Origin of the sequence: Arthrobacter sp. NPDC056727 (assembly GCF_042790555.1) — a bacterium.
Taxonomy (GTDB): domain Bacteria; phylum Actinomycetota; class Actinomycetes; order Actinomycetales; family Micrococcaceae; genus Arthrobacter.
This window is the reverse complement of sequence record NZ_JBHTZA010000006.1, coordinates 5,565-233,377: the sequence shown is the minus strand read 5'-3', so window position 1 is coordinate 233,377 and position 227,813 is coordinate 5,565. Positions and strand designations below refer to the sequence as shown.

General features: G+C 67.0%; 199 protein-coding genes, 8 tRNA genes, 1 pseudogene and 1 riboswitch. Of the genes and pseudogenes, 69 read left to right on the top strand and 139 right to left on the bottom strand.

What is annotated here, in order from left to right; translation table 11 throughout:
- Nucleotides 1-903: ATP-dependent DNA ligase (locus tag ACFRAH_RS08660; protein WP_377990485.1), on the top strand; the 903-nt coding region annotated here is incomplete at its 5' end.
- Nucleotides 904-914: 11 nt separating this feature from the next.
- Here the strand turns inward: ACFRAH_RS08660 and ACFRAH_RS08655 are convergent.
- The 3 genes from ACFRAH_RS08655 to ACFRAH_RS08645 all read right to left on the bottom strand — a co-directional run bounded on the left by ACFRAH_RS08655 (nt 915) and on the right by ACFRAH_RS08645 (nt 3,577).
- Nucleotides 915-1,823, bottom strand: coding sequence for a C40 family peptidase (locus ACFRAH_RS08655; protein WP_377990484.1), 909 nt, complete (start codon nt 1,821-1,823; stop codon nt 915-917).
- Nucleotides 1,824-2,029: 206 nt separating this feature from the next.
- Nucleotides 2,030-2,266: a hypothetical protein gene (locus ACFRAH_RS08650; RefSeq protein ID WP_377990483.1), complete on the bottom strand. Its 237-nt coding sequence runs from the start codon at nt 2,264-2,266 to the stop codon at nt 2,030-2,032.
- 525 nt (nt 2,267-2,791) lie between these two features.
- Nucleotides 2,792-3,577, bottom strand: coding sequence for an RNA polymerase sigma factor (locus ACFRAH_RS08645; RefSeq protein WP_377990491.1), 786 nt, complete (start codon nt 3,575-3,577; stop codon nt 2,792-2,794).
- 313 nt (nt 3,578-3,890) lie between these two features.
- On the opposite strand from ACFRAH_RS08645, the gene ACFRAH_RS08640 reads away from it, so the two are divergent.
- Entirely contained in the window at nt 3,891-4,214 is a 324-nt protein-coding gene (locus ACFRAH_RS08640; RefSeq protein ID WP_111903539.1) for a helix-turn-helix transcriptional regulator, read from the top strand.
- Here ACFRAH_RS08640 and ACFRAH_RS08635 read toward each other — a convergent pair.
- A complete protein-coding gene (locus ACFRAH_RS08635; RefSeq protein ID WP_377990482.1) occupies nt 4,168-4,671 on the bottom strand; it encodes a hypothetical protein in 504 nt (167 codons plus the stop codon). The two genes, ACFRAH_RS08640 and ACFRAH_RS08635, sit on opposite strands and share 47 nt — an antisense overlap.
- A gap of 40 nt (nt 4,672-4,711) precedes the next feature.
- Nucleotides 4,712-5,053 carry a hypothetical protein gene (locus tag ACFRAH_RS08630; RefSeq protein WP_377990481.1) on the bottom strand — a complete coding sequence of 114 codons (342 nt, stop codon included), beginning with the start codon at nt 5,051-5,053 and terminating at the stop codon, nt 4,712-4,714.
- Between the two features lie 169 nt (nt 5,054-5,222).
- On the opposite strand from ACFRAH_RS08630, the gene ACFRAH_RS08625 reads away from it, so the two are divergent.
- The 3 genes from ACFRAH_RS08625 to ACFRAH_RS08615 all read left to right on the top strand — a co-directional run bounded on the left by ACFRAH_RS08625 (nt 5,223) and on the right by ACFRAH_RS08615 (nt 6,197).
- A complete protein-coding gene (locus ACFRAH_RS08625; RefSeq protein WP_377990480.1) occupies nt 5,223-5,498 on the top strand; it encodes an ArsR family transcriptional regulator in 276 nt (91 codons plus the stop codon).
- 44 nt (nt 5,499-5,542) lie between these two features.
- Entirely contained in the window at nt 5,543-5,758 is a 216-nt protein-coding gene (locus ACFRAH_RS08620) for a helix-turn-helix domain-containing protein (RefSeq protein ID WP_076797906.1), read from the top strand.
- Nucleotides 5,759-5,951: 193 nt separating this feature from the next.
- On the top strand, nt 5,952-6,197 hold the full coding sequence (locus tag ACFRAH_RS08615; RefSeq protein WP_377990479.1) for a hypothetical protein: 246 nt from the start codon (nt 5,952-5,954) through the stop codon (nt 6,195-6,197).
- 17 nt (nt 6,198-6,214) lie between these two features.
- Here ACFRAH_RS08615 and ACFRAH_RS08610 read toward each other — a convergent pair whose 3' ends face one another.
- Together ACFRAH_RS08610 and ACFRAH_RS08605 are read right to left on the bottom strand one after the other, a co-directional pair.
- Nucleotides 6,215-7,345 carry a tyrosine-type recombinase/integrase gene (locus ACFRAH_RS08610; protein ID WP_377990478.1) on the bottom strand — a complete coding sequence of 377 codons (1,131 nt, stop codon included), beginning with the start codon at nt 7,343-7,345 and terminating at the stop codon, nt 6,215-6,217.
- Between the two features lie 88 nt (nt 7,346-7,433).
- Nucleotides 7,434-7,515, bottom strand: a tRNA-Leu gene (locus ACFRAH_RS08605).
- 206 nt (nt 7,516-7,721) lie between these two features.
- On the opposite strand from ACFRAH_RS08605, the gene ACFRAH_RS08600 reads away from it, so the two are divergent.
- Nucleotides 7,722-8,327, top strand: coding sequence for an ANTAR domain-containing response regulator (locus ACFRAH_RS08600; protein WP_306922492.1), 606 nt, complete (start codon nt 7,722-7,724; stop codon nt 8,325-8,327).
- Nucleotides 8,328-8,450: 123 nt separating this feature from the next.
- On the opposite strand, the gene pyk is transcribed toward ACFRAH_RS08600, so the two are convergent.
- The 12 genes from pyk to ACFRAH_RS08540 all read right to left on the bottom strand — a co-directional run bounded on the left by pyk (nt 8,451) and on the right by ACFRAH_RS08540 (nt 24,689).
- Nucleotides 8,451-9,962, bottom strand: a complete 1,512-nt coding sequence (gene pyk / locus ACFRAH_RS08595; RefSeq protein WP_377990477.1) for a pyruvate kinase — start codon at nt 9,960-9,962, stop codon at nt 8,451-8,453.
- Nucleotides 9,963-10,044: 82 nt separating this feature from the next.
- A complete protein-coding gene (locus ACFRAH_RS08590) occupies nt 10,045-11,502 on the bottom strand; it encodes a glutamate synthase subunit beta (RefSeq protein WP_377990476.1) in 1,458 nt (485 codons plus the stop codon).
- Nucleotides 11,495-16,111, bottom strand: a complete 4,617-nt coding sequence (gltB, locus tag ACFRAH_RS08585) for a glutamate synthase large subunit (RefSeq protein ID WP_377990475.1) — start codon at nt 16,109-16,111, stop codon at nt 11,495-11,497. The genes ACFRAH_RS08590 and gltB overlap by 8 nt, the downstream gene beginning before the upstream one ends.
- Before the next feature lie 266 nt (nt 16,112-16,377).
- Complete coding sequence (gene lgt, locus ACFRAH_RS08580; protein WP_377990474.1) at nt 16,378-17,610, bottom strand: prolipoprotein diacylglyceryl transferase; 1,233 nt, start codon at nt 17,608-17,610, stop codon at nt 16,378-16,380.
- A gap of 7 nt (nt 17,611-17,617) precedes the next feature.
- Nucleotides 17,618-18,436, bottom strand: a complete 819-nt coding sequence (gene trpA / locus ACFRAH_RS08575) for a tryptophan synthase subunit alpha (RefSeq protein ID WP_377990473.1) — start codon at nt 18,434-18,436, stop codon at nt 17,618-17,620.
- The gene (gene trpB, locus ACFRAH_RS08570) at nt 18,433-19,749 is read right to left on the bottom strand and encodes a tryptophan synthase subunit beta (protein WP_377990472.1); all 1,317 of its coding nucleotides are present in this window, start codon (nt 19,747-19,749) and stop codon (nt 18,433-18,435) included. The genes trpA and trpB overlap by 4 nt, the downstream gene beginning before the upstream one ends.
- A 96-nt stretch (nt 19,750-19,845) precedes the next feature.
- Entirely contained in the window at nt 19,846-20,664 is an 819-nt protein-coding gene (trpC, locus tag ACFRAH_RS08565) for an indole-3-glycerol phosphate synthase TrpC (protein ID WP_377990471.1), read from the bottom strand.
- A gap of 2 nt (nt 20,665-20,666) precedes the next feature.
- Nucleotides 20,667-20,951, bottom strand: coding sequence for an HGxxPAAW family protein (locus tag ACFRAH_RS08560; protein WP_377990470.1), 285 nt, complete (start codon nt 20,949-20,951; stop codon nt 20,667-20,669).
- Between the two features lie 96 nt (nt 20,952-21,047).
- Entirely contained in the window at nt 21,048-21,683 is a 636-nt protein-coding gene (locus tag ACFRAH_RS08555) for a Trp biosynthesis-associated membrane protein (protein ID WP_377990469.1), read from the bottom strand.
- Nucleotides 21,683-23,260 (bottom strand): anthranilate synthase component I, encoded by a 1,578-nt coding sequence (locus ACFRAH_RS08550; protein ID WP_377990468.1) that lies wholly within the window; start codon nt 23,258-23,260, stop codon nt 21,683-21,685. The genes ACFRAH_RS08555 and ACFRAH_RS08550 overlap by 1 nt, the downstream gene beginning before the upstream one ends.
- Nucleotides 23,261-23,336: 76 nt before the next feature.
- Nucleotides 23,337-23,780: a phosphoribosyl-AMP cyclohydrolase gene (gene hisI, locus ACFRAH_RS08545; protein WP_377990467.1), complete on the bottom strand. Its 444-nt coding sequence runs from the start codon at nt 23,778-23,780 to the stop codon at nt 23,337-23,339.
- Nucleotides 23,781-23,948: 168 nt separating this feature from the next.
- A complete protein-coding gene (locus tag ACFRAH_RS08540; RefSeq protein WP_377990466.1) occupies nt 23,949-24,689 on the bottom strand; it encodes a hypothetical protein in 741 nt (246 codons plus the stop codon).
- A 283-nt stretch (nt 24,690-24,972) separates the two neighbouring features.
- On the opposite strand from ACFRAH_RS08540, the gene ACFRAH_RS08535 reads away from it, so the two are divergent.
- The gene (locus ACFRAH_RS08535) at nt 24,973-25,617 is read left to right on the top strand and encodes a TIGR03085 family metal-binding protein (RefSeq protein ID WP_377990465.1); all 645 of its coding nucleotides are present in this window, start codon (nt 24,973-24,975) and stop codon (nt 25,615-25,617) included.
- Nucleotides 25,618-25,759: 142 nt separating this feature from the next.
- On the opposite strand, the gene hisF is transcribed toward ACFRAH_RS08535, so the two are convergent.
- The 15 genes from hisF to ACFRAH_RS08460 form a co-directional block, all read right to left on the bottom strand.
- The gene (hisF, locus tag ACFRAH_RS08530; protein ID WP_377990464.1) at nt 25,760-26,536 is read right to left on the bottom strand and encodes an imidazole glycerol phosphate synthase subunit HisF; all 777 of its coding nucleotides are present in this window, start codon (nt 26,534-26,536) and stop codon (nt 25,760-25,762) included.
- Between the two features lie 44 nt (nt 26,537-26,580).
- Nucleotides 26,581-27,441, bottom strand: coding sequence for an ATP phosphoribosyltransferase (gene hisG / locus ACFRAH_RS08525; protein WP_377990463.1), 861 nt, complete (start codon nt 27,439-27,441; stop codon nt 26,581-26,583).
- 57 nt (nt 27,442-27,498) lie between these two features.
- The gene (locus ACFRAH_RS08520; RefSeq protein ID WP_003801526.1) at nt 27,499-27,762 is read right to left on the bottom strand and encodes a phosphoribosyl-ATP diphosphatase; all 264 of its coding nucleotides are present in this window, start codon (nt 27,760-27,762) and stop codon (nt 27,499-27,501) included.
- 135 nt (nt 27,763-27,897) lie between these two features.
- Nucleotides 27,898-28,380 carry a 6,7-dimethyl-8-ribityllumazine synthase gene (gene ribH / locus ACFRAH_RS08515; RefSeq protein WP_003801528.1) on the bottom strand — a complete coding sequence of 161 codons (483 nt, stop codon included), beginning with the start codon at nt 28,378-28,380 and terminating at the stop codon, nt 27,898-27,900.
- 18 nt (nt 28,381-28,398) lie between these two features.
- Complete coding sequence (gene ribA, locus ACFRAH_RS08510) at nt 28,399-29,100, bottom strand: GTP cyclohydrolase II (protein ID WP_377990462.1); 702 nt, start codon at nt 29,098-29,100, stop codon at nt 28,399-28,401.
- Nucleotides 29,097-29,783, bottom strand: a complete 687-nt coding sequence (ribB, locus tag ACFRAH_RS08505; protein ID WP_377990490.1) for a 3,4-dihydroxy-2-butanone-4-phosphate synthase — start codon at nt 29,781-29,783, stop codon at nt 29,097-29,099. Before ribB ends, ribA begins: the two co-directional genes overlap by 4 nt.
- 74 nt (nt 29,784-29,857) lie before the next feature.
- Entirely contained in the window at nt 29,858-30,529 is a 672-nt protein-coding gene (locus ACFRAH_RS08500; protein WP_377990461.1) for a riboflavin synthase, read from the bottom strand.
- A complete protein-coding gene (gene ribD / locus ACFRAH_RS08495; RefSeq protein WP_377990489.1) occupies nt 30,529-31,656 on the bottom strand; it encodes a bifunctional diaminohydroxyphosphoribosylaminopyrimidine deaminase/5-amino-6-(5-phosphoribosylamino)uracil reductase RibD in 1,128 nt (375 codons plus the stop codon). Before ribD ends, ACFRAH_RS08500 begins: the two co-directional genes overlap by 1 nt.
- 50 nt (nt 31,657-31,706) lie before the next feature.
- Nucleotides 31,707-32,417 carry a nicotinamide riboside transporter PnuC gene (gene pnuC, locus ACFRAH_RS08490; RefSeq protein ID WP_377990460.1) on the bottom strand — a complete coding sequence of 237 codons (711 nt, stop codon included), beginning with the start codon at nt 32,415-32,417 and terminating at the stop codon, nt 31,707-31,709.
- A 95-nt stretch (nt 32,418-32,512) separates the two neighbouring features.
- A riboswitch (FMN riboswitch) is annotated at nt 32,513-32,662 on the bottom strand.
- A gap of 172 nt (nt 32,663-32,834) precedes the next feature.
- A complete protein-coding gene (gene rpe / locus ACFRAH_RS08485) occupies nt 32,835-33,491 on the bottom strand; it encodes a ribulose-phosphate 3-epimerase (protein WP_377990459.1) in 657 nt (218 codons plus the stop codon).
- A 70-nt stretch (nt 33,492-33,561) separates the two neighbouring features.
- Nucleotides 33,562-35,199, bottom strand: a complete 1,638-nt coding sequence (locus ACFRAH_RS08480) for an RsmB/NOP family class I SAM-dependent RNA methyltransferase (protein WP_377990458.1) — start codon at nt 35,197-35,199, stop codon at nt 33,562-33,564.
- Nucleotides 35,196-36,116, bottom strand: coding sequence for a methionyl-tRNA formyltransferase (gene fmt / locus ACFRAH_RS08475; RefSeq protein WP_377990457.1), 921 nt, complete (start codon nt 36,114-36,116; stop codon nt 35,196-35,198). The genes ACFRAH_RS08480 and fmt overlap by 4 nt, the downstream gene beginning before the upstream one ends.
- Nucleotides 36,113-36,685 carry a peptide deformylase gene (def, locus tag ACFRAH_RS08470; protein ID WP_377990456.1) on the bottom strand — a complete coding sequence of 191 codons (573 nt, stop codon included), beginning with the start codon at nt 36,683-36,685 and terminating at the stop codon, nt 36,113-36,115. Before def ends, fmt begins: the two co-directional genes overlap by 4 nt.
- Before the next feature lie 78 nt (nt 36,686-36,763).
- Nucleotides 36,764-37,609 carry a cytochrome gene (locus ACFRAH_RS08465; protein ID WP_377990455.1) on the bottom strand — a complete coding sequence of 282 codons (846 nt, stop codon included), beginning with the start codon at nt 37,607-37,609 and terminating at the stop codon, nt 36,764-36,766.
- Nucleotides 37,610-37,725: 116 nt separating this feature from the next.
- Nucleotides 37,726-37,797 (bottom strand) — tRNA-Val (locus ACFRAH_RS08460).
- Between the two features lie 284 nt (nt 37,798-38,081).
- On the opposite strand from ACFRAH_RS08460, the gene ACFRAH_RS08455 reads away from it, so the two are divergent.
- The 6 genes from ACFRAH_RS08455 (at nt 38,082) to ACFRAH_RS08430 (ending at nt 39,024) form a co-directional block, all read left to right on the top strand.
- Nucleotides 38,082-38,154 (top strand) — tRNA-Gly (locus ACFRAH_RS08455).
- Nucleotides 38,155-38,201: 47 nt separating this feature from the next.
- Nucleotides 38,202-38,272: transfer RNA gene (locus ACFRAH_RS08450), tRNA-Cys, on the top strand.
- Nucleotides 38,273-38,310: 38 nt separating this feature from the next.
- Nucleotides 38,311-38,385 (top strand) — tRNA-Val (locus ACFRAH_RS08445).
- Between the two features lie 57 nt (nt 38,386-38,442).
- Nucleotides 38,443-38,515, top strand: a tRNA-Gly gene (locus tag ACFRAH_RS08440).
- 52 nt (nt 38,516-38,567) lie between these two features.
- A tRNA-Val gene (locus ACFRAH_RS08435) sits at nt 38,568-38,639 on the top strand.
- Nucleotides 38,640-38,787: 148 nt separating this feature from the next.
- On the top strand, nt 38,788-39,024 hold the full coding sequence (locus ACFRAH_RS08430) for an antitoxin (RefSeq protein ID WP_377990454.1): 237 nt from the start codon (nt 38,788-38,790) through the stop codon (nt 39,022-39,024).
- Nucleotides 39,025-39,140: 116 nt separating this feature from the next.
- Here the strand turns inward: ACFRAH_RS08430 and zapE are convergent, their stop codons facing one another.
- Complete coding sequence (zapE, locus tag ACFRAH_RS08425) at nt 39,141-40,178, bottom strand: cell division protein ZapE (RefSeq protein ID WP_377990453.1); 1,038 nt, start codon at nt 40,176-40,178, stop codon at nt 39,141-39,143.
- A gap of 216 nt (nt 40,179-40,394) precedes the next feature.
- On the opposite strand from zapE, the gene ACFRAH_RS08420 reads away from it, so the two are divergent.
- From ACFRAH_RS08420 to ybaK, 3 genes are read left to right on the top strand one after another with little or no spacing between them, the layout of a single operon-like run.
- Nucleotides 40,395-41,318 carry a sulfurtransferase gene (locus tag ACFRAH_RS08420; RefSeq protein WP_377990452.1) on the top strand — a complete coding sequence of 308 codons (924 nt, stop codon included), beginning with the start codon at nt 40,395-40,397 and terminating at the stop codon, nt 41,316-41,318.
- A gap of 50 nt (nt 41,319-41,368) precedes the next feature.
- Nucleotides 41,369-41,827 carry a SufE family protein gene (locus ACFRAH_RS08415; RefSeq protein WP_377990451.1) on the top strand — a complete coding sequence of 153 codons (459 nt, stop codon included), beginning with the start codon at nt 41,369-41,371 and terminating at the stop codon, nt 41,825-41,827.
- Between the two features lie 14 nt (nt 41,828-41,841).
- Nucleotides 41,842-42,336 (top strand): Cys-tRNA(Pro) deacylase, encoded by a 495-nt coding sequence (ybaK, locus tag ACFRAH_RS08410; protein ID WP_377990450.1) that lies wholly within the window; start codon nt 41,842-41,844, stop codon nt 42,334-42,336.
- Here ybaK and ACFRAH_RS08405 read toward each other — a convergent pair.
- Complete coding sequence (locus tag ACFRAH_RS08405) at nt 42,333-43,619, bottom strand: alpha/beta hydrolase family protein (protein WP_377990449.1); 1,287 nt, start codon at nt 43,617-43,619, stop codon at nt 42,333-42,335. The genes ybaK and ACFRAH_RS08405 overlap by 4 nt on opposite strands.
- Nucleotides 43,620-43,750: 131 nt before the next feature.
- Between ACFRAH_RS08405 and ACFRAH_RS08400 the strand changes: the two genes are divergently transcribed.
- From ACFRAH_RS08400 to ACFRAH_RS08345, 12 genes are all read left to right on the top strand, one after another.
- Complete coding sequence (locus tag ACFRAH_RS08400; protein WP_377990448.1) at nt 43,751-44,242, top strand: hypothetical protein; 492 nt, start codon at nt 43,751-43,753, stop codon at nt 44,240-44,242.
- 14 nt (nt 44,243-44,256) lie between these two features.
- A complete protein-coding gene (gene msrB / locus ACFRAH_RS08395; RefSeq protein WP_377990447.1) occupies nt 44,257-44,721 on the top strand; it encodes a peptide-methionine (R)-S-oxide reductase MsrB in 465 nt (154 codons plus the stop codon).
- A gap of 145 nt (nt 44,722-44,866) precedes the next feature.
- Nucleotides 44,867-46,258, top strand: coding sequence for a DUF6421 family protein (locus ACFRAH_RS08390; protein WP_377990446.1), 1,392 nt, complete (start codon nt 44,867-44,869; stop codon nt 46,256-46,258).
- Complete coding sequence (locus ACFRAH_RS08385) at nt 46,255-47,031, top strand: SDR family oxidoreductase (RefSeq protein WP_377990445.1); 777 nt, start codon at nt 46,255-46,257, stop codon at nt 47,029-47,031. The genes ACFRAH_RS08390 and ACFRAH_RS08385 overlap by 4 nt, the downstream gene beginning before the upstream one ends.
- Nucleotides 47,032-47,052: 21 nt before the next feature.
- On the top strand, nt 47,053-48,165 hold the full coding sequence (locus ACFRAH_RS08380; protein ID WP_377990488.1) for a threonine aldolase family protein: 1,113 nt from the start codon (nt 47,053-47,055) through the stop codon (nt 48,163-48,165).
- 68 nt (nt 48,166-48,233) lie between these two features.
- Entirely contained in the window at nt 48,234-48,920 is a 687-nt protein-coding gene (locus tag ACFRAH_RS08375; protein ID WP_377990487.1) for a DUF3000 domain-containing protein, read from the top strand.
- A gap of 142 nt (nt 48,921-49,062) precedes the next feature.
- Nucleotides 49,063-49,914, top strand: a complete 852-nt coding sequence (gene efeU, locus ACFRAH_RS08370) for an iron uptake transporter permease EfeU (protein ID WP_377990444.1) — start codon at nt 49,063-49,065, stop codon at nt 49,912-49,914.
- A gap of 55 nt (nt 49,915-49,969) precedes the next feature.
- Nucleotides 49,970-51,163, top strand: a complete 1,194-nt coding sequence (efeO, locus tag ACFRAH_RS08365) for an iron uptake system protein EfeO (RefSeq protein WP_377990443.1) — start codon at nt 49,970-49,972, stop codon at nt 51,161-51,163.
- Nucleotides 51,160-52,521 carry an iron uptake transporter deferrochelatase/peroxidase subunit gene (gene efeB / locus ACFRAH_RS08360; protein ID WP_377990442.1) on the top strand — a complete coding sequence of 454 codons (1,362 nt, stop codon included), beginning with the start codon at nt 51,160-51,162 and terminating at the stop codon, nt 52,519-52,521. Before efeO ends, efeB begins: the two co-directional genes overlap by 4 nt.
- 119 nt (nt 52,522-52,640) lie before the next feature.
- Nucleotides 52,641-53,972 carry an HRDC domain-containing protein gene (locus tag ACFRAH_RS08355; RefSeq protein ID WP_377990441.1) on the top strand — a complete coding sequence of 444 codons (1,332 nt, stop codon included), beginning with the start codon at nt 52,641-52,643 and terminating at the stop codon, nt 53,970-53,972.
- Nucleotides 53,973-54,248: 276 nt separating this feature from the next.
- Nucleotides 54,249-56,039, top strand: coding sequence for a DUF222 domain-containing protein (locus tag ACFRAH_RS08350; protein ID WP_377990440.1), 1,791 nt, complete (start codon nt 54,249-54,251; stop codon nt 56,037-56,039).
- A 253-nt stretch (nt 56,040-56,292) separates the two neighbouring features.
- Nucleotides 56,293-58,446, top strand: a complete 2,154-nt coding sequence (locus ACFRAH_RS08345; protein WP_377990439.1) for a 3-hydroxyacyl-CoA dehydrogenase NAD-binding domain-containing protein — start codon at nt 56,293-56,295, stop codon at nt 58,444-58,446.
- Between the two features lie 97 nt (nt 58,447-58,543).
- On the opposite strand, the gene ACFRAH_RS08340 is transcribed toward ACFRAH_RS08345, so the two are convergent.
- From ACFRAH_RS08340 to ACFRAH_RS08285, 12 genes are all read right to left on the bottom strand, one after another.
- A complete protein-coding gene (locus tag ACFRAH_RS08340) occupies nt 58,544-60,082 on the bottom strand; it encodes an ABC transporter ATP-binding protein (protein WP_377990438.1) in 1,539 nt (512 codons plus the stop codon).
- Nucleotides 60,079-60,972 (bottom strand): energy-coupling factor transporter transmembrane component T family protein, encoded by an 894-nt coding sequence (locus ACFRAH_RS08335; protein WP_377990437.1) that lies wholly within the window; start codon nt 60,970-60,972, stop codon nt 60,079-60,081. Before ACFRAH_RS08335 ends, ACFRAH_RS08340 begins: the two co-directional genes overlap by 4 nt.
- A 19-nt stretch (nt 60,973-60,991) precedes the next feature.
- Nucleotides 60,992-61,813 (bottom strand): ECF transporter S component, encoded by an 822-nt coding sequence (locus ACFRAH_RS08330; protein ID WP_377990436.1) that lies wholly within the window; start codon nt 61,811-61,813, stop codon nt 60,992-60,994.
- Between the two features lie 164 nt (nt 61,814-61,977).
- Nucleotides 61,978-63,015 (bottom strand): nucleoside hydrolase, encoded by a 1,038-nt coding sequence (locus tag ACFRAH_RS08325; RefSeq protein WP_377990435.1) that lies wholly within the window; start codon nt 63,013-63,015, stop codon nt 61,978-61,980.
- On the bottom strand, nt 63,015-63,992 hold the full coding sequence (locus ACFRAH_RS08320; protein WP_377990434.1) for an aldo/keto reductase: 978 nt from the start codon (nt 63,990-63,992) through the stop codon (nt 63,015-63,017). The genes ACFRAH_RS08325 and ACFRAH_RS08320 overlap by 1 nt, the downstream gene beginning before the upstream one ends.
- Before the next feature lie 71 nt (nt 63,993-64,063).
- A complete protein-coding gene (locus ACFRAH_RS08315) occupies nt 64,064-64,282 on the bottom strand; it encodes a hypothetical protein (protein WP_377990433.1) in 219 nt (72 codons plus the stop codon).
- 46 nt (nt 64,283-64,328) lie between these two features.
- Nucleotides 64,329-64,889, bottom strand: coding sequence for a hypothetical protein (locus tag ACFRAH_RS08310; RefSeq protein ID WP_377990432.1), 561 nt, complete (start codon nt 64,887-64,889; stop codon nt 64,329-64,331).
- Entirely contained in the window at nt 64,886-65,431 is a 546-nt protein-coding gene (locus tag ACFRAH_RS08305) for a DUF402 domain-containing protein (protein ID WP_377990431.1), read from the bottom strand. Before ACFRAH_RS08305 ends, ACFRAH_RS08310 begins: the two co-directional genes overlap by 4 nt.
- A complete protein-coding gene (gene dxs, locus ACFRAH_RS08300) occupies nt 65,428-67,401 on the bottom strand; it encodes a 1-deoxy-D-xylulose-5-phosphate synthase (RefSeq protein WP_377990430.1) in 1,974 nt (657 codons plus the stop codon). The genes ACFRAH_RS08305 and dxs overlap by 4 nt, the downstream gene beginning before the upstream one ends.
- A gap of 142 nt (nt 67,402-67,543) precedes the next feature.
- On the bottom strand, nt 67,544-70,369 hold the full coding sequence (locus tag ACFRAH_RS08295; protein ID WP_377990429.1) for an aconitate hydratase: 2,826 nt from the start codon (nt 70,367-70,369) through the stop codon (nt 67,544-67,546).
- Nucleotides 70,370-70,518: 149 nt separating this feature from the next.
- Entirely contained in the window at nt 70,519-71,934 is a 1,416-nt protein-coding gene (locus tag ACFRAH_RS08290) for a class I SAM-dependent RNA methyltransferase (protein ID WP_377990428.1), read from the bottom strand.
- On the bottom strand, nt 71,931-73,907 hold the full coding sequence (locus tag ACFRAH_RS08285) for an APC family permease (RefSeq protein ID WP_377990486.1): 1,977 nt from the start codon (nt 73,905-73,907) through the stop codon (nt 71,931-71,933). The genes ACFRAH_RS08290 and ACFRAH_RS08285 overlap by 4 nt, the downstream gene beginning before the upstream one ends.
- Nucleotides 73,908-74,001: 94 nt before the next feature.
- Between ACFRAH_RS08285 and ACFRAH_RS08280 the strand changes: the two genes are divergently transcribed.
- Both ACFRAH_RS08280 and ACFRAH_RS08275 read left to right on the top strand, forming a co-directional pair.
- Nucleotides 74,002-74,673, top strand: coding sequence for a potassium channel family protein (locus tag ACFRAH_RS08280; protein WP_377990427.1), 672 nt, complete (start codon nt 74,002-74,004; stop codon nt 74,671-74,673).
- Nucleotides 74,674-75,513 carry a potassium channel family protein gene (locus tag ACFRAH_RS08275; protein ID WP_377990426.1) on the top strand — a complete coding sequence of 280 codons (840 nt, stop codon included), beginning with the start codon at nt 74,674-74,676 and terminating at the stop codon, nt 75,511-75,513. It begins immediately after the preceding gene.
- On the opposite strand, the gene ACFRAH_RS08270 is transcribed toward ACFRAH_RS08275, so the two are convergent.
- From ACFRAH_RS08270 to dut, 4 genes are all read right to left on the bottom strand, one after another.
- Nucleotides 75,483-76,238 (bottom strand): DUF3159 domain-containing protein, encoded by a 756-nt coding sequence (locus tag ACFRAH_RS08270; RefSeq protein WP_377990425.1) that lies wholly within the window; start codon nt 76,236-76,238, stop codon nt 75,483-75,485. The genes ACFRAH_RS08275 and ACFRAH_RS08270 overlap by 31 nt on opposite strands.
- A complete protein-coding gene (locus ACFRAH_RS08265; protein WP_377990424.1) occupies nt 76,235-76,564 on the bottom strand; it encodes a hypothetical protein in 330 nt (109 codons plus the stop codon). The genes ACFRAH_RS08270 and ACFRAH_RS08265 overlap by 4 nt, the downstream gene beginning before the upstream one ends.
- Entirely contained in the window at nt 76,557-77,270 is a 714-nt protein-coding gene (locus tag ACFRAH_RS08260) for a DUF3710 domain-containing protein (RefSeq protein ID WP_377990423.1), read from the bottom strand. The genes ACFRAH_RS08265 and ACFRAH_RS08260 overlap by 8 nt, the downstream gene beginning before the upstream one ends.
- 86 nt (nt 77,271-77,356) lie before the next feature.
- On the bottom strand, nt 77,357-77,902 hold the full coding sequence (gene dut, locus ACFRAH_RS08255) for a dUTP diphosphatase (protein ID WP_377990422.1): 546 nt from the start codon (nt 77,900-77,902) through the stop codon (nt 77,357-77,359).
- 77 nt (nt 77,903-77,979) lie between these two features.
- Between dut and ACFRAH_RS08250 the strand changes: the two genes are divergently transcribed.
- Nucleotides 77,980-78,468, top strand: coding sequence for a DUF3093 domain-containing protein (locus tag ACFRAH_RS08250; RefSeq protein ID WP_377990421.1), 489 nt, complete (start codon nt 77,980-77,982; stop codon nt 78,466-78,468).
- A gap of 41 nt (nt 78,469-78,509) precedes the next feature.
- On the opposite strand, the gene ACFRAH_RS08245 is transcribed toward ACFRAH_RS08250, so the two are convergent.
- On the bottom strand, nt 78,510-78,809 hold the full coding sequence (locus ACFRAH_RS08245) for a DUF4193 domain-containing protein (protein ID WP_377990420.1): 300 nt from the start codon (nt 78,807-78,809) through the stop codon (nt 78,510-78,512).
- 260 nt (nt 78,810-79,069) lie between these two features.
- On the opposite strand from ACFRAH_RS08245, the gene sepH reads away from it, so the two are divergent.
- Entirely contained in the window at nt 79,070-80,638 is a 1,569-nt protein-coding gene (gene sepH / locus ACFRAH_RS08240; RefSeq protein ID WP_377990419.1) for a septation protein SepH, read from the top strand.
- A gap of 17 nt (nt 80,639-80,655) precedes the next feature.
- On the opposite strand, the gene ACFRAH_RS08235 is transcribed toward sepH, so the two are convergent.
- Genes ACFRAH_RS08235 through ACFRAH_RS08220 form a run of 4 tightly spaced genes read right to left on the bottom strand, consistent with a single transcriptional unit; the run spans nt 80,656 to nt 86,194 of the window.
- On the bottom strand, nt 80,656-81,441 hold the full coding sequence (locus tag ACFRAH_RS08235; protein WP_377990418.1) for a thymidine kinase: 786 nt from the start codon (nt 81,439-81,441) through the stop codon (nt 80,656-80,658).
- Entirely contained in the window at nt 81,434-82,717 is a 1,284-nt protein-coding gene (locus tag ACFRAH_RS08230) for an alkaline phosphatase family protein (protein ID WP_377990417.1), read from the bottom strand. Before ACFRAH_RS08230 ends, ACFRAH_RS08235 begins: the two co-directional genes overlap by 8 nt.
- Before the next feature lies 1 nt (nt 82,718).
- Nucleotides 82,719-83,459, bottom strand: a complete 741-nt coding sequence (locus tag ACFRAH_RS08225; RefSeq protein WP_377990416.1) for a DUF5998 family protein — start codon at nt 83,457-83,459, stop codon at nt 82,719-82,721.
- Between the two features lie 44 nt (nt 83,460-83,503).
- A complete protein-coding gene (locus ACFRAH_RS08220; RefSeq protein ID WP_377990415.1) occupies nt 83,504-86,194 on the bottom strand; it encodes a GNAT family N-acetyltransferase in 2,691 nt (896 codons plus the stop codon).
- A gap of 56 nt (nt 86,195-86,250) precedes the next feature.
- Between ACFRAH_RS08220 and ACFRAH_RS08215 the strand changes: the two genes are divergently transcribed.
- Nucleotides 86,251-88,764, top strand: coding sequence for a DNA topoisomerase (ATP-hydrolyzing) subunit A (locus ACFRAH_RS08215; protein WP_377990414.1), 2,514 nt, complete (start codon nt 86,251-86,253; stop codon nt 88,762-88,764).
- 9 nt (nt 88,765-88,773) lie between these two features.
- On the top strand, nt 88,774-89,292 hold the full coding sequence (locus tag ACFRAH_RS08210; RefSeq protein WP_377990413.1) for a DinB family protein: 519 nt from the start codon (nt 88,774-88,776) through the stop codon (nt 89,290-89,292).
- A 27-nt stretch (nt 89,293-89,319) separates the two neighbouring features.
- Here ACFRAH_RS08210 and ACFRAH_RS08205 read toward each other — a convergent pair whose 3' ends face one another.
- The 4 genes from ACFRAH_RS08205 to ACFRAH_RS08190 form a co-directional block, all read right to left on the bottom strand.
- Entirely contained in the window at nt 89,320-90,378 is a 1,059-nt protein-coding gene (locus ACFRAH_RS08205) for a GNAT family N-acetyltransferase (protein ID WP_377990412.1), read from the bottom strand.
- A gap of 151 nt (nt 90,379-90,529) precedes the next feature.
- On the bottom strand, nt 90,530-94,159 hold the full coding sequence (cydD, locus tag ACFRAH_RS08200; RefSeq protein ID WP_377990411.1) for a thiol reductant ABC exporter subunit CydD: 3,630 nt from the start codon (nt 94,157-94,159) through the stop codon (nt 90,530-90,532).
- Between the two features lie 6 nt (nt 94,160-94,165).
- Entirely contained in the window at nt 94,166-95,215 is a 1,050-nt protein-coding gene (gene cydB / locus ACFRAH_RS08195; RefSeq protein ID WP_377990410.1) for a cytochrome d ubiquinol oxidase subunit II, read from the bottom strand.
- A 34-nt stretch (nt 95,216-95,249) separates the two neighbouring features.
- On the bottom strand, nt 95,250-96,851 hold the full coding sequence (locus ACFRAH_RS08190; RefSeq protein ID WP_377990409.1) for a cytochrome ubiquinol oxidase subunit I: 1,602 nt from the start codon (nt 96,849-96,851) through the stop codon (nt 95,250-95,252).
- A 272-nt stretch (nt 96,852-97,123) separates the two neighbouring features.
- Between ACFRAH_RS08190 and ACFRAH_RS08185 the strand changes: the two genes are divergently transcribed.
- Both ACFRAH_RS08185 and ACFRAH_RS08180 read left to right on the top strand, forming a co-directional pair.
- Entirely contained in the window at nt 97,124-97,510 is a 387-nt protein-coding gene (locus tag ACFRAH_RS08185) for a BlaI/MecI/CopY family transcriptional regulator (RefSeq protein WP_377990408.1), read from the top strand.
- A gap of 6 nt (nt 97,511-97,516) precedes the next feature.
- On the top strand, nt 97,517-98,518 hold the full coding sequence (locus tag ACFRAH_RS08180) for a M56 family metallopeptidase (RefSeq protein ID WP_377990407.1): 1,002 nt from the start codon (nt 97,517-97,519) through the stop codon (nt 98,516-98,518).
- Between the two features lie 79 nt (nt 98,519-98,597).
- Here the strand turns inward: ACFRAH_RS08180 and ACFRAH_RS08175 are convergent, their stop codons facing one another.
- A complete protein-coding gene (locus ACFRAH_RS08175) occupies nt 98,598-100,703 on the bottom strand; it encodes a type IIA DNA topoisomerase subunit B (RefSeq protein WP_377990406.1) in 2,106 nt (701 codons plus the stop codon).
- A 224-nt stretch (nt 100,704-100,927) separates the two neighbouring features.
- Here ACFRAH_RS08175 and ACFRAH_RS08170 point away from each other — a divergent pair, with 224 nt between their 5' ends.
- Entirely contained in the window at nt 100,928-101,149 is a 222-nt protein-coding gene (locus ACFRAH_RS08170; RefSeq protein ID WP_111903465.1) for a hypothetical protein, read from the top strand.
- Between the two features lie 179 nt (nt 101,150-101,328).
- Here the strand turns inward: ACFRAH_RS08170 and ACFRAH_RS08165 are convergent, their stop codons facing one another.
- The 4 genes from ACFRAH_RS08165 to ACFRAH_RS08150 form a co-directional block, all read right to left on the bottom strand.
- The gene (locus ACFRAH_RS08165; protein ID WP_377990405.1) at nt 101,329-102,603 is read right to left on the bottom strand and encodes an RNA polymerase sigma factor; all 1,275 of its coding nucleotides are present in this window, start codon (nt 102,601-102,603) and stop codon (nt 101,329-101,331) included.
- 344 nt (nt 102,604-102,947) lie between these two features.
- Nucleotides 102,948-104,267: a DUF4192 domain-containing protein gene (locus tag ACFRAH_RS08160; RefSeq protein ID WP_377990404.1), complete on the bottom strand. Its 1,320-nt coding sequence runs from the start codon at nt 104,265-104,267 to the stop codon at nt 102,948-102,950.
- A gap of 133 nt (nt 104,268-104,400) precedes the next feature.
- Nucleotides 104,401-105,741 (bottom strand): nitrate/nitrite transporter, encoded by a 1,341-nt coding sequence (locus ACFRAH_RS08155; RefSeq protein ID WP_377990403.1) that lies wholly within the window; start codon nt 105,739-105,741, stop codon nt 104,401-104,403.
- A 93-nt stretch (nt 105,742-105,834) separates the two neighbouring features.
- Nucleotides 105,835-106,773, bottom strand: a complete 939-nt coding sequence (locus ACFRAH_RS08150) for a proteasome assembly chaperone family protein (protein WP_377990402.1) — start codon at nt 106,771-106,773, stop codon at nt 105,835-105,837.
- Between the two features lie 246 nt (nt 106,774-107,019).
- On the opposite strand from ACFRAH_RS08150, the gene ACFRAH_RS08145 reads away from it, so the two are divergent.
- The 5 genes from ACFRAH_RS08145 (at nt 107,020) to ACFRAH_RS08125 (ending at nt 113,121) form a co-directional block, all read left to right on the top strand.
- Nucleotides 107,020-108,537: a leucyl aminopeptidase gene (locus ACFRAH_RS08145; protein WP_377990401.1), complete on the top strand. Its 1,518-nt coding sequence runs from the start codon at nt 107,020-107,022 to the stop codon at nt 108,535-108,537.
- 241 nt (nt 108,538-108,778) lie between these two features.
- On the top strand, nt 108,779-110,161 hold the full coding sequence (lpdA, locus tag ACFRAH_RS08140; protein WP_377990400.1) for a dihydrolipoyl dehydrogenase: 1,383 nt from the start codon (nt 108,779-108,781) through the stop codon (nt 110,159-110,161).
- Nucleotides 110,162-110,280: 119 nt separating this feature from the next.
- The gene (gene sucB, locus ACFRAH_RS08135; protein ID WP_377990399.1) at nt 110,281-112,038 is read left to right on the top strand and encodes a 2-oxoglutarate dehydrogenase, E2 component, dihydrolipoamide succinyltransferase; all 1,758 of its coding nucleotides are present in this window, start codon (nt 110,281-110,283) and stop codon (nt 112,036-112,038) included.
- A gap of 151 nt (nt 112,039-112,189) precedes the next feature.
- Complete coding sequence (locus ACFRAH_RS08130; protein ID WP_377990398.1) at nt 112,190-112,543, top strand: hypothetical protein; 354 nt, start codon at nt 112,190-112,192, stop codon at nt 112,541-112,543.
- A gap of 149 nt (nt 112,544-112,692) precedes the next feature.
- Entirely contained in the window at nt 112,693-113,121 is a 429-nt protein-coding gene (locus ACFRAH_RS08125) for an OsmC family protein (protein WP_377990397.1), read from the top strand.
- 131 nt (nt 113,122-113,252) lie between these two features.
- On the opposite strand, the gene ACFRAH_RS08120 is transcribed toward ACFRAH_RS08125, so the two are convergent.
- On the bottom strand, nt 113,253-116,867 hold the full coding sequence (locus ACFRAH_RS08120) for a S41 family peptidase (protein ID WP_377990396.1): 3,615 nt from the start codon (nt 116,865-116,867) through the stop codon (nt 113,253-113,255).
- Nucleotides 116,868-116,940: 73 nt separating this feature from the next.
- On the opposite strand from ACFRAH_RS08120, the gene ACFRAH_RS08115 reads away from it, so the two are divergent.
- Nucleotides 116,941-117,834, top strand: a complete 894-nt coding sequence (locus ACFRAH_RS08115) for a TIGR01777 family oxidoreductase (RefSeq protein ID WP_377990395.1) — start codon at nt 116,941-116,943, stop codon at nt 117,832-117,834.
- Nucleotides 117,835-117,871: 37 nt separating this feature from the next.
- Here the strand turns inward: ACFRAH_RS08115 and ACFRAH_RS08110 are convergent, their stop codons facing one another.
- The gene (locus tag ACFRAH_RS08110) at nt 117,872-119,869 is read right to left on the bottom strand and encodes a protein kinase (RefSeq protein WP_377990394.1); all 1,998 of its coding nucleotides are present in this window, start codon (nt 119,867-119,869) and stop codon (nt 117,872-117,874) included.
- A gap of 163 nt (nt 119,870-120,032) precedes the next feature.
- On the opposite strand from ACFRAH_RS08110, the gene lipB reads away from it, so the two are divergent.
- The 4 genes and pseudogenes from lipB to ACFRAH_RS08090 all read left to right on the top strand — a co-directional run.
- Nucleotides 120,033-120,701: a lipoyl(octanoyl) transferase LipB gene (gene lipB / locus ACFRAH_RS08105; protein ID WP_377990393.1), complete on the top strand. Its 669-nt coding sequence runs from the start codon at nt 120,033-120,035 to the stop codon at nt 120,699-120,701.
- A complete protein-coding gene (gene lipA, locus ACFRAH_RS08100; protein WP_377990392.1) occupies nt 120,698-121,717 on the top strand; it encodes a lipoyl synthase in 1,020 nt (339 codons plus the stop codon). Before lipB ends, lipA begins: the two co-directional genes overlap by 4 nt.
- Nucleotides 121,718-121,805: 88 nt before the next feature.
- Entirely contained in the window at nt 121,806-122,558 is a 753-nt protein-coding gene (locus tag ACFRAH_RS08095; RefSeq protein WP_377990391.1) for a DUF4191 domain-containing protein, read from the top strand.
- 130 nt (nt 122,559-122,688) lie between these two features.
- A pseudogene (locus ACFRAH_RS08090) lies at nt 122,689-123,018 on the top strand (DUF3817 domain-containing protein); the annotation flags it as partial.
- A gap of 24 nt (nt 123,019-123,042) precedes the next feature.
- On the opposite strand, the gene ACFRAH_RS08085 reads toward ACFRAH_RS08090, so the two are convergent.
- Entirely contained in the window at nt 123,043-123,480 is a 438-nt protein-coding gene (locus tag ACFRAH_RS08085) for an RDD family protein (RefSeq protein ID WP_377990390.1), read from the bottom strand.
- A gap of 271 nt (nt 123,481-123,751) precedes the next feature.
- Here ACFRAH_RS08085 and glnA (ACFRAH_RS08080) point away from each other — a divergent pair, with 271 nt between their 5' ends.
- A complete protein-coding gene (glnA, locus tag ACFRAH_RS08080) occupies nt 123,752-125,176 on the top strand; it encodes a type I glutamate--ammonia ligase (protein WP_377990389.1) in 1,425 nt (474 codons plus the stop codon).
- A 104-nt stretch (nt 125,177-125,280) separates the two neighbouring features.
- Here glnA (ACFRAH_RS08080) and ACFRAH_RS08075 read toward each other — a convergent pair whose 3' ends face one another.
- From ACFRAH_RS08075 to glnA (ACFRAH_RS08055), 5 genes are all read right to left on the bottom strand, one after another.
- On the bottom strand, nt 125,281-125,817 hold the full coding sequence (locus tag ACFRAH_RS08075) for a hypothetical protein (protein ID WP_377990388.1): 537 nt from the start codon (nt 125,815-125,817) through the stop codon (nt 125,281-125,283).
- A 202-nt stretch (nt 125,818-126,019) separates the two neighbouring features.
- Nucleotides 126,020-126,535: a GNAT family N-acetyltransferase gene (locus tag ACFRAH_RS08070; RefSeq protein WP_377990387.1), complete on the bottom strand. Its 516-nt coding sequence runs from the start codon at nt 126,533-126,535 to the stop codon at nt 126,020-126,022.
- 1 nt (nt 126,536) lies between these two features.
- A complete protein-coding gene (locus tag ACFRAH_RS08065; RefSeq protein WP_377990386.1) occupies nt 126,537-126,962 on the bottom strand; it encodes a VOC family protein in 426 nt (141 codons plus the stop codon).
- Between the two features lie 21 nt (nt 126,963-126,983).
- Nucleotides 126,984-129,995 (bottom strand): bifunctional [glutamine synthetase] adenylyltransferase/[glutamine synthetase]-adenylyl-L-tyrosine phosphorylase, encoded by a 3,012-nt coding sequence (locus tag ACFRAH_RS08060; protein WP_377990385.1) that lies wholly within the window; start codon nt 129,993-129,995, stop codon nt 126,984-126,986.
- 9 nt (nt 129,996-130,004) lie between these two features.
- Nucleotides 130,005-131,345 carry a type I glutamate--ammonia ligase gene (gene glnA, locus ACFRAH_RS08055; RefSeq protein ID WP_377967323.1) on the bottom strand — a complete coding sequence of 447 codons (1,341 nt, stop codon included), beginning with the start codon at nt 131,343-131,345 and terminating at the stop codon, nt 130,005-130,007.
- A gap of 242 nt (nt 131,346-131,587) precedes the next feature.
- On the opposite strand from glnA (ACFRAH_RS08055), the gene panB reads away from it, so the two are divergent.
- Nucleotides 131,588-132,493: a 3-methyl-2-oxobutanoate hydroxymethyltransferase gene (panB, locus tag ACFRAH_RS08050; protein ID WP_377990384.1), complete on the top strand. Its 906-nt coding sequence runs from the start codon at nt 131,588-131,590 to the stop codon at nt 132,491-132,493.
- Nucleotides 132,494-132,535: 42 nt separating this feature from the next.
- Here the strand turns inward: panB and ACFRAH_RS08045 are convergent, their stop codons facing one another.
- On the bottom strand, nt 132,536-132,700 hold the full coding sequence (locus tag ACFRAH_RS08045; protein WP_377990383.1) for an SPOR domain-containing protein: 165 nt from the start codon (nt 132,698-132,700) through the stop codon (nt 132,536-132,538).
- Between the two features lie 124 nt (nt 132,701-132,824).
- Here ACFRAH_RS08045 and map point away from each other — a divergent pair, with 124 nt between their 5' ends.
- From map to ACFRAH_RS08030, 3 genes are all read left to right on the top strand, one after another.
- A complete protein-coding gene (gene map, locus ACFRAH_RS08040; RefSeq protein WP_377990382.1) occupies nt 132,825-133,703 on the top strand; it encodes a type I methionyl aminopeptidase in 879 nt (292 codons plus the stop codon).
- An 81-nt stretch (nt 133,704-133,784) separates the two neighbouring features.
- Nucleotides 133,785-134,588, top strand: a complete 804-nt coding sequence (gene ppgK / locus ACFRAH_RS08035) for a polyphosphate--glucose phosphotransferase (RefSeq protein ID WP_377990381.1) — start codon at nt 133,785-133,787, stop codon at nt 134,586-134,588.
- Between the two features lie 152 nt (nt 134,589-134,740).
- Nucleotides 134,741-135,832, top strand: coding sequence for a LacI family DNA-binding transcriptional regulator (locus ACFRAH_RS08030; protein ID WP_377990380.1), 1,092 nt, complete (start codon nt 134,741-134,743; stop codon nt 135,830-135,832).
- A 19-nt stretch (nt 135,833-135,851) separates the two neighbouring features.
- Here ACFRAH_RS08030 and ACFRAH_RS08025 read toward each other — a convergent pair whose 3' ends face one another.
- The 7 genes from ACFRAH_RS08025 to ACFRAH_RS07995 all read right to left on the bottom strand — a co-directional run bounded on the left by ACFRAH_RS08025 (nt 135,852) and on the right by ACFRAH_RS07995 (nt 143,666).
- The gene (locus ACFRAH_RS08025; protein WP_377990379.1) at nt 135,852-137,333 is read right to left on the bottom strand and encodes a glycoside hydrolase family 32 protein; all 1,482 of its coding nucleotides are present in this window, start codon (nt 137,331-137,333) and stop codon (nt 135,852-135,854) included.
- A gap of 32 nt (nt 137,334-137,365) precedes the next feature.
- Nucleotides 137,366-138,268, bottom strand: a complete 903-nt coding sequence (locus tag ACFRAH_RS08020; RefSeq protein WP_377990378.1) for a carbohydrate ABC transporter permease — start codon at nt 138,266-138,268, stop codon at nt 137,366-137,368.
- Between the two features lie 8 nt (nt 138,269-138,276).
- On the bottom strand, nt 138,277-139,263 hold the full coding sequence (locus ACFRAH_RS08015) for a carbohydrate ABC transporter permease (protein WP_377990377.1): 987 nt from the start codon (nt 139,261-139,263) through the stop codon (nt 138,277-138,279).
- Complete coding sequence (locus ACFRAH_RS08010) at nt 139,260-140,681, bottom strand: extracellular solute-binding protein (RefSeq protein WP_377990376.1); 1,422 nt, start codon at nt 140,679-140,681, stop codon at nt 139,260-139,262. Before ACFRAH_RS08010 ends, ACFRAH_RS08015 begins: the two co-directional genes overlap by 4 nt.
- Before the next feature lie 282 nt (nt 140,682-140,963).
- Entirely contained in the window at nt 140,964-141,536 is a 573-nt protein-coding gene (nrdR, locus tag ACFRAH_RS08005; RefSeq protein ID WP_377990375.1) for a transcriptional regulator NrdR, read from the bottom strand.
- Nucleotides 141,537-141,664: 128 nt separating this feature from the next.
- Nucleotides 141,665-143,041 (bottom strand): histidinol dehydrogenase, encoded by a 1,377-nt coding sequence (hisD, locus tag ACFRAH_RS08000; protein WP_377990374.1) that lies wholly within the window; start codon nt 143,039-143,041, stop codon nt 141,665-141,667.
- Between the two features lie 67 nt (nt 143,042-143,108).
- Entirely contained in the window at nt 143,109-143,666 is a 558-nt protein-coding gene (locus ACFRAH_RS07995; RefSeq protein WP_377990373.1) for a hypothetical protein, read from the bottom strand.
- 192 nt (nt 143,667-143,858) lie between these two features.
- Here ACFRAH_RS07995 and ACFRAH_RS07990 point away from each other — a divergent pair, with 192 nt between their 5' ends.
- Entirely contained in the window at nt 143,859-144,317 is a 459-nt protein-coding gene (locus tag ACFRAH_RS07990; RefSeq protein ID WP_214854164.1) for a flavin reductase family protein, read from the top strand.
- 76 nt (nt 144,318-144,393) lie between these two features.
- Here ACFRAH_RS07990 and dnaE read toward each other — a convergent pair whose 3' ends face one another.
- From dnaE to dinB, 23 genes are all read right to left on the bottom strand, one after another.
- Complete coding sequence (gene dnaE / locus ACFRAH_RS07985) at nt 144,394-147,951, bottom strand: DNA polymerase III subunit alpha (RefSeq protein ID WP_377990372.1); 3,558 nt, start codon at nt 147,949-147,951, stop codon at nt 144,394-144,396.
- 52 nt (nt 147,952-148,003) lie between these two features.
- Nucleotides 148,004-148,930, bottom strand: coding sequence for an RluA family pseudouridine synthase (locus tag ACFRAH_RS07980; protein WP_377990371.1), 927 nt, complete (start codon nt 148,928-148,930; stop codon nt 148,004-148,006).
- Nucleotides 148,923-149,495: a signal peptidase II gene (gene lspA, locus ACFRAH_RS07975; protein ID WP_377990370.1), complete on the bottom strand. Its 573-nt coding sequence runs from the start codon at nt 149,493-149,495 to the stop codon at nt 148,923-148,925. Before lspA ends, ACFRAH_RS07980 begins: the two co-directional genes overlap by 8 nt.
- 81 nt (nt 149,496-149,576) lie before the next feature.
- A complete protein-coding gene (locus tag ACFRAH_RS07970; protein WP_377990369.1) occupies nt 149,577-150,272 on the bottom strand; it encodes a DivIVA domain-containing protein in 696 nt (231 codons plus the stop codon).
- Between the two features lie 168 nt (nt 150,273-150,440).
- On the bottom strand, nt 150,441-150,728 hold the full coding sequence (locus ACFRAH_RS07965; protein ID WP_377990368.1) for a YggT family protein: 288 nt from the start codon (nt 150,726-150,728) through the stop codon (nt 150,441-150,443).
- Nucleotides 150,729-150,861: 133 nt separating this feature from the next.
- Nucleotides 150,862-151,392 (bottom strand): cell division protein SepF, encoded by a 531-nt coding sequence (locus ACFRAH_RS07960; protein ID WP_377990367.1) that lies wholly within the window; start codon nt 151,390-151,392, stop codon nt 150,862-150,864.
- 89 nt (nt 151,393-151,481) lie between these two features.
- Nucleotides 151,482-152,219 (bottom strand): YggS family pyridoxal phosphate-dependent enzyme, encoded by a 738-nt coding sequence (locus tag ACFRAH_RS07955; RefSeq protein WP_377990366.1) that lies wholly within the window; start codon nt 152,217-152,219, stop codon nt 151,482-151,484.
- Nucleotides 152,212-152,922 (bottom strand): polyphenol oxidase family protein, encoded by a 711-nt coding sequence (locus ACFRAH_RS07950; protein ID WP_377990365.1) that lies wholly within the window; start codon nt 152,920-152,922, stop codon nt 152,212-152,214. The genes ACFRAH_RS07955 and ACFRAH_RS07950 overlap by 8 nt, the downstream gene beginning before the upstream one ends.
- A 103-nt stretch (nt 152,923-153,025) precedes the next feature.
- The gene (ftsZ, locus tag ACFRAH_RS07945) at nt 153,026-154,258 is read right to left on the bottom strand and encodes a cell division protein FtsZ (RefSeq protein ID WP_377990364.1); all 1,233 of its coding nucleotides are present in this window, start codon (nt 154,256-154,258) and stop codon (nt 153,026-153,028) included.
- A 190-nt stretch (nt 154,259-154,448) separates the two neighbouring features.
- Complete coding sequence (locus ACFRAH_RS07940; protein WP_377990363.1) at nt 154,449-155,516, bottom strand: cell division protein FtsQ/DivIB; 1,068 nt, start codon at nt 155,514-155,516, stop codon at nt 154,449-154,451.
- Nucleotides 155,509-156,888 (bottom strand): UDP-N-acetylmuramate--L-alanine ligase, encoded by a 1,380-nt coding sequence (gene murC / locus ACFRAH_RS07935; protein WP_377990362.1) that lies wholly within the window; start codon nt 156,886-156,888, stop codon nt 155,509-155,511. Before murC ends, ACFRAH_RS07940 begins: the two co-directional genes overlap by 8 nt.
- Complete coding sequence (murG, locus tag ACFRAH_RS07930; RefSeq protein WP_377990361.1) at nt 156,885-157,985, bottom strand: undecaprenyldiphospho-muramoylpentapeptide beta-N-acetylglucosaminyltransferase; 1,101 nt, start codon at nt 157,983-157,985, stop codon at nt 156,885-156,887. Before murG ends, murC begins: the two co-directional genes overlap by 4 nt.
- A 10-nt stretch (nt 157,986-157,995) precedes the next feature.
- Nucleotides 157,996-159,324, bottom strand: a complete 1,329-nt coding sequence (ftsW, locus tag ACFRAH_RS07925; RefSeq protein WP_377990360.1) for a putative lipid II flippase FtsW — start codon at nt 159,322-159,324, stop codon at nt 157,996-157,998.
- 2 nt (nt 159,325-159,326) lie between these two features.
- Nucleotides 159,327-160,925 carry a UDP-N-acetylmuramoyl-L-alanine--D-glutamate ligase gene (gene murD, locus ACFRAH_RS07920; RefSeq protein ID WP_377990359.1) on the bottom strand — a complete coding sequence of 533 codons (1,599 nt, stop codon included), beginning with the start codon at nt 160,923-160,925 and terminating at the stop codon, nt 159,327-159,329.
- Complete coding sequence (mraY, locus tag ACFRAH_RS07915) at nt 160,907-162,016, bottom strand: phospho-N-acetylmuramoyl-pentapeptide-transferase (protein WP_377990358.1); 1,110 nt, start codon at nt 162,014-162,016, stop codon at nt 160,907-160,909. Before mraY ends, murD begins: the two co-directional genes overlap by 19 nt.
- Nucleotides 162,013-163,485 (bottom strand): UDP-N-acetylmuramoyl-tripeptide--D-alanyl-D-alanine ligase, encoded by a 1,473-nt coding sequence (murF, locus tag ACFRAH_RS07910; protein WP_377990357.1) that lies wholly within the window; start codon nt 163,483-163,485, stop codon nt 162,013-162,015. The genes mraY and murF overlap by 4 nt, the downstream gene beginning before the upstream one ends.
- A gap of 6 nt (nt 163,486-163,491) precedes the next feature.
- Nucleotides 163,492-165,159, bottom strand: a complete 1,668-nt coding sequence (locus ACFRAH_RS07905) for a UDP-N-acetylmuramoyl-L-alanyl-D-glutamate--2,6-diaminopimelate ligase (RefSeq protein WP_377990356.1) — start codon at nt 165,157-165,159, stop codon at nt 163,492-163,494.
- Nucleotides 165,160-165,274: 115 nt separating this feature from the next.
- Complete coding sequence (locus tag ACFRAH_RS07900; protein ID WP_377990355.1) at nt 165,275-167,083, bottom strand: peptidoglycan D,D-transpeptidase FtsI family protein; 1,809 nt, start codon at nt 167,081-167,083, stop codon at nt 165,275-165,277.
- Between the two features lie 44 nt (nt 167,084-167,127).
- Nucleotides 167,128-167,805 carry a hypothetical protein gene (locus ACFRAH_RS07895; protein WP_377990354.1) on the bottom strand — a complete coding sequence of 226 codons (678 nt, stop codon included), beginning with the start codon at nt 167,803-167,805 and terminating at the stop codon, nt 167,128-167,130.
- Entirely contained in the window at nt 167,802-168,800 is a 999-nt protein-coding gene (gene rsmH / locus ACFRAH_RS07890) for a 16S rRNA (cytosine(1402)-N(4))-methyltransferase RsmH (protein WP_377990353.1), read from the bottom strand. The genes ACFRAH_RS07895 and rsmH overlap by 4 nt, the downstream gene beginning before the upstream one ends.
- A 173-nt stretch (nt 168,801-168,973) precedes the next feature.
- Nucleotides 168,974-169,402, bottom strand: coding sequence for a division/cell wall cluster transcriptional repressor MraZ (gene mraZ / locus ACFRAH_RS07885; protein ID WP_076798037.1), 429 nt, complete (start codon nt 169,400-169,402; stop codon nt 168,974-168,976).
- A 449-nt stretch (nt 169,403-169,851) separates the two neighbouring features.
- Complete coding sequence (locus tag ACFRAH_RS07880) at nt 169,852-170,223, bottom strand: DUF3040 domain-containing protein (RefSeq protein ID WP_377990352.1); 372 nt, start codon at nt 170,221-170,223, stop codon at nt 169,852-169,854.
- 317 nt (nt 170,224-170,540) lie between these two features.
- Nucleotides 170,541-171,767: a DNA polymerase IV gene (gene dinB, locus ACFRAH_RS07875; RefSeq protein WP_377990351.1), complete on the bottom strand. Its 1,227-nt coding sequence runs from the start codon at nt 171,765-171,767 to the stop codon at nt 170,541-170,543.
- A gap of 75 nt (nt 171,768-171,842) precedes the next feature.
- Between dinB and ACFRAH_RS07870 the strand changes: the two genes are divergently transcribed.
- On the top strand, nt 171,843-172,388 hold the full coding sequence (locus tag ACFRAH_RS07870) for a hypothetical protein (RefSeq protein WP_377990350.1): 546 nt from the start codon (nt 171,843-171,845) through the stop codon (nt 172,386-172,388).
- The gene (locus tag ACFRAH_RS07865) at nt 172,385-173,479 is read left to right on the top strand and encodes a polyprenyl synthetase family protein (protein ID WP_377990349.1); all 1,095 of its coding nucleotides are present in this window, start codon (nt 172,385-172,387) and stop codon (nt 173,477-173,479) included. The genes ACFRAH_RS07870 and ACFRAH_RS07865 overlap by 4 nt, the downstream gene beginning before the upstream one ends.
- Nucleotides 173,480-173,529: 50 nt before the next feature.
- On the opposite strand, the gene ACFRAH_RS07860 is transcribed toward ACFRAH_RS07865, so the two are convergent.
- Nucleotides 173,530-173,883, bottom strand: a complete 354-nt coding sequence (locus ACFRAH_RS07860; protein ID WP_377990348.1) for an Rv2175c family DNA-binding protein — start codon at nt 173,881-173,883, stop codon at nt 173,530-173,532.
- A 249-nt stretch (nt 173,884-174,132) separates the two neighbouring features.
- Between ACFRAH_RS07860 and ACFRAH_RS07855 the strand changes: the two genes are divergently transcribed.
- Together ACFRAH_RS07855 and ACFRAH_RS07850 are read left to right on the top strand one after the other, a co-directional pair.
- Entirely contained in the window at nt 174,133-175,449 is a 1,317-nt protein-coding gene (locus ACFRAH_RS07855; protein WP_377990347.1) for a LysM peptidoglycan-binding domain-containing protein, read from the top strand.
- A gap of 113 nt (nt 175,450-175,562) precedes the next feature.
- Nucleotides 175,563-177,806 carry a PASTA domain-containing protein gene (locus ACFRAH_RS07850; protein WP_377990346.1) on the top strand — a complete coding sequence of 748 codons (2,244 nt, stop codon included), beginning with the start codon at nt 175,563-175,565 and terminating at the stop codon, nt 177,804-177,806.
- Nucleotides 177,807-177,876: 70 nt separating this feature from the next.
- Here the strand turns inward: ACFRAH_RS07850 and ACFRAH_RS07845 are convergent, their stop codons facing one another.
- Both ACFRAH_RS07845 and ACFRAH_RS07840 read right to left on the bottom strand, forming a co-directional pair.
- Entirely contained in the window at nt 177,877-179,268 is a 1,392-nt protein-coding gene (locus ACFRAH_RS07845) for a class II 3-deoxy-7-phosphoheptulonate synthase (RefSeq protein WP_377990345.1), read from the bottom strand.
- A gap of 91 nt (nt 179,269-179,359) precedes the next feature.
- Nucleotides 179,360-180,133: a lysophospholipid acyltransferase family protein gene (locus ACFRAH_RS07840; RefSeq protein WP_377990344.1), complete on the bottom strand. Its 774-nt coding sequence runs from the start codon at nt 180,131-180,133 to the stop codon at nt 179,360-179,362.
- A 110-nt stretch (nt 180,134-180,243) separates the two neighbouring features.
- Between ACFRAH_RS07840 and ACFRAH_RS07835 the strand changes: the two genes are divergently transcribed.
- From ACFRAH_RS07835 to ACFRAH_RS07825, 3 genes are read left to right on the top strand one after another with little or no spacing between them, the layout of a single operon-like run.
- Complete coding sequence (locus ACFRAH_RS07835; protein ID WP_377990343.1) at nt 180,244-181,032, top strand: alpha/beta hydrolase; 789 nt, start codon at nt 180,244-180,246, stop codon at nt 181,030-181,032.
- Nucleotides 181,029-181,841 carry an alpha/beta hydrolase gene (locus ACFRAH_RS07830; RefSeq protein ID WP_377990342.1) on the top strand — a complete coding sequence of 271 codons (813 nt, stop codon included), beginning with the start codon at nt 181,029-181,031 and terminating at the stop codon, nt 181,839-181,841. Before ACFRAH_RS07835 ends, ACFRAH_RS07830 begins: the two co-directional genes overlap by 4 nt.
- The gene (locus ACFRAH_RS07825) at nt 181,834-182,532 is read left to right on the top strand and encodes a hypothetical protein (protein WP_377990341.1); all 699 of its coding nucleotides are present in this window, start codon (nt 181,834-181,836) and stop codon (nt 182,530-182,532) included. The genes ACFRAH_RS07830 and ACFRAH_RS07825 overlap by 8 nt, the downstream gene beginning before the upstream one ends.
- Nucleotides 182,533-182,589: 57 nt before the next feature.
- Here ACFRAH_RS07825 and ACFRAH_RS07820 read toward each other — a convergent pair whose 3' ends face one another.
- Nucleotides 182,590-183,750: an ROK family glucokinase gene (locus ACFRAH_RS07820; protein WP_377990340.1), complete on the bottom strand. Its 1,161-nt coding sequence runs from the start codon at nt 183,748-183,750 to the stop codon at nt 182,590-182,592.
- A gap of 192 nt (nt 183,751-183,942) precedes the next feature.
- Here ACFRAH_RS07820 and ACFRAH_RS07815 point away from each other — a divergent pair, with 192 nt between their 5' ends.
- Nucleotides 183,943-185,763 (top strand): AMP-dependent synthetase/ligase, encoded by a 1,821-nt coding sequence (locus ACFRAH_RS07815; RefSeq protein WP_377990339.1) that lies wholly within the window; start codon nt 183,943-183,945, stop codon nt 185,761-185,763.
- A gap of 83 nt (nt 185,764-185,846) precedes the next feature.
- Here the strand turns inward: ACFRAH_RS07815 and ACFRAH_RS07810 are convergent, their stop codons facing one another.
- Both ACFRAH_RS07810 and ACFRAH_RS07805 read right to left on the bottom strand, forming a co-directional pair.
- The gene (locus ACFRAH_RS07810) at nt 185,847-187,241 is read right to left on the bottom strand and encodes a hypothetical protein (protein ID WP_377990338.1); all 1,395 of its coding nucleotides are present in this window, start codon (nt 187,239-187,241) and stop codon (nt 185,847-185,849) included.
- A 195-nt stretch (nt 187,242-187,436) separates the two neighbouring features.
- The gene (locus ACFRAH_RS07805; protein WP_377990337.1) at nt 187,437-190,832 is read right to left on the bottom strand and encodes a pyruvate carboxylase; all 3,396 of its coding nucleotides are present in this window, start codon (nt 190,830-190,832) and stop codon (nt 187,437-187,439) included.
- 343 nt (nt 190,833-191,175) lie between these two features.
- Here ACFRAH_RS07805 and ACFRAH_RS07800 point away from each other — a divergent pair, with 343 nt between their 5' ends.
- Nucleotides 191,176-191,997: a ParA family protein gene (locus tag ACFRAH_RS07800; protein ID WP_377990336.1), complete on the top strand. Its 822-nt coding sequence runs from the start codon at nt 191,176-191,178 to the stop codon at nt 191,995-191,997.
- Between the two features lie 108 nt (nt 191,998-192,105).
- On the opposite strand, the gene ACFRAH_RS07795 is transcribed toward ACFRAH_RS07800, so the two are convergent.
- The 5 genes from ACFRAH_RS07795 to gcvH form a co-directional block, all read right to left on the bottom strand.
- Nucleotides 192,106-192,702, bottom strand: coding sequence for a MerR family transcriptional regulator (locus tag ACFRAH_RS07795; RefSeq protein WP_377990335.1), 597 nt, complete (start codon nt 192,700-192,702; stop codon nt 192,106-192,108).
- A 251-nt stretch (nt 192,703-192,953) separates the two neighbouring features.
- A complete protein-coding gene (locus ACFRAH_RS07790) occupies nt 192,954-193,457 on the bottom strand; it encodes a bifunctional nuclease family protein (protein ID WP_076798054.1) in 504 nt (167 codons plus the stop codon).
- Nucleotides 193,457-194,173 carry a MerR family transcriptional regulator gene (locus tag ACFRAH_RS07785; RefSeq protein WP_043418625.1) on the bottom strand — a complete coding sequence of 239 codons (717 nt, stop codon included), beginning with the start codon at nt 194,171-194,173 and terminating at the stop codon, nt 193,457-193,459. Before ACFRAH_RS07785 ends, ACFRAH_RS07790 begins: the two co-directional genes overlap by 1 nt.
- Before the next feature lie 22 nt (nt 194,174-194,195).
- Complete coding sequence (locus ACFRAH_RS07780) at nt 194,196-194,672, bottom strand: FHA domain-containing protein (RefSeq protein WP_377990334.1); 477 nt, start codon at nt 194,670-194,672, stop codon at nt 194,196-194,198.
- 146 nt (nt 194,673-194,818) lie between these two features.
- Nucleotides 194,819-195,205: a glycine cleavage system protein GcvH gene (gcvH, locus tag ACFRAH_RS07775; RefSeq protein WP_377990333.1), complete on the bottom strand. Its 387-nt coding sequence runs from the start codon at nt 195,203-195,205 to the stop codon at nt 194,819-194,821.
- 154 nt (nt 195,206-195,359) lie between these two features.
- Here gcvH and ACFRAH_RS07770 point away from each other — a divergent pair, with 154 nt between their 5' ends.
- Nucleotides 195,360-196,232, top strand: a complete 873-nt coding sequence (locus tag ACFRAH_RS07770) for an Fpg/Nei family DNA glycosylase (protein WP_377990332.1) — start codon at nt 195,360-195,362, stop codon at nt 196,230-196,232.
- Nucleotides 196,233-196,346: 114 nt separating this feature from the next.
- Here the strand turns inward: ACFRAH_RS07770 and ACFRAH_RS07765 are convergent.
- The 10 genes from ACFRAH_RS07765 to ACFRAH_RS07720 all read right to left on the bottom strand — a co-directional run bounded on the left by ACFRAH_RS07765 (nt 196,347) and on the right by ACFRAH_RS07720 (nt 205,980).
- Nucleotides 196,347-196,423, bottom strand: a tRNA-Pro gene (locus ACFRAH_RS07765).
- 139 nt (nt 196,424-196,562) lie between these two features.
- Entirely contained in the window at nt 196,563-198,113 is a 1,551-nt protein-coding gene (gene der / locus ACFRAH_RS07760) for a ribosome biogenesis GTPase Der (protein WP_377990331.1), read from the bottom strand.
- A 10-nt stretch (nt 198,114-198,123) separates the two neighbouring features.
- Nucleotides 198,124-198,843: a lysophospholipid acyltransferase family protein gene (locus ACFRAH_RS07755; RefSeq protein WP_377990330.1), complete on the bottom strand. Its 720-nt coding sequence runs from the start codon at nt 198,841-198,843 to the stop codon at nt 198,124-198,126.
- A complete protein-coding gene (gene cmk / locus ACFRAH_RS07750) occupies nt 198,836-199,549 on the bottom strand; it encodes a (d)CMP kinase (RefSeq protein WP_377990329.1) in 714 nt (237 codons plus the stop codon). Before cmk ends, ACFRAH_RS07755 begins: the two co-directional genes overlap by 8 nt.
- Nucleotides 199,549-200,658: a prephenate dehydrogenase gene (locus ACFRAH_RS07745; RefSeq protein ID WP_377990328.1), complete on the bottom strand. Its 1,110-nt coding sequence runs from the start codon at nt 200,656-200,658 to the stop codon at nt 199,549-199,551. The genes cmk and ACFRAH_RS07745 overlap by 1 nt, the downstream gene beginning before the upstream one ends.
- Nucleotides 200,659-200,661: 3 nt before the next feature.
- Entirely contained in the window at nt 200,662-201,882 is a 1,221-nt protein-coding gene (locus ACFRAH_RS07740) for a pseudouridine synthase (protein ID WP_377990327.1), read from the bottom strand.
- 106 nt (nt 201,883-201,988) lie between these two features.
- Nucleotides 201,989-202,618 carry an SMC-Scp complex subunit ScpB gene (locus ACFRAH_RS07735; protein WP_377990326.1) on the bottom strand — a complete coding sequence of 210 codons (630 nt, stop codon included), beginning with the start codon at nt 202,616-202,618 and terminating at the stop codon, nt 201,989-201,991.
- The gene (locus ACFRAH_RS07730) at nt 202,615-203,454 is read right to left on the bottom strand and encodes a segregation and condensation protein A (RefSeq protein WP_377990325.1); all 840 of its coding nucleotides are present in this window, start codon (nt 203,452-203,454) and stop codon (nt 202,615-202,617) included. Before ACFRAH_RS07730 ends, ACFRAH_RS07735 begins: the two co-directional genes overlap by 4 nt.
- Nucleotides 203,455-203,459: 5 nt before the next feature.
- On the bottom strand, nt 203,460-204,359 hold the full coding sequence (locus tag ACFRAH_RS07725) for an AAA family ATPase (RefSeq protein WP_314192616.1): 900 nt from the start codon (nt 204,357-204,359) through the stop codon (nt 203,460-203,462).
- 280 nt (nt 204,360-204,639) lie between these two features.
- Nucleotides 204,640-205,980 carry a cation:dicarboxylate symporter family transporter gene (locus ACFRAH_RS07720; RefSeq protein WP_377990324.1) on the bottom strand — a complete coding sequence of 447 codons (1,341 nt, stop codon included), beginning with the start codon at nt 205,978-205,980 and terminating at the stop codon, nt 204,640-204,642.
- Nucleotides 205,981-206,119: 139 nt separating this feature from the next.
- Here ACFRAH_RS07720 and ACFRAH_RS07715 point away from each other — a divergent pair, with 139 nt between their 5' ends.
- Nucleotides 206,120-207,856: an ATP-binding protein gene (locus tag ACFRAH_RS07715; protein WP_377990323.1), complete on the top strand. Its 1,737-nt coding sequence runs from the start codon at nt 206,120-206,122 to the stop codon at nt 207,854-207,856.
- The gene (locus ACFRAH_RS07710) at nt 207,853-208,566 is read left to right on the top strand and encodes a response regulator (protein ID WP_377990322.1); all 714 of its coding nucleotides are present in this window, start codon (nt 207,853-207,855) and stop codon (nt 208,564-208,566) included. Before ACFRAH_RS07715 ends, ACFRAH_RS07710 begins: the two co-directional genes overlap by 4 nt.
- A 128-nt stretch (nt 208,567-208,694) precedes the next feature.
- On the opposite strand, the gene ACFRAH_RS07705 is transcribed toward ACFRAH_RS07710, so the two are convergent.
- Entirely contained in the window at nt 208,695-210,443 is a 1,749-nt protein-coding gene (locus ACFRAH_RS07705; protein WP_377990321.1) for a DUF222 domain-containing protein, read from the bottom strand.
- Nucleotides 210,444-210,851: 408 nt separating this feature from the next.
- On the opposite strand from ACFRAH_RS07705, the gene ACFRAH_RS07700 reads away from it, so the two are divergent.
- The 4 genes from ACFRAH_RS07700 to ACFRAH_RS07685 all read left to right on the top strand — a co-directional run bounded on the left by ACFRAH_RS07700 (nt 210,852) and on the right by ACFRAH_RS07685 (nt 215,136).
- Nucleotides 210,852-211,508 (top strand): GntR family transcriptional regulator, encoded by a 657-nt coding sequence (locus ACFRAH_RS07700; RefSeq protein WP_377990320.1) that lies wholly within the window; start codon nt 210,852-210,854, stop codon nt 211,506-211,508.
- The gene (locus ACFRAH_RS07695) at nt 211,501-213,021 is read left to right on the top strand and encodes an MmgE/PrpD family protein (protein ID WP_377990319.1); all 1,521 of its coding nucleotides are present in this window, start codon (nt 211,501-211,503) and stop codon (nt 213,019-213,021) included. The genes ACFRAH_RS07700 and ACFRAH_RS07695 overlap by 8 nt, the downstream gene beginning before the upstream one ends.
- Nucleotides 213,022-213,927 carry a methylisocitrate lyase gene (prpB, locus tag ACFRAH_RS07690; protein ID WP_377990318.1) on the top strand — a complete coding sequence of 302 codons (906 nt, stop codon included), beginning with the start codon at nt 213,022-213,024 and terminating at the stop codon, nt 213,925-213,927.
- 69 nt (nt 213,928-213,996) lie between these two features.
- The gene (locus ACFRAH_RS07685) at nt 213,997-215,136 is read left to right on the top strand and encodes a bifunctional 2-methylcitrate synthase/citrate synthase (RefSeq protein WP_377990317.1); all 1,140 of its coding nucleotides are present in this window, start codon (nt 213,997-213,999) and stop codon (nt 215,134-215,136) included.
- A 90-nt stretch (nt 215,137-215,226) separates the two neighbouring features.
- On the opposite strand, the gene ACFRAH_RS07680 is transcribed toward ACFRAH_RS07685, so the two are convergent.
- The 12 genes from ACFRAH_RS07680 to ACFRAH_RS07625 all read right to left on the bottom strand — a co-directional run.
- The gene (locus tag ACFRAH_RS07680; protein ID WP_377990316.1) at nt 215,227-216,729 is read right to left on the bottom strand and encodes a hypothetical protein; all 1,503 of its coding nucleotides are present in this window, start codon (nt 216,727-216,729) and stop codon (nt 215,227-215,229) included.
- 1 nt (nt 216,730) lies between these two features.
- Nucleotides 216,731-217,270: an RNA polymerase sigma factor gene (locus ACFRAH_RS07675; RefSeq protein ID WP_377990315.1), complete on the bottom strand. Its 540-nt coding sequence runs from the start codon at nt 217,268-217,270 to the stop codon at nt 216,731-216,733.
- A gap of 74 nt (nt 217,271-217,344) precedes the next feature.
- A complete protein-coding gene (locus ACFRAH_RS07670; RefSeq protein ID WP_377990314.1) occupies nt 217,345-217,836 on the bottom strand; it encodes an 8-oxo-dGTP diphosphatase in 492 nt (163 codons plus the stop codon).
- A gap of 57 nt (nt 217,837-217,893) precedes the next feature.
- Nucleotides 217,894-218,934, bottom strand: coding sequence for a site-specific tyrosine recombinase XerD (gene xerD / locus ACFRAH_RS07665; RefSeq protein WP_377990313.1), 1,041 nt, complete (start codon nt 218,932-218,934; stop codon nt 217,894-217,896).
- Nucleotides 218,934-219,596 (bottom strand): NUDIX domain-containing protein, encoded by a 663-nt coding sequence (locus ACFRAH_RS07660; protein WP_377990312.1) that lies wholly within the window; start codon nt 219,594-219,596, stop codon nt 218,934-218,936. Before ACFRAH_RS07660 ends, xerD begins: the two co-directional genes overlap by 1 nt.
- A 35-nt stretch (nt 219,597-219,631) precedes the next feature.
- Nucleotides 219,632-221,389: a CTP synthase gene (locus tag ACFRAH_RS07655; RefSeq protein ID WP_377990311.1), complete on the bottom strand. Its 1,758-nt coding sequence runs from the start codon at nt 221,387-221,389 to the stop codon at nt 219,632-219,634.
- A gap of 108 nt (nt 221,390-221,497) precedes the next feature.
- Nucleotides 221,498-223,237 (bottom strand): DNA repair protein RecN, encoded by a 1,740-nt coding sequence (recN, locus tag ACFRAH_RS07650; protein WP_377990310.1) that lies wholly within the window; start codon nt 223,235-223,237, stop codon nt 221,498-221,500.
- A gap of 3 nt (nt 223,238-223,240) precedes the next feature.
- The gene (locus ACFRAH_RS07645; protein ID WP_377990309.1) at nt 223,241-224,266 is read right to left on the bottom strand and encodes an NAD kinase; all 1,026 of its coding nucleotides are present in this window, start codon (nt 224,264-224,266) and stop codon (nt 223,241-223,243) included.
- Between the two features lie 13 nt (nt 224,267-224,279).
- Nucleotides 224,280-225,092 (bottom strand): TlyA family RNA methyltransferase, encoded by an 813-nt coding sequence (locus ACFRAH_RS07640; protein ID WP_377990308.1) that lies wholly within the window; start codon nt 225,090-225,092, stop codon nt 224,280-224,282.
- 2 nt (nt 225,093-225,094) lie between these two features.
- Nucleotides 225,095-225,355, bottom strand: a complete 261-nt coding sequence (locus tag ACFRAH_RS07635; protein ID WP_377990307.1) for a hypothetical protein — start codon at nt 225,353-225,355, stop codon at nt 225,095-225,097.
- Nucleotides 225,356-225,364: 9 nt separating this feature from the next.
- Nucleotides 225,365-226,357, bottom strand: coding sequence for an HAD-IIA family hydrolase (locus ACFRAH_RS07630; protein WP_377990306.1), 993 nt, complete (start codon nt 226,355-226,357; stop codon nt 225,365-225,367).
- 6 nt (nt 226,358-226,363) lie between these two features.
- A partial coding sequence (locus ACFRAH_RS07625) for a hypothetical protein (protein WP_377990305.1) occupies nt 226,364-227,813 on the bottom strand: 1,450 nt, incomplete at its 5' end.

Below are 227,813 nucleotides of genomic sequence, written 5' to 3'. Positions count from 1 at the left end.
GAGTACGTCCCCGACACACCGACAGTTCCTGTCTTAGACATATTCAGCCGTGGGACTTTGCGACGTCCGCGACAGCATTATTGGACCCAACAAAAGAGATATTTTCCAGAACTCGTGGCCGCCGCCGACGAGATGATTCCTGCCGGTTGCATCGTGGACGGCGAGGCCGTCGTGTGGACGGGCGGAAGGCTCAGCTTTGAGTCTCTGCAGCAACGACTCTCCGCCGGAAAGAATCGGCTGGTAGCCGTGGCCAACGAGCTCCCAGCGAATTTCGTAGCGTTCGACGTCCTCTGCGTAGCGGGCCACGATGCTAGGAGCTTACGGCTGCGGGAGCGGCGGGCGCTGTTGCAGGAGCTCGCCGACGGATGGACTCCCCCATTCTCCCTATCTCCGTTGACCACGGATCTAGACCTCGCCCTGCAGTGGTTTGAAGACTTGGCCACCGCAGGTCTGGAGGGACTCATCATCAAGGGCGACTCGCAACCATACTTGGGTGGCCAGCGGGTTTGGTTGAAATATAAGCGACGGTCCGAGATGGACATCATCTGCGGCGCTGTAGTCGGGCCAATCGACCGGCCGACTGAAATCGTGGCAGGTCTTCCGATTGACGGGGCATTGCGGATCGTAGGCCGGTCTTCAGTCCTGCGCTCTTCCGATAGCCAGGTGCTAGCACAATGGCTTAAACCCCCCGAAGGTCCCCACCCCTGGCCGGAGATGGTGAAGGGCAGCACACTTGACCGATTCAACCGCGATGCATCGCCTGTAGCTTTGACACTCGTGGAGCCGGTCGTCGTCGAGGTATCCGCAGACAGCGCCTGGTCGGGACAAGCCTTCAGGCATGCTCTGCGCTTCATCAGGGTCCGCCCGGAGCTGCCGCCCGAGGAGGTTTCGCTCCCGCGCTAACTCCTGTGACTTCATCTCAATAGATCGAAGTATGCCGTATCCGAATTCCAGGCGATCGGGTGCAGCAAGGTGCCGACCGCGGGATTGAGGGCGCTGTACATCTTGCCGTCGCCGGCGAAAATGCCCACGTGCCCCCAGTTGTTCGGGCCCTGGGCGTTCTGAACAACCAGGTCCCCCGGCTGTGGGGTGCGAGTCCTCACGCCCACCCTCCACTGCTCGACGCGCGGTAAATTGATTCCTGCCTGCCGGTAGATCCATTGCACGTAGCCGGAGCAGTCCCATGCTTTGAACGCCGTTCCGCCCCAAACGTACTTGCCCCCGAGACCTTCCTGAGTGAACCGCAATATGTCCTTTCGGATCTGACTAAGATGCGCGTGCTGTAGGGCCGGCATGGAGGCATCGGGCGCCTCGATGCAGCTACTTGTGGCCACACCGTCGCCGAGCGAGTCGACAATGGCGGAGGCCTGACGCTCCCACCGGGCATACAGCTCAGGAAATGCTGAAACCTGGACCGCCTGTGCAGCCTGACCTTTACTCATAAAGTGCCAGCCCGGAATGTCCAGCAACCCTTGAGGGCTGCCGTGATTCGGCCCATTCGGACCGCCATAGAACGCTCGCACGTTGTATGTCGGGTCCATTAGCTGCTCGACACTCCCCCAGCCCGCCGCCGGACGTTGCTGGGCGGTGCCGAGGGAATCGTGGTCGCCGCCGACGCCGTCATGGGGAAAGCGAAGGGACGCAGGAACGTTCGAGTTGGCCAGGACCCTAAGGCTGGACTCCTGCAGTGCCATCATGATCGCAACGATTTGGCCATCTCGGGACACCCCCAACTGTTTGCCGACGGATATGTACTTCCGTGCAACGGCGGCTTGGCGGGCGGACAGCCCGGCTGGCGCCTCACTGCCAGGAACGATGTTCACAGGGACTGGATCTTCGGTGGCCAAGCCGCCGCTCAGGCCTTCTGGCCTGCAAGCTGACGCCGCACTCACACCGTCTATGCCAAATACCGCCACGCACGCGGAAAACGCAAAAGCACCCACCGTGACAAGGGCTGTAGCTGCGGCCACCAACGCCCGTAGAATCACACGGCGCTTGGCCAAGGACGCAAGCAAGGCTGGCGCCGGCATCAGTAGACGATCCTGCTCGCAGCAGCGTAGAAGCCCACCACAACGCAGTGATCAGCGGGTGCTGTATCAGCCGGCGGACAGTTCATCATGACGCTGACCGGCGCTGTGTACACGTTGCGGGAAGAACTCGTTTGGTCCAGGACCCGCAGGGATACGGTGCACACGTGCAGTCCTGCCCACGGAGCCGGCCGCTCCCGCACCTTGGCCAGCTCGACGTCGCAGCGAAGATACTGCACGACCGCGCTCCGGCGCGCGTGCTGCCCAGCCAAAGAGGCGTAGCTTCCAGCATTGATCCCGGTCGCTTCGAACTCCTGCACAAAGACCGCAAGGGGGTTAGATCCGTCCGGCAGCACGTTCCACCAACTGCGGAGCCTGGAGTAGACCTCAGAGTAGGGTGCCGCGCGCGTATCCCATGTATAGATCGCCTTCGCGGTCGCCGAGGCTAGCTTGCGATAGTCGACAGTTCGGGGTTTTGCCGGCACTGCGCTGCTCGTGATGGAAGGCTCCGTCGCCGGCGCTTCTGCCTGCAGGGGTTTCGTCGGCGCTAGGGATGCCGGCACCGTCGGCGACGACGAGGCAGGCTGGGTTGCAGGCACTTCCACAGGACGTGAAAGAACGAATACGACTGCGGCCAGCGTCAGGAGGGCGATGACGATGAACCACCATCGACGCCTGCCGGATCCGGGGAGCGAGCTTATCCGCGATAACCACATTCCTGCCTCCTCACCTACTCATGGCAGGACGACTAACCAGGGACATGATCAGTCAACGCCTTGCATCCCAGCCCGGATAATTCTCCAGGCGGCCTGATACAGCCGGCGTGCGAAACCGATCTGAACTGCCACATAGCGCTCAGTCACGCCAAGCTCCGCGGCCACTGCTGCCAAAGCCGTGGTTCGTGCTGGTCCACGCACCCCCGGGCGGACAATCGCGGCAGCGGTTCGGCGGAGCACCACTGTGGGCAGGCACGCTGCCGCCTGCTCGCACAGCTGGCCGATGTTGCAGACCGCCTCCGGCTCAACCTCGAGGGCCTTTTCAACGGTCCGGGCCGTCTGGCGCACGACTGTGGCCGCATGCCACCGTCGGCGATCTTGCGGCGACGGCGGACCGTATCGGCGTGGTCCACCAATGCTGCCGAGGGCGAGTTCCCAATCTCTCGCTGACACGCTAGTCCGGGTCAGTTCAATAATCGTTCGTGCCCACTCTTGGTCGACGATTTTCTCGCAACTCCGGCCCCCAGCCCGGTCCATTCCAAGGAGCACGGCGGCGTCCAGAGACGCCGTTCCCTCGCAGGCCGCAGGATCACCGAGTAGTGGGTAGGTCTTATGGCTCATCTCCCAGCGGATGTGAGCGGCGCACACGTTCGTGCAGATCCCCTGGACCCATGCGCCGAACGGAACGCCGGGGAGTTGGCGATAGCGGCCCCGAGCTACTCCGTCCCACACGGCGACTCTAATGTCTTGCAGTACGTCGTCCGCATCGGAGGCCCGGCCTATGCGGCCTAGGTGCGAAACGACATATCCGCGCACGCTTTCAACGGCGACCATTATCTGATCCACCGGGACCGCAGCTGCAGCGGCTTCTGGGGCCCTGCGCAGGGAAACATCGACGTCAATCTTGATTTCGTGATCTTGCCAGGCTTGATCTGCCCTGGTTTCGACTCGCATGGTCTTCACCGCTTTGCGTGGACGATCCAATAAGTTCCGGCGCCCGGCGAGTCCGGCGCCTGCGCTGTGGTGGCAAAAGATCAGGGCCAACCACGACTACAACGAGACTACGGAAACTATTGTCAAAGATAACTAAAGTATCGTCAAGACTGCGAGACTTACTTTTCTAGCGACCTTCGATAAGAATGGTCCTATGCCTAGGATTACGCAGCCTCACGACGACGCCTGGTCCGCCGACGTCGAGGCTGCCGTGGCCACATTCGGCAACAGAGCACGGAATGAGATCCTGCGCTATCTTTCAGCGCATGGCCCGGCAACCAGGGGGGATATCGTGGCGGCGGTCAGCGCCGGCGAGCCAAGCGTCGCGAAGCACCTGCTTGCGCTTGAGGACGCTGGCGCCGTTGTAGTTGACGTAGAACCCGGAAGACGACACGGCAGGTCACCCCGATATTCAGCAAACCCGGCACGGATCAGGGAACTTCTGGCTGCCCACCTTGAGTATCTTCTGGAGGACTAGCGGCAGCTTGCTCGACCTCGGGATGCCGCCCAATGTCCTTGTTCAGATATTCAGAGATAGCCCTCAACGTCTCAGGCGACACGTCCCCCAGGGTCCTGGCGGCGAAGGACTTCACTCGGGCCGCCCTCAGGGACTTAACGAATTCAAGCTGCGAATCAATGCGCTCGGGCAGCTCCGTGTCGTTCCCGAGCAGATACGAGGGATCGACCTTGAAGATGCTGCACAACCCCGCGAGCAAAGCCGGGTCCCTGACCAGGCGGCCTGTTCCCTCTTTCATATAAAACCAGCGTGCACGGGACAACTTGATGCCCCTATCCGCGAGCTCGGCCTGGACTTCCCTGAACGTCAAGGGCTTGCCCCGTTCGGCCACCGCAGCATCCAGCAGCAGATTCAGCCGACGTGCCAGCTGGGCCTGCGGGGACAGCGCATTACCACGCCCAGACTCGGCACCCCACATTGGCCCCTCCTCGATCGGCATCCGGGACCGGCGGTGCCTGTCATGTCCCGCGGCTCCCCTCCGCCCCAGTATTCCCTGAGTCGTTCGAGTCGGCAATCAACTGCTCGATCCGCGCATCCAGGTAAGACACCAGCACGAAGCCGGCCGACGGCGCGGCTGGTACGTCGCGGAGTCCCGGACCAGCCAGATCCTGACAAATCTGTAGAACAGCCTGCGGCAGCACGCGGTGAACATCCAGCTGGAAGCAAACTTCCGTAAGGACGTACCTCAGCGCCCGCAGCAGCTCCACCTGCTCTCCAAGTGAACCGCAGTGCCAGTAGCGATCAGCGTGGAGGATTCTGGCCGCCTCCAAAAAGGCTGTGATCTGCGGATGGTCCTGCATGTCGTACCCCTCCTCCGTCAGAAGGCATGCCGCCGCCTGACTATTCGATTCTGCTGAGGATCATTTCCACGGCGCGCCTCTTCCAACATGATCGGGTCGAGAGTAACCTGCTGCTGTAGACCCGTCTACAGCAGCAGGTTCCCGCAAATTCTTGGGTTGTGGTCTCTCCATGTCGAACATCCTGATGAACCGGACGCGAAGCCAAATCATCCGTTTCCTCCTGCGGAACGGCCCATCAACCTGCGGTCAGATTGGTACTGGGCTTCGCGCGTCACCATCCACAATTCGCCGACAACTGTTGCTCCTGCGGCGAGCCGGCTTGGTACAGCACTCGGCCAGTCAGTTCGACGCTTTGCCCGAGCAAGTCCAGCGGCAGGTTGAAGCCCTCGCAGAAAGCTTCACCGGCACCGTCATGCCGCCCGCTGGCTCTTCCCCCATGAACTAGGAACCGAGCTGGCCATCGTGCTGGCAAGCACGACGGAGACACTTATGACCTCACTTCCAGAACGCAGTCACAACACCGAAGCCGCGGATGAAACATGGCTGACTCCCAAGGAAATCTGCGCGCAGCTACAGATCCCTGAGCAGACCTTCTACCAGTGGCGTGCCAAGCACGTCGGGCCACGAGCGTATCGAATCGGCCGGCACCTTCGAATCAACCGCAGCGACTTTGTCGCCTGGCTCGCCCTGCACGCCGAGGAATAGATCTCGAAACCTGGACGATGACCACAGTGGGGCCAAGGCGCGAGGAACATGGTCGCACCTCATGGCGCCCCAGGGACCACAAGCAAACCCTCCCTTCGACAATCCGGTCATGCAGCCGGTGGTTACTTGCTCCATGAGCTAGTGCTGAACAAACAGGGGGCAACGCCGCCATCGACGAAGGGACCGAAGCAGCATGAAACTCGAATTCTTCGAACCTGCCGAGGCTGCATCAGTCCTCAAGTGTTCCGAGGCGTGGCTCCGCGACGGGGCCACCAAGGGCGATTTCCCCCATTCAGTCTGGGGCAAGGGGAAGATCGTGTTTACCTCGGTCCACCTGAAAGAGATCGCCCAGTTGCGCGAAGTCCGACGCACCGCTCAGACGCCATCATCCGTCCGGGTCATTGGGAGCCGGGCGCAGGCTCGCCAGAAATCCTCGTAGCTGTCGGCCGTGCCGGTCTAACTACGCCAGATCTCGGCGGATCTCTCCACAGCGTCGGCGGCATCCTGGAGGGCTTGCGGCATCAGGTGGCCGTAGACCTGCTCCGTCGTACGAGTGGATGCGTGCCCCAGCCGCCTGGAGACCGTGAACAGGGAAACGCCATCCTGGATCAGCCAGGACGCATGGGTATGGCGCAGATCGTGGATTCGCGGCGATTTGGTCAGTCCGCGCGCTTGGGCGGCCTCCACTGCGGGGACCCAGTAGTGATGCCAGTAGAGCTTGTGAATGATCCGCTCACCCTTGGGGGTCGTGAAGAGAAGGTCGGTCCCGGGCCGGCTGGCCACCAGCGGGACGAGGATGTCCACCAGGTGGGGGTTGAGCGATACCGTCCGCTTACCTGCACCCGTCTTGGTCGCGCCGATGTAGTACTCCGAATTAGTACCGCGTTTCCACGCCTTGTTGATCCGGATCGTCGCCGGCTTGGACATGAGATCGACGTCCGCCACAGTTACGGCGGTTGCCTCTCCAAAGCGGAGCCCCGTCATAACCAGGAACTCTGTAAACGCTTTGTACCGCTCCCCCATGCACTCGAGGATGAGCCCGAATTCAGCATGTGTCAGGAACCGGGCCTCGTCCTCCGCCTTCTCACTGGACGGAAGCTGAACCCGCTGGCACGGGTTGTCCTTCCGGTAGCGCAGCATTACAGCCGTCTCCATGGCCCCATAAATCAGGGCATGGTTGTTCTTGATCGTCTTAGGCGACCTGCCCTTGGCCTGCATCGACTTGATCCAGTGGGTCACGTGCCGATAGTCAAGCTTGTCGACTGGGATGTGCCCTATGACGTCGGCGATGTGCAGCTTCAGCATCGTTTGGTAGGTGTGAACCGTTCCTACCGACGGTCGTACCAGCAAATCAATGTGTTCCTGAATGACGGCCGCGACAGTTGGTGCTTTGGTCTGGTTCTTGACCATCGCATGCTGCGCGATTTCGAAGGATTGTTCGTTCGCGTCCAGGAGCCGTTTCAGGGTTTGGGCTTCAGCGGCGGACGAGAAGGTGATCCCTTCTTGCTTCTTCGTTTTCGGATTGCGCCAGCGGACTGTGAACGAGGTCGATCCGTCGGCTTTTTTGCGCTCCCAAATGCTGGCCATGGGCAAAATCTTAGGCCTGGTGTGCACAGAAAACGAGCTTTTGTGCACACCCTCAGCCGGAACCCTAGCCTGACCTGCGAAAACACTGTGCCCGAGGTGGGACTCGAACCCACACACCTTTCGATACCGCATTTTGAGTGCGGCGCGTCTGCCAATTCCGCCACTCGGGCGCGGAGTACACGGAGTAACAATCGTAGGCTCACAGCAAAGTGTGAGCAACGCAGCCACTACCAGTGCGCGGATTTACTCTACATGCAGATAGGCTAAAACCCAGAATCGCGCCACCGCCGTCGCAACAAGCCATGCCGATCCAAGTACAAGCGTGGGGCCCAACTAAGATAGTCATAGTCCCGCCGTACCTTTTCAAGGAGATCCCGTGTCAGAACCGACGGAGTCAAACAAAACGTCCCAGCCGGCGCGCCGCGTCGTCGTGGCCGAAGACGAAACCCTAATCCGCCTCGACATCATCGAAATCCTGCGCGGTGAAGGCTACGACGTCATCGGCGAGGCCGACAACGGCGAGAAGGCCGTGCAGCTGGCGGAGGAGCTCAAGCCGGACCTGGTCCTCATGGACGTCAAGATGCCCGTTATGGACGGCATCTCGGCCGCCGAGAAGATCGTCAAGGCGCGCATCGCCCCGGTCGTGCTCCTCACCGCCTTCAGCCAGAAGGAACTCGTGGAGCGCGCCCGCGACGCCGGCGCCATGGCCTACGTGGTCAAGCCCTTCACGCCCGCCGACCTGATCCCCGCTCTGGAGATCGCGCTGTCCCGCCACGAGGAGATCAAGGCCCTCGAAGCCGAGGTTACCGACCTGCAGGAGCAGTTCGCCACCCGCAAGCTCGTGGAACGCGCCAAGAGCCTGCTGACCACCAAGATGGGCCTGACGGAGCCGGAAGCCTTCCGCTGGATCCAGAAGACCTCGATGGACCGCCGCCTCAGCATGCGCGAAGTGGCCGAGACCATCATCAACCAGGTCAACTAACTCCAAACGCAAGAAGAGAAGGACCCCGGCACAACGCGCCGGGGTCCTTCCGCGTTAAGGGAACCAAAAAAGGATCCCCGCCACCAGTTCACTGGTGACGGGGATCCTCCTATACAGAACGGGCTACTCAGCGGGAGCTGCCGCCTTGTTCTTCTTCTTCTTTTCCGGCCACGGGCCGAGCTTTTCCTTCTTCTCGGCCGCTTCGCCGGCCTGCGGGGTGTCGGCGAGGTCGCCCACCTTGTGGACCTTCAGCGAGTTGGTCGAACCCGCCTTTCCGGGAGGGGAACCGGCAGCGATGACCACGAGGTCGCCGTCTTCCACCAGGTTCATGTCCAGCAGGCTGCGGTCCACCTGTGCGGTCATTTCATCCGTGTGGCCCACCATGGCAACCAGCTGCGGCTGGATGCCCCAGGTCAGCGCCAGCTGGTTCCACACGTGCTCCACAGGGGTGAACGCGAAGACCGGCTTGATCGGGCGGAGGCGGGACAGGCGGCGCGCCGAGTCACCGGACTGCGTGAACGTACAGATGTACTTGGCGTCCAGCTGGTCGGCGATTTCGACGGCGGCACGGGTGATCGCGCCACCACGGGTCTTGGGCTTGGTCCCCAGCGGGGGGACGCGCTCCAGGCCGTGTTCCTCGGTGGACTCGATGATCCGGGCCATGGTCTTGACCGTCTCGATCGGGTACTTGCCCACGCTCGTCTCGCCGGAGAGCATGACCGCGTCGGCGCCGTCGAGCACGGCGTTGGCGCAGTCGGAGGCCTCGGCGCGGGTGGGGCGCGGGTTGTCGATCATGGACTCAAGCACCTGGGTGGCAACGATGACCGGCTTGGCCCAGCGGCGCGCCAGTTCGATGGCGCGCTTCTGCACGATCGGCACTTCCTCCAGGGGAAGCTCCACACCCAGGTCCCCACGGGCCACCATGATCGCGTCGAACGCGTCGATGATTTCGTGGAGCTGGTCCACGGCCTGCGGCTTTTCGATCTTGGCGATCACCGGAACCCGGCGGCCTTCTTCGTCCATGATCTCGTGGACGCGCTTGATGTCGGCGGCGTCACGGACGAAGGACAGCGCGACGAGGTCGACGCCGCGGCGGATGGCCCAGCGCAGATCGTCCTCGTCCTTTTCGCTCAGGGCGGGGACGTTCACGGCAACACCGGGCAGGTTGATGCCCTTGTTGTTGGACACGTAGCCGCCCACAGTCACCTTGGCAACGACCTTGACGTCGTCAACCTCGATAGCACGCAGCGCCACCTTGCCGTCGTCGATCAGCAACGCATCGCCGGGGTTGACGTCCTCGGTAAGGCTCTTCAGGGTGGTGGAGCAGATCTCCTTGGTGCCCGGAACGTCTTCGGTGGTGATCGTGAAGATGTCCCCGACGGCCAGCAGGTGCGGGCCGTCAACGAAGCGGCCGAGGCGGATTTTCGGGCCCTGCAGGTCGGCCATGATCGCCACAGCCTTGCCCAGGTCGGCCGCCGCCTTGCGGACGTTCTCGTAGGTGTTGTCGTGCACGGAGTAGTCGCCGTGGCTCATGTTCATGCGGGCTACATCAACGCCGGCTTCCAGCACCGCGAGGGTGTTTTCATAGCTGGCAATGGCCGGTCCGAAGGTGGCCACAATCTTTGCGCGTCTCATATACCTACCCTATTGGTCACTTGCATTGGTTAAGTTGTCACGGAGATGAATTCCCCGGGTCGGCCGCCACGAAGGAGGCGCGCTACAGGACAGCTATGGCACGGTCCGTCGGAGCCACAGGTGCAGGAAGGATGGTGCTGCCCATCAGGAACTTGTCCACCGCAGCAGCAGCCGCACGGCCTTCTGCGATGGCCCACACAATCAGGGACTGCCCGCGGCCGGCGTCGCCCGCCACGAAGACACCCTCCGTGTTGGTCATGTAGTAGCCGTCGCGGGCCACGTTGCCGCGTCCGTCGAACTCGGCGCTGACCTGCTCGGTGATGCCGGCGGGTTCTGCACCGGTGAAGCCCAGGGACAGGAACACCAGGTCTGCCGGGATGATCCGCTCGGTGCCCGCCTTGGGCAGGCGCTTGCCGTCCACGAATTCGGTCTCGGCGACCTTCACGCCGGTCAGCTTGCCGTCCTCGCCCACGAACTCCACGGTGGAGGCGAGGTACGTGCGCTCCCCGCCTTCCTCGTGGGCGCTGGCGACCTCGAAGAGGGTGGGGAACGTGGGCCACGGCTGGTGGCCGGCACGCTCCACCGGCGGCTGCTTGCCGATGGCCAGGGTGGTCACCGACGCCGCCTGGTGGCGGTGCGCCGTGCCGATGCAGTCCGCACCGGTGTCGCCGCCGCCCAGGATGACGACGTGCTTGCCGCGGGCGTCGATGTGGTTCTCCGGGGACTCCCCCGCCACCACCCGGTTGGACGGAACGAGGTAATCCATGGCGAAGTGCACGCCCTCGAGATCGCGGCCCGGGATGGGCAGGTCACGCGGCACGGTGGCGCCGGTGGCGATGACCACGGCATCGTACCGGCGGCGCAGCTGCTCCCAGGTGACGTCCGTACCGACGGCGACGCCGGTGCGGAACCGCGTGCCTTCGGCCTTCATCTGCTCGAGCCGGCGGTCCACCTGCTCTTTTTCCATCTTGAAGTCGGGGATGCCGTAGCGCAGCAGGCCGCCGATCTTGTCGTCCCGTTCGTAAACGGCCACGGTGTGGCCCACACGGGTGAGCTGTTGGGCGGCCGCCAGGCCGGCAGGGCCTGAACCAACGACGGCGACCGTCTTGCCGGTGAGGCGGTGCGGGGGCAGCGGGTTAACCCAGCCGTTGTCGAAGGCCTCATCGATGATGGACACCTCAACCTGCTTGATGGTCACCGCAGGCTGGTTGATGCCCAGCACGCAGGACGCCTCGCACGGGGCGGGGCAAAGCCGGCCCGTCCACTCGGGGAAGTTGTTGGTGGCGTGCAGCCGCTCAATCGCTTCCTCGCCCTTGTCCCGCCACATGAGGTCGTTCCACTCGGGAATCAGGTTCCCCAGGGGGCAGCCCTGGTGGCAGAACGGCACACCGCAGTCCATGCAGCGCCCGGCCTGGCTCTTCAGGACACCCTTTTCCTGCGCCTCGTAAACTTCCTTCCAGTCCATGATGCGGACGGGAACGGGACGGCGCGGCTGGGTTTCACGCTGACGTACTTTCAGAAATCCGCGTGGATCAGCCACCGGTCACCTCCAGGATTCGAGACCAAACTTCTTCGCCGTCGGGGTCAAGGCCCTCTTCGATGGCGTCAAGCCGGGTTTGCAGCACTGCGGCGTAGTCGCGCGGCAGCACCTTGGTTATGCGGGCAGCGGTGTCGTCGAAGTTGTCGAGCAGACGCGCAGCCAGCTGGGATTCGGTTTCCTCCACGTGCTTGACCAGCAGGCCGTGGACGATGTCGCGGTCCTCGGCGTCCAGTTCAAGGAGCTGGAGTTCGCCGGACTCGAGGGCCTGCTTGTTGACGCGTTCAGTCCGCAGATCCAGCACGTAGGCCGTGCCGCCGGACATGCCCGCGCCGAAGTTACGGCCGGTCCGGCCGATGATCAGCGTCTGGCCGCCGGTCATGTATTCACAACCGTGGTCGCCGATGCCTTCAACAACAGCGGTGGCGCCCGAGTTGCGGACCAGGAAGCGTTCGCCCACCTGGCCGCGCAGGAACATTTCGCCGCTCGTCGCGCCGTAGCCGATCACGTTGCCGGCCACGACGTTCCGCTCAGCCTGGAACACGTTGGTGCGGTCCGGGCGGACGATGATCCGGCCGCCGGAGAGCCCCTTGCCGACGTAATCGTTCGAGTCGCCGTACATTCGCAGCGTGATGCCGGCAGGCAGGAAGGCACCCAGCGACTGCCCGGCGGTGCCGTTCAGCGTGATGTCGATGGTGTCCGTGGCCAGCACGTCCGTGCCGAACGTCTTGGTCACGACGTGGCCCAGCATGGTGCCCACCGAGCGGTCGGTGTTGATGACGTCAACCGTGATCTTCACCGGCGCGCGGTCGGTCAGCGCCTCGGCGGCCATGGTAATGAGCCGCTGGTCGAAGTGCTTGTCCAGCTCGTGGTTCTGGCCGGTCAGGTTCCGCAGCGGGGCGTCGTCATCGAACTCGAGGCCGTGCAGGATCGGATCCAGGTCCAGGCCTTCGGCCTTCCAGTGGCTGATGGCCTCGCGGGTGTCCAGCATTTCGGCGTGGCCGATCGCTTCCTCGATGCTCCGGAAACCGAGCTCGGCGAGGATCTCGCGGACCTCCTCGGCCAGGAACTCGAAGAAGTTCACCACGAACTCCGGCTTGCCGCTGAAGCGGGCGCGGAGTTCGGGGTTCTGCGTGGCAACGCCCACCGGGCAGGTGTCCAGGTGGCAGACACGCATCATGATGCAGCCCTCAACCACCAGCGGCGCCGTGGCGAAGCCGAATTCCTCGCCGCCGAGCAGGGCGGCGATGACGACGTCGCGTCCGGTCTTGAGCTGGCCGTCAACCTGCACCACCACGCGGTCGCGCAGGCCGTTGAGCATGAGGGTCTGCTGGGTCTCTGCGAGACCCAGTTCCCAAGGAACACCGGCGTGCTTGAGCGAGTTCAGCGGCGAGGCGCCGGTACCGCCGTCGTGCCCTGAAACAAGCACGACGTCGGCCTTGGCCTTGGTAACGCCGGCGGCAACTGTGCCGATGCCCACCTCGGAGACGAGCTTGACGTGCACCCGGGCCGAAGGGTTCGCGCGCTTGGCATCGTAGATGAGCTGCGCGAGGTCCTCGATCGAGTAGATGTCGTGGTGCGGGGGCGGGGAGATGAGTCCGACGCCGGGGGTCGAGTGGCGCGTCCGGGCAACCCAGGGGTAGACCTTCTGCGCCATCAGCTGGCCGCCTTCGCCGGGCTTGGCGCCCTGGGCCATCTTGATCTGGATGTCGTCCGCGTTGGTCAGGTACAGGCTCGTGACGCCGAAGCGGCCCGAGGCGATCTGCTTGACGGCGGAACGGCGCTCAGGATCCAGCAGGCGCTCCACGTCCTCGCCGCCTTCACCGGTGTTGGACTTGCCGCCCAGCCGGTTCATGGCGATCGCGAGGGTCTCGTGGGCCTCCTTGGAGATGGAGCCGTAGCTCATGGCACCCGTGGAGAAGCGCTTGACGATGCTGGAGACCGGCTCGACTTCCTCGAGCGGCACGGCGGGGCGCAGACCGTCCTTGAACTTGAGCAGACCGCGCAGGGTCATCAGGTTCTCGGACTGGTCGTCAACGCCCTTGGTGTAGGCCTTGAAGATGTCGTAGCGGCGCTCACGTGTAGCGTGCTGCAGCCGGAAAACCGTCTCCGGGTTGAAGAGGTGCGGCTCGCCGTCGCGGCGCCACTGGTACTCGCCGCCGCCCAGCAGGGGCCGGTGCGGCTGTTCGATGCCGCCCTCCGGGTAGGCCATCTGGTGGCGTGCGGATACCTCGGCCGCGATGACGTCCAGGCCCACGCCGCCCAGCTGGGAGTGCGTGCCGGCGAAGAATTCGTCCACGAGCTCCTGGCCCAGGCCCAGCGCCTCGAACGTCTGGGCGCCGGTGTAGGACGCCACGGTGGAGATGCCCATCTTGGACATGATCTTCAGGACGCCCTTGCCGAGGCCCTTGATCAGGTTGTAGACACCGTCCTGCGGGGTCACGCCCACCACGTCGCCGGCAGCGATGAGCTGCTCGACGGATTCCATGGCCAGGTACGGGTTCACGGCGGACGCGCCGTAGCCGATGAGCACAGCCACGTGGTGCGTCTCGCGGACGTCGCCTGCCTCGACCACCAGGGCGGTCTTGGTGCGGTTGGCGCTGCGCAGCAGGTGGTGGTGCACGGCGCTGACCAGCAGCAGGGACGGGATCGGCGCCCACTGGGCGTTGGAGTCGCGGTCGGAGAGGACCACGTACTGCACGCCGCGGTTGATGGCACCGGACACCTGCTCGCAGATTTCGGTGAGCCGTGCGCGCAGCGCGTTCTCGCCGCCCTCGGGGCGGTAGAGGCCGCGGACCTTCATGGCCACCTTGTCGCCGTCGGCGTTTTCGATGTTGGCGATCTTGGCGAGCTGGTCGTTGTTGATCACCGGGAACGGCAGGGAAACCTGCGGCTGGCGCACCCGCTTGGTGTCCAGGAGGTTGCCGTTGGGGCCGATGGCGCAGGTCAGGGAGGTGACCAGCTCTTCACGGATGGCATCCAGCGGCGGGTTGGTCACCTGCGCGAAGGACTGTACAAAGTAGTCGAACAGCAGGCGCGGGCGCTTGGACAGCACGGCCACTGGGGTGTCGGAGCCCATGGCGCCCAGCGGCTCGGCACCGGTGCGGGCCATCGGACCCAGCAGGATCTTCAGCTCCTCGGTGGTGTAGCCGAACGTGCGCTGGCGGATGTTCACGGACGCGGCCGTGTGCACCACGTGCTCGCGCTCCGGAAGCTCGTTCAGGTCGATGAGGTTGTCCTTGACCCACTCGGCCCAGGGGTTGGCTGCGGCGACCTCGGCCTTGACCTCGTCATCGCCGATGATGCGGCCTGCCTCGGTGTCCACCAGGAACATCTTGCCCGGCGAAACACGCCCCTTCTTGACCACCTTGGAGGGCTCGACCTCGATGACGCCCACCTCGGAGGCGAAGACGACCAGGCCGTCCTCGGTGATCCAGTAGCGCCCGGGACGCAGCCCGTTGCGGTCCAGGGTGGCGCCCACGAGGCTGCCGTCGGTGAACGACACAGCCGCGGGTCCATCCCAGGGTTCCATCAGGAGGGAGTGGTACTCGTAGAAGGCACGGCGTGCCGGATCCATCGTGGCGTGGTTTTCCCAGGCCTCGGGGATCATCATCATGATGGCGTGCGTGATGGGGCGGCCGGACAGCCACAGCAGCTCGGCCACTTCATCGAAGGACGCGGAGTCGGACGCGCCGGGGGTGCAGATCGGGAACAGCTCTTCCGGCGAGTCGCCCAGCAGCGGGTTGGCCAGCTGGGACTGGCGGGCGCGCATCCAGTTCCGGTTGCCCTTGACGGTGTTGATTTCACCGTTGTGGGCGATGGTGCGGAACGGCTGGGCCAGCGGCCAGGACGGGAAGGTGTTGGTGGAGAAGCGGGAGTGGACGATCGCCAGCTTGGTCTTGAAGCGCTTGTCCGACAGGTCCGGGTAGAACGGCTCCAGCTGGGCAGTGGTCAGCATGCCCTTGTAGACAATGGTCCGGGAGGACAGGGACGGGAAGTAGACGCCGAACTTGTTCTGGGCGCGCTTGCGGATGCGCCAGGCGCGGCCGTCCAGGTCGTTGCGTTCCAGCTGCTCGCCGGTGGCCGAGGCGAAGAACGGCTGGGAGAAGTACGGCATGCAGGCACGCGCCATGGCACCGACCAGGTCGGCGACGACGGGAACTTCGCGCCAGCCAAGGACCGTCAGGCCCTCGTCCGCGGCCAGCGCCTCGATGCCGGCCTTTGCGGCATCGGCCTCGCGCTGCTCAGCCGGCAGGAAGGCGGTACCCACGACGTACTGGCCGGGGGCCGGCAGTTCGAATGCGGTGACGGCGCGGAAGAACTCGTCCGGCACCTGCATCAGGAGGCCGGCGCCATCGCCCGTTCCCTCATCGGCGCCGACGGCTCCGCGGTGTTCGAGGTTGCGCAGCGCGGTGAGGGCAGCCTCGACGATGTCGTAGCCGGGTTCCCCGCGCAGGGTGGCGATAATCGCAAGACCGCAGGCGTCCTTCTCCTGCTCCGGGTTGTAGAGCCCGGATGCCTCGGGGAGCGCCGCGAACCGCTTGAACGGCGACATGGCGGCGTCCGGCTGGTTCGGTTCGGACCAGCTGGGGCCTGAAAGAGTTTGGGTCATGGGAGACGTCCTTCCTCCTGATCGTGCGTATGGAAGGGACAACGTTGGCCCCACTCAGAGCGCCACTGTGATGGGCACAACAAAGTGTTACTGCTTACTGGAAATTGTAGGGCAGGCGCACGTGCTGAACTAACAGTTACGCAGGCTTCTGCCCCGGGGCTTGACCCGGTCCGCAGCTCTATGCTGACCGGAGTTGCCTCTGCCACGACGCTGTGGTGGTGGGCGCTCCGAGCGGTAACTCTCTGCGGCCCTGGTACCGGCGCCTACTAGCGTGAGCTGTCGGCTTCCGGTGCGGTCCCGGTGTCTGTGCCACCGGACTTTCCGGTGTTCCGCGACTCCGCGGCGGTTGGGGTACCGCCGGTGGATGCCGGGACTGCTTCCGTTTGGGCAGAAGCTAGCCCGGAACCGTTTTGGTTATCAGGGAGATTACCACGCGACTCACTATCTGAGACAACACGGTCCGTATCACGGACCGGATTGCCGGTCACATTTGGAGCAGAAGCGGAGTCCCCTGACGCGCCCGCGACGGCCTCCCCGGAAGCCGGCTTCCCGCCGTCGGCCATTTCAGTGACCGCAGGGGCGGGCGCACGGCCCGGAAGATAGACACTGTCCGCGTCGCCGCCCTTGCGCCGGCCCAGCACGATGAACACCGCAAGGGCCGCGATGAACACGAAGATGCTGGTCCAGACGTTCAGCCGGGTGGTGATGCCGAACAGGCTGATCTGCTCGGCATCGTCGATCCGCATAGCCTCGATCCAGACCCTGCCCAGCGTGTAGTACATGGCGTACAGCCAGAAGAGCCGGCTGCGGCGGAAGTGGAACCGCCGGTCCAGCGCCAGGAGAATCAGTACTCCCGCGATGTTCCAGAGGGACTCATAGAGGAACGTGGGGTGGAAGAGGGTGCCGGCCGGGTAGCCGGCCGGGAAGTTGGCGTTGTCCGCGTCCACCTGGAGTCCCCACGGCAGCGTGGTGGGGCCGCCGAAGAGCTCCTGGTTGAAGTAGTTGCCCCACCGGCCCAGGGCCTGCGCCAGAAGCAGCCCGGGGGCCGCGGCGTCCATGAACGCCGTGAGCTTGACCCCTGCACGGCGGCAGCCGATCCAGGCGCCGAAGGCACCCAGCACCACGGCTCCCCAGATTCCGAGGCCCCCGCGCTGGATCTGCGGGATCAGGGACAGGTCCCCTGTGCCGTCGAAGCCCGGACCGAAGTACGCGTCCGGAGAGGAGAACACGTGATAGAGCCGGCCGCCGATGATGCCGAACGGGATGGCCCAGATGGCGATGTCCCAGACACTGCCCTCGGGCGCTCCGCGCTTGGCCCACCGGACGGACGTCAGCCACAGTCCAATGACAATGCCCGCCAGGATGCAGAGGGCGTAGGCGTGGATGCGGAGCGATCCCCACGGCAGCGGAATATCAAACCCGGACCAGTCCGGGCTCGGGATGCTTGCGGGCACCATGCCGGTCTGTACCAGCCCGGCTGCGGTGAGGATCGTCTGCATGGGTGCGTTACTTCCTGGTCAGTCCGGTACTGAGGTCTTTGGTCAGCTTGGCGACGGCGTCAACTCCGCCGTCGCGCACGGCCGCCACGAGCGCCGAGCCGACGATCACACCGTCCGCGTAGGAGGCGATCTCCGCCACTTGCTCCGCCGTCGACACGCCGAGGCCGACGCACACGCGTTCCGCTCCGGCGGCCTTGGCCGCAGCCACGACACCGTTGGCGGCATCGCTCACTGCCGTGCGCGCACCGGTGACGCCCATGATGGAAACCGCGTAGACGAAGCCACGGCTCGCGTCCACGGTCCGGCGCATCCGCTCAGGAGTGGAGGAGGGTGCCACGAGGAAGACACGGTCCAGGCCGTACTTCTCCGAAGCGTCCATCCATTCGGCTGCCTCGTCCGGGATCAGGTCCGGAGTGATGAGTCCGGCTCCCCCGGCCTCGGCCAGGCGCCGCGAGAACTCCTCCACGCCCATCCGGAGCACGGGGTTCCAGTACGTCATGACCAGGACGGCGGCGTCCGTCTGGCTGGTGATGCCGGCGACGACGTCGAAGACCTGCCGGACGTGGAACCCGTTGGCCAGGGCCTCGGTGGTGGCTGCCTGGATGACCGGGCCGTCCATGACCGGGTCCGAGTACGGGATGCCGATTTCGATCAGGTCGGCCCCGTTGCGCGCCAGGGCGACGCCGGCGGCGATGGTTTCCTCAACGTTCGGGTAACCGGCGGGCAGGTAGCCGATCAGGGCCGCGCGGCCTTCCGCGCGGGCCTTGTCGATGGCAATGGCCGACTTGCTGATGATCTGCTTGCCGGAGTTCTGGGCTGTGGTCACAGCTGCTCCCCTTCCTTGCCGATGGCCGCCTCGGCCGAGTCCTTGTCCAGAAGGTCGAACCATTCCGCTGCGGTGGCAACGTCCTTGTCTCCCCTGCCGGACAGGTTGACGACCACGATCTTGTCGCTTGCGTCTCCTTCAGCGGCCAGCCGCTGGCCCACCTTGATGGCGCCGGCCAGGGCGTGGGAGGACTCGATCGCGGGGATGATGCCCTCGGTGCGGCACAGGAGCCGGAAGGCTTCCATGGCTTCGCTGTCCGTAATGGGCTCGTAGCTGACGCGTCCGATGTCGGCGAGGTAGGAGTGCTCCGGCCCGACGCCGGGGTAGTCCAGGCCTGCGGAAATGGAGTGCGACTCGATGGTCTGGCCGTCGTCGTCCTGCATCAGGTAGGACCGTGCACCGTGCAGTACGCCGGGACGGCCGAGTGTGATGGTGGCCGCGTGGCGGCCCGTTTCGACGCCGTCGCCGCCGGCCTCGAAGCCGTAGATCTTCACCGACGGGTCATCCAGGAAACCGTGGAAGATGCCGATGGCGTTGGAGCCGCCGCCGATGCACGCGCAGACGGCGTCCGGCAGCCGGCCGGCCTGCTCGAGGATCTGGGCGCGTGCCTCTTCGCCGATGACTTCGTGGAAGTAGCGGACCAGTGCCGGGAACGGGTGGGCGCCCGCTGCCGTGCCCAGCAGGTAGTGGGTGTTGCCGACGTTGGCCACCCAGTCCCGGAGGGCTTCGTTGATGGCGTCCTTGAGGGTCTGCGAACCGTTCGTGACGGGGATGACGGTGGCGCCCAGGAGCTCCATCCGCGCCACGTTCAAAGCCTGCCGGCGGGTGTCCTCGGCGCCCATGTAGACCACGCATTCCAGGCCGAGGAGGGCGGCGGCGGTGGCACTGGCCACGCCGTGCTGGCCGGCGCCGGTCTCGGCGATCACGCGGGTCTTGCCCATCCGCTTGGCAAGCAGTGCCTGGCCCAGCACGTTGTTGATCTTGTGCGAGCCGGTGTGGTTCAGGTCCTCGCGCTTGAGGAAGATCCGGACACCGCCGGCGTGCTCGGCAAAGCGCTTGGCCTCGGTCAGCAGGGAGGGCCGGCCGGAGTAGTTCTTGTTCAGGTCCGCGATCTGGGCGGTGAACTCGGGATCGGCCTTGGCCTTCTCGAACGTGTCCTCGAGCTCGTCCAGGGCGGCGATCAGTGATTCAGGCATCCAGCGGCCGCCGTAGGCGCCGAAGTAGGGTCCCGGGGCGTGGCGCAGCGAGGTGCCTCCCTGCAGGAATGCATCCACCGAGCCCTCGTCAGAGCCGGCTGTTGGCGCGTCGGCCATCAGTCTCACCATCCTGTTCACTTTTTCTTATCGATGTCAGGCGCCATCTGTCCGCACACGGTGTGCGGACAGACGGTGCCACGGTTGGGTGGGAGCTCAGGCCCGGGCGGCGATGGCCGCGGCCCCGGCCGCTGTGAACTCCGCGATGCGTTCACGCGGGGTGGCGTCGCTGACGAGCGCCTCCCCTACGAGGATGGCGTTGGCACCGTGCGCCGCATAGTGCGCAACGTCGTCGGCGTTCCGAACCCCCGACTCCGCAACCACCACTGCGCCGGCGGGAATGCTGCCGGCGAGTGAGGCGAAAACGGAGCGGTCGACGTCGAGCGTCTTGAGGTTGCGGACGTTGACGCCGATGATCCTGGCGTCGGCGGCCACGGCGCGCTCCACTTCCTCAGGCGTGTGGGTTTCCACCAGCACGTTCATGCCGAGCTCACGGCTCAGTGCACTGAACTCGCGCAGCTGCTGGTCCGAGAGGGAGGCGACGATCAGGAGGATGAGGTCCGCACCATGTGCACGGGCTTCCCAGATCTGGTACTCGTCCAGCGTGAAGTCCTTGCGCAGCAGCGGGACATCAACCCGGGCGCGGACGGCGTCCAGGTCGGCCAGCGAACCGTTGAAACGGCGCTGCTCGGTGAGCACGCTGATCACCGCTGCTCCGCCGTCGGCGTACTGCACGGCCAGCGACGCGGGGTCCGCGATGCTGGCGAGGTCGCCCTTGGAGGGGCTGCGGCGCTTGATCTCGGCGATGACTTTCAGCTCGCCGCGGTCCGCGGAGGTGCCGCCGAGGGCAGCCCAGGCGTCGCGGGCGGGAGCAGCCGCCAGGGCGCGGTCCTTCAGTTCCGCGAGGGACACGAGCCGCTTGCGGCCCTCCATGTCCTCCCTGACACCGGCGTTGATGTCGTCGAGAACCGTCACGGTTAGTGGCCGGAGTTCTTGATCTTGCTGCCGCCCACGCCGTAGCCTGCCTTGCGCATGATGAAGCCGGCCAGCAGGCCGAGGACCATGACGCCGATGCCGCTCCAGAAGATCGGGGCGTTGGCGATGACGAAGGCGATGGCGGCGATGAGGGCGCCGATGAGCATGACGATCACGCAGGTCCACGCGGCCGGGCTGTTGCCGTGGCCGAGGTCAATGCTGTGGTCGATGCCGTGGTGCTCCTTGGGGGCCGCGGGCTTTGTACCGGAAACAGTGGCTTTGCTCATGTGAATCTCCTCAGGATCAATACTGCTTACATTCTGCCATTTTTTGCCGCGGCCTTCGGCATCGCGGCCCGGGCGCATGGCTGCGTGACCTGCAGCCTAGGTGGGGTCGTCGCCCCGGGAGAGCCTGTCCCAGCTGTCGATCTCGTCCACGGGACCTGCCTGCTGACCCGCCGGACCGGCCGCGGCGGCGTCGTACTTGGTGCGGGACTTCCAATGCCGCCCCGCCGGAACCACCAGCAGGCCGCAGGCGGCCAGCAGGGAACCTGCGACGACAGCGAGCACCGGAAAGACACTGACGCTCACGTCCGCGCTGCCGCCCGAGACCCCGGTGGCGGCGGCGATGGACCCCTGCGCCGCAGCGAGGGGGTCAGCGAGCACCGTGGCGGCGGCGGCGATGATGCCGGCAGCCGCAAGCACGATGATGGCGGTGATGATCCAGCGGGCGATTTTCCCGGCGATCGAGGCCGCAAGGCCGCCCGCCAGCGCGACGAGGGCCAGGGCGGTGACCGTAGTCGCAGCTTTGCTGCCCTGCACCTGGAGGCCGCCTTCGCCGCCGGCAGCCTGGCCCACCTGCTGGGGGTCCAGGTGGACCGTCAGCCAGGTCTGGGTGGTGGTGCCGAAGGCCGCCAGCGCAAGGGCAGCGATCAGCAGCACCACGGTGGACTTGCGCGCCCAGCCCGGCACCGTGCTGCGCACTTTTGCCGGCGAGGCGGATCCTGCGGGATCGGCCATCAGGAGTTTGCCTCTTCCGCCGGATCGGGAGTGCTCACAGATGCCGGCGTGATGTTGTGCAGCGAGCCGGCCGTGTGGACAGCGCGCAGCGGGGCAGCCGCCTTGTTGACGGTTTCCTGCGCCTCGGCCGGGTTGCTGGAGTCCGCCACGATGCCGCCGCCGGCCTGGACATACGCGCGGCCCTCGCGCAGGAGCGCGGAACGGATGGCGATGGCCATGTCCATGTCGCCGGCGAAGTCCAGGTAGCCCACTACGCCGCCGTAGATGCCCCGCCGGTGCGGCTCGAGCTCATCGAGCAGGCGCAGTGCGCGGGGCTTCGGGGCGCCGGACAGGGTTCCGGCCGGGAAGGTCGCCTTCAGCACGTCATAGGCCTTGGCCGTGGGGGCCAGCCGTCCGACGACGGTGGAGACCAGGTGCATGATGTGGCTGAAACGCTCCACCTCCATGAACTGGGTGACGTCGACGGAGCCCGCCACGCACACCTTCGAAAGGTCGTTGCGGGACAGGTCCACCAGCATGAGGTGTTCGGCCCGTTCCTTCTGGTCGGCGAGGAGTTCCTCGGCCAGGGCCTTGTCCGCGTCCACGGTCTTGCCGCGCGGGCGGGACCCGGCGATGGGGTGCGTGATGACGTCCTCACCCGTGACGGTTACCAGCGCCTCCGGCGACGACCCGACGATCGAGTACTGGCGGCCGGCGGCATCCTCCAGGCTGAAGATGTACATGTAGGGGCTCGGGTTGGTGTTGCGCAGCACCCGGTAGACGTCCAGCGGCGACGCCCCGCACTCCATCTCGAACCGGCGTGAGATGACCACTTGGAAGACTTCGCCGTCCACGATCGCTTCCTTGCCGCGGTCGAGGGCGGCGAGGTACTCGGGCTCGTGCCAGCGTTCCTGGACACTGGCGGCAAAATCGAGGGCGGCCGGCTCCAGCACCGACACCGGCTGGACCACCGGGGTGCTGATGCGCGCCAGCAGTTCCTTCACGCGGGCGACGGCGTCATGCCAGGCCTCGTCGACCCGCTCGGAGCTGTTATCGAAGTTGATGGCGTTGGCGATCAGCAGCACTGTGCCATCCATGTTGTCGTGGACAGCCATGTCGGTGACGAGGTTCAGCGCCATTTCGGGCAGCTGCAGGTCGTCCTCGGGCGGGCTGGTCAGCTTTTCCCAGTGGCGCACCGTCTCCCAGCCGAGGAAGCCCACCAGGCCGGAGGTAAAGGGCGGGAGCCCGTCGAACCGGTCGGTGCGCAGCGCCTCGATGGTGTCCCGGATGGCGTCCACGGGGTTTCCGTCCACGGGAACGCCCGCCGGCGGCTCACCCAGCCAGTGCGCCTCGCCGTCCTTTGTGGTCAGCGTGGCCCGGGACCGGGAACCAATGAAGGAGTAGCGGGACCAGGCGCCGCCGACAGCCGCCGACTCCATGAGGAACGTGCCCGGCTGGCCCTGCGCCAGCTTCCGGTACAGCCCGATCGGAGTTTCAGCATCGGCCAGCACTTTGAGCCGGACAGGGATGACGCGGCTGTGGGCGGCGAGTTCCCGGAATTCCTCCAGGCCAGGGCTGATGATTCCGAGGTCCTGCATGGTTATTGGTTCTCCGTCTGTTCTTGGGGGGGTGCCTATGGGGCTATGGGCCGGGTTGGGTGGAAGAGGCGGGCCGCTAGTTGGCCGGGCCTGCCACAACATCGAAGGCCCGGCCATCAAAGCAGGTGCGCGTGCCGGTGTGGCATGCTGCCCCCACCTGGTCGACCCGCACGAGGAGGGCGTCGCCGTCGCAGTCCAGGGCCACCGACTTGACCCACTGCACGTGGCCGGAGGTGTCACCCTTCCGCCAGTACTCCTGGCGGGAACGCGAGTAGAACGTCACGCGGCCGGTGGTCATGGTCCGGTTCAGGGCCTCGTCATCCATCCAGCCCAGCATGAGGACCTCGTTGGTGTCGAACTGCTGCACGATGGCAGCCACGAGCCCGGCGCCGTCCCGCTTCAGCGCCGAGGCAATCTCGGCGGGGAGGGGGCCTCCCGGCAGAAGGCTTTCGCCGTCGCCAGGGAACGGGGCATCGGCGGTTCGGGCGGGGGCGGGGCTGGGGGCGGGCTGCTCAGACATCACGTCAAGTCTAGTGCCCATCGCAGGCCGCCGGCACAAACGCCGCGGGACCCCGTGCTCCGGCCAGACACACACCGCCCGGGGCCCGGACACACGCACGGCCCGCAGGGGCGTGGAGCCACTGCGGGCCGTGCGGCTGGCTGAATCGGCCCGCGCGGTGACAGCCGGTCAGGAAGCGGAACGCTTCACCACGACGTCGTCGACGTAGCTGTCGCCCATCTGGCGCGGGTGCTCTGCGCCGAACTGTACCCGGCTCAGTAAGGCGGACGGCAGATTCACCGTTCTGTTGAACAGCTGAACTGTTCCGAACCAGATCTGGACGGAGGACCTGGCGCCGTCGGCGCGCACCTGCATCCTGATGTGCTGCCAGGTATTCAGCGGGACGCTGGCGGCCCGGAGCCTGGTGTAGCTGACCGTGCCGCTTGGATTGGCGATCCGCAGCCACAGCTCTCCGTTGGCGTTGTTGCGGAAGACATCCGCCACCCGGGTCGAACCCGAGAAGAACCGTACGTACGGCACATTGTTGCCGGCAAGGCCGCCGGTGGTGATGTTCACCCAGGCGTCGGCACTGGCCCGTTTGGTGCCGGCGGCCAGCGCCAGCTTCATGTTCGCCACCGAACCTGTTGTATCCGTGGCCCGGATCCGAACGGAGCATGTTCCGGAGTGTGCCTTGGGGCTCGTCACTGCCACCGTTCCGGTCCCCGCAGTGCTTTTGACGAACGGCGACAGGGTGTTTCTTTCGAAGTTGGTAGCCGTCACCAGCGTCCCCGTGAAGGTGGTGCTGGCGGGGGCGGCGAGGCCCGTCCGGCACGTCGCCGCCATGGCAGCGTTCGTGGAACCGAAGATCAGGCTGCCCGAGACAAGCAGTCCGAGGCTGCCGAGGGTGCCCATTTTCTTTAGAGTGCTCATTGCATGTCCTCACGCCACAGATGGAGTTTTCTCTCTTTGTTCGCTCCACTGCAGACTCCCGGCTCACCCCCCGGAAGCAGACCCAATGCGTCTGATGATGCGCTGGAGCCGGTTTGCGTGCACTCCCCCTGCAAATACTTGGTGCATCAGCTTGGAAAAAGCTTGGAGTTCTTGAAGATCTTCCCTTTCGGGAACGGGGCAGCACCCTCGTGAAGAACGGCACAAATTCACCGGGACCAACAGACTGCGCAACTCCACCGGGGACGTGCTAGTTTTCCAAGTGATGCATTTCGTCGATCCATCCCGAGAAGTCCTGGCCGAGACCCTGCTGGCGGCCGGTCCTGACTCCCCCACGCTCTGCAAGGGCTGGAAGACCAGGGACCTCGCAGCCCACCTGTACCTGCGTGAGCGGAAGGCTGCCGTCGGGCTGGGCCTGATCATCAAGAGCCTGTCCAAGGCGTCGGACAAGGCGACCGCCCGGCTGGCCGGAAAGCTCAGGACCGCGGACGACTACGCCAAGCTCGTGAACTCGTTCCGTGCAGGACCGCCCGCGCTGTCGCCCATGAAGATCAAGGCCCTCGACGAGAGCTCCAACCTGATCGAATATTTCGTCCACACGGAGGATATCCGGCGCGCCGTTGACCGCTGGGCGCCCCGGGCCCTCGACGAGGAATACTCGGACGCCCTGTGGGATGAACTGGTCAAGCGGGCGGCGATCCTCTACCGCGGCGTGGACCTGGGCATCGTCCTCGTCAGCCCCTCCGGCCCCCGGCACGTCGCCAAGCGCGCACCGGTGTCCGTGGCGATCGTCGGGGAACCGGGCGAGCTACTGATGCATGCCCACGGCCGCACGCGCCATGCGCTGGTCACCTTCGAAGGCCAACCGGACGCCGTCGCCCTCCTCCAGTCAGCCGAAGTCGGGCTTTAATAAAGCAACGCGGGTGGGCCCACGCCCCCAGGGTTCCCTGGCCGAGCTTGCGAGGCTAGGGCGGGGTCACTTACCGCCCAATCTCCGGAGGTTATTGGGCGGTAAGTGACCCCGCCTTGCTTTTGTGAGCCGCGGGTGGAGATCAGCGGACCTCGAAGCCGGCGTCGCGGATTGCTGTCTTGACCTGGGACATCATGTCGTCCGGGCCCCAGTGGAAGATCGAGGCTGCGAGTACGGCGTCTGCTCCGGCCCGGACGGCGGGCGGGAAGTGAGCAGGCTCCCCCGCGCCGCCGGAGGCGATGATCGGAACCTTGACGGCGGAGCGGACCAGCCGGATGAGCTCGAGGTCGAAGCCGTCCTTGGTGCCATCGGCGTCGATGGAGTTCAGCAGGATCTCGCCGACTCCGCGGTCCGCCGCTTCCCTGGCCCAGGCGATGGCGTCGATTCCGGTGCCCTGGCGGCCGCCGTGAGTGGTTACCTCAAAGCCCGACGGCGTGGGCTGGGATCCGGGGCGGACGCGCCGGGCGTCCACGGACAGCACCAGCACCTGGGACCCGAAGTGCCTCGTGATTTCATCGATGACGTCGGGGCGGGCCACCGCTGCGGTGTTGATGGAGGCCTTGTCAGCCCCGAACCGCAGCAGCTTGTCCACCTCGGCCACGCCGCGGACGCCGCCGCCGACGGTCAGCGGAATGAACACTTCCTCGGCGGTGCGGCGGACGACGTCGAACGTCGTTTCCCGGTTGCCGGACGATGCCGTGACGTCGAGGAAGGTCAGTTCGTCGGCGCCGGCGTTGTCGTAACGGTGTGCCAGTTCCACAGGGTCCCCGGCGTCGCGGAGGCCCTCAAAATTGATGCCCTTAACCACGCGGCCGGAATCTACGTCCAGGCAGGGAATAACGCGGACGGCTACAGCCATGACTTCTCCTGTTGTACTGCTGGGGTGTGCTGAGGGAAACCGGGTCAGATCCGGCAGGCGTGGATGCTGCTGACCAGGATGGCGCGGGCGCCGAGGTCGTACAGCTCGTCCATGATCCGGTTGGTTTCCTTCTTGGGCACCATGGAGCGCACGGCCACCCAGTCGGAATCGCGCAGCGGCGAGACGGTGGGTGATTCCAAGCCCGGGGTGAGGCCGGCGGCCTGCTCCACGAGTTCCTTGCGGATGTCGTAGTCCATCAGCACGTACTGCCGCGCCACCAGGACACCCTGCAGGCGGCGGATCAGGACGTCGATTTCCTTGGCCGTGCCGTTGGCCGCGCCGCCCTCGCCGGTGCGGCGGATGAGGACGGCCTCGGAACGGAGGATCGGATCACCGAAGATTTCCATGCCGGCGGCCTTGAGCGTGTTGCCTGTCTCGACGACGTCGGCGATGGCGTCCGCGACGCCGAGGCGCACGGAGGATTCCACCGCTCCGTCCAGCCGGACCACCTTCGCCTTGATGCCGCGCTCGGCGAGGTAGTCGCGCAGAAGCCCGTCGTAGCTGGTGGCGAGGCGCTTGCCTTCGAGTTCCTCCACACTGCCGAAGTCCCCGATCGGGCCGGCAAAGCGGAACGTTGAGGCGGCAAAGCCGAGCGGAAGCAGTTCCTCTGCCTCAACCTGCGCGTCCAGCAGGAGGTCGCGGCCGGTGATTCCGACGTCGAGCGTTCCCTGCCCGACGTACACGGCGATGTCCCGGGGGCGGAGGAAGAAGAACTCAATGTCGTTGTCCGGGTCCACCATGACCAGCTCACGGCTGTCCCGGCGCTGGCGGTAGCCCGCCTCGGACAGCATGGCGGAGGCGGCTTCGGACAGGGATCCCTTGTTGGGTACGGCTACACGCAGCATTGGGGGTCTTTCTGGTTTGGAAGTTTGGGTCAGGCAAGCGGGGCCACGCGGAGGCGGCTAAAGATGCTTGTAGACGTCTTCCAGGCTGAGTCCTTTGGCGAGCATCAGGACCTGCAGGTGGTACAGGAGCTGCGAGATCTCTTCGGCGGCGGCCTCGTCCGATTCGTACTCGGCGGCCATCCAGACTTCGGCCGCTTCCTCCACGACCTTCTTGCCGATGCCGTGGATTCCCGACTCCAGTTCGGCGACGGTGCGGGAGCCCTCGGGGCGGGTCGCTGCCTTCTCGCTCAGTTCTGCGAACAGCGTCTCGAAATTCTTCACGCCCTCCAGCCTACTTGCTCGGGGCCGGTGCCCGCCTGTCGGTCCGTTCCATGACGGCGGGGATGTGAGCGGTTACACACGCTGTGCGCTTGCGCCCGCATCCCCGCAGCTGTCCTGGAGCTGGGGAAATGTACCCTAGTAGTTCTTGAGCAACAGAGCCGTGGACAATGCGGCTGTGACGGCCTCGTGCCCCTTGTCCTCGGAGGATCCGGGCAGTCCTGCGCGGTCCAGGCCCTGCTCTTCGGTGTCGCAGGTGAGCACACCGAACCCGACCGGCACGCCGGTGCTGACGCTCACGTCGGTGAGTCCCGACGTCGCGGCCTGGCAGACGTAGTCAAAGTGCGGCGTTCCGCCGCGGATAACGACGCCGAGGGCCACGACGGCGTCAAAGTGCGGTGCCAGCCGCGCGGCAGCCACCGGAAGCTCGAAGCTGCCCGGGACGCGCAGCACTGTGGGTTCGTTGATGCCGGCGTCCTTGGCGGCACGCAGGGCGCCGTCCAGCAGGCCGTCCATGATCTGCGTGTGCCAGCTTGCCGCGACGATCGCCAGCTTCAGCTGCGAGGTTTCCGCGGGGTCGAGGGTGGTGAGGTCAATCTGGGGTGCGCCGTGTCCGCTCATAAAGTCTTCCTGGTCCGTTCAGTCTTGTTCGTTGTCAAAGGTATCGGTGCCGGTGCGGGGCAGTCCCGCGGTCTCGGTATCGAGGGTCAGCAGGTGGTCCATGCGGTCCTTCTTGGTCTGCAGGTACCGGAGGTTCTGCTCCCGGGACGGCACCTCGGTGGGCACCATCTCGACGACCCTCACGCCGGCCGTGGCCAGGCGGTTCTGCTTGTCCGGGTTGTTGCTCAGCAGCCGGATCTCGTGCAGGCCCATCTCGGCAAGGATCTGCGCCGCGGCCTTGTAGCAGCGGGCGTCCACCGGCAGTCCGAGCTGCTCGTTGGCCTCGACGGTGTCGAACCCTGCCTCCTGCAGGGCGTAGGCCTTGATCTTGTTGGCCAGTCCGATGCCCCGGCCTTCCTGGCCGCGCAGATACAGGAGCGTGCCGCCGTTCTCGGCGATCATCTCCAGGGCGTACGCGAGCTGTTCGCCGCAGTCGCACCGGTAGGAACCAAAAACATCGCCGGTGAGGCATTCCGAATGCAGGCGCACCAGGGGCGCCTTGCCGTCCTTGGGCGGATTCGGGGAGCTGACTGCCAGGTGTTCAGCGCCGGTCACCAGATCGGTCCAGGCCTGCGACACGAAATCGCCGAAGGCCGTGGGCAGCTGGACCACCGGGCCGCTGCTCACGGGATGCGGCTGCCGCCCGTTGCTGCCCGCTTCCGCTGCTTGATATGCCGTCATCGTGTTTCCCCTTCTCCGGCCGGACTGACTTCCAAAGTGCTCTCCTGCGAAGATACACGGTGGTCAGCTCCCAGATAGGCAACCAGGTCCTCGATCGAGATCAAGGGGCAGCCGTGCTCGGCAGCGAACACCCGGAGGCCATCCAGCCGCATCATCTCCCCGTCGTCGTATACAACTTCTGCGATCACGCCCACCGGCTCCAGGCCGGCGAGCCGGCAGAGGTCGACGGCCGCTTCGGTGTGGCCGGGGCGTTCACGCACTCCCCCATTAACGGCCCGCAGCGGGAAAATATGCCCGGGACGGGTCAGCGTGTCCGGACCGCTCTGCGGATCGGCGATGATGCGGGCCGTGAGCGCGCGGTCAGTGGCCGAGATGCCGGTGCTGACGCCGGTGGCGGCGTCGCAGGAGACGGTGTAGGCCGTGCCCTTCGCGTCCTGGTTGACCTCCACCATGGGCGGCAGTTCCAGCGCGTCGGCCCGGGCGCCGTCGAGCGGCACGCAGATGACGCCGGAGCTGTACCGGATGGTCCAGCCCATGAGCGCCGGCGTCGCGTGCTGGGCCGCGAAAATGATGTCGCCTTCGTTTTCCCGGTCCTCGTTGTCCACTACCAGTACGGGCCGGCCGGACGCCATGGCGCGGACGGCGTCCTCAATGGTGTCCAGCCCAAGGGCGGCGGAAGTCACGTCAGCGGAAACCGCCGGGTCGGGTTTTGCTGCGCCGGTCAGATTTACTGTGCCCTTCAGATTTACTGTGCCGTTCACCGCTGAACCTCCGTTGCTTCCGAAACTGCAGTACCTTCCGTGCCGGTTTCCGGGCCGGCCGTGCGGAACGCGAGCAGCCGCTCGGTGTACTTAGCCAGCACGTCCACCTCAAGGTTCACCCGGCTGCCGGCCGGCTTCGCGCCGAGGCCGGTATCTGCGAGGGTCGTGGGGATGAGCCCCACCTCGAACCACGGTGCCGTCTCGGCTGCCGGGCTGACAGCCGTGACGGTGAGGGAGACGCCGTCGATGGCGATGGAACCCTTTTCCGCAATGTAGCGGGCCAGGCGCTGGGGAACGCCGAAGCGGAGCCGTTCCCAGTTTCCCTGCGGTTCACGTTCGAGCAGTTCACCGACCCCGTCCACGTGCCCCTGGACCACATGGCCGTCCAGGCGCCCGCCGGCGGGGACGCAGCGTTCCAGGTTGACGGGGTCGCCGACGGCCAGCTCGCCAATGGTGCTGCGGATGAGGGTCTCGCCCATGACGTCGACGCTGAAGTCCTTGCCGTCAATGGCCGTGGCCGTGAGGCACACGCCGTTGACAGCGATCGAGCCGCCCAGCGGCAGGCCGTCCGCAGTCCCCGGGGCGTGCAGGCGCAGCGTTGCGCTCGTGTCCCCGTTCCGGTCCACGGACAGGACCTTTCCCTGTTCGGCGATAATTCCGGTGAACATCAGTAGCCTCCCATGGCTGTGCCCGCTGCTGTGCGGGCAGGTAGTGAATCGGTTGACGTTGCGTGTGCCGCTGCGCTGTGTACCGCGGCGGGCGGGTCTTGGGTTTCGTCTGACACGGCGGTTTCCTCCGGGAGCAGGTGCAGGCGGAGGTCCCTGCCCAGGTACTGGACGGCGCCGCCGGACGCTGCATCCCACTCCCAGCGCTGCGCGTCGGCCAGCGTTCCGATGCCCAGGCCGTTGAGGGCCGGCGTTCCGGAGCCCAGCAGAGTGGGCGCCAGGTAGACGATGAGTTCGTCCACAAGCCCTTCGGCCAGGAAGGCGCTGAGGATTCTTGAGCCGCCCTCCACCATGACGTGCCTGGTGCCCGCGGCGAAGAGCATGTCCAGCGCCTCCCGCGGGTCACGCGTCGGCAGGTGCAGGACCTTGCCGTCATCGCCGCGAACGGCCGCGTCTTCCGGCACGTCGCGTAGTCCCATGACCGCCCGCAGCGGCTGATTTCCGGTGGTCTCGCCGCTGGCGTCCCGGGCTGTCAGGCGGGGGTTGTCCACCAGCACGGTCTGCGTTCCCACCAGGATGGCGTCGATCCGGTTCCGGATGCCGTGGTTGTCGGCCAGCGACTCCGGGCTGGAAATCCACTGGCTGGTTCCGTCCTCCGCCGCGATCCTGCTGTCCAGGGTCTGGGCGATGTGCAGGGTGACAAACGGGCGATGGGCGCCCACAGCCTGGAACCAGCGGCGGTTCAGCTCCAGCGCGCGCCCGGCGGCCAGTCCGCTCCGCACGCCCACTCCCGCGGCCCGCAGGGTGGCGGCCCCGCCGGCGGCCGGGTCATGGGGGTCGTCGACGGCGTACACGACGTTCGCTATCCCGGCGTCGATAATCGCCTGCGCGCAGGGGCCGGTGCGGCCCACATGGTTGCACGGCTCCAGGGTGACCACCATGGTGGATCCGGAAAGGTCGACGCCGGTGCTGACCGCCGCCGCTATCGCGTCGGCTTCGGCGTGCGCGGTGCCGGCACCGCGGTGGTAACCCGTGACCAGCTGGCGGCCGTCAGGCCCGACGACGACGGCGCCCACCAGCGGATTGGCTCCGCGGGGTCCCTGCAGGGCGGCTTCCAGGGCAGTGTCCATAGCGGCAATCTCAGCGGCGGAGAAGGCCGTTACCGGCGTCTGGGCGGCAGTCACTTGGACACCGCCGGGTCCGGGAAGGCGGTTTCAACCTTGACGGCAGTGGCGTCCGCCTGGGCCTGGCTGCGGGAGGCCCGCCACCAGACGACGAAGCCGGCCAGGGTGAAGAAGCCGTAGAAGAGGTACATGAAGGCACTGGCGTAGTATCCGGCGCTGAAAAGCAGCGGGACGCCCACGATGTCCACGGCAACCCAGATCAGCCAGAACTCGGTCCAGCCGCGGGCCATGCCGTAGGTGGCCAGGAGCGAGCCGGTGAAGGTCCAGGCGTCGGCCCACACGGGCGGGTAGGAGCCGAGGGAGTTGAAGATCGGGGTGAGGGCGGCGGTCCCGGCCGCAAGCGCGAGCACCAGCACCACCCGGGTCCTCGGGCTGGCCCAGGCGGGCGCGATCGCCGTCGAGGTCCCTGCCGAGCGGCGGCTCTGCTGCCAGCGCTGCCATCCGTAGACGGCCACGATGATGAACATGACCTGCCGCCCGGCCTGGCCCCAAAGGGTGGCGGGCGTGGCGGAGCCGAAGATGTTACCGAGGAATACGGTCAGAAGCAGAAGGTTTCCGGCGATGCCTACCGGCCACGCCCAGACCTTGCGCCGCATGCCGCCGAGGGCACTGGCCAGGCCAAAGATGTTGCCCAGCACTTCGCGGAGAATCAGCACGGATCCGCCCACGGGAATCTGTGCTTCGAAGAGCCAACGCAGGATATCCATGCGGGTGTGTCGTTCCTTCCCTCAAAAGCCCTGACGGCTCCGGGGGTATACGACAGCGAAACGCAGCGGCGTTTTGGAACGCCACAAGTACAGCTGTACGTGCTTCTCTCATCCAGACTTTAACTGTCGGTACCGGAATTTCACCGGTTCAACCGTCCGCCGGGATTTCCGAAAAGGAAACACCGGCTCGCGGGTCGCGGACTGTCACCGCCGGTTCGGACTTACACCGACCCCGGAGCACGTATTGTGTGTTGCTATTCTGACACAACTTGGCGGGTGCCCAGGCTATTCCCGCTGCAAAACGTCATGCGGCCGTCACGCAGGCCGGTTTCGGCCCGTGACGGCCGCATGACCGGACGTTGGAGAACTGGGTACCTAAGGATCGGGCTCTTAGGACTGCACTCGTAAGGACTGGGGCTAGAGGCTGCCGGCCTTGCGCAGCCGGTCAATGGCCCCGGACGGATCCGGTGCCCCGTACACTGCGGACCCGGCGACGAAGACGTTCGCCCCGGCCTCCGCGGCGCGGACTATGGTTTCCTCCGTGATGCCACCGTCAACCTGGATGGCGACGTTCACTCCGGACCCCTCGACCGCGGCGCGGGCGCGGCGGATCTTGGGCAGCGTGAGATCAAGGAACGCCTGGCCGCCGAAGCCGGGCTCCACTGTCATGATCAGCAGCATGTCCAGCTCCGAAAGCATGTCCAGGTATGGCTCCAGCGCGGTGGCGGGCCGCAGCGCCATCCCGGCCTTCGAACCCCTGGCCCGCAGCTCGCGCGCCAGCTTCACCGGCGCGATCGACGCCTCGGCGTGGAATGTCACGGAAGCAACGCCCGCGTCCGCATAACCGGGCGCCCAGCGGTCGGCGTCGGAAATCATGAGGTGGGCGTCCAGCGGGACCGGGCTGACCGCCTGGATCCGCTGGACCACGGGAAGTCCCAGGGTGAGGTTGGGGACAAAGTGGTTGTCCATCACATCCACATGCACGGAGTCGGCGTTGCTGATTTTCTGCAGCTCGGCTTCGAGGTTCACGAAGTCGGCGGAGAGGATGCTGGGGTTGATGCAGCACTGCGTCATGCGGGGTCCTTTCGCGGGACAGGAGTCCGGGGTATGGGATCGGGCGGTGGTTGCGTGACCGGGCGGAAAGTCAGCGCTTGCGGCGGATCAGGGCGAGGAACATCGCATCCGTGCTGTGGACATGCGGCCACAGCTGGGCAGTCTTCTCATGCCCCGCCTCCAGGCCGCCACCGAGGCTGACGGAGTCCAGCACGCTGCCGGCATCCAGCAACTCCAGGTCCTCGCGTTTGCGCAGGGCGTCGCTGACCACCGCGGTGGTTTCGGCAGGGTGCGGCGAGCAGGTCACGTAGGCCACCACGCCGCCGGGCCGGACGGCCGCCAGGGCGGAGTTCAGCAGTTCGCGCTGCAGCGGCCCCAGGTCCGCCAGGTCCTTCGGGGTGCGGCGCCAGCGGGATTCGGGCCGGCGGCGCAGGGCTCCGAGCCCGCTGCAGGGCACGTCTACAAGCACACGGTCAAAGGCGGCGGGCCGTTCGGCCCCCACCTCGCGGCCGTCGCCGGTCCGTACGGTCCAGACGTCCGACGGCACGGCGGAGAGTGCCTGGCTGACCAGCTTGGCCCGGTGCGGGGCGGGCTCGTTGGCCAGCAGCGTGGCCCCGCGTTCGTTCGCCAGCGCGCCGAGGAGGGCAGCCTTGCCGCCGGGTCCGGCGCAAAGGTCAAGCCAGGCCTCGCCGGCGCGGCCTCCCCCTGGTACAGCGTGGTCTGCGTCTGCGGTCCCGGGCTCTCCTGCCTCGGGCTCTGCTGCAACGAGGCTGGCCGCGGCCAGGGCCCGGGCCACCAGCTGCGAACCGACGTCCTGCACGCGCGTTGTGCCGGACCGGACAGACTCCAGCCGGCCGAGGTCACCGCCGCTGGAGAGGGCGGATCCTTCCACCAGTTCGCCGGGAACTGCACCGCTCTCCAGTGCCTCATCCAGGCTTCCCAGCCCGGGAAGGGCCACCAGGTTCACCACCGGCGCGGCGTTGTCCGCCTCCAGCAGCTCGCTGATTTCACTGACCGGGCGCCCGTGGGCCACCAGGGACTGGCGCAGGGCACGGACGATCCACTCGGGATGGGCGTAGCGGATGGCGGCAACTTTGTTCTCGTCCTGCTCGCCGGCCACCAGTTCGGCCAGCCATTCGTCCAGGCTGCGGGCCGCCACCTTCCGGAGGACGGCATTGATCAGCGCAGAAGGGCCGGCGCCGATGACTGCCCGGGCCAGGCCGACAGTCTGGTCCAAGGCGGCGTGGGCGGGAACGCGCATTGCGAGCAGCTGATGGACGCCGATGCGCAGGGCATCCAGGACGGCCGGATCCAGCTTCTCCAAAGGCCTGTCCACACAGCGGGACAGGATGCCGTCGTAGGTACCCTGGTTCCGCAGCGCGCCGTAGCTGAGTTCGGTGGCGAACCCGGCGTCGCGCCGGTCGAGGCCGTGCTGGCGGATGCGCGCCGGCAGGACGAGGTTGGCGTACGCGTCCTCTGCCGCGACCGCGCGCAGCACTTCGAAAGCCACCAGCCTTGCCGGGTCTGCCCTGCGGGTGCGCTGCGACGGAGCATTCTCAGTGAAGTTGCGCTGAGCGCCGCGGTTCCGCTCCCTGCCTTGAGCGTTGCGGCGGCTGGGCCCTCCCCCGCCCTGGCGCTGGCCCCATCCGCCTGTGCCCGATCCGCCTGTGCCGGATCCACCGCGGCCGGAACGGCCCTGCCCGGATCCGCTTCTGCCGGAGTCACTCATTGGAATACCACGCTTTCAAGGGAAGCCTGGCCGCGCGCCCAATCGGCTGCGGCCATCATTTTCTTACCGGCAGGCTGCACTTTGGTGAGTTCAACGGCATGTGAGCCCGTACCCACCAGCACCCCCTTGCCGGCCAAAGCCACTTGTCCGGGCCGTACATCGGTGACGTCGGGGCGGAGCCGCACCGGCTCGAGCTTCAGCCGCTGTCCGTCCAGGGTGGTCCAGGCTCCCGGTTCGGGTGTCACGCCGCGTGCCCGCCGGCCAACGGACAGTGCCGGCTCCGACCAGTCGATGCGGCCGTCGTCGAGAGTCAGCTTGGGCGCCAGCGTCACTTCCCCCTGCTGGGGACGGGGCGACGCCGCACCGGCTCCGACGGCGGATAGCGTCTGGGCGAGCAGGACGGCGCCGCTGTGGGACAGCCGTTCAAGCAGCGCTCCGGAGGTGTCCTGCTCGCCAACGGCCTCGGTCAGCGTGCCGATGACGGGACCGGTGTCGAGCCCCTCCTCGAGCTGGAACGTCACGGCGCCGGTGACGTCGTCGCCGGCGATGACGGCGCGCTGCACAGGAGCCGCGCCGCGCCAGGCCGGCAGCAGGGAGAAGTGCAGGTTGATCCAGCCGTGCTGCGGAATGTCCAGGGCCGCCCGGGGCACAAGCCCGCCGTAGGCGACGATGGCTGCCACGTCGGGACGGGCTTCGGCGATCCGTTCGGTGACGGCTGCGTCCACCCGGGAGGCGTGGATGACGTCGATGCCGAGCTCGGCGGCCCGGGCAGCAACAGGCGACGGCGTGAGGACGCGTTTGCGGCCCACCGGCGCATCCGGCCGGGTCAGCACCGCAACGATCTCGAAGCCGGCGGCCACCAGCGCATCCAGCGAGGGAACGGCAACGGACGGTGTCCCGGCAAAAAGGACCCTCATCCGGCGGCACCAAAGCTGCCGCCGCCAAAACTGGAGCCGACGGTCTTGGCGCGCTTGGCGGTGGTCTTTTCGGTGATGGAGTCGTAGTTGGCGTTGCGGATGGAGCGCAGGGCGGCCTTGCGGTCCTCGCCCTCCAGCCGGTCGGTGAAGAGGATGCCGTCCAGGTGGTCCGTTTCATGCTGGAAGCAGCGGGCAAGCATTCCCTCCGCCTCCACTGAGACGGGGTTCCCGTTCATGTCGACGCCGGTGACACGGGTGGTGCGGTAGCGGCGGACGGGGAAGCCCAGTCCGGGGATGGAGAGGCACCCCTCCACTTCATCCGGCTGGAAGTCCTCGCTGTTCTCCAGCACCGGGTTGATGATGTGGCCTTCTACGCCGCCGATCCGGTAGGTGAAGACCCGGAGGCTGACTCCGATCTGGGGCGCGGCCAGGCCTGCGCCTTCAACGTCCTCCATGGTTTCGGTCATGTCGGCAACGAGCCTGGCCAGCTCCGGCCCGAAATCCGTGACAGGGTCGGCAACCGTGCGGAGCACGGGATCGCCGATGATACGGATATTCAGAATTGCCATGTGCAGTCATTTCCTCACGGTGAACGGGTAAAGGGATCCAGTCCAGTTTAGTTGCTGCGGCCTGGCCGGCGCAGATGGTCAGGAGAACACCGGCGGCGCCAACGGCAGCAACGCCGGTCCGGCGCTCACGGTGTCAGCGGACATTTCCCACACCCGGCGCAGAGCGCAGAACTTCCACCAGTGGTGCTTGAGGACCTCCGGATTTGCGCGGACGGGCCGCACCTCCGTTTCACCGATCGCGACGGCGAGCAGGACCGGGGATTCGCCGTGCTGCCACGGCTCCCACTCCCCCGCCACGGGATCCACCAGGCTCTCCTCCGCCTTCATGCCGGCAACAAGCTGCATGACCACCTTGTCGTCAAGCGGCTTCACCTGGCCGTCGCGCGTGGTTCCCTTGGTCTTGTAGTCGATGAGGCAGGTGCGTCCGTTGATCCGCGCGACGAGGTCCAGTGTTCCCGCGTATCCGACCGACTTGTTCCACACGGTGATCTCCGGGGCAACCGGCTCCACCCGGAACAGCTCCCACCACTCATCGAAGCGGGCGGCGAAGGCTTCCTCGCCGTTGGAGGCAAGCGACTCCCGGGCTTCCTTCATCAGGTGCGGCCTGCCGAGGGCCCTCAGTGCCACCTGTTCGCAGTAGTAGTGCACCCGGTCCCCGCGCTGCGCTGCCTCGTCCCGGTAGGTTTCGGCCGCCTTGGCCGCGCGGTTCACCGCCTGCCGCACCCTTGCAGGGCTGCCGAGGATCTCCGGAAGCGAGGGATCCTTGGCCAGGCTGCTGGCGCCCATGTAGCCGAACCAGCCGTCCAGGCCGTGGGGCTGCTGTCCGATGACGGTGGTGATGGAGGGAACTGTGAACTGTTCCGTGGTGGAGCGGGCGTACATCCGGCCATATTCCGTGGCGTGGGCGAGGAGTGGAGCGGTCATGGTGCGACTCTTTCACAGGGGTCTGACAGTGTTGCGGCAACAGGTTCTTCGACGTGGAAACAGAAAAGCCCGCCCCTCCCAGTTGTACTTCCTGGGCGGAACGGACTTTCCATCGGTGGGCGATACTGGGTTCGAACCAGTGACCTCTTCGGTGTGAACGAAGCGCGCTACCACTGCGCCAATCGCCCCGATGCATTTGAATGCTAGCGGACGATCGCCGGTTAAAGGAAATCGGCCACCGAAGTGCTGCACGCCACACGGCCAGATCTCCCAAACATCGCCGCCGGAGGCCCGCAAAGGCCCTCAAACTACACCGCTGTAATTAGAAAATTTCCCTAGAATTCAAGGAAAAACGCCTCCCCCGGCCACGCCCCCCGCACTCGATTTGGAGTTTCCCGGAACCTCCTATAGAGTTCTTACTCGTTGGAACGCGACGAACTGCCGATGAGGCAAGGAATCGCTGCTCCGAAATGCGGACGTAGCTCAGCTGGTAGAGCACCACCTTGCCAAGGTGGATGTCGCGAGTTCGAATCTCGTCGTCCGCTCGCAGGACACTGTCACGGCACTGATTCCCAGGAATCAACGCCTACACGGTGGGTTGGCCGAGAGGCGAGGCAGCGGCCTGCAAAGCCGTATACACGGGTTCGAATCCCGTACCCACCTCGGTGAAAGCCATGGTTTCCGGTATATCCGGATGCAATGGGCGATTGGCGCAGCGGTAGCGCGCTTCCCTGACACGGAAGAGGTCACTGGTTCGATCCCAGTATCGCCCACCAGAGCAAGGAGACTTGCTTGTAGTTGAACGTTCGGCCCTCGGGCGGGACTTCAAAAATGCGGACGTAGCTCAGCTGGTAGAGCACCACCTTGCCAAGGTGGATGTCGCGAGTTCGAATCTCGTCGTCCGCTCTCTTGATCCCTTGGGATCCGAACCCAGGATACCGCCGGTTTTGCCGGCTCCGGGCGATTGGCGCAGCGGTAGCGCGCTTCCCTGACACGGAAGAGGTCACTGGTTCGATCCCAGTATCGCCCACGAAATGAAGCAGCTCTCCGGAGCTGCTTTTTTCTTGCCCGCATACTGTTTGACAGATTTTGTCAAGAACTCCTTGGCAGGCACCTTCTTCGGGGTTAGGATCGAATGCGGAGGAGCGAACTGGCTCCGCGATTGAAGGGAGGTGCTCGTGGGTTTACTTGACGATCTAAAGGGCAAGGCTCAGGGTCTGATCCGCGGCAACGAGCAGGCCATCAAGGACGGCATCACCAAGGCAGGCGATTTTGTCGACTCCAAGACGGACGGCAAATACGCAAGCCAGGTAGATAAGGTCCAGGCTGGCGCTTCCACCCTCGTTGACAAAGCCAACGAGAGGCCAACCCAGGGACCGGCGGACAACGTTCCGCCGGCTGAGAAGGCTCCGTAGCCAGGGACTTCCCGGGCCTCGCCCCCAAACGTCAAAAAAGGTGCCGGTCCCGCCGAGAGGCGGCGCCGGCACCTTTCGTGTCCCCGAAAGAGTTTGTGCGCTACTGGCCTGCGCTTCTACGAGGGCTCGTGGTTCTGGCCTTCGCGGGCCAGCGCGGTGAGCCGGGAGACGGCCCTGAAGTACTTCTTCATGTAACCACCGGCCATCATGTCCTCGGTGAACAGCTTGTCGAACGGCACGCCGCTGGCAAGGATCGGGACGTCCTTGTCGTAGAGCCGGTCGGCCAGCACCACGAACCTCAGCGCCACGGCCTGCTCGGTAATGGTTTCCACGTCCCGCCAGACAACTCCGTCCACACCGTCAATCAGCTTGCGGTAGCGGCTGGGGTGGACGCCTGCAAGGTGGGAGATCAGGGTGCTGAAGTCATCCTCGGCCACGGTTTTGCCGTCAAACTCCGCCTTCATGTGGGCGTGGAGTTCGCTGTTGCGCAGCGGGGCCGGAGCTGCCGGCAGCCCGCGGTGGCGGAAGTCCTCGCCGTCGATCCGGATGACGTCGAACTGGTCCGCCAGGACCTGGATTTCACGCTGGAAGTCCACGGCGGCAAATCGGCCGTCGCCCAGCGAGCCCGGCAAGGTATTGGAGGTGGCCGCGAGCTTCACGCCGGCGTCGGCCAGTTCCCGCATGAGCCGGGACATCAGGACTGTGTCGCCGGGATCGTCCAGTTCAAACTCATCAATGCAGACAAGCTTGTAGGAACTCAGCGCCTCCACCGTCTTCCGGAAGGACAGGGCACCCACCAGGTTGGTGTATTCCACGAAGGTGCCGAAGGCCTTGGGGCCCGGTGCAGCGTGCCAGAGCGAGGCCAGCAGGTGGGTTTTTCCGACGCCGAATCCGCCGTCGAGGTAAATGCCGGCGCGGGTGGTCTCCTTCTTTCCAAAAAGCCTCTTGAACAGTCCCCCGCCGTCCCCGCTGCCGACGCCTCCGGCAAAGGCCTGGAGCGCGTGCACTGCGGCGGCCTGGCTCGGCTGCTTCGGATCGGGCCGGTAGCTTGCGAAGGACACCTGCCCAAACCTGGGCGATGGGTAGAAACCTTTGAGGAGCTCATCAACCGACACCGCCGGAGTCCGGGTGGCGAGCTTTTCGATCTGTACCAAAGCGGTCCATTCTGCTGGTGATTTGTCCCCAGCAAGAATACCGGCATTGGCCGGCCACCCTGGGGGCTATGCCTTACAACCGGGGTAGCCGTGAGCAAGCACACATTTCGTCCTGTTAACTCACAGGAGCATTCAAACCGGCCCGTGGCTAGTGTTGGAGCAGTGACCCGCCGTCCCGGCGGTCTGACCTGACCGTTTCAGTGAAAGGCCATACGCATGTCCTACCCCGTTGAACAGAACGAGAAGTTCGCCGCCTACGCGCACCCGGAGCGGCTTGTTTCCACCGAGTGGCTGGCTGCGGCCATCGACGCCGGCGCCCTTAATGACGGCAAGCTCGTGGTGGTGGAGTCCGATGAAGACGTCCTGCTCTACGAAACCGGCCACATCCCCGGCGCGGTCAAGATCGACTGGCACACCGACCTGAACGACGAGGTGACCCGTGACTACGTGGAGGGCGAGGCGTTTGCTGCCCTGGCCGCCGCGAAGGGCATCTCCCGCGACACCACGGTGGTCATCTACGGTGACAAGTCCAACTGGTGGGCAGCCTATGCCCTCTGGGTCTTCAGCCTGTTCGGCCACGAGGACGTCCGACTGCTCGACGGCGGCCGCGACAAGTGGATCGCCGAAGGCCGCGCCCTGACCACCGACATCCCCACGCCCGAGGTTGCGGACTACCCCGTCGTGGAGCGTAACGACACCCCGATCCGTGCCTTCAAGGAAGACGTCCTGGCCCACCTGGGCAAGCCGCTGATCGACGTCCGCTCCCCCGAGGAGTACACCGGCCAGCGCACCCACATGCCTGCCTACCCCGAGGAAGGCGCCCTGCGCGGCGGCCACATCCCCACCGCGGCCTCGATCCCGTGGGCCCGGGCAGCTGCAGAGGACGGCACCTACCGCAGCCGCGCCGAGCTTGAGTCGCTGTACCTGGGCGAGGCCGGCCTCACCGAGGGTGACGACGTCGTGGCCTACTGCCGCATCGGCGAACGCTCCAGCCACACCTGGTTCGCCCTGAAGTTCCTCCTCGGCTTCGAAACCGTCCGCAACTACGACGGATCCTGGACCGAATGGGGCAACGCCGTGCGCGTGCCCATCGCCAAGGGCGCCGAACGCGGCTCCGTCCCGGCAGTTGCCGTGAGGTAAATGCCCGTAAAAAAGCGGCGGACTTGGACAACCTGCGTAAGCTGGAAGTGATGAGTACACAAGCACTTCCCACCGCGCTGGCGGAGATTGTCGATGACTTCCAGGCACTGAGCGAGCCCGAACGGCTCCAGCTCCTGCTGGAGTTTTCCCGCGGCCTGCCGGAACTGCCGGAGCGCCTGAACAACCACCCGGAACTGCTGGAACAGGTGGTGGAATGCCAGTCGCCCCTTTTCCTCACGATTGAGACGGAAAAGAACGACGGCGGGTCCCCCGCTTACCGGCTGTTCTTCAAGGCGCCGCCGGAAGCCCCCACCACCCGGGGTTTCGCCGGAGTGCTCCATGAAGGACTGGACGGCCTCACCGCAGAGGAGATCCTGGCTGTTCCCGACGACATGCCGGAACTGCTCGGCCTGACCCGCGCCATCACGCCCCTGCGCATGCGCGGCATGACCGCCATGCTTGGGCGCATCAAGCGCAAGGTGGCCGCCTCGGCCCGGCTCCACGCCTAGGAGCCGGACCCCGCATGGCGCGCAAGAACACGTCGCAGGGAACGCCTGCCACAGCCGTCCTGGCTGCGGCAGGCGTTTCCTTTAACCTGCACCCGTACACCCACGATCCGGCCGCCGCCAGCTACGGCCTGGAGGCCGCCGAGGTCCTGGGCATCGATCCTGCACGGGTCTTCAAGACGCTCATGGTGGAGATCGACGGCCGGCTCGCCGTCGGCGTCGTTCCCGTCAGCGGAAACCTTGACCTGAAAGCAATCGCCGCCGCGCTGGGCAGCAAGAAAGCCGCCATGGCGGACCCCGCCGCAGCCGAACGCCGCACGGGCTACGTCCTGGGCGGAATTTCGCCGCTGGGCCAGCGGCAGCCCTCCCCCACCGTCATCGACGAAAGCGCCCTCGCCCTGGACACCATCCTGGTGTCCGGCGGCCGGCGCGGCCTCGACATCGAGCTGGACCCCCGGGATCTGGTGCGCCTCACCAAAGCCGTCACCGCCGCGATCGGCACAGCCTCTTAGGCAGGCTGAGCAGGGCCCGAACCTGGATTGGCGCCAGAACCCGGATTAACCCGCGCCACCAGCTGCTGCTGCAGCCACGCCCTGACCAGACTTTCCCACCGGACCGGATCGGCGTTCCACTCCTTGGCGTGCCGCGCCCCCTCGAACGGCTCGAAGGTGACCATTTCCGGGTTCTTTTCGGCGAGCAGGGCCGAGGGCTGGTAGGGAACATATTCGTCGTCGACACTGTGGATGATGAGCGTCGGCGTCCTGAGTTCAACCGCACGGGACACCCAGTCCATTGATTTCAGGTCCACCGGCGCCGCAAGTCCTGTGAGCCGGCGGCCCACTTTGTGCCCCATCATCAGCTGGCCATACCGGCCAACGGCGGACGGGATCCGGTTCAGCTCCGCGTGGTGGGCCAGCACGTTCACCCAGTCGATGACGGGCGCGTCAAGGACCATGACCCGGATGACGTTCCTGTGCTCCGACAGGTCAGCGGTCTGCAGGCAGATCGCCCCTCCCATGGACCAGCCGAAGAGCACCACCTCCTTGGCACCGCGCGCGAGGGCAAAGGAGATGGCGGCGTCGACGTCGCGCCACTCAGTGGAGCCCAACCCGTACCGGCCGTCAAATGCTGCGGGCGCCAGGCCGTCATTGCGGTAGGAAACCAGCAGGCTGGGCAGCCCGAGTTCGTGGACTATCCGCGCTCCGCGGAGGCACTCCTGCCGGGTGGCCCCGCGCCCGTGGACCATGATGGCCCAGGTTTCAGCGCCGGCGTCGCCCGGGATCAGCCAGGCGGGGGCTGTTCCGCCCTCGACTTGGATGGCTACGTCCTCGGACGCCAGCCCGACGTCGGAGGGATGCTGGTACGTGGCGCCGCCCCACCAGCCGCGCCCCGCGGCTTCGAGGTCGCCGCTGTACACGGCCTCTACCTCGCGCAGCACGGTGCGCTCGGCCGGGGAATAGGACAGGATCCTGCCGATCCGGGCGTGCCCGGCACCTGCGTCGAAGAAGAGGCTGTAGGTTCCGTTGTGTGTGGTCTCCGGCGTGGCCGCGAGGATGACCTGCAGGTCCCGGCCTTCCCTGATGACCGCCAGGATTTCCTGGTCTGCCGCCCGCACGCGGGCGGGGGTGAGGACGCGGCGGGCAAAGTAGAGCGCGAGGGCGGACGATCCGGCACCGAGCAGGGCAGCCGCGCTGCCGCCGGCGATGATTCCCCCGAGTGTCCACTTCGCCCTCAGGGTCATCGCATTGCCCTGGGCAGTAGCCGGGGAAGTTAAAGCAGCCTGCGCGGAATCCATGCCACCCATCTTGACGGATCCGGCCCCTTCCGGCACATTCGCGGCCGGCACCCGCACCACATGCACCCCGGCCGAATACATGCGGGCGCAAAATACATGCGGGCTCTGGCGGCCGGGACTAGGCTGAAGCCATGAGCGATCCAATCGTCATTCTCACAGAAGAGCCGCTGGGTGCGGACGACCGCGTCAACATCGAACGCCTGGTGGACGGGGGTGACGCGCCCCTGGTTGTGCTGGTGCCGGCCAACACGGAACGGCATCTGCTGGTGGACTTCCTCGAAAACCTCTCGATGCTGGACATCGCCAAGGCTTTCCGGGAGCTGACCTCACACGCTCCGGATCCAGCCGAGGAACGCGCAGCGGCAGACGCCACGCTGGCCACCTCCGTCACCGCTTTGGAAGGCCTCGGCGGCGGCGTTGCCGGCGAGGTGGTGGACGGCGGGGCCGTCAACGGCCTCGTTGCCAAGGTCAAGGAGCTTGGCGCCGCCCAGGCAGTCGTCATCACCAGGCCGCATGCCGTGTCGGACACCTTCCATACCGACTGGGCCAACCGGGCGCAGGACAAGCTGGGGCTCCCGGTGCTGCACCTGTACGCCGGCTCGGGATTTATCGGGGACTCCTGAGCGTTGGTCCGACTATGAGCACTCCTGAGAAATCCGAACTCACCAACTCCGCCGGCGCCGCAACACCCGGCGACGGCCGCTCCGACGACGACTGGCGCCGCGAACTGACGCCCGAGGAATACCATGTGCTGCGCCAGGCCGGCACGGAACGCCCGTACACCGGCGAGTACTGGGACACCCACACCGCCGGGGTATACAACTGCCGCGCGTGCGGGACCGAGCTGTTCACCAGCAAGGAGAAGTTCGATTCGCACTGCGGCTGGCCGTCCTTCTGGGCCCCGCTGGCCGAAGGCCGTGTCCGCTACATCCACGACCGGACCCTCGGCATGGACCGCATCGAGGTGCGGTGTGCCAACTGCGACTCCCACCTTGGGCACGTGTTCGAGGGTGAGGGCTACGGGACCCCGACCGACCAGCGTTATTGCATCAACTCCATCTCACTGAAGCTGGTTCCGGCCGCCGACGGCCCCCAGGCCTGAGGCTGCCCGGCGCTGCGCCTAGCGGTTATTCCGACGGCTCCGAGCCACACAGTTTCTTATGCTCGGGCCTTTGACCGATTAGCAGGTCTGTCTGCTTGCTACGCTCGCCGTAGAAGCCCAGATAACCAGGAAGGCGAGGCCAGCGATGACCGCAACCGTACACACAGCACCAGCCCGAATCTCTGCAGAACACCCTGATTGGCAGCGCCTCAAGGCCGCCGCCATTGACCTGCGGGCCCTGCAGGTGCAGGACGGTTCCATCCCCGACCAGGCCGCCCAGGCGGCCGCGCACGGCCACGTCGCAGCCCTTGTCGGCGCCGTCGGGGCGCTGGCGCCGGCGTTCCCCCACGATGCCCTGTACCTGGACCTGGTGTGCCGCGACTTTGACCGCTGGGCCGAGGGCGGGTTCGGCGTGCCGGACTTCCTGGATTCCCTGCTCGCGTTCCAGCCGCAGGCGGACCGCGAGAACGGACTGCAGCACCTGGTCGTCTTCCCCATGTACACGCAGAACGGCAGCAGCAGCCGGCTCGTGGAGGCGGTCCTCATCGACGTCGTCTGGCCCGACTTCATCGCCGGCCTGGAACAGGGAGACTACTCGAACCGGCTGTTCGTGCCCATCCGGTTCATTGACTTCACCCCCGGCTACGACAGCAACTCCGCCGTGCTGTTCCCCGAAACCGTCGGCGTGCGGGCAACTCCGAGGTTCACCTGGGGCGCCATCTTCGCAGACCGCGAAGCGGCACGCTTCCGGCGCGTCCTGCGGGCCGCAGCCGACATCACGTCACTGGAGCTGCCGGCCGGAGCCGCGGAACTCCTTGAGGACCAGGAGCTGACCGAAAAGACCTTCGTCATGTGGGACCTGATCCACGACCGCACGCACATGCGCGGGGACCTGCCGTTCGACCCCTTCATGATCAAGCAGCGGATGCCCTTCTTCCTGTACTCCCTTGAGGAGCTGCGGTGCGACCTGACGGCCTTCCGGGAATCCGTGAAGATCGAAAACGACGAGGCCGCCGATCCCGAAGCCCGGCGGCATGCCAAACTCGTGCAGTACGCCGTCATTTTCGACCGGATCTTCCGGTTCGCCATCACCGGCAGCCGGGTGCGCAACTACGACGGCCTCGGCGGCCAGCTGCTGTTCGCGTGGCTGCACCAGCACCGCGTCCTCCACTGGACCGACGGCCGGCTCACCATCGACTGGGCCCATGTCGCCGGCGTCGTCGTGGAACTGGGCGCCCGGATCGAGGAGCTCTACTGGCGTTCCATCGACCGGCCCAAGACCGCCCACTGGCTGGCGGCCTACGAGCTGATCTCGGGCACCGTCACGCCGAACCCGGCCTCGGCCTGGGCCAAGGGACCGGGTGCCCTTCCCCTCGACGGGCCGCCGCGCGGCCTCACGGACCAGGTCCTGGACGACGAGTTTCCGCTGTCCATGTTCTACGAAGCACTGGAAAAGAAGATGCGCCCCGTGATCGAATCCACCGCCGGCATCACCGGCTCCTCGGATTCCGACGTCCCGGCCACGGCGGCGGCATGACGGACGGCAACGCGGACAACGGCATTCCTCTGCGCGTGCTGGTCACGGGCGGCAGCGGACCTTCGGGGATCGCGGCCGCCCGGGCCCTGCTGCAGGCCGGCTTTACCGTCTTCACGGTGGGTTCGGACAAAGCGCGGATCGAGGCCGCGGCGGAAACCGCGGGCGGCGCCACCCCGGTCGTGTGCGACCTCGCCGACCTCACCGCCGTACGGCAACTGCAGCAGGAGCTCGCCCTCACGTCCGGAAAGATCGACGGCGTCATCCACCTCGTGGGCGGCTGGCGCGGCGCGGAAGGCATTACGGACCAGACGGACGAGGACTGGGATTTCCTGGAGCGCAGCGCCGTCACGACGCTGCGGAACGTCACCCGGGTGTTCTACGACGACCTCGCGGCCTCGCGCTGCGGACGGTTTGCCATGGTGTCGTCGACGGCGGTGGGCAGCCCCGCCGCCGGCGTCGCCAGCTACGTGGCAGCCAAGGCCGCCGCGGAGGCGTGGACCATGGCCATGGCAGACGGGTTCCGCGTGGACAGCCAATCCGGCGGGAGCCAGCACAGCGCCGCCGTCGTCTTCGTGGTGAAGGCGCTGGTGGATGCCGGCATGCGCAGCAAACAACCGGAACGGACGTTCCCCGGGTTCACGGACGTCGAGCAGCTGGGGGCTGCCGCCGTCGGGCTCTTTAGCCAGCCCGCCGCGGAGCTGAACGGGCAGCGGCTGCTGCTGGCCCCGGTGCCTGCCGGCGCTGCAAGCACACACAGCGCCGCAACTACCTAGACTGAAAGCGTGACCAAAGAGATGACAACAACGGTTGAAACTGCCGGCAGCGGCACCATGCCCAGGCTGCACGACGCGTCGGTGCGCGGCTTTGCCTCCGACAATTACTCGGGGGTGCACCCCGAGGTGCTGGCCGCGCTGGCTGCCGCTAATGAGGGGCACCAGGTGTCCTACGGCGAAGACGCCTACACGGCCCGCCTGCAGGAGCTGATGGAGGAGCACTTCGGGCCGGGCATTGAGTGCTTTCCGGTCTTCAACGGCACCGGCGCCAACGTGCTGTCCCTGCAGTCCCTCCTTCCCCGCTGGGGTGCGGTGGTCTGCGCGTCGACGGCGCACATCAACATGGACGAGAACGGCGCCCCGGAGCGCGTGGGCGGCATGAAGCTGTTGCAGGTGCACACGCCGGACGGCAAGCTCACGCCGGAACTCATCGACCGCGAGGCGTGGGGCTGGGGCGACGAGCACCGCGCCCAGCCGCTGGCCGTCTCCATCACCCAGACCACCGAACTGGGCACCTGCTACACGGTGGATGAGGTCCGGGCGATCGCCGAGCACGTCCACGCCAGGGGCATGAAACTGCACATGGACGGGGCGCGGCTGGCCAATGCCGCGGCGCACCTTGGCGTTCCGCTGCGGGCTTTCACGCGCGACGCCGGCGTGGACATCCTGTCCTTCGGCGGCACCAAGAACGGGCTGCTCTTCGGCGAGGTGGTGGTGGCGCTGAACCCGGATGCCGCCCACGGACTGGTGTACCTGCGCAAGATGAACATGCAGCTGGCCTCCAAGATGCGGTTCATGTCCGCGCAGTTCATCGCGCTGCTCGAGGGTGACCTGTGGCTTCGCTCGGCAGCGCATGCGAATGCCATGGCCGCGCGGCTGCGTGCCGCGGTCGACGCCATCGACGGCGTGGAACCCACGCAGAAGACGGAGTCCAACGGTGTCTTCGCGGTCCTGCCCGAAGGCGTGGCGGACAGGCTCCGTGAGTCGTTCCGCTTCTACGACTGGAATGAGGCCACCCGCGAGGTCCGCTGGATGTGCTCCTTCGACACCAGCGAGGAGGACGTCGACGCCTTCGTGGCCGCCATCAAGGCCGAACTCGGCCGGCACGGGTCCGCCCAGGGGGCAGGCCAGTAACATGCGCGGGATTGCGTGAGCAGGCGGCGAGCCTGCCGGAACAGGCGGTTTCCAATGCGTACTCTGCCATTGTGAACGCACTTGCCCAGGTTCCCGCGAATTTCCTGTATGCGCTGGGAACGCTCCGCAAAGCACGCTGCCGCAGCGAATTGCGCCTCGACGAGATCCCGGCGCCCGCCCGGCTGGCGCCATTCGCCGTTGCCCTCGGCGCCGAGGTCATCGTTCCCAGCAGCGGCAAGGACCGTCCGCCAGCCCACGGGTCCCCGGTCCACGGGCCGGCAGCCATGGCGTTGGCCCGGTCGGCCGCCGCCGGGGCGGCTGCCGGGGACGATGACGGCGACGGCGAGGAGCTCGCCACCGGCCGCTTCATCCTGCTGCACGACCCCGACGGCTCCGCCGTGTGGGACGGCGAGTTCCGGATCGTCACCTACATCCGTGCGCAGCTCGACGCCGAGATGGGCAACGACGAAATGCTCGGCTCCGTGGCCTGGACATGGCTGGTCGAAGCCCTCGAAACCCACCATGCCCCGTACCGCGCGGCCGGCGGGACCGCCACGAGGGTGCTCTCGGAGAGCTTCGGAACACTCGTGGACCGGCCAGCCTCGATCGACATTGAACTCCGTGCCTCCTGGACCCCAGCAGGCCCCGACGTCCAGGCGCACCTCGAGGCGTGGTCAGACATGGTGTGTACCTTCGCAGGCCTCCCGCCACTGCCCGACGGCGTCTCCGCACTTCCCCGCAGGCGCCGCAACTAGCACCCGCTTTCAGCACTGCCCAAACCGGTGGAGTAATTTCCGCGGCAATTAGGACATGATTCTTTTGCCTAATAGCGTTCGGCGTGTAGAGTCCCGTGCTTAGGTGAGCCTAAGACGGGCTCCCCGGCAGAAGGTGCACTACATGACAGCCAACTTCCTCATCGGCCTCCGGGAGGGCCTCGAGGCGACGCTCATCGTCGTCCTGCTGATGGCCTACCTCACCAAGACCGGCCGCCGCGCACTGCTCCCCCGGCTCTGGGCGGGCGTGGGAATCGCCGTTGCGGTGTCCGTAGGTTTCGGAGCCCTGCTGACCTTCGGTCCGCGCGGCCTGACCTTCGAAGCGCAGGAAGCGATCGGCGGCGGACTGTCCGTCATCGCCGTCGGACTGGTCACCTGGATGGTCTTCTGGATGGCGCGCACCGCCCGTACGCTCGGCAGCGACCTGCGCTCCCGCGTGGACGGCGTGGCCGACGGCGCCGCCTGGGGCCTGGTGCTTGTCGCGGCCCTGGCCGTCGGACGGGAGGGCCTGGAGACGGCACTCTTCCTGTGGGCCGCAGCCCAGGCCAGCGGGGAATCCGGAACTCCCCTGATCGGCGCCCTCCTGGGCCTCGCCGTGGCCGCCGGACTCGGCTATCTGCTGCACCGCGGCGTGCTGAAGGTCAACCTTTCCCGCTTCTTCACCTGGACCGGCGTCGCCCTGGTGGTCATCGCCGGCGGCGTCCTCGCCTACGGCGTCCACGACCTGCAGGAATCGGGCATCCTGCCCGGGCTGCACAGCCTCGCCTTCGACGTCTCAGCCGCCGTCCCGCCGTCGTCCTGGTACGGCACGCTGCTGAAGGGAACCCTGAACTTCTCCCCTGCCACGACGTGGCTGGAGGCAACTGCCTGGGTCCTCTACGCCGTCCCCGTCATGTTCTTCTACCTCCGCGCCAACTTCCGCCCGCCGGTCCGGCCGGCGGCGGCACCTGCCGCAGCCGCCGCCGTCGCTTCCTGACCGGCGCTCCAGACTCCACCGCAAATCCCCCGCACCCAACTCCCCAAGGAACCCCATGCCCGGCTTGACCCCGCCCAAAAACCGCCGGACTGCCGGTGCCCGCCTCGCCGTCGTGGCAGCCACCGCAGTCCTCCCGCTCGCCCTGGCGTCCTGCACCGACAACGCCAGCGCCACCACCGCCGCCACCGATGGCCCCATCCAGGTGACCAGCACGGATGCCGGGTGCAAGGTTTCGGCCACTGAAGTCCCGAGCGGAAGCCTCACCTTCGCCGTGAAGAACGACGGCGCCGAGGTCACTGAGTTCTATGTGCTCGCCGAGGACGGCCTGCGGATCGTGGCCGAAGTGGAGAACATCGGCCCGGGAATCACCCGCAACCTGGTGCTCACCGCGCCGGCCGGCAAATACATCACGGCATGCAAGCCGGGGATGAACGGTGACGGCATCCGCGCCGAATTCACTGTCAAGGACTCCGGCAGGCAGGCCACCGCCGACGCCGACCTCCAGAAGCTGGTGGACACCGGCGTCGCCCAGTACACGGCCTACGTCAAGGACCAGACCGAGCAGCTGGTGGCCGGAACCAAGGAATTCGCCACCGCCTACGCGGCCGGCGATGCAGCCAAGGCCAAGAGCCTCTACGCCGCCACCCGCATGCATTGGGAGCGGATTGAGCCAGTGGCCGAGTCCTTCGGTGATCTCGATCCCAAGCTCGACGCCCGCGAAACGGACCTCGAACCGGGGCAGAAATGGACCGGCTGGCACCGTGCCGAGAAGGACCTGTTCCCGCCGGCGGGGTACAAGGCACTTACCGCGGCCGAGCGCACTGCGATCGCCACACAGCTGGTCGCCGACACGGAGGAGCTCAGCACCCGCACCCGCACCGTGGAGCTCAGCGCGGACAAGCTCGGCAACGGCGCCAAGGAGCTGCTGGATGAGGTGGCCCGCGGCAAGGTCACAGGCGAGGAGGAAATCTGGTCGCACACTGACCTCTGGGACTTCCAGGCCAACGTGGACGGCGCCCGGATCGCGTTCGAAAACCTCAAGCCCGCGCTGCAGCAGAAGGACGCCGCGCTGGCCAAGGACCTCGACGCCAAGTTCAGTGCCCTGCAGGCTGAGCTGAAGAAGCACGCCAAGGGTGACGGCTTTGCCTACTACAACGAGCTGGGCAAGGACGAGGTCCAGCAGCTCAGCGCCCTGGTCGACGCGCTCGGCGAGCCGCTGTCCAAGCTCACCGCGGCAGTGGTGCTGTGAGCGGCTGCCCCTTCGGTGGCCAGCCACCGGTTGACACTCAATCCGACGCTTCGGGAGCGCGGCAGGAGACGTCCGACGGCGGCAACCGCCGGCTGTCCCGCCGTGGCCTTTTGGGGCTGGCCGGCGTGGGCGGCGCAGGTGCGGTGGCAGGCATCGCCGCCGGCCTGCTCGGGCACGACGCCGTGACAGCAGCCGCAGCACCCCCGGCTGACAGCGATTCCGTCATTCCGTTCTTCGGCGACCGGCAGGCCGGCATCACCACGGCCGCGCAAGACCGCCTCCACATGGCGGCCTTCGACGTCACCACCGAAGACCGTGAGGCGCTCATCGAACTCCTCAAGGACTGGACCGCCGCCGCCGAAGCCATGACCGCCGGCCGCACCACCGGGGCCACCGGCGCCGTCGACGGCCCGTACGACGCCCCACCGGAGGACACCGGCGAGGCTTTGGATCTCGACGCCGGCCGGCTCACCCTCACATTTGGCTTCGGCGCCACCCTCTTCGAGAAGGACGGCAAATCCCGCTTTGGCCTTGCCGGCCGGCGCCCCGATGCCCTGATCGATCTGCCGCATTTCCCCGGCGACGCGCTGGAACCAAACCGTACGGGCGGCGACATCGTGGTCCAGGCATGCGCCGACGACCCCCAGGTGGCAGTGCATGCCATCCGCAACCTGGCCCGCATCGGCTTCGGCAAGGCTCGCGTCCGCTGGTCCCAGCTGGGCTTCGGCCGCACGTCGTCGACGTCGCGCGCGCAGCAGACCCCGCGCAACCTCTTCGGCTTCAAGGACGGGACAAACAACCTCAAAGCGGAGGACACCGCACCGCTCGACGAGCATGTGTGGGCCGGCGCCGGATCCCGTGCGGGCGAAGCCTGGATGGCCGGCGGCAGTTACCTGGTGGCGCGCCGCATCCGGATGCACATCGAGATCTGGGACCGTACCTCGCTGCGCGAACAGGAAGGCCTGATAGGCCGGACGAAGGGCGAAGGCGCTCCCCTGTCGGGCGGCAAGGAGTTCACCGCCCCGGACTTTGCCATCAAGGGCAACGACGGCGAGCCGCTCATTGCCCTGGGCTCCCACGTCCGGTTGGCCCACGCGGACCAGAACGAGGGCGTGCGGATGCTACGGCGCGGGTACAACTACACGGATGGGTCGGACGGGCTGGGCCACCTCGACGCCGGGCTGTTCTTTATTGCCTTCGTCAAGGACCCGCGCACGCACTACGTGCCCATGCAGATGACCATGGCAAAAGAAGATGTTCTGGCCCTCGAATACCTCAAGCACACGGGCTCCGGGCTCTTCGCTGTGCCGCCCGGAACCAAGCAGGGCGGCTTCATTGGGGAGGGCCTGTTCGCCTGACCGCTCCTTGCTTGAGCCCTTTTGGCACCACACCGCGCCGCCGTCGGAAACGACGGCGGCGCGTGCTGTTCCTGCCCGGAACGGCCCCTTCGGCGGGCTGCCGGTAAACTAGGGACATCATGACCCCTCAAAAACCGGATAACACCACAGCCGGCGCCCCGGCTGCTGAAACAACACCCCATATAACGGTGGAAGGCTTTGACAGCCTGGTCCCCGTTGTCATCGATCTTGATTCCCCCCGCGACGGGGTGCCTCTGGTCATCGAAACCCAGGCCGGGCTGGAGCGCTGTGCCGCCGCCATCGCCGCGGGCACGGGACCAGCCGGCGTCGACGCCGAACGCGCTTCGGGCTTCCGCTACGGCCAGCGCGCGTTCCTCGTGCAGATCCGCCGGGAAGGTTCCGGCACATGGCTGATCGACCCCGAGCCGTTCGAGGACCTGCGGATCATCAACGATGCCCTGCAGGGCGTCGAATGGATCCTGCACGCCGCCAGCCAGGACCTGCCCTGCCTGTCGGAACTGGGCATGTGGCCGGACAAACTGTTCGACACGGAGCTTGCGGCCCGACTGGCCGGCCTTCCCCGCGTCGGCCTCGCGGCAGTAATCGAACAGCTGCTCGGTTTCGGACTCGCCAAGGAGCACTCGGCGGCTGACTGGTCCACCCGCCCGCTGCCGGAACCCTGGCTCCGGTACGCAGCGCTCGACGTCGAAGTCCTGACCGAACTGCGCGAGGAACTCATCGAGCTGCTGGAAGCGGACGGAAAGCTGGAATTCGCCGAGCAGGAATTCGCCGCGATTCTCGCCGCCGGGCTCGCCCCGCCCCGAGTGGACCCCTGGCGCAAGACGTCCGGGCTGCACCAGATCAGGGACCGGCGACAGCTGGCCGCGGTCCGGGAGCTGTGGCTGGAACGCGACGCGCTGGCCCAAAAACGCGACGTCGCCCCGGGACGGCTCATCCCCGACTCGGCTCTCGTCGCCGCTGCCAAGGCCATGCCCACCACAGTGCCGCAACTGCTTGGCACGAAGGGTTTCCACGGCAGGGCCGCCCAGCGGGAGGCGCCCCGCTGGCTGCGGTGCATCGCGGCGGCCCGGGCCCTCGAAGACCTTCCTCCGCTCCACTTGCCCACCAACGCCCCGCCGCCCCCTCGGGTCTGGGCAGACCGCGACCTTGCGGCTGCGGAGAGGCTGCAGACTGCCCGGCCGCTGCTGCAGGAACAGGCGGACGAACTCAAGCTTCCGCTCGAAAACCTGCTGACCCCGGACTACCTTCGGCGCGTCGCGTGGCGGCCGCCGGCCGACATCAGTGAAGCCGCCATTGCCGCGGAGCTTCGTGAACTGGGTGCCCGGCCGTGGCAGGTCGGACTGGTGGCGCCGCTCATCACCAAGGCGTTCCTCAACCCCCAACCGCTTCCGCCCAAGGAAGCCAGGGAGACGAAGGAACAGACCGCGTAAGGTCCAGCATGGATCATGCCCCACATCTGGGGCAAAATGGTTCATGCGGACGGAACGACCCCGTCGTCGCACCCAGGTGCTGACCAGAACACGCCGCTAGACGGCCATTGGTGGTGTTCCGCCCGCCCTACTGCCAGATTGTTCGGGCAACCTCATGACGCGGGTTTAGGTCACTTCCGGTTTTCCACAACGGCTCTGTTTTCCACATAGGCCCTGTTTTCCACATAGACGCAGGGCAGCGTCGTCTTAGTCATAGCCACGTGACATGCTCTCCGTATGGAACACAGTGCGGCGGCTGCGGAGGCATTGGAGGCCATCAGTGCCTCTGCGTTAGCGCTGGCCGCCGAGCTCCGCAGGGTTGCTGACCCGGGGTCGGCTGGCACGGATCCGGTGCCCGAGCAGGCGGACCCACTCCAGGGGCAGGCGGATGCATTCCTGGACGGCCTGACCGATGTGGCCGGGATGGAAGCCCGGCTGGCATCCGTGAAGGTGCACTGCGCGGCCGGATTCGCTGCCACGGAGGCTGCAATAGCGCCACCAGATGAGCGCCCATCAGCCCGTGCTGCCCGGGAGATGTCGGTGACCGCGTCGGTAGCCTGTGCACTGACCGTCAGCGACGGCGCGGCGGCACGGTTCCTGGCCGAGTCCGCCAGGCTGAGTACAGATCTGCCGTTGACGCTGGCCGGGATGGGGTCAGGGACACTGTCGTGGCAGCATGGGCGCATCATGTGCGACGAAACCGACGGCCTGTCACCCGAAGCCGCCGGGGCATTGGAAGCGCACTTCCTGGACCCGGGCATTCCCAACCCGGCCCGCGGCTGCCCGGCCGGGGAACTGACACCGGCGAGGTTCCGGGCCAGGGCACGGTATTGGCGGGAACGGCACCACCAGGACAGCCTCGAAACCCGCCACCGGAACAGTGCCAAGGACCGGCGGCTGGAGTACACCCCGGACCGTGACGGCATGGCGTGGATATCGGCGTATCTGCCCGCGGACCAGGCCGCCGGGATCTGGAACCGCGCCACCGCCGCGGCGCGTGGGCTTCAGGGGCCTACCGAAACCCGAACCCTGACGCAGCTGCGGGCCGACGTCGCCTCTGCATGGATGCTCACGCCTGGCAAGGGCGCTGGCGGCACGCACCCAGGCCCTGTGTCGGCCGGCTCTGTTTCAGCCGGATCTGCTTCAGCCGGTTCTGTTTCAGCCGGTTCTGCGCCGGGTGGGTCTGTGGCTGCCGGTGATGTTCCGTCCCCGGCAGCTCAGGTCCTGGTCACGGTGCCGGTGTTCTCGCTGCTCGGCCTGACCGAGGAACCTGCCATGCTCGACGGGTACGGGCCGATCCCTGCCTCCATGGCCCGCCGGCTGGTCGCTGACGGCGCAACATCGTTCCTGCGGGTACTGACCGACCCGCGGGACGGGGCACCGTTGGAGATCGGGCGCACCAGCTACCGGGTCATGAAGCCGATGCGCCAATGGCTGCGGCTGCGGGACGCCAAATGCACGTTCCCCTGCTGCAACAACCACTCCCTCGACAACGACGCCGACCACATCCTCGCCTGGGCCGACGGCGGCGGCACCGGCATCGCCAACCTCGGCCAGCCCTGCCCCAAACACCACCGCCTCAAACACGCGACCGCGTGGAGACCGGTCGGCGCCACCCTCCAAAAGCCGCCCGGCTGGATCTCCCCGTCCGGACGGTACTTCCCGGCCGAACAGCAGGACTGGGAACCCCCGATCTGGCCATCTGTACCACCCGTCGAAGACTGCCCGGAGCCGCCCGAATGGTTCGACGCGCTACCCGGCCAAGGCTTGCCAGAGCGGCCCGACTGGATGGAGGCTCCGCCGGGCTGGTCCGACACGGCACCCGGCCAACAGTTGCCAGAGCCGCCGGCCTTACCAGAACCACCACCCGACGAGACCTGGCCGGCACCGCCCGACTGTGCCGAACCTCCGGTTCAGCCCGACGAACCCGACGCCCCTCAGAGGATCGAGCGCCCGATGCCCGATGCCCTGGACCCACCGCTGCCAGTAGATCCAAGGCCCGCCTGGGAATCGAATAAAGCAGCCTAGACGCCTCCCGCCCGGCGTGGGTTGATCAGGTATTCACCGCGTCGCGGAACCTGCCCACGGCGGGTCCGGGTCCGGTTGCCACGCCGTCGCCCCTTTACACCGAGAAACGTCCCAAGCCTTCCCCCGCAGCAGGAATCGGACCGGTTGCAGCAGATATTACTCGCGAGTAACGTTGGGTTCACTGATGCCCGGTCACGGTTGGTCGCGTTGTCCTGGCACGGACCGCATGCACGTCTCGATGAGGAGCCACAGAATGAGCGCCGCCGATTTCCGCAAGCTTGCCGATCTCTTCCCGGACGAAGCTGTCACTCATTCCTCCGTGCAGGATATTGAACTCCCGGCCACAGACGGCATGGCCAGCGCTGGCGTCCTCGCCCTAATCACTCTGGATAACGGGTTGGGCCCTTCGAAGCCAACAACGCTGGGCCCCAACACGTTGGTTGAACTGGGCACCGTCCTCGAAAGGCTGCGCGAGCGGGCATCCAGGGGTGAGATCGCGGCCGTGGGCATAACGGGCAAGCCGAACTTCTTCGTGGCCGGTGCGGACCTGTCCGCCGTCACATCCCTCCAGGACCGGCAGTATGGCCTGTGGATGGCCCAGCTGGGCCACGAGGTCTACTCCACGCTCGCCAACCTCGGCGTACCCAGCTTCGCCTTCATCAACGGCGTGGCCCTTGGCGGCGGCCTGGAGATCGCCCTGCAGTCCACCTACCGCACCGTTTCCACCGGCGCCGGGGCTCTGGCGCTTCCTGAGGCCTACCTGGGGCTGGTGCCCGGGTGGGGCGGCGTGTACCTGCTGCCGCGGCTTATCGGGCCGGAGAATTCGGTCAAGGTGATGATCGAGAACGCGCTGAACAACAACCGCACGTTGTCCGGCGCCGAGGCCTTCAAGCTCGGCATCGCGGACGCGCTGTTCGAGCCGGAAAGCTTTCTGGACCAGTCGATCGACTGGGCTGCCCGCGTTGTTTCGGGAACTTTGCCGGACCGCCCCGCCGCCGTCGATCCCGCCGACCCCGCGGTTGCAGCCCGCTGGGCGGACGCCGTTGCTGCCGGCCGCGCCTACGTCGAAACCAAAACGTCCAACGCCTCACCGGCTCCCGCCGAGGTGCTGAACATCATGGCGGCCAACCGCACCATGACCCAGGCGGAGTCGGCCGCCCTGGAATGCGAAACGCTGGCCGGCCTCATGCAGACGGACGAGTTCCGTGCCACCGTCTACGCCTTCCTGGACCTCGTGCAGAAGCGGGCCAAGCGGCCCGCCGGCGCCCCCGGCCGCGAGCTCGCCCGGCCAATCACGAAGATCGGCGTGGTGGGTGCCGGCCTGATGGCAAGCCAGCTCGCCCTGCTGTTCGCCCGCCAGCTCGGCGTTCCCGTGGTCCTGACCGACATCGACCAAATGCGGGTCGACAAGGGAGTCGGCTACGTGCACACCGAAGTGGACAAGCTCCTGGCCAAGGGCAGGCTGGGCAGTGACGCTGCTGCCAGGGCCAAATCGCTCGTGACGGGGTCGGTCTCCAAGGAGCTATTCGCCGACGCGGACTTTGTTATTGAAGCCGTGTTCGAGGAACTGAACGTCAAGAAGCAGGTGTTCGCCGAGCTTGAGGCCATTGTTTCGCCCGAGTGCATCCTTGCCACGAACACGTCCTCGCTCTCCGTGACCGCCATGGCCGAAGACCTGCAGCACCCGGAGCGCCTGGTGGGCTTCCACTTCTTCAATCCCGTGGCCGTCATGCCGCTCCTGGAAATCGTCCGGGCACCGAAGACGGACGATGCCGTGCTGGCCACCGCCTTTGAACTCGCCCGGGGCCTGAGAAAGACCGCCGTCCTGGTCAAGGACGCCCCTGCATTCGTGGTCAACCGAATTCTGCTGCGGCTCCTCGGCGAAGTCACTGCCGCCTTCGACGAAGGCACGCCGGCGGAGGTTGCGGACGCCGCGCTGCGGCCCATGGGTCTGCCCATGACGCCATTCACCCTCCTCGCCATGGTGGGGCTGCCGGTGGCCCAGCATGTGCAGGAATCCCTGCACGCCGCCTTCGGCGACCGCTTCCCGGTCTCGCAGAACCTGCAGAAACTGGTCGACAACAACGTCAGCTCCCTGTGGACCCCGGCGGAGGACGGCGGGCAGCAGATCCCGGCGGCCACCACGGCCCTGATGTCCTTCGGCAGCACGCCGTCGACCGCGGAACAGGTGCTGCGCCGGACCCAGGACGCCCTTGCCGAGGAGATCGGGCTGATGCTCGACGAGGGCGTGGTGGCCGCGCCGCAGGACATCGACCTGTGCATGATCCTGGGCGCCGGCTGGCCGATGTTCCTGGGCGGGATCACCCCCTACCTCGACAGGACGGGAGCCGCAGAGAGGGTCAACGGCCAGCGGTTCCTGGCGGCGGGTGTGGCCTCCCGGTCCTGATCCGTCACCGAGCCGAACCTGCCCAACGGACACTTGGGCCCCGTCCGCAGGGCTGCCGGCCCGCACAGGGCCAGGGCCACAAGTGTACGTTCGCGCTTCAGTGCGGCCGGAGCCGGCCGCCGTCGAGCCTGAGCATCCGGTGGGCGTGGGTCCTGGCGAATGCCATGTCGTGAGTCACCATTACGACGGCGGCGCCGCGGCCGGCTGCCGCTGACACGGCGGCAGTCAGCCGCGCCAGCCCGTGGGCGTCCAGTGCCACCGTGGGTTCATCGAGCGCGATCACCGACGGTTCACGCGCCAGGACGGTGGCCAGGGCCAGCAGCCTCTGCCCCGAGGCCGGCAGCTCATGGGGGTGAGTGCCTCCACTGCCTTCAAGGCCGACGGCGGCCAGGGCTGCCTCCGCCCGCTCCAGTGCGCTCGAGCCGAAGATGCGGTCCAGCCCGAACAGCACCTCCCGCAGCAGTGTCCGCTCGAACAGCTGGTCATGGGGGTGCTGGAACAGGAGCCCCAACCGCCGTGCCACCAGCCCCGTGGGGACGCCGGCAATGGACCCGCCTGCCACGCGGACGTCGCCGCGAAGCGGGCGGTAGAGGCCGTTGAGGAGCCGGAGCAGCGTGGACTTGCCGGCACCGTTGGGCCCGGTCACGGCGACGACTTCCCCGGGCATCACCTGCAGGTCCACCTCCTCCAGCAGCAGGCTGTCCTTCGACGGCGTCTGTCCCGCCCCGAAACCGAAGGTCACGCCCGCGAGCTCCAAAGCCGCTGTGGTTCCCGCGGCGGCCTGGAGTGGAAGCAGAGTTACAGCAGGATCTGCCGGTTCGGAGCTCGGGGACGAGATGACGACGCCGGATTCAGCCAGTGCCCCTCCGGCAAGGACCCGGGCAGGCGGTCCCGAGGCCGTCACCTTCCCGCCCTTGAGTACCAGCCAGTGCTCCGCGGCGCGGGTCAGCGCATCGGCGTGCTGGCTCAGCACCACGACGGCGGCACCCCGGGCCAGCTCGGCATGGACCAGTTCCACAACGGTCCGGATACCGGCCTGGTCCAGGGATTCGAGCGGTTCGTCGAGGACGAGGATGCCGGGATCGTCCACCACGGCGCAGCCCACAGCCAAGCGGCGAAGCTCTCCCCCGGACAGGGTTGCGGGATCCCGCTGCAGGAGACCTTCGAGTCCGGTCCTACAGGCAACATCGGCGACGGTGCGCACCATGTGTTCCCGTGGAATGCCGCGGTTCTCCAAGGTGAAGGCAAGCTCCTCCTCCACCGTTCCACGGACGGCCGACAGCATGGACGATGCCTCCTGGGGCACGTAGCCGACGTGACGTGCCCACGCCCCGGGGTCGATCCGCGGATCATCCGGCATCCCGGTGAAGAACAGCGGACGGCCGCTGACCGGCTGCCCGCCCACCTCCAGCTGCAGGCTCCCTGCCAGCGTTCCATCCCGCCCGGCCAGCAGCCAGGCCCCAAGGAGCCGTCCCAGCGTGGATTTTCCGCTGCCGGAACCGCCAAGCACCGCCGTCAGAGTACCCGGCGCGGCGGCCACCTCCACCCCGTGCAATGCTGGACCGGCATCGCCGTGGTAGGAAAACTCGGCGATCGAGGCCAGCAGCCTCGTTTCGGCGGTCCTGTCCGCGATCATCCGGCGCCGCCGATGGCCAGTGACAGAACGGACAGTGACCAAACGGACAATGAAACTCCGGACAGTGACAGGCTGGGCAATGACAGGCTGGGCAATGACAGGCCGGACAGTGACAGGCCGGAAGCAGAAAGGCCGGGCAGTGACCCGCCGGAAAGCGACTCAACGATGCGCCAGCCCACCGCCGCCAGGGCGAGCAGGACAGCGACAATGCGGAAGGCCGCCTGGGCAGCCGAATCGCGGACCTGAGTGTAGCTGGTCCGGGGACCCGCGCTCCGGAACCCCCTGGCGTCGAGGGACTGTGCCCTGATGCCGGCGTCGTGAACCAGGCCCAGCACCAGCGGGACCATCTGCAGCCGGATGGCCGCAGCCCTGCTCCCAAGCCCCCGACCCACCACAAGTCCGCGCGACTCCTGCGCCTGGCGGACCTTCTCCAGCCGCGCAGCGACCAGCGGGGCAAGCAGCAAAGTGGATGCCAGGACATACCCCACCTGCGGCGGAACACGGCGGGCAGCCAGGGCGGCGACCAGCTCGGGTACCCTGACGCTGAAGGAAAACACCATCAGCACCAGGACAAAAGCGGCGGTGCGCAGCCCCATCTCCAGTGCGAAGGTCAGTCCTTCGGCCGTGATCCGCGCCGGCCCCCAGCTCGCCAGCACGGTGCGCCCCTCCGGGAAGAAGAGGCCGTGGATCAGCAGCAGTGAAAGCCAGAAGGGCACCACGATGGCGGCCGCGGCCAGGAGGACCCGCCGAACGGTGCCGGCGACGGCGGACAGCAGCACTGCGCCGGCTGCCACGGTGAGTGATACCGCCCAACTGGCGGCCGCCGTCGTAATCACCAGGACGGCGCCGGCTGCCGTCAGCGTGGTCAGCGGATTGAGCCGTGCGGCCACCTGGGCGCGGTTCCCGGGATCAGGAATTCCGCGCCGCCGGCTCCTTGCCGGCCAGGACGCGGAAGCGGCGGACGAACGGGAACTGGAACGTGGTGCGCCGCGGCAGGGCGTAGACCAGCATGGCAGCGATGGCGAAGACGATGGCCTTGTCCATGGGGTCGGAAATCAGGGCCTGCTTGGTGATGGCGGCCAGCAGTGTGTCGCCCATGGCCCGGAAGGCGCTGACGATCGCACCCGTGCCGGCGCCGGACGTGCCGCCGAAAACGAACGCGGCGATCGGCGCGGACACCACGCCCGCGATGATGCCGGTGACGAACCCGGCCACCGGGGCCAGGTAGAACCGGCGGAACAGCCCGTAGCGTGCGGCCACCCCGGCCAGGAACCCGATCAGCGCGGCGCCGGCAGCAAAGGGCAGGACAGTGGGGTTGAAGAACGACCACACGATGCTGCTCAGGGCACCGGTGGCGGCGCCGGCGGCGGGGCCGGCCAGGACGGCGATGAGCACGGTGCCGATGGAGTCAAGGTAGAACGGCAGGCCGCTGGTGCCCATGAGCTGTCCCAGCACGATGTTCAGGACGAGGGCCACGGGGATGAGCACCACAGTGGAGGTGGGCAGGGTGGGGAGCACGCCCACGATCAGCAGCAGGGCGCCGAGCAGGAAGCCGCCCAGCGCGACGAGCGAGGAAACGCTGCCGAGCCCGCCCGCGATGTCGGCAGGCTGGGTGAGGACCAGGAAGACGAACGTTGCCGCGATGGCAGCGGCGCCAAGCAGTTCGAGGAGCCTCCGGCGCCGGACGGTCTTCCGGTCGGCCGGAGGGAGGGTCAGGGACGGCTGTGACATGGTGGATCCTTAAGCTGAATACGGCGGGTCCCGCACCCGTGGCGTGATGTTCCGCGTGCGCGGAAGCAGGCGCCTATGTCACCTTGGCGCGCCTATCATCCTACCGATCCGCGGGCATACCGTGCTACGGCCTTTGCGCATGCGGCCTGGCCGGCAGGCCAACACTAGCGGGAGGAACGCTTTCCCACCGTGGCGGCCAGCGAGCCCACCGAGGAAATCAGTTCGTCGAAGCACTGCGCGGGCTCGTTGGAGGTGACGATCCTGGCATTGAACGGCTCTTTCCAGATGCCGCGGAAGTCCGCCACGGTGGTCCCGACGAGGCGGGGCGAGTCCGTTTCCACATGCACGGTGGCCGGCCGCGCGCCGTACGGGGTACGGCCGATGGCCGCGGCGGCGGCGAAGGCGTCGTGCATGTGCGCGATGTAGCCCTGGTCGTAAAGCCGGTGGAACTCCATATAGAAACGGATGGCATCGGAAAGGCATGCCACGAGCGGGTTGTCCGAGTGGCTGCGCTGTCCTTCCGGCTGGCCGGGCAGCACGAGTTCCGGCCTTGCTCCGGCGGCCTCGGCGAGGCGTTCCAGGTGCTCCGGGCGCAGTTCAATGCGTTCCGTGGTCTCAAGGGCGCACACCACCGGAAGGTTCTCCTCCGGAAGACCGCTGTAGGCGGCAAACACCTCAGCGGCGGCATGCGGGTCCACGGAGACGTTCCACTCCGCCGTCGGCGTCGTGTTGCCCTGGTAGTTGAAGCAGCCGCCCATGATGACCAGCCCCTTGAGCAGCTTGGGAAGGTCCGGCTCCGCCCGGAGCGCCAGTGCAAAGTTGGTCAGCGGCCCCGTAATGAGCCCGGTGACCTCACCCGGACGTGCCCTGGCCGTTTCCACCCACACGTCCACGGCGTGCCGCGGTGAGATCTCCTGCTCCGGCGGCGGGAGCTCGGCATAGCCGATCCCCTGGGGTCCGTGGGTCTCCTCGGTGGTGACCAGCGGAATCTCCAACGGCACTTCCGCCCCCACGGCAACTTCGATGCCTGCCCGGCCGCAGAGTTCCAGCAGGGCGAGGTTGTTCAGTGCCACCTGGCGGGCACCCACGTTGCCTGCCGTGCACGTGATGGCCTCAATCCGGACCTCCGGCCGGGACAGCAGGTAGACCAGCGCGAGGGCGTCGTCGATCCCGGTGTCAACATCCATCAGGATGGACGGCATCAGAACAGGGCCACCTTGGGGGTCTGCGGGAAGATGGCGTCCAGTTCGTCGAGTTCAGCCCGGTCCGGCACCCAGGCAACCGCCCCGGCGTTCTGCCGGACCTGCTCCGGACGGGTGGCGCCGGCGATCACGCTGCTGACCGAGGGCTGCGCGGCAAGCCAGGAGAAGGCCACCTGCACCTCGGTCAGGTCGCGGGCGGCGGCGAAGGCGCTGAACGCCTTCAGCTGCTGCCAGTCGGCGTCGTGCACCAGGTTGGTCCGCGTGTGGCTCAGGCGTGAACCTTCGGGCGCCTGGTCCTGCGCGTACTTTCCAGTCAGGAGGCCGTTGGCCAGCGGGAAGTAGGGCAGCACGCCCAGCCCGTAGGCCTCGGCAGCCGGGGTGACCTCCTGCTCGGCGCGGCGGTCCAGGAGGTTGTAGTGGTTCTGCGCGGAGACGAACCGGGCCCCGCCGCGGGCACGTGCCACGAACTCGGCCTCGGCGATCTGCCAGCCGGCCCGGTTGGAGTGGCCGATGTAGCGCACCTTGCCGCTGGTGACGAGGTCGTTCAGCGCGTCGAGGGTCTCGTCGATCGGCGTCAGGGGGTCGGGCGTGTGGAACTGGTACAGGTCGATGTAATCGGTGCCGAGCCGGCGCAGGGACGCTTCGGCGGCACGAATGACATAGCGGCGCGAACCGCGCGCGCCGAAGTCCTCGCCGTTGGCGCCGCGCATGTCCATGCCGAACTTGGTGGCCACCACGACGTCGTCGCGCCTGGCGCCCAGGGCCTTGCCCAGCATCGTTTCGCTGAGGCCAGGCTCCCGGCCGTAGGTGTCGGCGACGTCGAAAAGCGTCACCCCGGCGTCCAGGGCGGCATGCACGACGGCGTCCGTCCCCTCCTGCGATTCGGTCACCGTGTTTGCCCGGCCCAGGTTGTTGCAGCCGAGGCCCACGACGGAGACGGTCAGTCCGGACTTTCCAAGACGGCGGTATTCAGTCATGGAATCACCCTATAACGGCGCAGACGCCGGCCGTTCCGGCCCGGCTTTCCGCCTCGGCTGCAGAGGCCGGCTCAGGCGGAGGCGAACTCCAGGCCGTGCTCCTCCAGCGCATCCTGCAGCTGGGCCAGGGTCCGCGGGCAGATCCCGGGCAGCGCCGCCAGCTGGCGGCGGCCGAACTCTGCCAGCTGTTCAAGCGACTCCACGCCGGAATGGGCGAGGATTCTGCGGTCGGGAGAGGCGAGGCCCCGCGGAAGCGGTGTGCGGCCGTGCTGGGCTGACTTCTTTGTCATGACGTTCTGCCTTCCTTGTGCTTGGACTGCTTTGAAGGTGCCGGTCTTACAGGGTGAAGCCGGTCACCTGCTTTGGTGCATGCTTGAGCTTGAGGGCGGAGGGATCGCTGAACGGAGCTGCCCCGATGCTCAGCTTGGTGAAGTCCAGGTCCTCGCCGCGGATGCAGACCTTGATCGCGTTCACGGCCTTGTTCACGTCCGGGCAGAGGCAGAAAATGTTCAGCTTGGCGTCGCTGAATTCCGAGCGGTCCACTATGCCCAGGCCGCGCCAGGCCAGGTGGCCGGACAGCGCGTCCTTCGCCTTTTCCTCCAGGTAGCGGTCCCGGCTGGTGCCTTCCCGGGTTTTGAGCGCGTACTGGGCCACCACCCAGTACTGCTCCTCGTCCGGGATCTCGGCGTAACCATCCTCGGTGCAGGCCACCTCGAAGGCGTCCATCAGCCGTTCGGCGGCCTCGGCGTCGGGCACGTCGGTCTCCTGGGTCTTGCTCTGGTGGCCGACGGCGCCGTGGTTCATGACGAACTGGCTGTAGTCCTCGTCGTACCAGGCCTCGCGGAACAGGAGTGTTCCTTCGTCGTCGTGCTTGTAGACCCGGATAATTCCGCTCATGCCCGTCCTCTCGTGAACCAGGTGGTGTCGGTGCCGTCGAAGGGAGCTTCCTGGCCCTTGACGGCAAGGAACAGGGCGTCGCACTCCGCCTGCAGGGAGCGCACCAGCGTCTCAGGGTACTCCATCCGCAGCCGGTGCTCAGCGAACTCGTCCTCATCGTCGACGAACACGCCGCGCGTCACCGAGCGGATCACGTCGAGGTCCATGTCGATGACGTGGAATTCCGTGACGCCGGGTTTGATGCTGCGCCACTCGTGGCCGGTGGCCAGGTCAACGTAGACGCGGAAGTCGCCCGGGTACGTGTTGTCGTCGAAGGTGACCACGAACTCGCCGGTCCGCGGAACCAGAAGCACAGCATCGGATGCCGTGTAGAAGGCGGCGCCGGGGCGCGAGCAGAACTCGTTGGCCGGCTGGAAAACCCACCAGCCGTGCTGGTCTTCGCCGAGGTACCGGCCGGGCACCACCCAGTGCGCCGAGCCGTCCCATTTGCGGTTCCGGGACACCACCAGTTCGCCCGGCTGCAGGGAATCGGGCTCCCTCACAGTTTGGGCAGGCTTCCGGTGGTGGGGTGTTCCTGGCCGGGCAGCGGACGCGCGAACGGAACCTTGGTTCCGAGGACCTGGGCAACGACGTCGTGGGTGATCTGCTGGGCGGTGAGTCCCACCCGCTCCAGCACCTGGCTCCGGCTGCCGTGGTCCAGGAATTCCACCGGCAGGCCCACCTCGTTCAGGGCGGTGTCCACCCCGGCGGCCCGCATTTCCTGGCGGATCCGGGAGCCGACTCCCCCGGCCCGGACGCCGTCCTCGATGCAGATGACGAGGCGGTGCCTGGCGGCCAGGGCGATGATCGACTTCCGGACCGGGAGCACCCAGCGGGGGTCGACGACGGTGGAGCTGATGCCCTGGGCGCCCAGCCGGTTGGCGACGTTCAGGGCGAGTTCGGACATGGCACCCACGCTGACGATCAGGACATCGTTCTCGGTGGATCCGGCCGGGCGGCGGGAGAGCACGTCCACGCCGTCGTCGAGCCGTTCAATCGCTTCGACCTCGGCACCGACCGTTCCCTTGGAATAGCGGATGACCGTGGGCGCGTCCTCGATGGCCACGGCCTCGCGGAGCTCCTCGCGGAGCCTGGTGGCGTCGCGCGGAGCGGCCAGGTGCAGCCCGGGAACGATCTGGACCATGGCCATGTCCCACATCCCGTGGTGGCTCGCGCCGTCGGGACCGGTGACGCCGGCGCGGTCCAGGACAACGGTGACGCCCGCCTTGTGCAGGGCGACGTCCATGAGGAGCTGGTCGAAGGCGCGGTTAAGGAAAGTGGCGTAGACCGCCACCACCGGGTGCAGGCCGCCGAAAGCCATGCCCGCCGCGGAGGTGAGGGCGTGCTGTTCGGCGATGCCGACGTCGAACACGCGTTCCGGGTGCCGCTCAGCGAACTTGTGCAGACCGACCGGGATGAGCATGGCACCGGTGATGCCGACAATGTCCTTGCGCTCGTCGGCGATGTCCGCGATTTCATCGGCGAAGACCGACGTCCATGACTTCGAGCCGCCGGCCTCGGCCGGCTCGCCCGTCTCGGGGTCGATGATTCCGACGGCGTGGAACTGGTCCGCTTCATGCGCGCGGGCCGGGGCATACCCGTGGCCCTTCTCGGTCATGGCGTGCACGATGACAGGGCCGGCGAAGTTCCTGGCCGTGGACAGGGCATGCTCCAGGGCCTGCAGGTTGTGGCCGTCCACCGGGCCGATGTACTTCATGCCGAGGTCCTCGAACATGCCCTGCGGAGCCCACCAGTCCTTGATGCCCTTCTTCATGGCATGCAGGCTCTTGTAGGTGAACTGGCCGACGGGTCCGCCGTTCTGGAGCTTTTTCTTCCACCAGTCCAGGGCAACCTCGTAGGCGGGTGCCGCGCGGAGGGAGTCGATGGTGGGGCGCAGGGACGCCAGGTAGTCGGCAAAGCCGCCGACCGTGGGGGCGTAGGAGCGGCCGTTGTCATTCACGACAATCACGACGCGGCGCTTCTTGTCCGCCGCGATGTTGTTGATGGCTTCCCAGGCCATGCCGCCGGTGAGCGCGCCGTCCCCGACGACGGCGATGACGTACCGGTCGCCGTCACCGGTCAGCTGGCGGGCGCGGGAAATGCCGTCCGCCCAGGACAGCGAGGACGAGGCGTGGGAGCTTTCGACGATGTCGTGCTCGGACTCGGCGCGGTCAGGATAGCCGGACAGGCCGCCCTGCTGGCGGAGGGTGCTGAAATCCTGCCGCCCCGTCAGGAGCTTGTGCACGTAGGACTGGTGGCCGGTATCAAAGACGATGCTGTCCCGGGGCGAGTCGAAGATCCGGTGCACCGCCATGGTCAGTTCAACGACGCCGAGGTTGGGACCCAGGTGGCCTCCCGTCTGGGAGACGTTGCCGATCAGGAATTCCCTGATCTCGGCGGCGAGCTGGTCCAGCTGCGCCGCGGACAACTTGCTCAGGTCCTGCGGACTCCGGATGGTCTCCAAGATTCCCAACGGCCCCTCCTTCGGCTGGTAGACATGCCCATTAACTCTAACGCCTCTGCCGGTACAGCAATGCAAGAAGCCCCGGCCGGTCTGGTGACCGGCCGGGGCTTCTTGTGCGCTGCCCGCCGGGGTTGACCCCGGCAGGAACCCGCTAGTTAGCGGAGATCTGGCGCAGAACGTACTGCAGGATACCGCCGTTGCGGTAGTAGTCCGCTTCACCCGGGGTGTCGATGCGGAGCACTGCGTCGAAGGACTTGGTGGAGCCGTCCTCGGCGGTGGCGGTGACCTTCAGGGTCTTGGGCGTGGTGCCTTCGTTCAGGGCGGTGACGCCCTCGACAGCGAAGGTTTCAGTGCCCGTCAGGCCCAGCGTGGCGGCGGACTCGCCGGCCGGGAACTGCAGCGGAAGAACGCCCATGCCGATCAGGTTTGAGCGGTGGATGCGCTCGTAGCTCTCGGCGACGACGGCCTTGACGCCCAGCAGAGCCGTGCCCTTGGCGGCCCAGTCACGGGACGAACCGGAGCCGTACTCCTTGCCCGCCAGGACCACCAGCGGGGTGCCGGCTGCCTGGTAGTTCTGGGCGGCGTCGTAGACGTAGGCCTGCGGGCCGTCAGCCTGGGTGAAGTCGCGGGTGAAGCCGCCCTCCACGCCGTCCAGGAGCTGGTTCTTGATGCGGATGTTCGCGAACGTGCCGCGGATCATGACCTCGTGGTTGCCACGGCGTGAGCCGTAGGAGTTGAAGTCCTTGCGCTCCACCCCGTTGGCCAGCAGGTACTGGCCGGCGGGGGTGTCGGACTTGAACGAACCGGCCGGGGAGATGTGGTCCGTGGTGACGGAGTCGCCGAGCTTGAGCAGCACGCGGGCACCGGTGATGTCCTGGACCGGCTCCGGCTGGGCCTTCATGCCCTCGAAGTACGGGGGCTTCCGGACGTACGTGGACTTCGCATCCCAGGCGAAGGTGTCGCCGGCCGGGGTGTCGAGCGCCTTCCAGCGGTCGTCGCCCTCGAAGACACCCTCGTAGCCCTTGGCGAACATTTCCTTGTCAATGGAGGAGTCGATGACTTCCTGGACCTCGACCGGGTTGGGCCAGATGTCCTTGAGGAAGACCTCGTTGCCTGCTTCGTCCTTGCCCAGGGCGTCGGTCTCGAAGTCGAAGTCCATGGAACCGGCCAGGGCGTAGGCGATGACCAGCGGCGGGGAAGCCAGGTAGTTCATCTTGACGTCCGGGTTGATGCGGCCTTCGAAGTTGCGGTTACCCGAGAGCACGGCGCTGACGGCGAGGTCGTTGGCCTGGATGGCCTCGGAGATCTCGGCTTCCAGCGGGCCGGAGTTGCCGATGCAGGTGGCGCAGCCGTAGCCCACGATGTAGAAGCCCAGCTTCTCCAGGTACGGGGTCAGGCCCGACTTCTCGTAGTAGTCGGTGACAACCTTGGAGCCCGGGGCAACAGAGGTCTTGACCCACGGCTTGGCGGTAAGGCCCTTGTTCACGGCGTTGCGGGCCAGCACGGCGGCGGCAAGCATGACCGAGGGGTTGGACGTGTTGGTGCACGAGGTGATCGAGGCGATGGTCACCGCGCCGTGGTCCAGGTCGAACTCGCGGCCGTCTTCCATCTTCACGGCGACGGGGCTGGAAAGGCGGCCTTCGGCACCGTGCGCGGCCGAGTACTTCGGCGGGACGCGGTCGGTGTCGGTCACGTGCGTGCCGCCGGTGGTGAAGGAGGGCGGGTCGGAAGCCGGGAAGCTTTCCTCCAGCGACTCGTCCAGCGTGCCGGCGTCGGCGTCGTGGGTCACGTAGTTCTTGAGGTCGTGGCGGAACTCGTCCTTGGCCTCTGTCAGCTCGATGCGGTCCTGCGGACGCTTCGGGCCGGCGATGGAAGGAACCACCGTGGAGAGGTCCAGCTCGAGGTACTCGGAGAAGCGCAGCTCGCGGGAAGGATCGTGCCAGAGGCCCTGTTCCTTGGCGTAGGCCTCAACCAGTGCAACGTTCTCCTCGGGACGGCCGGTCAGGCGCAGGTAGTCGAGGGTGACGTCGTCGATCGGGAACATGGCAGCGGTGGAGCCGAACTCCGGGCTCATGTTGCCGATGGTGGCGCGGTTGGCCAGCGGCACCGCGGCAACGCCTTCGCCGTAGAATTCCACGAACTTGCCCACCACACCGTGCTTGCGCAGCATCTCGGTGATGGTGAGGACCACGTCAGTGGCGGTGGCACCGGCAGGGATGCTGCCGCTGAGCTTGAAGCCGACCACGCGCGGGATGAGCATGGACACCGGCTGGCCGAGCATGGCAGCCTCGGCCTCGATGCCGCCGACGCCCCAGCCGAGCACGCCCAGGCCGTTGACCATGGTGGTGTGCGAGTCAGTGCCGACGCAGGTGTCGGGGTAGGCGCGCAGCGCGCCGCCCACTTCGCGGGTCATGATGGTGCGGGCCAGGTATTCGATGTTGACCTGGTGCACGATGCCGGTTCCCGGCGGGACAACCTTGAAGTCGTCGAACGCGGTCTGGCCCCAGCGCAGGAACTGGTAGCGCTCACCATTGCGCTGGTATTCGATCTCCATGTTGCGCTCCAGCGCGCCGGAGTTACCGAAGACGTCGATCTGGACGGAGTGGTCGATGACCATCTCGGCCGGAGCAAGCGGGTTCACCCTCTTTGGATCGCCGCCGAGCTCCTTGACTGCCTCGCGCATGGTGGCAAGGTCAACCACACAGGGAACACCAGTGAAGTCCTGCATGATCACGCGGGCGGGCGTGAACTGGATTTCGGTGTCGGGCTGGGCATTCGGGTCCCATCCTGCCAGGGCGCGAACGTGATCGGCGGTGATGTTCGCGCCGTCCTCGGTCCTCAGCAGGTTTTCAAGCAGTACCTTAAGGCTGAACGGAAGGGTTTCTGAACCTTCAACGGAGTTCAACCGGAAAATTTCGTATTCGGTTCCGGCAACATCAAGTTTGCCTTTTGAACCGAAGCTGTCCACAGTGCTCATCGCAGGACTCCTCTCGCAACAGTTTCATCTTTGTCGCGCGGTAGACCGCTTGCTAGTTAGGGCACCCTAATTAGTGCCGGTCGCAACAAACTGCATGGTCAGCCGGGAACACGGGCGCGACGGGGACTACAGGGCCCATAGTAGTGGCATCAGCCGCGGGGAGTCAGCAGTGCCACCGTCTCCAGGTGGTGGGTGTGCGGGTACAGGTCGAAAGCCCGCAGCCCGGAGAGCTGCCAGCCGCCCTGCTGAAAGTAGCCGATGTCACGTGCGAACGACGACGGGTCGCAGGAAACGTAGGCAATGGCACGCGGGTTTGAGTCAATCAGCTGGCTGACCACCGCCTTGCCGGCGCCGGCGCGCGGCGGGTCCAGCACCAGGGCGTCGAACTGGCGCGGCCGCTGCCGGAGCACCCGCTCCACTTTCCCCTGCACGATCTCCACCTGGGGTGCGCCGTGCAGGTTTTTCCGGGCGTCCCGGCTGGTTCCCGGGGCGCCCTCCACCGACAGGACCGAGCCCGTCTCCCCCACCGCGTCAGCCAGCGGAGCAGTGAACAGGCCCGCACCGGCGTAAAGGTCGGCGACCGCGGCACCGGGTTCAAGGAACCCGCCGTCGTGCAGGAATTCCGTGACGGCCCCCACCAGGGTTTCCGGGGCGTCGCGGTGGATCTGCCAGAACCCCGCGCCGGTGACCCGGTAGTCGTGCCCAGCCGCAGATTCCTGCACCCAGGTCCGGCCGCGGAGCTGCAGGCTTTCATTCTTGAGGGGATCGTAACTGGCGACGGACACGTCTGCCGGGAGCTGGGACAGGATGGAGTTCAGCCGCTTGGCGCGGGTCCCGGGAGCGGGGGCGAGCAGCACCAGCGGCCGCGAGCCGTTGGCGGGAGCGGCAACCTCCACCCGCTCGATGCCCTGCAGATCCACGTCCCACAGCCGCAGGGCGTTGATTCCGTCGATGGCGAGCGGCATTTCCTGCACGGGAATGACCTGGTCGGAGCGGTGGGCGTGCATGCCCAGCCGGCCGCTGCCGGTGACGCCAAAGCTGGCGCGGGTGCGCCACCCAAGGCCTGTTCCGCCGTCGTTCTTTGTTCCGGCACTGTCAGTTGTTGCGGCACTGCCTGTAGTTCCGGCACTGTCCGTTGTCCCGGCTTTTGCCTCGCCGACCGCTTCCACCTCCGGGGAGAGCTCGACGGCGGCCAGCCGCCGGAGCTGTTCGGCCAGCACCTCGGACTTGAGGCTGCGCTGGCGCCGCAGCGATATGTGGCCCAGTTCGGCGCCACCCACCGGCGGGCGGCCGTGCGCCCAGGAACCGGCGGAATCGGCGGTGCGCCAGAAATGCGGTACCCGGTCAGGTGAAGCGTCCAGCACCTCCACGACGTCCCCGCGCCAGAACTTGGCCTTCTCCTCGGCGTCGGTGAGCCGGACGCGCACCCGCTCCCCCGGGATGCCATGGCGGACGAAGACGACGCGGCCCTCGTGGCGTGCCACGCAGTGTCCGCCGTGGGCCACGGGGCCGACGTCGACCACCAGTTCGAGTCCGGTGGAGGTGGTCTGGGTGTCCGGGCTCATTGAATGTCCTGCAGTCTCTTGGCTTCTTCGGATGATTTGAGCTGCCAGGGAACGCTGGCAACCATGACGCCCGGCTCAAAGTGGAGCCGGGTCTTGATGCGGAGGGCTGTCTGGTTGTGGACCAGCTGCTCCCACCATTTGCCCACCACGTACTCGGGGATGTAGACCACGATGAGGTCCCGCGGGGAGTCGCGGCGCATGTTCTTGATGTAGTCCATGATCGGCGTGACCGTCTCGCGGTAGGGGCTGGCGAGGATGGTCAGCGGAACCGGGATCTCGAGCTTCTCCCAGTCGGCAAGTGTATGCGCTGTCTCCTCGGCGTTGATGTCCACGGTGATGGCGTCCAGCCGCGACGGCCGGGAAGCACGGGCATAGGCCAGGGCGCGGAGCACCGGCTTGCGGACGTGCGACACCAGCAGCACTGCATGCACGCGGGTGGGCAGGGCGCGCGGCGAGGAGTCCTCGTCGACGGCCAGTTCCTTGGCAACGTTGTCGTAGTGGGCGCGGATGCTCCACATGATGAGGAACAGGATGAACATGGCGAGCAGGGCAATCCAGGCGCCCTGCTCAAACTTGGTGATCAGCACGATCACGAGCACCAGGGCGGTCATGCCGAAGCCGGTCATGTTGATGGTGCGCGACTTGATGATGCGGCGCCGGACGGCTTTGTCCTTGGCAAGCTTCAGCTCCCGGCCCCAGTGCCGGATCATGCCCAGCTGGCTTGCCGTAAAGGAGATGAAAACACCGACGATGTACAGCTGGATGAGTTTGGTCACATCCGCGTTGAACGACAGGATGAGCACCAGCGCGCCGGCTGCCAGGGCAAGCACACCGTTGCTGAAGGCGAGCCTGTCGCCGCGGGTGCGCAGCTGCCGGGGCAGGTACCCGTCCTGGGCAAGGATGGAGCCGAGCACCGGGAAGCCGTTGAAGGCAGTGTTCGAGGCGAACACCAGGATGACACCCGTGGCCGCAACCACGACGTAGAACGGTATGGATCCGGCGCCGAAAATGGTTTGGGCGATCTGGCTGATGGCCGGATTCTGGATGTAGCCCTCCGGCAGCGGCTGCCCGTTGAGCAGGAATTCCTTGGCAGGGTCCAGCACGATATGCACTTTGGTGGCGTTGGCCAGGTAGATAATGCCTGCCAGCATGGCCGAGGCGATGATGCCGAGCAGCAGCAGCGTGGTGGCCGCGTTCTTGCTCTTTGGTTTCTGGAAGTTGGGCACCCCGTTGCTGATCGCTTCCACACCGGTCAGGGCGGCGGCGCCCGAGGAAAAGGCGCGCAGCAACAGGAACGCCCCGGCCAGGCCCACGAGGCCCTGGTCGAATTCGGGAGTCGGGACAATCGTGAACGCGGCCGACGGCGCCTGGCCGAGCTGGCCGGTGGTTGCCTGGAAGATGCCGACGGCGGTCATGCCGAGGATGGAGGCCATGAAGATGTACGTCGGTACCGCGAAGACGCTGCCGGCCTCCTTGATGCCGCGCAGGTTGACCAGCGCCAGGATCACGACGCCGACGGTGGCGATCATGGCCTGCTGCCCATGAAGCGAGGGAATGGCGGTGGTGAGGTAGGCGGCCGCCGAGGACATGGACACGGCGACGGTCAGGACGTAGTCCACCAGCAGTGCAGCGGCGACGGTCAGCCCGGCGTACTTGCCCAGGTTTTCGTTGGCGATCTCGTAGTCACCGCCGCCGGACGGGTAGGCGTGGACGTTCTGCCGGTAGGACGCCACCACCGTGAGCAGGACCACCATGACGGCGAGGCCCACGAGCGGGGAAATGGTCACCGCACTGACGCCGGCCAGGGCCAGCGTCAGGAGAATCTCATCCGGGGCGTAGGCCACGGAGGACAGCGCATCCGATGCGAAGATCGGCAGCGCGATCCTCTTCGGCAGGAGGGTGTGGGCCATCCTGTCGTTCCGGAAAGGCCTTCCCACCAGCACGCGCTTCACGGCATTCAGAATTGTCAGCACCACACAAAGCTAGTCTGATTCGCACGCGATGTCATGGCAGGTTTCGGCGGTAGAGTCTTACGGAGCAGTCGGCGAGAGTTGAGGAGAGAAACGCGTGGCGCACTTCGTGATCATGGGTTGTGGACGCGTTGGGGCCACCTTGGCGCACACGCTCGAGGATGCCGGCCACTCGGTAGCCATCATCGACCAGGACGACCGCGCCTTCCGCCGCCTCCGCTCGGGCTTCACCGGCCGGAAAGTGACCGGCGTCGGCTTTGACCGCGACACCCTGAAGCAGGCGGGCGTCACAGACGCCTATGCCTTTGCGGCCGTCTCCAGCGGCGACAACTCCAACATCCTGGCCACGAGGGTGGCGCGCGAGACCTTCCACGTGCCGCACGTGGTGGCCCGCATCTACGATCCCGGCCGCGCCGAGATCTACCAGCGGCTGGGCATCCCCACCGTGGCTGCGGTGCGCTGGAGTGCCGACCAGGTCCTGCGCCGCATCCTGCCCGAACAGCACCTTGCCGGGGACTTCCGCGACCCTTCCGGCCGCCTCGTACTGGCCGAACTCGACCTCCACCCGGAATGGGTGGGCCACCCGGTGTCCTCCATTGAGAAGGTGGCCGGCGTCCGGGTCGCCTACCTGACCCGGTTCGGCGAGGGGATGCTGCCCTCCGCGGGCACCTCCTACCAGGACGGCGACACGGTGCACGCCATGCTGCGGGTGGACCGCACGTCCGAAGTCGCCCACATCCTCGCCAAAGCACCCGCCAAGGAGTCCTAAGTGAAAGTCGTCATCGTCGGGGCCGGAAGCGTCGGCTCCTCGATCGCCCGTGAGCTGCTGTCCCACAAACACGAGATCCTGCTCATTGACCTCAAGCCCGAAGTTATCGGCCGCAGCGGCCTCCGGGGAGCGCACTGGCTGGTCGGCGACGCCTGTGAACTGAGCACCTTGCAGGATGCGAACCTCGAGGACGCTGACGTGGTGGTCTCCGCCACGGGAGATGACAAGGTGAATCTGGTGGTCTCGTTGCTGGCCAAGACCGAATTCGGCATCGGGCGCACGGTGGGACGCGTGAACAACCCGAAGAATGACTGGATGTTCAACGACTCCTGGGGCGTGGACGTTGCCGTGAACACCCCGCAGCTCATGACGGCCCTGGTGGAGGAAGCGGTGGAGATCGGCGACCTCGTCCGGCTGCTGACGCTGCAGACAGGTGTGTCATCCCTGGTTGAATTCACGGTGCCGCATGACTCGCACGCCATTGGGCTCACGGTGGGTGCCATCGACTGGCCGGAGGACTCCACGCTCGTGGCCATCCTGCGGGACCAGGCACCCATCACGCCCAGCCGGGACGACGTCATCGACGGCGGCGACGAACTGTTTTTCGTCACCACCATCGCGGCCGAAGACCAGCTGCGCGAACTGCTGTCCCCCGGCTCCAGCGAGGAGCACGGGTCAGGTGAAGGGCACGGATCCGGCGGAAGCGAGGAGTCCGTCGAGGAGCAGTCGTCCCCCGAAGGGCAGGAGTCCGTCGCGGTGCCGGCAACCGGGGACCAGCCGGTGCGGGCAGAGCAGCCGGCCCGGGCAGATCAGCTCGACGACGACGGCTTCGACGGCTGACCGTCAGGCGTTGCCGCGGGCCTGGTGATGAGCCAGGCGAGCCACACGCCGAGGATATAGAGCGGTGCGCCCATGATCAGCCTGGTGGTGGCCAGAGCCGCCAGGCCGTCCGGCCCCATGAGATACAGGGGAACCTGCACCAGCAGGCGCAGCACCAGCACGCCGACGATGATCCACGTGCCCAGCCGGTAGGCGCGGACCCGGGCAGCGTCCTTGCGCCAATCCAGGCCCTCGTTGCGGATAAACCCGAACAGCAGGCCCGCGATCGGCCAGCGGACCGCGATGGAAATGACCATCGCCACGATGTAGGCCGCGTTCGTCAGGAATCCGGGAAGGTAGAAGTCCTCAGCTTTGCCGGTGGTGTTGGCAAGCCATGCGGAGATGCCCACACCCACGACGCCGGCCAGCGCCTGCGTCAGCGGCCGGCGCTGTACCAGCCGGACCACGGTGAAGATGGCGGCCGTGCCCAGCGCGGCAATGAGTGACGGCGTGAGGGCGGTAGTGGCAGTGAAGGCGACCAGGAAGACCAGGCCGGGCAGGATGCTCTCGGCGATTCCCTGGTAACCGCCGGCGCTCTTGAGGACATCGATGCGGCCGTCATGGGTGCGGTGCAGCCCGGCCTTGGACGCGTAGTCCTCGGCCAACCCGGCGAAACCCGGGTTTTCGGGTGCGGGCTTGGATTCCTCGCGGCCCGGTCCCGAATCGGGGTTCTCAGGCAAAGTCATTGGTTCTCCTGGCGGGACAGTATCTCGTAGCGGGGGTTGAACATGGTGGGCATGCCGTCCTTGACGGTCAGCATGCCTTCGAGCTTGAGTTCGGCCCCGGCGTCGATCCCCGGAATCCGCCGGCGGCCCAGCCAGATGACCCTCAGGCGTCCCCGCTGTTCGGCGGGAAGCGTGTCATGGTCCGAGACGATGGCAGTGAAGGCGGCCACCTGCGACGGGGGCGCGTAGGTCACCGACTCGATAAACCCGTGGCACAGGACGCGCCCGCGCTCCGGCAGCCCGCGGATGGGTACCGCCTGGTCCTGCGGGCCGCCGGTGTCAACCAATCTGGGTGATCTCCGGCCCGCGTTCGGGCTGCTCGAGATCCGGGGCGGCAGGGGGCACGGGTCCGGCCGCGTCCTTGGGCAAGCGCAGCTGCAACAGGTCGCGGGGCGGCATGGGGTTCTCGCCCCGAATGACCACGATCTTGCGGAACAGATCTTCAAGGGCGGCGGCCGCTTCACGGTCCAGCGCGGCCTCGCCGCCGAAAACACCGCGAAGGAACCAGCGGGGGCCGTCGACGCCGACGAAGCGGGCCACCCGGTAACCTTGGCTGCCGTCCGGGGCGCCCGCAGGCAGCTTGGCCACGAGTTCGACCCCGTAGTCCCCCGGGATCTCCTCGACCTGGCCGCCCTGGCCGCCGACGGACTGGCCGATCTGCTCCCGGATCTCGTCCCAGAGCCCTTCCGAGCGGGGCGCGGCAAACGCCTGCAGCTGCAGGCTCGAGCCCTCAAGGTCCATGGTCACGGCGACGACGCGCTGGGTGGCTTCCTCGACTTCAAGGCGGAGCTGAAGCCCGTCGCGCGGGGCAATGAGCAGGGCGCCGAGGTCCACATAGCCGTCGCGGCTGCTGATCTCGGAGACATCGAAGGGACCGTTGGCCCTGCGGCTGTCCGCGGCATTTCCGGCCGCATCCGGGATGAGATCATCCTGGATCTCCTCCGGCTCTGCCGATTCCTGCCTCTTGGCTTTCCTGCCCCGCCCAAAAACCATGCGTTGTCTCCTTAGTCGTGATCGTTTCGCGCGCCCCGAATTGCGGGTGTGCAGCTGAAGGGGTGCCCCGGTGACGGGGTGTGCAGCTACGTGCCCGGAACGGCAAACCCGCCCGTGGAGCCGAACCCGCCGGCACCGCGGACAGAGTCGTTCAGCTCCCCCACGGCGACGAACTGCGCGTGCTCCACGCGCTGGATCACCATCTGTGCAATTCTATCGCCGCGGCGCAGTTCTATCGCCGTGTCACGGTCGGTGTTGAGCAGCGTTACCGAGATCTCCCCGCGGTATCCGGCGTCGACAGTTCCGGGTGCGTTCACCACCGTGAGCCCGTGCTTGGTGGCGAGGCCCGAACGGGGGTGGATGAGGGCCACGAAACCATCCGGCAGGGCGATGGCTACACCGGTGGGGACGAGCCGCCGCTCACCCGGCTCAAGCACCACGTCCTCACGGGCCCGCAGGTCCGCGCCGGCGTCGCCGGGGTGGGCATACGACGGCGCTTCCAGGCCGTCGTCGAGCATTTTCAGCTGTACCTGCACCGTGGGTGCTCCGAACTCCGCCCGGGGCGGCTGCGCAGCGGCACCACCGGGGGCCTGATGTGCCAGGGATGTCATGGCGGTTGATTCGTCAGTCACAGTCCCACACTCTATCGCCCGGGCTCGAACTCCTCCTATTGCAGTACGCCCTCCCACTGGCCACTAAGCTTGTGGGCATGCCCGAATCAAGCGCTGCCGTTCCTGCCCGCAACCCGTCTTCACCGGATGAAACCGTCATTTTCTCCGAAAAGCTGTGGCCCGGCGCGTGGATCTGGGTGGTTGCCCTGGGCATCGCCTCAGCCGGCATCCTTGTCCTTGCCCCCATCAGCCTGGCGGCCGGCTTCACCGCGGCCGCGGTGCTGTTCGCCATCGAATTGGTGCTGCTGGTCCTGTCCACGCCTTCACTGACCGTGACCACGCGCACCCTGCAGGTGGGCCGGGCCAGCATCGAACGCAGCATGGTCGGCGGGGCAGCGGCGTACCGCGGCAAGGACGCGACGGCGGAGCGCGGCACGCGCCTGAACGGCCTGGCCTATCTCTGCATCCGGGGGTGGATCGATCCGGTGGTCAGGATCGAGCTCACCGATCCCTCGGACCCCACCCCGTACTGGCTGACGTCCACGCGCCGCCCGGAGGAACTGGTCGCCGCCCTCAAGGGTAACTAGCCACCCAGCCTTCGCAGCGCGCCCTGCCCTGGCAGTCCCGGCTAACCTTCACAGTCCCGGCAGTAGAGCAGGCCGTTCTTTTCGCGGGCGATCTGGGAGCGGTGCCGGACCAGGAAGCACGACGAACACGTGAACTCGTCGGCCTGGGCAGGCAGGACACGGACCATCAGCTCTTCAGCGGACAGGTCGGCTCCGGGCAGCTCGTACGCTTCGGCGAGGTCGGACTCGTCCTCCTCCACCAGCGCGGTCGGTTTCTCGGCGCGGCGGGTCTTCAGCTCCTCCATCGAGTCCTCATTGAGGTCCTCTTCGGACTTCCGCGGCGCATCATAATCAGTCGCCATGGCCTGCTGCTCACGCTCCGTCGAATCGCTGGAATGATTCATCCGTCACAACGCCAGAAGAACCCGGTTTGTGCCCTGCCGCGCGCACATTTTTCCCCAGGCCAGGGGGAAATTCCGTCGCCGGAGCCAACGGCTCTCCCCGGCCTCCCCCGGCCGCCCAAAACTCCCGGAATTTCGCGGCACGCCCGCTGCCCTAACAGGAAAAGACAGTGCGGGGTGGCAGAGTTTCGAATGATAGTAATGCCAGGGTGGAGGATTGTATGCAGGATCTACGGCTTGTAGGCGTCCACGACGACGGGGAGCACCTGCTCTTAAGCGGCACCGCCGGCGCAATGTTCCGGCTGCCCATCAACGAGGCGCTCAGGCTGGCTGCCAGCCGGCCCGCCGCGCGTCCGTCCACCGTTGCCCCCGTGGCGATGTCCCCCCGCGAGATCCAGGCGAAAATCCGCAGCGGTTCCACGGCCGCCGAGGTTGCCGCCGCCTGTGGCATGCCGCAGGAAAAAGTCGAGCGGTACGAAGGGCCCGTCCTGGCCGAACGCGCTTACATCGCCCAGCAGGCCCAGAAGGTGGAGGTCGCTTCCCCGGCCCCCGGACACGACATCTACCGTTCGGCCTTCGGCGACAATCCCGCAACCCTCGGCGACATGGTGGCCCACCGGCTCACCGCCCACGGCATTCACTCCTCCTCGCTGGAGTGGGATTCATGGCGCCGGCCGGACGGTACCTGGACTGTGGTGGCCAAGTTTGAAGCCGCCCCCGGCAGCCACGCGAGCATCGGCGAGGAACCTCCCGCCATGTGGACCTTCAACCCCACCCGGAAATCCCTCCAGAACGCGAACCGCTGGGCCCAGCAGCTCAGCGAGCTGGAACCCCTGGACGGCCCCGTGCCCGCACGCCGGCTCTCCGCGGTCTCTGACAGGCCTTTCGACTTCGAAACAGACGCGGATGCCGCTGCCCGGACCGGCTTTGGGGCGGGCGCAGGCGGCAACGCAGAGCAGCAGAAGGACCCGGACGGCCTGCTGGACATGCTGCGGTCGCGCCGCGGCCAGCGGCTCGGCGTGGATGAGGACAGCGACGACGCCCTGGCGCTGCTGCTGGCCAACGGCGTCCCGGCTGCCCACCCCCGGGCGGACGAAGCACCATCAGAGACAGATGCCGAATCTCCGGCCGGTGGTCCCTGGCAGGCGGAAACGTCTGTGGAGTCGGACGATAGTGTGCACGATGATGCGGAGCACAACGGTTCGGGACACAACGGTTCTGAACAGGACGGTTCGGGGCACGACGGATCTGACCAGGACGGTTCCGGGCACGAGCCGGACTCCGGGCAGGACGGCGACGCCGCGAACGACGCCGACGACCTCGCTCCGGCGGCCGAATTCACGCTGGCCCGGCGCCGCGACGGCCGGCCGTCGATGGTCTCCCGGCTCAACCTGGTGCCTCGGCACGAGGACAGCGACGAGTCGCTGAAGCTTCACGACGGCGTCAGCACCCAAACACGCGAGATCACCATAGTCCCGGGCAACCCCAACAACCCGAACAGTCCCGCTCCGGCCAAGCCTGGGGAGCCCGCTTCACCGGCGGCGCAGGCATCAGGTCCGGTACCCGGCAGGCCGGTCACCGGCCGTCCGGCGGTTGCAAACCCGGGGCTCGACGAACTCCTGGGCCGCGGTAATTCCCGGCGGCGCCTGGACGGAACACGGCCGCAGCCTGCCCAGGGTGCGTCCCGCGCCGACCAGGACCGCGACGAACCGGAACGCCAGCCGTCCCGGCCGAAGCGCTCGAGTGTTCCAAGCTGGGACGAAATCGTCTTCGGCACCCGCGGCGACTGAGCACCGCCTGACGGAGGCTAGCTCCCGGACACGCGGCCCGCGCTGACTTTTTCGCCGGCGCTGGTTGGTTGGCTGGCACCGGTGGTCCCGCGGGCCCCGTGCCACAGGCAGGCGTCCACCTCGAACGGGAGCAGCTCGTCCTGCTGGCCGATGATGCTGGCACCGTGGGCGGTAACCCGTCGCATGAAGTGCCTTCGGCACAGCGTTTCGTAGCCCACCACCGGCACATGGCCGGCCTCGCTGTCCGGATCGCCTGCCGCAGGATCAAGGGCCATGTCCACGTCACCGACCACCACCTGGGCACCTTCGGTGACCATCACGCCGTCGACCGTCCTGGCGTTATGCGTGGCGCGCCGGCCACACCAGCACAGCGCTTCAACCTGCAGGACCTGCACCCGGTCCGCGAGTTCGATCAGGCGCTGCGAGCCGGGGAAAAGGCGGGTCCGGAAGTCCGCAGTGATGCCAAAGGCAAAGACATCCACCTCGATCTCGTCCACCACGCGTGCCAGCTGCTCCACCTGGGCAGCGGAATAGAACTGTGCCTCGTCGCAGATGAGGTAGTCCACGCGGATGCCCCGCGTGCGCCGGAGCACCACTTCATCCCAGAAGTCCGTGGCATCCGTGACTTCCACCGCCTCGGCCTGCAGCCCCAGGCGGCTGGAGATCCGGGAATCGCCGGCGCGGTCATTGCGGCTGAACCGCACCCCGCCGCGGCCGCGGGCCCGGTGGTTGTAGTCCATTTGCAGGGCCAGGGTGGACTTGCCCGAGTCCATGGTTCCGGAGAAAAAGACGAGCTCAGCCACGGGATCCCCGGCGCCCGGCCACCTTGCCTGAGGCTGTTTTGCCGGAAGCTGTTTTGCCGGAAGCCTGGAAACTGAGCAGCGGAACTTCGCGCTCGGCCTTGGTCAGGGAGCCGTGCTGGCCCACGACTTCCATCGCCGTCGGCCGTACCCGGCGCGTGTCGTAGAACGCCAGCGCGTCCCGGGCAGCCACCATCACGTCACCCACGCGTCCCGCGACCTCGGCCCGGACCTCTCCGAAGAGTCCGGCAGCCACTGCCTCCTCCCGGGTGAACGCCCAGATCCTTTCGCCGAACCGGGCGCGCCAGGCCGCCAGGAGACGTTCCCGTGCGGCATCGCCGGCGTCGTCCTCCAGGTAGAGGTGCACCATGCGCGGTTCGCCGGCCGTGTGCCGGACGCCGTCCACGAGGGCGGGGTCCGCGGCGTAGTCCAGGCGCTGCGGCTCCGGGACGTCCAGCATCCCGTGGTCGGCAGTGACCAGCACCGTGGTTCCGGCAGGAAGGCTTGCATCAAGGCGCTTGACCGTGGCGTCCAGCTCCTCGAGCTGGTGTTCCCACTGCGGGGACTGCGCGCCGTAGCGGTGGCCGGCCTTGTCGAGGTCGTTCACGTAGAAGTACATCAGGGCGGACCCCGAGTCAGCCATCACCTCGGCTGCCGCCGCCGTGCGGGCATGGGAGGTGGTGCCGGAGACGAACGCCCCGCCCCGCAGTGCCGCCTGGGTCATGGGCGAACCGCCGAACTGCGGCAGGCTGACGGTGGTGACCGCCACGTGTTCGGAGGCACGTTCAAAAACGGTGGGGAACGGCTGCCACAGCTGCGGGTCCACGCCGGCATCCCAGTTGCCCAGCATGTTGACCACCTTGTCCTGCGCCGGATCAAGGACGTCGTACCCCACCAGTCCGTGCTGGCCGGGAGCGAGCCCCGTGCCCAGGCTGGCGAGGGAGGCTGCTGTGGTCGACGGGAACGCTGCATCCAGCCACACGGGCACAGCGCCCTGGCCCTGCTGAATAATGCCGCGGAGGAAGGGGGTGTGGGCGGTCTTCTGCTTGAGCAGGCCGCGTCCCAGCCCGTCAGCCAGGACCACGCACACGCGCTTGGCCTGCGGGAGGTCCAGCGCGTTCTCGAAGCCCGGTACCCCGAGGCTCGCCGCGGCGCTTCCCAGCACTTCGGCCACGGAGCGGCGGCCGTAGGCCGGGGCGGCCGGCAGGCCGCCTACGGCAGGGCCGGCGTCCGTGGTTCGCGTTGCGGGGCCTGAAGAATGGTTGTCCTTGTCCCGCATTTCAGCGCTTGTGCCCCCGGCTGAGCCGGCTGGCAAAAACGCCCATGCGGGGACGGGGGTGGGTGGCCGACGACGCGTGCCGCACCGGAGTGGGGGACCCGGTATTCACCGCGCGCAGGGCACGGGCAAAAAGCTTGGCATCCTGGACCGCCTGCAGGCCGTCCGCCTCGGCGCTGATCCGCAGGACGATGTCCTCCTGGGCGATGGTGCCGCTGTAGCCGTGGTCGGCCTCGCACTGCGGATCGCCGCAGCTCGCCGGACCCATGTCCAGGCGCTGGCCGCCGGACCAGGCGATGGACAGCGTAACTTCACGGACCGGGTCCGAAGGCTTGTAGTTCTGCGGCTGGGCGTACATGTAGCTCAGGACCACCGAACGGATCTGGGCCACCGGGACGGATTCCGTGGAAATCTGCGCCACGATCTGTTCGCCCGCCTCGTCGAGCTGCTGGTCGTCCACGTGGGTGATCACCAGCATGTCCTCGGTGAGGACCAGGACGGTGATGTGCCGGCGGACCTCGGCCCGGTCGAAATGCGTTTCGAGGTGGACCAGGTGTGCCAGGCAGTCCCGGCCGTCCAGTGCGTCATCCACCACGTCGGCCACCAGCAGCGGGTAAAAGCCGGCCTGCTGCAGGGCGCCTTCGAGGCTCTGGCCCTGGACGCTGTGATTGTGTGAGCTGTGCTGGAAAGCCTGCGGGCTGTGGTCGGGCGCTTGAGGCTTCGAGGTGGGAGGCTGGGAGCTCATTTTCCCATTTTCACAGATCGCTGTGGCACATGCTAACCAGGAGGCTAGCTCCGCATCGCCCGGCGCGCGCTGTCGGTGCGCTGGGCCGCGTTGCCGATCCGGACGTCGGCGGCCAGGATGAAGGCCCCCTGCGGCGTGGCCAGGACCGGATTGAACTCGACGAGCGCGATCTCCGGATGCGCGTCCTTGAGCCGGGCCAGCCGCGCGGCCACGTCCTCGAGGGCGGAAACGTCGACGGCGGGCAGGCCCTGGTAGCCGAACAGCTTCCGGGACGCGCGCGGGCTGCGGATGAGGTCGCGGAGGTCGGCGCCGGAGAGCGGCGGAGCCCGGTGCGCCCAGTCGTCCAGGAGGTTGACGGCGTCGCCGGCCAGCCCAAAGGAGACCACCGGCCCCAGCAGCGGGTCCTCGATGGCGCGCAGGGTGCAGGCCTGGCCCACGGGAACCATGGTCTGGACCTCCAGCGACGCTGGGCCGTAGGGCTCCAGCGCGCGGCGCATCTGCAGGATGTTCAGCCGGAGGGAGTCCGCGTCCTGGATATCCAGCCGCACTCCGCCCAGGTCCAGCCGGTGGCGCAGCGTAGGGTCGGTGGTCTTCAGTGCCACCGGCCAGCCCAGCCTGCCGGCCGCCTCCACGGCTTCATCCTCGGTGTCGAAGCCTTCCGAGGGCATGACCCTGATCCCGTAATGCGCCAGCAGCCGGGCGGCGCCGTGGGGGTTGAGTTTCTTGAGCTGCTCACCGCGGACATCGGCCAGCAGGTTCTCGAGGTCGGCGTGCGCGGCGTCAGGATCGCATCCGTCGGGATCCACGAAGAGGCCCTGGTCGCGTTCAGCCCATTCGGCGTACCGGACCACGGCAGACAGTGCGGCCACCGCCGCCCCGGGATTGGAATAGCACGGCACCGGCGGGACGCCGGAGTCCTCCCCCACCATGCCCTCCACATACACCGACGGATCGAGGATGCCGGTGAAGGCCGCCACCACGGGCTTTCCGGCCTCGGCGGACGATTCCGCTAGCGCCCCGGCAATCTTCTCCACGGTCAGTCCGCGGGCCGGAAGGAAGGCGACCACGGCCGCGTGGACTGTGTCCCGGGCCAGGACTTCCCGGAGCCGTTCCCGCAGGGCCGGCAGGGCACGGGACATGCCGGCGTCCAGGTCCAGGTCAACCGCGAGCGCCTCTACGCCGAGGCCGTGGGAGACGGCGCTGTCCGCCACCACTTTGCCCAACGCACCGGAGTTGCTGATGACCGCCACCCCGGCGCCTTTGGGAAGAGGCTGGGCGGACACGATCTGCGCCACGTCCATGAGCTGTTCGATGGTCTCCACGCGGATCACGCCGGACTGGCGCATCATCGAGTCCACGGCGTCGGCCGGAGCCTGCGTGGTGCGCACGGCATGGCCAGGCGGCAGCTGCAGCCCCATGGAGGCGGACTTGGCCACGATCACCGGCTTGGTCCGGGCCAGCCGCCGGGCCAGGCGGGAGAACTTCCTCGGGTTGCCGATCGACTCCAGATACAGGCCGACGGCAGTGGTGTCGGCGTCGTCCTCCCAGAACTGCATCATGTCGTTGCCGGAGACGTCGGCCCGGTTTCCGGCCGACAGGAAGGTGGAGATGCCGGCGCGGCGCCGGCTGGACGCTGCGTAGAGCGCCACCCCGATGGCCGCGGACTGGCTGAACAGCCCCAGGCCGCCGCCGCGGGCCAGGCTGGGCGCCATGGAGGCGTTCAGGGAAACCGCGGGGTTGGTGTTCACGATCCCAAGCGAGGCCGGGCCGATGACCCGCATCCCGTTGGCCCGCGCCTGCCGCACGAGCTCCCGCTGCCGGGCCAGGCCCCGTTCCCCGTCCTCGGTGAACCCCGCGGAGGCCACCAGGACCCCCTTCACCCCGGCGGCAGCGCACTCGTCAACGACCTTGGGAACTTCCTCATAGGGCACCGCCACGATGGCCAGCTGCACCGGGCCGGGAACCTCGGAGAGGTTGCCGAAGGACAGCATGCCGGCCAGCTCAAAGGCCTCGGGGTTGATGGCGTACACCGGTCCGGTGAAGCCGCCTTCGATAATGTGCTCCAGGAGCTGGTACCCCACGGTCCCCCAGCGCCTGCTGGCACCGATTACCGCCACCGACGACGGCGCCAGGAGGTCCTGGACGCTCCTCGCCTCCGCGCGGTGTTCCCGGGCTTCCATCACCGCACGCGATTTGTCCGTGGGATCGATGTTGAACTCCAGGCTCACCACGCCGTCGTCGAAATGGCGCTTGACGTCGTAGCCGGCGTCGGAGAAGACCATGAGCATCTTGCGGTTTTCGGGCAGGACCTCGGCGCTGAACCGGCGGATCCCGTTTTCGCGGGCCGCGGCCGCGAGGTGCTCCAGGAGGATCGAACCGATGCCGCGGCCCTGGTGCGCGTCGGCGATGTTGAAGGCCACCTCGGCCTCTGCAGGGTCGTCCAGCCGGTCGTACCGGCCGATGCCGATGATGTCCCCGCCGATGGTGATGACGAAGGCCACCCGGTCCCGGTAGTCCACTTCGGTGAAGCGCTTGAGTTCGCGGCTGGAGAGCCGCTCCTTGAAGGCGAAGAACCGCATGTAGATGGAGTTCTGCGATTGCCGGGTGTGGAAGGTCTGGACGGCGTCCGCGTCGGTGGGGTGGATGGGGCGCAAATGCGCAGTGCCGCCGTCCCGCAGGACGACATCGGCCTCCCAATATTCCGGATATTCGCCGTCCCCGGGCTGATCCACCATAGGCTTAGCCTAGCTAAACCTCCCGAAGTGCACCCCAAAAAGGATCCACCAGCCCCATGGCACGCCGCCAAACCCGCACCCCCGCAGGGGAAACAGTCCAGGACTATACCGAAAACATCGTTGACATCGATGTGACTTCCGAGATGGAAGGCTCCTTCCTGGAGTACGCGTACTCAGTCATTTACTCCCGGGCCCTGCCCGACGCCCGGGACGGCCTGAAGCCCGTCCAGCGGCGCATCCTCTACATGATGAGCGACATGGGCCTCCGTCCGGACCGCGGCCACGTCAAGAGCGCGCGCGTGGTGGGCGAGGTCATGGGCAAGCTCCACCCGCACGGCGACACCGCCATCTACGACGCCATGGTGCGCATGGCCCAGGACTTCTCGCTCCGGCTTCCCCTGATCGACGGCCACGGAAACTTCGGCTCGCTCGACGACGGTCCCGCAGCACCGCGGTACACCGAGGCCCGCCTGGCGGCGGCGGCACTGACCATGACGGACCACCTCGACGAGAACGTGGTGGACTTCGTCCCGAACTACGACAACCAGCTCACCCAGCCCGAGGTCCTGCCCGCTGCGTTCCCCAACCTGCTGGTCAACGGCACCACCGGCATCGCCGTGGGCATGGCCACCAACATGGCCCCGCACAACCTTGTCGAGGTCATCTCCGCCGCCCGGCACCTCATCGCCAATCCGGACGCGACGCTCGAGGACATCATGCGCTTCGTCCCCGGGCCCGATCTTCCCACCGGCGGCCGCATCGTGGGCCTGGACGGCATCCGCGACGCCTATGCCACCGGCCGCGGTTCCTTCAAGACCCGCGCCAAGGTGGAGGTGGAGCAGCTCTCCGCCCGCCGGACGGGCCTCGTGGTCACCGAACTGCCCTACATGGTGGGCCCGGAAAAGGTGATCGAGAAGATCAAGGACGCGGTCAACAGCAAGAAACTGGCTGGCATCAGCGACGTCGTGGACCTGACCGACCGCAAGCACGGCCTGCGGCTGGTCATCGAGCTGAAGAACGGCTTCAACCCCAACGCCGTTCTCCAGCAGCTGTACCGCTACTCGCCGATGGAGGATTCCTTCGGCATCAACAACGTCACCCTGGTGGACGGGCAGCCGCAGACGCTGGGCCTGCTGCAGCTGCTCACCGTCTACGTGGACCACCGCATCTCGGTGGTCCGGCGCCGGACGGTGTTCCGGCTGGGCAAGAAGAAGGACCGCCTTCACCTGGTGCAGGGCCTGCTCATCGCCATCGTGGACATCGACGAGGTCATCCAGATCATCAGGTCCTCGGACGAGGCCTCCGCGGCGCGGGAACGGCTGATGTCCATCTACGACCTCTCCGAGATCCAGGCGAACTACATCCTCGAGCTCCGGCTCCGCCAGCTGACCAAGTACAGCAGGATCGAGCTGGAGAAGGAACAGGACGAGCTCCGCAAGGAGATCGCCGAACTGGAGGCCATCCTCGAATCCGATCAGCTGCTGCGGGACCTGGTGTCCGGTGAACTCGGCGAGATCGCGGAGAAGTACGGAACTCCGCGGCGGACGGTACTGCTGGAATCCGAGGCCGTGGCCCCCACCGTGGCCAGCGCCGGCGCGGACCAGGGCAAGGCAGTCAAGGGCAAACCCGCTCCCCTCGCCCTCGAGATCGCGGATGATCCCTGCTGGGCGATCCTCACGGCTTCGGGCCAGATCGCCCGGACTTCCAACCGGGACAGCCTGGCCGAGACCGGGCCGCGCTCCAAGCACGATGTGTTCCGTTCAGTGGTCAAGACGTCGGCCCGCGGCGAGATCGCGGCAATCACCTCCCAGGGGCGCATGCTGCGGATCCAGGTGATGGACATGCCCGTCCTGCCGCCGGTCTCCGGCCTGCCGAACCTCGCCGGCGGCGTTCCCGCCAAGGACTTCATCACCCTCCTGAAGGGTGAGTCCCTGGTGGCGTTCGCTCCGCTCGACGAGGTGCTGGCGCTCGGCACCGCGCAGGGAGTCGTAAAGCGCGTCCAGCCGGACTATCCCCTGAACCGCGAGGACTGGGAAGTGATCACGCTCAAGGAGAAGGACAGCGTGGTTGGCGTGGCGCCGGCGGGATCTGACGACGCCGACCTCGTCTTCCTGACGCGGCAGGCCCAGCTGCTGCGGTTCACGGCCGGCACTGTCCGCCCGCAGGGCAGGACGGCCGGCGGCATGGCCGGCGTCAAGCTCGCCGCCGGCGACCAGGTGGTGTTCTTCGGTGCGGTCGCCCCCGGCGACGAGGCCGCCGTCGTCGTTACCATTTCCGGAACGGAAGGTGCCCTGCCCGGCACCGCCCCCGGGGCCGCCAAGGTGACGGCCTTTGCCGAATACCCGGCCAAGGGGCGCGCCACCGCCGGGGTCCGGGCACACCGGTTCCTGAAGGGCGAGGACACGCTGCTGCTGGCGTGGGCCGGCCACGGCCCGGCAAAGGCATCGTCGTCGGCAGGGGTGGCCCGCTCGCTGCCCCAGGAACACGGCCGGCGCGACGGTTCAGGCATTCCGCTCTCGCAGGCGGTGGATGTGATCGGCCCGAGCATGGCCTGGCCGGAACCGGCCTAGACTACTGCCATGCCTATCGTCCCGGATGAGAAGGACTGGACCTGGGTCCTGTCCCGCCCCTGCACCCAGTGCGGCTTTGACGCGTCCACCGTCACGCCGGCAACGGTTCCCGGCAGCGTCGAAAGCATGCTGCCGCGCTGGCGGGCCGTGCTCCGGAGGCCGGACGCCTCCGAGCGGCCGGACGCGAGCACCTGGTCCGCGCTGGAGTACGCCTGCCATGTCCGTGATGTGTTCAGCCTCTTCGACCGCCGCCTCAACCTGATGCTCACCGTGGACGATGCCCGGTTTGAGAACTGGGACCAGGACCAGACAGCGCTGGACAGCGACTACGCCCATGCAGACCCTGCGGTGGTGGGCGCCGAGCTCACCGCCGAGGGAGAGCAGGCGGCGGCCTCGTTCGCCAGGGTGCGGGAATCACAGTGGGACCGGACTGGGCTGCGCAGCAACGGTTCGGAGTTCACGGTCCTGACGCTCGCGCAGTATTTCCTGCACGACGTCGTCCATCACCTGGCGGACGTGGACGGCTGACCCGCCGTTCTGGCAGAGCTGCCGGGGCTACAGGACCTTGTCCCAGGCAAGGCTCGTGTTGACCGGGATGTAGCCCATCTTGCGGTACAGCGCCATGGCCCCGCTGGGGTTCTCGGAGTCCACGTCCAGAGATGCCTTGTCCAGGCCCGCCGCCGCAAAGCGCCGCATGGCATCGGCCAGTAGTGCCTGGGCGATGCCGCGCCCGCGGAACTCCTTCCGGACGCCGAGCAGGTCCGTGTAGCCTTCGCTGAGGCCGCGGGTCACTGTGTTGTCCGGATCGTAGCTGGCGAACTGGTAGCCGGCGACCTCAGCCGTGCTGCTCTCCAGCACGACGGCGCTGAGGTCGGGCCGGGCCAGGGGGTCGTTGACCACGAAGCCCCATGCTTCCTCGTCCCGTGGCTCGCTGCCCCAGTGGTCCGCGAATGTCTGGTTGTGCGCCAGCCGGACGGCCTCGTTCAATGCCGGCTCCATGGTGACCAGCTCGAACCCGTTGGCCAAGGCCACATCGGGCAGCGGAGCCGACAGCGGGCGGTGCATCTCGTTGTAGTAGCGGACCACCTCATACCCGGACTCCTCCAGGAGCGCGCATTGGTGCTGCTGCTTCTGTTCGATGAAAATCCGCAGGCGCGGCGGCGCCGGATTTTCGTTTTCCGCAGCGCCGCCCTGCCCGGAACCGGAATCATCAGCACCGGCATCTCCAGAACTTGCGTCTTCGGCGAAGCGCTGCCTGGTCCGGGCCTCCAGCCACTGCAGCAGGGCCGCGCCGACGCCGCGGCGCTGCCACTGCGGGTCCACGGCACAGAATCCGTGGGCCTTGGCCCCGTCGTGGTTTTTGGTGAGGCGGGCGTAGGCCCGGGGAACACCTTCAGGGTCGAAGCCCAGAATGGCGTTTTGCCCGACCGGGTTGTTCTTGGATTCAATGATCTGTTCCAGGTCCGCCCGCCGCTCGAACCAGACGGGCTGCTCGGCGGCGGCGGTCCGGGCGATCAGCGCAGCCCAGGAGTCGAGATCCCGTTCCGAGACGGGCCGCCACTGCAGGTCAGGGAAGCCGACCGCCGGGGCGGCCTGCGCATGGTTGTGCGTCATGGGAACAGGCTAGCCGTCGGGAACAACGGCAGGAAGCCGTACGCTGGGGCAAGAACCGGGGCCACGTCGGCAGTCCACAGCGGAGTGGTCAATAGCCAAGTGGCCAGTAGCCGCCGGAAGAGAGCTGTGGTGGAGTAAGCCCGAGGACCAATCACACGGCCCGGCCTGATGCCAGCGCATCGGCAGCGGGATTCAACCGGTCCGGCCAGATCTCCAGAAGCGCATCCTCCGGGCTGATGTCCGCAGGGTTATGGGTCACCAGCACCACGGTGCGCGACGTAAGACCTGCACGCAGGTCGGCCATCAGCGCGCGGCCGGATTCGGCGTCGAGGTGCGCCGTCGGCTCATCCAGGAGGATCACGTCGGCACGCGTCATGAGTGTCCGGGCCACTGCCAGCCTCTGCCGCTCGCCGCCGCTGAGGAAGGCGCCGCCCGGCCCGATGCGCGTGTCCAGGCCATCCTTCAGCCGGGCCACGAGCGGCGCGAGGCCTACGGCTTCCAGGGCGTCGCGCATCTCCTGCTCGGCCTCCTGCGCGGACGCCGAACCCGGCTCCTGCTGCGGGCTGCCAAGCAGCAGGTTGCCGCGGACAGTGGAGTCGAAGAGGTGGGCCTCCTGTGGGCACCAGGCCGCACGGCCGGTCACTCTGATGCTGCCTTCCTTGGCAGGAAGAAAGCCGAGAATGACTGCCAGCAGAGTTGATTTGCCGGCACCGGAGGGCCCGGTCACCGCCAGCCAGCAGCCGGGTTCAGCCACGGCGGAAAGTCCGCCGAAGACCGTCCCGCCGCCGGGCCACGCGGCCGACAGCCAGTCCAGTTCCACTCCTGGCCGGCTGAGCTTCCGGGGCCGCGGCGCGGCAGGTCCGGCGGTCGCCATGCCGGTGCCACCGGCCCGGCCAGCCGCGCCGGCTATGCCGGACGTCCCGGATACGCCGGAAGAGTCGAGCACCCCGGACTCACCGATGCGGCGCAGGACCGCGCGCAGCGCCGGGAACTGCCGGACCGCCGTCGTCATGCTTCCAAAGGGTTCGGCGAGCGCAAGCTGCAGAAGGACCACGACGCCGACGGTGGTCGCCGGCAGGGAGCCGGCGAATACCTGCGGGGCCGCCAGCACCGCGCTGAAGAGGGCGGCCGCGCCGCAGGCGGCCACAGTGAGCGCCTGGCCGAGGCCTTCCGCCCACGCCGAACGCCGTGCCGCGCCCGTGGCGGCCCGGTCCAGCGCACGGATGCCGTCCAGAACCGGCTGCTTGGCACCGTTGGCGTGCAGTTCCGCCCTGGCGTCCAGGGCAGCTGCCGCCCGCCGGAGGACTCCGGAGCGCAGCCGCTGCTCGGCCTTCACCGACATCCGGTCGGCGAGCAGTGCCGCCGCGGGCGCGGCCACGAGGCTCACCAGGGCTGCGGCGAGAACTGCCGGCAGGGCCGCAGGAAGCAGCCAGCCCACCGTGCCCGCAGCAACTGCCGCCACCGCTGCGGCGGTGACCGGCGGCAGGACAACCCGCGGGAGCAGGTCCCGGACGGTGTCGACGTCCTCGATGACGGTGCCGAGCACGTTGCCGCCCTGGAGCAGCCGGCGCAGGGACAGTGCCCGCTGGCTGAGGGACGCCCAGAGGCTGCCGCGCAGCTTCGTCAGCGAGGCAAACACGGCTTCGTGGAGGAGGAGCCGCTCGCAGTAGCGCAGCACGGCCCGGCCGATGCCGAAGAAGCGGACACCCACGATGGCGGTCAGGAGGTACATGATGGGCGGCTGCTCGCTGGCCCGCAGGATCAGCCATCCGGAGAGTCCGGACAGCGCGACGGCGAACAGGGCGGCCAGTGCCCCGACGATCCCCGAAGCAGCAAACCGTCCCCGGACCGGCGCAAGCAGCCGGGCGAGCATCCCGGTGGTGTGGCCGGTACCGTGGCCGGCCTCTGCGGCCGGGAGGCTGGCCGCGGCGGTGCCGGCCGCCGCCGGGGGGACGCTCCCGCCTTCCGGCAGATACTGCGCGCCATCCTCGGCCGAAGCGTTGGAAACGGCCGAAGCGTGACCGCGCATTTCACTCGCAGCTGCAACTCCGCCGGAAACCGGCACAATCTGGTCTGCGAGTTCCCTCGTCTGCCGGTCGTGTGCCACCAGGATGACGGTCGCACGGCCGCGCAGGGCGCGAATCGCACCGTGGACACGGTTGGCCGATTCCCGGTCAAGGTGGGCGGTGGGCTCGTCGAGCAGCAGCACGGTGGCGCCCGCCTCGATGCGGGCCAGGCCGCGGGCAACGGCCACGCGGCGCAGTTCGCCCGGGCTCAGCTCGGCCGGGTGTTTGTCCGCCAGGTGGTCCGCGCCTGCTGCCGCCAGGCAGCGCAGCACTCCCCCGCCGTCGTCCTCGAGGTTTGCTGTTGCGGTGCGGGCCGTCAGGTAGAGCAGCACCTCCCCGCGCACGGTGTCCGCCACCATTACCGGATGCTGCGGCACCCAGGCCAGATCGTCCGCCGCGAATCCCTCGATAGCTCCGGACACAACCGTTCCGGACACAGCGGTGCCGGACACTGAGGTACCGGACACTGAGGTACCGGACACTGAGGTTCCGGACACTTCGGTACCGGACACTGCGGTACCGGACAGAAGGGTGCCGCCGCCGCTTCCGATAGTCCCGGCCAGTACGCCCAGCACCGTGCTCTTGCCTGCCCCGCTGGGACCGTCCAGCGCCGTGACCAGTCCCGCCGGCGCTGAAAAACTGAGGGGTCCGACGGCGGGACCCTCCCTTCCCGGATAGCTGACCGTGAGCTCCCGGACTGTAACGCCCGCCGGTCCCGCACCGCCGGCCGCTGCAGCGGCCGGCCCGTCCGCGGATCGGGGCGCCGGCACAAGCCGCCTGGGCTCGGGTGCGTCCAGAACCGCCGTTGCTTCGGCAAGGGCGGCCCGGCCGTCGTCGCTCGCGTGGTGTGCGGTTCCCAGCTCACGGAGCGGAAGGTAGCAGTCGGGGGCGAGAATGAGCGCCAGCAGCCCCGCTTCCAGCGCCATGTCGCCGTGGACGAGCCGTACACCGATGAACACCGCCACCACCGCAACTGAGATGGTGGCGATCAGTTCCAGGGCGAGCGCCGAGAGGAACGCCGTCCGCAGTGTTCCCATGGTCCGTGACCGGTAGTCCTCGGAAATGTCCTCCAGGGCGCGGCGCTGGGCGGCGGCGCGGCCGAGTCCCACCAGCACCGGCAGTCCCTTGGCCAGTTCCAGCATGTGCCCGGACAGCCGGGAGAGGGCGGCCTGGGCGTCCCGCACCCTGTCCTCGGTGTAGCGGCCGATCAGCACCATGAACACGGGCACCAGGGGCACCGTCAGCACGATCACCACGGCACTGACCCAGTCTGCGAAGAGGATCCGGGCGCCGAGCAGCAACGGGATCACCGCACAGTTCACCAGCGCCGGGAGGTACTGCGTGTAGTAGCTGTCCAGGGCATCCAGGCCGCGCGTCGCAAGCACCGCCAGGCCGCCGTCGGAAGGTCCTGCAGTACGGACGCCGTTGCGCAGTGCCGACTCCAGCAGTTGCGCGCGCAACTCCTCCTTGACGCCGAGGGCTGCGCGCCGGGCGGCGACACCCTGCGCCCAGACCGTGACGGACCGCAGCACCACCCCGGCCGCTCCCCAGGCGAGCTGGCCGGACCACGCGGCGTCCTGCGTCATGAGGCCGGCGAGCGCGGACGCGACGGCCTGCCCCATGAGCACCAGGGACAGGGCCTTCAGCGCAGCCAGCAGCCCAAGGCCGTAGAGGGCGCGGCGGGTGGAGGGGCCGGACGGGAACTGCGGTTTCACTGCGGGTCAGTCTTTCCTGATGAGGGCTTTGGCTGCGACCGCGGGCAGGAAGCTGTGCGCCTCCGGGATGTGGGCGGCGCTGACGCGGCGGCGGAACACCCAGTACGTCCAGGCCTGGTAGGCGATCACCAGCGGCAGTCCGACGCACGCGACGATGCTCATCAGCCCGAGGGTGTAGTCGGAGGACGAAGCATTGGCGATGGTGAGGTTGTAGGCGGGGTCGATGGTGGATGGCAGGACCACCGGGAACACGGCGCCGAAGATGGAGGCGGACCCGCACAGCAGGAACACACCGGTCGCCAGGAAGGCCCGGCCTTCGTTGCCCTTCCGGGCCTGGGCCCAGGCCACGGCCGCCGCGACCACGGCAACCGCCAGGACAACCAGCGTCCAGGCCTCACCGCTGAGCACCTGCACCCCGATGGCCCAGCCCGCCATCGGCAGGAGCAGGACGGGTAGCAGCCGCACAAACCATTGCCGCGCGCGGTGCCGGACCTCGCCGTCGGTCTTCAGAGCCAGGAAAGCCAGGGCGTGCAGCAGGGCGAAAGCAGCCACCGCCAGGCCGCCCAGCACGGCGTACCAGCTGAACCAGGCCCACGGGCCGCCGTCGCGGTCGCCGTTGGCGTCCAGCGGCAGTCCGGTGGTGGTCAGCCCCAGCGCGGCACCCACGCCGAACGCCGCAACAAAGGATCCGACGGCGATCGCCCAGTCCCAGGTGTTCCGCCAGCGGTCGGTGTCCACCTTGCCGCGGTACTCGAAAGCGACGGCCCGGAAGATCAGCGCGACGAGGACCAGGAGCAGGGGCAGGTACAGGGCGGAGAACAGCGAGGCGTACCAGAACGGGAAGGCCGCGAACGTGGCGCCGCCAGCGGTCAGGAGCCAGACTTCGTTTCCGTCCCAGACCGGGCCGATGGTGTTCAGGAGCACCCGGCGTTCGGTGTTGTTGCGGGCGAAGATCTTCATCAGCATCCCGACGCCCAGGTCGAACCCCTCCAGGAAGAGGTAGCCGGTCCACAGGACCGCGATGGCAATGAACCAGATGGTTGGCAGCAGTTCCATGCTTTGTATCCTCGGGTCTGAGTAGGCGCGGGTCTTAGTAGGCGAAGGCCAGGACGTCGTCGGACGTTCCGGGTTTGCCCGGTCCGCCATCGCGTGGTGTGGCGTCCTCGTTCTCGTCCGCCGGAAATTGGACCAGTTCGGGCATGGCCGAGACGACGCCGCCCCGGACATACTTCACAAGCAGCTTTACTTCCACCACCAGCAGCACTGCGTAGATCAGGGTGAGGACGATGAGGGAGGTCAGGATCTCACCAGCGGATACCCCCGGCGAAACGGCTGCGGCCGTGAACATGAAGACCGGGTCGATGCCGTTGAGGTCCGGGTTGGGAGCCACGACAAACGGCTGCCGTCCCATTTCCGTGAAGATCCAGCCGGCGGCGTTGGCACCGAACGGGGCCAGGATGCCGAACACGGCCAGCCGCATCAGCCAGCGCGACTCGGGCACTGTCCCTTTGCGGGTCAGCCAGAGCGCCACCAGGGCAGCGAGGGCCGCCAGGCCGCCGAACCCGATCATGGCGCGGAAACCCCAGTAGGTGACCTCCATGACGGGAACGTACTGGATCTCCTGGCCGGCGCGGTCACCGTAGATGGGGTTGTCCGGCACGTGCGTTCCGTAGTCAGCCTTGTACTGCTCGATGAGGCTGTTGACCCCCTTCACCTCGGTGGTGAAGTCGCCCTTGGCGAGGTACGAAAGAATGCCCGGGATCTCGATTACTGCCTTGATGTCGTCGCAGTTGCGGGAGCCGACGTTGCCCACGCTCAGGACGGAGAAGCCCGTTCCGTCGTGGCAGGCTGCCTCTGCGGCGGCCATCTTCATGGGCTGCTGCTGGAACATCAGCTTGCCCTGCAGGTCACCGGTGAGGGCCGTTCCGGCAAAGGAGATCATCGCGACGACGGCGCCGATCCGCAGCGATTTAAGCCAGACGGAGTGGTCGGCACGGTCGCGGCCCGGGATGTCGGCAGAGCCGGCGATGACCTTGCCGTCGGCACCGATCGTGTCGATGCCGTCACGGCGACGGCGCCAGAGGTGGTACCAGGCGATGCCCAGCAGGAATCCGCCGGCCACGGCCAGCGCGCCGAACAGGGTGTGCGGCACGGCCACCAGGGCGGTGTTGTTGGTGAAGACGGCCCAGGCATCGGTCATGACCGGCCGGCCGTCGATCATTTTGACGCCGACGGGGTGCTGCATCCAGCTGTTGGCCACAATGATGAAGTAGGCGGAGAAGAAGGAGCCGACCACCGCGATCCAGAGGCACGCGAGGTGGACGCCCTTCTTCAACTGCTTCCAGCCGAAGATCCACAGGCCCAGGAAGGTTGACTCGACAAAGAAGGCCAGAAGCGCCTCGAGGGCAAGCGGGGCGCCGAAGACGTCTCCCACGAAGCGGCTGTATTCACTCCAGGCCATGCCGAACTGGAATTCCTGCACGATGCCCGTGGCCACGCCCATGATGAAGTTGATGAGGAAGAGCTTTCCCCAGAACTTGGTCATCCGGAGGTAGGCAGGATTCGCGGTCCGGTACCAGACGGTCTGCATCACCGCGACCACCAGGCCGAGGCCGATGGTCAGCGGGACCATCATGAAGTGGTAGACGGTGGTGATTCCAAATTGCCAGCGTGCGATTTCCAAGGCGTCCAAGGCGGTCCCTACTTACGGTTGGGTCTAGCTCTCCAGCGCTGTTTTCTACACAACGTAGAACTTCAACTTCTACAGAGTGTAGAACACAGCTCGAACACTGTAAACACGGTTGCACGCCCTCGGGACGAACGCAATCATCCGCGACGCGCCGTACGTTCTACCTCATGTAGAAACGCGGCGCCAAACGCGATAGATTTGAAGTTGCAGTATTGGAATCACAGCACGGGCCGGTCAGCCGGCCATGGGCAGTGCGTTGTCAGAAGGATGTACAGATGGCAAGTCTTGGGGAACTGGAACGGGCGGTCATGGACCTGCTCTGGGCTGGCCACGAAGCAGCCACGGCCAACACGCTGCGGGACATGCTCGCGCAGAGCACGGCGGCGCAGGGCGGAGCAGCAGGGCACGAGGGCAAGGACCTGGCAGTGACCACCGTCCTGACGGTCCTTTCGCGCCTCGAAAAGAAGGGGCTCGTGGAACGCGAACGCGGCATGCGGCCGCACCGCTACCAGGCTGTATCCAGCCGCGAGGACCACACCGCCGAACTCATGCACGAAGTGCTGGGATCCGCTCCGGACCGCGAGGCCGTGCTGGCCCGGTTCATCGGTTCGGTGACGGAAAGTGAAGCCGAGACGCTGCGCAAACTGCTTGGCCACAGCTAACACCTGATGTTCTGGACCTCATATTTCCTGGCGGTCCTGGCGATAGTACTGGCCTGGCCGGTACCTATCCTTCTTTCGCGCGCTCACTGGCCGGCGCGCGACCCTTTTACGGCCATGGTGCTGTGGCAGGCCATCGCCCTTGCCGGTGGGCTGTCCATGATCGGCGCCATGTTGGTCTATGGCCTCGAACCCGTTGGCGACAACCTGGTCGCGGGCCTGCGCGCGCTGGCAGGCATGGTGCTGTTTGCGGCGCCCACCACCGCGCTGGGCTTCTGGCATGTCTTTGCGCTCTCCGCAGCGGCCCTGCTGACGGCGCACCTCGTCTTCACGCTGCTGCTCACCTATTACAAGATCGAGCGCCAGCGCAGGCGGCACCGCGAACTGCTGGCCCTCCTGGCCTCGCCCTCCGACGACGGGCCCGGCACAGTGGTCATCAGCCATGATTCACCGGTGGCGTACTGCCTGCCCGGCGGCGCCCGGTCCGTCACCGTTCTCTCCGACGGGCTCATGGCCGCCCTCGAGCCGGCGGAGCTGCGGGCCGTCCTGATTCACGAAAACGCGCACCTGACCCAGCGCCACCACCTGCTGCTGTGGGCCTTCGCCGCCTGGCGCCAGGCGCTGCCGTGGCTGCCCACGACCCGCCTGGCCCAGGAAGCCGTGAACTCGCTGATCGAGATGCTGGCGGACGACGTTGCCCTCAAGACGGAGAGCAAGGCAACGCTGATCAAGGCGATTGCAATCGTCGCGAGCGGGTCGGCGGCGCCCCAGGGGGCCGCCGACATGGAACCGGCAGGGCTTACGGGCGCAGGCATGGCCGGTGCAGGCCTTCAGTTGCCGGACGGCGCCGGCGGTTCCGGCGCGGCGGGCACGACGGCGTCACGCGTCAGCCGCCTGCTCTCTCCCAAGCCCCCGCTCGCCGGCGGCCTCCGGGCGGCTGTCCTTGCAGTGTGCACGCTGCTGCTGGCGATGCCCACCGCCCTGCTGATCGTTCCAGGCCTGCTGGGCTGAGCCTGCTGCGCTGCCTTTGTTGGCAGGGCCCGCCTCATGCAGGCCCTGCGTTATGCGGGCTGCGTTAGGGCGCCTGCCGTCAGGCGTCGATGCGTTCGCGGTCCAGGCTGGACGCGCCGGCGATGATGAAGTCCTTGCGCGGCGCGACGTCCGATCCCATCAGCAGGTCGAAGATGGCCTCCGCCTGCTGGGCGTTCTCGATGTTAACCTTGCGGAGCATCCGGTGCCGGGGGTCCATGGTGGTTTCGGCCAGCTGTTCTGCGTCCATCTCGCCCAGGCCCTTGTACCGCTGGATGGGTTCCTTGTACTTCCGGCCTTCGGCGGCGAGCTTCGCCAGCAGGGTGTGCAACTCTGCCTCGGAGTAGGTGTAGACCATCTCGTTGGCCTTCTGGCCGGGATTGATGACTTCCACCCGGTGCAGCGGCGGCACCGCAGCGAACACCCTGCCCTCCTCCACCATCGGCCGCATGTAGCGGAAGAACAGCGTGAGCAGGAGCGTGCGGATGTGGGCGCCGTCGACGTCGGCGTCGGTCATCAGGATGACCTTCCCGTAACGGGCCGCTTCGATGGCGAAGCTGCGTCCAGAGCCCGCCCCCACCACCTGGATCAGCGCCGCGCATTCGGCGTTCGAGAGCATGTCTCCCACCGAAGCCTTCTGGACATTGAGGATCTTGCCCCGGATCGGCAGCAGGGCCTGGAAGTCCGAGGAGCGCGCCAGCTTCGCCGTGCCGAGCGCCGAGTCACCTTCGACGATGAACAGTTCAGACCGGGCGACGTCGTCCGTGCGGCAGTCGGCGAGCTTGGTGGGCATCGACGACGACTCGAGCGCGGTCTTGCGGCGCTGCGTCTCCTTGTGGACGCGCGCCGAGATGCGCGACTTCATCTCGCTGACGATTTTTTCCAGCAGGAGCGCCGACTGCGCCTTGTCGTTGCGGTTGGAGGAGTTGAGCTTGGCGGCGATCTCCTTCTCCACCACGCGGGCCACGATGGCCTTGACCGCCGAGGTGCCGAGGATTTCCTTCGTCTGGCCCTCGAACTGCGGCTCGGCGAGCCTCACCGTCAGGACCGCGGTGAGCCCGGCGAAGATGTCGTCCTTTTCGATCTTGTCGTTGCCGGCCTTGAGTTTCCGGGCGTTGGCTTCCACCGTCTTCCGGAACGTCTTCACGAGGGCCTGCTCAAAGCCGGCCTGGTGGGTGCCGCCCTTCGGGGTGGAGATGATGTTCACAAAGCTGCGGACCGTGGTGTCGTAGCCGATGCCCCAGCGCAGCGCCACGTCCACTTCGCAGTCGCGTTCCACTTCGGCGATCTTGCTGTGGCCGCGCTCATCCAGCACAGGGACGGTTTCCTTGAACTTGCCGGCACCGTGCAGGCGCCAGACATCCGTGACACCGGAATCGGCGGCGAGGAACTCCACGAACTCGGAGATGCCGCCGTCGTGATGGAAGACTTCCTCGTGCATGCCGAGTTCACCGGGTGTACCGGGGAGCTTGCGCTCATCCCGGACCGTGATTTTCAGTCCCGGTACGAGGAAGGAGGTCTGGCGCGCGCGGGCCGCGAGTTCCTCGTAGGAGAACCGGGCATCGGGCGTGAAGATCTGGGTGTCCGCCCAGTAGCGGATGCGGGTACCGGTGACGCCGCGCTTGGCCTTGCCGACGACGTCGAGGACGGAGTCTTCGACGAACGGAGCGAAGGTGGCGGCCGGGTTTGGCCGGCCGTTGTCGTCGAAGCGGCCGGGCTCGCCCCGCCGGAAGGACATCCTGTAGGTCTTGCCGCCCCGGTCCACTTCGGCGTCGAGACGTGCCGAGAGCGCGTTGACGACCGAGGCACCGACGCCGTGCAGGCCGCCGGAGGCGGTGTAGGAGCCGCCGCCGAACTTACCGCCGGCGTGAAGCTTGGTGAAGACCACCTCAACGCCGGTAAGCCCCGTCTTGGGCTCGACGTCGACGGGAATGCCGCGGCCGTCGTCGTGGATCTCTACAGAGTTGTCCGCGTGCAGGATGACCTTGATGTCATGGCCGAAACCGGCCAGCGCCTCGTCGACTGAGTTGTCGATGATTTCCCAGAGGCAGTGCATGAGGCCGCGGGAGTCCGTGGATCCGATGTACATGCCGGGGCGTTTGCGCACGGCCTCCAGCCCCTCCAGCACCGAAAGGTGGCGGGCGGTGTAATCAGAACTCGGTGCCACAGGTGGTGAACTCCTTCAGGGATGGGCCGGCCAGGCGTTAAATGGCTCCCTCTAGCCTAGTCCCGCCGCCGCCAAACACCTGACTGCCACACCCGACACGGGCCCCAACTCCCAGCGTTCGTTACGCACACGTGATACGCGGACAGCGAAAGTGACCCATCCTTGCCATGGTTTGTCAGCGAATGCTGGTTATATAGATGTACAGATCTACTAAGGAGGCCGACATGACAACAGCAGTTGCCGACCGCACGCTAACCGCAGCTGACCGGTGTGACCGTTGCGGAGCGCAGGCATACGTCCGGGTTGTACTCGAGTCCTCCGGAGGTGAGCTGCTCTTCTGCGCCCACCATTCACGCGCCGTCGAAGCGACCCTGAGGCCGCTCAGCTCCGACTGGCACGATGAGACGGACCGGCTGCACGAAAAGGCTCCGGTTCCGGTCGACTAGACAACACAGCTCAAAGCAACACAGCTCAAAGCCAGGATCCCCAAGCGGGGGTCCTGGCTTTTTTCTTTGCCGCGCTCAACAGGGTACGACAAAGGCCAGGCCTGCCGCCGGGTGTTCCGGCAGCAGGCCTGGCCTTTGTTCGCGTTTCCCAGTCCAGTGACTACTGGCCCAGTGTGTTCCTAGTCCAGGTAGTCCCGCAGCACCTGTGACCGGGACGGGTGGCGGAGCTTGGACATGGTCTTGGATTCGATCTGACGGATGCGTTCACGCGTAACGCCGTAGACCTTGCCGATTTCGTCTAAAGTCTTCGGCTGGCCATCCGTGAGGCCGAACCGCATGGCAACAACGCCGGCTTCGCGCTCGGACAGGGTGTCCAGCACGGAGTGCAGCTGTTCCTGCAGCAGGGTGAAGCTCACAGCATCGGCCGGCACCACAGCTTCGGAGTCCTCGATGAGGTCACCGAACTCGGAGTCGCCATCCTCGCCAAGCGGGGTGTGCAGCGAGATGGGCTCGCGGCCGTACTTCTGGACCTCGACGACCTTCTCGGGGGTCATGTCGAGCTCGAGCGCCAGCTCTTCGGGCGTGGGTTCGCGGCCCAGGTCCTGCAGCATCTGGCGCTGGACACGGGCCAGCTTGTTGATGACTTCCACCATGTGCACCGGGATACGGATGGTGCGGGCCTGGTCCGCCATGGCACGGGTGATGGCCTGGCGGATCCACCACGTGGCGTACGTGGAGAACTTGAAGCCCTTGGTGTAGTCGAACTTCTCGACGGCACGGATGAGGCCGAGGTTGCCTTCCTGGATGAGGTCCAGGAACAGCATGCCGCGGCCGGTGTAGCGCTTGGCCAGCGAAACCACGAGGCGGAGGTTTGCCTCCAGGAGGTGGTTCTTGGCGCGCTTGCCGTCGTGGATGATGAACTCGAGCTCGCGCTTGTACTTCGGTTCCATCGAGCCGTCGTCGGCGGCAATCTTCTCTTCGGCGAACAGGCCGGCCTCGATGCGCAGCGCGAGGTCGACTTCCTGTTCGGCGTTGAGGAGGGCTACCTTACCGATCTGCTTCAGGTAGTCCTTGACGGGGTCGGCGGTGGCGCCGGCCGACATGACCTGCTGCACAGGTGCGTCGTCGTCGTCGGCGTCAGAGTAAACGAATCCCGAACCGGTAGGCGCTGCGGCTTCCTTGCCGGCCTCGTCGGGTTCATCGACCAGATCAGCGGTGTCGGGCTGCGCGTCGTCGAGGTCCTCCTCGACTTCCGCATCGGCATCGTCATCGGTTGAGCGGCTTCCGGCAGCTTCGGCGGCAGCCTTGGCTCCGGGCTTGGGTCCGCGCTTCTTGGGCTCGGGCTTCCCAGCGGCACGGGTGGCTGCACGCTTGGCGCTGGATGCCGCCGGCTTTTCCTCGGCAGTATCAACGGCCAGGGCGGCGGGTTCCTTCTTCGCGGAAGACGGGGTCACAGAAAACCTTTCTAGCGGCGGTCTGTGGAGTCACCTTCGGGCAACACCACTATGACCCTGTCAAGTCCGTGATTGACATCAGATGCAACCGAACGACAGAGCCACTAAGTAGAACTGCCGGGGCGGCCGCAATGTTCCCGTTTGGGATCCACTGCAAGCATTTGATTCACGGACCCAACCGGGTCTCGGCCTCCATTGTCTCATGATTTTCCGCGCCACGGGCCGAACGGGCCGTAATAAGCCCCGCTGGTGGGGCGCGGCGGCTTTGACTTACCCGTGTCCATGGGGCAACTGATCCTGACGTCCGCCCCTGGGCGACGTCTGACCCTGGGCGACATCTGACCCTAGGCGGCATCCGAGCCGAATTTCTGCCACGCGGCCTCGCGGCGCCCGGCCCAGCCGCAGATTGTCCCTCGGCGCACAACCTCGGACAGCAGCTCGGCCAGCCGGTATCCGGGGCTGGCTTCCAGTGCCCGGGTCAATGACGCGTGCGCAAAGGAACCTCTCCCCCGGCACCATTCGATCCAGCCGCTCGCCGTCAGCGCCGCGGCCCGCGCCTCGCCCCCGCCGCACGACGACAGCTCCCGCATCAGAGCCTCGAGTCGTTTCAGCGCTTCCCAGTCCGGCACCCGTGGACTCAGGCCCAGCAGCACTTCGCCGTAACCGGGCAGGGCCTCCGGGTCGCAACCGGAAGCCGCTGGGCGCCCGGGGCTACCGGCGGCCGGGTGCTGTTCGGGCAGCGGCGGCCGGGACACGGGCAGCCCGGTGCCCGCGGAGAAAATCCCGAAGGCTTCCGCCCCTGCGGCCGCCGCGGCACGCCCAGCTGCGGCCATTACCAGGACCGCGTCACGCCAGGCCGGAACACGCAGGGACGCGCGCAGGAACCCGGCAAGTTCGGGTTCGAGGCCGCCGCCCGGAACGGCAACAAGTGGACCCACCTCATGGGGGCCTGCCTCAAGTGGACCGCCACCCGGTGGACCAGCTTCAGGCGGAAGGGGCTGCAGCGCAGCCTCCCAGGCATCGAGGACGGCGTCGAGCTGGGCCCGAAGAGTTCCCTTCCCCACGAGGGCCCGGGTCCAGTCGCGCTCGGCTGCGATGACAGCGGCATCGTCCGCGGCGGGTGTGTCCACGCTGCCGGGCGCTGCGGCCCCGGGCGGCGCACCGACGCTGCTGCCCAGATACACCATCTCCGCGTTGAGCCGGCTGTCGCGGATTTCGGTGACGGGGCGTCCCGGCGGCGGGCAGCAGCTGCTGTCTGTGCAGTACACGTTGCGCCAGTACTCTTCGCCGACCAGCCAGGCATCCCGGACCGGCATGCCGGACAGTCCGAGCGCGCATTCAAGGTCGGCCAGCAGAGGCCGGAAGGACCGCGCCGCTGTTTCTTCACTGCCGGCGTTGTCAAATCCATCCCCGGCAAAGAAGACCAGCAGTGTGCCGTCGGCTTCCTTGTCCGCGAGAAGGTACTCCGCCACAGTCCTGGCGAATTGCTCCCGGCCGCGGCGGCCTCCGCCCTCCGGAAGGTCGACGCGAAGCGTCGCTCCGAGCCGCTTGCCCTGCATGGTCATGGCCACGAGGCTCTGCGAAGGCCAGTAGCCCAGACTGTGCGGAATGTAGCCAAGAATGTCTTCGGGACCGCTGATGGTGAGATGCTCCGGTGCTGTCATGAGAACAGCTTCCGACGGCGGTCAGGGCCTGTGCGACATGCGTCTGCCGTATGTGGACAAGCCGGTCCGTGACGGGTCTGTTGAGGAACAGTGGCGCCGCCGCAGCAGCAGGGCCTGTCAGCGGCAACAGCGCCTAATCGCGGGACGGGGTCCTGCGGCGGGCGACCCGTTCCCGGCGTTGCTGGGCCATGGCCTGCAGCAGCGGCGGCACCACAACGCCCTGGGCAGCCATTTGCCGGCGGACCTTGCGGCGGACCACCAGCATGGCGATGGATCCGACGCCGAGGAGCAGGAAGTGCACGCACAGCGCAATGCGGAACGGTTCCAGGCCATACAGCTCCCCGCGGGAAAAGCCCGTGGAGTTGAGGATGTCCAGGACTGCACCGATCAGGTAGATGGCCATGAGCGCGGCGAAGAATCCGCCGACGTTGACAATCCCCGTCGCGGTGCCGATCCGGTGCGCCGGGTTGAAGGTGCGGGCAAAGTCGAAGCCGATCATGGAGCCCGGGCCTCCGATGGCCAGCACCACGATCAGGACGGCCAGCAGCCACAGCGGCGAGCGGCCGGGATACAGCAGCACAGCCGCCCAGGCCGCAGCGGTGGCACCGACGAGGAGCAGGACCATGGTGGAGCGCCGCAGGGGGTGCCGGGCAACAAAACGCCCGATCAGCGGCCCGGCCCCGATGGCGCCGGCCACGTAGAGCGACATGAGCGAGGCGACGGTTGCGGCGCTGAGCCCCTGCGCCGAAATCAGGAACGGGTAACCCCAGGTCATGGCGAACACCGTGCCGCTGAACTGGATGGTGAAGTGGCTCCACATGCCCAGCCGTGTCCCCGGCTGCTTCCAGGCGCGGGACAGCGAGACACCCGTGGCGCGCAGCCCCTTGGCCGCCTCCTGCCTGGCCGTGCCGGGCGGCATGTCCTGGAGCATCAGGACCACCAGCACGACGGCGACTCCGGAGAATCCCGCCAGCGCAAGGAATGCGGGGGTCCAGCCCGCCGCGTGCAGGATGAAGGCGAACGGCACCACGCTCAGCAGCTGGCCGAGCTGCCCGGACATGCCGGTCAGCTGGGTCAGCAGCGGCACGCGGGCGGGCGCGAACCACAGCGGAATCAGCCGGATGACGGAGATGAAGGTCATGGCGTCACCGGCACCCACGAGAACGCGGCCCAACACGCCGGCCGGCACGCTGTCCGCGAATGCCAGCTGCAGCTGGCCCAGGCCCATCAGCAGGGCACCCCCGGCGATCATGGCCCGTGACCCGAAGCGGTCCACCAGCACGCCCACCGGAATCTGCAGGGCGGCATACACCAGCAGCTGCAGCACTGTGAAGAAGGAGATGGCCGAGGCGCTGGCGTGGAACCGCTCGGTGGCTTCGAGGCCGACCACACCGAACGACGTACGCTGCGTCACAGCCACCAGGTACGAGAAGATGCCGATGGACCAGATGAGCCAGGCGCGGGGTGCAGTCACTCTTCAATTATCCTCAGCCTGAACAAAAATACTATTTATTTTGCCCATTTTTAGCTGCGCAGTGACGAGTCTTATGCACCCCAGTGACGGGGCTTACGGGGCGGGGTTCTCCCGCGCCAGGTAGGCCTCCACAGCTGCACCCAGGGCGTCGCCGTCGGGCAGTTCATCGTTCTCGTTGGCGAGCAGGGACCGGCGCACCGTGCCCTCCGCCTTCTCGTCGTAGCGGGCCTCGAGCCGGGACACCACCTGCTGGACTTCCTCCGACGCCTCGATCTGCTCGGCAATCTGCCGGCCCACCTCGCGGCCGGACTCGCGGAGCCGGTCGGTCGGCAGCATCAGCGATGTGGCGGCGCCAAGGTACTCGAGCCCGGCCACAGCCGCAGTGGGGTACTCCGCCTCGGCGAGGTAGTGCGGCACGTGGATGACGTACCCGGCCACATTGCGTCCGGCGTCGGCCAGGCGGAGTTCCAGGACATGCCCGACGGCGGCAGGAACTTCCACAGTCGGCTTCCAGGAAGAGATGCCTTCAATGAGCTCGGGCCGGTTGCCGTGCACGGTCACGCCCACCGGGCGGGTGTGGGGCACAGGCATGGGAATCGAGTGGATCCAGGTCACCAGGTTGACGTCAAGGGCTTCGACGATCTGCACCACGGCGCGGGCGAACCGTTCCCACTGCAGGTCCGGCTCGAAGCCGGCGAGGAACAGGAAGGGCTTGCCCAGCCCGTCAACCAGCCGGTACAGGGCCAGGGTGGGCGGCTGGTAGTCCTGCAGATGGTCCTCGACGAAGGTCACATGCGGGCGCCTGGACCGGTAGTCCATCAGCTGGTCGGCGTCGAACACCGCAACGCGTTCGGAGTCGAGCGTGTCCAGCAGTTCGTCGGTGATCTGCCGGACCACGTGGCCGGCGTCGGCGAAACCGGTGAAGCCCATTACCAGGTTCAGCCCGCGGAGCTCAGGGTTATGGAACAGCCCAATGTTCTTGGCGTAAAGCGCGTCGGGGTCCAGCAGCGAGCCGGAAATCCTTTCAAACACGGCGAGTTCCTTTCGTGGTCGGGGTTACTCTTCATAACGCCGGGGAGAGCGGCCTCATTCCTCAGGCAGCTGTGGCGCGGCTCTCAGCCGATCCGGCGGACCGGCACCTCCGTCCGCCATGGCGCGGCCAGTGCGAACCGCGCATCGAGGAAAACGGGCAACCAACCGAGCCCGGGACTCCCGAGAGACTACGATCGGAAGTGGCTTCCTGCCCGAACAATCACAGAGAATTGAGGACCGATCCTCGTGGTCAAGAATACTGAAATCAACCTTAGTGTCATTGCAAGGGACCTGAAGAAGGCGGCAAGTGACGCAGTGGTCATCGGCGTCGGACAGGGCACCGACGGCCCGTTCCTGCTGGACAACCCGCTGACTGCCAAGTCCGTCGAGGCCCTGGCCGACTCCCTGAAGGTTCTGGGCATCACGGGCGCCGCAGACCAGGCGGTCCGCCTTCCCGGCCTTCCCGAGACGGGTTCCGGAATCCTGGTGCTGGCCGGCGTAGGCAGGGTCGACGCCGGCGGAAGGGCATCCGGCGAAGCACTGCGCCGTGCTGCCGGCTCCGCCGTCCGCCAGCTCGCCGGCCTGTCCTCTGTGACACTGGCTTTCCCGACGGCGAATGTCGCCGACGTTGCCGCCGTCGCCGAGGGTGCCGCGCTGGGCGCGTACTCCTTCACCGAGTTCCGTTCGTCCAAGGATGGCCTCAAGGACCCCGTGGCCGACGTCGCAATCTTCACTGAAGTGTCCGCCGACAAGGATCTGAACGCTGCCCTCGACCGTGCCCGCCTGCTGGGCAAGGCTGTCAACGCCACCCGCTCGCTCGTGAACCAGCCGCCGAGCCACCTCTACCCCGAGTCGTTCGCCGACGCCGCCAAGGAGCTGTCAAAGGGGCTGCCGGTCAGGGTCACGGTGTGGGACGAAAAGCGCCTCGAAAAGGAGGGCTTCGGCGGCATCATGGGTGTGGGCAAGGGCTCGGCCCGGCAGCCGCGCCTGGTCAAGGTGGAGTACTCCCCCGCCAAGGCCACCAGGAAAATCGCCCTGGTCGGCAAGGGCATCACCTTCGACACCGGCGGTATTTCCATTAAGCCGGCCCTCGGCATGGGCGACATGAAGAGCGACATGGCGGGCGCCGCCGTCGTCCTTAATACAGTGCTGGCCATCGCCGGCCTGGGGCTGCCGGTCAAGGCGACCGCCTGGCTGTGCATCGCCGAAAACATGCCCTCCGGCGCCGCCTCCAGGCCCGCCGATGTGCTGACCATGTTCGGCGGCAAGACCGTGGAGGTCCTCAACACCGACGCCGAAGGCCGCCTGGTCATGGCCGACGGCATCGTCGCGGCAAGCCAGGAGTACCCGGACGCCATCATCGACGTCGCCACCCTGACCGGCGCACAGCTGATCGCGCTCGGCAACCGCACCGCCGGCATCATGGGCGCCGACAGCGTGACCGGCCCGCTGAAAGCCGCTGCTGACCGGGCCGGCGAACTCGTGTGGCCCATGCCGCTGCCGGAAGAACTGCGTCCCAGCCTCGACTCGCAGGTGGCGGACATCGCCAACATCGGTGAGCGCCACGGCGGCATGATGACTGCGGCCGTGTTCCTGCGCGAATTCGTGGGCAAGGACAAGAACGGACAGAGCATCCCCTGGGCGCACATCGACATCGCCGGGCCGTCGTTCAACAACGGTGCGCCCTACGGCTACACGCCGAAGCAGGGCACCGGCTGCACGGTCCGCACGCTGGTTGCCTACGTCGAGGATCTCCTGGCCTGACCCGCTGTGCCGCGCGGCTGTGTAGCGGCGTGATCCGCCCGCCACACAGCCGCGTGACACTCGACACAAGCGCTCCACAAAAGCACCGGCAAGGTGGAGCATGGATAAGTGGTTCGCTAAGGTGAACCACGGTAGTCACAAATGAAAGGGAAAAGGCCTGCTGGCATAATCACGGCAGAGCAATTTCCAAGACCAGATGATGCGTACTCTCGTGTCATCGTTCACGCGAGGGAGCGTCTAAGTGGCCGATCAGGCAACTGCGCAAGAATTCGACATCCTGGTACTCGGTGGTGGCAGCGGCGGGTACGCCACGGCTCTCCGGGCCGTTCAGCTTGGCTTCACCGTTGGCCTCGTGGAGAAGGGCAAGCTCGGCGGCACCTGCCTCCACAACGGCTGCATCCCCACCAAGGCGCTGCTCCACTCGGCCGAACTGGCAGACCACGCCCGCGACTCCGCCAAGTACGGCGTGAACGTGACGCTCGACAGCATCGACATCACCGCTGTCAACGCCTACAAGGACGGCATCATTGCCGGCAAGTTCAAGGGCCTGCAGGGCCTCATCAAGTCCAAGGGCATCACCGTCATCGAGGGTGAAGGCAAGCTTCAGGGCACCGACACCGTCGTCGTGAACGGCACCGCCTACAAGGGCAAGAACATCGTCCTCGCGACGGGTTCCTACTCCCGCACGCTGCCGGGCCTGGAAATCGGCGGCAAGGTCATCACCTCCGACGAAGCCCTCACCATGGACTACATCCCCAAGAGCGCCATCATCCTGGGCGGCGGCGTGATCGGCGTCGAATTCGCTTCCGTCTGGAAGTCCTTCGGCGTTGACGTCACGATCGTTGAAGGCCTGCCCTCCCTCGTTCCGAACGAGGACGCCACCATCGTCAAGAACTTTGAGCGCGCCTTCAAGAAGCGCGGCATCAAGTTCTCCACCGGCGTCTTCTTCCAGGGCGTTGAGCAGAACAACGACGGCGTCAAGGTCACCCTTGTGGACGGCAAGACCTTCGAAGCCGACCTCCTGCTCGTGGCCGTGGGCCGCGGACCGGTCACCGCCAACCTCGGCTACGAAGAGGCCGGCCTGACCATCGACCGCGGCTTCGTCATCACCAACGAGCGCCTGCACACCGGTGTCGGCAACATCTACGCCGTCGGCGACATCGTCCCCGGCGTGCAGCTGGCGCACCGCGGCTACCAGCAGGGCATTTTCGTCGCCGAAGAGATCGCCGGCCTCAAGCCCGTCATCGTCGAAGACGTCAACATCCCCAAGGTCACCTACTCCGAGCCGGAAATTGCGACCGTCGGCTACACCGAGAAGGGCGCCAAGGCCAAGTTCGGCGACGACCAGGTCGAAACCCAGGAATACAACCTCGCCGGCAACGGCAAGAGCTCCATCCTCGGCACCAGCGGCATCGTCAAGCTGGTCCGCCAGAAGGACGGCCCCGTCGTGGGCGTCCACATGATCGGCGCCCGCATGGGCGAGCAGATCGGCGAAGCCCAGCTGATCGTGAACTGGGAAGCCTACCCCGAGGACGTGGCCCAGCTGGTCCACGCCCACCCGACCCAGAACGAGTCCCTGGGCGAGGCGCACCTGGCCCTGGCCGGCAAGCCCCTCCACGGCTAATTCGTTCCGCAAGACAACAAGGGCCCGGTGCACCAGGCTCGAACAGCAGGTGCACCGGGCCCGAACAATGCAGCAATTCATCCGCACTTTTTTAGATCAATAAGGAGAACGGGGACGACATGTCTGAATCCGTTAACTTGCCCGCCCTCGGTGAGAGCGTCACCGAAGGAACTGTCACCCGCTGGCTCAAGCAGGTGGGTGACCGGGTAGAGGTGGACGAACCGCTGCTCGAGGTATCCACCGACAAAGTAGACACCGAAATCCCCTCTCCGATCGCCGGCGTCATCGAGGAAATCCTCGTCGCCGAAGATGAGACCGCTGAAGTCGGTGCCCCGCTGGTGCGCATCGGCGACGGCTCGGGCGGCGGCGCGGCCGAAGAGGCACCCGCTGCGGCCCCTGCCGAAGAAGCACCGGCTGCTGCCCCCGCCGAAGAGGCACCTGCCGCTCCTGCTGAAGAGGCCCCCGCGCAGGAAGCACCCGCTGCCCAGGCAGCACCCGCATCCTCCGGCGAAGGCCACGAGGTCACCCTCCCCGCGCTCGGCGAGAGCGTCACCGAAGGCACCGTCACCCGCTGGCTGAAGGCCGTTGGCGACACCGTTGAGGTGGATGAGCCGCTGCTCGAGGTTTCCACCGACAAGGTGGACACCGAGATCCCGTCCCCCGTGGCCGGCACGCTGCAGGAGATCCGCGTCAACGAGGACGAGACCGCCGAGGTTGGTTCTGTCCTCGCCGTGATCGGATCCGGCGCCGCAGCTCCTGCTGCCGAGAAGCCCGCCGAGGCTCCCGCCGCCCCCGCCGCGGAACAGCCGGCACCGGCAGCCGAGAAGCCCGCCCCCGCCCCGGAAGCAGCCCCCGCAGCTGCACCGGCTGCCCCGGCACCCCAGGCTGCTCCGGCGCCTCAGGCAGCCCCCGCACCGCAGGCCGCTCCGGCTTCCCAGGCTGCAGGCGCAGAGTCCGGCTACGTCACTCCGCTGGTCCGCAAGCTCGCCAACCAGCACGGCGTGGACATCTCCTCCGTCTCCGGCACCGGCGTCGGCGGCCGCATCCGCAAGCAGGACGTCCTGGCCGCTGCTGAGTCCAAGGCTGCTCCGGCCGCCGCAGCGCAGGCAGCCCCTGCCGCAGCGTCCGCTGCTCCGTCGGCTGCAGCTTCCTCGCTGCGCGGCACCGTGCAGAAGGCACCGCGCATCCGCCAGGTCATCGCCCGCCGCATGCGCGAATCCCTTGAGGTCTCCACCCAGCTCACGCAGGTGCACGAGGTCGACATGACCAAGATCGCCAAGCTGCGCCTCAAGGCCAAGAACTCGTTCCAGGCCCAGAACGGCACCAAGCTGACCTTCCTGCCGTTCATTGCCAAGGCTGTGGCCGAGGCCCTGAAGCAGCACCCGAAGCTGAACGCCGCGTACGACGAGGACAAGCAGGAGATCACCTACCACAACGCCGAGCACCTGGCGATTGCGGTGGACACTGACAAGGGCCTCCTGGTTCCGGTCATCTCCGACGCCGGCAACCTCAACCTCGCCGGTCTCGCCGGCAAGATCGCTGACGTCGCCGGCCGCACCCGCGACGGCAAGATCGGCCCGGACGAGCTGTCCGGCGGCACGTTCAGCATCACCAACATCGGCTCGGTCGGCGCACTGTTCGACACCCCGATCATCAACCAGCCGCAGGTCGGCATCCTCGGCACCGGTGCGATCGTCAAGCGCCCCGTCGTGGTCCAGGACGAGAACGGTGACGACTCGATCGCCATCCGCTCCATGATGTACCTGTCCCTCACCTACGACCACCGCCTGGTGGACGGTGCGGACGCGGGACGCTTCCTGCAGACGCTGAAGGCCCGCCTCGAAGAAGGCGCGTTCGAAGCGGACCTTGGACTGTAACTGACAGGACTGTAACCAACAGCCACTAACGACGGCGGTGCGGGCGCCGGTGATTGCCACCGGAAGTCCGTGCCGCCGTCGTAGTTTTAAGCTCCCGTGCGGCACGCGTGGCTTTGCTACAGGACGTAGAACCACTGGCTAAGCTGGAGCCATGACTATTCTCTTTAGCTTTCTGGTGTTCCTGCACATTGTTGGAGCCGGCATGATCGTGGGTTACTGGATCGCCACGATGAAGCAGCCCACCGTGCACCCCCGCCAGCGCGACGGAGCTTTCCTTCAGCTCCTGACGGGCATCGCCATGATGGGCCTCCTTCCGCTTCTGCCCGATGCCCACCCGAACTACGCCAAGCTGGGCATCAAGTTCGTCATCGGCGTCGTTGTTGCAGTCCTGGCCGTGATTGGGGCGCGCAAGGTCAAGAACGGCCAGCCGGTCTCGACCGGCCTCGCCCACGGCGTCGGCGGGCTGGCACTGATCAACATTGCCATCGCCACCCTCTGGAACTGATCGGCACCAGGCAGCACATCCGGCTGTCCGGTCATAATCCTCTGACAGCGGACAACCCGTGCACCGGAGGCAGCGAATCCATAGGATTGGTAGCGGCGGGGCACCGGCTGCTGCCGAATCCCCGGATCGAATCAACGTTGAGGAGTGACATGGCTACAACACGCACCGCGCACACTGTATGGACCGGAAGCCTGACGGAGGGCTCAGGCAACACCACCCTGGACAGCTCGGGCCTCGGCACGTTCGACGTCACCTGGAAGGCCCGCACCGAAGCGGCCGGCGGCAAGACCAGCCCCGAAGAACTCATCGCCGCGGCACACTCCGCCTGCTTCTCCATGGCGTTCAGCCACGAGCTGAGCCAGGCCGGCTTCACCCCGGACGAGGTCAACACCAAGGCTGAGGTTGGCTTCCAGCCCGGCACCGGCATCACCGGCAGCCACCTGACCCTGAACGCGCGCATCCCCGGCATCTCCGAGGAGGATTTCCAGCGCATCGCGGAATCCGCCAAGAAGGGCTGCCCGGTATCCCAGGCCCTGACCGGCATCGAGATCACCCTGGACGCCACACTCGCCTCCTGAGCTTAAAGCCCTGGCCTTTAGGGTCAGAAAGGGCCCTGTTCCCGCTGGTACATCCAGTCGGGAACAGGGCCCTCGCTTTGTCCGGGAAGGGGCCGCCGGCCTGCCGGCGGCCCCTTCCCCTGCCCCTGCCCCTAAGCGTTGCTGTGACTGCGGGCCGGCAGCGGTGCCGGGCGCAGGCGGCGGTAGCCTTCGCGGGCCGGCGGCCGGTCCGTTGGCAGCTCCTGCACCATTTCCTTCAATGCCGTGATGCCGTATTCCAGCTGCGGGTCCTGGCGTGCGGCGTAGGCGTGCGGCGGGAAGGTCACCTCGATGTCCGGCGCCACGCCGTGGTTTTCGACGCTCCAGCCAACGCCGCCGCCAAACCACGTGGCGTAGCGGGGCTGGGTCACGCCGGTTCCGTCGGCCAGCGTGAAGCGGTTGTCAATGCCGACGACGCCGCCCCAGGTGCGGGTTCCGATCACCGGACCGATGCCGCGCAGCTTCGAGACCTGGGTGATGATGTCGCCGTCGGAGCCGGCAAACTCATCGGCCAGGATGATGACGGGACCGCGCGGTGCGTGGTGCGGGTAGGTCCGCGGCTTTTCACCACGGGGCATGCTCCAGCCTGTCACCTTCCGCCCGATCAGTTCGGCAACGAGCTGGGAGGTGTGGCCGCCGCGGTTGCGGCGCACGTCCACAATCAGGCCGTCCAGCGCCGTCTCGGTGTCCAGGTCGCGGTGGAGCTGCGCCCAGCCGTTAGCCAACATGTCCGGGATGTGCAGGTAGCCGAACTTCCCATCGGATGCGTCGCGCACGGTCCGGCGATTGGCATTGACCCAGTCCTGATAGCGGAGCCGTTCCTCATCCTTGATCGGGACGACGGCGATGCGGCGCTGGGCACCTTCTGCCGGGCCGTGGCCGGCGCCGTTGCGGATGGTCAGTTCCACTGCACGTCCGGCCGCACCCACCAGCTGCATGGCCGGGGTCAGCGATTCCGTGAGGCGCACGCCGTCGACCGCCAGCAGGACGTCCCCGGCCTTGGCGTCGGCGCCCGGCCGCGTCAGGGGCGACGTGGCCAGTGGGTCCGACGATTCGCCGGCCAGGATCCGCTCGATTTCCCAGCCTTCGCCGGTGAACGCGAGGTCGGCGCCCAGCCGGCCCTGGCCGTTGCTGCCGTTTTCAACGGCTGCCGCGGGACGGACGTAGGCGTGCGATGTGCCGAGCTCCCCGTGGAGCTCCCACAGCAGGTCCACCAGGTCGTCATGCGAGCCGAGCCGGTCCACGATGGGACGGTAGCGGGCGTGGATGGAGTCCCAGTCCTGGCCGGCCATGTCCTCGGTCCAGAAGAAGTCGCGCTGCAGCCGCCACGCCTCGTCGAACGCCTGTCCCCACACGCTCAGCGGATCCATCAGGACGCGGATGCGGGTGAGGTCCACCTTGACCAGCTGGCCGGATTCCTCGTCCGCCTTGGCGTCGGAGGGCACCACCCGGACCTGCTTGTCGTGGACCAGGACCACCTTTTTGCCGTCGCCGGACAGGCGGTAGCTGTCCAGGGCCTCCACGAGGGTGGTGGCCTTGCGCTTGGCCAGGTCGAAGCGGACCAGGCTCGGGGCGGCGTTCTTGTCCGCCAGGCTGGCCCTGCCCTCCCCGGTGACTCCGGCAAGGGCGTTGTCGAGCCACAGCAGGGCACCGTCGGCGGCGGCCAGGTCCGAGTAGTTGCCCTGCGGGACCGGGACGCTGATGACCCGGTGTGCCAGGCCTTCCGCATCCACCCGAACGGCGGCAGTAGTGGTCTGCCCTTCGGCGGCCGCATCTGCCTGGGCTGCCGCGTCGTCCTCACCGTCGGTGCCCTCCGCCAACGCCACGCTGGGACCGAAGGGCGAGGCGGTGTCCGCCGCCAGCGCCACCAGGTAGGGCTTGATGGGGCTGGGGAAGGACAGGTCAAAGGAATGGCCGTCGTAGACGGGATCAAAACTGCGGTTGGAGAGGAAGGCGAGGAACTTTCCGTCCGGGGAGAACGACGGCGATTCGTCCCGGAATCGCCCGTCCGTCACCTCCACAATTTGGGCCTCTCCCGCCCTGCCGGCTGTGGCCTTGGCCTCCGCAGCGGAGGCCCGGACCAGCCGCAGGCGGCTGCGGGAACCAAAGGATGTCACCGGCTCGGACCAGGCCAGCCAGGCAGAGTCCGGCGACCAGGCGAGGTCCTCGATGCTGCCCTCGCCGATGCTGGTCACGGCCGTCAGCGTGCCGTCCCGGGTGTCCGCAATGTACACGTCACCAAATGCGGTTCCGACGGCGATCCAGCGGCCGTCGGGGCTGGCTTCGATGGCGCTGGCGCGGGTTGGCCTGGGAAACCGGACCGTGAGCGGGTTTGATTCCGCCGCAACGCCGCCGGTGGCCTGGCCCGCCGCGGTCCCGGCCGCTGCCTGGGCGGGGGCGAGGTCGGCGGCCGCGTCATCGGCCACCGGATGGGTAACGCGGGCACCTGCAACACCGGGCCCCGCTACGCCCGGCCCCGCTACGCCGGCGGCGGAAACGGGCCTGGGCAGGGACACTGCCGCGGAAGCGGCCTCCTGCTCATCGGCCGCGGACACGGTCCTGGCACCGGCTGCCGCGGCCGGTTTTGCAGCTGCGTGGGGTTTTGCGGCCAAGTGGTCTGAGCCATCGCGTGCCGGGACGTGCGGGGCGATCTCCCTGATGAAGAGGGCCTCGTCGCCGCCGTGATCCGCCACGTAGGCGATGCGGCCGTCCGTCAGGGGGCGCGGCAGGCGGGCGCGGACACCGGCCGTGGCTTCGACCACTCGGGAGGGCCCGTCCTTGTGCCGCAGCCAGTGGATGGTCCCGTGGGACTCCACGGCGCTGGCTTCGCCTTTCATGTCCGGCCGGACATCACCAAGGTGCTTGGAGACCTTCAGGAGCGCGGGGCGGCGGCCCTGGGAGGCTGATCCGAGCGTGATCTCCAGGCGGACGGCGTCCGAGCCGAGGTCGTGCAGGAGCCAGAGCTCACCTGCCGATTCGAAGACCACGCGCTTGCCGTCGGTGGCGGCGTGGCGGACGTAGAAGTCCTCGTGTTCGGTGTGGCGCCGCAGGTCCCCGCCGCCGGGCAGGACCGAGTACAGGTTGCCGTAGCCCTCGTGGTCCGAGAGGAAAGCGATGCGCCCGTCCACCCACATGGGGTCGGCGAGGTTGCCGTCCAGTTCCGGGAGGAGCCGCTCGAACTCGCCGTTGCCGTCGCCGTCGATCCAAAGCTTCCCGGCGGTGCCGCCGCGGTAGCGCTTCCACCAGGCCGGCTCGCGGGACAGCACGCTGCCCACCACCACCGGCTTTTCGTCCCCGAGTTCCGGGCCGAAGGCCACGGACTCGACCGGCCCCAGCGGCAGTTCCTCGGCCCAGCCGCCGTCGGTGGACAGCCGGTAGGCGTGCGTGTGGCGGCTCTCGGCCTGGCGGAACGCGCTGGTGACCACGATGTCCCCGTCCGGCGTGAAGCCCTTGACCCTGGTGGTGCTGTGCCCGAAGAAGGTCAGCTGGCGGTATCCCCCGCCGTCGACGTCGGCAATGACCACTTCGGGTGCCGTTCCCTGCACGACCGTCCAGACCAGCTTCTTTCCGTCCGGCGTAAAGCGCGGGTTGCGGGCCGGCAGCTGGAGAGAAGAAACACGCCACGCACGGCCACCGCCGAGGGGGGCAATCCACACGTCGTCCTCGGCCACAAACGTGACCAGATCGCCGTGAACATGAGGGAACCGGAGGTAACTCGAAGAGGTCATCGTTCGATCATAGTCAAGGTGTAGGCGGCCATCGGGGACGTGCCCCGCCGTGCCGGGCATGGTGAGATGGATCATGCGCATCGTCATGGCCGGCGCCTCCGGCCTCATTGGAACCGCACTCTCGTCCCGCCTCTCTTCTGACGGGCACGACGTCGTCCGGCTGGTAAGGCGGCCGCCGGCGTCGCCGTCGGAGATCCCCTGGGATCCTGCCAACGGGACGCTCGACCCGGCCGTCCTGGAGGGAGCCGGCGCCGTCATTAACCTTTCCGGTGCGAACATCGGCGCCAGGCCATGGACGCCCCGCCGGATCGATGAGCTGTTCCGTTCGCGGCTCGATCCTACCCGGACCCTGACCGCCGCGATGCGCCGTGCCGACTCCCCTCCGGCGACCTTCATCAGCCAGTCAGGGGCGGGCTACTACGGCGACGCCGGGCACACCCCTCTGACGGAGGAGTCCCCCGCGGGGCAGGGCATCATGGCCCGCATCTGCGTCGAGTGGGAAGCGGCAGCCCATGAGGCTCCCACCGGCGTTCGCCTGGTAACCCCGCGGACGGCAGTCGTGCTGAGCAGATCAGGCGGAGCCATGGGACGACTGCTGCCCCTGCTGCGCGCAGGCGTTGGCGGGCCGTTGGGCAACGGCAGGCAATACTGGCCATGGATCACTCTCCCCGACCTCACCTCCGTGTTCGGGTTCCTCCTCACGTCCGGACACTCGGGTCCCGTGAACGTTGCGGCGCCGGACACCGCGGATGTGAACACCCTCGTGGCGGGCCTGGCGAGGGCGCTGCACCGCCCTGCCGTGCTGCGGGTGCCGGCCCCGGCGCTGCGCCTGGCCATGGGCAAGCTGGCCGACGAACTCCTGCTCGCCAGCCAGCGGATCGAGCCCACGCTGCTCCGGGACAGCGGGTTCACCTGGCAGCACCCCTCCGTGGCGCGTGCCGCCGAATGGGTGGCCAGCGGCGATTAGGAGCTGTTCTCCTGCAGGCCGTCAGCCCGTCCCTTTTTCAGCCCGCCGGCAGGATGTCCGCGATGCGCCAGCTCCCCTCCACCGGGACCAGAACCAGCCGCAGCCTGACAGCCTGCTGCGGCGCACCTGTCGCAACCACCCCGCCATCCGCCGTCCGCTCCTGATAACCCGTCGCCGACGAAGTCGCGGCGACGACCGCCCGAGTGGCCGTGCTTTCGGGCAGGCGGCGAAGGCCGGAAAGGCTGGTACTGAAACCTGCCAGGACCGTCCCGAGGTTCTCCAGCCTGGCGCGGATTGCACGGTCCGCGGCATGAGCCGGCGTGTTCGGGGCGTTGACGTCGTCGAGCAGGTCCAGCCTGCCCTCCCGCAGCGCCAGCGAACGCAGCTGTGCCAGGCCACGGACCGCTTCGACGGGATCCTTCGCCGCAAGCCGCCGCCGGACGTCATCGGGGACGAGGCTGTCATGTTGCGCCGCAGCGCTTGGCTGCTGCCCGGGCAGGGCCGGGCCCTGCGCCGCTGGGCCTGACGACTGCGTCTGTGGGCCTGACTCCTGTGCAGCCCCGGGAAACCCCAGAAACACAGCACCGCCAAACACCGCCGCCGCGAGCACGCCGGCGGCCGTTGCGAAGCGGTGGCGGCCCGAGTCCGCTCCGGCGAACCGGTGGACCCGTGGCGGCAGGCTGCTGGCGACGGTAATGACTTTGGCCCGTCCGTCCGCGCTCCGCATGTCCGCGGTCCGTCCGTCCGCGGTCAATGTGCCCGTTGATTGCCGCTCCGCCCTGTGCCTGGCGAATGATGGCCTAACGGGCGGGGGCTTATGGGTCGGCGGTTCAACGGACGTTGGCCCGGGCGAGGGCCTGCCGGTCGTGGGCCTGAGGGAGGAGTGCCTGGCCGCATGCCCGGCCCCGCGGTGCCCGGCCGGCGCGTGCGGGAGCGACGGAACCAGGGCCGCCTTTCCCGCACCTGGTGACAGTCGGCGGCCGTGCCCGGCTGCGGCCCTGACCCAGCTCACAGTCTTCAGCCGCCTCCCCCAGGCCAGCAGGCGGTTCCTCACCCGCCCGCCGGGCTGCGGGATGGGCCGCCGGGTCAGCAGTTCCGGCAAAACGCTGTCATGCACCGAGCGGGACAGGTCAACAGGGACAGCGGCTGCGCTGCGGTACACGGCCGTGCCAAGCTCCGCGGCCGACGGACGCCGCCGCCGGTCATCACTGAGTCCCGCCTCCAGCGCTGCGGCCAGCTCAGCAGGCACCTCCGGAACAAGCAGGGAGAGCGGCGGCCTGGCCGCTGACGGGGGCGGGGCCTGTCCGGTGAGGCAGTACCAGCCCAAGGCGGCCGCCGCATAGACGTCGCGCTCCGGCTGAAGTCCTGCCCGCACCGCATCCACCGGGGCCGGATCCGTAAATCCGCCGGTGCGCTGCTCCGGAACTCCGGAGGCATCGCCCACCATCCGGGCCACGCCCAGGTCAGCGAGCAGGGGCTTTCCGTGGGCACTGAACAGCACGTTGCCGGGTGCCACGTCCGAGTGAGTGAAGCCGTTGCCGTGCAGATAACCCAGGACCTGCGCAATCGGCGTCAGCACCGTGACGGTCTCGCCGACACTGAGTTTGCCCCTCGCCGTCACCAGCTGCTGAAGTGAACCTCCAGCCGCATAGTCCATTAAGAGCCCGAAGCTGCCGTCCCGGGGTTCACCGGTCCGGACCACGCCGTAGGCCTTGACCAGGTGTTCGTGGTCCAAAGCCGACATGACCAGGAGTTCACGGCGGACATCCTCCTCCCGGGCGGCCACGGGAGCGGATTCACGGCCGGGCGGTCCGTCATTGCCCGCCGGCGTGCCGAAGCATTTCAGGGCCAGCTTCACGCCCGTGGGGTCCTGCGAGACCAGCCACACTTCTGCGTTGCCGCCGCGGCCCAGCCGGCGGCAGACGGAGTAGCCCGCGACTGCCGGTGGCTCCCCCTCAGGATCGTCTTTTTCCGCGCTGTGGTTTCCCCGGCTGTCGTGTTCAAAGCTGTGGTTCTCCAAGCTGTGCTGGTCCATGGCTTAAGGAGTACCGGAAACCGGCCTTTCCTGCAGAAGTTATCCACAGGCAGGGCGGGCAGCTCCGCCGACCACAGGAACGGCGCGGAATGTGACCGGGAACGGGGTGAGAGCTTGGGCACACTATCGGGCAGGACGCCGGCTGAGGTCTAAGCTGGAATGCATGACTCTTGAGTTCACAAAGCTCGGTCTTGCCCCGGATTTCGTCGATTACAGCCACGCCTGGGACATCCAGCGCGAAATCCATGAAAACGTCCTGGCCGGCAAGGCCCCCAGCACAGTACTCCTCCTCGAACATGCCGCCGTCTACACGGCCGGAAAACTGACAGAGGATCACGAACGGCCCTTCGACGGCACCCCCGTCGTTCCCGTGGACCGTGGCGGCAAGCTCACCTGGCACGGACCGGGCCAGCTCATCGGATACCCGATTATCAAGCTGAAGAACAAGGCCGGCATCAGGGATTACGTGGAGCGCCTGGAATCGGTGATCATAGCGGTGCTCGCGGACTATGGCATCACAGCGGTCCGGATCAAGGGACGTGCAGGTGTCTGGATCGAGGAGGACGCCAAGGGTCCCGCGCGCAAGATCGCTGCGATCGGCATCAGGGTCAGCCAGGGCGTCACCATGCACGGCTTCGCCATCAACTGCAACAACGACCTCGCACCGTACGGCCAGATCATCGCCTGCGGAATCACCGATGCCGGTGTGACCACGATCGCCCAGGAAACCGGCCGCGATGTGTCTCCGGCCGATCTCGTTTCGCGGATCACCGAGGAACTGCGCAACAATGAAGACGCCCTAGTCGCGACCCCCGAAGGAGCTCTCCTGTGACCCTGGCACCAGAAGGCCGGAAAATGCTGCGGATCGAGCAGCGCAACGCGGCCACCCCGGTGGAACGCAAACCGGACTGGATCAAGGCCAAGGTCCAGATGGGCCCGGAATTCGTCGGACTGAAGAACCTGGTCAAAAAAGAAGGCCTGCACACCGTCTGCGAAGAAGCCGGATGCCCCAACATCTTCGAATGCTGGGAAGACAAGGAAGCCACCTTCCTCATCGGCGGCTCCGAATGCACCCGCCGCTGCGACTTCTGCCAGATCGACACCGGCAAACCCTCCCCCGTCGACATGTTCGAACCCACCAAGGTGGCCCGCTCCGTCCAGTCGATGCAACTGCGCTACGCCACCGTCACCGGCGTCGCCCGCGACGACCTCGAAGACGAAGGCGTCTGGCTCTACGCCGAAACCGTCCGCAAGATCCACGAACTCAACCCCGGCACCGGCGTCGAACTGCTCATCCCGGACTTCTCCGGCAACCCCGAGCACATCGCCGCGATCTGCGACTCCAAACCCGAAGTCTTCGCCCACAACGTCGAAACCGTCCCCAGGATCTTCAAGCGCATCCGCCCCGCGTTCCGCTACGAACGCTCCCTGGACGTCATCACCCAGGGCCGGAACCTGGGCATGGTCACCAAATCCAACCTGATCCTGGGCATGGGCGAAACCCGCGAAGAAATCTCCGAAGCCCTGGCCGACCTCCACCAGGCAGGCTGCGACCTGATCACCATCACCCAGTACCTGCGCCCGAGTGAGCGGCACCTGCCCGTGGACCGCTGGGTCAAACCCCAGGAATTCGTGGACCTGCAGCACGAAGCCGAAGAACTCGGCTTCCTCGGCGTCATGTCCGGCCCCCTGGTCCGCTCCTCCTACCGCGCCGGCCGGCTCTGGGCCACCGCCATGCGCAAAAAAGGCCGCGACATCCCCGCCGAACTCGCCCACATCGCAGAAGGCATCCAGGACTCCGGAACCACCCGCCAGGAAGCCAGCACCCTGCTCGCGGCACACCAGTAGCACCGGGCATTTTCCGCGGCCAGGGGCCGGACACCGCAACATTTCGGCGTCCGGCCCTTTGTCGTGGATCACGTAGAATTAAGGCACTATGGCGAAATCCCCTGACTCCAGCAACAACACTCCTGCGGCCGCTGATGCCTCCAAGCGCGGTCTTTTTGGGCGCAAGCCCAAGGCCGTGAAGGAAAAGAAGCCCAGCCGGCTTAAGCAGATCCGCGAGGTCTTCAACATGACCCGCCGCCACGACCCCATGGTGCCGTGGCTCATGCTGCTGGCGTTCCTGGGCGTCGTGGCCGTCAGCTTCCTCGTGGGCTTCCTGCTGGACAACTGGGTCACCGGCCTGATCATCGGCATCCCGCTTGGCTTCCTGGCCGCCACGCTGATCCTGTCGCGCCGGGCCGAACGCGCGGCGTTTGCGCAGATCGAGAACCAGCCGGGCGCCTCGGGCGCCGCTCTGGGCACGCTGCGGAGGGGCTGGATCACCGAGGAGCAGCCCGTGGCCGTCAACCCGCGGACCCAGGACGCCGTTTTCCGCGCCGTGGGGCGTCCCGGCGTCGTCCTCGTTGCCGAAGGACCCACGCACCGCGTGCGCCCGCTGATCGAAGGCGAGCGGAAGAAGCTGGCCCGCATCCTTCCCAACGTCACCATCCACGTGATCGAAACCGGCCGCGGCGAGGGCCAGGTCCCCATCAGCCAGGTGGCGAAAAAGATGAACAAGCTCAACAACGAGCTCACCAAGACCGAGGTCAGCGCGGTGTCCAAGCGCATTTCGTCGCTGGGCGGGCGCCTTCCGATCCCCAAGGGTGTGGACCCCTACAAGGCCCGTCCCCAGCGCGGACGTTAGTCCGCCTGAAACGCCCCGGGGCCGACGCATCCGCGCCGGCCCCGGGGCGTTTTCTTTTGAGCGGCGTCGTCTTTTGCGCAGCGTCGTCCAACCAGCCAGACCCCAGCGCCTGCAGAAGCCGGAGCCTCCTGTGAAAATCCCGTCCGCGTCCGCCGTCGTCCGTGTCTTCCGCCTGCTGGCGGTTGCCGAGGCCTTCAGCTGGGCTGCTCTCCTGGCCGGCATGTACTTCAAGTGGATCGCCGGGACCACCGAACTCGGCGTGGAAATCGCAGGACCCGTGCACGGCGCGCTGTTCATCGGCTACAGCCTGTCGGCCCTCGCCCTGTGGCGGCTGCAGCGCTGGCCGTTCACGGTGGCGCTGTCCGCTGGCCTCTCGGCGGTGTTCCCCTTCGCCACGGTCCTGTTTGAGCGGTGGGCGCTCCGCCGGGGATTCCTCCCGGCCGGACGGGAACATGCTGCCGGACGGCTGCCTGCGGACGGCCTGCTACATGCGGACGAGGACCGTGTCCATGGCCTTGTCATGGAGTCCGCGCTGGTCGGGGTCGAAGATGACCGCGGGAATCACCAGGCAGAGCAGGACGGTGCGGACCAGGGCGGCCAGCGGACCGGCCGCTGAGCCGTCCGGCTTCACCACGTGGATGCCCATCACCCGGTGGCCGATGCTGTACCCCAGGGTTCCGATCAGCAGGATCTGCTCAACGGCGAAAACAGCAAGGGTGGCCATGGAATTGCCAGCCAGGAACACGTTGCTGATCAGCAGCGCGATGGTCCAGTCGATGATGATCGCCAGGATGCGGCGGCCCGCGCGGGCCATGGACCCGGGGCCCGATTCGGGGAAGCCCAGGCGCTCCCCCGGGTACTTGGAAATGCCGGAAGTGTCCGGCCCGCTGAGCCACGAACCGATGTCTTTGCGATCTACCACCCACCAAGTTTAGCGAGCCGGCCGCGGCGCCGCCGACGCTCACACTTTGGATAGGCGTGGACCACAGTGTGGACACCGTATAGCGTTTACATATCAGTAGGTTCTGTAACCTGCCGGAAACAATGCGGACACGGACGGGAAATCCCGAATCCCTAGGGTGGTAACAGTTGCTAGCGAGCCGGAAGCGGGGCACTTTTGTGTTCCGCCCCCTTGGATTGCGCTGGACCACTTGGCTTTACAGCCAGTTATTACATATGCGTAAGGAGCATAGATGTTCAAGACTGCGGACGAAGTCCTCAAGTTCATCAAAGATGAAGACATTCGGTTTATCGATATCCGCTTCACCGACCTCCCCGGCGTTCAGCAGCACTTCAACGTGCCCGCCAAGAGCGTGGACGCTGACTTCTTCGTCAACGGCCAGCTGTTCGATGGCTCTTCCATCCGCGGCTTCCAGGGCATCGCCGAGTCTGACATGCAGCTCATTCCGGACGTCACCACCGCGTTCCTGGACACGTTCCGCATGGAGAAGACCCTTGCGCTGAACTTCTCCATCGTGAACCCCCGCACGGGCGACCCGTACCACCGCGACCCCCGTGGCGTGGCCGAGAAGGCTGAAGCCTACCTCGCCTCCACCGGCATCGCCGACACCGCGTTCTTCGCTCCCGAAGCAGAGTTCTTCGTGTTCGACAACGTCCAGTACCAGTCCTCCCCGCAGGGCAGCTTCTACAAGATCGACTCCGAAGAAGCTCACTGGAACACCGGCCGCGAAGAAGAAGGCGGAAACCTGGGCTACAAGACCCCCGTCAAGGGCGGTTACTTCCCGGTCTCCCCGACCGACAAGCAGGCCGACCTGCGCGACGCCATGTGTGTTGCCCTGGACGAGGCCGGCCTCGAGGTCGAGCGCAGCCACCACGAAGTTGGCTCCGCCGGCCAGGCCGAGATCAACTACAAGTTCACCACGCTGACCCACGCGGCCGATGACCTGCAGAAGTTCAAGTACGTCATCAAGAACACCGCCGACGCCTGGGGCAAGTCCGTCACCTTCATGCCGAAGCCGGTCTTCGGTGACAACGGTTCGGGCATGCACTGCCACCAGTCGCTGTGGAGCAACGGCGAGCCGCTGTTCTACGACGAGAAGGGCTACGCCGGCCTGTCCGACACCGCCCGCTGGTACATTGGCGGCCTGCTGAAGCACGCCGACGCCGTCCTCGCCTTCACCAACCCGACGGTCAACTCCTACCGCCGCCTGGTCAAGGGCTTCGAAGCTCCGGTCAACATGGTCTACTCGCAGGGCAACCGCTCCGCCGGTATCCGCATCCCGATCACGGGCTCCAACCCGAAGGCCAAGCGCATCGAGTTCCGCGCTCCGGACCCCTCCTCCAACCCGTACCTGGCCTTCGCGGCACAGCTGATGGCCGGCATCGACGGCATCCGCAACCGCATCGAACCGCCGGCTCCGATCGACAAGGACCTCTACGAGCTCCCCGCCGAGGAAGCCAAGGACATCCCCAAGGCTCCGGGCACGCTCGAGGAAGCCCTGGCAGCACTGGCTGAGGACAACGAGTTCCTGCAGGCCGGCGGCGTGTTCACCCAGGACCTGATCGACACCTGGATCGAGTACAAGTACGAGAACGAGATCCGCCCGCTGTCCCTGCGCCCGAACCCCTACGAGTTCGAGCTCTACTACGGCGTCTAGTCTGACTGGCTTGACCTCAGGGTGACACTCCTGACACCGTCAAGGGCGGCCACCGGTTCCGACCGGTGGCCGCCCTTGGCGTTTGTGGTCAGGGGCCGTTTCGGTTATGTTCCCCGGCAGGGTTCCTCCGCGTACCGGCCCCACAGCGAGTCCGGCCCCGTGCCGCCAAAGGCCTCCCGGTCGTCCCGCAGTGCGCGGCACAGAATGAGGGAATCCGCGAAACTGCGCCGCATGTAAGCCTCCCAGTCCGCCCGTTCTGAGGTGAAGGCCTGCGTTCCCATCTGGTACTTCAGGTGGGCGAAGTGATCCAGGATCCGGTGCGCCGCCGCCTCGGCCCGGCCCGCCAGCTGCTCCGCTTCCCGCCTCGCCGCGGGATCCCCGCTCGCCGACGCATCTGGCAGTTCCTCGCGGTGCCAGAAGTACGGCTGCAGGTCCACGTTGTCCGCGAAGATCCTGTCGATCTCCTGCTGCTGGGCATAAAGGGAAGCTGCGGTGCTGCTTTCCAGGGTGCTTCTGATGCCGAGGTACTGGTATGCCGCCGCGATGAGCGTGGCCGCGACGCCCGCTCCGATGAGCAGCAGCTCGGCCCTCCTGAGCTTTCGGGCGCGGCTTTCCTTCGCGCGGGTCCGGGCATGGTCCACATCCTCGCGGCGTTGGCGCGCCGGAAGCTGGCTCCCGACGTGCTGAGACCGGGAGCCAGCCTGTTCCGGCGAGTGCCTCCGAGACGAAGACCCTTTCAAGCCTTCCCCCCAACAAGGTTTGAAGTGCACTGCCAAGACACAGCGTAGGCACGCCCCCGCACCGGCGCAACGGTCCGGCGGTATCTATGGGAAGGTTCAGCGGTCAGAAGGCCGCGTACATGGTCCGCTGCGGGCCCGCGTCGCCGCCCAGATAGACGCCTTTGTCTGCAAAACCCGCCTTCACGTAGGCTCCCTGCCCGGCCGGGTTTCGCTCGTTGACTGAAAGCACGACGCCGGCCTGGCCGCCTCCCAGCCTGGCCGTCAGTTTGGCGGCCGCCGCCACGGCCGCAGAGGCTGCCGCCTGTCCCAGGCCCCGGCCCTGCCGCCGCCTGTCGATCAGGAACCCGCGCAGCAGCCAGGCGGAGTCGTCGTCGGGCCAGCCGGCGAGCCGGGCTGCCCCCGACTGCAGGGTCAGCACTCCTGCGGCCCTGCCGCCCGCCTCGATGACATAGGGCCTGCGGGACCCGTCCTCCAGTCCTGCAAGCATCATGCGCAGGGGGTCGCCCACAAACTCCTGCTGGCCCGGGGCGAGCTCCAGTTCCGCCACCGCCCCCAACTGGATGGCCCGGGCATCGGCGTCCAGGTCCCGCAGCGGAATGAGCCATACGTCCGGACTCACGTCAGGAAGCAGGTGACGCCCCGTCGGCGGGTGGACCCGCCGGATCCATCCACATGACCTCCCACAGGTGGCCGTCCGGGTCCTGGAAGCTGTGGCTGTACATGAAGCCGTAGTCCTGCACCGGCTGCGATTCCGTTCCGCCGGCGTCCAGGGCCTTGCCCACCATCTGATCCACAGCGTCCCGGCTGTCCACCGAGAAGGCCATGATGGCCTCGGTGGCTGAGGTGGCGTCCACGACCTCCTTAGAGGTGAACGTCTTGAAGAACTTCTCCACGAGGAGCATGACATAGGCGTCGTCGTTGACCACCATGCACGTGGCGTTCTCGTCGGTGTAGTCCTGGTTGAACGTAAAGCCCAGCGCAGTGAAAAACTGTACGGATCTGTCGAGGTCCCTCACGGGCAGGTTCATGAAGATTTGGGTAGCCATGCGCCCAAACCTAGCACCGGTTCACTGGCCGTAGAAGACCTTCTCGAAGACCCCCCGGGCCCGCCTGCTCACCCGCAGATAGTCCTCCTCGAACGCCGTGGCCTTCCCTTCCTCGTAGCCGCACCACCTGGCCACGGCCTCGAGGTCGCGCCGGGATGAGGGCAGCAGGTCGGACGCGCGGCCCGTCCAGATCACGTTCGCAGACCGGATCCGGCTGGCGAGCCGCCAGGCGTCGGCCAGGAGGCCTGCGTCGTCGTCGTCCAGCAGGCCCAGCGACGCAGCCGCGCTGAGAGCCTTCAGGGTGGACGTGGTGCGCAGTTCGGGGTGCTTTCCGGCGTGCTGCAGCTGCAGCAGCTGGACAAGCCATTCCACGTCACTCAGGCCGCCCCGCCCCAGCTTGACGTGCCTGGCCGGATCGGCGCCGCGTGGCAGCCGCTCGGACTCCACCCGCGCCTTGATGCGCCGGATCTCGCGGACATCGGCGTCGGAGATGGCCTCCGGGTACCGGATGGGATCGATCAGCTTCACGAAGTCAGCCGCGAGCCCGTCGTCGCCGGCGATCGGCCGGGCACGGAGCAGCGCCTGCGCCTCCCAGATGAGCGACCAGCGGCGGTAGTACTCGCGGAAGGAGTCCAGTGACCGGACCATGGCCCCGTTCTTGCCCTCCGGGCGGAGATCGGCATCCACGGCCAGGACCCGCTCAGCCATGATCGCCGGCTTGAGCGGCTGGGTCAGGAGGGTGGACAGGTGGCCCACGATCTTCGCCGCCTGCTGCTGGGCTTCCTCGTCCGAGGCTCCCGGCAGCGCACGGTGGACGTACAGGACATCGGCGTCGGATCCGTAGCCGATCTCCAGCCCGCCCTGCCGGCCCATGGCCACCACCAGCACCGATGTCTTCAGCGGGCCGGCGGCGGCCACAATGTTTTCCGCCACCCGCAGGGCGCCCAGGATGGCGGCGCGGTCGGTTTCGGCGAGGGCCTCCCCCACCTGGTCCTGGCCGAGCAGTCCGGCGCTGTCCGCGATGGCGATCCGCAGGATTTCCCGGCGGCGGATGAGCCGGGTGAGGCGCATGGCGCTTTCCGGATCGGCATGCCGGGACATCTTCGAGGCGATTTCCTGCCACTGGGCCTCAAAGCTGAGCGGCGCCAGATCCTTGTCCGTTCCCAGCCAGGACACCGACTCCGGCGACACTTCGAGGAGGTCGGCGATGAGGCGGGAGTTGGACAGCATGTGGCACAGCCGTTCGGCCGCCGCGGCCGAATCGCGGAGCATGCCAAGGTACCAGTGGGTGGTGCCGAGCGCCTCGCTGATCCTGCGGAACGCAAGCAGCCCGGCGTCGGGGTCCACGCCCTCGGCCAGCCAGCCGAGGAGGATGGGAAGCAGCTGCCGCTGCAGCGCGGCCCGCCGGCTGACCCCGCCCGTCAGTGCCTCGATGTGGCGGAGGGCGCCCTGCGGATCCCGGTAACCGAGCGCCGCGAGCCGGCCCTGCGCGGCCTCGGGTGTCAGGCGCGCATCCTCGCTGCTCAGCTTGGCGGCCGTGTTCAGGAGCGGCCGGTAGAAGATCCGGTCGTGGAGTTCGCGGACCGAGCGTTTGGTCCGCTGCCATCCGGCCAGCAGCGCGTCCGGGTGCGGCCGGTCGGTGGAGAACGGTCCCAGCACAGCTTTGGCGAGGGTGCGCAGGGCTTCTTCCTTGACCGGCATGAGGTGCGTGCGGCGCAGCTGGAAAAGCTGGATGCGGTGTTCAAGCAGCCGCAGGTACCGGTAGGCGCGGTCGAATTCGCCTGCGTCCGCCCGGCCGATGTAACCGCCGGTGGAGAGTGCCGCTATGGCCGACGTCGTGTCGCGGCGCCGGAGGGACTCGTCCGATTTGCCGTGCACCAGCTGCAGGAGCTGGACCGTGAATTCAACGTCGCGCAGCCCGCCCCTGCCCAGCTTGATCTGCCGCTGCTCCTCGGCCTGCGGGATGTGTTCGGTCACCCGGCGGCGCATGGCCTGCACGGATTCCACGAACCCGTCCCGGTTCGCGGACGTCCACACGAGCGGCGAAACGGCCTCCTCGTACCGGGCACCGAGCTCCGCGTCGCCCGCGATGGTCCGTGCCTTCAGGAGCGCCTGGAACTCCCAGCTTTCGGCCCAGCGGGCGTAGTAGCTCTGGTGTGAAGGCAGCGTCCGGACCAGCGGGCCGGACTTTCCCTCCGGGCGGAGGTTGGCGTCAACCTCCCACAGGCCCGGTTCACGGGCCGGGGAGGAAATGGCACGCGAGATGCCTGAGGCCAGCGCCGTGCCGATGGTGTTGGCCCGGGCATCGTCCAGCTCCCCTGCCTCCACCACGTAGATGACATCGACGTCGGAAATGTAGTTCAGCTCCCGGGCACCGCACTTGCCCATCCCGATAACGGACAGTGCGACGTCGGCGACCTCGCCGGCGTCGAACTTTTCTGCCGCTTCGGCGCGGGAGACTGCGAGGGCGGCCTCGATGGCCGCACCCGCCAGGTCGGCAAGTTCGGCGCCGACGGCGGGCATAAAGTCCAGCGGGTCGGCGGCACAGAGGTCCTTGACGGCGAGGTCCACCACGCCCCGCCGGTAAGCGGTGCGGAGTGCCCCGTAGGCCTCCGGGCCGGAGATGCCTGCGACCGGCCGGGCTGCGCTGGGGTCGGCGCGGACCGACCTGAGCAGCTGGGCGCGCAGCTCGGCGGGATCGGCCGGCAGCGGTTCCGGGCTGGCCGCCACGCTGAACGCGTCCAGGTGCTCCGGGTGCCTGATGAGGAATTCACCCAGCGCCTCGCTGGCGCCCAGGACCCGGTAAAGCGGTTCGCTCACCTCGATGTCCGCCGCCGCCAGCTTCCGCAGGTCGGGGTGCTTTTCGATCAGCCGGACAAGGGATTGCAGGGCGGTATCCGGGCTGGCCGCCAACTGCAGGCCGGCAAACAGGATGTCCTGCTCGATGCCCTCCAGTTCGGGGGCGGCAAGGAACCGTTCACCCTTCTCAAGGTCGCTGAAGCCGGCGGTAATGAGCCGGCGGGCCAAGCTCACCGCGGCCGCCTAGAGTATGGCGAGGTTGCGCTGCAACTCATAGGGGGTCACCTGCAGGCGGTAGTCCTGCCATTCGGCACGCTTGTTCCGCAGGAAGTGCTCGAAGACCTGCTCGCCGAGGATCTGCGGCATCAGTTCCGAGTCCTCCATGGCACGGATGGCGTCATGCAGGCTGGCGGGAAGGGGGTCATGCCCCATCGCCCGGCGCTCCGCGGAACTCAGCGACCAGATGTCGTCCTCGGCCGCCGCGGGCAGTTCGTAGCCCTCCTCGATGCCCTTCAGTCCCGCGCCCAGGAGCACGGCGTAGGCCAGGTAGGGGTTCGCGGCCGAGTCGATGCCGCGGTATTCGATCCGGGCGGACTGTCCCTTCCCGGGCTTGTACAGCGGGACCCGGACGAGGGCGGAGCGGTTGTTATGGCCCCAGCTCAGGTAGCTGGGTGCTTCTCCCCCGCCCCAGAGGCGCTTGTAGGAGTTCACGAACTGGTTGGTGACCGCGGTGAATTCGGGGGCGTGCTTGAGGATGCCGGCGATGAACTGGCGCGCGGTCTTGGAGAGCTGGAACTCGGCTCCGGCCTCAAAGAACGCGTTGGTGTCACCTTCAAAGAGCGAGAAGTGCGTGTGCATGCCGGAACCCGGGTGCGCGGTGAAGGGCTTGGGCATGAAGGTGGCGTACGTGCCCTGCTGCAGTGCCACCTCCTTGATGACGGTGCGGAACGTCATGATGTTGTCCGCCGTCTGCAGGGCGTCCGCGTAGCGCAGGTCGATTTCGTTCTGGCCCGGGCCGGCCTCGTGGTGGCTGAACTCCACGGAGATGCCCACGGATTCCAGCATGGTCACGGCGGTGCGGCGGAAGTCCTGGGCGACGCCGCCCGGGACGTGGTCAAAGTAGCCGCCCTCGTCCACCGGAACGGGTGAACCGTCCGGGCCGGGCTCCTGCGACTTGAGCAGGTAGAACTCGATCTCGGGGTGCGTGTAGCAGGTGAACCCCATGTCTGCTGCCTTAGCCAGGGTGCGCTTGAGGACGTTGCGGGGATCCGCTGCCGAGGGCTCGCCGTCGGGCGTGAGGATGTCGCAGAACATGCGGGACGTCTGCTCAGTCTCGCCGCGCCACGGAAGGATCTGGAAGGTGGACGGATCCGGCTGCGCCAGCATGTCCGACTCGAAGACGCGGGCCAGGCCTTCGATGGCCGAGCCGTCGAAGCCAAGGCCCTCGTCGAAGGCGCCCTCGACCTCGGCGGGCGCCAGCGCCACCGACTTGAGCGAGCCCACGACGTCGGTGAACCACAGGCGCACAAAGCGTACGTCGCGCTCTTCGATCGTGCGCAGGACAAACTCTTGCTGGCGGTCCATGAAGCCTCTTCTCCGGTCTACGTCCATGCCCCGGTCCGTCCTCGACGGAGCAGGAGCAGCTCACGAATCACTTTACTAAGCATTTAGGCGTGATGCTGGCGGAGCTACGCCGCGTAACACAGCGTTAACACGCAACCGGTGGACGGCAGGCCGAAGGCGGGCCCGCCCGCTATGACGCGAATCACCCGGGATGGGGTGGCGGCCGGTGGCTAGCACGGCGGCTCGCGGACTACGCTCTTGCCATGGCCTCAACCAGCAGTCCCGATTCAAGCATGTCCGCTGAAGTACCTGCACCCTACGGGAACGGCCCCGCGGCAGCTGCGGCGCCGCCGTCGGAATCCGCAAAAAAACCGCTCGCCCGGATCCGCACGCACCACCTGCAGCAGGCCAAAACCAGCGGCGAACGCTTCGCCATGCTCACGGCGTACGACCAGTACACGGCTGAGATCTTCGACCAGGCCGGCATCGAGGTCCTGCTGGTGGGCGACTCCGCATCCAACAATGTCTTTGGCAACGAAACCAGCCTTCCAGTGACCGTCGATGAACTGCTGCCGTTGTGCCGTGCGGTCGCGCGCACCGCGAAGCGTGCCCTGGTGGTGGCGGACCTCCCCTTCGGCAGCTACGAGGTGTCACCGCAGCAGGCCGTGGCCACCGGCGTGCGTTTCCTGAAGGAAGGCCTGGCGCATGCAGTGAAGCTCGAAGGCGGCAAGTTCTACGCCGACACGGTCAGGGCAATGGTCCAGGCGGGAATTCCGGTCATGGCGCACATCGGCTTCACGCCCCAGAGCGAGCACTCCCTGGGCGGCTACCGCGTGCAGGGCCGGGGCGACGACGCCGCGCGGCTTGTCGAGGACGCCGCGGCGCTGGCCGATGCCGGCGCGTTCTGCGTGCTCATGGAAATGGTTCCCGCCGAGACGGCAAAGGCCGTGGACAGCGCCATTGCAGTGCCCACCATCGGCATCGGCGCGGGCAATGCCACCACCGGACAGGTTCTGGTCTGGCAGGACATGGCCGGGCTCCGCGGCGGCAGGATGGCCAAGTTCGTCAAGCAGTACGCGGACCTCCGTACCATCCTGGGTGACGCCGCCAAAGCCTACGGCGACGATGTCCGCTCGGGCCAGTTCCCGGGCCCCGAACACTCCTTCTAGAACAGGACGTTGCTTCCAGAACGGGGGCATTCCCTGCCAGGGTCAGTCGTCGTCGCCCTTTTCCCAGGATTCATTGCGCGCCTTGACTTTCTCGAGCGCGTGTTCCGCCTCTTCCCGGGTCTTGTACGGACCGATCAGCTGGCTCCAGTCCGACATCGCATCTTCCTCGACCTGGTGGGTGTTGACGTTGTACCAGTACTCGGGCATCGGGGTTCCTCGCTTTCCGGGTGGCGGCAGGCCGCCGCCGTGATCCACGTAACTTAACCCGCAACGGTTACCGCCGGGCGCATTAATTTACATGGCGTTCTGCACTGCCTTATATGATCAATCTATGCCTTCCTTAGCCTCGACCGCACCCACCGGCACGCTTACTCCGGGAACCATCAGCGCCCAGCGTCCGGTTCCCGCGTCGATCCCGCGGCCGGAGTATGTCGGCAAGCCGGCACCGGCGAAGTTCACCGGGTCAGAGGTCAAGTCGCCGGAAACCATCGAGAAGATCCGGGTGGCCAGCAGGATCGCCGCCCAGGCCATCGCGGAGGTCGGCAAACACATCCGGCCCGGCGTCACCACCGACGAACTGGACGGCATCGGCCACGAGTTCCTGCTGGACCACAACGCCTACCCGTCCACACTGGGGTACCGCGGCTTCCCCAAGTCACTGTGCTCCTCCCTGAATGAGGTCATCTGCCACGGCATTCCGGACAGCACGGTGGTGCAGGACGGCGACATCATCAACATCGACATCACGGCCTTCATCGGCGGGGTCCACGGCGACACCAACCACACGTTCCTCGTGGGCGATGTGGACGAGGAGTCGCGGCTGCTGGTTGAACGGACCAGGGAGTCCCTCAACCGCGCCATCAAGGCCGTTGCCCCCGGCCGGCAGATCAACGTCATCGGCCGCGCCATCGAGTCCTACGCCCGGCGCTTCGGCTACGGCGTGGTCCGTGACTTCACCGGGCACGGCGTGGGCGAGGCCTTCCACACCGGACTGATCATCCCGCACTACGACGCCGCGCCCGCCTACAACACCGTGATTGAACCCGGCATGGTGTTCACCATCGAACCCATGCTGACCCTTGGCACCATCGAATGGGACATGTGGGCGGACGACTGGACGGTGGTCACCAGGGACCACAAGCGCACCGCGCAGTTCGAACACACGCTCCTCGTCACCGAATCAGGTGCCGAAATCCTCACCCTTCCCTGACGCCAGGCAACCGCCCGCGTCATTGACGGCAACTCACCCTTGCCCAGCCCGAGCCCCTACCCTGCCACGAACGGAATCCCATTGGCCAAGAAGGACGAAAAGACCCGCAAGAACGCCCCGCTGATCGGCATTGACATCGGCGGCACCGGAATCAAGGGCGGCATCGTAGACCTGAAGAAGGGCAAGCTGATCGGCGACCGTTTCCGGCTGGCAACGCCTCAGCCTGCCACGCCGGAAGCGGTGGTCGAGGCGGTGGCCAAGGTCGTCGAAGAACTCCAGGCACGTCCCGACGCCCCGGAAGCCGACAGCCCCATCGGTGTGACCTTCCCCGGCATCATCCAGCACGGCGTGGTCCACTCGGCCGCCAACGTGGACAAGAGCTGGCTCAACACGGACATCGACGCGCTGCTCACGGCACGCCTGGGCCGCCCGGTGGAGGTCATCAACGACGCCGACGCGGCCGGCCTGGCCGAAGCCCGGTACGGTGCGGGCGCGGGAATCGGCGGCACCGTCCTGGTCATCACGCTCGGCACCGGCATCGGGTCCGCGTTCATCTTCAACGGCCACCTGGTGCCCAACGCCGAGCTCGGCCACCTGGAGATCGACGGCTTCGACGCCGAAAGCAAGGCATCGGCGGTGGCCCGCGAACGCGACGGCCTCAGCTGGGAAGAGTACAGCGTACTGCTGCAACGTTACTTCTCGCACGTCGAGTTCCTCTTCTCCCCGGAGCTGTTCATCGTCGGCGGCGGCATCTCCAAGCGCGCCGACGAGTACCTGCCGCACATGAAGCTGCGCACGCCGATTGTTCCGGCTGAGCTGAAGAACGAAGCCGGCATTGTGGGCGCTGCCCTGGAGATCGCCGTCAAGCACGAACTCGCGAAATAGACCCGCCAAGCAGAAATCCCGAAGGCGGCAGACGGTATGTCTGCCGCCTTCGGCGTGTCCGCTGCGTCTGCCCGCAAGGGTCCGGACACAGCTCACACGAGTTAGGTAAACTGCAGCAAAGCAGTGAATTGCATACAACAAAGGATGGGCCCATGAAGCGCAAGGCCACCGCCCTCGACGTCGCCAAGCTGGCAGGCGTCTCGCGCAGCGCCGTGTCGCTGGTGCTGAACGGCCGCGGCAACGGCAACGTGGCGCTCGAAAGCCAGCAGCGGATACGCGATGCGGCCGCGGCGCTGAACTACTCCCCCAACAAGATCGCGCTGAGCCTGCGCAACCAGCAGTCGCGGGTCATCGGAATCGTGTCGGACCAGGTGGTCACCAGCCCGTTCGACGGCAACATCATTGCCGGTGCGGATGCCGTTGCCCGGGAACACGGTTTTGTCACCGTGGTCATGGATACGGAGTTGGACGAGTCCCGCGACGAAAGCGCCGTCGAAACCCTGTTGGACCGCCAGGTGGATGGCCTGATGTACGTGACCGTGGGCCTGCGTCCCCTGCATGTGCCCCCGAACATGGCCCGGGTCCCGTCGATCCTGGCCAACTGCTTCGATGACCGGCCGAACGCCGGACTGCCGGCCGTGATCCCCGACGAGGTCCGTGGCGGCCGGGAAGCGGCCGGCCACGTGATGGGCCTTGGCCACCGGGACATCGCCTTCCTCGCCGGCGACTCCCTGACCCCCGCCGCGCCGCGCCGGATCGAGGGCTACCGCGAGGCCTTCAGCGCCGCGGGGTTGCCTGTCAATGAGGACCGCGTCCTACAGGTGGGCTGGGACATCGACGCGGGGTTCCACGGCGCCATGAAACTTCTCGACGGCGTGGAGCCAGCGGACCGGCCCACCGCCATCCTGTGCGCCAACGACCGCCTGGCCATCGGCGTCGTGCTGGCCTGCTACCGCCTGGGACTGAGCGTTCCGCAGGACGTTTCGGTGATGGGCTACGACGACGAATTCCGCGTCGCCAAAACCATGGTCCCGGCGCTCAGCACCATGGCCCTGCCGCTTCGGGAGATGGGGGCGGCGGCCATGACGGCGCTGCTCGCCGAGGTCGGGTCCGTCCCGGGCGGCGGGCCCGACGACGAGGGGCCGGGTACCGCTGCCGCCGGTACCGCCGCCGCAACCGAGACGATGGTTCCCTGCCAGCTTGTGGTCAGGGACTCCACCGGCCCGGTCCCGGCCGGGCGCTGACCCTGCCGGTCCGGAGAAGCTAGACGGGCCGCGCGAGTTCCCAGACGTCGGCCTTTGTTCCTGCCGGAAGGCGCAACTGCCATTCCTCGCCCGCAGCCGGGTAGGCGCGGACCGTCGTCGCGACGGAGCCGGTACGGTAGACCTCCACCAGCGAGGCATCCACGAACATCCGCAGCTCCTCCCCCGGCTGGACGGTCCCGCTGAACACCGTCTGGGTGCTGCCGTTGCCAACCAGCAGGAGTTCGATGGCGGTGTCCCCGCCGCCGGCGCCAGGGGAACCACCGGCGGAACCCGCCGTCACTATGGCCTCGGCAAACGCCGGCAGCGTCACTGCCCCGGAAGCCTGGCTGGCCCGCTGCGCCCCACGGTAAGCGTCGATCTCAGGGGCCGGGCTGACCGCCAGGGCACCGTCCACCACCGAAAGCTCGCGCGGGAACGTCAAGACCCCCGCCCAGCCGGCGGCATCGATGTCGTCCTGGCTGCGGCCGCGGCGTCCGTCACGGCCCGGGCCTTCGTTGGCCCATCCCCACAGCAGTGCCCGGTCCTCCAGCGCCACCACCTGCGGGGCGTAGAAGTCGCGGCCGAGGTCCGACTTGCCACCGGCCCGGGGAGTGAACACGGGCAGGCCGGTCGCCGGGTCTTCGGTCAGCGACCCACTCAGGTGGCCCACGCCGTTGGCGTGCTCGTGCGCGTCTCCCGAGAGCCAGAGCGAGAACATCATCAGCCAGGTCCCGGATTCCGAAGAGGTCCCGGAGTCCGCGGACGTCCCGGCACCCCCGGCCGCATCAGCAGCATCCGGCACCCGCACCAGCTGCGGGCACTCCCAGATCTCGGCCGGGGTGAACTCCGAGGCCACGGGGTTTTCGGACGTCAGCCAGATGCCCTGATATTTCCAGTCGGACATGTCCTCCACGGTGTACAGGAGCAGCGCGGCGTGCCCGGTGGCCAGCCCGGCGCCCTGTATGGCGTACCGCCTGCCGTTGAACATGAAAATGAACGGGTCCCGTACCGCGGTCACCAGTCCGTCCGCGGGCATCGTAGCCGCCACATGGCCGGTCTGCTCCCAGCGGACAAGGTCCTCCGACCCGCGGGCGATGACCACCTGTGAGTGACCCCCGTCGCTGCGGACGCCGGAGTACGCGGCGGTGGGAACACCGCCGTCGTCCGTCACGACACCCGTCCAGCAGCCATACTCGTCCGGGCCCCCGTCCTGCGGGCGGAGCGCCACGGGGTGTTCCTCCCAGCGGACCAGGTCCGCCGAACTCACGTGGCCCCAGGCGATCTTGTGGTGCCTGGCCGAGTCCGGGTTGTACTGGAAGAAGACGTGGTAGCGGCCGTTGATGAAGCTGATGCCGTTGGGATCGTTGATCCAGCCCTGGGCCGGGCGCGCGTGGAACCGGGGGAAGGCGGCGTCGGGGTGGGTGTCGGCTACGTCGTCACAGTGGACCGTGTTGACGTGGGCTGTGTTCAAGTGAACGGCGGCGAGGTCCGGGGAGCGCATGGCGGGCCTTTCGGGGCTTATAGGAGGAGAGGTTATTTGCCAGTGCCGGCCGTGAGGCCGTCCTGCAGTGCGCGCTGGCCGAAGATGAAGACCACCAGCGCCGGAATCATGGACAGGACCACACCCGCGAGCACCACGGAGATGCTGCCCGTGCCGAGGTTGCCCTGGAGTGAGACGAGCCCCAGCGGGAGGGTGAAGTTCTGCTCGGAAATGGTGAGGATGAGCGGGCGGAAGAACTCGTTCCAGTGGAAGTTGAAGGCGAGGATTCCCACAATTGCCATGCCGGGCACCGCCAGGGGCGCATACACCGAGCGGAAGGTACGCCACGGGCTGGCCCCGTCAATCGAGGCTGCTTCGGCGAGTTCGGCCGGGAGCCCCATGAAGTACTGGCGCATCAGGAAGGTGCCGAACGCCGTCGGAATGGCCGGCAGGATCAGCGCGAGCAGCGTGTCGGAGAGGCCCATGCCGCGGATCAGCATGAAGACGGGCACGATCGTCACCTGCACAGGCACCATCATGGTGGCCAGCACGATCGAGAACAGCGCCCCGCGGCCGCGGAACTTCAGGTGGGCGAACGCGTAGCCCGCCAGTGCTGCGGAGATCATCTGGCCTACTGCGATCAGCCCGGTCACCAGGGCGCTGTTGAGCACAAGCAGGAAGATGTTCAGCCGCTGGAAAACTTCCCCGTATGAGGTGAAGTCCGGGTTCCAGGGGATGAACGACGGCGGCAGCTTGAAGGATTCCGACGGCGAACGCAGCGACGTGGACAGGGTCCACAGCACGGGGCCCAGCGTCAGGGCGGCCGCCAGCAGCAGCAGGAGGACACGGACGGCGAAGCTCCAGTTGAAGCTCTTCCGGTTGGGCGTCGTTACGGGGAGGCCTTCGGACAGCCGGGGCGAATGTCCGGCCAGGCCGTGGTCAGTTGTGGTTGTCATGGCTGGCCTTACTGGTAGAAGACGAATCGCTTGCTAAGCCGGAACTGTGCGGCCGTGATGGCCATGATAATCAGGGTGAGCAGCACGCCGATCGCGGACGCCTGGCCGAATTCGAGCCGCTGGAATGCCGATTCGAAGATCACCATGACCGCGGTCCGGGTGGAGTCGCCGGGGCCGCCGCGGGTCAGCACGTAGGGCTGGTCGAACACCTGTAGGGCGCTGATGATGGCCATCACTGAAGCCACCAGCGTGGTGGGGCTCAGCAGCGGCAGCGTCACATGGAGGTGCTTTCGCCAGCCGGTGGCGCCGTCTATCGAGGCCGCCTCGTAGGTCTCCACGGGAATGGACGCCAGGCCGCCGATGAACAGCAGGAAGGAGAAACCGAAGTTCTGCCACACGTAGACAAGGATCACGACGGCGGCGGACCCGCCCGGCGTGGTCAGCCAGGGCACCGCGGGGATGCCGACGAGGGACAGGAACCAGTTGACCACGCCGAACTGTTCATTGAAGAGGTACCGCATGAAGATGGACACCGAGGCGGCGGAGAGGATCAGCGGGAAGAAGAAGGCGGAACGGAAAAACACGCGCAGCCACGCCGGCATCTTTTCCTGCACCATGACGGCCAGCGCGAGGGCGAGGCCGAGCTGGAAGGACACAGCCACCACCACGAACACGATGGTGTTCAGGAAGGAGACGCGGACGGTGGGGTCCTGGACCACTTCGGAGAAGTTGTCGAAGCCCACGAATGTTGGTGCCGAGATGATGTCCCAGCGGAAGAAGGCCAGGATCACGGAGGCCACGATGGGGATCAGCGTGAACAGGCCCATGCCGAGGATGGTGGGGGCCAGGAAGATCCAGGCCAGCCAGCGCTGGCCGTGCCTGTCGTTGCTTCCGCGTCGGGTCCCGGCGAGCTGGGCGCCGTCGGCGCGGGCAGCCGTACCCGTCCGGCCGGCATCCCGCTTCGGCCGCTCCCGCGGCGGGGTGGTGGTGCTCATGACTGCCTCCTCAGGGCAAGTTCAAGGTCACGTTGCATGGAGGCGAGGGCCTGCTTGAGCTGCTGCTCGTCTCCGCTGACTGCGAGCGATACGTTCTTCATCAGGGCCGTTTCGACGGCGGCCTGCTGGGGCGGCGCCGGGATGGGGCCGGTGGTGGGGAAACGGTCGAGCGTGTCGTAGAAGACCTTCCAGTGGGCGGGCCCCTTGCCCGCATACAACTGTTCGTTGACCATGGAACGGCGTGCCGGCGTCGTTATCGGGTTGGGGAAAATCAGTTCCATGGCCTCGCGGCTGGAGCTGAACTTGATCCATTCCCAGGCGGCGTCTTTGTCCTTTGCGGTCTTCATGATCGCGTAGCCGGCGGTGCCGAACTGGTGGCGCTGGGTCTTCCAGCGGGGGAAGAACTGGACGTCGAAGTCGTTGGCGCCCATGCCCGCCTCGTGCAGGCCCTGCACCCAGTAGCCGCCGGCGGGTGTGGTCCCGATGCGGTTGGAAGCGAACAGTCCCACCAGGGAGCTGCCGCCGCCTTCCTCCGGCCGGACGCCCAGGCCGTCCTTGACCAGCCCGCGAAGGTAGTCGAAGGACTCGAACACGCGGTCGTCGTTGGCGTTGGGTTCCAGCCACTGGTAGCCGCCGGAGCGGAGGCTGCGGGAGGGGTCCTTGGCGTAGAAGCCGTCCCAGAGCCATTCGCCGCCTGCAGACCTGGTCTCCTTGAGGAAGCTGGTGTCGTTGGCGTAGAGCCATGGCACCACGCCGCCGAAGAGCCGGTTGGTCCAGTAGTAGGGCGTGAAGTCCGAACTCCGGGCTTTGCGCATCGCGGCCAGGCTGTTGCGGAAGTCGACGTGCGTCCAGTCGTCCGCGGGCCGGTCAAGCCCTGCCTGCGCAAAGGCGGCGGTGTTGTAGTACATGTTGGCGGCGTTCCAGTCCATGGGCAGCTGGTAGAGGCTGCCCTTGTACATGAAGGCTTCCACCAGGCTGGGGTGGACGTCATCGAAGAACTCCCGCATGTCCGCGGCGTCGCGGCGGACGTACTCGTCCAGCGGGTGGGCGAGCTTTTCCGCGAACAACTGGGCGCCCTCGGTGGCCACGTAGACCACGTCCGGCGGCGTTCCTGCGGCCACCATGGTGAGGATCTTGGTGAAGAAGTCTTTCCAGTCCACGGCCTGGATGGCCTGGACCTTGACCCTGATCTCCGGGTGGAGCCGGGTGAAGGCGTCGATGGCGCGCTGGCGGGCGGCGGCGTCCGCGGCGGTGCCCATGATGGCGATGCTGAGGCTGTTGTCTCCGCGGCCCGGAATGTCCGTGCCGGAGAGCCGCGGCCACGACGCCACGGTTGCTCCGATGATTCCCGCGCCGAGGGCACCAAAGGCGGTACGGCGGGTGATTTCCCGCAGGTGCCCGTTTGTGGCTTCGGTCATGTTCATTTCCTTCCTAACACGTGTTAGGAACTGTAGAGGACCGACCTAACACGTGTCAAGCGTCACATGGGTCGGCATAAGAGGAGCATGCCCATGCACCGTGAGTCGCGTCCCGGCGGCACCACAGGTTGGAGCCCCCGCGAAAAACCTCCGGGCAAGGCAGAAGCACCCGACCACAGTCCGGTCGGGTGCTTCTGTCGCTTAATGCATCTGCCGCTTGCGGCGTTTCCACTGGAGCCGGTGGCGGCTGCGGCTTCCCCTCCGCTGCCGCCACCGGAGACTTTAGAGCGTACTCTTGGCGGCGTTCTTTTCTTCCGGGCTCTTGGCCGCGGCGCCCTTGTCCTCGGGGCTCTTGCCGGCGGAACCCTTGCCTTCACCCTTGGTGGTTGCCGCTTCCCTGGCTTCGACGTCGGACTCGTGCCGGAGCAGGGCAATGGCGGACTCGAAGTCCTCGAGTGATTCAAAGGCCTGGTAGACGCTGGCGAAACGAAGATATGCCACTTTGTCCAGCTTCTGCAGCGGGCCCAGAATGATCAGGCCAACCTCGTGGGCGTCGATTTCCGCCGCCCCGGAGGCGCGGATGTTCTCTTCGACTTCCTGGGCCAGCATGGCGAGGTCGTCCTCGCTGACGGGCCGGCCCTGGCAGGCCTTGCGGACGCCGTTGATCACTTTGCTGCGGCTGAACGGTTCGCCCACGCCGGAGCGCTTGATCACGGACAGGCTGGTGGTTTCCACGGTGGTGAAACGGCGGCCGCACTCGGGGCACTGCCGGCGCCGGCGGATGGCGGAGCCGTCGTCGGCCATGCGGCTGTCCACGACGCGCGAGTCAGGGTTGCGGCAGAACGGACAATACACGTTGCTCCTCCCCCGTTCCTTTTCCGGCCAGTGTTAAAAGACGCTTCCGGGACCAGTTTACGGCGACATATGGGTGAATAACAAGCCTGTAATTACTACATGTAGTAGCCGGCCACTACATGTAGTGGTCAGCGGCCCGCTTGGAAGCGGACGGTGACAGCGTCACCGTGCGCCGGGAGGTCCTCCGCGCCGGACAGGCTGACAATGTGCCCGCTGACCTGCCCCAGTGCCGCTTCCGAGTAGTTGATAACCTGGATGGCCCGCAGGAACGTGGTGACGTTCAGTCCGGAGGAAAACGCAGCCGTGCCACTGGTGGGAAGCACATGGTTGGAGCCGGCGCAGTAGTCACCGAGGCTGACCGGGCTGTAGTCGCCGACAAAGATGGCACCCGCGTTCCGGATCCGCGCCGCCACGGCGGGAGCATCCGCAGTCATGATCTCAAGGTGTTCGGCCGCGTACGCGTCGCATGCCGCGATGCCCTGGTCGAGATCGTCAACGAGCACGACGCCGGATTGCGGGCCGGACAGCGCCTCGCGGACACGCTGGCTGTGCTTGGTGGACGCCGCCTGCAGTTCCAGCTCCTCACGGACGTCCGCGGCGAGCTGGAGGGAGTCCGTGATCAGGACCGAGGCGGCCTTGGGGTCGTGCTCGGCCTGGCTGATCAGGTCTGCGGCAACGAATGACGGACGGGCGGTGGAGTCCGCGAGGATGGCGATTTCGGTGGTGCCCGCCTCGGAGTCGATTCCCACCACGCCCTTGACCAGGCGCTTGGCCGTGGCCACGAAGATGTTCCCGGGCCCGGTCACGACGTCGACCGGTTCCAGGGCGGGGGCAGCAGCCTCACCGGGCACACCGTAGGCGAAGGCGGCGATGGCCTGCGCCCCGCCGATGGCGTACACCTCGTCGATCCCCAGCAGCGCCGCGGCGGCAAGGATGGTGGGGTGCGGAAGACCGCCAAAGTCCTTCTGCGGCGGCGAGGCGAGTGCGATCGACTCCACGCCTGCGGCCAACGCGGGAACCACGTTCATGATCACGGAGGACGGGTAGACCGCCAGGCCGCCGGGAACGTAGAGGCCCACGCGTGCCACGGGCACCCACTTCTGGCTCACCACTGCGCCGTCACCCAGGGAGATGTCGACGTCGGCCGGGCGCTGCCCGTCCGCGAAGCGACGGGCGCGGCTGATGGACTCTTCAAGCGCCGAACGCACGGCCGGGTCCAGGCCCTCCAGGGCTGACTGGAGTGCCTCGGCCGGAACACGCGGGTATGCCTGTTCCACGCCGTCGAACGTCCGGGCGAAGTCCGCGAGGGCGGCAAAGCCGCGCTGGCGGACGGCGGAGATGATGTCGGTGACCTTCTGTTCGGCGTCCGCGACTGTCTGCTGCCGTGCCCGGGGCACCGCCTCGCGGAGTTCGGCCAGGCTGAGGCTGCGGCCGCGCAGGTCGACGGTGCGGAAGTCGACGGCGGGGGTATTCGGGCGTACAGGGCTGTCCGGAGAAGTGGTCACCGGTTCATTTTACGCGCCGCGGCCCACGTCCCTGTCGCCTGTTACCTCCGGCTGGTACCGCGGTCAGCTACTGCCACGTGCGGGCGTCATCCGCGTCGTGGTCCGCGGAGGTGCGCAGCAGGCCGATGATGCGCAGGACGAAGAAGCCGGCGGCGACAGCCGCGGGCCACAGGACGAGGACGGTCAGGGACCGCAGCGAGAACGCAACACTGGCGTTGGCCGAAGTGTCCTGCGGACCGCCCAGCCAGCCGCCAGCCAGCACCCCGGTCTGCCAGGCGAGGACAGCCGCAGCGGCGCTGGCGGCGACGGAGAGCAGCAGCAGCCGCCGCGTCCCGCCGTCGCGCCGGCCGGACAGCAGCACGGCCACCAGGCAGCCCGCAAACACAAAGAGCCCGGCCAGCACCAGGTCCCGGGGCAGCCAGCCCTCGGTGTTGGTTCCGGATGCCAGCGCGGCGTTTCCCGAAATGAGGTTCTGCCCGCCCGGGGCCAGGAACCACCAAAGGAGCCCGGCCGGAACGCCGGCTGCCAGGATTCCCGCCACCCAGACCCACTCCCGGCGGGGACGCCTGCGTGCGCCCCGGGCCTCGTCGGAGGTGCTGACCGGAGGGGATGCGGGCTGGATCATGAAGAAACGCTAACAAATGTGGCCGTCAAATGTTGGCCGGGACTCTGCGACACATCGCTGCCAGGCACTGGACTGCCGCATCGGGCCGGAAGCCCAATAGTCTTGTAGTAGAGCACAATCGGCACGGATAAAGCAGGGAGATCGATTTCAGTGACGTCAGATGATGTCGCCTTCGAGGGCACGTTCAAAGAGATGTTCCGCCGGCATGCTGCAGGCGTTGCCATCATCACGGTGAACTACGACGGCGTCCCGTACGGCTTCACGGCAACCTCTGTTGCCTCGCTTTCCGCCAAGCCGCCGCGCTTCACCTTCAACATGGCGCGCAGTTCCAGTTCGTGGCCGGCGGTGGCCAACACCACGTACATCGGCGTGCACATGCTGGGCCTGGAGAACCAGGAACTGGCCGACCGCTTCGCGCGCACCAAGGAACGCTTTGCCGGCGACCACTGGGCCCACGGACCCCATGACGTGCCTGTGCTCAAGGACGTTGCGGGCTGGCTGATCGGCAAGATCCAAATGCGCCTGTCCTTCGAGAACAACGCTGTGGTGGTGGTCGAGGTGGTGGAAGGGCAGGTCGGCGAGGACGGCACGCCGCTGCTGTACCACTCCGGAACCTACGGCCAGCCGGTTCCGCTCGACTACGAAATCTAGGCGTCGACGAGCGGACCCTTCGCGGCCGGGACGGGATTTAACCTAGGCGCCAGGGTTGCCCAGGCGTCGCGGCAACCTAGGCGTCCAGGCAGGCCGGGCCCAGCAACACCTTGAGGTCTCCGAACAGCGACGGGTTCGGGTTTACCCGCAGGTGCACGGGTAGTGCCATGACCTCGATGCGGCTGTCGCCCTGCAGGTTCACCCGGACCTCGGAGTTGCCCCGGTGGTTCCGCAGCACGTCCCCCAGTTCCGTGACAACGGCCTCGGTGGCCTTGTGCGTGGGCATGGTGATCACCAGGGGCCCGTTGGTGCCCTGGCTGAGGTCGGGGACGGAGAGCTCCATGCAGTTCAGGGTCACGGCACCGTCGTCGCGCCGCTGCAGCCGGCCCTTGACCACCACGATCAGGTCCTCGGCGAGAACCGAAGCGATCGGGCCGTAGACCTGGCCAAAGAACATGACCTCCATGGAACCGCCGAGGTCCTCGATCTCCGCCCGGGCGTAGGCATTGCCGCTGGCCTTCGCGATCCGGCGGCTCAGCGAGGTGATCATGCCCGCGATGGTGACGATGGCGCCGTCGTGCGGCCCGTCCTCGGCGATGATCGAGGTGATGGACTGGTCGGCGTGCTGGCTCAGGACCCCTTCCAGGCCCTGCAGCGGATGGTCCGAGACGTACAGGCCCAGCATGTCGCGCTCAAACGCGAGCTTGTCCTTCTTCTCCCATTCCGGCAGGTCGGGGATCTCGATGCTCAGCGACGATTCGGACTCCGCCTCATCGAAGCCGGCAAAAAGGTCGAACTGGCCGATGGCCTCGTTGCGCTTGAGGGTAATGACCGAATCGATCGCTTCTTCGTGGACCATGGCCAGCGCGCGGCGGTGGTGGCCGAGGGAGTCAAAGGCCCCGGCCTTGATCAGGGATTCGATGGTGCGCTTGTTGCAGACCACGGCCGGGACCTTCATGAGGTAGTCCTTGAAGGAGCTGTAGGCGCCCTCTTTTTCGCGGGCGGCCACCATGGCCTCGACGGCGTTGACGCCGACGTTGCGGATGGCGCCCATGCCGAAGCGGATGTCCTCCCCCACCGGGGTGAAGTTCAGGGCTGACTCGTTGACGTCCGGCGGCAGCACCGTGATGCCCATGCGCCGGCATTCGTTGAGGTAGATCGCGGACTTGTCCTTGTCGTCACCCACCGAGGTCAGCAGCGCGGCCATGTACTCCGGCGCGTAGTGCGCCTTCAGGTAGGCCGTCCAGTACGAAATCACGCCGTACGCGGCCGAGTGGGCCTTGTTGAAGGCGTAGTCGGAGAAGGGCAGCAGGATGTCCCACAGGGTCTTCACGGCCTCCATGGAGTAGCCGTTGTCCTGCATGCCCTGCGAGAAGCCGGCAAACTGCTTGTCCAGCTCGGACTTCTTCTTCTTGCCCATCGCGCGGCGCAGGATGTCTGCCTGGCCCAGCGAGTAACCGGCCAGCTTCTGCGCCACGGCCATAACCTGCTCCTGGTACACGATCAGCCCGAACGTGCCGCCGAGGATGTCCTCCAGTGGCTCCGCCAGCTCCGGGTGGATCGGGATGACGTCCTGGATCTTGTTCTTGCGCAGGGCGTAGTCCGTGTGCGCGTTGGCGCCCATGGGGCCCGGCCGGTACAGCGCGAGCACCGCGGAAATGTCCTCGAAGTTGTCAGGCTTCATGAGCTTCAGGAGGGAGCGCATGGGCCCGCCGTCGAGCTGGAACACGCCCAGCGTGTCACCGCGGGCGAGGAGCTCGTACGAGGCCGCGTCATCCAGCGCCAGGGTTTCGAGGTCCAGGTCGACGCCCCGGTTCATCTTGATGTTTTCCAGGGCGTCGGAAATGATCGTGAGGTTTCGCAGCCCCAGGAAGTCCATCTTGATCAGGCCGAGGCCCTCGGACGTCGGATAGTCGAACTGGGTGATGACCTGGCCGTCCTGGAAGCGGCGCATGATCGGAATCACATCGATGATGGGGTCCGAGGACATGATCACGCCGGCGGCGTGCACGCCCCACTGCCGTTTCAGGCCCTCAATGCCGAGCGCGGTCTCGAAAACCTTGGCGGCCTCGGGGTCGGTGCTTATTAGCTGGCGGAAATCGCCCGCCTCGCTGTAGCGCTTGGCCTCCTTGTTCTGGATGTCGGCCAGCGGAATGTCCTTGGCCATCACGGCCGGCGGGAGCGCCTTGGTCAGCTGCTCGCCCATGCTGAACGGGTAGCCCAGCACGCGCGAGGAGTCCTTGAGGGCCTGCTTGGTCTTGATGGTGCCGTAGGTAACGATCATGGCCACGCGCTCGTCGCCATACTTACGCGTGACGTAGTCGATGACTTCAGAGCGGCGCCGGTCATCGAAGTCGACGTCGAAGTCAGGCATGGAGACACGGTCGGGGTTGAGGAAGCGCTCGAAGATCAGGCCGTGGTGCAGCGGATCAAGGTCGGTGATGCGCATGGCGTACGCCACCATGGAACCGGCACCCGAACCACGCCCGGGACCCACCCGGATGCCGTTGTTCTTGGCCCAGTTGATGAAGTCGGCCACCACGAGGAAGTAACCCGGGAAGCCCATGGAGGTGATGACGTCCAGCTCGTAGTCGGCCTGCTTACGGACCTTGTCCGGGATGCCCTGGGGGTAGCGGTACTGGAGTCCCTTGTCGACTTCCTTGACCAGCCAGGACGTTTCGTCCTCACCCTCGGGGCAGGGGAACCGGGGCATGTAGTTGGCGCCCGTGTTGAAGGACACCTCGCACCGCTCGGCGATCAGGAGCGTGTTGTCGCACGCGTCCGGGTGGTCGCGGAACAGCTCCCGCATTTCCTGCGGCGACTTCAGGTAGTAGCCGCTGCCGGAGAACGCGAAACGGGAGCCGCCGTTGTCGTAGGTGGGTTCCAGGAGGGTGGAGCCGGACTGGATGGCGAGCAGGGCCTCGTGCGCCTTGGCGTCGTGTTCGTGCGTGTAGTGGAGGTCGTTGGTGGCCACGAGCGGGAGGTTCAGCTCCTTGGCCAGCCGCAGGAGGTCGCCCGTGACCCGGCGCTCAATGTCCAGCCCGTGATCCATCAGTTCGCAGAAGTAGTTCTCCGCGCCGAAGATGTCCCGGAATTCAGCGGCGGCTTCTACGGCCTCGCGGTACTGGCCCAGGCGCAGCCGCGTCTGGACCTCTCCGGAGGGGCAGCCGGTGGTGGCAATCAGCCCCTCGGAGTAGGTGTTCAACAGCTCCCGGTCCAGGCGGGGCCACTTGCCAAACACCGAATCCAGGGAGGCGATGGACGAGGCCCGGAACAGGTTCCGCATGCCCGCGTTGTTGTAGCTCAGCAAGGTCATGTGGGTGTAGGAGCCACCGCCGGAGACGTCGTCCTTGCGCTGGCTCTCTTCGCCCCAGCGGACGCGGCTCTTGTCCCCGCGGGCCGTACCGGGGGTCACATAGGCTTCGACGCCGATGATGGGCCTGATGCCCTTGTCCGTGGCCTTCTTCCAGAAGTCGAAGGCACCGAAGAGGTAGCCGTGGTCGGTGGTCGCCAGGGCAGGCATCCCCAGCCGCTCGGTTTCGTCGAACAGCTCACCGAGCCGGGCGGCGCCGTCCAGCATCGAGTACTCGGTGTGGGTGTGGAGATGTACGAACGAGTCATTGCTGAAAGTCACCGGACCATTCTAGTGCCGACCCCCTGACAATTGATGTCGGCGTGCCGCTGGCTCAGGCCTTGCCGGACCCCAGGACCTCCAGCGCGTAGGCGAGATCCGCGGGGTACTCGCTGGTCACGGTGATGCGTTCCCCGGTGCGCGGGTGGTCGAAGCCCAGTTCACGGGCGTGCAGCCACTGCCGGGTGAGCCCCAGGGTGGCGGCGAGCCGCGGATCAGCCCCGTAGGTGAGGTCGCCGGCGCAGGGATGGCGGAGGGCAGCGAAGTGGACCCGGATCTGGTGGGTCCTGCCGGTCTCCAGGTGCACCTCCACCAGGGTCGCCTTCCCGAACGCCTCCAGGACCTCGTAGTGGGTCACAGAGGGCCGTCCGTCCTCGATGACGGCGAAGCGCCAGTCGTGGCCGGGATGGCGGCCAATCGGCGCGTCGATGGTGCCCTGCAGGGGATCCGGCAGACCCTGGACCACAGCGTGGTAAACCTTGTCCACGGTGCGTTCCTTGAACGCCCGCTTGAGGGCGGTGTAGGCGGGTTCGGTCTTGGCCACCACCATGACTCCGGAGGTTCCGACGTCGAGACGGTGGACGATCCCGGCGCGTTCCGTGGCGCCGGACGTGGAGATGCGGTAACCGGCGCCGGCAAGGCCGCCCACCACGGTGGGTCCTACCCAGCCCGGCGAGGGGTGCGCAGCGACGCCCACCGGCTTGTCGACCACCACAAAGTCGTCGTCATCCAGCAGGATCTTCAGGCCTTCCACAACTTCCTCCACGACTTCAAGGGGATCCCGGCGCTCGGGGACCGTCACATCCAGCACCGTTCCGGATGCGAGCTTGGCTGACTTCCCCACGGGTTTGCCGCCGCTGGTGACGTTGCCCTCGGCGATCAGCGTTGCCGCGGACGACCGCGACACGCCCATCAGCTTGGCCAGCCCCGCATCCACGCGGCTGCCGTCCAGCTCCTCGGGCACCACGACCCGTTCAGACATCGTCGCCGCCTTCCCGTTTGGCGACGCTGTGGTGCGAACCGTCAAGGGCAATCCCCCGCAGGGTCAGCAGGCAGATGATGACCACGGACGACACAACGGCGGAGTCGGCGATATTGAAGATCGCAAAATTGGGCAGCTGGATGAAGTCCACCACGTGCCCCATTCCGAACGACGGCTCCCGGAACAGCCTGTCCGTCAGGTTTCCCAGGGCGCCGCCGAACAGCAGCCCCAGCGCCAGCGCCCACCAGGCGGAGCCGAGCTTGCCCAGCTGGAACAGGATGGCGGCGGCCACCAGCACCATGATGATCGTGAACACCCAGGTCACGTTTTCGCCGATGGAAAAGGCAGCCCCGGAGTTGCGGATGTAGTACCAGTGCAGCAGCGGGGGCAGCACCGGGATACGTTCGCCCTCCACCATGGTGCTGGTCACCCACAGCTTGGTGAGCTGGTCGAAGACGTAGGCGAAGACTGCCAGTCCGGCGAACAGGGACAGCAGGACGCCGCGCCGGGGCCGCGGTGATGATGAAGCTGGATGCGCTGCGTCAGCGGCAAGGTCGTCAGTCATGGTGCTTTCATTCGGGAACCGTCGTTAATGGCAAAAGCCGGTGGCCGAGGAATCCTCAGCCACCGGCCTTCAGAATACGTGCTAAACGGCGGCGCTGCTGCTTTCGCCAACCTCAGGGGCGGCAACGGAACCGCGGGCGTCCAGGTCGCGCAGCTGGCCTTCGATGTAGGCCTTCAGGCGTGAGCGGTAGTCGCGTTCGAAACCTCGCAGCTGCTCCACCTTGCGCTCGAGGACGGAGCGCTGCTGCTCCAGGGCACCGAGGATCTTGCGGGACTTCTCCTGCGCGTCGTTGACCAGGCTGCTGGCTTCGATCTGCGCTTCGGCGATGATCTTGTCGCGCTGCTGCTGGCCCTCGGCCACGTGGCGGTCGTGCATCTGCTGGGCCATGGCCAGCAGGCCGGCAGCGGACTCGGAGACGTTGGTGCCGGTGACGGCGGGTGCCTGGGCTGCGACCGGTGCGGCCTGCTCGGCTTCCTTCTTCTTGGCAGCTTCGGCAGCCTTGGCCTCGGCTTCGGCCTTCGCGCGTGCTTCGTCCTTTTCGGACTTGGACGGCGCAGGAACCTTCTCAACGACAGGGGCGACGGCGGAGGTGGCAGCCGGCGATCCGGAGCCGCCTTCGGCGAGCTTCTTGCGAAGTTCTTCGTTCTCCTGGTTCAGGCGCCGCAGTTCAACGACGATCTCGTCCAGGAAGTCGTCAACCTCGTCCTGGTCATAGCCTTCGCGGAACTTGGTCGGCTGAAAGCGCTTGTTGACAACGTCTTCTGGCGTCAAAGCCATCTGGTCACCTCGTTGGTCTAGTTCGTCAGGAGGCCTTCCGGCCGTCAAAACTACGGTACCTAAATTTGGTCTGGTTCCTCTAATTCAACACCGTGGCGTCGAACAAAAGGTTCTTTTGCGCCCGGGGATCCGTGCGGATCGGCCCCGGCGCCGCAAGCTGATATGAAGTTATGCAAGTGACTTGGTGATCCCCATGGCAATGCTCAGGCCGATGAACAGCACCAGAAACCCGAGGTCCAGCGACACGCCGCCCAGCCGCAGCGGCGGGATCAGGCGCCGCAGAACCTTCAGCGGCGGATCGGTTACCGAGTAGACGGCATGAGCCGCCACCAATGCTACCCCGCGGGGACGCCATTCCCGCGCGAACATCTGAACCCAGTCGAAGACGAGGCGGACAATCAAAGCGACGAAAATGAACAGCAGGACGATATAGACGAGCCCGAATAGTATTCCCATGAGCTAACCCATTGTCTCCATGTTCATCACGGGCGCCTGGGCGCCCTGGGATTCCTGCCAGCTTTTGCTGCTCCCCTATTTCAGCACGGATGCCAGGCAGGTGCGTCCCTGCCTGGCATCCGGAGAGCGTATTTTAGCTTTGGTTGAAGAAACTGGCGGTGGCGTCGCTGGCCTTCTTCTCATCTCCGATGACTTCGACGTACGACGGCGACAGCAGGAAGACCTTGTTCGTCACGCGCTCGATGCTTCCGCGCAGTCCGAAGACGAGGCCTGCGGAAAAGTCGACCAGCCGCTTGGCGTCCGATTCCCCCATGTCCGTCACGTTCATGATGACGGGGATCCCGTCGCGGAAGCTTTCGCCGATGAGCTTGGCGTCGTTGTAGGAGCGCGGGTGGATCGTGGTGATCTGCCGCAGTCCGGTGGTCTCTTCGCGGCTCGATGCCGCACGCTTGATGGGTGTCACGGGTGCGCGGTATTCCTCTTCGGCAGCTGGTGGCGCTTCACGGGTGACCTCTCGGAGCGGCGCCGGTGCGCGGCGCTCTTCACGGTCATGCTCCATTGAGTTGTCCTCGTCCTTTTGCTGGGTGGAAAGCTCAGACTCGTAGTGTTCATCGCCGTCGGCGAGCCCAAGATAGATCATTGTCTTGCGCAGAGCGCCAGCCATGGTCGACTCCTAATCGTGTCCGGAAGCGGGCCGCCCAAAAGTCAAGACAGCATTGGAATCCCCGCCATTCACTTCCAATACGAGAGACGCTACCGCACCGCCGGGCGCGAACCGAGAATATCTGAGCCAATTCGGAGGTGTGTCGCACCGAATCGGACAGCTGCTTCCAGGTCCTGGCTCATGCCGGCGGAAATCCCGGTGGCACCGGGGAAATCCTGCTGCAGGCCGGTTGAGATACCCAGCAGTTTTTCGAAGGCCCGGTCGGGATCCGCCCCAAGCGGAGCCACCGCCATGACACCGGCCAGGCGAAGGCCGGCGGCGGCTTCAAGCTGCTCCGCCAGTTGCGGCACGTCGGCGGGGGCCGCCCCTCCACGGTGGGCTCCGGCGTCGTCATCCAGGCTCACCTGGATGAAACAGTCCAGGCTGCCGCGGCCGGTCAGCTCCTGCTGCGCGGCCATGGCCCGCTCCAGGGCGGTCACAAGCTGGGAGCGATCCACAGAGTGCACCGCAGAGGCGTAGCGGACCACGGTCTTGGATTTCTTGCTCTGGAGCTGGCCCACGAAATGCCAGGTGAGGTCCAGTGCCTCGAGCTCCTCGGCTTTAGCGGCCGCCTCCTGGTCCCGGTTTTCCCCGAAATCCCTGACGCCAAGCGCAGCCAGTCGGCGGACGTCCTCAGCCGGGTGGAACTTGCTGACCACTATCAGGCGCGGCGGGGTGTCGCCGCGGCCGGCCGCGGCGACTGCCCGGGCGATGCGCTGCCGGACGGCGTCCAGGTGCTCCCGCAGCTGCACTGTCCTTGCATCCCCGGCTACCGGGCTGTCACTCATGGGTCCACACCAGTCCGGCGAATCTGCCGGACCGGGAGTCGCGGCGGTAGGAAAACAAGGAGTCGTTTTCAAGCGTGCAGGGTCCCCGGTATTCGACGGGAACGCCGAGGGCGTCGAGCTGGCTTGCGGCAGCGCCGGGAAGGTCGAGCGCCGGCGTTCCCCATGACGTTGTTGACCAGGCCGATGGGAGAACGGCCGAGACTTCCTCGCGAAGTCCAGCGGGCACCTCGTAGCAGCTGCCGCAGACGGACGGTCCAAGCCAGGCCCGGATGTCCGTGGCGCCGGCAGCGCGCATTTGTTCCACCGCTGCAGGAATGACGCCGGAGAACAAACCGGGGCGCCCGGCGTGAACGGCAGCCAGCACGGGACCGGAAGCACCGGCGCCCACCAGGACCAGCGGAATGCAGTCCGCCACCATCACGGCCAGCGGCCCGCCGAGCGAGACGAGCGCGTCCGCCGTCGGGGCATCAGCGCCGGGTTCAGCGCCGGTACCGGGTTCAGCGACAACGGACACTTCGTTGCCGTGGACCTGGTTCATGTACTGGAACCTGCGTGGAGCGATGCCGGTGGCATCCTCCAGCCGGATCCTGCGGCGCAGCACCGCTCCCGCGTCATCGCCCACGTGGAGGGCGAGGTTGCCGGCACCCGTGTCGGTGAACGCCACGGACACGCCTGGCTTCACTTCAGCACGCCACAAAAACAATCGGAACTCCGGCAATCAGGGTCGGGAAACGGAACACAGTCACCAGCCGAACAGGGTCAGTAACCGAGAACAGCTGCCGGGCAGATGTCCGCCCGGCAGCCTCCTACTTCAGGAAATCGGGGACGTCCAGGTCGTCGGACCGGCTGCCGGTCAGGTCAGGCTCAACCACCGACGGAAGGTCGACGTCGAAGCCGGAGTCGGCGGGGACAGCTGACGGGCGCTGCTGGCCCCAGCTGCTCAGGCCAGCGGCACCGACACCGGCGTGCACGGGCTGGACGTTGACCTGCTGGCTGCCGGCGGACGGCTGGCTCTGCGGCGCGGCCGCGGGAACGGCGGGCCGCTGGGGTGCAGCCTGCGGCTGCGACTGGTCCATGGACGGCGAGGTGGCCTTGACGTCGTCGAAGCCGGCCGCGATGACCGTGACGCGGGCTTCGTCGCCCAGGGCGTCGTCGATGACCGCACCGAAGATGATGTTGGCCTCCGGGTGGGCAACTTCCTGCACCAGGCGCGCGGCCTCGTTGATCTCGAACAGGCCGAGGTCGGAGCCGCCCTGGATGGACAGCAGGACACCGTGTGCGCCGTCGATGGAGGCCTCCAGCAGCGGCGAGGCGATGGCGAGCTCGGCTGCCTTGACCGCACGGTCCTCGCCGCGGGCGGAGCCGATGCCCATCAGGGCCGAGCCGGCACCCTGCATGACGGACTTCACGTCCGCGAAGTCAAGGTTGATCAGGCCGGGCGTGGTGATGAGGTCCGTGATGCCCTGGACACCGGACAGCAGGACCTGGTCAGCAGAGCGGAAGGCGTCCAGGACGGAGACGTTGCGGTCGCTGATGGACAGCAGGCGGTCGTTGGGGATCACGATCAGCGTGTCCACCTCGTCCCGCAGGGCGTCGATGCCCGCCTCGGCGGAGCCCGCGCGGCGGCGCCCTTCGAAGGTGAACGGGCGGGTGACCACACCGATGGTCAGGGCGCCAAGGGAGCGCGCAATGCGGGCGACGACCGGCGCGCCGCCGGTTCCGGTGCCACCGCCTTCGCCTGCGGTCACGAAGACCATGTCGGCACCGCGGAGGACTTCCTCGATCTCGTCGGCGTGGTCCTCGGCAGCCTGCTTGCCGACCTCGGGGTTGGCCCCGGCACCCAGCCCGCGCGTCAGCTCCCGTCCGACGTCGAGCTTAACGTCGGCGTCGCTCATCAGCAGGGCCTGGGCATCGGTGTTAATAGCTATGAATTCGACACCGCGGAGACCCACCTCGATCATGCGGTTGACTGCGTTCACGCCACCGCCGCCGATGCCGACGACCTTGATGACGGCCAAGTAATTCTGCGGAGCTGCCACGTTACGTGTCCCTTGTTAGTGTCCTATTGCGAAAACTGATGGAGTCGACCTTGAAGCCCTGAACCTTAACCCTCCACTTGAAGGTTATAGTTATGTCAAGTAACTCACGTCTGTGACGCTATTTCCTATGCTGGCTACATTCAATAACCGCCACCGCGTGTCGTCCTAATCCCCGTGAAATACACCGGAATCACCGTGTCACCGGATGGCGCGGGACGCTCACGTCGTACGTGTTGACCGGGTTCGCGGGGTCGGCCGGCACCTTGAGCAGCGCCTCCAGCACCCGCGCCTTGAGCTCCTTCTCCCCCGCGTTGCCCCAGATCACCGTTTGGCCGTCCAGCAGCTTCAGCTCCACCGCATCGACGGACTTGGCGGAGGCGTTGGAGAGCTTGGCGAGCACATTGGCCGGAAGCGCGCCGAGGACCTCGGCCGTGGCCTGGAACAGGTCCTTGCCGATGGTGCCCGCCCCGCCGTCAATAACCGGCAGCTTGACCGAGGCGGGGTCGGCGGTGGTGCCGAGCTTTACGCCGTCGACGTCCACGAGCAAGTATTCGTTGCCGCGCTTGACGAGGGCGACGGGGACGCGTTCCTGGACCTGCACCACCAGGACCGACGGCGGATGGGCCTGCGTCCTGACAGACTTGATCTGGACGAGCGGTTTCAGCAGCGAGTCGATCTGGGACTCGCTGACCTGCGGCAGCGGCGTGCCCAGCAGCGGCTTGAGTGCCGCCTGCACCTGGGCCGGCTTGAGGAGCTTCGTGCCGGTGACGCTCACGCTATGGACCGCCAGCACCGGGGAGTAGACGGCAGCGGCGATGAGCCCCGCCACGATGGCAGCCGTCACACATGCCGCCACGATGATGTTGCGCCTGATGCGGCGGCCCCGGGGTTCGGGAAAGGCCAGCACATTGTCGGGACCGGTGCCCGCGGGCACCTCTTCGCCAACCGGGGCTGGCTTCTTCGACTTGGTTCCGGGTTTGCCGGCTTCCGGGCTTTTCAGCCGGGACCAGGGCGCTTTGGCCTGTTTGTCCTGTGCCTTGCCCTTCGACGCAGGGCTCTCCGGGACAACCTTGGAGGCAGTGATCACGGCCGGCTTGCCGCCGTCGGGCCTGGCCCCGCCCGCACGGCTGCCCCCGGCATCCCGGACCCCAGCGTCCCGGACCTCGGCGTCCAGGGCAGCACCGGCCTCCCGGGCACCATCAGTGTTCCGGGCAGCCGGCTTGGCCGGACGGTAGGTGGGGCGCCGGGTGCTAGCCACCGAGGGACTCCACGATGAGCGGCCCGTACGCGGTGACGTCCCCGGCGCCTGCGGTGAGGATGATATCCCCGGGCTGCGCGGCGGCGGCCAGTGCGCTCACGGCCTCGTCGCCTGCTCCGGCCAGTCTGCCGCCGGCGCCCAGGTGCTCCGTGATGAGGGCGCTGGTGACGCCGGGGATGGGATCCTCGCGGGCCGGATAGATGTCCAGCACCAGGGCCGTGTCTGCGGCATTGAGCGCGTCGGCGAAGTCTGCGGCAAACTCCCGGGTCCGGGAAAACAGATGTGGCTGGAACAGCACATGGACCTTGTGTTCGCCCGCCACGGACCGTGCCGCCGCCAGGGCTGCGCGCACCTCCGTGGGGTGGTGGGCGTAGTCGTCGTACACCCGCACGCCCCGGCCCTCCCCCTTGTATTCGAACCTTCGCGAGGCGCCGGAGAAGCCGGCCAGGGCAGAGGCGGCGGCCTGGGCGTCCACGCCGAGTTCGAGCGCCACCGCCATGGCGGCTGCAGCGTTCAGCGCATTGTGCCGTCCCGGGACCTGCAGCGCCAGCGGGAACCGGCCGCCCGCCGTCGTGATGGCAACCCTGCCCGGGCCACCGTCCTCGAGCCGGAGATCGGCGGCCTCAGAGGTGCCATACAAAACAACGCGGGCATTGCCCCGTTCACGGGTGCGCAGCGCGAGGGCATGCGCGCCGGCGTCGTCCGCGCACGCCACCAGCACGCCGTCGGCGGGCAGCAGTGCCGTGAACCGGTCGAAGGATTCGTACACGGCTTCGGCGGTGCCGTAGTGGTCCAGGTGGTCCGGTTCCACGTTGGTGACGACGGCGATCTGCGGCCGGTAGTTGAGGAACGAACCGTCGGATTCGTCCGCCTCCGCGACGAAGACCTGCGAGCTGCCGTTCGCCGCATTGACGCCGAGCGCCGGCACATTGGCCCCGATGGCAAACGACGGGTCGAGGCCCGCGCCCTGCAGCAGCACGGTGATCATGGACGTGGTGGTGGACTTCCCGTGGGTACCGGCAACAGTGACCACGAGGTCCCCGCCCATGGTGGCGGCCAGGGCTTCGGAGCGGTGCAGCACCGGCAGCCCGGCGGCCCGAGCGGCCTGGAGTTCCGGGTTGTCGGCGCGGATCGCCGAGCCGGCCACCACCGTCTGGGCGTCTTCAAGGTTTCCGGCGTCGTAGCCCACGCAGACCCGGGCACCAGCCGCGGCGAGCTCCGTCATGACCGGCAGGTCCTTGGCGTCCGAACCGCTGACGGGAACCCCGCGCGCCACCATGATCCTGGCGACGGCGGACATGCCCACGCCGCCGATTCCGATGAAGTGCACGCGGCCCAGTGATTCCTGGCTGGGTGCTGCGTTGGTGGTCATTTGGATACCGCTTCCAGTACGAGGTCGGCCATGAGCTGGTCGGCATTTCGGATGCCAAGGTTCTCCGCGTTCAGCGCCATTGCATCGAGCCGGGAACGGTCAGTCAGCAGCGGGATGAGGCTGGTGCGGACCCATTCCGGGGTGAAATCCCGGTCCGCCACCAGCAGGGCGCCGCCTGCATTCACCAGTCCGCGGGCGTTCAGCGCCTGCTCGCCGTTGCCGATGGGCAGCGGCACGAAGACCGCAGGCACACCGACGGCGGCCACCTCGCTCACGGTGGCAGCGCCGGAACGGGCGAGCAGCAGGTCAGCCGCTGCGTAGACAGTCTCCATGCCGTCCACGTATTCAAGCTGCCGGTAGCCGTCGGCGCTCAGCGTGTTACCGTCCGGGTCGGCCACGGACTTGCCGCGGCCAGTGATGTGGATGGTCTGCACTCCCGCCTTGGACAGAGCCTCGAGCGACGCGGCCACAGTGCGGTTGATGCTTTGCGCCCCGGAGGAGCCGCCGGTCACGATGAGCACCGGCTTGTCGGGCTGCAGGTCAAGGCTGCGCAGGGCGCCGTTACGTGCCGTTGCCCTGACCATGGCGGAGACCTCGCGGCGCATGGGCATGCCCACGTGGCGGGCATGCCGCAGCGGGGTGCCGGCGAAGGCCACGGCCACGTGCCGGCTCAGCCGCGCCCCGACCCGGTTGGCCAGGCCCGGCCGGGTATTGGCCTCATGGATGACGATGGGGATCTTCCGCCGCCAGGCAGCGAGGTACATGGGCGTGCAGACGTAGCCGCCCACGCCCACGAGGACGTCCGCTGCGGCGTCGTCGAGGATGCGCCCCGCCTGCCGCACGGCGCCGGCGAGGCGTCCCGGAAGGCGGAGCAGGTCCGCGGAGGGCTTCCGCGGGAACGGGACACGGTCGATGGTGGCCAGTTCCAGCCCCGCGGCGGGGACCAGCCTGGTTTCCATGCCGGCGGCTGTTCCGACGGCGAGCAGCCGGGCGTCGGGCCGGGCGTCGCGAATGGCCGCGGCGATGGCAAGCAGGGGGTTGATATGGCCTGCTGTTCCGCCGCCGGCGAGGACCACGGACAAGGACTCGGTTTTCATCAGGTGCAGGTTACGCTTTCGTGCGGGTTTTCTTGCGCCCGGGCTTCCGCCACGGGCCGAGCAGTTTGCGGGGCCGGATGTTAGGGGCCATCTGTTCGCGGGCCAGTGACAACACTACGCCGATCGCGCAGAGCGACATCAGCAGCGCCGAGCCGCCGTAGGAGATGAACGGCAGGGGAACACCGATCACCGGCATGAGGCCGGTGACCACGGCCATGTTCACCGTGGCCTGGCCAAGCAGCCACACCATGATGGTCCCGGCAAGGACCCGGTGGAAGAGGTCCTCCTGTGCCACCACCACGCGGTAGATGGCCGCGCCCAGGATGGCAAACAGGATCAGGACGACGACGGTTCCCACCAGCCCGAGTTCCTCGCCGATGATGGCGAAGATGAAGTCGTTGTGGGCCTCGGGGATCCAACTGTACTTCTGCCGGCTCTGGCCGAGCCCGACGCCGAACCAGCCGCCCGACGCCAGTCCGTAGAGGCCGTTGGTGGACTGGTAGTTGGCGTCGATGCCGTCACCGCAGCTCTGGCCGGTCCACCACGAGGTGATGCGGCACATCCGGTTGGAGCTGGTCATGGCCATGAACGCCACAACGGCTCCAAGGCCCACGGCCGCGAAGCCGAACAGGTACAGGCGCACGCCCGCGAAGAACAGGGCCGCCGCCGTAACGAGCATGATGATCATGCCGGTGCCGAGGTCGTTTCCGACCAGGACGAGGCCGATGATGCCGAAGGCTATGGGCGCGACGGGGACGACGGCGTGTCCCCAGCGGTGCAGCAGTGACGCCTTCTTGGCCAGCACGGTGGCCATCCACAGTGCCAGGGCCAGCTTGGCTGCCTCGGAGGGCTGCAGGGTGAAGAAGCCGCCGATGTCGATCCAGTTCTTGTTGCCGTTGACGCTGGTGCCGATCACCAGCACAAGCCCCAGGAGGGCATACGCGACGATGATGCCCGGCCAGGCGAGCCGCTTCAGCCACACGACGTTGATCCGGGACAGCATGAACATGCCGAATATGCCGATCCCGGCGAACAGGCCCTGCTTGAGGGCCGCGGTGTAGGGCGACTGGTCCGCGGCGATGGCCTCAACGCTGGACGCCGAAAGCACCATCATGATGCCGATCGCGGTCAGGGCCAGCGTGGTCCCCAGGATGAGGTAGTAGGTGGAGCCGTTGCGTGACTTCCCGTTTCCCTCAAGGGCGGACCAGAAGCGCCGGTACCACCGGCGGAGCCGTCCGCCGGCAGGGATCCTGGATGCGGGAGTGGCCGGTGCAGCACCACGGGGGGTCGCCCCCGCCCGCTGCCGGGCGGCCGCGGGACGTGTGGGTGTGCTGACCATTCCTACTCCTTGCCGGTCCGGGCCTCCCCTTCCACGAGCCCGCGGACCGCTGCAATGAAGGCGTCGCCACGGTGAGCGTAGGAAGAGAACTGATCCATGGATGCAGCAGCCGGGGCCATCAGCACAGTGTCACCCGAGGCGGCGAGCTGTGCCGCCGATGCGACGGCCCGTGCCATCACTGCCTCCCCGGTTTCTGCCGAATCCGGTGCGGCGTCATGTCCGGTTCCGGCTGACTGCACAATTTCAGTGTGGCCTGCCGCCGGCCGGATGACGGGGACATCCGGTGCGTGTCGCTGCAGGGACTCTTCCAGTGACGCCGTGTCCTTGCCGATCAGCACGACGGCCTTCAGGCGGCGCGCGTGGTCGCGGACCAGGTCGTCATAGCTGACGCCCTTGGACAGGCCGCCGGCGATCCACACCACCGGATCGAACGCGGCCAGGGACGCGGAGGCGGCGTGCGGGTTGGTGGCCTTGGAGTCGTTGATCCAGAGCACACCGTTCTGCTTGGCGACCGGCTGGATGCGGTGGCTTCCGGGGATGTAGGCCTGCAGTCCCTCGCGCACGTGCTCGGGGCTGACGCCGTAGGCCCGCACCAGGCCGGCCGCGGCCAGGGCGTTGGCCACCATGTGGCGGGGTGCCACGGGGCCGAGGTCGGACATGGACGCGAGTTCGGCCGCGCTGTCCTTCCGTTCGGCGATGAAGGCCCGGTCCACGAGCAGGCCCTCCACCACGCCGAGCATGCTGATGGCAGGCGTGAGGGTGGTGAAGGCAACGGCCCTGCAGCCCTCCACCACGTCTGCGTCCTCCACCATGCGTTCGGTTTCGATCTGCTCGTCGTTGTAGATGCAGGCCTTCTGCGTGTTTTCGTAAATCTTGGCCTTGTCTGCGAGGTAGGACTCGTAGGAGCCGTGCCAGTCCACGTGGTCCTCGGCGACATTGAGGCACACGCTGGCCACTGCCGAGACGGAGCTGGACCAGTGCAGCTGGAAGCTGGAGAGTTCCACCGCGAAGACGTCGTACTCCACCGGGTCGCGCAGGGCGTCGAGGATGGGCGTGCCGACGTTGCCCACCGCAATCGCCTTCAGGCCGGCAGCCCGCAGCATGGACTCGGTCAGGCCGACCGTCGTCGTCTTGCCGTTCGTCCCGGTGATGGTGAGCCAGTCGGCGGTTTTCCGCCCCTCACGGACGCGCAGGCGCCAGGCGAGTTCGACGTCGCCCCAAACCGGAATGTGGGCGCGGGCGGCAGCCGCGAGCAATGCCTGGTCGGGCCGCCAGCCGGGCGAGGTGACCACGAGGTCCGGCTTTTGGCCGTCGATCTTGGGCAGCGAGCGGACGGCGTCCTCCCCCAGGAGAACGTCAACCGCGCCGACGATCCGCAGCGTGTCCGCCTTGGCCTGGGCGGTTTCTGTGGTGGCGCCGTCGACCACCACCACGCGGGCGCCGAGTTCGATCAGGGTGTCCGCGGCCGCGAAACCGGAGACACCGATCCCGGTGACCACAACACGGAGCCCGGCCCAGTCGGAGTCCCAGCTGACGAGGTCTTTGAGCCGGGCGGGACCCGTTGCTTCGTCGTGGGGAACGTTCACAGCAGGACCACCCATTCTGCGTAGAAGATGCCAAGACCCGCGGCGACGAACAGGCCGGCGAGGATCCAGAACCGGACAACCACGGTGACTTCCGCCCAGCCCTTCAGTTCGAAGTGGTGCTGCAGCGGCGCCATCTTGAAGAAGCGCTTGCCCTTGGTGACCTTGAAGTAGCCCACCTGGATAATGACGGAAAGCGTGATGAGGACGAACAGGCCCCCGATGAAGGCCAGCAGCAGTTCGGTGCGGGAGAGGATGGCGAACCCTGCGATGGCGCCGCCGATGGCGAGGGAGCCGGTGTCGCCCATGAAGATCTTGGCCGGGGACGTGTTCCACCACAGGAAGCCCACCAGGGCGGCGCTCATGATGGCGGCGAGCAGTGCAAGGTCCAGGGGGTCCCGGACGGAGTAACAGCCGCTGCCGGCCTCGCGCGGCGAGCCGCAGGCCTGGTTGCTCTGCCAGATGCCAATCAGCGTGTAGGCGCCGAACACCATGATGGCGGCGCCGGCGGCCAGTCCGTCGAGACCGTCAGTGAGGTTCACGCCGTTGGTGGCCGCGGTGACGATCAGGTTTGACCAGACCACAAAGAGGATCGCCCCGAGCACGGTGCCGCCGAACGCGAGGTCAAGCCAGGGAATGTCACGGACCAGCGAGATCTTGGTGGACGCCGGGGTGACCCCGTCCGGGTCCGGGAAGTACAGGGCCATGACGGCGAAGATGATGCCCACCGCCGCCTGGAGGATGAGTTTGGCCTTGGCGTTCAGGCCCAGGCTGCGCTGCCGGGAGATCTTGATGAAGTCGTCCAGGAAGCCAACCAGGCCCATGCCCACCATCAGGAACAGCAGCAGAAGCGCCGACGCGGACGGCCCGGGCGACCGGGGGTTCATGAGCCACATGATGAGGTGCGTCAGGCCGTAGCTCAGCAGCACGGCCGCCACCACCACGGTGCCGCCCATGGTGGGCGTGCCGCGCTTGGTGTGGTGCGACGTCGGTCCGTCGTCGCGAATGAACTGGCCGTAGCTCTTGTGGACCAGCAGGCGGATGAACAGCGGGGTGCCCACCAGTGCCAGCAGCAGGGCCAGGCCAGCGCCGATCAGAAGTGCAATCACAGCAGCTCGCTCCCTTCATTGGCAGTTGTGGGGGTGGCGTGTGGGGGTAATGCTATCCGATCGCCCAAATGGCGCAGTCCCACGCTGTTCGAGGACTTGAAGAGCACCAGGTCGCCTGGTTCGAGCTGCTCCTGGAGCACTTCGTAGGCTTCGTCGGCGTTCTCGGCGAACATGCATTCGTCGCCCCAGGACCCTTCCTGCACTGCGGAAACGTACAGCGAACGCGCTTCCCGGCCCACCACCAGGAGGCGGGAGATGTTCAGCCGCACCACCTGGGTGCCGACGGCGGTGTGCTCACGGATGGAATCGTCGCCCAGTTCCAGCATGGCCCCGAGCACGGCCCACGTGCGGCGGCCGCGGCCGAGGTCGGCCAGCGTGCGCAACGCCGCCCGCATTGATTCCGGGTTGGCGTTGTAGGCATCGTTGATGACGGTGACGCCGTCGGGCCGTTCGGTCCGCTCCATGCGCCAGCGGCTGGCCGCGGACTGGGAACTCAGGGAGGCACCGATTCTGGCGGCCGGAACGCCGGCCGCGTGCGCGGCCGCTGCGGCAGCGAGGAGGTTCGCCACGTGGTGTTCGCCGATCAGCTTGCTGCTGACCCGGACCGTGGGCTCCCCCGGCACTTCGAGGTCGAACTCGGGGTTGCCGGCGGCATTGGTGTCCAGCTTGGCGGCCCGGACGGCAGGAGCGTCCGGCTCGGCATCGCGGGAGGAGAAGCCCAGAACTGTCGCCTGGGTCCGCGCCGCCATGGCGGCAACGCGGGGGTCATCAAGGTTCAGCACGGCGGCGCCCGCGACGGGCAGGGCCTCGGCGAGTTCCCCCTTGGCGGTGGCGATGTTTTCCACGCCGCCGAATTCCCCCGCGTGCGCTGTGCCCACGCCGAGTACCACGCCGATCTCCGGGCGGACCATGTCGGCCAGGTACCGGATATGTCCGATGCCGGTGGCACCCATCTCGATAACGAGGAACCGGGTGTCAAAACCCGCCTGGAACACGGTGAGGGGCACGCCCACCTCGCCGTTGTAGGAACCCTGCGGCGAAACTGTGGGCGCCTCGGCCGACAGGATGCCTGCGAGCAGGTCCTTGGTGGTGGTCTTGCCGGCGGAGCCCGTGATGCCAATGACCGTCAACTGTTCGCCGGCCGCCCCGCGGTGGTCCCTGATCCGCCGGACGGCCTCTGCCGCGACGGCTCCCATGGCCAGCACCGCGTCCTCGACGATGACGGACGGATAGCTCCGGCCGGCGTCATCTTTGATTTCGCGTTCAGTCAGGGCCAGCACCGCGCCGCGGTCAAAGGCCGCCCCCACGAAGCTGTGCCCGTCCGCGCTTTCGCCCGGCTTGGCGACGTAAAGGGAGCCGGCAACGGCCTCCCGCGAGTCGGTCACCACGGATCCCGGGATGACGTCGGGATCGGCAAGCAGGCGGCCGCTGGTGATTTCGGCGATTTCCGCCGCAGTTAGTTCAATCATGTCGGTCTAGGACTCTATCCCGTCGTCTTGGAGAACGGTGAATCCTCGTGCCGTCAAGGCGTTCCGTAATTCCACCCTGTCGTCGAGGGCAAGGTTCACTCCCTTGACCTCCTGCCACACTTCGTGTCCGCGCCCCGCAATCAGGATCGTGTCCTCCGGGGCAGCCAGGTTAACGGCCTCCCGGATGGCAGCATCCCGGGGGAAAACTTCCATAATTTTGCAGTCCAGCTGCTCGGCTTCCTTGGCATCCGTCGCGCCCACCAGCACTTCGGCGCGGATCGCTGCGGCGTCCTCGTCGTGGGGGTCGTCGTCGCTGACGATCACGACGTCGGCGAGCCTGGCGGCGGTCGCGCCCATGGCCGGGCGCTTGCCCTGGTCGCGCTGGCCCGTGGCACCGAAGACCACGATCACCCTGGAAGCGGGCTCCGGGGACCGGACGGCCTCCAGGGCGCGGGCCAGGGCATCCGTGTTGTGGGCGAAGTCAACCACCGCGGCCGGCCGCGCGGAGACGAGCTGCATGCGGCCGGGGACTGCCACGGTGAAGGGATCCTTGGCGTCGAGGGCTGCCTGGACCTCGGCGGGGTCCGCACCGCCGGCAAGCACCATGGTCAGGGCCAGCGCGGCGTTGGAGACGTTGAAGGCGCCGGGCAGCCCTGTGTGCACCCGGAGTTCCGTGCCGTCCCGGCCGCGGAGGGTGAATTCCGTGCCGAGGCCGCGGGCCTTCGGGGCCGTGACCGTCCAGTCGGCCGCTGCGGGGTCTTTCTCCGCGTCGGGCGGGCTGCCGGGCTGGAGGGTCGCCAGTGTGGTGACCGGAAGCCCGGTCTCGGCGGCAAGCCGCCGCCCCCATTCGTCGTCGACGGTCACGACGGCGGCCCGGGCACGCCCGGCGGTGAACAGCTCCGCCTTGGTCCGGTAGTAGTCCTCCATGGTGCCGTGCAGGTCCAGGTGGTCCTGGGTGAGGTTGGTGAAACCGACGACGTCGAAGACCACGCCGTCCACCCGGCGGAAGGACACAGCGTGCGAGGAGACTTCCATGGATGCCGCGTCCAGCCCGCGTTCCCGCATGAGGGCAAGCAGGGCATGGACATCGGTCGATTCCGGCGTGGTCAGGAGGCTGGGGATCGGGTCCCCGCCGGCCAGGATCTCGATGGTGCCGATGAGCCCGGTCTTCTTGCCCAGCGCCTGCAGCATGGCGTTGATGAAGTAGGTGGTGGTGGTTTTGCCGTTCGTGCCGGTGACGCCGAACATCGCGGGGCCGGGGAGGTCTGCATCCTGGCTCCGGTAGATCAGCCGGGACAGCCGGCCCACCACGCTGCGGGGTTCCGCCACCACGAGCACGGGGACGGCAATGTCGTGCCCCAGCGCAAGGAGCTTTGCGCCGGCGTCGTCGGTCAGCACCGCGACCGCGCCGGACCCGATCGCCGTGGACGCGAAGTCCGCACCGTGCCGGGAGGCCCCGGGCAGGGCTACATACAGGTCCCCGCGTTCAACGGACCGCGAGTTCAGTGAGATGCCGGTGACCTGGACGGATTCGGAGGCGCCGGGTACTGCGACACCCACTGACCGGCCGATGACACCCAGCTCGACGGCGGCGACGGCGGTGGGCCGGAAGCCGCTCTTTGATGCCTGCCCGTCCGGGGCGTCGGCAGTGCCGGGGTCATGGTGATGTGACAACTGAATCTCCGTTGGTGCTAGTGGACCACCGGACACGACAGAACTGTTTGTTCAGGTGTACCGCGGTCTATCTTGGCGGGCGTTGCTTGGCGTACTGCCTGTTCGGCGTACCCCGTTATTTGGCGTATTGGGGCAGCCTGACGGGCGTGCCCTTGGAGGGCGGAACGTTGTACGTCCGCAGTGCCTGGCCCATGACCGAGCGGAACACGGGCCCGTTGGTGATTCCGTATATGGATCCCTTGGGGCGCTGCAGGACCACCTCAACAATAAACCGCGGATCGTCCATCGGCGCCATCCCCAGGATCGAGGCGGTGTAGCCGCAGAAGCCGGCCGTGCCGTCATCGCACGGCGACTCGGACGTGCCGGTCTTCGCGCCCACACGGTAACCGTCGATGGCCGCTTCCTTGATTTCGCCCTCGGTGACAGCGCTCTCAAGCATGTCCCTGACCTGCTTGGCGGTGTCCTTGGAGATGACCTGCCGGGACGGTTTGGCCGGCACTTTTTCCTCGGTGCCGTCGGGGCTGATGTAACTGTCGATCAGGCGGGGCTGCAGCATGACCCCGCCGTTGGCGATCGTCTGGTAGGCGCGCACCGTCTGCAGCGTCGACTGGGAAACGCCCTGGCCGAAGAGGACTGTGTATTGCTGCCGGTCATCCCACTGGGCAGCCGGTGTCAAAATGCCTTTGGCTTCCGCCGGAAGACCGACCTCCGGAGCCTCGCCGATGCCGAACTTCTGCAGCCAGTCATGCCGCTGGTCCTTGGTCAGGCGGCTGCCTGCCATTACGGTCCCGGTGTTCATGGAGTAGCCGATGATGCCCGCGAGCGTGCGCTGCTCCGTTCCATGCGAGAACGAGTCGTCGAACTGCTGGCCGTCAATCACCAGGGACGGCGGAATGGTAAACCTGTCCAGCGGGCTGGACTTGCCCTCCTGGATCAGCGCGGCAGCCGTCAGGGGCTTTTCCACCGACCCGGGCTCGTAGGCCGCGGTGACGGAGCGGACGCCGCGGTCCTTGGCGGCCACCTTGCCGGGGTCGTTGGGGTCAGGCGTGTTGGTGTCGGCCATGGCGATGATGTTGCCGGTCTTCACGTCGGAGACGATGATGACCCCCCACTCGGCGCTGAGCTTGTCCGCCTGGGTCTGGATGGCCTGCTGGGCGAAGTACTGGAGGTCGGAGTTCAGGGTGAGTTTGACGTCCTTGCCGTCCTGCGCGGGCGTCAGTTCGTCGATGCCCACAGGAATGCGGAGGCCGTCCGCGCCGATTTCGAAGACGCGCTTGCCCGGGGTGCCGCGAAGTATCTCATCCTGGGTCTGTTCGAGGCCGGCCTGGCCGGTGGTTCCGTTCTCCAGGAAGCCCACAATGCCGCCGGCCACCGAGCCGTTCGGGTACACGCGCTTGCTGGTGCCCTCGGAGAAAATGCCGGGGATCTGCAGTTCCGACACCCGGTTTTCGACGTCGGGCCGGAGGTCCTTGGCCACGATGTAGTACGTCCTGGTGCCGGTGACGGATTTGCGCACGTCGTCAACATCCATGCCCAGGACGGAAGCAAGTTCGGCGATCCCCTGGTCACGGGACACGGTGACGAGCTCGTCCTTGCCGTCCACCTTTTCAAGCCGCTTGAAAGATTCGGTCTTGGTGTTTACAGACTGGTCAACAGTGATGTTGTAGCGGATGACGCTGTTGGCCAGCACTGTTCCGTTCGCGTCCAGGATGCTGCCGCGTTCGGCGGGCAGCACGGTTGGGCGCAGCCGGTTGTCCAGGGCGGCCTCGGCCATGCCGCCGACGTCCAGTCCCTGCACCAGGAAGAGCTTTCCGCCGACCACCACCAGGAGAGCAAGCATAATGCTGAGTCCGAGGCGGAGCCTCTTCGTGGCGTTAGCAACTTTCTTCTTGCTTGCCTTGCCCTTGCCTTGCGCCACGCTCATCCCCTACTGCTTGCCATGCGGGCTACCAGCCGCCTGTTCCTGCCTTACTGCCCCGGCGTCCTTTGATCCGGTGCCGGAATGGTCCCCCCGTTCAGGGCTGCCGGCTTGGCGGCAGCCGCCGGTTCGGCCGGCTTCGCCTCCGCCGGGGTGCCGGCGTCCGGCTTGGCAGCTGCCGTTTCACCGGCGGCGGGCGCCCTGCTTGCCAGCGGCTCACCCGAGCTGGCGGGCGGGACCACATTCAGCTGGCCCGGGACAGCGGGAGCAGCGATCACTGCTCCTGCCGAGTCTGCCTTTGCCGCCGGCTTGGCATCCCCGCTGACGGTCAGCGTGGAAAGATCGATCTGTCCCTTGCCGGTGGATGCAACCATTCCCAATTGTGCGGCCTTGGCTGCCAGATTCTGGGGAGCCTCGAAGTTTTGCACCTGCTGTGTCAGGTCCTGGTTCTGCTTGGTCAGCGCCGTCTGCTCGGCACGGAGCTTGACCAGCTGGTACTGCGCTGTGGACACCGAGATGTTGAGCACCAGCACTGCGATCAGTGCCGCGGCCAGCATCCCGAAGCAGAGAACAACAAAGGGCGCGCGGCGCTTCCTCGGTGCGGACCGGACCAGGGAGAGCGGGGTGCGCGCCTTGCGGGCCGAATCCGGGAGTCCGGCCTGTTCGCCCATCCCCTGGACGCTCGGGCCGGACGGAAGGGCGAGGTTCTTGGCAGCTGAGGTGCTCATGTTGCTCTCCTGGCTCTGATGCGTTCCACTGCGCGCAGCCGGGCGGATGCTGCACGCGAATTCTCTGCGATCTCGACGGCGGTAGGCACCTCGGTGCCTTTGGTCAGGGTTTTGAGTTCGGCCTTGTGTTCTTCCAGCTCCACCGGGAAGCCGAGTGGGGCTGACGATTTGGAGCGGGCCTGGAAGACGCCCTTGACGATCTTGTCTTCCAGGGAGTGGTAGGACATCACGACGATCCGGCCGCCAAGCGCCAGTGCGTCCACCGCTGCCGGAACCGCACGCTCAAGGACGTCGAGTTCCTCGTTGACTTCGATGCGCAGTGCTTGGAAGGTGCGTTTGGCCGGATGACCGCCCGACTTGGCCGCGGCGGCCGGAACCACCGCCCGGATCTGTTCGACGAGCTCCCCTGTGGTGGTGAACGGCTTTGCTGCCCGGGCATTGACGATCCTGTTGGCGATGCGCCCGGCGAACTTTTCCTCACCCCACTTGCGGATGATCCTGACCAGCTCTTCTTCGCTGTAATTGTTAACGACGTCCGCCGCCGTCTGGCCGCGGCTGGTGTCCATCCGCATGTCCAGGGGTGCGTCGAACGAATAGGCGAAACCGCGTTCGCGCTCGTCAAGCTGGAGGGACGAGACCCCGAGGTCCATCAGGATGCCGTGGACCTCGGCAATGCCAAGGTCCTCAAGCACCTCGGCGATTTCGTCGTACACGGCGTGGACCAGGTCCGTCCGGGCTGCGAAAGGCTCGAGCCGCTCCCCGGCCAGCGCCAGGGCTTCTTCGTCGCGGTCGATCCCCACGAGGTGCAGGTCGGGGAAGCGCTGGAGCATGGCTTCGGAGTGTCCGCCCATGCCGAGCGTGGCGTCGATGACGACCGGCGTCTCACCGCGCAGGCGCGCTGCCTCGAATCCGGGCGCCAAAAGATTGATGCACCGGTCCTTCAGGACCGGTACATGGCGTTCGGACGTGGGCTTCGGCTGGTCGGGTTCTGTCACGCCTTCGTCCTTCCTTGAGCGCTCGGGAATCTCTTAGCCCGGTAGTTTCTTGGGCCAGATCCCCATCCGCGCCTATCCCGGTGGCTGCCTGGCTCCGGGGAAGTGAGCCAGGTTGCCGGAAGGATGGGCGGCTGGAGATCTCGTCCAAGAAACGGATCCGGATTCGGGCCGGCCTAAAGGATGCCGGCGATGGGGTTGTCGGTTTCAGAGAAGGAGGTTTCCTTCTCTGCCAGGTACGCATTCCAGGCTTGGGCGTCCCAGATCTCCGCACGGGTGCCGGCCCCAATGACGGCCAACTCCCTGCCAAGCCCTGCGTACTCCCGGAGCGCGGGAGGTATGGTCACGCGCCCCTGCTTGTCAGGCACCTCGTCCGAGGCTCCAGAGAGAAAAACCCGGATGTAGTCACGAGCCTGCTTATTGGAGATCGGAGCCTCCCGTATCTGCTCGTGCACCCTCGCGAATTCCTGCTCGCTGAAGACGTAGATGCAGCGCTCCTGGCCTCGCGTGAGAACAAGTCCGCCGGCAAGCTCCTCACGGAACTTGGCGGGAAGAATGATCCTGCCCTTTTCGTCAAGACGCGGCGAGTGTGTCCCAAGGAACACGTCCCACCGCCCGTCTGCCGTCAGAAGCCGAACAACCCCCGCGCTGCCACTACCCTCTTACGCGCTCCACTTTACTCCACTTCTCCCCACAGTCAACGCGACGCGGCTATTTCTCTGCTGCTTGGACAAACAATTTTCCGCGGAATGGCGGTGATTTTCGGCGGGGGTGGAAAGTGGAGGGAAAGTGCCCGGCCCTGTCAGGCGCGGTCGCAGCGGCAGGCCCCGGCGGCCGGGGTCGGCGCCCACCCGCCAAGGCACCCGCTTGCGGCCTGAATCCCCGGGTCAGGCGGCATACATCCAGGAGTTAAGCGGCCTGGATCCGGGGGTTAAAGCGGAATGACCCGCCGCAGCGGGTCATTCCTGGCTTATTGGCACCAGCCCTGGGACGGCCTGGTGGTGCGAAGTGGAGGGTGGTGCAGGCGCGGTGGTGGTGGGAAGTGGAGCGGTACTCAGGACTCCCCGCGGCGCCTTTCATCCCATCGTTCTTCGAGGCTGTTCATGAAGGAGCTTTTGCCCTTCGATTTACGGCCATGCCCGCCGCCCTTTGCTTTGCCGGCCGCAACGCTGCGCATCGTGGCAAAGTAAACTCCGGCACCCATGACGACGAAGCCGAGGACCCCTACGAAGATGTTCTGAAGGGAGACCCCAACAAGGAGGAGCAGCACCCCGGCCAGGGTGGCCAGTACGCCAATCACGATGTGCCGGGTGGACCAGCTGCGGCCGGGATCCGAGCCCATGGAATTGGCGAACTTGGGATCGTCCTCATGCAGTTGCTTCTCGAGTTGCTCGAGCAGCTTCTGTTCGTGCTCCGAGAGCGGCATCACGACCTCCTTAAGTAGGCCAACGTCCAGACAGGCCGGAACCGGTTATTCCTGCCTCGTCAACGACCGGCATGCTCTCCAGGTTCCCGGCCTGCCAGCGTTGGCAGATTCAGGAATTCAAGCATACTGACGCGGCGGGTCAGGTGATCCACACATGTCCAGACGTTCAAAATCTTTGTATCTATAAGGATAGTTTGTTGGGGCCTGTTCTGAAAGACGCTGTTCACGGTCAGCAATACTGCCTGGGGCCTTGAACTGACAACGATCCAAGCCCTGGAATACGATTTCCCGGATCCTCCGGTGTCGCCGGAATCACGTCAGGGGCTGCCGCTTCCCGGCTCAAGCAGCCGTGCCGGCAGCACGGACTTGCTGCCGAATTTCTCCGCCACCTTGTCCAGGGCCTGTTCAGCGGCCCGCCAGTTGTCATCGCGCCTGTCCAGGCTGAGCTGGAGGGAGGTCTGGGCCGCCGTTTCCAGCTGCTCCGCACGGACACCCACCAGCCGGACCGTCAGGGGCCGGCTCCCCAGCGACTCCAGCAGCTGGATGGCCACGGCATAGATGAGCTGCGCGCTGTCCAGCGGCGTGTGGACCGTGCGGCTTCGCGTGACGGTGGAGAAGTCGGCGTACCGCAGCTTGAGGGCCACGGTCCTGGCCACCAACCCGGAAGCGCGCAGCCGCCCGGCAGTGCGGTGGGACAGCCGCAACAGTTCGCGGTGCAGCAGGGCGTCGTCTGCGGTATCCGAGGCGAATGTCTCCTCCGCTCCGATGCTTTTCTCAACCCGCACCGGGGTGACCGTCCGGCTGTCGACGCCCCAGGAAAGCCGGTGGACGTGTTCGCCTGTGGCGCCCAGCACCTTCTTGAGCGAGGAGACCGGCGTAGCGGCGACGTCAGCCACGGTACGGATTCCCATCCGGGCCAGCACTTCCGCCGTCTTGCCGCCGACTCCCCACAGCGCATTGACCGGGAGGCTGTGAAGATACGGCACGGTTTGTTCCGGCCTTATGAGCAGCAGGCCATCCGGCTTGCAGCGGGTGGAAGCGATCTTGGCCACAAACTTGCTGGCCGCGATCCCCACAGACGCTGTGATGCCCAGTTCGCTGGCGACCCTCCGCCTGATCAGCTGACCGATGTCCAGCGGCGGACCGAGCCTGCGGATCGCCCCTCCGACGTCAAGGAACGCCTCATCAACACTCAGCGGTTCGACGAGCTCCGTGATGGATTCGAAAATGGCCATCAGCTGGCCGGACACTTCGTAGTAGAGCTTGTGCTTCGGCTCGATGATGGTGGCCTGCGGACACAGCCGGTAGGCCACGGCCATGGGCATCGCCGATTTGACGCCAAACTTGCGTGCTTCGTAGGAAGCTGACAGCACTACGGAGCGCTCCGCGGGAAAGCCAACGATGACTGGCCTGCCACGGAGCTCGGGCCGGGAGCGCAGTTCCACCGAGACAAAAAACGCGTCCATGTCGACGTGCAGGATGCTCGCCCGCCGAAGGTCGCGAAGCCGCGCTTCCGCCTGCTCTCTCTCCTCGTCCGGCCCCACATCTGCAATCCTATGCCCTGCACCTGACTAAACTGGAGGCTGAATCCGGCATCAACACCCAGGAGGACCGCACCTGTGAAGGTCATTGGAACGCTCATGCCTGCCCGCTTCGGGCTGCTCGCCGTTGGAGTCGCCGTGATGGCGTCGGCGTGTACGGCACAGGCGCCCGGTTCCGCAACACCCGCGGCAACGGCATCGGCCTCCCCCACTGCCGCGGACACAGCAACCGCCACGGCGTCAGCGACGGCGACGGCCAGCCCCAGCGCAACGCCTGGCACCTCGGCCACCGTGGGAGCACTCGTCGCCGGATTCCCGGCCAAGCTGCTTCCGGTCATGCCCGGGGCCAAGGTGGTGGCCAGCAGCTTCGACAAGTCAACGTCCCCGGCCACCGCAGCGCTGGTGGGCTCAACCTCCGCCAAGCCGGCCGCCGTCGTCGCCTATTACACCAAAGCCCTGGAAGCACAGGGCTTCAAGGCTGTTCCCGGCAACGCCGTGGGCAGCGTGGCGTCAAAGGACTTTGTGCGGGCGGGAAACGAGACGGTCAACATCGCGGTCCCCCAAACCGGCGGGGTTTCCACCTTCACCATCGGTGCCAACGTGACGCCCGAGTCCGTCAAGTGATGGTGGCCGAGCAGCTTCGGGTGGAGCAGGCGGACTTCGTGGCCGCCGTAGCGGGAAAGCTCACAGACTTTCTGACAACCCGGCAGTCGATCATGACCGCCATTTCGCCGGACATCGATCCCATCATGGGATCGATCTCCAACCTGGTCACGGGCGGGAAGCGGCTTCGTGCCCTCATGTGCTACTGGGGGTGGCGCGGCGCAGGCGGCCCTGCCTCAGCGGAGGACATCATCACCGCGGGCGCTGCCCTTGAGCTGTTCCAGGCTGCAGCCCTGATCCATGACGACATCATCGACCGGTCGGATACCCGCCGGGGCGGACCCAGCGTGCACCGCCGGTTCAGTCAGCTCCACGAGTCCCAGGGCTGGGCGCTCGACAGCGAACGTTTCGGCCACGCCGCAGCCATTCTGGCGGGTGACCTCTGCCTGTCCTTCAGCGAGGAAGCTTTCACGGACATCGGCGAAACGGCCGCCTCCGGCAGCAGGGCGAGGCTGATCTTCAACCTGATGCGTTCGGAGGTCATGGCCGGGCAGTACCTGGACATCCTCGAAGAGGTGGCGGGCCCGGTCCGGGACCGCGCGGGGGCCGTCAGCCGCGCCCAGTCGATCATCCGATTCAAATCGGCCAAGTACTCGACGGAACATCCGCTCGCCCTGGGCGGGGCGCTTGGCGGGGCGTCCGACGACCTGCTCCGGGGCTACTCCGCCTTCGCGCTTCCCCTGGGTGAGGCGTTTCAGCTTCGCGACGACGTACTCGGCGTTTTCGGGGACCCGGTGACCACCGGCAAGCCTGCAGGAGACGACCTCCGTGAGGGAAAGCGGACCGTGCTCGTGGCCTTTGCCTTGGACCTGGCCACGCCCGAGGAATCAGCGTTCATCGACTCAAGGCTCGGCAGCCCCGACCTGGGCGAAGAGGACGTGGCCGAGATCCGCCGTATCATCGCGGACTGCGGTGCGCTGCAGGCCACGGAAGTGCTGATCGAGGAATTCGGCGAGGCTGCGTACGCAGCCCTCGAACTGCTGCCCCTGGAAGACCTCCCCAAGACCGCCTTGCGGCGTCTGGCTGAGGCGACGGTGAGCCGGGCCGCCTGATCGGCCGGCCCGGCCCGCTTACCAGCTGGTTTTAATGCCGCGCTGGCGTATTACCAGGCGAGCAGCTGCGCCCGGCGGCGGATTTCGGTCTTGCGCCCTTCACGGAGGGCGTCGATGGGCCGCCCGCGCAGCGACTCATCAGGGGTGAAAAGCCAGCCGATGAGCTCTTCGTCGGAGAAGCCGGCATCTGCCAGGACCGCGATTGTGCCCTTGAGGCTTTCCACTACATGGCCGTCCTGGAAGAAAGCCGCGGGCACCGAGCGGATCCGGCGCTCCCCGATCCGCAGTGCTGCCAGCGCGCGCTCGTCAAGGAGCCCGTGGACTCTGGTAATGGACACATCAAGCAGCTGGGCGACATCGGGCAGGGGCAGCCAGTCGCCTACAAGGGTTTCAACAGTACTCACGGGACAAGGTTGCCACGGCGGGCGCCCGCAAGCCTAGTCGAAACGGCGTACGCCTGCCCCCGCGGCATTTTCGCGCGCGACACTCCCAGCCGGACGGATTTCCCGGCTGGGACCCGATTCTTGTGCTAACCGGAAAATCGTGAGAGATTCACATAGATAACATTCGCAACACGATTAACTTCAGTAACATTGGTACCACGAGCAACTGGCATGACCGACAGCATTCGCCGCTGAGAAGAGGACTTTCCCATGACGACGACCCGCTCCACCAAGCAGTCACCCCGGCCGGGCCTGCCCTTGATCGCGGCCACGACGGCCACGCTCCCTGCCGTCATGCTTTCCTCCCTGGCGGTCGCGCAGCCCGCAGCGGCCGAGGCCCGCCCCGCAACAGTCCCTGCGACACTCGCCGCCGCCATCGAGGCCCAGGCAGCTGCAGCCAAGGCCGGCATCATTCCCGCAGCGGCCGTGCCTGCAACGCTCCCCGCCGGTCTTCAAGCCACCCGCGTGACCCCGACAGCCCACACTGTGGTCCGCGGGGAAACGGTCAGCGGCATCGCCCACCGGTATGGCCTGAGCACCTCTTCAGTGCTCAAGCTCAACCACCTGAAGACCAATTCCGTCATCTACCCGGGACAGCGCATCAAGCTGAAGGCCGCGGCGGCTCCGTCCCGGACCGCTGCGGCGCCGGCCAGCACCGCGGCCCGGACGTACACGGTCAAATCCGGTGAGACGCTGGGCGGCATTGCCAACCGGCACGGCGTCAGGCTCTCGCAAATACTTAGCTGGAACGGGCTCAAGGTGACATCGATCATCTACCCGGGCCAGAAGATCCGGCTCGGTGCCGGCACGGCCGTTGCTGCAGCCCCGGCCACGGCGGCGGCGCCGGCTGCCACCCGCTCAGCCTCCTACGTCATCAAGTCCGGGGACACGCTGTCCGGCATCGCGGCCAGGCACGGCGTGAAGCTCTCGGACATCCTGTCCGCGAACCGGCTCAAGGTCACCAGCATCATCTACCCCGGCCAGAAGCTCGCCATTCCCGGCAAGGCCAGCGCCGTCCAGCCGGCATCAAGCGTCACACCGCTGGTGCCCAGCTCCTTCCTCGGCTACACCTACCCGGCAGCCGTCGTCAGCTCGGCCAATAAGAACAAGGCCCTGCTCAACGCCTCACCGGTTCCCTCGCTCGCGCAGATGCAGTCCATCGTGGCCGACACCGCACGGCGGATGGGGGTGGATCCCGCGCTGGCACAAGCCTTCGCCTACCAGGAGTCCGGGTTCAACCAGCGGGCCGTGTCGCCGGCCAACGCCATCGGCACCATGCAGGTCATCCCCTCCTCCGGCGAATGGGCGTCCGACCTCGTGGGCCGGAAGCTGAACCTGCTGGATCCGTACGACAATGCCACCGCCGGCATCGCCATCATCCGCCAGCTGATCCGGACCAGCAAGAACCTGGACTACGCAATCGCCGGCTACTACCAGGGCCAGTACTCGGTCAACAAGCACGGCATGTACACCGACACCAAGCACTACGTCGCAGCCATCAAGGCTCACCGCAAGAACTTCAGCTGACGTCCCCGGCTGGCCCCGGGGCCGGGACACCCCAGGCTCCGGGAGCATAACGATACGGGTCCGGATCGCACGTTGATTCGGACCCGTTTCCGTGCAGCACTTAGTATCGAAGGGTGCAGGAAAACGCTTTAGGCAGTCTCGTCGGGTCGCTCGTGGACAACCGCTACCAGGTGAAGTCCCGGTTGGCGCGGGGCGGTATGTCCACCGTCTATGTGGCCACGGACCAGAGGCTGGACCGTGATGTTGCCCTGAAGGTCCTGCATCCCCACCTGGTCAACGACGGCAACTTCCTCGACCGCCTGGCGCGAGAAGCACGGGCCGCCGCGAAGCTCTCCCACCCGCACGTGGTGGGCGTCCTCGACCAAGGTCACGACGGCGACACCGCCTACCTGGTGATGGAGTACATCAAGGGCCACACCCTCCGCGACGTCATCAGCAGCAAGGGCGCGTTGTCCCCAAGGCTTGCCCTTGCCCTCATCGACCCGGTGGTGGAGGGCCTCGGGGCAGCCCACGCCGCCGGCATGATCCACCGCGACGTCAAGCCGGAGAACGTTTTGATTGCCGACGACGGGCGGATCAAGATCGGCGACTTCGGCCTCGCCCGCGCCGTGACCACCACAACCAGCACAGGTGCACTGATCGGCACCGTCGCGTACCTCTCGCCGGAGCTGGTCCTGGGCAAGCCGGCCGACGCACGAAGCGACATCTACTCCACGGGCATCATGCTGTTCGAGATGCTCACGGGGCGCCAGCCGTTCGACGGCGACGTTCCCATCCAGGTGGCCTACCAGCACGTGAATTCCACTGTGGGTCCTCCTTCGGGGCTGGTTCCCGGCCTCGCGGGGGATGTGGACGAACTCGTGCAGTGGTGCACCGCCAGCGACCCCGAGCAGCGGCCCGTGGACGGCAACGCGCTGTTGGCGGAACTCCGTCATATCCGCACCAACCTCACCGACCCCGAACTGGATCTGCAGCCCCCTGCAGCCGTCGCGGCGGCAGTAGCGGCCGGCGGGGCCACCACGGTCCCCCACCCCGGCCTCGCACCCCGCGGGGCAGGCGCACCCCCGGCCCCGACCCGGATGCCTGGGCACCTGCCGCAAAGCCCGTCTGTTCCGGGAACTGCGCCTGTCCAGGGAGGCGAGGGAAACCACACGGAGCTGTTGGCCCCCATTCACGGCGATGATGCCCAGCGTGGCCGCCCCACCGAAGTCATTTCCCGCGCCAGCAACCCCACCACTGTGTTTGCCACCCCCGTATCTTCAACTCCGGCCCCGTCAAGTCCCGCCTCGTCGCCCGCCGCCTCTTCAACTCCCCGGCCGGTCCTCCCGTCGTACGGATTCGACGACGACGACACCGATGATGGCCCGCTCCCCCTCAGCAAACGCGAACAGCGGAAACTGGACCGCCACGAGGAAAAGGCACGCTCGCGCGCCGCTGCTACGCCCGTCCGTACGCTCCGGGAGGGGAACCCCCGTCGCAGGGGTGCGCTGTGGATCGTGATCCTGGTGATCCTCGCCCTCCTCGCCACTGGGGCGGGCTGGTTCTTCGGCATGGGGCCCGGATCCCCCGGGACTGTGCCGGCCGTGGCCAACAGGACTGTGGCGGAGGCCCAGCAGCTGCTCCGGGACGCCGGCTTCGAGTCCAGCACCAAGGACGTCTTCGATGACGACGTCAGGGCCGGCCTCGTGGTGGGGTCCGAGCCGGGCGCCGGAACGGAAATCCGCAAGTTCCAGCAGGTGTCGCTGTTTGTATCCAAGGGCCCGCAGCTGTTTCCCCTGCCGCAGCTGACCGGCAGGACGCTGGATGCGTCCAAGGAAGCGCTCAACGGTGCCGGAATGGCGCTTGGCAAGGTCACGGAGAAGTTCGACGAGGAAGTGCCCGCCGGAACGGTGCTGAGCCAGGCCCCGGCGTCGGGAACTCCCGTGCGCCATGGGACACCGGTCAGCCTCACAGTCTCGAAGGGCCCGCAGCCCATCCCGGTCCCCGATGTGCGCGGACAGGGCCAGGACGAAGCGTTCCGTGCCATCGAAGCAGCCGGACTCAAGGCCGTGGTGGCCGACGAAACGGTCCACGACAGCAATGTTCCCAAGGGCGCAGTAGTCCGCCAGGAGCCTGCCTCAGGAACCCTCACGAAGGGGCAGACCGTCACCCTGACAATTTCCGAGGGGCCCAAGCTCGTCAAGGTGCCCAACTACATCGGCAAGCAGGCCCGGGAGGCCCGCGAAGCCTTGGAGAAGCGCGGCTTCGAGGTCCGCGTCAACGAAGTCCTCGGCGGCTTCTTCGGGACGGTCCGGGACCAGGACCCGGTGGACACAGAGGTTCCTGAGGGCTCCGTCATCACCCTCACCGTGGTGTAGCTACAGCAGATAAAAGACCGGCGCCGGGGAGTCCCAGCGCCGGTCTTTTGTCTGTTCTGTTGGAAGCTGATCAGCGGCGGGTGAGCGCGCCCGCCACGAGGAACGCCATCTCCAGCGACTGCATGTGGTTCAGCCGGGGATCGCAGACCGACTCGTAACGGTCGAGGAATGCCTCCTGGTCGATGGGATCAGCGCCGCCGAGGCATTCGGCCACGTCATCCCCGGTCATCTCGACGTGGAGGCCGCCCGGAACCGTCCCCAAGGCATGGTGCACTTCGAAGAACCCGCGCACCTCGTCAATGACGTCGTCGAAATTCCGGGTCTTGTAGCCGTTGGGCGAGGTGACCGTGTTGCCGTGCATCGGATCCGTGACCCACAGGACCTGGGCGCCGGAAGCGGTCACCTTCTCCACGAGGGACGGGAGCTTCTCGCGGATGTTGCCGGCACCCATGCGGGTGATGAACGTGAGCCGGCCGGGCTCGCGCTCGGGATCCAGCTTGTCGATGAGGCGCAGCGCGTCGTCGCCGGAGGTGGACGGGCCCAGCTTGACGCCGATCGGGTTGCGGACGCGGGACAGGAAGTCCACGTGGGCGTGGTCCAGCTCGCGGGTACGCTCGCCGATCCACAGGAAGTGGCCGGAGGTGCTGTAGGGCAGCCCGGTGCGGGAGTCGATGCGGGTCAGCGCACGTTCGTAGTCGAGCAGCAGCGCCTCGTGGCTCGCGAAGAACTCAACCCGCTTGAGGGCCTCGAAGTCGGCTCCGCAGGATGCCATGAACTTGATGGCGCGGTCGATGTCGCGCGCGAGCGACTCGTAGCGGGCATGTGCCGGGTTCTCCGTGAAGCCCTTGTTCCAGGTGTGCACCAGGCGGAGGTCCGCGAAGCCGCCCTGGGTGAACGCCCGGATGAGGTTCAGCGTGGAAGCGGAGGTGTGGTAGGCCCGGAGCATACGGCTCGCGTCATGGCCGCGCGATTCAGGGGTGAAGTCGTACCCGTTCACAATGTCGCCCCGGTATGCCGGCAGCGTCACGCCATCCCGGGTCTCGTCGTTCGAGGAGCGCGGCTTGGCGAACTGGCCGGCCATGCGCCCCATCTTGATGACGGGCATCGCCGCACCATAGGTCAGGACCACTGCCATCTGCAGGATCGTCTTCACACGCGCGCTGATCTTGTCCGCCGTGGCGCCTTCGAAGGTCTCGGCGCAGTCACCGCCCTGGAGCAGGAAGGCCTTGCCCTGGGCCGCCGCAGCGAGACGCTCGCGCAGGATGTCCACCTCGCCCGCGAAAACGAGCGGGGGGAGCGCCGACAGCTCCTTGACGGAGGCGTTGAAGACCCCGGAGTCCTGCCAGCTCGGCTGCTGGGAGATGGGAAGGTCCCGCCAGTTGTCGAGTCCCGGATAATTGGCCGCACCGCTCTGTGAAGTGCTGGTCAGGGAAGAGGCAGGTTTTGCAGATAGCTCAGTCACACTACTAAGAGTAAATGGCGGGAGCGGCTTCGGGACACCCGGACTGTCATGCACCCGCCCAGAGCGTCACAGATATCAGCACCACCGGCACCTATGCCGAACGGGACGAACCGGGCTCCCCCGGTTCGTCCCGCGGTTCGTCGCCCCGCTGTTCGCGGCCCTGTTCGCCGTCCTGGGCTTCGGCCTTGCCCGCGAGCCTGAGCTTGACCACCGACGCGTACTCGTCCACGTATTCCTGACCGGAAAGCCGCATGAGTTCGTACATGATCTCGTCTGTCACGGACCGCTGGATCAGCCGGTCATCGGCCATGCCCTGGTACCTGCTGAAGTCCAGCGGTTTGCCGAAGATCATGCCGATGCGGCGGATGTTCGGCAGCCGCTGGCCGATGGGCTGGACCTTGTCCGTTCCGATCATTGCCACCGGAATGACGGGGACGCCGGCCTGGAGCGCCAGCCGGGCCACCCCCACCTTCCCGCGGTAAAGCCGCGAGTCGGGGCTGCGGGTACCCTCGGGGTAGATTCCCAGCAGTCCGCCGTGCGTCAGCACGTCCATGCCCGCCTCGAGCGAGGCCGCCGAGGCCGCCCCGCCGGAACGGTCCATGGGAAGCTGATTGGTCAGCCGGAAGAACATTGCGGTCAATCTGCCCTTGAGCCCGGTGCCGGTAAAGTACTCCGACTTCGCCAGGAAGATGACAGGCCGCGGCACCATCAGCGGCATGAAAATCGAGTCCGAAAATGAGAGGTGGTTGGAGGCAATGATGGCCGCGCCCTCGGACGGAATGTTGTCCAGCCCCTTGACCCACGGCCGGAAGAGGGTGCGGACCACCGGCCCCAGGAAGATCCGCTTCATGACCCAATAGAACACGTGCCTTACCTCTCCGGAGGGCTACCGCCGGGGCGTTTCAGGGGCCCGGCGGGACTGCAATGCAACCCTACTCTAGTGAGAATTGTCCGGAACAGTGACACGATGGTGTCATGACAGAAGGCAGCGACCGCACACGGCCCGCCGCTTTCAGCTACGCGGGACACGGGGCCAATGCGCGGATCGGAATCGCGATTTCCCATGGCTTCACGGGCAGCCCCCTCAGCATCCTCCCGTGGGCCGAATTCCTGGCCGCGCGCGGCTTCGCCGTCACCGTTCCGCTGCTCCCCGGGCACGGGACGAGCTGGCAGGAACTTGCGCGGACAGGGTGGCGGGAATGGCACGGCGCCTTCGAAGCGGCCTATCTGGACTTGGCGGCCAGGACGGACGAATGCTACGTGGCCGGCCTCTCTATGGGCGGTGCCATCGCCCTGCTCACCGCATCCCGCCACAGCGTGGCGGGTGCCGCCGTCGTCAATCCCGGCCTGAGCTTTTACGACCGGCGCGTCCGGATCATCGGCCTGCTGAAGTACATCCAAAAGACCACCGTGCCCATGGCCGAGGAAAATCCGACGGCGCCCCATACGGACGACGGCGACTACTCCCTTACGCCGCTGGCGGCGGTCCACCAGTTGAAGAGGCTGTTCGCTGCCGCGGCCCGCGGCCTGCCGCGGATCACCGCCCCGGTGCTCGTTTTCAAGTCGGTCAACGATGCCGTGGTGCCCCCGAGCTCGCTCGGCATTATCCGGAAGCGCCTGCGCGCGGCCGCCCTTGAGGTTGTGCTGCTCAGGAACAGCGGCCACGTGGCTACGCTGGACGCGGACGCCCAGGAAATTTTCGAGTCCTCGGCCCGGTTTTTCCAGCTGCACTCCCGTAGCCACATACCGTCGGAGAAGTCATGACCACAGTTCCCGATCACAGCCCGTTCAGCAGCGCCTTCTCCGGTGAGGGCCCGTCCATCGGCATCGCCCTCTCGCACGGGTTCACGGGCAGTCCGCACAGCCTGCGTTCGTGGGCACAGTCCTTTGCCGAGGCCGGCTTTGCCGTCCGGATGCCGCTGCTGCCGGGCCACGGCACCACCTGGCAGGAGCTTTCCCGCAGCCGCTGGCCGCAGTGGCATGACGCGATGGACGCTGCTTACCTGGAGCTCGATGCCGAGTGTGACCTTGTCTTCGCCGCCGGTCTGTCCATGGGCGGGGCCCTGGCGCTGCGCCTCGCCGCGACCAGACCGGTCGCCGGAGCCATTGTGGTCAACCCCGGCCTTGTCATCGACGACCGTCGCGCGCCGCTGGCCGGCATCCTCAAGCTGGTCCTCAAGAGCACGCCGGCCATAGCCAATGACATCCGGAAGCCTGGCGTCGACGAGGGAGCCTATTCACGGACACCTGTGGCAGCCGCCCACGAGCTGAATAAGATGTTCAAGGACACCGTCCGGCTGCTGCCACGTATCACAGCGCCGGTGCGGGTGTTCCGCTCCACCGTGGACCATGTTGTGTCCGATTCCAGCATCACGGCCCTGCGGCACGGGCTCACCCACGCCCCGCTGCAGCTCACGCGGCTCGACAACAGCTACCACGTGGCCACGCTGGACCACGATGCCGACCAGATCTTCAGCGGCTCGGTGGACTTCATCCGTTCCGTCGTGGCAGATATCCGCCAGGGATCCACCGACTCCGCGACAGCCAGCCAGAAGGGCACGACCGATGAATAGGCCCGATTCGAATTCGTCCGATCCGAGTGCAAACCAGGACGACGCCGTCTGGCTCGACCTCGTGGCCAGGCTCCAGGGCGACACCCCGGCTCCGGACGCAGACGTCGTCCAGGGTGAGCCCGGACCCTCCGCCACTGGGACTCCGCCCCATTCCGGCGGTCCCCGGCACAGCACTGCGGCCGGCGACGATGCAGGCTCTGCACTGGCAGGACAGACTGATCAGGCGGGAGACACGGACAAGCGCCCTGGTGCGGAAAATGCGGCAAAACACTTCACCGATTTCGACCCCCTTGGCCTGGCGCCCCGGGCTCCGCGGGAGTTGTCAGCTGCCGAGCGGCAGCAGGCTGCAGAACAGGCGAAAGCCGCCGGGCGCGGGAAGGCCGACCGCTCCGGAGGGACCGACGTCCCTTCCGGCACCGCGGATCCGCGCGATTATGCCGTTGAGGACGACGACGGCGAGTTCGTCCCTGAGGAACCCCCCAAGCTTTCGGCCACGGACCCGCTGACGATGCTCGCGTGGCTGGGCGCCGTGGGCGCTCCGGTTGCCCTGGTGCTGTCCTCGATGTTCTGGCGCTCCGCGCCGCTGCTGGCCATCCTCGGCATGGTGGCCATCTTCATCGCCGCTGTTGTGTACCTGATCATGAAGCTGCCGCAGGAGAAGGACGAGAACGACGACGGCGCCCGGGTCTGACACTTCCGCCAGCTCTGTAGCCAGTCAGCGGAATTCGGCTGCTGACCCGCGAAAAGATTAGCGGTGCGTCCGGCTGCTGACCCGGGACAGGTCAGCAGCGCCGATGAGGCCGGCATTCGGCCCAAGGGCGGCCAGGTCGATTTCGGCGGCAGGACGGAATCCGCGGCCGGTGAGGTTGCGGGCGAAGGCCTTGCGGGCCGGAGCCACCAGCAGCTCCCCTGCCGCACACAGGCCGCCGCCGATCACGAACTTCCCGGGATCAAGGGCGGCTGCCAGGTTCGCCAGCCCCAACCCGAGCCAGTCCCCGACGTCCTCGAGGAGCTCACGGGAGGCGGCGTCGCCGGCGATGGCCAGTTCCGTCACCGTGGCTCCGGTGATGCGCTCGGCGCTTCCGTCCACGGCCTTGAGGAGTTCCTGGGCCACCGGAGAGTTCGCCAGGGCCAGTTCCCGGGCCTCCCGGCCAAGGGCGTTGCCCGAGGCGTACTGCTCCCAGCAGCCGCGGTTGCCGCACTCACACCGGTGGCCGCCCGGCATGATGATCTGGTGGCCGAACTCCCCGGCCACGCCGAACCTGCCGCGCTCAACGCGCCCGTCCATCACCATGGCGCCGCCGATGCCGGTCCCGAGCGTAATGCAGACCAGCCGGTCCTGCCCCTGCCCGGCACCAAAACGCCACTCGGCCCAGGCCGCCGCATCGGCGTCATTGACCAGCATGACGGGGCGGCGCAGCAGGTGCTGCAGATTTTCCCGCAGCGGTTCGTTCCGCCAGGCGAGGTGCGGGCTGAACAGCACCGTGCCGCCGTCGAGATCCATCCAGCCGGCGGCGCCGATGCCCACCGAGCGGATCCGGGTGCCGGCGCTCAGTTCCTCAACGAGTTCCACGATGACGCGCTCCACGGCTCGCGGGTCGCTGCCCGGCGTGGACCGGCGCGCCTCGCGCAGGATGTTTCCTTCTGCATCCACCACGCCGGCGGCAACCTTGGTGCCGCCAATGTCGATGCCAATGGCAAGACCCCGCCGGCCCGGCCGCAGCTGCTGCCGGAACAGGCGGTGGCCGGCCAGCTGTCCTCCTCCTCCTGCCAGGCCGTGTCCAGGTACCGGGCGGCGGGAGATTTTGTGCTGCGACGCCGCGCGCCAGGACGCCCAGCCGCCGGGCTCCCCATTCCAGCGGCTGGAACGGGACGGGGGCGGCTGCTCGGCGGGCAAAGAGGGCTGCATAGTCCCCCATTCTAGGTGCCACCAGGGAACGTCTCCGCAGGTGCGACAGGTAACGACATCCCCTGCCCGCTGGCGCCGGACGCCCCTCCGCCGTAAAGTTACCGACGGGTAACCTGGATCTGCCGGCCCCCGGCACGGGACGTACTAAGGTTAGGACTACCCGCTGCGGCAACGGATATCAAAGGAGCTAACGTGCGCGAATTCAGCGTTCCGCCCCTGGCGAACGTACCCCTGGACAGCAACATCACGGACCTTGTGCTGCGCCAGGCAGCAGAGGCATCCGACCCTGCCCTGTTTTCGCGCCTCGACTCCGCCGGCCAGTGGCAGGACATCCGGGCCAAGGAGTTCGTGGCCGACGTGTCCGCGCTAGCCAAGGGCCTTATCGCCAGCGGCATCGGCGCCGGCGACCGGGTGGGCATCATGTCCCGGACCCGTTACGAATGGGCACTCATCGACTTCGCCATCTGGTTCGCAGGTGGCGTTTCTGTTCCCATCTACGAAACGTCCTCACCCTCCCAGGTCGCCTGGAACCTGGGTGATTCCGGCGCCGTCGCCGCTTTCGGGGAATCGGACCACCACGAAAACATCATCAGGCAGGCAGCAGCCTCCGAGGGGCTCGCCGCCCTGCAGCACGTGTGGCAGCTCGACGGTAACGGGCTCGACGCCGTGCGCGCGGCCGGCACCGCCGTCAGCGACGCCGAGCTGGAAGCCCGCAGGCGCTCCGCCGGGCTCCGCGACCTCGCCACCATCATCTACACCTCGGGCACCACCGGCCGGCCCAAGGGCTGCGAGCTGACCCACGGCAACTTCGTGGAGCTGTCCGAGAACGCCCTGGCCACTTCGCTGAAGCAAGTGGTCAATGAGCAGTCCCGGACCATCATGTTCCTCCCGCTGGCACATGTGTTTGCACGCTTCATTTCCGTCCTGGCCGTGGCCGCCGGCGTCACCGTGGCGCACACCCCGGACATAAAGAACTTGCTGGCCGATCTGCAGAGCTACAAGCCGACGTTCATCCTTGCTGTTCCGCGGGTGTTCGAAAAGGTCTACAACTCTGCCCTGACCAAGGCCGAAGACGGCGGCAAGGGCGCAATCTTCCACAAGGCCGCCGAGACCGCGATCGCATACTCCCGTGCGAGGCAGGATGGCGGCGTCGGCCTGGGCCTGAAGATCAAGCACGCGGTCTTCGACAAGCTCGTCTACGGCAAGCTGCGCGCCGCCATGGGCGGGGAGGTGGCCCACGCGGTATCCGGCGGCGGCCCGCTGGGCGAGCGTCTGGGCCACTTCTTCCAGGGCATCGGCCTGCAGATCCTCGAGGGCTACGGCCTCACCGAGACCACCGCGCCCGTCAGCGTCAACACACCGGAGCGGATCAAGATCGGCACGGTCGGCGCACCGATTCCGGGCAACAGCGTCCGGATTGCCGGTGACGGCGAGATCCTCGTCAAGGGCACCTGCGTCATGCGGGGGTACTACAAGCGCCCCGACCTGACGGAGGAGTCGTTCGTTGACGGCTGGTTCCGCACCGGGGACATCGGCCAGCTCGATGAGCACGGCTACCTGCTGATCACCGGCCGGAAGAAGGAAATCATTGTCACCGCCGGCGGCAAGAACGTGGTTCCCGCGCTGCTTGAGGACCAGATCCGCGCCGATGCGCTGGTGTCACAGGTACTCGTTGTGGGTGACAACCGCCCGTTCATCGGGGCCCTGGTGACCCTCGATGAGGAAGCCCTCCCGGGCTGGCTGCAGCGCCACGGCCTGCCGGCGGACACGCCCCTGAATGACGCTGCCGGGCACGCCGAGGTGAAGGCCGCCGTGCAGGAGCTCATCAACCAGGCCAACCAGTCGGTGTCCCAGGCCGAAGCCATCAAGTCCTTCCGGATCGTGCCAAGCGACTTCACCGAAGCCTCCGGCCACCTGACCCCGTCCATGAAGGTCAAGCGCGCCCAGGTCATGAAGGACTTCGAATCGGTGATCGACGAAATGTACAAATCGCCGAAGCCCACCCGCGCCTGAGGTTTGGAGTTTTTGTCCACTTCTCGCGACTTCCGGGGCCTTCAGAGGCCAATAAGTGGACAAAAACTCCCGACGGCGGGGGCCTAGGCCTGCTGCAGCTCGTCCACCACCAGCGCGGCCAGCTCCACGGCGGCCGCGCGGGTTGCCGGCTTCAGCTGGCCCAGGCGGATCCGCGAGCCTTCGGCCAGGTGGCGGTCATGCGGGATCCGCACCACGTTTTTCACCCGGGACAGGAAGTGCTCTTCGATTTCGTCGATGTTGACCAGGGTCCGGTTGCCTGCGGCCATGTTGATGACCACGGTGGCTTTGGCGACCAGATCCTGGCGGCCGTGGGCCTCAAGCCAGGAAAGGGTTTCGGACGCCAGCCGGGCCTCATCCACACTGCCGCCCGAGACGAGCACCACCGCGTCGGCTTTTTCCAGCGTGCCCTTCATGACGGAGTGGACCATGCCCGTACCTGAGTCGGTGAGCACAATCGAGTAGTACCGGCCCAGGATGTCGGTGACTGCGCGGTAGTCGGCGTCGTCAAAGGCGTGCGCCACGGTGGGGTCGGTGTCCGAGGCCAGCACATCGAGACGCGAACCGTCCCGCGCGGTGTAGTTGGAAAGCTGGGCGAAGGAGTTCACAGTGAACCTGTCCTTCACCAGCTGGCGGGCCGTGAAGTCAGCCCTGCCCGGTGAGCGGTCCGAGAGCGTGCCGCGGTCCGGATTCGCATCCATGGCGATGACCCGGTCCTCACGCAGCTCCGCCAGCACCATGCCCAGCAGCGTGGTGACGGTGGTTTTGCCCACCCCGCCCTTGCGTGAGAGCACGGGCACATACCTGGTCCGCTCCCCCAGCCGCGTGGCGATGCGGTGCTCCATGGCCCGCTGGATCCGGACCTGGTCCGAATCGCCCAGGTTCACGTAGCCCAGGGTTGCCTGGTACAGCCAGCGGCGCCAGCCTGACACCGGAGCGGCTGCGGCCCTGGTCAGGAGGCGGTCGGCGGTCAGGGCGGAAGCCGGCTCCGGCCCCTCGGGCCGCTCGCGCCGGCCGGGGAGGTCCTTGACGTCTTCACCCGGAACCGGTTCGGCAGCAGCAGCTGTGTCCGGGGCTATGTCGACGGCGGCTGTGCCAGCAGCCTCTGTGTCCGCGCCTGCTGGCTCTGTGCCCGGGGCGCTGACGCTGCCAGGGCCCGCGGTCACGACGGGAATGGCCGCAGTTGCCGGTGCCTGCTGCACCCATTCCTGCTGCACCGTGCCGCCGACTGCCGGAAGCGATCCGGCCGACGTGCGGTCCTGGGCGTCGGAAACAGTAACCACACTGATCTCCCCTGCCGCTGCGGCGTCAGCTGCCGGCGCCACGCCGGAGGCGTCCGACGCAGACACCGCACCGGGACTGGTCCCGGATTCCCCCGCAGCGTTGGCGGCGCTGCCTTTGGAGAATGACGGGGCCCGGTCGGGGCGCGGCCCGGGCTTGGGCGTATTGGTCTGCGTCATGGCTTCCGCTCTGTTTTGTCCTGGCAGGCGGTCGGGTTCCGGCTGCCGGAGTGGGTCGGAAATGGCTGTGGGGGCGGCTTGGCGCCGTCCCCACAACCTTTTTCTGTTTTCCACCCTACCTGCAGGGCGGCCTCTGGCCGCCCTGCAAGCTGTTCAGGCGGTCATTCAGTCGACCGTCAAACCACTGACCGGCGCCTATTCGACGACGATCAGCAAGTCACCGCCCTGTACCTGTTCCACAGCGGAAATGGCCAGACGCGTCACCTTGCCGCCTACCGGCGTCGTGATGGATGCCTCCATCTTCATGGCCTCGATGGTGGCAACGGTGTCGCCCGCGTTAACGGTGTCGCCGGGCTTGACGGTGACGGTCACGGCCCCGGCGAAGGGAGCGGCGACGTGGCCCGGCACGGCCGGGTCCGCCTTCTCGGCCGTCTTCACGTTGCTGACCACGGACTTGTCGCGCACCGAGACCGGACGGGACTGCCCGTTGAGCGTGCACATGACCGTGCGCATGCCCTTCTCGTCAGGCTCCGAGACAGCTTCGAGCGACGCGATGAGGCGCACGCCCTTTTCGAGCTGGATTACGTGCTCCTCGCCGCGCTGCAGGCCGTAAAGGTAGTCGCGGGTGTCCAGGACCGAAACGTTGCCGTACGTCTCCCGGCTCTTGAGGTAGTCCTTGGTGGGCCCGGCGAACAGCAGCCGGTTCAGCGTCTGCTGGCGGGTCTTCGAGTCGCCGCGGAGCGCTGCGCTGTCCTCGGCGCTCAGCTCGGCGTCGCGCACCTTGATGCTGCGGCCCTGGAGGGCCTTGGTGCGGAACGGCTCAGGCCAGCCTCCCGGAGGATCGCCCAGCTCACCGGACAGGAACCCGATGACGGAGTCGGGGATGTCGTAGTTCTGCGGGTTCTCGTTGAAGTCGGCAGGGTCTGCGTTCAGCCCCACGAGGTGCAGGGCGAGGTCGCCCACCACCTTCGACGACGGGGTCACCTTGACCAGGTGGCCCAGGATCCGGTCCGCAGCCGTGTACATGTCCTCGATCGCCTCGAAGCGCTCACCGAGCCCAAGCGCGATGGCCTGCTGCCGGAGGTTGGACAGCTGCCCGCCCGGGATTTCGTGCTGGTAGACCCGGCCGGTGGGACCCGGCAGGCCGGACTCGAAGGGGGCGTAAACCCTGCGCACGGCTTCCCAGTACGGCTCGAGTGAGCTGACCTCTGCCAGGCCGAGCCCGGTGTCGCGTTCCGTGTGGGCCAGGGCGGCGACCAGGGCCGACGCCGACGGCTGGCTGGTGGTGCCCGCCAGGGATGCCGAGGCGACGTCCACGGCGTCGACGCCTGCATCGACGGCCGCGAGCAGCGTGGCGAGCTGGCCGCCTGCGGTGTCGTGGGTGTGCAGGTGGACCGGGAGGTCGAACCGCTCCCGCAGCGCGGAGACGAGCTTCGCCGCGGCTGCCGGACGCAGCAGCCCTGCCATGTCCTTAATGGCGAGGATGTGGGCGCCCGCCTCGACGATCCTGTCCGCCAGGCCCAGGTAGTAGTCCAGCGTGTAGAGCTTCTCGTTGGGGTCCAGCATGTCGCCCGTGTAGCACAGTGCCACCTCGGCGACGGCGGTGCCGGTGGCCCGGACAGCGCGGATGGCCGGGGCCATCTGGCTGACGTCGTTCAGCGCGTCGAAGATGCGGAAGATGTCGATGCCCGTGGCTGCTGCCTCGTTAACGAAGGCCTCGGTCACTTCCTCGGGGTACGGGGTGTAGCCCACGGTGTTCCGGCCGCGGAGCAGCATCTGCAGGCAGACGTTCGGCAGCGCCTTGCGCAGTGCGGCCAGACGGTCCCAGGGGTCCTCGCCGAGGAACCGCAGGGCGACGTCGTAGGTGGCGCCGCCCCAGGCCTCAACCGACAGCAGTTCCGGCAGGAGGGTGGAGACCGCGGGCGCGGCGGCCAGCAGGTCCCTGGTGCGGACACGGGTGGCCAGCAGGGACTGGTGGGCGTCGCGGAAGGTGGTGTCCGTGACGGCGACGGCCTTCTGCTCGCGCAGCGCCTTGGCGAAGCCTTCCGGTCCGAGTTCCAGCAGCCGCTGGCGGGATCCGGGGCGTACCTCGGCGCCGGCGACGGCCGGGAGCTTGTCCGCGGGGTCGGTGCGGACCGGAAGTTCGCCGTTCGGCTTGTTCACCGTGACCTCGGCGAGCCACGTCAGCAGCTTGGTGCCGCGGTCCGCGGAGACGCGCGCCTTCAGCAGTTCGGGCCGTTCGTCGATGAAGGACGTGGCCACGTTACCCGCGATGAAGTCGGCGTCGTCAAGGACGGCCTGCAGGAAGGAGATGTTGGTGGAGACGCCGCGGATACGGAATTCCGCCAGCGCCCGGCGCGCCCGGGCAACGGCGGCGGGGTAGTCCCGGCCGCGGCAGGTGAGCTTCACCAGCATGGAGTCGAAGTGCGGGCTGATCTCGGCACCCGAGTAAACGGTGCCGCCGTCGAGCCTTACGCCGGCACCGCCGGCGGAACGGTAACCGGTGATCTTTCCGACGTCGGGCCGGAAACCGTTGGCCGGATCCTCGGTGGTGATGCGGCTCTGCAGCGCGGCGCCCTTGAGGAAGACGGTCTCCTGGGACAGCCCCAGGTCGGCGAGGGTCTCGCCGGCGGCGATGCGCATCTGCGCCTGGACGAGGTCGACGTCGGTGACCTCTTCGGTGACGGTGTGCTCCACCTGGATGCGGGGGTTCATTTCGATGAAGACGTGCTGGCCGGCGCGTTCGCCCACGGTGTCCACGAGGAACTCAACCGTGCCCGCGTTGACGTAGTTCAGGGCCTTGGCGAACTTCACGGCGTCCCGGTACAGGGCCTGGCGGATGCCTTCGTCCAGGTTGGGGGCCGGGGCAATCTCGATGACCTTCTGGTGGCGGCGCTGGATGGAACAGTCGCGCTCGAAGAGGTGCATGACGTTGCCCTCGGCGTCGGCCAGGATCTGGACCTCGATGTGGCGCGGGCGCAGCACGGCCTGCTCGAGGAACATGGTGGGGTCACCGAAGGCGGCGTCGGCTTCGCGCATGGCGGACTGCAGCGCCTCCGGCAGTGCCTCGCGGGTGTCCACGCGGCGCATGCCGCGCCCGCCGCCGCCTGCCACGGCCTTGGCGAAGATGGGGAAACCGATCTCATCCGCAGCGGCGAGAAGCTCGTCAAGGTCCTTCGACGGCGCGCTCGACTTCAGCACGGGAACGCCGGCCTTGCGGGCAGCCTCCAGCGCGGCCACCTTGTTGCCGGCGAGTTCCAGGACCTCCGCGGGCGGACCCACGAACGTGATGCCTGCAGCCTTGGCGGCACGCGCCAGGTCCGGGTTTTCGGAGAGGAAGCCGTAACCGGGGTAGATGGCGTCCGCACCGGACTCCTTGGCAACACGGACCACCTCGTCGACGTCCAGGTAGGCGCGTACGGGGTGTCCCTCTTCGCCAATCAGATACGCCTCGTCGGCCTTCTGGCGGTGGATCGAGTTACGGTCCTCGTTGGGGAACACGGCGACTGTCTTGGCGCCCAGTTCGTAGCCGGCACGGAAAGCACGGATTGCGATTTCTCCGCGGTTGGCCACCAGAATCTTGGAAAACATACTTCTCCTGCATCATTGCGGGTGGATCGGTGAGTGGTCACAGTGTGTAAGACGGGCTGGACGAAACACAAATCAGTGTGTCCACCATCACAGAATTATCCGTCATCTGCGGGCCATATTCACTGCCCTGCCGAAACTGCTGTCGATTTGGGCCACTTTTGCTGCTGCAGAAGAACGACGCCGGAACGGCCGGACGGAAGGCATGCCCGGATCCGGATAAAAAGGGATTCGGGCCGAGGTCAACATATGATGTTGAGGGCGGCGGAAGCCTGCCCCTGTTCCTGCAGCACCGGAACAGAACGTACCCCAACACGGCAACCGGCGTTAGGTATTGGTTTATCAAGTGCAAGTAGTCAGCATCAGCAGCCTCAAGGGCGGTGTCGGCAAGACATCCGTGACAACCGGACTGGCGTCTGCGGCACTGGCCGCAGGCATCCCAACCCTCGTGGTGGATCTCGATCCCCATGCCGACGCCACCACAGCGCTCGGGGTGCAGCCCAGCGACAGGCTGGACATCGGCAGGATGCTGAAGAATCCGCGCAAAGCCAAGATCGCAGACAACGTGGTGCCCAGCGGCTGGATCAGCCGGGCGGCCTCCAACGGTTCCGGTCCAGCGGTGCTGGACGTCGCCGTCGGCTCCGCCTACACCGGAATTTACGACCGCCCCGACCTCGGCAAGCGCGACCTGCGCAGGCTGTCCGCGGTACTCGCCGGCGCAGATGCGTACGAACTCATCCTGGTGGACTGCCCGCCGTCCCTGAACGGGCTCACCCGCATGGCCTGGTCCGCAAGCAACAAAGTGGCCCTGGTGGCCGAGCCCGGCCTCTTCTCCGTGGCCGGAACCGAACGCACCATGCGGGCCATCCAGCTGTTCCGGCAGGAATTCGCACCCAACCTTTCCCCCGCCGGCATCGTGGCCAACCGCGTGCGCTCCGGCTCCTCCGAGCACGCTTTCCGGCTGGCCGAAATGCAGGCCATGTTCGGGGACCTGCTGCTGGCCCCGCACATCCCGGAGCAGGCCAACTGGCAGCAGATCCAGGGCGCGGCGCATTCCGTCCACCACTGGCCCGGCGACTCCGCCAAAACCGCGGCCGGACTCTACGACACACTGCTGGGAAACCTGATGGCCACCAACAAGACCAGCCGCAGCCGGAGCGCCCGCTAGCCTCTGAACCTGATAGACGGCGCCGAACACCCGGCTCACGCGCGAAGGGCCGCCTCCCGGACGGGAGGCGGCCCTTCTGCTTAAGTCCTGCCAGCCGATCTTGCGTGGCTAGCCAATCTTGCGCGCAGCGCGGCGCTTGCTGAGTTCGTCGTCGGGGAAGGCCTGCTCGCCGGCGTGCTCGCTGGGCAGCGAGGCGAGGCTTCCCTCAACCTCCCGCCACACGCGGCCCACAGCGATGCCGAACACGCCCTGGCCGCCCTGCACGAGGTCGATGACTTCGTCCGCGGACGTACATTCGTAGACGCTGGCGCCGTCGCTCATGAGGGTGATCTGGGCAAGATCCTCCACGCCGCGTTCACGCAGGTGCTCGACGGCGCTGCGGATCTGCTGCAGCGATACGCCGGTGTCCAGCAGCCGCTTAACCACCTTCAGGACCAGGATGTCGCGGAAACCGTAGAGCCGCTGGGAGCCGGAGCCCGCTGCACCGCGGACCGCAGGCTCCACAAGGCCCGTCCGGGCCCAGTAGTCGAGCTGCCGGTACGTGATGCCGGCGGCCTTGCAGGCCGTGGGCCCGCGGTAGCCGGCGTCTTCGTCCAGGACCGGGAGATCCTCAGTGAAGAGAAGGCCCTGAGCACCGCTTGCGGGCACGGCAACGCCGGCCGTCGAGGGTTGCTTCAGCTCGCCTGCTTCGCCTTTCGGACTCACGTGGATCCTCCTTGTCATGAGCTCCCCTGGGGAAGTTGCCGCAACAGCTGCTACGCGCATGAAGTCCGGAAGAAAATCATGCTTGTAATTCGGCCGGAGTAGCACTTTCCAGTGTGACTTGCGCCGCTGTCGTATGCAATGGGAACTTGGTACCTCCGACGTTAGGCCTGCCGCGCCCCAAGGTCAAAGACCTTCGTATGATTGGCAGGGCGTGTCGAAAGTTTCAGGCTTAACTTTAACCTTAACGTGACCTAGCCGTCGAAATCCTCTGGTTCCACGTCATCCAGGAACTCCCGGAACCTCCGCAGCTCACGTTCCTCCTCCACAGTGGGGCCGGGCTCCGTGTCCTCGCCCTCATCGTGTTCAGTGATGCGCACGCCGGCCTCGTCCATGACAGAGTCGGCGCACCAGATCCGGCACTTGGCGCGCAGTGCGATGGCCAGGGCGTCGGAGGCCCGGGAGCTCACCGTGGCCCCGTTGTCGAACTGCAGCTGGCCGTAGAAGATGTTGTCCTCCACGGCTACGATGTTCACGCTGACCACGGAGTGGCCCAGCGTTTCCACGACATCCACCAGGAGGTCGTGGGTCATGGGCCGCGGCGGCACAACACCCTGCTGGGCCAGCGCGATGGCGCTGGCCTCGGGTGTTCCGATCCAGATGGGGACGTGGCGTTCCCCGTGCATCTCGCGGAGCAGAACCAGGGGCTGGTTGGAGGGCAGTTCGATGCGGACGCCCACAATCTCGACTTCGATCATCAGATTTCCATCCGCGAGATACGGTCCTGGACAAGGGCCCGGTGCAGGGTGAGGCACAGGTCGCTGATTTCCCGCGCCGCTTCCGCCGCGCGGGCCTGCGACGCAGCGTCCCTGCGTGAGGTCAGTGTGGCCACGGCGCGTTCCACGAGACCAAACTCGCGCTCCGCGGCGGCCTGGAACGGACGGAGGTGCCGTGGCTCCAGGCCGTGGCTCTCCAGCTGGACGCAGGCGCGGGCCACCTGGAGGGCGTGCTCGTCGAATTTGCCGTCGGTGTGTCCGATGAGGCCGAAGCTCAGCAGGGACTGCAGGAGCGGCACGCTGGCCCCCGACTCCGCGCGCAGCTGCTCTTCGCTGAGCCGGCGCGCCTTGTTCTGCAGTTCAGCGGCGAGCTCGTCCGAAACGATCCGCGGCGATACGGTGACCCCAGGCGGAAGGTTCTCCGGCCGCTCGCCCCTGTCGATGGCGTCAAGGTAATCCTTGATGACCTTGAGCGGCAGGTACTGGTCGCGCTGCAGCGACAGGACAAAGCGGAGCCGTTCGACGTCGCTGTCCGAATACTGACGGTAACCCGCGGGCGTACGCCGGGGATTGATGAGTCCCTTTTCCTCAAGGAACCTGATTTTCGACGCCGTCATGCTCGGAAAGTCATCGCTCAACTGAGCGAGCACTTCCCCGATGTTCAGGACCAGGGGTCCCCGGCGCTCCGGTTGTGCCATTGCCACAGGCAGCCGCTCCGAATCAGACGCGTCCTGCTGCGCGGGCAGGGCTCAGGTAGAAGGTGAGACGGAACTTGCCAATCTGGACTTCGTTTCCGGACCTCAGTTCCACGCTGTCCACGCGGTCATGGTTGACATAGGTGCCGTTCAGGCTTCCGGTGTCCACCACCTCGAAGCTCCGCGGCGTGCGCCGGAACTCAACGTGGCGGCGGGACACCGTCACGTCGTCGAGGAAAATGTCAGCGTCGGGGTGCCGCCCGGCCGTGGTGACATCGGAGTCAAGGAGGAAGCGGGCACCCGAGTTTGGCCCGCTGTGGGCCACGAGCAGGGCGGAGCCGGAGGGAAGCGCCTCAACGGCAGAGCGTTCCTCCGGGGAGAGCTTGGGTACAATCGTGGGCTCTTCATGAACCGGAGTGAGGTTGATCGAGGTGGTTTCCGAGGCCCTGCCCGCACCTGTGCCGTAATCGCCGTTGGTGTGGTTCTGTTCGCCGCCAACCATGGATTCCTCCTCCTTCGTTGCAGATGTCCCCCTGCAATCAACGCGTACCGTCCGGGGCTGCCTGGCAGCTCCGGTATGCCGCCCGCCGTCCGGCCTCTGGACTCCATTTCCGGAGTCCGGCGGCCGGGCAGCGGGACCGGTTAGCTTTAGCCTACCTGTTGTTCGTACTCCGATGCACTGAGCAGGGAATCCACCGCATCAGCTTCGGCGAGCTTGACCTCGATGAGCCAGCCGTCGCCGTACGGATCGGAGTTAATTAGCGCCGAATCGGAGTCGAGTGCCTCGTTCCGGGCCACGATTTCGCCGGAGACGGGCGCGTAGATATCGCTGACGCTCTTGGTGGATTCAACCTCACCCACGACGTCGTTTGCCTTAACAGTGGTGCCGACTTCGGGCATCTGGGCGTAGACGACATCCCCGAGGGCGTCCTGGGCGAAGTCGGTGATCCCCACGCGGACCACACCATCGGCGTTCGGTGCGGTCACCCATTCGTGTTCGGCGGTGTAGGACAGATCAGAGGGAATGTTGCTCATCAGGGGCCTTTCATCGGGTCAATCACCAATGTCAACGGAGGCGCAAGGAACAGCCACCGGTTGAAAGTATATGCACAACTCCGTGGCCGCCGGGTGTGCCATTATGCCCCGCCGCCACCGCCCAATCCGGCATCCCTTATGGCAAAGTGGTGCCATGCCGGAACTACCCGAAGTGGCCGCACTGAGCACGTTCCTCGACACCCGGCTGCGCGGTGCGGTGCTGGAAAAGCTGCAGATCCTGTCCGTGGCCGTACTCAAGACGGCCGACCCTCCCTACACGGCGCTGGCCGGCAGGACCATCACCGGTGTGGAGCGGTTCGGAAAGTTCATCAGCATCGACGCCGACGGCCTGTACTTCATCTTCCACCTCGCCAGGGCGGGCTGGGTCCGTTTCACAGAGAAGCCTTCACCTGATCCCCTCCGGCCCGGAAAGGGTCCGATCGCGGCCCGCCTGCACTTTGCCGGGGCGGACGGCACGAAGATGGGCATTGACCTGACCGAGGCCGGGACCAAGAAAGGCCTGGCAATCTACGTGGTGACTAAGCCCGGCGCCGTTCCCGGCATCGCCGACCTCGGACCGGATCCGCTGATCCCGGCCTTCACCCGGGAGATGTTCGCCGAGATTCTCGCCGGGCACGCGCACCAGATCAAAGGCGTGCTGCGGAGCCAGAGTGTGATCGCGGGCATTGGGAACGCCTACAGCGACGAGATCCTGCATGCCGCGAAAATCTCGCCGTTCGCCATGGCCAATGCCTTGGAGCCGGCGAGGGTCGGGATCCTGTTCGACGCCATCCACACCGTCCTGGGAGCCGCAGTGGCCCAGGCCCAGGGAAAGGCACCCGCCGACCTCAAGGATGCGAAACGGAGCGGCATGAATGTGCATGGCCGCGCCGGACAGCCCTGCCCGGTATGCGGGGACACGGTCCGGGAGGTGTCTTTCGCCGACACCGCCCTGCAGTACTGCCCGACCTGCCAGACAAACGGCAAAATCCTGGCCGACCGCAGAACGTCCCGCTTCCTCAAGTAGCACGTACGCTGCCGGCTGCACGACGACGGGCAACCAGCCGGCGTCGTTCTCTCACCTAAAGTTCGGGACAACAAAAAACCCCGCCAATCCTGTTGGATCAGCGGGGTTTTGTTGTGGTCGGGCTGACAGGATTTGAACCTGCGACCCCTTGACCCCCAGTCAAGTGCGCTACCAAGCTGCGCTACAGCCCGTCAGTTCCGCCGTTCTCCGCCAGATGAATTTTCCGAAGAATTTCATCCAAGCAGTCCGGCCGAACCACCTAGAAGAGCTTACACGATTCCGGAGGGTGTCAATGACACTTTCCGGCATTCGCTGCCCGGTGTGTCGTAATTAACGCTTCTTCCCGCGCTTTTCACGCACACGCATGCTGACTTCGATGGGCGTTCCCTCGAAGCCAAAGGTTTCCCGCAGGCGGCGGGTGATGAACCGGCGGTAGCCCGGGTCCAGGAAGCCGGTGGTGAACAGCACGAACTTGGGCGGCCGGCTGGAGGCCTGCGTGCCGAACAGGATGCGGGGCTGCTTGCCGCCGCGGACAGGGTGAGGATGCGCCGCCACAAGCTCGCCCAGGAAGGCGTTGAGCCGCCCGGTGGGAATACGGCGGTCCCAGTTTTCCAGCGCCAGCTCCAGGGCCGGCACCAGACGGTCCTTGTGCCAGCCGGTCTTGGCGGAGATGTTGACCCGCGGCGCCCACTCCACGTGCGCCAGGTCCTGCTCGATTTCGCGTTCGAGGTACCGGCGGCGTTCGTCGTCCAGCAGGTCCCACTTGTTGAACGCGAGCACCAGGGCACGGCCCGATTCGATGGCCAGCTGCAGGATCCGGACGTCCTGCTCGCTGAGCACCTCGTCCACGGCCAGGAGAACGACGGCGACCTCCGCCTTTTCCAGCGCGCTTTGGGTCCGCAGGGAGGCATAGAAGTCGGCGCCCTGCGCCATGTGCTGGCGCCGGCGGATGCCGGCGGTGTCCACGAAGCGCCAGGTCTGGCCGCCGAGCTCGATGAATTCGTCAACGGGGTCGCGGGTGGTGCCGGCGGTGTTGTCCACCACCACGCGCTCGGAGCCGGCCAGCTTGTTCAGGAGTGAGGACTTGCCGACGTTGGGACGGCCGATCAGGGCGATCCGGCGCGGGCCGCCGGAGCGTTCAACGCCCTCGACGGTGGAGAACTCCGGCAGGGTGTCCATGACGTGGTCCAGCAGGTCCGCGACGCCGCGGCCGTGCAGCGCGGAAACGGGGTACGGCTCGCCGAAGCCCAGGCCCCACAGGACCGCCGAGTCGGCTTCCTGGGCAAAGTCGTCCACCTTGTTGGCCACGAGGATGACTGGCTTCTTGCTCCGCCGGAGCATCTTCATGACGGCTTCGTCGGTGGCGGTTGCCCCGACGGCCGAGTCGACGACGAACAGCACGGCGTCAGCCAGTTCCACTGCCATTTCGGCCTGTTCCGCCACCCGGGCATGGATGCCGCGGGCGTCGTGTTCCCACCCGCCGGTGTCCACCAGGGTGAAGTTCCGGCCGTTCCAGTCGGCCGAGTACATGACGCGGTCGCGGGTCACGCCGGGGGTGTCCTCTACAACGGCCTCGCGGCGGCCGAGGATGCGGTTGACGAGGGTGGACTTGCCGACGTTCGGGCGGCCGATGATGGCCAGCACGGGATCCAGCTTGAGCGGGCCCTCAAGCTCGTCCTCATCGTGCAGGCCGCTGAGGAGCGCGGCGTCTTCCTCGTCGAGTTCGTAGTCGTCCAGGCCGGCGCGGAGGGAAGCGGCGCGAAGCTCCGCCTCGTCGTCGTCCATGGCCGCCAGATGTTCAGCCACCTGGTCTGTGCCGGTGGGCGTGTATTCGTCTTCGCCGGAGCCGGAGCGGCCGGAAGTTTGAGTCGTATCGCTCATTGCGCTTTCCTTAATGGTGGTCTGCCGGCGGTCCGGCTACTGCGGTGGAACGGTGGTGCGGATGATCCGCTGCGGGCAATGGCAGCCCGCTGAGCCGGACGGTGTCCCGGACGTGCGCGGCCAGAGTGTCCCGGATTTCCGAAGCCGCCCCGTCCATTGAAGCACGGCCGGTTTCGTCCGGATTCCGGCAGAGCGTGAGGGGCTTGCCGAAGCTGACGTGCAGCCTGCGGCCGGGCCTCGGGATGCTGTCCAGGTGTTCGCCGCCCTGCCGGGTGCCCAGGATGGCCACCGGCACCACGACGGCGTCGGAATTCAGGGCCAGCCATGCCACCCCGTTGCTGATGCCGGCTGCTGTGCCGCTCCCCCGCGTCCCCTCGGGCAGGATGCCGATGCAGCGGCCGGCGTCGAGCACGTCCTTGCTGAGCTGGAGGACCGACCGGTCACCCCGCCGGTCAACCGGAAGCTGGCCGGAGGCCTTCAGGACGCGGCCGAGGAAACCCTTGAACATCTCCTTCTTGACCAGGATGTGCATGGGCCGGGGCGACGCGCCGAACATGACGGGACCGTCGAGGAAGCTGATGTGGTTTCCTGCGAAGATCACCGGTCCGGCGGCCGGAACGTTGGAGCTGCCGGTGACGGCTGTGCGGTAGACGACGTTGTTCAGGAACCGGCCGACAGGCCTGCTCCACGCCACGGTCCAGCCGGCCGGCGTCCTGGCGGGATCACTCATGGTTGATGACCTTGGTGACGATCCGCAGCGCGGCGGCCACGGTTTCCTCGAAATCCAGCTCCGAGGAATCCAGCGTCACCACGCCGTCCGCCGCCTGGGTGAAGTTCACCACGGTGGAATCCTTCGCGTCCCGCTGGGTCACCTGGGCGGCCAGCTGCTCGGCGCTTTGGGTTCCGCCGAGCTGGATCCCGCGGCGGCGGAGCCGCGCCTCCTCGCTGGCGGTGAGGAGCATGCGCACCTGGGCGCCGGGCGCGACGACGGTGGTGATGTCCCGGCCCTCCACCACCATGCGGCGGTTGTGCTTCTCGATCAGGGCGCGCTGGCGGCGGATAAGTTCCGTCCGGGCACCGAGCGTGGTGGCGACGGCGCTAACGGCCGACGAGATGGCCGGCTCCCGGATGGCGTCGGTAACGTCGGTGCCATCCACGCGCACGAACTCGGTGTGCGGGCTGGTGCTGATGTCCAGCGGCAGTTCTTCGGCAGCCAGTTCGACGGCGGAGGCATCGGCGAGGTCCGTTCCCCGGTCAAGGCAGTACCAGGTGAGGGCCCGGTACATGGCGCCGGTGTCCAGGTAGGCAAGGCTGAGGCGGCGCGCCACTTCCTTGCTGACGCTGGACTTGCCTGAGCCGGACGGCCCGTCGATGGCCACCACCAGCGCACGGCCCAGCCGGAGGGCAGGCAGCGTGTCAAGGAGTTCCTGTGTCATTACTGAAGTACCCGCCATCCACGGTCGCTTAGTGCTTCTACAAGGAGGTCATGCGCGCTCGGCAGCACTGAGATCTCCACCATGCCCACATTCTGCCCGGAAGAGTGGTCCAGGCGGAGGTCTTCGAGGTTAACGCCAATCTCACCGATCTCGGTCAGCAGCCTGGCGATCTGGCCCGGCCGGTCATCAACGAGCACCGTGAGCCAGGAATAAGCCTGCGGCGGTCCGCCGTGCTTACCCGGAATGCGGGCCTGCCCGGCGTTGCCCTCGCTCATCAGCTGGGCCAGGTCAAGACGTGCTCCGGCGGCCGCGGGGTCTTCCAGTGTTCCGATCAGCCGGTTGAGGTCTTCGCGGACACCGTAGAGGATCTCCACCACCTTGCCGGCATTCGCACCCAGGATCTGGACCCACAGCGTAGGATCGCTGGCTGCAATGCGGGTGGTGTCGCGGAGCCCGTTCCCCGCAAGGGAGAGGGCGTGCAGCGGCGTGTCCTGCAGCCGGGTGGCCAGCAGCGAGGACATCACCTGCGGCAGGTGGGAGACCAGGGCCACGGCCCCGTCATGTTCCTCGGCGGTGAACTGTGAAACGAGGGCACCCAGGTCGGTCGCCAGTGCACGCGCGGTCTGGACCGCACCGGCCGAGGATTCCTCTGTCGGGCACACCACCCACGGCATCGAGGTGAAAAGCTCGCCGCGGGCGGCCACCGGGCCGGACTTTTCGCGTCCGGCCATGGGATGGGTGCCCACGTAGCGGCTGAGGTCCGCGCCGCGGTTGCGCAGCTCACGCAGGATCGCTGCCTTGACGCTGGCGATGTCGACGACGGTGGCGTCCGGGTAGTCTGCCAGCGCACGCTCCACAACGTCCGCCGTAACGTCCGGCGGCGAGGCGACAACAACGAGTTCGGGGCTCTCGTCGCCGAGGGATGCCAGCGGAAGGCCGGCACCGATGTCGACGGCGACCGCCTGGTTGGTCGGCGACGGATCGGACAGGTAGACGGCGACGCCGCGGCCGCGCAGGCCGAGGCCGATGCTGGTCCCGAGCAGACCCGTGCCAATAACAACGACCGGCCCGTTCAGGTGCCCCCGGCCGTGCGTACGGAATGCCGACATTCCTTACAGCCCCACGGATGCCAGCAGGTGGCCGACTTCCTGCTTGCCGAGGTTGCGGATGCTTCCCTGGCGCTGGTCGCCCAGGCCGATGGGGCCGACCTTAACGCGCACCAGGCGCAGCACCGGGAAACCAACGGCGTCGAACAGGCGCCGGACAATGCGGTTCTTGCCGGAGTGCAGCACCACTTCGATCAGCACGTGGCCCGGGGTGGAGTCGACCAGCCGGAAGGAGTCGACCGACGCGAAGCCGTCCTCGAGTTCGATGCCTTCCTTGAGCTGCGCGCCGATGCCCTGCGGGAACGGTCCGCGGACCTGGACCAGGTAGGTCTTGGGGACCTCGTAGGACGGGTGGGTCAGCCGGTTGGCAAGCTCGCCGTCGTTGGTCAGCAGCAGCAGGCCCTCGGTGGCGACGTCCAGGCGTCCGACATGGAAGAGCCGTTCACCCTGGTTGTTGCGGATGAAGTCACTGATGCACGGCCGGCCCTCGGGATCCTCCATGGTGGACACCACGCCCTTGGGCTTGTTGAACACCATGTACACCAGCGTGTCATCGAGCTGGATGCGCAGGCCGTCCACGTGGATGACGGCGGTCTTGGGGTCAACGCGGACGCCGAGCTCGGTCACGACCTTGCCGTCGACCTCCACGCGGCCTTCTGCAATCATCTCTTCGCAGACGCGGCGCGAGGCGACGCCGGCGGAGGCCATGATCTTCTGGAGGCGGACCCCGTCGGCGTCGTGGAATTCGGACTGGGGCACGTCGGCACGGGGCCCGCGGCCGCGCGAAGGCCTGCGGACAGGTCCCAGGTTCTGGCCGAAGCGTTCGCTGCCGAAGGCGCGTGAACCCGCGGTTTTCGGGGCGGCAGACTTGGGCTTCAGCGCGCCGGGGGTGCCGGGCGCCTTGTTCGCGCCTGGCTTCCGGGCAGCAGCAGCCTTGCGTGCGCCGGCCTTGGCTGCACCCGCCCTCGGTGCGGGGGCCTTGGCACCCGGCTTCCAGTCACCCGCGGGCCGGCGGCCGGCGGGGGCCTCGTCAGGATCGACGAAACGTTCCTCGCGGGGCTTGGCCTTGTAAGTGCGGTCGCCGAAGGGGCGGTCACCGCCCTTGGGGAAGTCGCGCTTCCCTGCGCCCGCGCCGCGGCCCTGTGCGGCTCCGCGTGCGGCGTTGCGGTCCGGACCCTTGCGTCCGGAGCTGTTACGTGGTGAACCCTGGCGTCCCGCCTGTGTCATGACCCGTCCTCTGTGATTTTGACCGGCAAAGGTTGTCCGAAGACAACACTAGCCAGCCGTGCAGAATAAATCTGCCCTGGTAAAAACTGCTTCGCAGGCATGCCGCCTACATTCTTCCGGCGTCGTAGAACTCCTCAATCCCTTCGAGCCCCGGAAGGTGGGGTGAAAGCTGAGGCAGCTCAGCCACCGAGCCGATTCCCATGCGTTCAAGGAAGTACGACGTCGTGCGGTACAGGACTGCGCCCGATTCCGGATCCGTTCCGGCGTCCTCGATAAGCCCGCGCTGGGTCAGCGTCCGCACAACAGAGTCAACGTTGACTCCGCGAATTGCAGACACCCGCGCCCGTGACACCGGCTGCCGGTAGGCGATGACGGCGAGTGTCTCGAGCGCCGCCTGGGTCAGCCTGGCCGTCTGCCCCTCCAGCACGAAGGCGCCGACGACGTCGGCGAATTCAGCCCGGGAGTAGATGCGCCAGCCGCCGGCGACATTCCGCAATTCAAAACCCCGGGGGCTGGATATGACCTCACGCTGAGGTCCGTTACAGCCAGTTTCCATATCCGGGGCTTTAACAGTATAGCCGTCATAGTCGCGCTGCAGGTCCAGCAGCATCGCCTCGACGGCAGGCACCGTCAGGTTCAGCCCTGCGGCAAGGTCGACGGCAGAGGCAGGCTCGTCCAGCACCATCAGCACCGCCTCAAGCGCGGCGCGCTCCCGCCCCGTACCTGGATCCGTCATTGCTGCTCCTCGTATTCCTCGCTCAGGTGCTCAGCTGTCCAGTCGGTGCCGGGCGCAGTCCAGCGGACGGTCAGGTCGCCGAGCGGCGCGACCTGGTCAAATGCCACCACCTGGTCCCGGAACAGTTCCAGCAGCGCCAGGAAGCGCGCCACCACAACCAGGGTGGATTCGGCGTCGGCTATGAGGGCACGGAATGTCAGGGGCCGGCCCTCCTGCAGCCGCAGCCCAATCAGCTCCGCCTGCTCCCGGACACTGACCGCGCTCCCGTGCAGGTGCTCCACGCCGACCTCCGTCGGCGCCGGTACCTTGGGCTTGAGCGCGGCCTCGGCCAGCGCAGCAAACTGCCCGGGGCTGTGCTTCCAGACGAGGTCCGGCAGCATGGCGGCGAAGTGTTCCTCGAGGGCCACCTGCCGCGGATAACGGCGGGATTCCAGTTCCAGCGTCTCGTCCATCAGTGCCGCGACCTGCTTGAACGCCTTGTATTGCAGCAGCCGTGCGAACAGCAGGTCACGGGCCTCGAGGAGGGCGATGTCGTCGTCGTCCTCCACCTCGCCTGCGGGCAGCAGGCGCGCCGCCTTCAGGTCCAGGAGAGTGGCGGCGATGACAAGGAACTCACTGGCCTCGTCGAGGGCCCACTCCTCCCCCAGCTCCTGCAGGTTCCGGATATACCGGATGAACTCGTCGGTGACCGTGGCGAGCGCCACCTCGGTGATGTCCAGCTGGTGTTTGGAAATCAGTCCCAGCAGGAGGTCGAAGGGGCCGCTGAAGTTGGCCAGGCGTACTTCGAAGCCGGACCGCCTGGTTTCTGCGGGGGGCGTTGCCGGCTCTGCGGTCATCCGGGCTAGGGCGCGCCGCCGCGCGAAATCAGTTCCTTGGCGAGCCGGCGGTAGGCGTCGGCACCCACATGGTTGCCGGCGTAGCTCGTGATGGGCTCGGCGGCCACCGTGGCGTCGGCGAACTTGATGGAACGCTTGATGACGGTCTCGAAGACCTTGTCCCCGAAGGCTTCCACCAGGCGGCTGATGACTTCGCGGCTGTGCAGCGTGCGGGCGTCGTACATCGTGGCCAGAACCCCGTCCACCTGCAGCCGCGGGTTGAGGCGGTCCTGGACCTTGTCGATGGTTTCGACGAGCAGGGCCACCGCACGCAGGGCGAAGAACTCGCAGATGAGCGGAATGATCACACCGTGGGCCGCGGTCAGCGCGTTGACGGTGAGCAGGCCGAGCGAGGGCTGGCAGTCGATGAGCACGACGTCGTACTCGTCCTCGACCTTCTTCAGCGCCCGGTCCAGCACCTGCTCGCGGGCTACCTCGTTAACCAGCTGCACTTCCGCCGCGGAGAGGTCGATGTTGGCGGGCAGCAGGTCCACGTTCTCCACGCCGGTCTGGTGGATGGCTTCGCGGATGTCGATCTTGCGGTCCATCAGGACGTTGTAGACCGTCAGATCGAGTTCGTGGGGGTTGACGCCGAGCCCGGCGGACAGGGCACCCTGCGGGTCGAAGTCCACCAAAAGCACGCGGCGGCCGTATTCTGCGAGCGCTGCGGCAAGGTTGATGGTGGAGGTGGTCTTACCCACTCCGCCCTTCTGGTTAACCATGGCTATGACGCGGGCCGGTCCATGGGAGGACAGCGGCGCGGGCTCCGGAAATTCGCGGTGGGGACGGCCTGTGGGACCCATGACGGCGTCTTCCAGGTCGAGTTCCGTGCCTTCCAGAGTTGCTGAACCCTGTTCGCTGCTCACGTATCAATCCACACTTTCGATGACGGTGATTTTTCTGCCGCTGTCTGCCAGCGCCCCTGCTTCTTCCACCCCAAGGTTACAGCGCCCGACACGGCATTCCGCGGACCTTGACTTTTGATGGCGCTTGAGCCTTGACCTTGTACCTGAGGTCGAAGGTTCTTCCGGCCCGGCCTTGAACAACCCGGCCTTAACGAAACTGGCCGGCAACAATGAGACCGCCCGCACAGGCTGGGCCTGTGCGGGCGGTGTCGCTGTAGTAGCGCTGGGGCGGGCGTTGACTTTAGGCCTTGGCGGCCACGGCGGGCTCGGCGGCTTCCCCCAGGCCGTGGCGGTGGGCCACCATGGTCTGCTCGTCGAACGGCTCCTCGCCGGACAGCACCCGGTTGACCTGTTCGCCGTCGACCTCTTTGACCCACGTGCCGACCAGCAGGGTGGCGACGGCGTTGCCGGTGAAGTTGGTGAGCGCACGGGCCTCGGACATGAAGCGGTCGATGCCCACGATCATGCCGACGCCGCCCAGGAGTTCGGGCCGGTGGGCCTGCAGGCCGGCGGCGAGCGTGGCCAGTCCGGCGCCGGTGACGCCGGCTGCGCCCTTGGACGCGATGATCATGAAGACCAGCAGGGAGATCTGCGCGCCGAGGTCCAGCGGGGTACCCATGGCGTTGGCCACGAAGAGCGATGCCATGGTCAGGTAGATGGCCGTGCCGTCCAGGTTGAAGGAGTAGCCGGTGGGGACCGTCACGCCGACGACCGGCTTGGAGACACCCAGGTGCTCCATCTTGGCGATGAGGCGCGGCAGGGCGGCTTCAGAGGAGGACGTCGAGAAGATCAGCAGGTATTCGCGGGCCAGGTACTTCATGAGCTTGAAGATGTTCACGCCGGTGACGACCTGCAGCAGTCCGCCGAGGATGACGACGATGAACAGCGCACAGGTGATGTAGAACGCGATCATCAGGGTGAACATGCTCACGATGGCCTGGAAGCCGGTGGCGCCGACAACAGCGGCGATGGCACCGAACGCACCCACCGGGGCAAGCCACATGATCATGATCAGGATGCGGAACACCAGCGCCTGGCCGTGGCCGATCGCCTTGAGGATGGGCGCGCCCTGCGGGCCCATCTTCTGCAGCGCGAAGCCGACGAGGATGGCGGCGAGCAGGGTGGGGAGCACCGGAATGTCCCCGGGAATGATGCCGAGCAGGAAGTCAACGGTGCTGTCCGTGGCCGCCTTCTTGTTGGGGTCGTACGGCGTGAGCTGCAGACCCTCACCCGGGTGGATGATGTTGCCGACGACGAGGCCGATCGCCAGGGCGAAGGTGGACATCACAACGAAGTAGCCCAGCGCCAGCCCGCCGACCTTGCCGACGGTCGCCGCCTTGGCGATGGAGCCGATGCCCAGCACGATGGTGCAGAAGATGACCGGGGCGATCATCATCTTGATCAGCTTGATGAAGCCGTCACCGAGGGGCTTGAGTGATTTTCCGACCTCGGGGAACAGCAGTCCCACCAGAGCGCCGAGAACGACTGCGGCGATGACCGCAATGTAAAGGTAATGGGACTTGTCGAGTCCCTTACGCTCGGCTTTAGCCGGCACTGCCGACTCTCCTCGTTGAGAAGCCATCTTGTCTCTCCTTATGGATAATCTGGAAGACGCTTCGGCACAATCTCTGGGCTCCGCGCGTCGGTCCTTGTGATTTCCATCATTCGCCACAGAGTGACTTGGCTCACCGTTGCGTTCATATTGGTCATGGGAGGTGTTGATGATCCACCGCTGGAGCATCGCGAGGCGGCTGTTCGTGGCGAACCTGCTGTTCATGCTGGCCCTGACGGCCATCGTCGGGACGGCCGTCTTCGTCGACGCCCGGGACCATGCCTACGAGGAGGCCGGCCGCCGCATGGGCGCCCTGGCGACGTCCATTGCGGACAACCCTCTTGTGCTGCAGGCCGCCGGGACGGGGAACCCGTCAGCGCAGCTGCAGCCCTACGCGCTGAAGGTCATGGCCGATTCCGGAGCCGATTTCATCACCATCATGGCGCCGGACCGGACGCGCTGGACCCACCCGCTGGACCAGGAGCTGGGCCGCCCCTATATCGGTTCGATCGAGCAGGCCCTCCAAGGCCACGTATTCACCGAGATCACCGCTGGAACGCTGGGGCCGTCGGTGCGGACAATTGCCCCGGTGAAGGATGCCCGCGGTGCGGTCCGTGCCCTCGTGGCGGCCGGTGTGACCGTCAATACGGTGGATGTGGCCGTGTCCGGCAGGTTGCCTGCGCTGCTGGCCGTGTCCGGCTCGCTGCTGGCAGGCGGATCGCTCGCTTCCTGGTTTCTTGGCCGCTACCTGCGGAGGGTGACCAGGGGGTGGGGTCCCGAGCAGCTCGCCCAGCTGTTCGCCTACTACGAATCAGTTCTTCACTCCGTCCGGGAAGGTGTTGTCCTGATTGATCCCGCCGGAAGGGTGGTCATCTACAACGACCAGGCTGCGGAACTGCTGGGGCTGGAGCCGCGGGAAGCGGAGGAGGACCACGCAGCCACGCCGCTGCTCGCCGACCTGCCCCTGGCACCCAGCCTGAAGGAACTTTTCGAGTCAGGGCGGACGGCCCATGACGAAATCCACCTCACCCGTGACGGCGTGCTGGTGGTTAACCAGCGCCCGGCGGTGGGTCCGGGAACCTCCGCCGAACGGCAGCGGGGCCGGCTGTTCGGCACCGTTGCCACCATCCGCGACCGCACGGAGATCGAATCGCTGGGCACCGAGCTGGAGAGCATGCGGACCCTCTCCGATGCCCTCCGGGCACAGACGCACGAGCACGCCAACCGGCTGCACACGATGGTCTCCCTGCTGGAGCTGGGACGGACTGATGAGGCGCTCGACTTCGCCACGAAGGACCTCGAGCTGAGCCAACAGCTGACGGACGACGTGGTTGGTTCGGTCCAGGAGCCAGTGCTGAGCGCGCTGGTGATGGGCAAGGCGGCCGAAGCCCACGAACGCGGCGTGGAGCTGGTGGTCGAGGCGAGCGGACCGGCCCTCAGCGGGGACCTTGCCGTGCAGGACCTCGTCACGATACTCGGCAACCTTTTGGACAACGCCATCGACGCCGCCGCCGACGCCCCTGCACCGAGGCGGGTGGCGCTGCGGGTGGACACCTCGGGCGGCGGCCTGGAAATTACCGTGCAGGATACGGGCAGGGGTATTGACCCAACGGCTGTGGACGACGTGTTCCGGTATGGTTTCAGCACCAAGGCCGCCGGGCCGTTCGGCCGGGGCCTGGGCCTGGCCCTTGTGAAGCAGGCTGTCCAGCGCCTGGACGGTAGCATGGCCATCGGCAGCGCGAGCACGGGCGGCGCACGTTTCGACATTGCGCTTCCTGCCACCAACGATTCCGGCCCGTTGACCCCGGACGTTTTTCCGGCAGGCACATTCCCGCCTGGCGCATTACCGTCGGGGACGTTCCCGCCAAGCACGGCTACATCGAGTCTTCCGGAGGAGCACACGTGACAGACATCCGAGTCCTCGTCGTGGAGGACGAGCCCGTCGCAGCTGCGGCACACGCCGCCTACGTGGGCAGGGTGGACGGTTTCGCGCTGGCGGGAACGGCACCGGACGGCCAGTCGGCGCTCCGGATGCTCACCGAGTTCTCCGCCGCCGGCAGTCCGGTGGAACTGGTTCTGCTGGACATGAACCTGCCGGATCTCCATGGCCTCGACATCGCCCGGCGGATGCGCTCCGCCGGGCATTTCGCCGACATCATCGCAATTACAGCTGTACGGGAACTGGCGATTGTGCGCAGCGCTGTCTCCATCGGCGTCGTGCAGTACCTCATCAAGCCGTTCACCTACGCGACGTTCGCGGACAAGCTGGAGAGTTACCGGCAGTTCCGCGAGCAGCTCGCAGGACCGGAGACGGGGTCAGCCAAGGCGGCGGCGTCGCAGAGCGATGTGGACCAGGCGTTCGCGAGCCTGCGGGCGCCGTCGGAACTGCCGCTGCCGAAGGGCCTGGCCCCTTCAACGCTCGACGCCGTCCGCGACTTTATGAAGGAACAGCCGGGTGCCGTCTCGGCCACCGAAGTCATGACTGCCTTGGGCATGTCGAGGGTCACCGCCCGCCGCTACCTTGAGTACCTGGCTGACGCCGGAACGGTTTCCCGGACGGCCCGGTACGGCGCTCCGGGCCGTCCGGAGAACGAATACCGGTGGTCCCGGGCGTGACTTCGGCTGGGCACGTCTGGATTCTGACCGCGGTTCATCACCCAGGAGCGCTGTTCAGGACAGGCCCTGAGACATTTCAAGGCCTACAAACCTGAATACAGAGCAGGCACTGGAATGTGGACCGACCATTAGGCAGCCGTGGGTGAGGACCAGTAGGGCCAGGGATCCTCAGGAAGTGGTGGTTCGGAACTTTCGAGAGCCATCGCGCTCTCGAAACCGTCAAGGTTCTTGGGAGCTTCTGATGATTGGGGACCTTCGTAACCGGCCACGCGTGAGTAGCCGTAGAACCCGTCCAGGTTATCGGGATCCGCTGGCGGATCCGGAGGGCCGAGCCAGCCCGGCGGTTCTGGTAAGGCTTGTTCGGGCAGCGCGTCGAACCAGCCCGGCGGCTCTGCCAAGTCCTGGTCGAGCGGCGCGTCCGAACGATCTTGAGCTGATGGCAGGTCCGACCAATCTGGACCGGACGCTGATACCGGCCAGATCGGTGGTTCCCAGTCCTGCTGTTCGGCAGAGTAGTGGCGTCCCGCCGGGGAGATCCAGCCGGGCGGCTTCTCACGGGTGGCGCCGACCGGTCTCCACGCGGTCGCGTGTTTGACGCGGTGGTGTTTGGGGCAGGGCTGGCCGAGGTTGGCGACGCCGGTGCCGCCGCCGTCGGCCCAGGCGAGGATGTGGTCGGCGTCGTTGTCGAGGGAGTGGTTGTTGCAGCCGGGGAACGTGCATTTGGCGTCCCGCAGCCGCAGCCATTGGCGCATCGGTTTGGTGAGTCGGTAGCTGGTGCGCCCGATCTCCAACGGTGCCCCGTCCCGGGGGTCGGTCAGGACCCGCAGGAACGATGTTGCGCCGTTGGCGACCAGCCGGCGGGCCATCGAGGCCGGGATCGGCCCGTACCCGTCGAGTGTGGCCGGTTCCTCGGTCTGGCCGAGCAGCGAGAACACCGGAACCGTGACCAGGACCTGCGCCGCCGGGGACGGCACGCCACCGGCCGGCATCCCACCGGCAAGGATGGACCCTGCGCGGGTGCCGTCCACTCCCGCGGCCGGGCCAAGCAGCCAGGCGGAAGCGACATCAGCCCGCAGCTGAGTCAGGGTCCGGGTTTCGGTAGGCCCCTGAAGCCCACGCGCCGCGGCGGTGGCACGGTTCCAGATCCCGGCGGCCTGGTCCGCGGGCAGATACGCCGATATCCACGCCATGCCATCCCGATCCGGGTTGAACTCCAGCCGCCGGTCCTTGGCACTGTTCCGGTGGCGGGTTTCGATGCTCTCCTGATGGTGCCGTTCCCGCCAATACCGTGCCCTCGCCCGGAACCTCGCCGGTAACAGCTCCCCGGCCGGGCAACCCCGGGCCGGGTTGGGAACGCCCGGGTCCAGGAAGTGCGCCTCAAAAGCCGCCGCGGCCACCGGGTCCAGCCCGTCGGTTTCGTCGCACATGATCCGGGCGTGCTGCCACGAAATGTTCCCCGCCTGCAGCGCTGCCAGCGTCACCGGCAGCCTCGTGCTCAGCCTGCCCGATTCAACCAGCAACCGTGCCGCCGCCCCTTCGCTTACGGTCAGCGAACCGGCCACCTCCGCCGTCACCGACATCTGCCGGACGGTAACAGCCTGCGGGCTTGCACCCGGAGCCGCCATCGCCGCGTCCGCCGCCACGTATCCGGTGGCGAGCTGCACCTTCACGGACGCCAGCCGGGCTTCCATCCCGGCCACCCCGGTCAGGCCGTCCAGGAACGCCGTCGCCTGCTCTCCAAGCGGGTCAACGTCATCCGACAGCGAATCAGCGCCCGCACCGGCAGGATCAGCAGTCCTGCGCAGCTCCGCAGCCAGCGCCAAAGCAGAGGCACTAATAGCCTCCAACGCCTCCGCAGCAGCCGTGCTGTTATCCATACCCACAGTATGAGAGGGGGCACTGACATTCTTGGCCGCGCCATCGATGGTGTTCCCGCTGAGCCAGTCACCGCCGTCGTTCCCTGCCGCAGAAGCCAACCCGCCGGCACGCGGGCCTACGGCCCGATGAGCGGTGGGTCCCCCGATAGCTTCCATAGACCCATTGTGATCCGGGGCACTGACATTCCTACCGACCCTGCCGCAGACAGGGCCACAACCGTCCGCCCGGAGGCCACCCTCGCCAGCTGCAACGGAACCAACCCTTCGCTGCACCACTCGCGTCCAACCTCGGATTCTTCGTGTGTATACACAAGCGCCTATAGCGCCTAGACTATCGCGCAGAATGCTAGGCAAAGCCGGTGCTTGTGTATACACTCAAGTTAAATACAAGCGAGGAGAGGAGGCGGGATGCGCGCGAGTGACAGGGCCTACGCCGCACTGCGCGATGACATCATCGAATGGCGCCTCCTCCCCGGGACGGTGCTCGCCGAGGTCGAGCAGTCCGCACGGCTGGGAATCTCCCGGACACCGCTCCGCGAGGCCCTGAGCCGGCTGACGGCGGAAGGGCTGGCGGCGCCGGGCGGCCGCGGCGTCGTCGTCACCGATATCTCACTGGACGACATCGACGAGCTGTTCGAACTCCGCGAAACGCTCGAGGGCAAGGCCGCCGCGCTGGCCGCAAAACGCGGCGATACCGGCGTTTTCCGGGCATTGCAGGAAGAACTGCTGGCGGCGCCTGCGCTGCTGGACTCCCCCGATCCCGCCCGGCACGAGTATTACGAGCTCGTCAGCCGCCTGGATGCCGCCATCGACGAGGCCATCTCCAACTCATACCTTGCACAGGCCATGCGGAGCCTGCGCGTCCACCTGGTCCGGGTCCGCAGGCTGGCCGCGGACGACCAGGCCCGGCTGACCGCCGCCGCAGCCGAACATGCCGCCATCGCCGAAGCCATCGCTGAAGGCAACCCGCGGCTGGCCGAAGCGGCCACCACGGTCCACCTGCACCGCAGTCTTTCGCACGTCAAAGCCGCCCACACATCCGCCCAGAAGGAGCCCCATGGTTAAGGAACACCACGTCCGCGTCTACAAGAGCGAGGAAAACCTCCCGCGCGAACAGCAGCTGGCCCACAAGATCGCAGTGGTGGCAGCCGACCCGGTGGCGGTCACCAACGATGTCACGGAGATGGTCATCAACCGCATCATCGACAACGCCTCCGTGGCCGTTGCCTCGCTGAACCGCGCCCCGATCGTAGCTGCGCGGGCCCAGGCCCTCACGCACGGCCCGTCCAGCGGCGGCAAAGGGGCCATGGTGTTCGGCATCGGCGAGCGCGTCTCCCCGGAGTGGGCAGCCTGGGCCAACGGCGTGGCCGTCCGGGAACTGGACTACCACGACACGTTCCTCGCCGCGGACTACTCCCACCCCGGCGACAACATCCCGCCGATCCTCGCCGTCGCCCAGCACGTCGGCTCCAGCGGCAAGGACCTGATCCGCGGCATCGCCACCGGCTACGAGATCCAGGTGAACCTGGTGAAGGCGATCTGCCTGCACAAGCACAAGATCGACCACGTGGCCCACCTCGGCCCGTCCGCAGCCGCCGGCATCGGCACGCTGCTCGGCCTGGACGTCGAGACCATCTTCCAGTCCGTGGGCCAGGCCCTGCACACCACCACGGCCACCCGCCAGTCCCGCAAGGGCGAGATCTCCACCTGGAAGGCGCACGCACCGGCCTTCGCCGCCAAAATGGCGATCGAGGCAGTGGACAGGTCCATGCGCGGGCAGACCTCCCCCGTCCCGATCTATGAAGGCGAGGACGGCGTGATCGCGTGGATGCTGGACGGCCCGGACGCCTCCTACGAGGTTCCGCTGCCCGAAGCCGGCGAGGCCAAGCGCGCAATCCTGGACACCTACACCAAGGAGCATTCGGCCGAGTACCAGGCCCAGGCATGGATCGACCTCGCCCGCAAGCTCAACCGGGAGCACCCCGAGGCAACCGATCCGGCGAATGTGAAGTCCGTCCTGATCAAGACGAGCCACCACACCCACTACGTGATTGGCTCCGGCGCCAACGATCCGCAGAAGTACAGCCCCACCGCCAGCCGGGAAACCCTGGACCACTCCATCCCGTACATCTTCACCGTCGCACTGCAGGACGGGGCCTGGCACCACGTGGACTCCTACTCCCCCGAACGCGCCGCCCGCCCGGACACGGTGGAGCTGTGGCAGAAGGTCTCCACTGTGGAGGATCCGGAGTGGACCCGCCGGTACCACTCGCTGGACATCTCGGAGAAGGCGTTCGGCGGTTCCGTGGAGATCACCCTTACGGACGGCACCGTCATCCGCGACGAGATCGCCGTGGCGGACGCCCACCCCCTCGGCGCCCGGCCGTTCACCCGTGAACAGTACGTGAACAAGTTCCGCACCCTGGCCAAGGGCATCGTCACGGAGGATGAAATCGAAAGGTTCCTGGCCGCCGTCGAACGCCTTCCCGAACTGGCCGCCGGCGAACTCGACCAGCTGAACATCACAGCGGCCCCGGGCATCATCGACTTCAGCGCCGCGCCCAAGGGGCTGTTCTAAATGCTGTACTCCACCGCCACCCCGGAGCAGAAGCGCCTCAAGTTCAGGGAATTGCTCAGCTCCGGAACCGTCCAGCAGTTCCCCGGGGCGTTCAACCCGCTCTCCGCCCGGCTGATCGAGGAGAAAGGCTTCGCCGGGGTGTACATCTCGGGCGCTGTCCTGGCCAATGACCTTGGCCTGCCGGACATTGGCCTCACCACCCTGACCGAAGTCGCCACCCGGGCGGGGCAGATCGCCCGCATGACCGACCTGCCGGCCATCGTGGACGCGGACACCGGATTCGGCGAGCCCATGAACGTTGCCCGCAGCGTCCAGGAACTCGAAAACGCCGGGCTCGCCGGCTGCCACATCGAAGACCAGTTCAACCCCAAACGCTGCGGCCACCTCGACGGCAAGAACGTCGTGGACCTGGACACCGCCACCAAGCGGATCAGGGCAGCAGCCAATGCCCGTCGGGACCCGAACTTCCTGATCATGGCCCGCACGGACATCCGTGCGGTGGAAGGGCTGGACGCGGCGAAGGACCGTGCCAGGGCCCTCGTCGAGGCCGGCGCCGACGCGATCTTCCCCGAAGCCATGAAGGACCTCGCCGAGTTCCAGGCCATCCGTGATGCGGTGGACGTGCCGATCCTGGCCAACATGACCGAGTTCGGCAAGAGCGACCTGTTCACCGTGGACCAGCTGCAGGAAGTCGGCGTCAACATGGTGATTTATCCCGTCACGCTGCTCCGTAGTGCCATGGGGGCGGCTGAGCGTACTCTGGACTCAATTAGGGCAGACGGAACGCAGGAGGCACAGGTAGGGAGCATGCTGACGCGCGCGCGGCTGTATGACCTGGTGGATTACGAGGCCTACAACCGCTTTGATACCGGTGTCTTCAACTTCCGGATTCCCGGAAGCGACTGACGCCCATATCCCGCAGGACCACCGGCCGGTCCGGCCGGTTATCGGACGCAAGGAACGAAGGAGTTCAGCATGGCTGACGTAGACATCAAGAAGGGCCTCGACGGCGTAGTGGTGGACTACACCGCTGTCTCGAAGGTCAATCCCGACACGAACTCACTGCTGTACCGCGGCTACCCCGTTCAGGAGCTCGCCGCCAGGTGCAGCTTCGAAGAGGTGGCTTACCTGCTGTGGAACGGCGAGCTGCCGTCCTCCGCCGAGCTCAGTGACTTTACGGCCCGCGAGCGCGCGGGCCGGCGGCTGGATCCCGTGGTCAAGCAGGTGGTTGACACCCTGCCGACGACGGCCCACCCCATGGATGTCTGCCGAACCGCCGCATCGGTGATGGGTGCCCGGCACGAGCTCGCGGAGGATTCCTCCCGCGAGGCCAACATGGCCAAGGCCCTGGACCTGTTTGCCGCGATGCCGGCGGTGGTGGCGTACGACCAGCGGCGGCGGCGCGGCCAGGAACTCATCGAGCCGCGGGACGACCTCGGCTACTCGGCCAACTTCCTGTGGATGACGTTCGGCGAGGAGGCCGTCGCCGAGGTGGTGGAGGCCTTCAACGTCTCCATGATTCTTTACGCCGAGCACTCCTTTAACGCCTCCACCTTCACCGGGCGCGTCATCATGTCCACGTTGTCGGACCTCCATTCGGCGGTGACCGGCGCCATCGGTGCGCTCAAGGGGCCGCTGCACGGCGGAGCCAACGAGGCCGTCATGCACACCTTCGACGAGATCGGGATCCGGCCCGAGGAGTCCCTCGAGGAGGCCGCGGACCGCGCCAAGACATGGATGGAGAACGCCCTCGCCCAGAAGAAGAAGGTCATGGGCTTCGGACACCGGGTCTACAAGCACGGCGATTCCCGCGTGCCCACCATGAAGGCCGCCCTCGACAAGATGATTGCCCACTTCGGCCGGCCCGAGCTGCTGGGCCTGTACAACGGCCTCGAATCGGCCATGGACGAGGCCAAGGGCATCAAGCCGAACCTCGACTATCCGGCCGGCCCCACCTACCACCTCATGGGCTTCGACACGAACATGTTCACGCCCCTGTTCGTCGCCAGCCGCATCACCGGCTGGACCGCCCACTTCATGGAGCAGCTGAACGCGAACTCACTCATCCGCCCACTGAGCGCCTACAACGGTCCGGACGAACGGCACGTGCCGTAGTCCCTCGCCTGTAACGCGTACGACGCCGGGCCGGTCACCTTTCGGTGGCCGGCCCGGCGTTGCTTAGGGTTGGGTCAGCTTAGGGCACCATTAGGAGCTGATGTCCAGGCTCTGGATCATGGCCTTCAGCTTCTTGTACAGCGGCGTCTCAACGTAGGCCCTGGCTTCGGCCATGCTGGTGAACGTCGGCTCGGCGGGATCCTGCACCGCCCGGTCCGCGAAGGACAGAATCCCCGTAGGGGTTCCGGTCACGAGCGTGTACATGAGGCAATTGTCGCTGACGGAACCGCTGTCCTGGTCCACCAGCCCCAGCTGGTAACTGAATCCCTCGCCGAGCGGGGTCCTGTCCATTACCCGGTAGGAAAACCGCACGCCGCGCTGCACGGCCCATTCTGCGGTGAGGGACGATTTCCCGGAGTCGAGCTCAGTGATCTTGTACGTTCCAGCCGTGCAGGCGCCACCGAGGCCGCCCGCAGCACTGTGCTGGAAACTCGCCTTGACCTTGCCGGTCTCGTCCGACACCCTGATTCCCGTCCCCGGGTGGTCCGGCGTTCCGACGGGGACATCCTTCGCGGTCCAGCCCCCGGGAAGAAGGAAGCTGGCCTTCCCGTCCCCGCTGGTGAAGCGCTTGTTGGTTGCCGCGGCTGTGTTGACCGGCTGCAGCGCCAGGGAGATCAGCATGCGCTTGACGTCCTGATACTCCTGCGTGCCCATGTACGCCTTGGCCTCGGCAACGGAGTTGAACGTAAGCGGAGCGTCATTTCCGTCGGCCGTGAGCCATGTGGTGTCGCCGAACTGCGCGAAGGGAACGTTGTCCGGGCCGAGGATGCCGTTGTACAAGCCACACGTCGTGGGCTGCGGAGCCAGGTCCCCGTCAGCCAGGGCGACGGATCCGTACACCTTGTCTCCTTGGATCACCCGGAAGACAAAGGCTGACGGGCCCTGCGGGTGTTCCTTGAGCTTCGCGGGCTTCTGCGGAATGTCGACGACCACCGAGTCGAGCGTCTGGTACGGCTTCGGGTCCGGGCACACCGGCCCACCGGCGGCGTCGTAGACCAACCGCAGGGTGGCCAGGGTCTTGCCGGCGGCATTCTTCACTTCGACGACGTTGTAGGCACCACCGTCGATGGTTTCCGGCATTTGGGATACCCGCCATCCCAGCGGGTGTTCAAAGGTTGCCTGGCCCGTGGCGTCCGTAAAGGTGGTCCACGTAACGGCTGCCGCAGTGCGGGTTGGCGTTGGCGTCGCTGTCGGTGTTGCGGTGGGTGTCGGCGTCGGAGTTCCTGTCGCCGGCAGGCTCGATTCAGACGGCACAACGGTGCCCGCAGGGTCAGGAGCCGATACCAGTGTTCCAAGGTTCGCGGCCACGAGCACCCCGGCGGTCACCGCCGCCGCAGCCAGGGTCAGCACACCGGCAACACGCGCCCGCCGCCTTTTCCGGTCCTCAAACCGCAGTACGTTCGCGGGCAGGCTGTCCGTAAACATCGGGGGGCCGCTGGTTACGCGCCGGAGGGCCGCATCGGCGTCGGGCATCGCGGCGGGGTCGTCGCGAAACGGGTCAGACCCGGAAATCAGGTTCTTGATCGGATCCATCTCATGCACCCATCTTCTGTGTGACTGAGTTCTGTTTACCCGGGTTCTGTTTTCCCGGGCGTGAAGTTACGGGCATTTGCTTGCGGAAGGCGGCCCTGGCACGGTGCAGGCGCACTTTGGCAGCAGCTTCGCTGCACTGCAGAACGCCGGCGATCTCCGCCATGCTCAACTCGTCCCAGTACGCCAATTGCAGGATGTCGCGCTCACTGTCGCGGAGCGCTGCCATGGCGTCGTGCACCACCAGGTCCTCGGAGTCCGCACCGGAGCGGAGCTCGGCGGACTCCCGGAGTTTCGTCTGCAGGGCCACCTGCCGGTCACGGCTCCGGTAGGCATTTCCGATCAGGTTCCGCGCCACGGTCAGCAGCCAGGCGATGTCCGGGTGCTGCTGCTCGTTCCATTTTTGCCAGACGACGCGGAACACGTCCGCTGCGAGCTCCTCTGCGAGCTCGGGCGATTCCACCCGCCGTCGCACGTATCTGTAAACCCGCGGATAGCTGTCCCTGTGAACGGCGATGAACGCCAGTTCGCGCTCCGAATCCACGTTGCCCCCAAACGTAAGAAGTAGTGCCCTGACCAGGCAGGCTAACCGTATAGTTTCCGCCAGGGAACGGACGGTTACACGGCCCGGAAAGAATATTCGGCCGAGGCCACGGTCTCATTGTCGTCGTTCAGGGTGATGACGGCATCGACGGTGTTCCCGGCCAGCGCCAGGGGCAGCCAGTGCTCCGCATCCTGCCACATGCGGTCCAGGGGAAGGGCGGAAACCAGGAACCACTCCGGAAAGATCTCGGAGCTCTCGACCGGCTCACCCGACCAGCGGCGGGTGGTGAACAGGCGGGTCGACATGTTCCAGTCAGGGCGGGCAGGAAACACGAATTCCACCTTGCCCGCATCGAACAGGTCCTGCTCGAGGACAACGACGCCGGCCTCCTCCAGGACCTCCCGGCACGCCGCCTGGGCATCGGTCTCGCCGGCCTCCACGTGGCCGCCGAGGCCGACGATTTTGCCCGTTCCGAAGCCGGTCCTCTTCAGGCCCAGAAGCACCTCGGGCCCGGCCTCCGGACGTTCCCGTAGCAGGAAGCAGAGGGTGACGGGCACGGAGGTCATGCAGACCAGCCTAAGCGCTGCCTGCCCTGTCCGCAGGTCCATCCCACAGGGCTGGGTCTATCCCAGCGCCCTGGGGTGCGCCGCCGCGTAGACTTCCCGCAGCGTGTCGGCGGTGACCAGCGTGTACACCTGCGTGGTGGTCACCGAGGCGTGCCCGAGCAGTTCCTGGACCACGCGGACGTCCGCGCCGCCTTCGAGCAGGTGGGTGGCGAAGGAGTGCCGGAGCGTATGCGGGGAAACATCCTTGGTGATGTTCGCCTTGTCCGCCGCGGCCTTCAGGATGGTCCAGGCGCTCTGCCGGCTGATGCGCCCGCCCCTGGCGTTGAGGAACAGCGCAGGGGTGCCCTTGCCCTTCCCCGCGAGCAGCGGCCGGCCCCGGACCAGGTAGGCGTCCAGGGCGCGGGCCGCGAAGGAACCCAGCGGCACGAGGCGCTCCTTGGAGCCCTTGCCGAACAGCCGCACGATCGCCGGTCCGGATTCGGCGGCCTGCACGGACAGGTCGTCCACGTCCAGGCCCACGGCTTCGCTGATCCGCGCTCCGGTGGAGTACAGGAACTCCAGCAGCGCCCGGTCCCGGAGGCCTGTTGCGGTGTCTGTGCCCGCTGCCTCCAGGATCCTGGTGACCTCGTCCACGGTGATGGCCTTGGGCAGCCGTCTGCCGGGCATTGGCGGGTGGACATCGCTGGCGGGGTCCGCCGTCGTCGTCCCTTCCAGCGCCCAAAAGCGGTGCAGCCCGCGGACGGCCACCACAGTCCGCGCCGCGGAGCGCACACCGAGCGGAGTGCCGCCGTCGGCGCCGTCGGAGAGCGCCTGGGCAAAGCCCGTCACGTGGTGGCGGGTGATGTCAGCCGGGCTGCTGAGGCCCTGCCCTGCGAGGTAGGCCGAATAGCGGGCGAGGTCGCGGCGGTACGCGGACAGGGTGTTTGCGGCGAGGCCCCGTTCCACTCCCATGTGCTGGAGGTAGTCGGTCACGCCGCGGTCAACCGCTGTGCGGGGCCGTTCCGGCGGTGCGGTTTCGGCGCCTGCCGCTGGCTTGGATACCGCCGTGTCCGCCTCGGCAGCCGGAGAATCCTCCGGTGCCGCCGTGTCCGTGGACATCAGCGCTGGCTGGGGTGCGCCGGCCAGTCGGCGTCGCCCGGCCGCAGTCCGCTGAAGCCGTCCGCCTTGGCGGCGGCAGCAGCGAGGATTCCGACGACGGCCGACGGGTTGTGCAGCCGCCCCTCCAGCACCGCGGCGACGGCGTCCGCGAGTGGGATCCAGTGCAGCTCGATTTCCGCCTCTTCATCCGTGCGGACGTGCAGCTCGTGATGCGGTACCTCGGTGAGGCCGCGGGCCAGGTAGATGCGGATCGCCTCGCTGGAGGAGCCGGGCGAATTGAAGAAGTCCACCAGGACATTCCAGTCGCTCGCTATCAGGTCCGCTTCCTCAGCGAGCTCGCGTGCTGCGCCCACCAGGAAGTCCTCTCCCTCGACGTCGAGCAGGCCTGCGGGAATCTCCCACAGGTCCATGCCCACGGGGTGGCGGTACTGCTTGATCAGCAGCACCTCGCCGTCGTCGTTCATGGGGAGCACAGCGACGGCACCGGGGTGTTCGATGTAGTCCCGGACCAGGGGGTTGCCCTCGGCGGTGAGCTTGAAGCTGTCGCTGACAACGTCCCAGATCCGGCCGTTGTAGACCCGCTCCCGGGAGAGCAGACGGCGCGGGCTCGGCGCATCCGAAACCTGCCGGCCAGCAGGGGTGTCTTCAGAATTACCGGGCATCGCGCCGTCCTTACTCTATGGGTGCTGTGGTTGTTCTACTCTGCGGCGGCTTCGCCAGTGGCGGCCGCAGCGGGTTCGAAACTGTTTCCGCCGGTGCCGCTCTGGTGGTCCAGGGCGGCCTTCACCAGTCCGGCGAAGAGCGGGTGCGGCCTGGTGGGCCGTGAGCTCAGTTCCGGGTGCGCCTGGGTGGCCACGTAGTACGGGTGGACCTCACGGGGCAGCTCCACATATTCCACCAGCTTGCCGTCCGGCGACGTGCCGGAGAACACCAGGCCCTCGGCGGCAATCTGGTCGCGGTACTTGTTGTTCACCTCGTACCGGTGGCGGTGGCGTTCGCTGACGGTGGTGGTGCCGTAGGTCTCGGCGATGACCGAGCCCTCGTCCAGCTTCGCCTCGTACAGGCCAAGGCGCATGGTGCCGCCGAGGTCGCCGCGGCCCTCGACGAATTCCAGCTGCTCTTCCATCGTGGCGATGACCGGGTACTTGGAATCGGGCTCGAACTCGCTGGAGGAGGCACCCTCCAGGCCAACGACGTTGCGGGCGTACTCGATGACCATGCACTGTAGGCCGAGGCACAGGCCCAGCACGGGTAGCCGAGACTCGCGGGCAAACTTCAGGGCGCCCAGCTTGCCTTCCAGGCCGCGGATGCCGAAGCCGCCCGGAACGCAGATCGCGTCCACGCCCTCGAGGGCGCGCACCGCACCCTCGTGGGTTTCACATTCATCGGAGGGCACCCAGCGGATCTTGACCTTGGCGTTGTTGGCGAAACCGCCGGCGCGCAGGGCCTCCGTGACGGAGAGGTAAGCGTCCGGGAGGTCGATGTACTTGCCCACCAGGGCAATTTCGACCTCGTGCTTGGGGTTGTGGACAGCCTCCAGGAGCTTGTCCCAGCTGGTCCAGTCCACGTCCTTGAACGGCAGGTCCAGCGCCCGGACGATGTACGAATCCAGGCCCTGCGTGTGCAGCGTCTTGGGGATGTCGTAGATGCTGGGGGCATCGGCGGCGTTGACCACGGCGTCGATGTCGACGTCGCACATGCGGCCGATCTTCTCACGCATGGCATCGGGGACTTCGCGGTCCGAGCGGATCACGATGGCTTCCGGCTGGATGCCGATGGAGCGGAGGGCCGCCACGGAATGCTGCGTCGGCTTGGTCTTCAGTTCCTGCGAGGGACCGATGTACGGGACCAGCGACACGTGGAGGAAGAACACGTTGGTCCGGCCGATGTCCTGGCGGACCTGGCGGGCCGACTCGAGGAAGGGCTGGGACTCGATATCGCCGACCGTGCCGCCGATTTCCGTGATGATGACGTCCGGGGCGTTCTTGCCTTCGGAGGGCAGCCGCATCCGGCGCTTGATCTCATCGGTGATGTGCGGGATGACCTGGACGGTGTCACCGAGGTATTCGCCGCGGCGTTCCTTGGCGATGACGGTGGAGTACACCTGGCCGGTGGTCACGTTGGCCGAGCCCTCGAGGTTCTCGTCGAGGAAGCGCTCGTAGTGTCCGATGTCGAGGTCGGTTTCAGCACCGTCGTCTGTGACGAAAACCTCGCCGTGCTGGAAGGGGTTCATCGTGCCCGGATCCACGTTCAGATAGGGATCGAGCTTCTGCATAGTTACTGACAAGCCGCGTGCCCGCAGCAGGTGTCCGAGGCTGGAGGCCGTCAGTCCCTTGCCTAGCGAGGACGCCACACCGCCGGTGACGAAGATGTGTTTGGTCGTCTTGGACGAGCCCGGGAACCGGGAATTTACACGGGAATTTGATCGCTGCACCACGGAATTCGAGCCTATCATCAATTGAGCCTTCCACGGATCGGGTATGCCTCCCCAAAGGCTTCAGTTTTCCCTGTCCAGGCGCTCCCGGCAAGGGTGGGCCGGCCGGAAGCCAGGCTCAGTCCGGACCTATGCCTGCTGCGGCAGGAGCTTGGCGTCGTCCAGGAGCTCCTGGGCGTGCGCCTGCGCGGTTTCGGAGTCCTCCTGGCCTGCCAGCATCCGGGCAAGTTCCTTGACCCGCTCAGCTTCGTCCAGCAACTGGACGTCGCTGGAGGTGAAGCCCTTGGCGGTGGAGCCGTCCGCGCCGCGCACCGAGTTTTTGGTCACACGGATGTGCTGGTCGGCGAACGCTGCCACCTGCGGCAGGTGCGTCACCACCAGGACCTGGACGTGGCGCGCCAGCATGGCCAGCCGGCGGCCAATCTCGACGGCGGCACGCCCGCCCACGCCGGCGTCGACTTCGTCGAAGACGAACGTGGGCACGGGGTCCACGGCCGCCAGCACCACCTCGATGGCCAGCATGACCCGGGAGAGCTCACCACCCGAAGCGCCCTTGCCCAGAGGCCGGGCGGGAGCGCCCGAGTGCGGCTGCAGCAGGAAGGAGATCTCGTCCCCGCCGTGGGGTCCCAGCTGGGCCGCTGCCTCGATGGTGATCACCAGGGTGGCGTCGGCCATGGCGAGGGCCTTCAGCTCGGCGCTGACCCGGGCGGAAAGGTCCTTGGCGGCCTTGGCGCGGACCTTGCTGATAGCCGCGGCCTGCTTCTTCAGCTCGGCAGCCGCCCTGGTTACCTCTGCCTCAAGGTTTTCGATCCGGGTGGAGTCGCCCTGCAGTTCGTCAAAGCGGGCCCGGGCGTTCTCCGCCCATTCGAGGACCTCGTCAATGCTCGGCGCGTACTTCCGAACCAGCTTGGCCAGTGATGCCCGGCGTTCCTCAATCTCGGCCAGGCGCTCCGGCCCCTCCGTGTCCAGCCCGGCCTGGTAGCTGGCCAGCTCCGTGGCGATGTCGTTGAGCAGGAATCCCACCTCGGCGAGGCGGGCGGCTGCCGATCCGAGTTCCTCGTCGTGTTCGGCCACGTGCTCCAGGGTCCGCTTGGCAGCGTCCACGAGCGACGTCGCATCGCCGGCCTCGCCGAAGTCCTCGGCGATGAGGGCCTGGTGCGCGGTGCTGGCGGCGATCCGGAGTTCCTCGACGTTGGCCAGCTTCACCGACTCGGCCTTGAGGGCCTCGTCCTCCCCCGCCTGCGGGTCAACGGCATCGATCTCCGCCAGCGCGGCCTCCAGGGACTCGGCCTCGCGGAGCCGCTCCCGCTCCGCACTGCGGAGTGAGTCGAGCTCTGCCTGGCTGGATTTCCAGGAGCTGTAGAGGTCCTGGAATCCGGCGAGCGTCGACGCCAGCCCGTCCCCCGCGAACTTATCGAGGGCCTCGCGCTGGGCCGCGGCGCCCTTGAGCCGGATCTGGTCCGTCTGCCCGTGCACCACCACCAGCGACTCACCGATTTCGGCCAGCACACCCACCGGTGCGGCCCGGCCGCCGAGGAAAGCCCGGCTTCGTCCATCGGCACCCAGGCGCCGCGACAGCAGCAGTTCCGCGCCGCCGTCGTACTCTTCAACCTCGGCCCCGGCGTCCCTGGCGCGTTCCAGCGCAAGGTGCCCGGATTGCAGCTGCACCACCGCTTCCGCGGAGGCGCTCTTCGCGCCGCTGCGCACGGCACCGGCGTCCGACCGGGCTCCCAGCAGCAGCCCGACGGCGGTGACCACCATGGTCTTGCCGGCACCGGTCTCGCCGGTGACCACGCTGAGCCCGGGGCCCAAGGGCAGCGTGGCGTCGGTGATGACGCCGAGATCGCGGATTCTCAGTTCTTCAAGCATGATTCACTTTTCAGTCGGAGGATCGGATTCTGAACCGGATTCGTGCGGCCGAAGGCCTGAGGGCGGCACCATGGTCCGGGGCGTGCGGACGATCGGCACGGGACCGGTGTGGATCTCCCCGGACTGCGGGACGGGCCCGCGCCAGCCATGGATGGGAAGCTCAAACTTGCGGACCAGCCGCGCCGAGAACGGCGTCTGGTGTGTACGGGCCAGGCGGACGGGGGTGGCGGACCGGGTGACCTCCACGCGGGCGCCGGGCGGCAGGTCCACGGAACGCCTGCCGTCACACCAGAGCACGCCCAGGGCGTCCGTCCGGTTGAGGACTTCAACGGCCAGCCGGGACCGGGGTGAAACCACCAACGGCTTGGCGAAGAGGGCATGCGCGCTGATGGGCACGATCAGGAGGGCTTCCACCTCAGGCCACACCACCGGACCGCCGGCTGAGAACGCGTAGGCGGTGGAGCCGGTGGGCGTCGCGAGCACCACGCCGTCGCAGCCGAAGGAGGTCAGGGGGCGCTCGTCCACTTCGGTGACCAGTTCGAGCATGCGCTCCCGGTCGCCTTTTTCGATGGCGGCCTCGTTCAGGGCCCAGGTGTGCCAGATCTTTTGGCCACGGACCCAGACCTGGACGTCGATGGTCATGCGCTCCTCCACCGTGTATTCACGGCTGGCGATCCATTCGACTGTCTGTGCGAGGTCTGCACGCTCGCTCTCGGCGAGGAAACCGACGTGGCCGAGGTTCACGCCCAGCAGCGGCACGTCCACTTCGCGGACCAGCTCGGCCGCCCGCAGGATGGTCCCGTCGCCGCCCAGCACCATGACCAGTTCGACGTCGGGAAGCTGGATATGGTCGTGCAGGATTTCGACCGGCTGCTCCATCTGCCCGAAGAAGCCCTCCATGTCGGCCAGTTCGGACTTCTGCATGACGGGGATGATGCCGGACGCGTGGAGCTGGGCACACGCCTCCCAGGCCGCCTTTAGGGATTCCTCGCGGCCGGTGTGGGCAAGTACCAGTACACGCCTGCTCATCGCGTTCCGCTCTCTAGTGGTTCGGCCAGATCTTTCCCAGCAACGCAGCCACGGCTGCGTCCCGCTCTTCGATCTTAGGCAAGTCTTCGGACATTCTTTGCGTTATCCACAGGAAGTACTCGACATTTCCGTCCTGGCCGGGCAACGGGCTGGTGGCCAGCCCCCGCAGTTCCAGTCCGGCGTCGAGCGCCGCCCCCGCCACTTTACCGACAGCCAGGCGCCGTTCGCGCTCCGACGTGACCACTCCCGTACGGGCGAGCCGCTCCTTGCCGATCTCGAACTGGGGCTTGACCATGAGCACCAGGTCGCCGCCCGGGGCGGTACAGACAGCCAGCGGGGCCAGCACCAGCGTGAGCGAAATGAAGGACAGGTCGGCAACCGTGACCTGTGCCGGGCCGCCGATCTGACCGGGGTCCATGTAGCGGACGTTCAGCCCCTCGTGCACGCTGACGCGCGGATCGCTGCGGAGCTGCGGCACCAGCTGGCCGTGCCCGACGTCGACCGCCACCACGTGCGCGGCGCCCCGCCGCAGCAGGACGTCGGTAAAGCCGCCTGTGGAGGCGCCGGCGTCGAGGCACCGTTTGCCTTCGACGGCGACGGCGGGGAACGCGTCAAGCGCGCCAGCCAGTTTGTGGCCGGCCCGGCTGACGTATGCGTCGGTCGCATCTTCCGCGACGCTCAGCTCACGGTCGTCGCCGACCTGCAGCGACGCTTTGGCGAGGACATCGCCGGCGGAGGACACTTTCCCCTCGGCGATCAGCCGGGCGGCGTGCGTGCGGGACCGCGCCAGTCCCCTGCTGACGAGCAGTTGGTCGAGTCTGGGCATGGTCAGGCGGCACCCGGGCCGGGCCGCGGCTCTTCGTGCTGCGGCTCTTCATTCAGTGCTGCCAGCAAGGCGTCATGCATGCCCGCATAGGCGTCCGGGTGCTCCGAAACCGGGAGCCCGGGAACCTCTCGGACCCGGTCCAGGATGGCCCGGACAGCGGAGTCGGCGACTCCGCTGTCCGGGCCATTGCCGGGCACCTCCGGCATTGGCCACGTGACGTCCGGAGCCGCAGCGTCTGATGCGTCGTTATTCAACTCGGGCATGGCACCAGTCTATTGATCCAGCCATTCGAGCTCGGGAGCCGTGGCGCGGTCGGCGTCGGGCCGGGCCGTCCACCATGCGGCGCATGCCGCGCGCCACGAATCGAGGTTGTCCTTGGCCCCGGTGATCCGGACGGCATCGCCGTCCACGGTGGCCGCAGCATCCCCGCAACGGAACGTCCCGCCGTCGTTATCAATGTCCGGATACGGCTGGTAGAGACCCGGCAGGTCCTGGATGATGTAGCGCGGCCGTTCGTCGGTCCGGGCGGCCAGCATGCTTTCCAGGGTGTCGATGCCGGTCAGCACGGCCACCGTGGCAAAGCCGGCCCGGTTGCCGCCCAGGATGTCGGTGTCGAGGCGGTCGCCCACAACCAGCGGCCGGTCCGAAGACAGCCGCTTGGCCGCGGCGTGGAACAGCGGAGCCTCCGGTTTTCCCGCGACGAGGGGTTGCCGGCCGGTTGCGGCCGCCACCGCCGCCACGAGGGACCCGTTGCCCGGCGCGGTTCCCCGGGTCTGCGGGAGAGTCATGTCGGTGTTCGTCGCAACCCACAGCACGTCTCCATCCGCCAGGACGAAGGACGCTTCGGCGAGCTCTTTCCAGCCGATCGCAGGGTTGAAGCCCTGCACCACGGCCACGGGATTCTCCTCGGCGCTGTGCACCGGCTTCAGGCCAACAAGCTCGACCTCGTGGGCCAGCGCCGGGCTGCCGGTAATGAGCACGGCGGCGCCCGGGGACAGCAGGGACGCCAGCAGGTCAGCCCCGGCCTGGGAGGAGCTCACCACCTGGTGGTCCTCCGCGGGGGCGCCAAGTTCGCGCAGGTGGGCCGCCACCTGCGCCGGGGTCCGGGAGGCGTTGTTGGTGACATAACCGAGCCCGACGCCGATCCCGTCCAGGCGCTGCAGGGATTCCACAGCTCCGGGGATGGCGTGGGGACCCCGGTAGACCACCCCGTCCAGGTCGGCCAGCAGGGCGTCGAACCGCGAAATCAGTTGGGCATCGCTCATGAGTATTTAGTCCTCCGCGCCGTTCCGGCGCCCGTCGGCGTCCTGCTGTCCGGTGTGTTCCGCGTCCTGGGCCTCGGCGTCCTCTACCGCGTCCTCGTCGGGCTCTGCGGAATCTTCGTCAGACTCGGCGTCGTCGGACTCGAAGTAGTCAGCTTCCGCGTCGTCGAGGTTTTCATCCGCCGCGTCCGATGAGGGGCGCTGGGCGGCGGCTTCCTCCTCGGCACTGATCCCGGTGGCCGCCTGGCCGTCGGAAGACCCGCTTCCGTCCTGAGCTGCCGTGCCTGCGGCCTGCGCAATGCGCTTCCGGCGTTCGGCTTCCTCCCGGGCTTCCTCTTCCTCGTCCCAGCCAAGGTCGATGATGTCCGGTTCCTCGGCAATGCCCAGCCCCAGGGCTTCTTCCGCCACGACGGCCTGCCGCTGCCACTTTTCGGCCTCGGCTTCGCGGCCGACGGCGGTCAGGGCGTCAGCATATGCGCGGAACAGGCGCGGGCTGTAGGAGAAGGCGCGGTTGATGTCCAGCTGCGGGATCTCCAGCTCCGCAACTGCGGCGTCCGGCTGGCCAAGGTCGGCGCGGGCACCGGAGGCGACAATCGCCAGCTCCACCTTGCCGGGCGCGTCGAGGTCCTGGGCCTCCTCGGAACGGACCACGTCAAGGGCGCGGTCGGGCCGGCCGAGGCCGCGTTCGCAGTCGGCCATCACAGGCAGGTGGACGTTTGAACCGCTGATCCGCCGGTAGGTGCGGAATTCGCGCAGGGCCTCGCCGTAGTGCCCGGCGGCATACGCAGTGAGACCCACGGCCTCACGCACAGCGGCAAGGCGGCCTCCGCGGCGGCTGGCGGCGAGGGCGTGCTGGAACGCCAGTTCGGGCTCCTCGTCGATGAGCCGTCCGGCCATCACCAGGTGGCGGGCCACCCACTCTGCGCTCTTGGATTCCAGGGTCTTGATCTGGTGCTGCGTGGCGCGGTCGAGTTCCTTGCCCGTGACGTCCTCGTCGATTTCGGGCGAACGCTCACGGTCCGGGCGGTTGGCGCTGCGGAGGTCGCGGGCGTTGGGCACGCGGGCGGGACGGTCTTCTGCCCTGTCGCGGCCGAACTGGCGGGGGCCGGAGTCGCCGCGGTCAAAGCCGCGGGGTCCGCGGTCCTGCCGGTCACCACGGTCCTGCCAGCCACCACGGTCCTCGCGGGGTGCACGGTCCTGTCGGTCGCCGAAAGGCCTGCGGTTGTCTCCACCACCAAAGCTGCGGCGGTCGCCGTCGCCCTCGCGGCGCGGACGGTCACCAAACGGCTTACGGTCACGGTCACCGAACGGCTTACGCTCACCGCCGCCAAAACCGCGGCGATCGCCGTCGCCCTCGCGGCGCGGACGATCACCAAACGGCTTACGCTCACCGCCGCCAAAACCGCGGCGATCGCCGTCGCCCTCGCGGCGCGGACGGTCACCGAACGGCTTACGGTCA

Bases quoted from the DNA above. Each gene is read 5' to 3' on its own strand.
- ACFRAH_RS08645 (WP_377990491.1), bottom strand. From the start codon at position 3,577: ATGGTCGCCGTTGAAAGCGTGCGCGGATATGTCGTTTCGCACCTAGGC.
- ACFRAH_RS08640 (WP_111903539.1), top strand. From the start codon at position 3,891: ATGCCTAGGATTACGCAGCCTCACGACGACGCCTGGTCCGCCGACGTC.
- ACFRAH_RS08635 (WP_377990482.1), bottom strand. From the start codon at position 4,671: ATGTGGGGTGCCGAGTCTGGGCGTGGTAATGCGCTGTCCCCGCAGGCC.
- ACFRAH_RS08630 (WP_377990481.1), bottom strand. From the start codon at position 5,053: ATGCAGGACCATCCGCAGATCACAGCCTTTTTGGAGGCGGCCAGAATC.
- ACFRAH_RS08625 (WP_377990480.1), top strand. From the start codon at position 5,223: ATGTCGAACATCCTGATGAACCGGACGCGAAGCCAAATCATCCGTTTC.
- ACFRAH_RS08620 (WP_076797906.1), top strand. From the start codon at position 5,543: ATGACCTCACTTCCAGAACGCAGTCACAACACCGAAGCCGCGGATGAA.
- ACFRAH_RS08615 (WP_377990479.1), top strand. From the start codon at position 5,952: ATGAAACTCGAATTCTTCGAACCTGCCGAGGCTGCATCAGTCCTCAAG.
- ACFRAH_RS08610 (WP_377990478.1), bottom strand. From the start codon at position 7,345: ATGGCCAGCATTTGGGAGCGCAAAAAAGCCGACGGATCGACCTCGTTC.
- pyk (WP_377990477.1), bottom strand. From the start codon at position 9,962: ATGAGACGCGCAAAGATTGTGGCCACCTTCGGACCGGCCATTGCCAGC.
- gltB (WP_377990475.1), bottom strand. From the start codon at position 16,111: ATGACCCAAACTCTTTCAGGCCCCAGCTGGTCCGAACCGAACCAGCCG.
- lgt (WP_377990474.1), bottom strand. From the start codon at position 17,610: ATGCAGACGATCCTCACCGCAGCCGGGCTGGTACAGACCGGCATGGTG.
- trpB (WP_377990472.1), bottom strand. From the start codon at position 19,749: ATGGCCGACGCGCCAACAGCCGGCTCTGACGAGGGCTCGGTGGATGCA.
- ACFRAH_RS08560 (WP_377990470.1), bottom strand. From the start codon at position 20,951: ATGAGCAAAGCCACTGTTTCCGGTACAAAGCCCGCGGCCCCCAAGGAG.
- ACFRAH_RS08555 (WP_377990469.1), bottom strand. From the start codon at position 21,683: ATGGCCGATCCCGCAGGATCCGCCTCGCCGGCAAAAGTGCGCAGCACG.
- ACFRAH_RS08550 (WP_377990468.1), bottom strand. From the start codon at position 23,260: ATGCAGGACCTCGGAATCATCAGCCCTGGCCTGGAGGAATTCCGGGAA.
- hisI (WP_377990467.1), bottom strand. From the start codon at position 23,780: ATGTCTGAGCAGCCCGCCCCCAGCCCCGCCCCCGCCCGAACCGCCGAT.
- ACFRAH_RS08540 (WP_377990466.1), bottom strand. From the start codon at position 24,689: ATGAGCACTCTAAAGAAAATGGGCACCCTCGGCAGCCTCGGACTGCTT.
- ACFRAH_RS08535 (WP_377990465.1), top strand. From the start codon at position 24,973: ATGCATTTCGTCGATCCATCCCGAGAAGTCCTGGCCGAGACCCTGCTG.
- hisF (WP_377990464.1), bottom strand. From the start codon at position 26,536: ATGGCTGTAGCCGTCCGCGTTATTCCCTGCCTGGACGTAGATTCCGGC.
- hisG (WP_377990463.1), bottom strand. From the start codon at position 27,441: ATGCTGCGTGTAGCCGTACCCAACAAGGGATCCCTGTCCGAAGCCGCC.
- ribH (WP_003801528.1), bottom strand. From the start codon at position 28,380: ATGAGCGGACACGGCGCACCCCAGATTGACCTCACCACCCTCGACCCC.
- ribA (WP_377990462.1), bottom strand. From the start codon at position 29,100: ATGACGGCATATCAAGCAGCGGAAGCGGGCAGCAACGGGCGGCAGCCG.
- ACFRAH_RS08500 (WP_377990461.1), bottom strand. From the start codon at position 30,529: ATGTTCACCGGAATTATCGCCGAACAGGGAAAGGTCCTGTCCGTGGAC.
- ribD (WP_377990489.1), bottom strand. From the start codon at position 31,656: ATGGACACTGCCCTGGAAGCCGCCCTGCAGGGACCCCGCGGAGCCAAT.
- pnuC (WP_377990460.1), bottom strand. From the start codon at position 32,417: ATGGATATCCTGCGTTGGCTCTTCGAAGCACAGATTCCCGTGGGCGGA.
- rpe (WP_377990459.1), bottom strand. From the start codon at position 33,491: ATGACGCAGTGCTGCATCAACCCCAGCATCCTCTCCGCCGACTTCGTG.
- ACFRAH_RS08480 (WP_377990458.1), bottom strand. From the start codon at position 35,199: ATGAGTGACTCCGGCAGAAGCGGATCCGGGCAGGGCCGTTCCGGCCGC.
- fmt (WP_377990457.1), bottom strand. From the start codon at position 36,116: ATGAGGGTCCTTTTTGCCGGGACACCGTCCGTTGCCGTTCCCTCGCTG.
- def (WP_377990456.1), bottom strand. From the start codon at position 36,685: ATGGCAATTCTGAATATCCGTATCATCGGCGATCCCGTGCTCCGCACG.
- ACFRAH_RS08465 (WP_377990455.1), bottom strand. From the start codon at position 37,609: ATGACCGCTCCACTCCTCGCCCACGCCACGGAATATGGCCGGATGTAC.
- ACFRAH_RS08420 (WP_377990452.1), top strand. From the start codon at position 40,395: ATGTCCTACCCCGTTGAACAGAACGAGAAGTTCGCCGCCTACGCGCAC.
- ACFRAH_RS08415 (WP_377990451.1), top strand. From the start codon at position 41,369: ATGAGTACACAAGCACTTCCCACCGCGCTGGCGGAGATTGTCGATGAC.
- ybaK (WP_377990450.1), top strand. From the start codon at position 41,842: ATGGCGCGCAAGAACACGTCGCAGGGAACGCCTGCCACAGCCGTCCTG.
- ACFRAH_RS08405 (WP_377990449.1), bottom strand. From the start codon at position 43,619: ATGGATTCCGCGCAGGCTGCTTTAACTTCCCCGGCTACTGCCCAGGGC.
- ACFRAH_RS08400 (WP_377990448.1), top strand. From the start codon at position 43,751: ATGAGCGATCCAATCGTCATTCTCACAGAAGAGCCGCTGGGTGCGGAC.
- msrB (WP_377990447.1), top strand. From the start codon at position 44,257: ATGAGCACTCCTGAGAAATCCGAACTCACCAACTCCGCCGGCGCCGCA.
- ACFRAH_RS08390 (WP_377990446.1), top strand. From the start codon at position 44,867: ATGACCGCAACCGTACACACAGCACCAGCCCGAATCTCTGCAGAACAC.
- ACFRAH_RS08385 (WP_377990445.1), top strand. From the start codon at position 46,255: ATGACGGACGGCAACGCGGACAACGGCATTCCTCTGCGCGTGCTGGTC.
- ACFRAH_RS08380 (WP_377990488.1), top strand. From the start codon at position 47,053: ATGACAACAACGGTTGAAACTGCCGGCAGCGGCACCATGCCCAGGCTG.
- efeU (WP_377990444.1), top strand. From the start codon at position 49,063: ATGACAGCCAACTTCCTCATCGGCCTCCGGGAGGGCCTCGAGGCGACG.
- efeO (WP_377990443.1), top strand. From the start codon at position 49,970: ATGCCCGGCTTGACCCCGCCCAAAAACCGCCGGACTGCCGGTGCCCGC.
- ACFRAH_RS08355 (WP_377990441.1), top strand. From the start codon at position 52,641: ATGACCCCTCAAAAACCGGATAACACCACAGCCGGCGCCCCGGCTGCT.
- ACFRAH_RS08350 (WP_377990440.1), top strand. From the start codon at position 54,249: ATGGAACACAGTGCGGCGGCTGCGGAGGCATTGGAGGCCATCAGTGCC.
- ACFRAH_RS08345 (WP_377990439.1), top strand. From the start codon at position 56,293: ATGAGCGCCGCCGATTTCCGCAAGCTTGCCGATCTCTTCCCGGACGAA.
- ACFRAH_RS08340 (WP_377990438.1), bottom strand. From the start codon at position 60,082: ATGATCGCGGACAGGACCGCCGAAACGAGGCTGCTGGCCTCGATCGCC.
- ACFRAH_RS08330 (WP_377990436.1), bottom strand. From the start codon at position 61,813: ATGTCACAGCCGTCCCTGACCCTCCCTCCGGCCGACCGGAAGACCGTC.
- ACFRAH_RS08325 (WP_377990435.1), bottom strand. From the start codon at position 63,015: ATGCCGTCCATCCTGATGGATGTTGACACCGGGATCGACGACGCCCTC.
- ACFRAH_RS08320 (WP_377990434.1), bottom strand. From the start codon at position 63,992: ATGACTGAATACCGCCGTCTTGGAAAGTCCGGACTGACCGTCTCCGTC.
- ACFRAH_RS08315 (WP_377990433.1), bottom strand. From the start codon at position 64,282: ATGACAAAGAAGTCAGCCCAGCACGGCCGCACACCGCTTCCGCGGGGC.
- ACFRAH_RS08310 (WP_377990432.1), bottom strand. From the start codon at position 64,889: ATGAGCGGAATTATCCGGGTCTACAAGCACGACGACGAAGGAACACTC.
- ACFRAH_RS08295 (WP_377990429.1), bottom strand. From the start codon at position 70,369: ATGAGCACTGTGGACAGCTTCGGTTCAAAAGGCAAACTTGATGTTGCC.
- ACFRAH_RS08290 (WP_377990428.1), bottom strand. From the start codon at position 71,934: ATGAGCCCGGACACCCAGACCACCTCCACCGGACTCGAACTGGTGGTC.
- ACFRAH_RS08270 (WP_377990425.1), bottom strand. From the start codon at position 76,238: ATGACTTTGCCTGAGAACCCCGATTCGGGACCGGGCCGCGAGGAATCC.
- ACFRAH_RS08260 (WP_377990423.1), bottom strand. From the start codon at position 77,270: ATGGTTTTTGGGCGGGGCAGGAAAGCCAAGAGGCAGGAATCGGCAGAG.
- ACFRAH_RS08250 (WP_377990421.1), top strand. From the start codon at position 77,980: ATGCCCGAATCAAGCGCTGCCGTTCCTGCCCGCAACCCGTCTTCACCG.
- ACFRAH_RS08245 (WP_377990420.1), bottom strand. From the start codon at position 78,809: ATGGCGACTGATTATGATGCGCCGCGGAAGTCCGAAGAGGACCTCAAT.
- sepH (WP_377990419.1), top strand. From the start codon at position 79,070: ATGCAGGATCTACGGCTTGTAGGCGTCCACGACGACGGGGAGCACCTG.
- ACFRAH_RS08230 (WP_377990417.1), bottom strand. From the start codon at position 82,717: ATGCGGGACAAGGACAACCATTCTTCAGGCCCCGCAACGCGAACCACG.
- ACFRAH_RS08225 (WP_377990416.1), bottom strand. From the start codon at position 83,459: ATGAGCTCCCAGCCTCCCACCTCGAAGCCTCAAGCGCCCGACCACAGC.
- ACFRAH_RS08220 (WP_377990415.1), bottom strand. From the start codon at position 86,194: ATGGTGGATCAGCCCGGGGACGGCGAATATCCGGAATATTGGGAGGCC.
- ACFRAH_RS08215 (WP_377990414.1), top strand. From the start codon at position 86,251: ATGGCACGCCGCCAAACCCGCACCCCCGCAGGGGAAACAGTCCAGGAC.
- ACFRAH_RS08210 (WP_377990413.1), top strand. From the start codon at position 88,774: ATGCCTATCGTCCCGGATGAGAAGGACTGGACCTGGGTCCTGTCCCGC.
- ACFRAH_RS08205 (WP_377990412.1), bottom strand. From the start codon at position 90,378: ATGACGCACAACCATGCGCAGGCCGCCCCGGCGGTCGGCTTCCCTGAC.
- cydB (WP_377990410.1), bottom strand. From the start codon at position 95,215: ATGGAACTGCTGCCAACCATCTGGTTCATTGCCATCGCGGTCCTGTGG.
- ACFRAH_RS08185 (WP_377990408.1), top strand. From the start codon at position 97,124: ATGGCAAGTCTTGGGGAACTGGAACGGGCGGTCATGGACCTGCTCTGG.
- ACFRAH_RS08180 (WP_377990407.1), top strand. From the start codon at position 97,517: ATGTTCTGGACCTCATATTTCCTGGCGGTCCTGGCGATAGTACTGGCC.
- ACFRAH_RS08170 (WP_111903465.1), top strand. From the start codon at position 100,928: ATGACAACAGCAGTTGCCGACCGCACGCTAACCGCAGCTGACCGGTGT.
- ACFRAH_RS08160 (WP_377990404.1), bottom strand. From the start codon at position 104,267: ATGACAGCACCGGAGCATCTCACCATCAGCGGTCCCGAAGACATTCTT.
- sucB (WP_377990399.1), top strand. From the start codon at position 110,281: ATGTCTGAATCCGTTAACTTGCCCGCCCTCGGTGAGAGCGTCACCGAA.
- ACFRAH_RS08130 (WP_377990398.1), top strand. From the start codon at position 112,190: ATGACTATTCTCTTTAGCTTTCTGGTGTTCCTGCACATTGTTGGAGCC.
- ACFRAH_RS08125 (WP_377990397.1), top strand. From the start codon at position 112,693: ATGGCTACAACACGCACCGCGCACACTGTATGGACCGGAAGCCTGACG.
- ACFRAH_RS08120 (WP_377990396.1), bottom strand. From the start codon at position 116,867: ATGACCTCTTCGAGTTACCTCCGGTTCCCTCATGTTCACGGCGATCTG.
- ACFRAH_RS08115 (WP_377990395.1), top strand. From the start codon at position 116,941: ATGCGCATCGTCATGGCCGGCGCCTCCGGCCTCATTGGAACCGCACTC.
- ACFRAH_RS08110 (WP_377990394.1), bottom strand. From the start codon at position 119,869: ATGGACCAGCACAGCTTGGAGAACCACAGCTTTGAACACGACAGCCGG.
- lipB (WP_377990393.1), top strand. From the start codon at position 120,033: ATGACTCTTGAGTTCACAAAGCTCGGTCTTGCCCCGGATTTCGTCGAT.
- ACFRAH_RS08095 (WP_377990391.1), top strand. From the start codon at position 121,806: ATGGCGAAATCCCCTGACTCCAGCAACAACACTCCTGCGGCCGCTGAT.
- glnA (WP_377990389.1), top strand. From the start codon at position 123,752: ATGTTCAAGACTGCGGACGAAGTCCTCAAGTTCATCAAAGATGAAGAC.
- ACFRAH_RS08065 (WP_377990386.1), bottom strand. From the start codon at position 126,962: ATGGCTACCCAAATCTTCATGAACCTGCCCGTGAGGGACCTCGACAGA.
- glnA (WP_377967323.1), bottom strand. From the start codon at position 131,345: ATGGACCGCCAGCAAGAGTTTGTCCTGCGCACGATCGAAGAGCGCGAC.
- panB (WP_377990384.1), top strand. From the start codon at position 131,588: ATGGCCTCAACCAGCAGTCCCGATTCAAGCATGTCCGCTGAAGTACCT.
- ACFRAH_RS08045 (WP_377990383.1), bottom strand. From the start codon at position 132,700: ATGCCCGAGTACTGGTACAACGTCAACACCCACCAGGTCGAGGAAGAT.
- map (WP_377990382.1), top strand. From the start codon at position 132,825: ATGCCTTCCTTAGCCTCGACCGCACCCACCGGCACGCTTACTCCGGGA.
- ACFRAH_RS08030 (WP_377990380.1), top strand. From the start codon at position 134,741: ATGAAGCGCAAGGCCACCGCCCTCGACGTCGCCAAGCTGGCAGGCGTC.
- ACFRAH_RS08025 (WP_377990379.1), bottom strand. From the start codon at position 137,333: ATGCGCTCCCCGGACCTCGCCGCCGTTCACTTGAACACAGCCCACGTC.
- ACFRAH_RS08020 (WP_377990378.1), bottom strand. From the start codon at position 138,268: ATGACAACCACAACTGACCACGGCCTGGCCGGACATTCGCCCCGGCTG.
- ACFRAH_RS08015 (WP_377990377.1), bottom strand. From the start codon at position 139,263: ATGAGCACCACCACCCCGCCGCGGGAGCGGCCGAAGCGGGATGCCGGC.
- ACFRAH_RS08010 (WP_377990376.1), bottom strand. From the start codon at position 140,681: ATGACCGAAGCCACAAACGGGCACCTGCGGGAAATCACCCGCCGTACC.
- ACFRAH_RS07995 (WP_377990373.1), bottom strand. From the start codon at position 143,666: ATGATCCAGCCCGCATCCCCTCCGGTCAGCACCTCCGACGAGGCCCGG.
- ACFRAH_RS07990 (WP_214854164.1), top strand. From the start codon at position 143,859: ATGTTCCGCCGGCATGCTGCAGGCGTTGCCATCATCACGGTGAACTAC.
- ACFRAH_RS07980 (WP_377990371.1), bottom strand. From the start codon at position 148,930: ATGTCTGAACGGGTCGTGGTGCCCGAGGAGCTGGACGGCAGCCGCGTG.
- lspA (WP_377990370.1), bottom strand. From the start codon at position 149,495: ATGACTGACGACCTTGCCGCTGACGCAGCGCATCCAGCTTCATCATCA.
- ACFRAH_RS07970 (WP_377990369.1), bottom strand. From the start codon at position 150,272: ATGGCTTTGACGCCAGAAGACGTTGTCAACAAGCGCTTTCAGCCGACC.
- ACFRAH_RS07965 (WP_377990368.1), bottom strand. From the start codon at position 150,728: ATGGGAATACTATTCGGGCTCGTCTATATCGTCCTGCTGTTCATTTTC.
- ACFRAH_RS07960 (WP_377990367.1), bottom strand. From the start codon at position 151,392: ATGGCTGGCGCTCTGCGCAAGACAATGATCTATCTTGGGCTCGCCGAC.
- ACFRAH_RS07955 (WP_377990366.1), bottom strand. From the start codon at position 152,219: ATGAGTGACAGCCCGGTAGCCGGGGATGCAAGGACAGTGCAGCTGCGG.
- murC (WP_377990362.1), bottom strand. From the start codon at position 156,888: ATGACCACCAACGCAGCACCCAGCCAGGAATCACTGGGCCGCGTGCAC.
- murG (WP_377990361.1), bottom strand. From the start codon at position 157,985: ATGAAAACCGAGTCCTTGTCCGTGGTCCTCGCCGGCGGCGGAACAGCA.
- ftsW (WP_377990360.1), bottom strand. From the start codon at position 159,324: ATGGTCAGCACACCCACACGTCCCGCGGCCGCCCGGCAGCGGGCGGGG.
- murD (WP_377990359.1), bottom strand. From the start codon at position 160,925: ATGGGTGGTCCTGCTGTGAACGTTCCCCACGACGAAGCAACGGGTCCC.
- murF (WP_377990357.1), bottom strand. From the start codon at position 163,485: ATGATTGAACTAACTGCGGCGGAAATCGCCGAAATCACCAGCGGCCGC.
- ACFRAH_RS07900 (WP_377990355.1), bottom strand. From the start codon at position 167,083: ATGAGCGTGGCGCAAGGCAAGGGCAAGGCAAGCAAGAAGAAAGTTGCT.
- ACFRAH_RS07895 (WP_377990354.1), bottom strand. From the start codon at position 167,805: ATGAGCACCTCAGCTGCCAAGAACCTCGCCCTTCCGTCCGGCCCGAGC.
- ACFRAH_RS07880 (WP_377990352.1), bottom strand. From the start codon at position 170,223: ATGCCGCTCTCGGAGCACGAACAGAAGCTGCTCGAGCAACTCGAGAAG.
- ACFRAH_RS07855 (WP_377990347.1), top strand. From the start codon at position 174,133: ATGACGACGACCCGCTCCACCAAGCAGTCACCCCGGCCGGGCCTGCCC.
- ACFRAH_RS07835 (WP_377990343.1), top strand. From the start codon at position 180,244: ATGACAGAAGGCAGCGACCGCACACGGCCCGCCGCTTTCAGCTACGCG.
- ACFRAH_RS07830 (WP_377990342.1), top strand. From the start codon at position 181,029: ATGACCACAGTTCCCGATCACAGCCCGTTCAGCAGCGCCTTCTCCGGT.
- ACFRAH_RS07825 (WP_377990341.1), top strand. From the start codon at position 181,834: ATGAATAGGCCCGATTCGAATTCGTCCGATCCGAGTGCAAACCAGGAC.
- ACFRAH_RS07820 (WP_377990340.1), bottom strand. From the start codon at position 183,750: ATGCAGCCCTCTTTGCCCGCCGAGCAGCCGCCCCCGTCCCGTTCCAGC.
- ACFRAH_RS07810 (WP_377990338.1), bottom strand. From the start codon at position 187,241: ATGACGCAGACCAATACGCCCAAGCCCGGGCCGCGCCCCGACCGGGCC.
- ACFRAH_RS07805 (WP_377990337.1), bottom strand. From the start codon at position 190,832: ATGTTTTCCAAGATTCTGGTGGCCAACCGCGGAGAAATCGCAATCCGT.
- ACFRAH_RS07790 (WP_076798054.1), bottom strand. From the start codon at position 193,457: ATGATCGAAGTCGAGATTGTGGGCGTCCGCATCGAACTGCCCTCCAAC.
- ACFRAH_RS07785 (WP_043418625.1), bottom strand. From the start codon at position 194,173: ATGGCACAACCGGAGCGCCGGGGACCCCTGGTCCTGAACATCGGGGAA.
- ACFRAH_RS07780 (WP_377990334.1), bottom strand. From the start codon at position 194,672: ATGGTTGGCGGCGAACAGAACCACACCAACGGCGATTACGGCACAGGT.
- gcvH (WP_377990333.1), bottom strand. From the start codon at position 195,205: ATGAGCAACATTCCCTCTGATCTGTCCTACACCGCCGAACACGAATGG.
- ACFRAH_RS07770 (WP_377990332.1), top strand. From the start codon at position 195,360: ATGCCGGAACTACCCGAAGTGGCCGCACTGAGCACGTTCCTCGACACC.
- der (WP_377990331.1), bottom strand. From the start codon at position 198,113: ATGAGCGATACGACTCAAACTTCCGGCCGCTCCGGCTCCGGCGAAGAC.
- ACFRAH_RS07755 (WP_377990330.1), bottom strand. From the start codon at position 198,843: ATGAGTGATCCCGCCAGGACGCCGGCCGGCTGGACCGTGGCGTGGAGC.
- cmk (WP_377990329.1), bottom strand. From the start codon at position 199,549: ATGACACAGGAACTCCTTGACACGCTGCCTGCCCTCCGGCTGGGCCGT.
- ACFRAH_RS07745 (WP_377990328.1), bottom strand. From the start codon at position 200,658: ATGTCGGCATTCCGTACGCACGGCCGGGGGCACCTGAACGGGCCGGTC.
- ACFRAH_RS07740 (WP_377990327.1), bottom strand. From the start codon at position 201,882: ATGACACAGGCGGGACGCCAGGGTTCACCACGTAACAGCTCCGGACGC.
- ACFRAH_RS07735 (WP_377990326.1), bottom strand. From the start codon at position 202,618: ATGACGGATCCAGGTACGGGGCGGGAGCGCGCCGCGCTTGAGGCGGTG.
- ACFRAH_RS07730 (WP_377990325.1), bottom strand. From the start codon at position 203,454: ATGACCGCAGAGCCGGCAACGCCCCCCGCAGAAACCAGGCGGTCCGGC.
- ACFRAH_RS07720 (WP_377990324.1), bottom strand. From the start codon at position 205,980: ATGGCTTCTCAACGAGGAGAGTCGGCAGTGCCGGCTAAAGCCGAGCGT.
- ACFRAH_RS07715 (WP_377990323.1), top strand. From the start codon at position 206,120: ATGATCCACCGCTGGAGCATCGCGAGGCGGCTGTTCGTGGCGAACCTG.
- ACFRAH_RS07705 (WP_377990321.1), bottom strand. From the start codon at position 210,443: ATGGATAACAGCACGGCTGCTGCGGAGGCGTTGGAGGCTATTAGTGCC.
- ACFRAH_RS07700 (WP_377990320.1), top strand. From the start codon at position 210,852: ATGCGCGCGAGTGACAGGGCCTACGCCGCACTGCGCGATGACATCATC.
- ACFRAH_RS07695 (WP_377990319.1), top strand. From the start codon at position 211,501: ATGGTTAAGGAACACCACGTCCGCGTCTACAAGAGCGAGGAAAACCTC.
- prpB (WP_377990318.1), top strand. From the start codon at position 213,022: ATGCTGTACTCCACCGCCACCCCGGAGCAGAAGCGCCTCAAGTTCAGG.
- ACFRAH_RS07685 (WP_377990317.1), top strand. From the start codon at position 213,997: ATGGCTGACGTAGACATCAAGAAGGGCCTCGACGGCGTAGTGGTGGAC.
- ACFRAH_RS07680 (WP_377990316.1), bottom strand. From the start codon at position 216,729: ATGGATCCGATCAAGAACCTGATTTCCGGGTCTGACCCGTTTCGCGAC.
- ACFRAH_RS07670 (WP_377990314.1), bottom strand. From the start codon at position 217,836: ATGACCTCCGTGCCCGTCACCCTCTGCTTCCTGCTACGGGAACGTCCG.
- xerD (WP_377990313.1), bottom strand. From the start codon at position 218,934: ATGTCCACGGACACGGCGGCACCGGAGGATTCTCCGGCTGCCGAGGCG.
- ACFRAH_RS07660 (WP_377990312.1), bottom strand. From the start codon at position 219,596: ATGCCCGGTAATTCTGAAGACACCCCTGCTGGCCGGCAGGTTTCGGAT.
- ACFRAH_RS07655 (WP_377990311.1), bottom strand. From the start codon at position 221,389: ATGATAGGCTCGAATTCCGTGGTGCAGCGATCAAATTCCCGTGTAAAT.
- recN (WP_377990310.1), bottom strand. From the start codon at position 223,237: ATGCTTGAAGAACTGAGAATCCGCGATCTCGGCGTCATCACCGACGCC.
- ACFRAH_RS07645 (WP_377990309.1), bottom strand. From the start codon at position 224,266: ATGAGCAGGCGTGTACTGGTACTTGCCCACACCGGCCGCGAGGAATCC.
- ACFRAH_RS07640 (WP_377990308.1), bottom strand. From the start codon at position 225,092: ATGCCCAGACTCGACCAACTGCTCGTCAGCAGGGGACTGGCGCGGTCC.
- ACFRAH_RS07635 (WP_377990307.1), bottom strand. From the start codon at position 225,355: ATGCCCGAGTTGAATAACGACGCATCAGACGCTGCGGCTCCGGACGTC.
- ACFRAH_RS07630 (WP_377990306.1), bottom strand. From the start codon at position 226,357: ATGAGCGATGCCCAACTGATTTCGCGGTTCGACGCCCTGCTGGCCGAC.